The sequence below is a fragment of the Nonlabens sp. genome, from assembly GCF_039941875.1.
GTDB lineage: Bacteria > Bacteroidota > Bacteroidia > Flavobacteriales > Flavobacteriaceae > Nonlabens.
This window is the reverse complement of record NZ_JBDVDQ010000014.1, coordinates 1-230,686: the sequence shown is the minus strand read 5'-3', so window position 1 is coordinate 230,686 and position 230,686 is coordinate 1. Positions and strand designations below refer to the sequence as shown.

The 230,686-nt window shown below is 33.7% G+C and carries 222 protein-coding genes and 2 riboswitches (1 of these 224 cut by a window edge); of the genes, 120 read left to right on the top strand and 102 right to left on the bottom strand.

Annotated elements, in window-relative coordinates; translation table 11 throughout:
- A protein-coding gene (locus tag ABJF08_RS08600) for a LamG-like jellyroll fold domain-containing protein (protein ID WP_348115734.1) crosses the window boundary here: on the top strand, nucleotides 1-524 show its 3' portion. It extends 4,117 nt beyond the left edge of the window; 524 of the gene's 4,641 nt are visible here — the last part of the coding sequence; its start codon lies beyond the left edge, outside the window; its stop codon occupies nucleotides 522-524.
- 202 nt (nucleotides 525-726) lie between these two features.
- Here ABJF08_RS08600 and lysA read toward each other — a convergent pair whose 3' ends face one another.
- Nucleotides 727-1,950 carry a diaminopimelate decarboxylase gene (lysA, locus tag ABJF08_RS08595; protein ID WP_348115733.1) on the bottom strand — a complete coding sequence of 408 codons (1,224 nt, stop codon included), beginning with the start codon at nucleotides 1,948-1,950 and terminating at the stop codon, nucleotides 727-729.
- A 201-nt stretch (nucleotides 1,951-2,151) separates the two neighbouring features.
- Between lysA and sucC the strand changes: the two genes are divergently transcribed.
- Nucleotides 2,152-3,348: an ADP-forming succinate--CoA ligase subunit beta gene (gene sucC / locus ABJF08_RS08590; RefSeq protein ID WP_348115732.1), complete on the top strand. Its 1,197-nt coding sequence runs from the start codon at nucleotides 2,152-2,154 to the stop codon at nucleotides 3,346-3,348.
- An 89-nt stretch (nucleotides 3,349-3,437) separates the two neighbouring features.
- Here the strand turns inward: sucC and ABJF08_RS08585 are convergent, their stop codons facing one another.
- The 3 genes from ABJF08_RS08585 to aroB form a co-directional block, all read right to left on the bottom strand.
- Nucleotides 3,438-3,674 (bottom strand): hypothetical protein, encoded by a 237-nt coding sequence (locus tag ABJF08_RS08585; protein WP_348115731.1) that lies wholly within the window; start codon nucleotides 3,672-3,674, stop codon nucleotides 3,438-3,440.
- A gap of 77 nt (nucleotides 3,675-3,751) precedes the next feature.
- The gene (locus ABJF08_RS08580) at nucleotides 3,752-4,039 is read right to left on the bottom strand and encodes a hypothetical protein (RefSeq protein ID WP_348115730.1); all 288 of its coding nucleotides are present in this window, start codon (nucleotides 4,037-4,039) and stop codon (nucleotides 3,752-3,754) included.
- An 80-nt stretch (nucleotides 4,040-4,119) separates the two neighbouring features.
- Nucleotides 4,120-5,184, bottom strand: coding sequence for a 3-dehydroquinate synthase (gene aroB, locus ABJF08_RS08575; RefSeq protein WP_348115729.1), 1,065 nt, complete (start codon nucleotides 5,182-5,184; stop codon nucleotides 4,120-4,122).
- A 140-nt stretch (nucleotides 5,185-5,324) separates the two neighbouring features.
- Here aroB and ABJF08_RS08570 point away from each other — a divergent pair, with 140 nt between their 5' ends.
- On the top strand, nucleotides 5,325-6,497 hold the full coding sequence (locus tag ABJF08_RS08570) for a proline dehydrogenase family protein (protein WP_348115727.1): 1,173 nt from the start codon (nucleotides 5,325-5,327) through the stop codon (nucleotides 6,495-6,497).
- A gap of 11 nt (nucleotides 6,498-6,508) precedes the next feature.
- On the opposite strand, the gene ABJF08_RS08565 is transcribed toward ABJF08_RS08570, so the two are convergent.
- The 6 genes from ABJF08_RS08565 to ABJF08_RS08540 all read right to left on the bottom strand — a co-directional run bounded on the left by ABJF08_RS08565 (nucleotide 6,509) and on the right by ABJF08_RS08540 (nucleotide 10,920).
- A complete protein-coding gene (locus tag ABJF08_RS08565) occupies nucleotides 6,509-6,883 on the bottom strand; it encodes a DUF4258 domain-containing protein (protein ID WP_348115726.1) in 375 nt (124 codons plus the stop codon).
- Nucleotides 6,884-6,890: 7 nt separating this feature from the next.
- Nucleotides 6,891-8,090 carry an alanine dehydrogenase gene (locus tag ABJF08_RS08560; protein ID WP_348115725.1) on the bottom strand — a complete coding sequence of 400 codons (1,200 nt, stop codon included), beginning with the start codon at nucleotides 8,088-8,090 and terminating at the stop codon, nucleotides 6,891-6,893.
- A 16-nt stretch (nucleotides 8,091-8,106) separates the two neighbouring features.
- Nucleotides 8,107-8,598 carry a hypothetical protein gene (locus ABJF08_RS08555; protein WP_348115724.1) on the bottom strand — a complete coding sequence of 164 codons (492 nt, stop codon included), beginning with the start codon at nucleotides 8,596-8,598 and terminating at the stop codon, nucleotides 8,107-8,109.
- Between the two features lie 69 nt (nucleotides 8,599-8,667).
- Nucleotides 8,668-8,829, bottom strand: coding sequence for a hypothetical protein (locus ABJF08_RS08550; RefSeq protein WP_348115723.1), 162 nt, complete (start codon nucleotides 8,827-8,829; stop codon nucleotides 8,668-8,670).
- 135 nt (nucleotides 8,830-8,964) lie between these two features.
- The gene (gene tsaE, locus ABJF08_RS08545) at nucleotides 8,965-9,363 is read right to left on the bottom strand and encodes a tRNA (adenosine(37)-N6)-threonylcarbamoyltransferase complex ATPase subunit type 1 TsaE (RefSeq protein ID WP_348115722.1); all 399 of its coding nucleotides are present in this window, start codon (nucleotides 9,361-9,363) and stop codon (nucleotides 8,965-8,967) included.
- A gap of 6 nt (nucleotides 9,364-9,369) precedes the next feature.
- Nucleotides 9,370-10,920 (bottom strand): bifunctional response regulator/alkaline phosphatase family protein, encoded by a 1,551-nt coding sequence (locus tag ABJF08_RS08540; RefSeq protein WP_348115721.1) that lies wholly within the window; start codon nucleotides 10,918-10,920, stop codon nucleotides 9,370-9,372.
- A 32-nt stretch (nucleotides 10,921-10,952) separates the two neighbouring features.
- On the opposite strand from ABJF08_RS08540, the gene ABJF08_RS08535 reads away from it, so the two are divergent.
- The 11 genes from ABJF08_RS08535 (at nucleotide 10,953) to ABJF08_RS08485 (ending at nucleotide 21,873) form a co-directional block, all read left to right on the top strand.
- Entirely contained in the window at nucleotides 10,953-12,179 is a 1,227-nt protein-coding gene (locus ABJF08_RS08535) for an HD domain-containing protein (protein ID WP_348115720.1), read from the top strand.
- A gap of 23 nt (nucleotides 12,180-12,202) precedes the next feature.
- Entirely contained in the window at nucleotides 12,203-13,216 is a 1,014-nt protein-coding gene (gene lpxD, locus ABJF08_RS08530; RefSeq protein ID WP_348115719.1) for a UDP-3-O-(3-hydroxymyristoyl)glucosamine N-acyltransferase, read from the top strand.
- An 8-nt stretch (nucleotides 13,217-13,224) separates the two neighbouring features.
- The gene (locus ABJF08_RS08525; protein ID WP_348115718.1) at nucleotides 13,225-14,625 is read left to right on the top strand and encodes a bifunctional UDP-3-O-[3-hydroxymyristoyl] N-acetylglucosamine deacetylase/3-hydroxyacyl-ACP dehydratase; all 1,401 of its coding nucleotides are present in this window, start codon (nucleotides 13,225-13,227) and stop codon (nucleotides 14,623-14,625) included.
- Nucleotides 14,625-15,410, top strand: a complete 786-nt coding sequence (lpxA, locus tag ABJF08_RS08520) for an acyl-ACP--UDP-N-acetylglucosamine O-acyltransferase (protein WP_104514926.1) — start codon at nucleotides 14,625-14,627, stop codon at nucleotides 15,408-15,410. Before ABJF08_RS08525 ends, lpxA begins: the two co-directional genes overlap by 1 nt.
- 3 nt (nucleotides 15,411-15,413) lie before the next feature.
- A complete protein-coding gene (gene efp, locus ABJF08_RS08515) occupies nucleotides 15,414-15,980 on the top strand; it encodes an elongation factor P (RefSeq protein WP_348115716.1) in 567 nt (188 codons plus the stop codon).
- Entirely contained in the window at nucleotides 15,981-16,907 is a 927-nt protein-coding gene (locus ABJF08_RS08510) for an LpxD N-terminal domain-containing protein (RefSeq protein WP_348115715.1), read from the top strand.
- Nucleotides 16,908-17,276: a nuclear transport factor 2 family protein gene (locus ABJF08_RS08505; protein WP_348115714.1), complete on the top strand. Its 369-nt coding sequence runs from the start codon at nucleotides 16,908-16,910 to the stop codon at nucleotides 17,274-17,276. It begins immediately after the preceding gene.
- A 37-nt stretch (nucleotides 17,277-17,313) separates the two neighbouring features.
- Entirely contained in the window at nucleotides 17,314-18,186 is an 873-nt protein-coding gene (gene sucD, locus ABJF08_RS08500) for a succinate--CoA ligase subunit alpha (RefSeq protein ID WP_348115713.1), read from the top strand.
- A 78-nt stretch (nucleotides 18,187-18,264) separates the two neighbouring features.
- Nucleotides 18,265-19,011, top strand: coding sequence for a 3-oxoacyl-[acyl-carrier-protein] reductase (fabG, locus tag ABJF08_RS08495; RefSeq protein ID WP_348115712.1), 747 nt, complete (start codon nucleotides 18,265-18,267; stop codon nucleotides 19,009-19,011).
- A 15-nt stretch (nucleotides 19,012-19,026) separates the two neighbouring features.
- A complete protein-coding gene (locus ABJF08_RS08490; protein ID WP_348115711.1) occupies nucleotides 19,027-21,045 on the top strand; it encodes a vWA domain-containing protein in 2,019 nt (672 codons plus the stop codon).
- 12 nt (nucleotides 21,046-21,057) lie between these two features.
- Nucleotides 21,058-21,873, top strand: a complete 816-nt coding sequence (locus tag ABJF08_RS08485) for a prohibitin family protein (protein WP_348115710.1) — start codon at nucleotides 21,058-21,060, stop codon at nucleotides 21,871-21,873.
- A 205-nt stretch (nucleotides 21,874-22,078) separates the two neighbouring features.
- On the opposite strand, the gene ABJF08_RS08480 is transcribed toward ABJF08_RS08485, so the two are convergent.
- The 3 genes from ABJF08_RS08480 to ABJF08_RS08470 form a co-directional block, all read right to left on the bottom strand.
- The gene (locus tag ABJF08_RS08480) at nucleotides 22,079-22,369 is read right to left on the bottom strand and encodes a hypothetical protein (RefSeq protein ID WP_348115709.1); all 291 of its coding nucleotides are present in this window, start codon (nucleotides 22,367-22,369) and stop codon (nucleotides 22,079-22,081) included.
- A 78-nt stretch (nucleotides 22,370-22,447) separates the two neighbouring features.
- Nucleotides 22,448-22,681 carry a hypothetical protein gene (locus ABJF08_RS08475; protein WP_348115708.1) on the bottom strand — a complete coding sequence of 78 codons (234 nt, stop codon included), beginning with the start codon at nucleotides 22,679-22,681 and terminating at the stop codon, nucleotides 22,448-22,450.
- Between the two features lie 18 nt (nucleotides 22,682-22,699).
- Nucleotides 22,700-23,185, bottom strand: coding sequence for a hypothetical protein (locus ABJF08_RS08470; protein ID WP_348115707.1), 486 nt, complete (start codon nucleotides 23,183-23,185; stop codon nucleotides 22,700-22,702).
- Between the two features lie 60 nt (nucleotides 23,186-23,245).
- On the opposite strand from ABJF08_RS08470, the gene panB reads away from it, so the two are divergent.
- Nucleotides 23,246-24,064: a 3-methyl-2-oxobutanoate hydroxymethyltransferase gene (gene panB, locus ABJF08_RS08465; protein WP_348115706.1), complete on the top strand. Its 819-nt coding sequence runs from the start codon at nucleotides 23,246-23,248 to the stop codon at nucleotides 24,062-24,064.
- A gap of 114 nt (nucleotides 24,065-24,178) precedes the next feature.
- Here the strand turns inward: panB and ABJF08_RS08460 are convergent, their stop codons facing one another.
- The gene (locus ABJF08_RS08460) at nucleotides 24,179-26,263 is read right to left on the bottom strand and encodes a DUF3857 domain-containing transglutaminase family protein (protein ID WP_348115705.1); all 2,085 of its coding nucleotides are present in this window, start codon (nucleotides 26,261-26,263) and stop codon (nucleotides 24,179-24,181) included.
- Nucleotides 26,264-26,452: 189 nt separating this feature from the next.
- Here ABJF08_RS08460 and murA point away from each other — a divergent pair, with 189 nt between their 5' ends.
- The 3 genes from murA to ABJF08_RS08445 all read left to right on the top strand — a co-directional run bounded on the left by murA (nucleotide 26,453) and on the right by ABJF08_RS08445 (nucleotide 29,358).
- A complete protein-coding gene (gene murA / locus ABJF08_RS08455; protein WP_348115704.1) occupies nucleotides 26,453-27,763 on the top strand; it encodes a UDP-N-acetylglucosamine 1-carboxyvinyltransferase in 1,311 nt (436 codons plus the stop codon).
- A 184-nt stretch (nucleotides 27,764-27,947) separates the two neighbouring features.
- Nucleotides 27,948-28,559, top strand: coding sequence for a hypothetical protein (locus tag ABJF08_RS08450; protein ID WP_348115703.1), 612 nt, complete (start codon nucleotides 27,948-27,950; stop codon nucleotides 28,557-28,559).
- On the top strand, nucleotides 28,552-29,358 hold the full coding sequence (locus ABJF08_RS08445) for a hypothetical protein (protein ID WP_348115702.1): 807 nt from the start codon (nucleotides 28,552-28,554) through the stop codon (nucleotides 29,356-29,358). The genes ABJF08_RS08450 and ABJF08_RS08445 overlap by 8 nt, the downstream gene beginning before the upstream one ends.
- Here the strand turns inward: ABJF08_RS08445 and ABJF08_RS08440 are convergent.
- Nucleotides 29,342-29,917, bottom strand: a complete 576-nt coding sequence (locus tag ABJF08_RS08440; RefSeq protein ID WP_348115701.1) for a pseudouridine synthase — start codon at nucleotides 29,915-29,917, stop codon at nucleotides 29,342-29,344. The genes ABJF08_RS08445 and ABJF08_RS08440 overlap by 17 nt on opposite strands.
- Nucleotides 29,918-30,012: 95 nt before the next feature.
- Here ABJF08_RS08440 and ABJF08_RS08435 point away from each other — a divergent pair, with 95 nt between their 5' ends.
- Nucleotides 30,013-31,251 (top strand): TlpA disulfide reductase family protein, encoded by a 1,239-nt coding sequence (locus tag ABJF08_RS08435; protein ID WP_348115700.1) that lies wholly within the window; start codon nucleotides 30,013-30,015, stop codon nucleotides 31,249-31,251.
- Here ABJF08_RS08435 and ABJF08_RS08430 read toward each other — a convergent pair.
- Nucleotides 31,243-31,596: a hypothetical protein gene (locus ABJF08_RS08430; protein WP_348115699.1), complete on the bottom strand. Its 354-nt coding sequence runs from the start codon at nucleotides 31,594-31,596 to the stop codon at nucleotides 31,243-31,245. The genes ABJF08_RS08435 and ABJF08_RS08430 overlap by 9 nt on opposite strands.
- 15 nt (nucleotides 31,597-31,611) lie before the next feature.
- Nucleotides 31,612-32,211: a CDP-alcohol phosphatidyltransferase family protein gene (locus ABJF08_RS08425; RefSeq protein ID WP_348115697.1), complete on the bottom strand. Its 600-nt coding sequence runs from the start codon at nucleotides 32,209-32,211 to the stop codon at nucleotides 31,612-31,614.
- A gap of 101 nt (nucleotides 32,212-32,312) precedes the next feature.
- Here ABJF08_RS08425 and ABJF08_RS08420 point away from each other — a divergent pair, with 101 nt between their 5' ends.
- Nucleotides 32,313-33,275, top strand: a complete 963-nt coding sequence (locus tag ABJF08_RS08420) for a hypothetical protein (RefSeq protein WP_348115696.1) — start codon at nucleotides 32,313-32,315, stop codon at nucleotides 33,273-33,275.
- A gap of 6 nt (nucleotides 33,276-33,281) precedes the next feature.
- On the opposite strand, the gene ABJF08_RS08415 is transcribed toward ABJF08_RS08420, so the two are convergent.
- The 6 genes from ABJF08_RS08415 to ABJF08_RS08390 form a co-directional block, all read right to left on the bottom strand.
- A complete protein-coding gene (locus ABJF08_RS08415; RefSeq protein ID WP_348115695.1) occupies nucleotides 33,282-34,115 on the bottom strand; it encodes an alpha/beta hydrolase in 834 nt (277 codons plus the stop codon).
- Nucleotides 34,116-34,703: 588 nt separating this feature from the next.
- Nucleotides 34,704-35,321 carry an L-threonylcarbamoyladenylate synthase gene (locus ABJF08_RS08410; RefSeq protein WP_348115694.1) on the bottom strand — a complete coding sequence of 206 codons (618 nt, stop codon included), beginning with the start codon at nucleotides 35,319-35,321 and terminating at the stop codon, nucleotides 34,704-34,706.
- Nucleotides 35,322-35,324: 3 nt separating this feature from the next.
- Nucleotides 35,325-35,633: a hypothetical protein gene (locus ABJF08_RS08405; protein WP_348115693.1), complete on the bottom strand. Its 309-nt coding sequence runs from the start codon at nucleotides 35,631-35,633 to the stop codon at nucleotides 35,325-35,327.
- Between the two features lie 41 nt (nucleotides 35,634-35,674).
- Nucleotides 35,675-35,887, bottom strand: coding sequence for a DUF2945 domain-containing protein (locus ABJF08_RS08400; protein ID WP_348115692.1), 213 nt, complete (start codon nucleotides 35,885-35,887; stop codon nucleotides 35,675-35,677).
- Between the two features lie 100 nt (nucleotides 35,888-35,987).
- Complete coding sequence (locus ABJF08_RS08395) at nucleotides 35,988-37,361, bottom strand: aldehyde dehydrogenase (RefSeq protein ID WP_348115690.1); 1,374 nt, start codon at nucleotides 37,359-37,361, stop codon at nucleotides 35,988-35,990.
- Nucleotides 37,362-37,432: 71 nt separating this feature from the next.
- Nucleotides 37,433-38,119: an RNA pseudouridine synthase gene (locus ABJF08_RS08390; RefSeq protein ID WP_348115689.1), complete on the bottom strand. Its 687-nt coding sequence runs from the start codon at nucleotides 38,117-38,119 to the stop codon at nucleotides 37,433-37,435.
- 322 nt (nucleotides 38,120-38,441) lie between these two features.
- On the opposite strand from ABJF08_RS08390, the gene ABJF08_RS08385 reads away from it, so the two are divergent.
- Complete coding sequence (locus tag ABJF08_RS08385; RefSeq protein WP_348115688.1) at nucleotides 38,442-39,584, top strand: fibrinogen-like YCDxxxxGGGW domain-containing protein; 1,143 nt, start codon at nucleotides 38,442-38,444, stop codon at nucleotides 39,582-39,584.
- A gap of 264 nt (nucleotides 39,585-39,848) precedes the next feature.
- Here ABJF08_RS08385 and ABJF08_RS08380 read toward each other — a convergent pair whose 3' ends face one another.
- The 8 genes from ABJF08_RS08380 to ABJF08_RS08345 form a co-directional block, all read right to left on the bottom strand.
- Nucleotides 39,849-40,199, bottom strand: coding sequence for a hypothetical protein (locus ABJF08_RS08380; RefSeq protein ID WP_348115687.1), 351 nt, complete (start codon nucleotides 40,197-40,199; stop codon nucleotides 39,849-39,851).
- Nucleotides 40,200-40,232: 33 nt separating this feature from the next.
- The gene (locus ABJF08_RS08375) at nucleotides 40,233-40,511 is read right to left on the bottom strand and encodes a hypothetical protein (RefSeq protein ID WP_348115686.1); all 279 of its coding nucleotides are present in this window, start codon (nucleotides 40,509-40,511) and stop codon (nucleotides 40,233-40,235) included.
- A 182-nt stretch (nucleotides 40,512-40,693) separates the two neighbouring features.
- On the bottom strand, nucleotides 40,694-41,074 hold the full coding sequence (locus ABJF08_RS08370) for a hypothetical protein (RefSeq protein ID WP_348115685.1): 381 nt from the start codon (nucleotides 41,072-41,074) through the stop codon (nucleotides 40,694-40,696).
- Nucleotides 41,075-41,138: 64 nt separating this feature from the next.
- Nucleotides 41,139-41,702 (bottom strand): Crp/Fnr family transcriptional regulator, encoded by a 564-nt coding sequence (locus ABJF08_RS08365; protein WP_348115684.1) that lies wholly within the window; start codon nucleotides 41,700-41,702, stop codon nucleotides 41,139-41,141.
- Between the two features lie 118 nt (nucleotides 41,703-41,820).
- The gene (locus ABJF08_RS08360; protein ID WP_348115683.1) at nucleotides 41,821-42,543 is read right to left on the bottom strand and encodes a tRNA-uridine aminocarboxypropyltransferase; all 723 of its coding nucleotides are present in this window, start codon (nucleotides 42,541-42,543) and stop codon (nucleotides 41,821-41,823) included.
- A 439-nt stretch (nucleotides 42,544-42,982) separates the two neighbouring features.
- A complete protein-coding gene (locus tag ABJF08_RS08355; RefSeq protein WP_348115682.1) occupies nucleotides 42,983-43,375 on the bottom strand; it encodes a hypothetical protein in 393 nt (130 codons plus the stop codon).
- 106 nt (nucleotides 43,376-43,481) lie between these two features.
- On the bottom strand, nucleotides 43,482-44,090 hold the full coding sequence (locus tag ABJF08_RS08350; RefSeq protein WP_348115681.1) for a hypothetical protein: 609 nt from the start codon (nucleotides 44,088-44,090) through the stop codon (nucleotides 43,482-43,484).
- A 166-nt stretch (nucleotides 44,091-44,256) separates the two neighbouring features.
- The gene (locus tag ABJF08_RS08345; protein WP_348115680.1) at nucleotides 44,257-46,044 is read right to left on the bottom strand and encodes a hypothetical protein; all 1,788 of its coding nucleotides are present in this window, start codon (nucleotides 46,042-46,044) and stop codon (nucleotides 44,257-44,259) included.
- A gap of 230 nt (nucleotides 46,045-46,274) precedes the next feature.
- Between ABJF08_RS08345 and ABJF08_RS08340 the strand changes: the two genes are divergently transcribed.
- The gene (locus ABJF08_RS08340; RefSeq protein WP_348115679.1) at nucleotides 46,275-47,024 is read left to right on the top strand and encodes an SDR family oxidoreductase; all 750 of its coding nucleotides are present in this window, start codon (nucleotides 46,275-46,277) and stop codon (nucleotides 47,022-47,024) included.
- A gap of 74 nt (nucleotides 47,025-47,098) precedes the next feature.
- The gene (locus tag ABJF08_RS08335) at nucleotides 47,099-47,971 is read left to right on the top strand and encodes an RNA polymerase sigma factor (protein ID WP_348115678.1); all 873 of its coding nucleotides are present in this window, start codon (nucleotides 47,099-47,101) and stop codon (nucleotides 47,969-47,971) included.
- Nucleotides 47,972-48,004: 33 nt separating this feature from the next.
- On the opposite strand, the gene ABJF08_RS08330 is transcribed toward ABJF08_RS08335, so the two are convergent.
- The 6 genes from ABJF08_RS08330 to ABJF08_RS08305 all read right to left on the bottom strand — a co-directional run bounded on the left by ABJF08_RS08330 (nucleotide 48,005) and on the right by ABJF08_RS08305 (nucleotide 51,850).
- Entirely contained in the window at nucleotides 48,005-48,235 is a 231-nt protein-coding gene (locus tag ABJF08_RS08330) for a hypothetical protein (protein ID WP_348115677.1), read from the bottom strand.
- A gap of 3 nt (nucleotides 48,236-48,238) precedes the next feature.
- A complete protein-coding gene (locus ABJF08_RS08325) occupies nucleotides 48,239-48,712 on the bottom strand; it encodes a hypothetical protein (protein ID WP_348115676.1) in 474 nt (157 codons plus the stop codon).
- A 57-nt stretch (nucleotides 48,713-48,769) separates the two neighbouring features.
- A complete protein-coding gene (locus tag ABJF08_RS08320; RefSeq protein ID WP_348115675.1) occupies nucleotides 48,770-49,471 on the bottom strand; it encodes a YARHG domain-containing protein in 702 nt (233 codons plus the stop codon).
- A gap of 173 nt (nucleotides 49,472-49,644) precedes the next feature.
- A complete protein-coding gene (locus tag ABJF08_RS08315) occupies nucleotides 49,645-50,067 on the bottom strand; it encodes a hypothetical protein (RefSeq protein ID WP_348115674.1) in 423 nt (140 codons plus the stop codon).
- Nucleotides 50,068-50,082: 15 nt separating this feature from the next.
- Nucleotides 50,083-50,421 carry a DUF5713 family protein gene (locus tag ABJF08_RS08310; protein WP_348115672.1) on the bottom strand — a complete coding sequence of 113 codons (339 nt, stop codon included), beginning with the start codon at nucleotides 50,419-50,421 and terminating at the stop codon, nucleotides 50,083-50,085.
- 319 nt (nucleotides 50,422-50,740) lie between these two features.
- Nucleotides 50,741-51,850 (bottom strand): M42 family metallopeptidase, encoded by a 1,110-nt coding sequence (locus ABJF08_RS08305; RefSeq protein ID WP_104514887.1) that lies wholly within the window; start codon nucleotides 51,848-51,850, stop codon nucleotides 50,741-50,743.
- Between the two features lie 103 nt (nucleotides 51,851-51,953).
- On the opposite strand from ABJF08_RS08305, the gene ABJF08_RS08300 reads away from it, so the two are divergent.
- Both ABJF08_RS08300 and ABJF08_RS08295 read left to right on the top strand, forming a co-directional pair.
- Complete coding sequence (locus tag ABJF08_RS08300; protein WP_348115670.1) at nucleotides 51,954-52,748, top strand: DUF4294 domain-containing protein; 795 nt, start codon at nucleotides 51,954-51,956, stop codon at nucleotides 52,746-52,748.
- A 131-nt stretch (nucleotides 52,749-52,879) separates the two neighbouring features.
- Nucleotides 52,880-53,515: a peroxiredoxin-like family protein gene (locus ABJF08_RS08295; RefSeq protein ID WP_348115669.1), complete on the top strand. Its 636-nt coding sequence runs from the start codon at nucleotides 52,880-52,882 to the stop codon at nucleotides 53,513-53,515.
- A gap of 106 nt (nucleotides 53,516-53,621) precedes the next feature.
- Here the strand turns inward: ABJF08_RS08295 and ABJF08_RS08290 are convergent, their stop codons facing one another.
- The gene (locus tag ABJF08_RS08290; protein ID WP_348115668.1) at nucleotides 53,622-55,112 is read right to left on the bottom strand and encodes a S8 family serine peptidase; all 1,491 of its coding nucleotides are present in this window, start codon (nucleotides 55,110-55,112) and stop codon (nucleotides 53,622-53,624) included.
- Nucleotides 55,113-55,458: 346 nt separating this feature from the next.
- Between ABJF08_RS08290 and ABJF08_RS08285 the strand changes: the two genes are divergently transcribed.
- The 3 genes from ABJF08_RS08285 to ABJF08_RS08275 all read left to right on the top strand — a co-directional run bounded on the left by ABJF08_RS08285 (nucleotide 55,459) and on the right by ABJF08_RS08275 (nucleotide 57,995).
- Complete coding sequence (locus tag ABJF08_RS08285) at nucleotides 55,459-56,028, top strand: TetR/AcrR family transcriptional regulator (protein WP_348115667.1); 570 nt, start codon at nucleotides 55,459-55,461, stop codon at nucleotides 56,026-56,028.
- A 241-nt stretch (nucleotides 56,029-56,269) separates the two neighbouring features.
- Nucleotides 56,270-57,367 (top strand): MBL fold metallo-hydrolase, encoded by a 1,098-nt coding sequence (locus tag ABJF08_RS08280; protein ID WP_348115666.1) that lies wholly within the window; start codon nucleotides 56,270-56,272, stop codon nucleotides 57,365-57,367.
- Between the two features lie 118 nt (nucleotides 57,368-57,485).
- Nucleotides 57,486-57,995: a hypothetical protein gene (locus ABJF08_RS08275; RefSeq protein WP_348115664.1), complete on the top strand. Its 510-nt coding sequence runs from the start codon at nucleotides 57,486-57,488 to the stop codon at nucleotides 57,993-57,995.
- 258 nt (nucleotides 57,996-58,253) lie between these two features.
- Here ABJF08_RS08275 and ABJF08_RS08270 read toward each other — a convergent pair whose 3' ends face one another.
- Nucleotides 58,254-58,988: an acyl-CoA desaturase gene (locus tag ABJF08_RS08270; RefSeq protein WP_348115663.1), complete on the bottom strand. Its 735-nt coding sequence runs from the start codon at nucleotides 58,986-58,988 to the stop codon at nucleotides 58,254-58,256.
- A 57-nt stretch (nucleotides 58,989-59,045) separates the two neighbouring features.
- Entirely contained in the window at nucleotides 59,046-59,618 is a 573-nt protein-coding gene (locus ABJF08_RS08265) for a Crp/Fnr family transcriptional regulator (RefSeq protein WP_348115662.1), read from the bottom strand.
- A gap of 276 nt (nucleotides 59,619-59,894) precedes the next feature.
- Here ABJF08_RS08265 and ABJF08_RS08260 point away from each other — a divergent pair, with 276 nt between their 5' ends.
- Nucleotides 59,895-60,917: a pirin family protein gene (locus tag ABJF08_RS08260; RefSeq protein ID WP_348115660.1), complete on the top strand. Its 1,023-nt coding sequence runs from the start codon at nucleotides 59,895-59,897 to the stop codon at nucleotides 60,915-60,917.
- 24 nt (nucleotides 60,918-60,941) lie between these two features.
- On the opposite strand, the gene ABJF08_RS08255 is transcribed toward ABJF08_RS08260, so the two are convergent.
- A complete protein-coding gene (locus ABJF08_RS08255) occupies nucleotides 60,942-61,241 on the bottom strand; it encodes a hypothetical protein (protein WP_348115659.1) in 300 nt (99 codons plus the stop codon).
- A gap of 158 nt (nucleotides 61,242-61,399) precedes the next feature.
- Nucleotides 61,400-62,299, bottom strand: coding sequence for an EamA family transporter (locus ABJF08_RS08250; RefSeq protein WP_348115658.1), 900 nt, complete (start codon nucleotides 62,297-62,299; stop codon nucleotides 61,400-61,402).
- A 151-nt stretch (nucleotides 62,300-62,450) separates the two neighbouring features.
- On the opposite strand from ABJF08_RS08250, the gene ABJF08_RS08245 reads away from it, so the two are divergent.
- Together ABJF08_RS08245 and ABJF08_RS08240 are read left to right on the top strand one after the other, a co-directional pair.
- On the top strand, nucleotides 62,451-63,278 hold the full coding sequence (locus tag ABJF08_RS08245; RefSeq protein WP_348115657.1) for a DUF6503 family protein: 828 nt from the start codon (nucleotides 62,451-62,453) through the stop codon (nucleotides 63,276-63,278).
- A 291-nt stretch (nucleotides 63,279-63,569) separates the two neighbouring features.
- On the top strand, nucleotides 63,570-63,869 hold the full coding sequence (locus ABJF08_RS08240; protein WP_348115656.1) for a hypothetical protein: 300 nt from the start codon (nucleotides 63,570-63,572) through the stop codon (nucleotides 63,867-63,869).
- 39 nt (nucleotides 63,870-63,908) lie between these two features.
- Here the strand turns inward: ABJF08_RS08240 and ABJF08_RS08235 are convergent, their stop codons facing one another.
- A complete protein-coding gene (locus ABJF08_RS08235; protein WP_348115655.1) occupies nucleotides 63,909-64,793 on the bottom strand; it encodes an AraC family transcriptional regulator in 885 nt (294 codons plus the stop codon).
- Between the two features lie 161 nt (nucleotides 64,794-64,954).
- Here ABJF08_RS08235 and ABJF08_RS08230 point away from each other — a divergent pair, with 161 nt between their 5' ends.
- The 3 genes from ABJF08_RS08230 (at nucleotide 64,955) to ABJF08_RS08220 (ending at nucleotide 67,514) form a co-directional block, all read left to right on the top strand.
- The gene (locus ABJF08_RS08230; protein WP_348115654.1) at nucleotides 64,955-65,632 is read left to right on the top strand and encodes an NAD(P)H-dependent oxidoreductase; all 678 of its coding nucleotides are present in this window, start codon (nucleotides 64,955-64,957) and stop codon (nucleotides 65,630-65,632) included.
- A gap of 96 nt (nucleotides 65,633-65,728) precedes the next feature.
- On the top strand, nucleotides 65,729-66,733 hold the full coding sequence (locus tag ABJF08_RS08225; protein ID WP_348115653.1) for an LLM class flavin-dependent oxidoreductase: 1,005 nt from the start codon (nucleotides 65,729-65,731) through the stop codon (nucleotides 66,731-66,733).
- 157 nt (nucleotides 66,734-66,890) lie between these two features.
- Complete coding sequence (locus ABJF08_RS08220) at nucleotides 66,891-67,514, top strand: MarC family protein (RefSeq protein WP_348115652.1); 624 nt, start codon at nucleotides 66,891-66,893, stop codon at nucleotides 67,512-67,514.
- Between the two features lie 96 nt (nucleotides 67,515-67,610).
- Here the strand turns inward: ABJF08_RS08220 and ABJF08_RS08215 are convergent, their stop codons facing one another.
- Both ABJF08_RS08215 and ABJF08_RS08210 read right to left on the bottom strand, forming a co-directional pair.
- Entirely contained in the window at nucleotides 67,611-67,910 is a 300-nt protein-coding gene (locus ABJF08_RS08215; protein ID WP_348115651.1) for a hypothetical protein, read from the bottom strand.
- A gap of 304 nt (nucleotides 67,911-68,214) precedes the next feature.
- Nucleotides 68,215-69,471 carry a mechanosensitive ion channel domain-containing protein gene (locus ABJF08_RS08210; RefSeq protein ID WP_348115650.1) on the bottom strand — a complete coding sequence of 419 codons (1,257 nt, stop codon included), beginning with the start codon at nucleotides 69,469-69,471 and terminating at the stop codon, nucleotides 68,215-68,217.
- Nucleotides 69,472-69,889: 418 nt separating this feature from the next.
- Here ABJF08_RS08210 and ABJF08_RS08205 point away from each other — a divergent pair, with 418 nt between their 5' ends.
- Nucleotides 69,890-70,654, top strand: a complete 765-nt coding sequence (locus ABJF08_RS08205) for a T9SS type A sorting domain-containing protein (RefSeq protein WP_348115649.1) — start codon at nucleotides 69,890-69,892, stop codon at nucleotides 70,652-70,654.
- 100 nt (nucleotides 70,655-70,754) lie between these two features.
- Here the strand turns inward: ABJF08_RS08205 and ABJF08_RS08200 are convergent, their stop codons facing one another.
- The 5 genes from ABJF08_RS08200 to ABJF08_RS08180 all read right to left on the bottom strand — a co-directional run bounded on the left by ABJF08_RS08200 (nucleotide 70,755) and on the right by ABJF08_RS08180 (nucleotide 74,544).
- Nucleotides 70,755-71,321 carry a DUF4494 domain-containing protein gene (locus tag ABJF08_RS08200; RefSeq protein ID WP_348115648.1) on the bottom strand — a complete coding sequence of 189 codons (567 nt, stop codon included), beginning with the start codon at nucleotides 71,319-71,321 and terminating at the stop codon, nucleotides 70,755-70,757.
- Between the two features lie 215 nt (nucleotides 71,322-71,536).
- Nucleotides 71,537-71,983, bottom strand: a complete 447-nt coding sequence (locus tag ABJF08_RS08195; protein WP_348115646.1) for a redoxin domain-containing protein — start codon at nucleotides 71,981-71,983, stop codon at nucleotides 71,537-71,539.
- 204 nt (nucleotides 71,984-72,187) lie between these two features.
- Nucleotides 72,188-72,796, bottom strand: a complete 609-nt coding sequence (locus ABJF08_RS08190) for a hypothetical protein (protein ID WP_348115645.1) — start codon at nucleotides 72,794-72,796, stop codon at nucleotides 72,188-72,190.
- Between the two features lie 256 nt (nucleotides 72,797-73,052).
- Nucleotides 73,053-73,688: a thiamine phosphate synthase gene (locus tag ABJF08_RS08185; RefSeq protein ID WP_348115644.1), complete on the bottom strand. Its 636-nt coding sequence runs from the start codon at nucleotides 73,686-73,688 to the stop codon at nucleotides 73,053-73,055.
- A gap of 118 nt (nucleotides 73,689-73,806) precedes the next feature.
- Nucleotides 73,807-74,544 (bottom strand): NUDIX domain-containing protein, encoded by a 738-nt coding sequence (locus tag ABJF08_RS08180; protein WP_348115643.1) that lies wholly within the window; start codon nucleotides 74,542-74,544, stop codon nucleotides 73,807-73,809.
- 261 nt (nucleotides 74,545-74,805) lie between these two features.
- Between ABJF08_RS08180 and ABJF08_RS08175 the strand changes: the two genes are divergently transcribed.
- The 6 genes from ABJF08_RS08175 (at nucleotide 74,806) to ABJF08_RS08150 (ending at nucleotide 81,782) form a co-directional block, all read left to right on the top strand.
- Nucleotides 74,806-75,717: a hypothetical protein gene (locus ABJF08_RS08175; RefSeq protein WP_348115642.1), complete on the top strand. Its 912-nt coding sequence runs from the start codon at nucleotides 74,806-74,808 to the stop codon at nucleotides 75,715-75,717.
- 77 nt (nucleotides 75,718-75,794) lie between these two features.
- Nucleotides 75,795-76,862 carry a substrate-binding domain-containing protein gene (locus ABJF08_RS08170; protein WP_348115641.1) on the top strand — a complete coding sequence of 356 codons (1,068 nt, stop codon included), beginning with the start codon at nucleotides 75,795-75,797 and terminating at the stop codon, nucleotides 76,860-76,862.
- A gap of 18 nt (nucleotides 76,863-76,880) precedes the next feature.
- Nucleotides 76,881-78,413, top strand: a complete 1,533-nt coding sequence (locus tag ABJF08_RS08165) for a sugar ABC transporter ATP-binding protein (RefSeq protein WP_348115640.1) — start codon at nucleotides 76,881-76,883, stop codon at nucleotides 78,411-78,413.
- A 10-nt stretch (nucleotides 78,414-78,423) separates the two neighbouring features.
- Nucleotides 78,424-79,392, top strand: coding sequence for an ABC transporter permease (locus tag ABJF08_RS08160; RefSeq protein ID WP_348115639.1), 969 nt, complete (start codon nucleotides 78,424-78,426; stop codon nucleotides 79,390-79,392).
- Nucleotides 79,393-79,405: 13 nt separating this feature from the next.
- Nucleotides 79,406-80,890: a mannitol dehydrogenase family protein gene (locus ABJF08_RS08155; protein ID WP_348115638.1), complete on the top strand. Its 1,485-nt coding sequence runs from the start codon at nucleotides 79,406-79,408 to the stop codon at nucleotides 80,888-80,890.
- A gap of 10 nt (nucleotides 80,891-80,900) precedes the next feature.
- Complete coding sequence (locus ABJF08_RS08150) at nucleotides 80,901-81,782, top strand: carbohydrate kinase (RefSeq protein ID WP_348115637.1); 882 nt, start codon at nucleotides 80,901-80,903, stop codon at nucleotides 81,780-81,782.
- Nucleotides 81,783-81,881: 99 nt separating this feature from the next.
- On the opposite strand, the gene ABJF08_RS08145 is transcribed toward ABJF08_RS08150, so the two are convergent.
- From ABJF08_RS08145 to thiS, 8 genes are all read right to left on the bottom strand, one after another.
- On the bottom strand, nucleotides 81,882-82,937 hold the full coding sequence (locus tag ABJF08_RS08145; protein ID WP_348115636.1) for a HesA/MoeB/ThiF family protein: 1,056 nt from the start codon (nucleotides 82,935-82,937) through the stop codon (nucleotides 81,882-81,884).
- A 6-nt stretch (nucleotides 82,938-82,943) separates the two neighbouring features.
- Nucleotides 82,944-84,059, bottom strand: coding sequence for a 2-iminoacetate synthase ThiH (gene thiH, locus ABJF08_RS08140; protein WP_348115635.1), 1,116 nt, complete (start codon nucleotides 84,057-84,059; stop codon nucleotides 82,944-82,946).
- A gap of 2 nt (nucleotides 84,060-84,061) precedes the next feature.
- Nucleotides 84,062-84,832, bottom strand: a complete 771-nt coding sequence (locus tag ABJF08_RS08135) for a thiazole synthase (protein WP_348115634.1) — start codon at nucleotides 84,830-84,832, stop codon at nucleotides 84,062-84,064.
- A 36-nt stretch (nucleotides 84,833-84,868) separates the two neighbouring features.
- Nucleotides 84,869-85,492: a thiamine phosphate synthase gene (gene thiE / locus ABJF08_RS08130; protein ID WP_348115632.1), complete on the bottom strand. Its 624-nt coding sequence runs from the start codon at nucleotides 85,490-85,492 to the stop codon at nucleotides 84,869-84,871.
- Nucleotides 85,489-86,253 carry a hydroxymethylpyrimidine/phosphomethylpyrimidine kinase gene (locus ABJF08_RS08125; RefSeq protein WP_348115630.1) on the bottom strand — a complete coding sequence of 255 codons (765 nt, stop codon included), beginning with the start codon at nucleotides 86,251-86,253 and terminating at the stop codon, nucleotides 85,489-85,491. Before ABJF08_RS08125 ends, thiE begins: the two co-directional genes overlap by 4 nt.
- 135 nt (nucleotides 86,254-86,388) lie before the next feature.
- Nucleotides 86,389-87,000: a thiamine phosphate synthase gene (locus tag ABJF08_RS08120; RefSeq protein ID WP_348115890.1), complete on the bottom strand. Its 612-nt coding sequence runs from the start codon at nucleotides 86,998-87,000 to the stop codon at nucleotides 86,389-86,391.
- 120 nt (nucleotides 87,001-87,120) lie between these two features.
- A complete protein-coding gene (gene thiC, locus ABJF08_RS08115; protein ID WP_348115629.1) occupies nucleotides 87,121-88,980 on the bottom strand; it encodes a phosphomethylpyrimidine synthase ThiC in 1,860 nt (619 codons plus the stop codon).
- Between the two features lie 92 nt (nucleotides 88,981-89,072).
- Complete coding sequence (gene thiS / locus ABJF08_RS08110) at nucleotides 89,073-89,276, bottom strand: sulfur carrier protein ThiS (protein ID WP_348115628.1); 204 nt, start codon at nucleotides 89,274-89,276, stop codon at nucleotides 89,073-89,075.
- An 80-nt stretch (nucleotides 89,277-89,356) separates the two neighbouring features.
- A riboswitch (TPP riboswitch) is annotated at nucleotides 89,357-89,451 on the bottom strand.
- A 311-nt stretch (nucleotides 89,452-89,762) separates the two neighbouring features.
- Here thiS and ABJF08_RS08105 point away from each other — a divergent pair.
- Together ABJF08_RS08105 and ABJF08_RS08100 are read left to right on the top strand one after the other, a co-directional pair.
- Nucleotides 89,763-90,062 (top strand): hypothetical protein, encoded by a 300-nt coding sequence (locus ABJF08_RS08105; protein WP_348115626.1) that lies wholly within the window; start codon nucleotides 89,763-89,765, stop codon nucleotides 90,060-90,062.
- A gap of 193 nt (nucleotides 90,063-90,255) precedes the next feature.
- Nucleotides 90,256-90,846, top strand: coding sequence for a DUF6515 family protein (locus ABJF08_RS08100; RefSeq protein WP_348115624.1), 591 nt, complete (start codon nucleotides 90,256-90,258; stop codon nucleotides 90,844-90,846).
- 219 nt (nucleotides 90,847-91,065) lie between these two features.
- Here ABJF08_RS08100 and ABJF08_RS08095 read toward each other — a convergent pair whose 3' ends face one another.
- Nucleotides 91,066-91,965 (bottom strand): helix-turn-helix transcriptional regulator, encoded by a 900-nt coding sequence (locus ABJF08_RS08095; RefSeq protein ID WP_348115623.1) that lies wholly within the window; start codon nucleotides 91,963-91,965, stop codon nucleotides 91,066-91,068.
- A 114-nt stretch (nucleotides 91,966-92,079) separates the two neighbouring features.
- Between ABJF08_RS08095 and ABJF08_RS08090 the strand changes: the two genes are divergently transcribed.
- The 11 genes from ABJF08_RS08090 (at nucleotide 92,080) to ABJF08_RS08040 (ending at nucleotide 110,904) form a co-directional block, all read left to right on the top strand.
- A complete protein-coding gene (locus tag ABJF08_RS08090) occupies nucleotides 92,080-93,531 on the top strand; it encodes an MATE family efflux transporter (protein WP_348115622.1) in 1,452 nt (483 codons plus the stop codon).
- The gene (locus tag ABJF08_RS08085) at nucleotides 93,521-94,714 is read left to right on the top strand and encodes an efflux RND transporter periplasmic adaptor subunit (protein WP_348115621.1); all 1,194 of its coding nucleotides are present in this window, start codon (nucleotides 93,521-93,523) and stop codon (nucleotides 94,712-94,714) included. The genes ABJF08_RS08090 and ABJF08_RS08085 overlap by 11 nt, the downstream gene beginning before the upstream one ends.
- A 20-nt stretch (nucleotides 94,715-94,734) precedes the next feature.
- The gene (locus ABJF08_RS08080) at nucleotides 94,735-97,887 is read left to right on the top strand and encodes an efflux RND transporter permease subunit (RefSeq protein WP_348115620.1); all 3,153 of its coding nucleotides are present in this window, start codon (nucleotides 94,735-94,737) and stop codon (nucleotides 97,885-97,887) included.
- Between the two features lie 12 nt (nucleotides 97,888-97,899).
- Entirely contained in the window at nucleotides 97,900-99,312 is a 1,413-nt protein-coding gene (locus tag ABJF08_RS08075) for an efflux transporter outer membrane subunit (protein WP_348115618.1), read from the top strand.
- 586 nt (nucleotides 99,313-99,898) lie between these two features.
- Nucleotides 99,899-100,321 (top strand): hypothetical protein, encoded by a 423-nt coding sequence (locus tag ABJF08_RS08070; RefSeq protein WP_348115617.1) that lies wholly within the window; start codon nucleotides 99,899-99,901, stop codon nucleotides 100,319-100,321.
- A 113-nt stretch (nucleotides 100,322-100,434) separates the two neighbouring features.
- Nucleotides 100,435-104,193 (top strand): efflux RND transporter permease subunit, encoded by a 3,759-nt coding sequence (locus ABJF08_RS08065; RefSeq protein WP_348115616.1) that lies wholly within the window; start codon nucleotides 100,435-100,437, stop codon nucleotides 104,191-104,193.
- On the top strand, nucleotides 104,183-105,400 hold the full coding sequence (locus ABJF08_RS08060; protein ID WP_348115615.1) for a TolC family protein: 1,218 nt from the start codon (nucleotides 104,183-104,185) through the stop codon (nucleotides 105,398-105,400). The genes ABJF08_RS08065 and ABJF08_RS08060 overlap by 11 nt, the downstream gene beginning before the upstream one ends.
- Before the next feature lie 3 nt (nucleotides 105,401-105,403).
- Nucleotides 105,404-105,970 carry an AraC family transcriptional regulator gene (locus ABJF08_RS08055; protein ID WP_348115614.1) on the top strand — a complete coding sequence of 189 codons (567 nt, stop codon included), beginning with the start codon at nucleotides 105,404-105,406 and terminating at the stop codon, nucleotides 105,968-105,970.
- A gap of 86 nt (nucleotides 105,971-106,056) precedes the next feature.
- Nucleotides 106,057-106,608, top strand: coding sequence for a DUF3347 domain-containing protein (locus ABJF08_RS08050; protein WP_348115613.1), 552 nt, complete (start codon nucleotides 106,057-106,059; stop codon nucleotides 106,606-106,608).
- A 52-nt stretch (nucleotides 106,609-106,660) separates the two neighbouring features.
- Nucleotides 106,661-109,165, top strand: a complete 2,505-nt coding sequence (locus tag ABJF08_RS08045; RefSeq protein ID WP_348115612.1) for a heavy metal translocating P-type ATPase — start codon at nucleotides 106,661-106,663, stop codon at nucleotides 109,163-109,165.
- A gap of 5 nt (nucleotides 109,166-109,170) precedes the next feature.
- A complete protein-coding gene (locus ABJF08_RS08040) occupies nucleotides 109,171-110,904 on the top strand; it encodes an efflux RND transporter periplasmic adaptor subunit (protein ID WP_348115611.1) in 1,734 nt (577 codons plus the stop codon).
- An 8-nt stretch (nucleotides 110,905-110,912) separates the two neighbouring features.
- On the opposite strand, the gene ABJF08_RS08035 is transcribed toward ABJF08_RS08040, so the two are convergent.
- Nucleotides 110,913-111,467, bottom strand: coding sequence for a DUF4251 domain-containing protein (locus ABJF08_RS08035; protein WP_348115610.1), 555 nt, complete (start codon nucleotides 111,465-111,467; stop codon nucleotides 110,913-110,915).
- 230 nt (nucleotides 111,468-111,697) lie between these two features.
- On the opposite strand from ABJF08_RS08035, the gene ABJF08_RS08030 reads away from it, so the two are divergent.
- The 4 genes from ABJF08_RS08030 (at nucleotide 111,698) to ABJF08_RS08015 (ending at nucleotide 113,840) form a co-directional block, all read left to right on the top strand.
- A complete protein-coding gene (locus ABJF08_RS08030; protein ID WP_348115609.1) occupies nucleotides 111,698-112,003 on the top strand; it encodes an HPF/RaiA family ribosome-associated protein in 306 nt (101 codons plus the stop codon).
- A 1-nt stretch (nucleotide 112,004) separates the two neighbouring features.
- Nucleotides 112,005-112,406 carry a hypothetical protein gene (locus tag ABJF08_RS08025; RefSeq protein WP_348115608.1) on the top strand — a complete coding sequence of 134 codons (402 nt, stop codon included), beginning with the start codon at nucleotides 112,005-112,007 and terminating at the stop codon, nucleotides 112,404-112,406.
- Between the two features lie 74 nt (nucleotides 112,407-112,480).
- The gene (locus ABJF08_RS08020; protein WP_348115607.1) at nucleotides 112,481-113,461 is read left to right on the top strand and encodes a TerC family protein; all 981 of its coding nucleotides are present in this window, start codon (nucleotides 112,481-112,483) and stop codon (nucleotides 113,459-113,461) included.
- An 85-nt stretch (nucleotides 113,462-113,546) separates the two neighbouring features.
- Nucleotides 113,547-113,840, top strand: a complete 294-nt coding sequence (locus tag ABJF08_RS08015) for a hypothetical protein (protein ID WP_348115606.1) — start codon at nucleotides 113,547-113,549, stop codon at nucleotides 113,838-113,840.
- A gap of 111 nt (nucleotides 113,841-113,951) precedes the next feature.
- Here the strand turns inward: ABJF08_RS08015 and ABJF08_RS08010 are convergent, their stop codons facing one another.
- The 3 genes from ABJF08_RS08010 to ABJF08_RS08000 form a co-directional block, all read right to left on the bottom strand.
- On the bottom strand, nucleotides 113,952-116,516 hold the full coding sequence (locus ABJF08_RS08010) for a phosphoenolpyruvate carboxylase (protein ID WP_348115605.1): 2,565 nt from the start codon (nucleotides 116,514-116,516) through the stop codon (nucleotides 113,952-113,954).
- 28 nt (nucleotides 116,517-116,544) lie between these two features.
- Nucleotides 116,545-116,793 carry a phosphopantetheine-binding protein gene (locus ABJF08_RS08005; protein ID WP_348115604.1) on the bottom strand — a complete coding sequence of 83 codons (249 nt, stop codon included), beginning with the start codon at nucleotides 116,791-116,793 and terminating at the stop codon, nucleotides 116,545-116,547.
- A gap of 135 nt (nucleotides 116,794-116,928) precedes the next feature.
- The gene (locus ABJF08_RS08000; RefSeq protein WP_348115603.1) at nucleotides 116,929-118,215 is read right to left on the bottom strand and encodes a beta-ketoacyl-[acyl-carrier-protein] synthase family protein; all 1,287 of its coding nucleotides are present in this window, start codon (nucleotides 118,213-118,215) and stop codon (nucleotides 116,929-116,931) included.
- Nucleotides 118,216-118,399: 184 nt separating this feature from the next.
- Here ABJF08_RS08000 and ABJF08_RS07995 point away from each other — a divergent pair, with 184 nt between their 5' ends.
- Both ABJF08_RS07995 and ABJF08_RS07990 read left to right on the top strand, forming a co-directional pair.
- Nucleotides 118,400-119,665, top strand: coding sequence for a POTRA domain-containing protein (locus ABJF08_RS07995; protein ID WP_348115602.1), 1,266 nt, complete (start codon nucleotides 118,400-118,402; stop codon nucleotides 119,663-119,665).
- A 10-nt stretch (nucleotides 119,666-119,675) separates the two neighbouring features.
- Nucleotides 119,676-120,578, top strand: a complete 903-nt coding sequence (locus tag ABJF08_RS07990) for a DUF547 domain-containing protein (protein ID WP_348115601.1) — start codon at nucleotides 119,676-119,678, stop codon at nucleotides 120,576-120,578.
- A 101-nt stretch (nucleotides 120,579-120,679) separates the two neighbouring features.
- On the opposite strand, the gene ABJF08_RS07985 is transcribed toward ABJF08_RS07990, so the two are convergent.
- The 7 genes from ABJF08_RS07985 to ABJF08_RS07955 all read right to left on the bottom strand — a co-directional run bounded on the left by ABJF08_RS07985 (nucleotide 120,680) and on the right by ABJF08_RS07955 (nucleotide 127,146).
- Nucleotides 120,680-121,120 carry an acyl carrier protein gene (locus ABJF08_RS07985; RefSeq protein WP_348115599.1) on the bottom strand — a complete coding sequence of 147 codons (441 nt, stop codon included), beginning with the start codon at nucleotides 121,118-121,120 and terminating at the stop codon, nucleotides 120,680-120,682.
- Between the two features lie 72 nt (nucleotides 121,121-121,192).
- Nucleotides 121,193-121,975 (bottom strand): SDR family oxidoreductase, encoded by a 783-nt coding sequence (locus ABJF08_RS07980; RefSeq protein WP_348115597.1) that lies wholly within the window; start codon nucleotides 121,973-121,975, stop codon nucleotides 121,193-121,195.
- On the bottom strand, nucleotides 121,969-123,021 hold the full coding sequence (locus tag ABJF08_RS07975) for a 3-oxoacyl-[acyl-carrier-protein] synthase III C-terminal domain-containing protein (RefSeq protein WP_348115595.1): 1,053 nt from the start codon (nucleotides 123,019-123,021) through the stop codon (nucleotides 121,969-121,971). Before ABJF08_RS07975 ends, ABJF08_RS07980 begins: the two co-directional genes overlap by 7 nt.
- Nucleotides 123,022-123,741 (bottom strand): methyltransferase domain-containing protein, encoded by a 720-nt coding sequence (locus ABJF08_RS07970; protein ID WP_348115593.1) that lies wholly within the window; start codon nucleotides 123,739-123,741, stop codon nucleotides 123,022-123,024.
- Entirely contained in the window at nucleotides 123,725-124,834 is a 1,110-nt protein-coding gene (locus ABJF08_RS07965; protein WP_348115591.1) for an NAD(P)/FAD-dependent oxidoreductase, read from the bottom strand. Before ABJF08_RS07965 ends, ABJF08_RS07970 begins: the two co-directional genes overlap by 17 nt.
- 34 nt (nucleotides 124,835-124,868) lie before the next feature.
- The gene (locus tag ABJF08_RS07960) at nucleotides 124,869-125,120 is read right to left on the bottom strand and encodes a hypothetical protein (protein ID WP_348115590.1); all 252 of its coding nucleotides are present in this window, start codon (nucleotides 125,118-125,120) and stop codon (nucleotides 124,869-124,871) included.
- A gap of 25 nt (nucleotides 125,121-125,145) precedes the next feature.
- Nucleotides 125,146-127,146 (bottom strand): dehydrogenase E1 component subunit alpha/beta, encoded by a 2,001-nt coding sequence (locus ABJF08_RS07955; RefSeq protein WP_348115589.1) that lies wholly within the window; start codon nucleotides 127,144-127,146, stop codon nucleotides 125,146-125,148.
- Between the two features lie 107 nt (nucleotides 127,147-127,253).
- On the opposite strand from ABJF08_RS07955, the gene ABJF08_RS07950 reads away from it, so the two are divergent.
- The 9 genes from ABJF08_RS07950 to ABJF08_RS07910 all read left to right on the top strand — a co-directional run bounded on the left by ABJF08_RS07950 (nucleotide 127,254) and on the right by ABJF08_RS07910 (nucleotide 134,122).
- Nucleotides 127,254-128,012 carry a phosphatase PAP2 family protein gene (locus ABJF08_RS07950; RefSeq protein ID WP_348115588.1) on the top strand — a complete coding sequence of 253 codons (759 nt, stop codon included), beginning with the start codon at nucleotides 127,254-127,256 and terminating at the stop codon, nucleotides 128,010-128,012.
- A gap of 25 nt (nucleotides 128,013-128,037) precedes the next feature.
- Nucleotides 128,038-128,988: a 2-oxoglutarate and iron-dependent oxygenase domain-containing protein gene (locus ABJF08_RS07945; protein WP_348115587.1), complete on the top strand. Its 951-nt coding sequence runs from the start codon at nucleotides 128,038-128,040 to the stop codon at nucleotides 128,986-128,988.
- Nucleotides 128,989-129,153: 165 nt separating this feature from the next.
- Complete coding sequence (locus ABJF08_RS07940; protein ID WP_348115586.1) at nucleotides 129,154-129,825, top strand: RluA family pseudouridine synthase; 672 nt, start codon at nucleotides 129,154-129,156, stop codon at nucleotides 129,823-129,825.
- Between the two features lie 102 nt (nucleotides 129,826-129,927).
- A complete protein-coding gene (locus tag ABJF08_RS07935) occupies nucleotides 129,928-130,152 on the top strand; it encodes a hypothetical protein (RefSeq protein ID WP_348115584.1) in 225 nt (74 codons plus the stop codon).
- 29 nt (nucleotides 130,153-130,181) lie between these two features.
- Complete coding sequence (locus tag ABJF08_RS07930; RefSeq protein WP_348115583.1) at nucleotides 130,182-131,372, top strand: NAD(P)-dependent oxidoreductase; 1,191 nt, start codon at nucleotides 130,182-130,184, stop codon at nucleotides 131,370-131,372.
- A gap of 84 nt (nucleotides 131,373-131,456) precedes the next feature.
- Nucleotides 131,457-132,002, top strand: coding sequence for a PsbP-related protein (locus ABJF08_RS07925; RefSeq protein WP_348115582.1), 546 nt, complete (start codon nucleotides 131,457-131,459; stop codon nucleotides 132,000-132,002).
- A gap of 130 nt (nucleotides 132,003-132,132) precedes the next feature.
- Complete coding sequence (locus tag ABJF08_RS07920; protein WP_348115581.1) at nucleotides 132,133-132,696, top strand: TetR/AcrR family transcriptional regulator; 564 nt, start codon at nucleotides 132,133-132,135, stop codon at nucleotides 132,694-132,696.
- Nucleotides 132,697-132,741: 45 nt separating this feature from the next.
- Nucleotides 132,742-133,149 (top strand): nuclear transport factor 2 family protein, encoded by a 408-nt coding sequence (locus ABJF08_RS07915; RefSeq protein ID WP_348115580.1) that lies wholly within the window; start codon nucleotides 132,742-132,744, stop codon nucleotides 133,147-133,149.
- 7 nt (nucleotides 133,150-133,156) lie between these two features.
- Nucleotides 133,157-134,122 (top strand): alpha/beta hydrolase, encoded by a 966-nt coding sequence (locus ABJF08_RS07910; protein ID WP_348115579.1) that lies wholly within the window; start codon nucleotides 133,157-133,159, stop codon nucleotides 134,120-134,122.
- 71 nt (nucleotides 134,123-134,193) lie between these two features.
- Here ABJF08_RS07910 and ABJF08_RS07905 read toward each other — a convergent pair whose 3' ends face one another.
- A complete protein-coding gene (locus ABJF08_RS07905) occupies nucleotides 134,194-134,475 on the bottom strand; it encodes a helix-turn-helix domain-containing protein (protein ID WP_348115889.1) in 282 nt (93 codons plus the stop codon).
- A gap of 158 nt (nucleotides 134,476-134,633) precedes the next feature.
- On the opposite strand from ABJF08_RS07905, the gene ABJF08_RS07900 reads away from it, so the two are divergent.
- From ABJF08_RS07900 to ABJF08_RS07880, 5 genes are all read left to right on the top strand, one after another.
- On the top strand, nucleotides 134,634-135,146 hold the full coding sequence (locus ABJF08_RS07900) for a VOC family protein (protein WP_348115578.1): 513 nt from the start codon (nucleotides 134,634-134,636) through the stop codon (nucleotides 135,144-135,146).
- A gap of 25 nt (nucleotides 135,147-135,171) precedes the next feature.
- Nucleotides 135,172-136,254 carry an L-dopachrome tautomerase-related protein gene (locus ABJF08_RS07895; RefSeq protein ID WP_348115576.1) on the top strand — a complete coding sequence of 361 codons (1,083 nt, stop codon included), beginning with the start codon at nucleotides 135,172-135,174 and terminating at the stop codon, nucleotides 136,252-136,254.
- A 190-nt stretch (nucleotides 136,255-136,444) separates the two neighbouring features.
- Complete coding sequence (locus ABJF08_RS07890) at nucleotides 136,445-137,008, top strand: hypothetical protein (RefSeq protein ID WP_348115574.1); 564 nt, start codon at nucleotides 136,445-136,447, stop codon at nucleotides 137,006-137,008.
- Entirely contained in the window at nucleotides 136,999-137,457 is a 459-nt protein-coding gene (locus ABJF08_RS07885; protein ID WP_348115573.1) for a hypothetical protein, read from the top strand. The genes ABJF08_RS07890 and ABJF08_RS07885 overlap by 10 nt, the downstream gene beginning before the upstream one ends.
- A 34-nt stretch (nucleotides 137,458-137,491) precedes the next feature.
- Nucleotides 137,492-138,118 carry a hypothetical protein gene (locus ABJF08_RS07880; RefSeq protein WP_348115572.1) on the top strand — a complete coding sequence of 209 codons (627 nt, stop codon included), beginning with the start codon at nucleotides 137,492-137,494 and terminating at the stop codon, nucleotides 138,116-138,118.
- A gap of 72 nt (nucleotides 138,119-138,190) precedes the next feature.
- Here the strand turns inward: ABJF08_RS07880 and ABJF08_RS07875 are convergent, their stop codons facing one another.
- From ABJF08_RS07875 to ABJF08_RS07845, 7 genes are all read right to left on the bottom strand, one after another.
- Nucleotides 138,191-138,997, bottom strand: a complete 807-nt coding sequence (locus ABJF08_RS07875) for a type 1 glutamine amidotransferase domain-containing protein (RefSeq protein ID WP_348115571.1) — start codon at nucleotides 138,995-138,997, stop codon at nucleotides 138,191-138,193.
- Nucleotides 138,998-139,004: 7 nt separating this feature from the next.
- On the bottom strand, nucleotides 139,005-139,637 hold the full coding sequence (locus ABJF08_RS07870) for an NAD(P)H-dependent oxidoreductase (RefSeq protein WP_348115570.1): 633 nt from the start codon (nucleotides 139,635-139,637) through the stop codon (nucleotides 139,005-139,007).
- 14 nt (nucleotides 139,638-139,651) lie between these two features.
- Nucleotides 139,652-140,107, bottom strand: coding sequence for a MarR family transcriptional regulator (locus tag ABJF08_RS07865; protein WP_348115569.1), 456 nt, complete (start codon nucleotides 140,105-140,107; stop codon nucleotides 139,652-139,654).
- A gap of 196 nt (nucleotides 140,108-140,303) precedes the next feature.
- Nucleotides 140,304-141,881, bottom strand: coding sequence for a PH domain-containing protein (locus ABJF08_RS07860; RefSeq protein WP_348115568.1), 1,578 nt, complete (start codon nucleotides 141,879-141,881; stop codon nucleotides 140,304-140,306).
- The gene (locus ABJF08_RS07855) at nucleotides 141,874-142,383 is read right to left on the bottom strand and encodes a PH domain-containing protein (protein WP_348115567.1); all 510 of its coding nucleotides are present in this window, start codon (nucleotides 142,381-142,383) and stop codon (nucleotides 141,874-141,876) included. Before ABJF08_RS07855 ends, ABJF08_RS07860 begins: the two co-directional genes overlap by 8 nt.
- Nucleotides 142,384-142,487: 104 nt before the next feature.
- Nucleotides 142,488-146,162, bottom strand: coding sequence for a metallophosphoesterase (locus ABJF08_RS07850; RefSeq protein ID WP_348115566.1), 3,675 nt, complete (start codon nucleotides 146,160-146,162; stop codon nucleotides 142,488-142,490).
- A gap of 87 nt (nucleotides 146,163-146,249) precedes the next feature.
- Nucleotides 146,250-147,698 carry an L-serine ammonia-lyase gene (locus tag ABJF08_RS07845; protein ID WP_348115565.1) on the bottom strand — a complete coding sequence of 483 codons (1,449 nt, stop codon included), beginning with the start codon at nucleotides 147,696-147,698 and terminating at the stop codon, nucleotides 146,250-146,252.
- 338 nt (nucleotides 147,699-148,036) lie between these two features.
- Between ABJF08_RS07845 and dnaK the strand changes: the two genes are divergently transcribed.
- Complete coding sequence (gene dnaK / locus ABJF08_RS07840; RefSeq protein WP_348115564.1) at nucleotides 148,037-149,926, top strand: molecular chaperone DnaK; 1,890 nt, start codon at nucleotides 148,037-148,039, stop codon at nucleotides 149,924-149,926.
- Nucleotides 149,927-150,207: 281 nt separating this feature from the next.
- On the opposite strand, the gene ABJF08_RS07835 is transcribed toward dnaK, so the two are convergent.
- From ABJF08_RS07835 to ABJF08_RS07825, 3 genes are all read right to left on the bottom strand, one after another.
- A complete protein-coding gene (locus ABJF08_RS07835; protein WP_348115563.1) occupies nucleotides 150,208-150,963 on the bottom strand; it encodes a hypothetical protein in 756 nt (251 codons plus the stop codon).
- A gap of 271 nt (nucleotides 150,964-151,234) precedes the next feature.
- A complete protein-coding gene (locus ABJF08_RS07830) occupies nucleotides 151,235-152,080 on the bottom strand; it encodes a polysaccharide lyase family 7 protein (protein WP_348115562.1) in 846 nt (281 codons plus the stop codon).
- Between the two features lie 220 nt (nucleotides 152,081-152,300).
- Nucleotides 152,301-153,140 carry an oxidoreductase gene (locus ABJF08_RS07825; RefSeq protein ID WP_348115561.1) on the bottom strand — a complete coding sequence of 280 codons (840 nt, stop codon included), beginning with the start codon at nucleotides 153,138-153,140 and terminating at the stop codon, nucleotides 152,301-152,303.
- 367 nt (nucleotides 153,141-153,507) lie between these two features.
- Here ABJF08_RS07825 and ABJF08_RS07820 point away from each other — a divergent pair, with 367 nt between their 5' ends.
- From ABJF08_RS07820 to ABJF08_RS07800, 5 genes are all read left to right on the top strand, one after another.
- Entirely contained in the window at nucleotides 153,508-154,185 is a 678-nt protein-coding gene (locus ABJF08_RS07820; protein WP_348115560.1) for a response regulator transcription factor, read from the top strand.
- Nucleotides 154,182-155,468: a HAMP domain-containing sensor histidine kinase gene (locus ABJF08_RS07815; protein ID WP_348115559.1), complete on the top strand. Its 1,287-nt coding sequence runs from the start codon at nucleotides 154,182-154,184 to the stop codon at nucleotides 155,466-155,468. The genes ABJF08_RS07820 and ABJF08_RS07815 overlap by 4 nt, the downstream gene beginning before the upstream one ends.
- 64 nt (nucleotides 155,469-155,532) lie before the next feature.
- Entirely contained in the window at nucleotides 155,533-155,979 is a 447-nt protein-coding gene (locus tag ABJF08_RS07810) for a PepSY-like domain-containing protein (RefSeq protein ID WP_348115558.1), read from the top strand.
- Between the two features lie 6 nt (nucleotides 155,980-155,985).
- A complete protein-coding gene (locus ABJF08_RS07805; protein ID WP_348115557.1) occupies nucleotides 155,986-156,759 on the top strand; it encodes a DUF2490 domain-containing protein in 774 nt (257 codons plus the stop codon).
- A 192-nt stretch (nucleotides 156,760-156,951) separates the two neighbouring features.
- Nucleotides 156,952-157,560, top strand: coding sequence for a hypothetical protein (locus ABJF08_RS07800; RefSeq protein ID WP_348115556.1), 609 nt, complete (start codon nucleotides 156,952-156,954; stop codon nucleotides 157,558-157,560).
- 135 nt (nucleotides 157,561-157,695) lie between these two features.
- Here the strand turns inward: ABJF08_RS07800 and ABJF08_RS07795 are convergent, their stop codons facing one another.
- From ABJF08_RS07795 to ABJF08_RS07765, 7 genes are all read right to left on the bottom strand, one after another.
- Nucleotides 157,696-159,189, bottom strand: coding sequence for a M48 family metallopeptidase (locus ABJF08_RS07795; protein WP_348115555.1), 1,494 nt, complete (start codon nucleotides 159,187-159,189; stop codon nucleotides 157,696-157,698).
- 4 nt (nucleotides 159,190-159,193) lie between these two features.
- Nucleotides 159,194-160,366 (bottom strand): DUF6882 domain-containing protein, encoded by a 1,173-nt coding sequence (locus tag ABJF08_RS07790; protein WP_348115553.1) that lies wholly within the window; start codon nucleotides 160,364-160,366, stop codon nucleotides 159,194-159,196.
- A gap of 53 nt (nucleotides 160,367-160,419) precedes the next feature.
- On the bottom strand, nucleotides 160,420-161,076 hold the full coding sequence (locus ABJF08_RS07785; protein ID WP_348115552.1) for a hypothetical protein: 657 nt from the start codon (nucleotides 161,074-161,076) through the stop codon (nucleotides 160,420-160,422).
- Nucleotides 161,077-161,090: 14 nt separating this feature from the next.
- Nucleotides 161,091-162,062, bottom strand: a complete 972-nt coding sequence (locus tag ABJF08_RS07780; protein WP_348115550.1) for a hypothetical protein — start codon at nucleotides 162,060-162,062, stop codon at nucleotides 161,091-161,093.
- A gap of 41 nt (nucleotides 162,063-162,103) precedes the next feature.
- The gene (locus ABJF08_RS07775) at nucleotides 162,104-162,514 is read right to left on the bottom strand and encodes a hypothetical protein (RefSeq protein WP_348115548.1); all 411 of its coding nucleotides are present in this window, start codon (nucleotides 162,512-162,514) and stop codon (nucleotides 162,104-162,106) included.
- A 106-nt stretch (nucleotides 162,515-162,620) separates the two neighbouring features.
- On the bottom strand, nucleotides 162,621-163,358 hold the full coding sequence (locus ABJF08_RS07770; RefSeq protein WP_348115547.1) for a LytTR family DNA-binding domain-containing protein: 738 nt from the start codon (nucleotides 163,356-163,358) through the stop codon (nucleotides 162,621-162,623).
- A complete protein-coding gene (locus ABJF08_RS07765) occupies nucleotides 163,355-165,208 on the bottom strand; it encodes a tetratricopeptide repeat protein (protein WP_348115546.1) in 1,854 nt (617 codons plus the stop codon). Before ABJF08_RS07765 ends, ABJF08_RS07770 begins: the two co-directional genes overlap by 4 nt.
- 191 nt (nucleotides 165,209-165,399) lie before the next feature.
- Here ABJF08_RS07765 and ABJF08_RS07760 point away from each other — a divergent pair, with 191 nt between their 5' ends.
- From ABJF08_RS07760 to ABJF08_RS07715, 10 genes are all read left to right on the top strand, one after another.
- Nucleotides 165,400-165,756: a hypothetical protein gene (locus ABJF08_RS07760; protein ID WP_348115544.1), complete on the top strand. Its 357-nt coding sequence runs from the start codon at nucleotides 165,400-165,402 to the stop codon at nucleotides 165,754-165,756.
- A gap of 142 nt (nucleotides 165,757-165,898) precedes the next feature.
- Nucleotides 165,899-166,420 carry a hypothetical protein gene (locus ABJF08_RS07755; RefSeq protein ID WP_348115543.1) on the top strand — a complete coding sequence of 174 codons (522 nt, stop codon included), beginning with the start codon at nucleotides 165,899-165,901 and terminating at the stop codon, nucleotides 166,418-166,420.
- A 47-nt stretch (nucleotides 166,421-166,467) separates the two neighbouring features.
- Nucleotides 166,468-166,848: a DUF6122 family protein gene (locus tag ABJF08_RS07750; RefSeq protein WP_348115542.1), complete on the top strand. Its 381-nt coding sequence runs from the start codon at nucleotides 166,468-166,470 to the stop codon at nucleotides 166,846-166,848.
- A gap of 229 nt (nucleotides 166,849-167,077) precedes the next feature.
- Nucleotides 167,078-168,922, top strand: coding sequence for a hypothetical protein (locus ABJF08_RS07745; RefSeq protein WP_348115541.1), 1,845 nt, complete (start codon nucleotides 167,078-167,080; stop codon nucleotides 168,920-168,922).
- Nucleotides 168,923-169,139: 217 nt separating this feature from the next.
- On the top strand, nucleotides 169,140-169,859 hold the full coding sequence (locus ABJF08_RS07740; RefSeq protein ID WP_348115540.1) for a 3-ketoacyl-ACP reductase: 720 nt from the start codon (nucleotides 169,140-169,142) through the stop codon (nucleotides 169,857-169,859).
- 121 nt (nucleotides 169,860-169,980) lie between these two features.
- On the top strand, nucleotides 169,981-170,517 hold the full coding sequence (locus ABJF08_RS07735) for a hypothetical protein (RefSeq protein ID WP_348115539.1): 537 nt from the start codon (nucleotides 169,981-169,983) through the stop codon (nucleotides 170,515-170,517).
- 70 nt (nucleotides 170,518-170,587) lie between these two features.
- Nucleotides 170,588-171,487, top strand: a complete 900-nt coding sequence (locus tag ABJF08_RS07730) for an aldo/keto reductase (protein WP_348115537.1) — start codon at nucleotides 170,588-170,590, stop codon at nucleotides 171,485-171,487.
- Nucleotides 171,488-171,574: 87 nt separating this feature from the next.
- Nucleotides 171,575-173,410, top strand: a complete 1,836-nt coding sequence (locus ABJF08_RS07725; protein ID WP_348115536.1) for an ABC transporter ATP-binding protein — start codon at nucleotides 171,575-171,577, stop codon at nucleotides 173,408-173,410.
- Between the two features lie 146 nt (nucleotides 173,411-173,556).
- Complete coding sequence (locus ABJF08_RS07720; RefSeq protein WP_348115535.1) at nucleotides 173,557-173,991, top strand: hypothetical protein; 435 nt, start codon at nucleotides 173,557-173,559, stop codon at nucleotides 173,989-173,991.
- A 99-nt stretch (nucleotides 173,992-174,090) separates the two neighbouring features.
- Nucleotides 174,091-174,795, top strand: coding sequence for a hypothetical protein (locus ABJF08_RS07715; RefSeq protein WP_348115534.1), 705 nt, complete (start codon nucleotides 174,091-174,093; stop codon nucleotides 174,793-174,795).
- Nucleotides 174,796-174,955: 160 nt separating this feature from the next.
- On the opposite strand, the gene lon is transcribed toward ABJF08_RS07715, so the two are convergent.
- Nucleotides 174,956-177,412 (bottom strand): endopeptidase La, encoded by a 2,457-nt coding sequence (gene lon / locus ABJF08_RS07710; RefSeq protein ID WP_348115532.1) that lies wholly within the window; start codon nucleotides 177,410-177,412, stop codon nucleotides 174,956-174,958.
- Nucleotides 177,413-177,686: 274 nt separating this feature from the next.
- On the opposite strand from lon, the gene ABJF08_RS07705 reads away from it, so the two are divergent.
- The 4 genes from ABJF08_RS07705 to ABJF08_RS07690 are packed head-to-tail and all read left to right on the top strand — an operon-like array spanning nucleotide 177,687 to nucleotide 180,698.
- Nucleotides 177,687-178,235, top strand: coding sequence for an RNA polymerase sigma factor (locus tag ABJF08_RS07705; RefSeq protein ID WP_348115531.1), 549 nt, complete (start codon nucleotides 177,687-177,689; stop codon nucleotides 178,233-178,235).
- The gene (locus ABJF08_RS07700; protein WP_348115530.1) at nucleotides 178,232-178,846 is read left to right on the top strand and encodes a hypothetical protein; all 615 of its coding nucleotides are present in this window, start codon (nucleotides 178,232-178,234) and stop codon (nucleotides 178,844-178,846) included. Before ABJF08_RS07705 ends, ABJF08_RS07700 begins: the two co-directional genes overlap by 4 nt.
- A complete protein-coding gene (locus ABJF08_RS07695; protein WP_348115529.1) occupies nucleotides 178,830-179,936 on the top strand; it encodes a hypothetical protein in 1,107 nt (368 codons plus the stop codon). The genes ABJF08_RS07700 and ABJF08_RS07695 overlap by 17 nt, the downstream gene beginning before the upstream one ends.
- A 33-nt stretch (nucleotides 179,937-179,969) precedes the next feature.
- Nucleotides 179,970-180,698, top strand: coding sequence for a head GIN domain-containing protein (locus ABJF08_RS07690; RefSeq protein ID WP_348115528.1), 729 nt, complete (start codon nucleotides 179,970-179,972; stop codon nucleotides 180,696-180,698).
- Between the two features lie 88 nt (nucleotides 180,699-180,786).
- On the opposite strand, the gene katG is transcribed toward ABJF08_RS07690, so the two are convergent.
- The 4 genes from katG to ytxJ form a co-directional block, all read right to left on the bottom strand.
- Nucleotides 180,787-183,024, bottom strand: a complete 2,238-nt coding sequence (gene katG / locus ABJF08_RS07685) for a catalase/peroxidase HPI (RefSeq protein ID WP_348115527.1) — start codon at nucleotides 183,022-183,024, stop codon at nucleotides 180,787-180,789.
- A gap of 131 nt (nucleotides 183,025-183,155) precedes the next feature.
- Nucleotides 183,156-184,505, bottom strand: a complete 1,350-nt coding sequence (locus ABJF08_RS07680; RefSeq protein WP_348115526.1) for an MFS transporter — start codon at nucleotides 184,503-184,505, stop codon at nucleotides 183,156-183,158.
- A 77-nt stretch (nucleotides 184,506-184,582) separates the two neighbouring features.
- A complete protein-coding gene (locus tag ABJF08_RS07675; protein ID WP_348115525.1) occupies nucleotides 184,583-185,407 on the bottom strand; it encodes a M48 family metallopeptidase in 825 nt (274 codons plus the stop codon).
- Nucleotides 185,408-185,411: 4 nt separating this feature from the next.
- Nucleotides 185,412-185,819 carry a bacillithiol system redox-active protein YtxJ gene (gene ytxJ / locus ABJF08_RS07670; RefSeq protein ID WP_348115523.1) on the bottom strand — a complete coding sequence of 136 codons (408 nt, stop codon included), beginning with the start codon at nucleotides 185,817-185,819 and terminating at the stop codon, nucleotides 185,412-185,414.
- A gap of 232 nt (nucleotides 185,820-186,051) precedes the next feature.
- Here ytxJ and clpB point away from each other — a divergent pair, with 232 nt between their 5' ends.
- The 5 genes from clpB to ABJF08_RS07645 all read left to right on the top strand — a co-directional run bounded on the left by clpB (nucleotide 186,052) and on the right by ABJF08_RS07645 (nucleotide 198,146).
- On the top strand, nucleotides 186,052-188,658 hold the full coding sequence (clpB, locus tag ABJF08_RS07665) for an ATP-dependent chaperone ClpB (RefSeq protein ID WP_348115521.1): 2,607 nt from the start codon (nucleotides 186,052-186,054) through the stop codon (nucleotides 188,656-188,658).
- A 646-nt stretch (nucleotides 188,659-189,304) separates the two neighbouring features.
- Entirely contained in the window at nucleotides 189,305-191,083 is a 1,779-nt protein-coding gene (locus ABJF08_RS07660; protein ID WP_348115520.1) for an AMP-binding protein, read from the top strand.
- A gap of 105 nt (nucleotides 191,084-191,188) precedes the next feature.
- On the top strand, nucleotides 191,189-192,532 hold the full coding sequence (locus ABJF08_RS07655; protein WP_348115519.1) for an exonuclease domain-containing protein: 1,344 nt from the start codon (nucleotides 191,189-191,191) through the stop codon (nucleotides 192,530-192,532).
- A gap of 57 nt (nucleotides 192,533-192,589) precedes the next feature.
- On the top strand, nucleotides 192,590-193,300 hold the full coding sequence (locus ABJF08_RS07650) for an SAM-dependent methyltransferase (protein WP_348115518.1): 711 nt from the start codon (nucleotides 192,590-192,592) through the stop codon (nucleotides 193,298-193,300).
- Nucleotides 193,301-193,418: 118 nt separating this feature from the next.
- Entirely contained in the window at nucleotides 193,419-198,146 is a 4,728-nt protein-coding gene (locus ABJF08_RS07645) for a T9SS type B sorting domain-containing protein (protein ID WP_348115517.1), read from the top strand.
- 110 nt (nucleotides 198,147-198,256) lie between these two features.
- Here the strand turns inward: ABJF08_RS07645 and ABJF08_RS07640 are convergent, their stop codons facing one another.
- The gene (locus ABJF08_RS07640; RefSeq protein ID WP_348115516.1) at nucleotides 198,257-198,649 is read right to left on the bottom strand and encodes a nucleoside triphosphate pyrophosphohydrolase family protein; all 393 of its coding nucleotides are present in this window, start codon (nucleotides 198,647-198,649) and stop codon (nucleotides 198,257-198,259) included.
- Between the two features lie 54 nt (nucleotides 198,650-198,703).
- On the opposite strand from ABJF08_RS07640, the gene ABJF08_RS07635 reads away from it, so the two are divergent.
- Complete coding sequence (locus tag ABJF08_RS07635; protein WP_348115515.1) at nucleotides 198,704-198,925, top strand: hypothetical protein; 222 nt, start codon at nucleotides 198,704-198,706, stop codon at nucleotides 198,923-198,925.
- Between the two features lie 69 nt (nucleotides 198,926-198,994).
- Here ABJF08_RS07635 and ABJF08_RS07630 read toward each other — a convergent pair whose 3' ends face one another.
- Nucleotides 198,995-201,016 (bottom strand): dihydrofolate reductase, encoded by a 2,022-nt coding sequence (locus ABJF08_RS07630; protein ID WP_348115514.1) that lies wholly within the window; start codon nucleotides 201,014-201,016, stop codon nucleotides 198,995-198,997.
- Nucleotides 201,017-201,193: 177 nt separating this feature from the next.
- Here ABJF08_RS07630 and ABJF08_RS07625 point away from each other — a divergent pair, with 177 nt between their 5' ends.
- The 3 genes from ABJF08_RS07625 to ABJF08_RS07615 are packed head-to-tail and all read left to right on the top strand — an operon-like array spanning nucleotide 201,194 to nucleotide 204,534.
- Nucleotides 201,194-202,957 (top strand): sensor histidine kinase, encoded by a 1,764-nt coding sequence (locus ABJF08_RS07625; RefSeq protein ID WP_348115513.1) that lies wholly within the window; start codon nucleotides 201,194-201,196, stop codon nucleotides 202,955-202,957.
- Nucleotides 202,954-203,580 (top strand): response regulator transcription factor, encoded by a 627-nt coding sequence (locus ABJF08_RS07620; RefSeq protein ID WP_348115512.1) that lies wholly within the window; start codon nucleotides 202,954-202,956, stop codon nucleotides 203,578-203,580. Before ABJF08_RS07625 ends, ABJF08_RS07620 begins: the two co-directional genes overlap by 4 nt.
- 6 nt (nucleotides 203,581-203,586) lie before the next feature.
- On the top strand, nucleotides 203,587-204,534 hold the full coding sequence (locus tag ABJF08_RS07615; protein ID WP_348115511.1) for an alpha/beta hydrolase-fold protein: 948 nt from the start codon (nucleotides 203,587-203,589) through the stop codon (nucleotides 204,532-204,534).
- Nucleotides 204,535-204,609: 75 nt separating this feature from the next.
- On the opposite strand, the gene ABJF08_RS07610 is transcribed toward ABJF08_RS07615, so the two are convergent.
- Entirely contained in the window at nucleotides 204,610-206,568 is a 1,959-nt protein-coding gene (locus tag ABJF08_RS07610; protein WP_348115509.1) for a TonB-dependent receptor, read from the bottom strand.
- 134 nt (nucleotides 206,569-206,702) lie between these two features.
- Nucleotides 206,703-206,917: riboswitch (cobalamin riboswitch) on the bottom strand.
- A gap of 128 nt (nucleotides 206,918-207,045) precedes the next feature.
- Between ABJF08_RS07610 and ABJF08_RS07605 the strand changes: the two genes are divergently transcribed.
- The 3 genes from ABJF08_RS07605 to ABJF08_RS07595 are packed head-to-tail and all read left to right on the top strand — an operon-like array spanning nucleotide 207,046 to nucleotide 210,007.
- Nucleotides 207,046-208,197, top strand: coding sequence for an ABC transporter substrate-binding protein (locus tag ABJF08_RS07605; RefSeq protein ID WP_348115508.1), 1,152 nt, complete (start codon nucleotides 207,046-207,048; stop codon nucleotides 208,195-208,197).
- Between the two features lie 41 nt (nucleotides 208,198-208,238).
- On the top strand, nucleotides 208,239-209,246 hold the full coding sequence (locus tag ABJF08_RS07600; RefSeq protein ID WP_348115507.1) for an iron ABC transporter permease: 1,008 nt from the start codon (nucleotides 208,239-208,241) through the stop codon (nucleotides 209,244-209,246).
- Nucleotides 209,246-210,007 (top strand): ABC transporter ATP-binding protein, encoded by a 762-nt coding sequence (locus tag ABJF08_RS07595; RefSeq protein ID WP_348115506.1) that lies wholly within the window; start codon nucleotides 209,246-209,248, stop codon nucleotides 210,005-210,007. Before ABJF08_RS07600 ends, ABJF08_RS07595 begins: the two co-directional genes overlap by 1 nt.
- Nucleotides 210,008-210,035: 28 nt before the next feature.
- Here the strand turns inward: ABJF08_RS07595 and ABJF08_RS07590 are convergent, their stop codons facing one another.
- Nucleotides 210,036-210,416, bottom strand: a complete 381-nt coding sequence (locus ABJF08_RS07590; protein ID WP_348115505.1) for a transcriptional repressor — start codon at nucleotides 210,414-210,416, stop codon at nucleotides 210,036-210,038.
- Nucleotides 210,417-210,499: 83 nt separating this feature from the next.
- Between ABJF08_RS07590 and ABJF08_RS07585 the strand changes: the two genes are divergently transcribed.
- A complete protein-coding gene (locus ABJF08_RS07585; protein WP_348115504.1) occupies nucleotides 210,500-210,904 on the top strand; it encodes a MerC domain-containing protein in 405 nt (134 codons plus the stop codon).
- Nucleotides 210,897-211,565 carry a GTP cyclohydrolase I FolE gene (folE, locus tag ABJF08_RS07580; RefSeq protein WP_348115503.1) on the top strand — a complete coding sequence of 223 codons (669 nt, stop codon included), beginning with the start codon at nucleotides 210,897-210,899 and terminating at the stop codon, nucleotides 211,563-211,565. The genes ABJF08_RS07585 and folE overlap by 8 nt, the downstream gene beginning before the upstream one ends.
- Nucleotides 211,566-211,735: 170 nt before the next feature.
- Here folE and ABJF08_RS07575 read toward each other — a convergent pair whose 3' ends face one another.
- From ABJF08_RS07575 to ABJF08_RS07565, 3 genes are all read right to left on the bottom strand, one after another.
- Complete coding sequence (locus ABJF08_RS07575; protein WP_348115502.1) at nucleotides 211,736-213,193, bottom strand: aminoacyl-histidine dipeptidase; 1,458 nt, start codon at nucleotides 213,191-213,193, stop codon at nucleotides 211,736-211,738.
- Between the two features lie 96 nt (nucleotides 213,194-213,289).
- Entirely contained in the window at nucleotides 213,290-213,973 is a 684-nt protein-coding gene (gene mnmD, locus ABJF08_RS07570; RefSeq protein ID WP_348115501.1) for a tRNA (5-methylaminomethyl-2-thiouridine)(34)-methyltransferase MnmD, read from the bottom strand.
- Nucleotides 213,974-214,528, bottom strand: a complete 555-nt coding sequence (locus ABJF08_RS07565) for a DUF4920 domain-containing protein (RefSeq protein ID WP_348115500.1) — start codon at nucleotides 214,526-214,528, stop codon at nucleotides 213,974-213,976.
- Between the two features lie 246 nt (nucleotides 214,529-214,774).
- Here ABJF08_RS07565 and ABJF08_RS07560 point away from each other — a divergent pair, with 246 nt between their 5' ends.
- The 6 genes from ABJF08_RS07560 to ABJF08_RS07535 all read left to right on the top strand — a co-directional run bounded on the left by ABJF08_RS07560 (nucleotide 214,775) and on the right by ABJF08_RS07535 (nucleotide 222,979).
- Nucleotides 214,775-215,836 (top strand): branched-chain amino acid aminotransferase, encoded by a 1,062-nt coding sequence (locus tag ABJF08_RS07560; protein ID WP_348115499.1) that lies wholly within the window; start codon nucleotides 214,775-214,777, stop codon nucleotides 215,834-215,836.
- A 145-nt stretch (nucleotides 215,837-215,981) separates the two neighbouring features.
- A complete protein-coding gene (locus tag ABJF08_RS07555) occupies nucleotides 215,982-218,972 on the top strand; it encodes a T9SS type B sorting domain-containing protein (protein WP_348115498.1) in 2,991 nt (996 codons plus the stop codon).
- 71 nt (nucleotides 218,973-219,043) lie between these two features.
- Nucleotides 219,044-221,044 (top strand): excinuclease ABC subunit UvrB, encoded by a 2,001-nt coding sequence (gene uvrB / locus ABJF08_RS07550; protein WP_348115496.1) that lies wholly within the window; start codon nucleotides 219,044-219,046, stop codon nucleotides 221,042-221,044.
- 105 nt (nucleotides 221,045-221,149) lie between these two features.
- Nucleotides 221,150-222,067, top strand: coding sequence for a septum formation inhibitor Maf (locus ABJF08_RS07545; RefSeq protein ID WP_348115493.1), 918 nt, complete (start codon nucleotides 221,150-221,152; stop codon nucleotides 222,065-222,067).
- Nucleotides 222,064-222,615: a mechanosensitive ion channel domain-containing protein gene (locus ABJF08_RS07540; RefSeq protein WP_348115492.1), complete on the top strand. Its 552-nt coding sequence runs from the start codon at nucleotides 222,064-222,066 to the stop codon at nucleotides 222,613-222,615. The genes ABJF08_RS07545 and ABJF08_RS07540 overlap by 4 nt, the downstream gene beginning before the upstream one ends.
- A 40-nt stretch (nucleotides 222,616-222,655) precedes the next feature.
- Entirely contained in the window at nucleotides 222,656-222,979 is a 324-nt protein-coding gene (locus ABJF08_RS07535; RefSeq protein ID WP_298956361.1) for a translation initiation factor, read from the top strand.
- Between the two features lie 187 nt (nucleotides 222,980-223,166).
- Here ABJF08_RS07535 and ABJF08_RS07530 read toward each other — a convergent pair whose 3' ends face one another.
- On the bottom strand, nucleotides 223,167-223,454 hold the full coding sequence (locus ABJF08_RS07530) for a 4a-hydroxytetrahydrobiopterin dehydratase (RefSeq protein WP_104514769.1): 288 nt from the start codon (nucleotides 223,452-223,454) through the stop codon (nucleotides 223,167-223,169).
- A gap of 7 nt (nucleotides 223,455-223,461) precedes the next feature.
- Nucleotides 223,462-223,647, bottom strand: coding sequence for a CsbD family protein (locus ABJF08_RS07525; protein ID WP_348115491.1), 186 nt, complete (start codon nucleotides 223,645-223,647; stop codon nucleotides 223,462-223,464).
- A gap of 121 nt (nucleotides 223,648-223,768) precedes the next feature.
- On the opposite strand from ABJF08_RS07525, the gene ABJF08_RS07520 reads away from it, so the two are divergent.
- From ABJF08_RS07520 to ABJF08_RS07495, 6 genes are all read left to right on the top strand, one after another.
- Complete coding sequence (locus ABJF08_RS07520) at nucleotides 223,769-224,521, top strand: autotransporter outer membrane beta-barrel domain-containing protein (protein ID WP_348115490.1); 753 nt, start codon at nucleotides 223,769-223,771, stop codon at nucleotides 224,519-224,521.
- A 225-nt stretch (nucleotides 224,522-224,746) separates the two neighbouring features.
- On the top strand, nucleotides 224,747-225,214 hold the full coding sequence (locus ABJF08_RS07515) for an SRPBCC family protein (RefSeq protein WP_348115489.1): 468 nt from the start codon (nucleotides 224,747-224,749) through the stop codon (nucleotides 225,212-225,214).
- 52 nt (nucleotides 225,215-225,266) lie between these two features.
- Entirely contained in the window at nucleotides 225,267-225,962 is a 696-nt protein-coding gene (locus ABJF08_RS07510) for an SDR family oxidoreductase (RefSeq protein WP_348115488.1), read from the top strand.
- 7 nt (nucleotides 225,963-225,969) lie between these two features.
- On the top strand, nucleotides 225,970-227,295 hold the full coding sequence (locus tag ABJF08_RS07505; RefSeq protein ID WP_348115487.1) for a deoxyribodipyrimidine photo-lyase: 1,326 nt from the start codon (nucleotides 225,970-225,972) through the stop codon (nucleotides 227,293-227,295).
- A gap of 359 nt (nucleotides 227,296-227,654) precedes the next feature.
- Nucleotides 227,655-229,061 carry a S41 family peptidase gene (locus ABJF08_RS07500; protein ID WP_348115486.1) on the top strand — a complete coding sequence of 469 codons (1,407 nt, stop codon included), beginning with the start codon at nucleotides 227,655-227,657 and terminating at the stop codon, nucleotides 229,059-229,061.
- Nucleotides 229,062-229,213: 152 nt separating this feature from the next.
- Entirely contained in the window at nucleotides 229,214-230,233 is a 1,020-nt protein-coding gene (locus ABJF08_RS07495) for a hypothetical protein (RefSeq protein WP_348115485.1), read from the top strand.
- Nucleotides 230,234-230,686: the final 453 nt, after the last annotated feature.

The following is a 230,686-nucleotide window of genomic DNA, read 5'->3' as shown; positions in this document are numbered from 1 at the left end:
AATTTACCATTCAAGGAGTTCCATCTATTGAGAACGAAACAGAATTATCATTATTTATCAAATTAGAAGATGACAGTAATTTTAGCATCACGATAGACGATTTATTAAATGTATCACCTACGCAAAACATTTTTATAAAGGATAGTGTTTTAAATACTTATGTAAACTTAATGAATGGAGATTACACAAGTCCAGTATTAACAGCTGGTACTTATGATGACAGGTTTTCAGTAGTTTTTACATTACCGGAGACATTAAGTAATGAACTATTAGAAGCAACTGAAACAGATGTAGTGGTGTTTACTCCTAATCATGTAACCGAGGTGCATGTTAAAAAACCGGTAGAAATAGAAATAGGTGATTTATACATAATCAATATGTTGGGCCAGCAAGTGAGAACATATGACATGACAGGAAAAGTGGGTGTCCTTAAATTAGATGTATCGCAAATAGCTAGTGGTAATTATCTTATTAAAATGAATACCAATCTAGGAGTAGTTACTAAAAAGGTGATTATCAAATAAACAGTTAACTCGCTTAATGAATTAAATGGTCTGTGTTCATAGTAATACAGACCTTTTTTTATGTAAACTTTTAAAAGGTAGTGCGATCTAGTATTTATGTAATTGATTTTTACTTGTTATAATTCCGCTTTCGCGAAAGCGGAACACAAAAAAAGCTCGATTCTTAGAATCGAGCTTTAATAGTATAAATGATACTGTAATGTTATTCTGTAGTAGCTTCTTCAAAGTTAACTTGAACTTGTCCTTTAAGAATATCTGCCATGGTCTCACGCTCTCTTATAACGTGTGATTTTCCATTGTACCAAAGCACCTCTGCAGGTCTATATCTAGAATTATAATTACTAGCCATAGAGTAACAATAAGCACCAGCATTAGAGAAAGAAAGAATATCACCTTCAGTAATTTCAGAAATCTGACGGTTACTTGCAAAGGTATCTGTCTCACAAATGTAACCTACAATGCTGTAAAATCTATTTTTACCATCTGGGTTAGAAATGTTTCTTATTCCATGATAAGAACCATATAACATAGGTCTTATTAAGTGATTAAATCCAGAATCTATTCCTGCAAATACAGTAGATGTAGTCTGTTTTACCACATTAACTTGTGCTAGAAACTGTCCAGATTCACTAACTAAAAATTTCCCTGGTTCAAAAGCCATGGTAATATCACGGCCGTATTCTTTACAAAATTTATTAAAACGCTCACTTAATTGAGCTCCTAGATCTTCAATATCTGTAGAAACGTCACCTTCTTTATAAGGTACTTTAAATCCACTACCGAAATCTATAAACTCTAAATCTTTAAATTTTGCAGCAGTTTCAAAAAGAATTTCTGTTGCATATAGAAATACACCTATATCCAGAATATCGCTACCAGTATGCATGTGTACACCATTTACATTCATACCTGTGTTTTCTACTATACGTAGAATGTGTGGTATTTGATGAATAGATATACCAAATTTACTATCGATATGCCCCACAGAAATATTTGCATTTCCACCAGCCATAACGTGTGGATTAATCCTCACACAAACAGGTGTATTAGGATGCTTAGAACCGAATTGTTCTAGTATAGAAAGGTTATCGATGTTTATTTGTACACCTTTTTCTGCAACCTTTTCTATTTCTTCTAATGATACACCATTAGGAGTAAAAATTATTTTCTTAGGATCTACACCAGCGGCTAGACCTAATTCAACTTCCTGCAGACTCACGGTATCGAGTCCAGCGCCTAACTGTTTAAAAAGTTTCAAGATAGAGATGTTAGACAGCGCTTTTACAGCATAATGTATTCTTAGATTCTTAGCCTTATCAAAGGCCGAAACTAAACGTTGATACTGTGCTACAATGACCTCTGCATCATAGACATAAACCGGACTACCGTGTTCTCGGGCTATGTTTAATAAATCTTGATTATTCATGTTAAAAAATTAAGCCCACAAAAGTAATAGACTAGAGGAATTAAAAGTCAATTTTTTCTTAAAAATTCCAATTATTATAAGATACTTCTACATAATTGAAGAATATCTATAAAATAAGAATTCTTTTAGAAGGATTTGTTTCAAATTCAAGGTTCACTTTCTTACTTTTGCTAGACTTAAATTGAACATTAAAGAACATTTATGAATCTTCACGAATATCAAGGAAAAGAAATTCTCGCTAGTTATGGTGTAACTATACAAAGAGGTAAAGTAGCAACAACTGCAGATGAGGCAGTAGCTGCTGCAAAAGAATTAACTGAAGAAACTGGTACTGGATGGCACGTTATCAAAGCGCAAGTACACGCAGGTGGACGTGGTAAAGGTGGTGGTGTAAAGCTAGCAAAAAACCTTGATCAAGTAAAAGAAATCTCTGGACAGATTATAGGAATGGATCTTGTTACTCCTCAGACTACGGCTGAAGGTAAAAGAGTTCACCAAGTTCTTGTTGCAGAAGATGTATACGAACCAGGTGAGGCAGAAATAGAAGAATTCTATATGTCTGTACTTTTAGATCGTGGACAAGGTAAAAATATGATCATGTATTCTACAGAAGGTGGAATGGATATAGAAACTGTAGCTGAGGAAACTCCGCATTTAATCTTTACAGAAACTATCGATCCTGCACATGGTCTTCAAGGTTTTCAAGCAAGACGTATTGCTTTTAACTTAGGATTAAGTGGTAAGGCTTTTAAAGAAATGACAAAGTTTGTTAACTCTTTATATAACGCATACTTAGGTTCAGATTCTGCTTTATTTGAAATCAACCCAGTTCTTAAAGCTTCTGATAATACTATCATCGCAGTAGATTGTAAAATCACTCTAGATGAAAATGCATTATTCCGTCATAAAGACCTTGAAGCATTAAGAGATATAAGAGAAGAAAATGCAACTGAAGTAGAAGCTAGAGAAGTAGGATTAAACTACGTAGATCTAGATGGTAACGTAGGTTGTATGGTAAACGGTGCTGGACTTGCTATGGCAACAATGGACCTTATAAAACAAGCTGGAGGAGAACCTGCTAACTTTTTAGACGTAGGTGGTACTGCAGATGCTAAACGTGTTGAAGAGGCTTTCCGTATCATTCTTAAAGATGATAAAGTAGAAGCTATTCTTGTAAATATCTTTGGTGGTATCGTAAGATGTGACCGTGTTGCACAAGGTATCGTAGATGCTTATAAAAATATGGGTGATGCTATGAATGTACCATTGATCGTAAGATTACAAGGTACTAACGCAGAAATCGCTAAGGAATTAATAGATAACAGTGGTATGGATGTACAAAGTGCTGTTGAATTTCAAGAAGCTGCAGATAAAGTACAGGCTGTACTAGCTAAGTAATTATCATATAGATATTATTAAAAATCCCCTTAAGGCTATCGCTTTAAGGGGATTTTTTATGTGTTGTAATTGTTAAAGAAAATTACTAACTATTTAATAGCATCATCTTGTTTTCTATTCATCAATGCTTTTCTAGACATATAGATGGTAATGATTCCGCTTATAGTGATAGGAACACCTATCATGAACATCATACCAGTATATTGCTTCCAATTAAAATATTCTAATTGAAAACTGATATCACTCAAATAAAAAAGACTACCTAATAAAAAACTAACTAGAATTATAATCAGTAATGCTTTTCTATAGTGTTTTTTATTCTCCATTTTAGAATTGGTTTTTGTAAATGTAATAAAAGGATATCTTTTATTTTAAAAAATAATATCTAGAGGTTTTCTTCAGTTTATTTAAGATCGTCAACAGTTATTTCTGGTAACACATTAGGGTCTGACATCTCTCTGTCAGAATAGTCTTCTTCGTTAAAAGATTCCATTTGCATAGATAAACGTTTTGAAATCTTTACGAGATACTTGGTATCTTCTGTAAGAACTTCTACAGCTTCTATGGTTTCATATTTATGATTCTTAAAAGTAATCACATCGTCATCACCATAGCCATCAGGGTATTTCTCTACAAGTAAAGCAAGAACCTTTGGAGTTAGTTTTTTATAATCAACAATAATATTTTTCATTACCATATCATTTTAGGTAAATCTAAATGATATCATTTTTGATAATTTACTAAGCTGTAAAATGAAGTTATTGTTAAACTTTAGAGCAGACTGAAACTTTTGATAACATCTATTTCTGGTACTGTCTGGTCGGTTATAAAAGAACCTATCGTGTCTATAAGAACAAAACGTATTTCTCCATTTACATTCTTTTTATCATGAGTCATTAATTCTAACATTTTCTCAATATCCTTAGGGCTGAAGTTAAGATTCATTCCTAGGCTTTTATACCAGTCTCCAATTTCGGCAAAATCCGTTTCAGACAGGCCTGCATGTAAATTACTTAGGTACGATTCTAAATAAAGTCCTGCCGCTATAGCCTCGCCATGTAATAAAGAATCATGATTATCACTAGATAAGCAAAAAGATTCTATAGCATGTCCTATGGTATGACCATAATTAAGTGCTTTTCTAGGACCTTTTTCGTGAGGATCACTTTTTACCACATCACTTTTTATGACAGCACTTTGATAAATCAAATTCTCAAATACTTCAGAATAATAATCTGCACCTATGTCTTTCATGTTTGTCCAGTAAGTACGGTCTGCAATAAGTCCATGTTTAAACATCTCGATAGAACCATTGAGCAACTGTCTATTATCTAGAGTATTTAAATAAGTAGTATCTATTAAAGTCATAACAGGTGGTACAATAACGCCTATTTGATTTTTAAGATGTCCTATGTCTACACCATTTTTTCCACCTATTGCTGCATCTACCATTCCTAAAACTGTAGTAGGTATGTGAATAAAAGAAATACCTCTCTTAATAGTAGCAGCGATAAAACCACCTAAATCTGTGATAACACCACCACCTAAATTAATCATTAAACTATTTCTATCGCAGCCCAGTTCTATCATAGCATTCCATACACCAGTGCATGTTTCTATATTTTTAAACTCTTCTCCAGCGTCTACTTCTATAATTTCTATACGTGCTTCAGTTTCTATTTGAGGCATCAAAACTGGATAACAATTTTGCATTGTATTCTCGTCTACTAGAATAAAAATACAGCTAGGTTTCTTATCTGCTATAAATTTATTTAGTTGTACATAAGATTCTTCTTTAAAATGTATGCTGTAAGATGAGTTTGTTATAGAATTCATTAATGATAGTGTTGTGATTTTGTGGTGATTCCGCTTTCGCGAAAGCGAAATATAAATAATTATTTAATCTCTTTATTAAGAATTATCAAAAGTACCATCTATATGATTAACTAAATCGTTTTCGGAATTATATTTGCCACATGAATGAAAATCCTTTTAACAATACGGCAAACGCTTTTTCTTTAAAATCTGATAAAGATCTTAAGAAAGCACATTTTATATTCAGTTCTATGTCAAAGCCCTGGTTAGTGAACTTGGGTTCTAAGGCTACCATGCTTGCCTTAAAATGGCATTTACCTGTAAAAGGGATTATTCAAGATACTGTCTTTCAACAATTTTGTGGTGGTACGACAGACGAGGAGTGTATGCCTTTAGTTGGAAAAATGTTTGAAAAAGGAGTGAGTTCTATTCTAGATTATTCTGTAGAAGGTAAGGAGGACGAGGCCGATTTTGATGCAGTAGTAGGGAAGAAGCTTACCTTAATTCATATGGCTAGCGAGAATAATGCGTTACCCTTTGAAGTGGTGAAGCCCACTGGTATAGGTCGTTTTTATATTTGGCAAAAAATTACAGAGAATCAAGTTCTTACTCCTGAAGAACAGGCAGAGTGGGAGCGCATTTATAATCGAGTAGATTTATTGTGTAAAACTGCGGTAGATAATGATATTTCTTTACTTTTTGACGGTGAGGAAACATGGATGCAGGATGCAGCAGATGAGTTAATCGGTGAGATGATGCAAAAATACAACCATGGTAAAGCTTATATCTATAATACGGTGCAATGCTATCGTCATGATAGATTAGAGTATATTATGGAGCTTTATGAACATGCAAAGGCTCATAATTACATAGTAGGCGCAAAAATCGTGCGTGGTGCTTATATGGAGAAAGAACGCAATAGAGCGGCTCAAAAAGATTATCCTAGTCCTATTTGTGAAAGTAAAGAAGCAACCGATGAGATGTTTAACAACGTGATGCATTTTATTCTAGATAGACTAGATGTTGTTAAATTATGTATAGGTACTCATAACGAGCTTAGTACTTTAAATGCTATGGAGGTGCTTACAACGAAAGAAATTGAACCTAATACCAAAGATGTATGGTTCGGTCAGTTATACGGTATGAGTGATAATTTAACTTTTAACCTTGCTGCTTTAGGTCATAACACCTTTAAGATATTACCTTTCGGTCCTATAGAAGATGTGATGCCTTACTTGATAAGAAGAGCGCAAGAAAATACATCTGTAGCAGGACAGACTGGTAGAGAACTTACCTTAATAAAACAAGAAATGAAGAGAAGAGGAATTTCTTAGTCGTATTCTATTTACTGACTAAGAACCTTTTCTACTCTTACAAATCTGTCGCAATTTCTAACCCATAAACTAGTGTTAGCTAGTTCTTCTCTACCAGAAATGTGGTAGAAATTACAAGGTATGGTATCGGTATTTGATTTAGAAAAATCAACTTTACCGTATTTTAAAATTAATTGAATAGTTAATGTATCTAGTTTACGATCGGTTAACATCGTGCGTATTTCTGGCGAGAACCTTACTGCATTCTTTTTACGTATATCGTTGATTACACGATCTTCTGGTAACCAAGTGCATTGTGTGCGTTTACCTGTTAGAAAAAAGATTAAGAATACTATTCCTATAGCAAAACCACCACCGTAAAATCCAAGTCTTTGTATAAATTTCATACTTTGTTTAAAAGATCAACAAATTTACGTCGCTATATGGCAAATTATACCATTCACCTACAGATTTATTAGTCACAATACCATGATATAGGTAAATACCACATTTCAGTCCTTTGTCCATACGTATAGCGTGCTCAATACCGCCGTCGTCTGCCATGTTAAGTATGTATGGTGTAAAAATATTACTTAACGCTATGCTAGCTGTTTTAGAGTATCTAGCTGGAATATTAGGAACGCAATAATGAGTAACGCCTAGTTTATTAAATGTAGGTTGTGCGTGGCTGGTTATCTCACTAGTCTCAAAACATCCTCCCATATCAATACTTACATCTATAATTATAGCACCTTTTTTCATATTCTCTACCATGGGTTGAGATACGACTACAGGCGTTCTATTCTCGCCACTTAATGCCCCTATAGCTACATCACAACGTCTTAGAGCTTTGGAAAGGTACTTAGGTTGTATAGTAGATGTATATAATTGCTGACTTATATTATTTTGTACGTTACGCAACTTAGATATGGAGTTATCAAATAATTTAACACTAGCGCCTAGTCCAAGAGCGGTTCTAGCAGCAAATTCTCCAACCACACCAGCACCTAATATAACTACGTCTACGGGCGGTACTCCTGTAATGTTACCAAATAGGTGGCCTGTACTATTCTCTCCAGTGGATAATAGTTCTGAGGCTATAAGAATAGATGCTATACCAGATATCTCACTTAAAGCATTAACTGCGGTAAATCTGCCCTCATCATCTGTAATGAATTCATATGCTAGGGCGGTAATTTTCTTTTCGGCTAGTTTATTAAAGTAATTTTGATCGCGTGTTTTTAACTGTAATGCAGATATTAAAACCGTTTGCGGTTTCATTAATTTTATTTCATCTAAGGAAGGCGGTGCAACTTTTAAAATAGTAGGACATGAGAAAACCTTTGCGGTATCTGTAATAATTTCTGCACCTGCATTGCTATAATCTTTGTCAGAAAAATTACTCGCTGTTCCAGCTCCTTTTTCAATTAAAATGCGATGACCATGTGCACATATAGCTGCTACCGCATCAGGAGTAAGACATATTCTTTTTTCTTGATGTTGTGTTTCTTTAGGAATACCTATAAACAACTCCTTTTTAGTACGCTTAATTTCTAGACGTTCCTCTTGCGGTATGAGTTGATCTTTGGTAAAAGGTGTGGAGATGGTAGGCATGAGAATAAATTATTAATTATTTAAACCAGCGATCACTAGGTTTTTTGACACTTTCTTCTATTTCACTAATATCGATACCATGTATTTTATCGAAAACTTTTAAACGAGCCAAATATGTTAACGATAACGAAATAATAACTACAGGCACGATAAAGTAAAGTTCACCAGAATCTATAAAACTATTTGTAGCAACGAATAAGGTGTATAATTGAAAGATATACAGGCTAATAGGTATTAATATAGTATGGTACCACCAATGTTTACAAGTGAAAAACCATATCAGTAATAATATTAAGGGTACTAATTTTTGAAATAGAATCCAAGATGCCATTAATTGATTATTCTCGAAAGAATTTGATAAAGCTTTAAAAAATGATGTATCCCATAACCAATTTGGTAATGCTTCATAATAGTAAAATATATATGGTAATGTGGCCATAGTGACAGCAATAACACTGCCTATGGTCAATGCAGGTTTTTTGCTAGAATACTTTTTTTTACTTGTCATAGGGGGAGAAATTTAAAAAGCTCACTGCAAGTAAATGTAGTGAGCTTTTTAAATAATAACAAATAAATTTTATCCGTGAACTGGCGGCTTGAATTTTGCCATCATAGATCTTTCAATTTTTTTGCTTTTTGTTTCCTTAGTAGTTTCAGGTTGGAATTGAACAGTTGCTCCTGCTAATGATACACTGAAAATAGCAAGTAATACTAATGATTTAATTGATTTGGTTTTCATAATATATAGATTTTGAGATATTGGTTGGTCAAATATACCATCCTTATCTTGTGTAAAACTAATAATTATGCAGTTATTCGATATATTACGCATTTCAACGATAATCAGAATAATTAACATATCAATTTTTCATCTTTAGTTAATAATACTTATATATCTAACTTTTTCATCTACTACATTAATTTTAATTAATTGGAAGTTATTTAAAAGCGGAATCGATAATTCGGGCCATTCAATTAGGCAATATGCGTTATCTTCTAAGTAATCCTCAAATCCGATATCAAACAATTGTTCAGTGTTTTCTATTCTGTATAGATCAAAGTGAAATACTTTATGGTCTGATCCAGAGTGTTCATTAACAATGCTAAAAGTAGGAGAGGTAATTTCCTCTTCTACACCTAATTCTCGACAAATGGATTTAATCAAGGTGGTTTTACCTGATCCCATAGGTGCTTCAAATAAGATTACCTTTGATTTAGATTGCTTTAAAATTTCTTGAGCAATACGGTCTATTTCTTCTAATTTGTATTTCATTAATTTCTATCTAGGTTCATAAACAGCAAATGGTATCAACATTTCCTCTAGTGATACACCACCATGTTGATAGGTATTTCTATAATAACTAACATAATGATTGTAGTTATTAGGATAGGCAAAGAATAAATCACCCTTAGCAAAAATGAAACTACTGCTCATGTTTATTTTAGGTAATTTAATTGAGCTCGGATCTGTAGCGGCGAGTACATCTTTTGATTCATAAGATAAACTACGACCTGTTTTATATCTTAGATTTAAACTGGTATTCTTATCACCTATAACTTTACTAGGTGACGTTACATTAATAGTACCGTGGTCGGTAGTAAGTATAAGTTTAAAACCTAATTCTTGTCCTCTTTGTATAATATCTAATAAAGGCGAGTTCTTAAACCAGCTTAATGTTAATGAGCGGTAACTTTTATCATTACTCGCCAGTTCTTTAATTACTTCCATCTCTGTTTTAGAGTGAGAAAGCATGTCTACAAAATTATAAACTACAACAGTTAGGTCATTATCTTTTTGAGATTTAAAATTATCTGCTAGTTTACGACCATTGTTTTCATTAGTGATTTTATGATATTGGTGCTTAATATTTAAACCTAGCCTTTTTAGTTGTGCAATAAGAAAAGCATTTTCATGCATGTTTTTTCCGCCATCATCTGTATCATCTAGCCATAAGTCTGGATGGCGTTTTTTCATGTCCTCTGGCATTAATCCAGAGAAAATAGCGTTTCTTGCATATTGTGTAGCAGTAGGTAGGATTGAGCAGTAAGCTTCTTCTTTTAATTTCTTGTAATGATTGTTAATAAGGTTTTCAAAAACCTTAAACTGATCGTACCTCAGATTATCTACTACCACTAGTAAAACAGGTTCTTTTTCTTTAAGGTGTGGAGCTACTCTCTTTTTAAATAAATCGTGGCTCAAAGTGGGGTTGCTTTCATGACCATCAAACCAGTCTGGATAGTTCTTATCTATGAACTTACAGAATTGTTGATTTGCTTCATTTTTTTGTGCGGTTAATATATCAAACATCCCAGAATCATCAACATCCTCTAGTTCAATCTCCCAATAAATAAGCTTTTGATACAATTGCACCCATTCTTCATAAGTGTTGATCATGGACATATCCATGGCTATTTTACGGAATTCTCTCTGGTAGTCGCTGGTTGTTTTATCATTAACCAGTCTTGAATGATCTAAATTTTTCTTAACCGCTAGTAATATTTGATTAGGATTTACAGGTTTAATCAAATAATCTGCAATTTTAGAACCTATTGCTTCTTCCATGATATATTCCTCTTCACTTTTAGTGATCATAATCACGGGAAGTTGCGCTTGCTTCTCTTTTATTTCATGTAAAGTCTCTAATCCAGTAAGACCAGGCATATTTTCATCTAGAAAGATTAAATCGTATCTATTTTCTTCTATTGCTTCTAATGCCTCGGTACCACTGACTCTAGTGTCGATAGTATATCCTTTTTTCTCTAAAAAGATTATATGAGGTTTGAGTAAATCAACCTCATCGTCTACCCATAGTATTTTGATCTCTGCCATATCAGTATATTTGTATTTAAATAGCTGTTCCTTTGAAACTACAGAACAAACTTAAAATATTAAACGATCCTATTTACGGATTTATTTCGATTCCTTCAGAAGAGATCTTTAAAATAGTAGAGCATCCCTACTTTCAGCGCTTGCGCAGGATAACACAAATGGGGTTAAGTTACCTAGTTTACCCTGGTGCGCACCACACTAGATTTCATCATGCACTAGGCTGTATGCATCTTATGCAAAAAGCAGTACAAGTACTTAGATCTAAGTCTGTTGAGATATCTGACCAAGAGGAAGATGCTCTTTATAAAGCTATTTTATTACATGATATAGGGCATGGACCATTCTCTCATGCTTTAGAATATCAAATAGTAAATGGCGTTACTCATGAAGAGTTGTCCTCTTACTTTATGAATCATTTAAATAATGAATTTAACGGTAGTTTAACTCTTGCTATTCAAATATTTAAGGGAGAATATCATCGTCCTTTCATGTTAGAATTAATATCTAGTCAGTTAGACATGGACAGATTAGACTATCTTAAAAGAGATAGTTTTTATACTGGTGTTGCAGAGGGGAATATAAATAGCCAGCGATTAATCACCATGTTAAACGTAGTAGATGACCAGCTAGTTGTAGAGGAAAAGGGGCTTTATAGTGTTGAGAACTTCTTATCTGGACGTAGATTAATGTACTGGCAGGTATATCTACATAAAACAGGAATAGGAGCTGAGCATTTATTACAATCTGTCATTAAGCGTATCAAAGAGTTGATAGCAAAGAATATACCGGTAGAGCTACCTAAAAATCTAGAATACTTTATTAAAACAGATCAGGTAGATTTTGTGAACAATACACATGATCTAGACAGATTTGCTTCTCTCGATGATTCTGATATTATAACGACCTTGAAATTAGGTAAGGATCATGAAGATTTTGTTCTTAGTGAACTTTGTAATATGATTTTAAACAGACAATTGTTAAAAATTAAATTCAGTAATAAACCTATTTCAGAAAACAAGGTTGGTAAACATCTTAAAAACTTGATGTCCTATCGCAATCTTACTGCACATGAAGCGTCGTATTTTGTTTTCTCTGGTGTTGTTGTTAATCTCGCTTACGCGAAAGCGAAACCAATTCAAATATTAAATAAAAAAGGAAAATTGACAGAATTAATAAAGGCTGGTAAAGAAGATAGCTTTAAAGCTTTACTTAAAGAAGTAAGAAAATATTACTGTTGCTATCCTAAGCTACAAGATTGATATAAATTAGTACTTTTGCGGTAATGAAATTTAACATTAAACAAATAGCCGAAATCCTTGAAGGAACTATTGAAGGTGATTCAAGTGTAGAGGTCAGTAAATTGTCCAAAATAGAAGAAGGTACCGCTGGTAGTTTGAGTTTTCTATCAAATGCAAAGTATACACCTTATTTATATAAGACAGAAGCTAGCGCAGTAATAGTCAATAAAGACTTTGTTGTAGAGCAACCTATATCATGTTCTTTGATAAGGGTAGAGGACTCCTATAATGCCTTTTCAAAACTTTTAGAGTTTTACCAAATGGCCAAAATGAATAAAAAAGGCGTTGAACAACCTAGTTTTATTGATGATACAGCAACTTATGGTGACGACTTGTATCTTGCAGCATTCAGTTACATTGGAGAGAACGTCAAAATAGGGAATAATGTGAAGATATTTTCTAATGTTAATATAGGTAGTAATGTAACTATTGGTGATAACTCTATTATACATGCTGGTGCTAACATTATGTCAGACACAGTCATGGGTAAGAATGTAGTTATTAATTCAGGTTGTGTTATAGGTGCAGACGGTTTTGGTTTTGCTCCGAATAAAGATGGTACTTTTACAAAAATCCCTCAAATAGGGAATGTTATTTTAGAAGATAATGTAGATGTAGGAGCATTAACTACTATAGATAGAGCTACCTTAGGAAGTACGATTATAAGAGCTGGTGTAAAACTGGATAATCAAATTCAGGTAGCGCATAATGTTGAAGTAGGAGAGAATACAGTAATAGCAGCACAAACCGGTATAGCAGGTTCTACTAAAATAGGTAAGAATTGTAAAATAGGTGGTCAGGTAGGTATAGCTGGACACATAGTTATAGAAGATTTTGTGAATATACAGGCGCAAAGCGGTATAGGAAGAAGATTAAAAGAAGGAGAGACCGTGCAAGGTTCACCAGCATTTGATTTTGGTGACTGGAACAGGTCGTACGTTTTATTTAAGAATTTTAGAAAAATAGAATCAAGAATTTCAACTCTTGAAAAAAAATAATAGCATAAATGACGGTAACAGAATTTAAGCAGACCACGATCAAAAACGAAGTAACCTTATCAGGTGTAGGATTACACACAGGTAAAGAAGTAACTTTAGTTTTTAAAGCAGCCCCAGAGAATCATGGTTATGCATTTCAACGTGTAGATTTAGAAGGTAGTCCGATAATAGAGGCATCTGCAGGATATGTGACAGATACTAAAAGAGGTACTACTCTAGATAAAAGAGGTGTACAAATAAACACTTGTGAGCATGTACTGGCGGCATTAGTAGGTTTAGAAATAGACAACTGTTTAATAGAGATAGACAGTAGTGAACCACCGATTATGGACGGTTCTTCAAAATTCTTTATTGAAGCTTTAGAAAAAGCTGGTAAAATAGAGCAAGAGCAATTTAGAGAAGAATATGTAATCAAAGATATCATCTCTTATAAAGATGAAGAGACTGGTAGTGAGATAATGATCATGCCTGCTGATTCTTATCAGATTACAACTATGGTTGATTTCGGTACCAAAGTATTAGGTACTCAAAATGCAACTTTAAATAAAATCTCAGATTTTAAGGATGAAATATCTAGTTCTAGAACATTTAGTTTTCTTCATGAAATAGAAATGCTCTTAGAACATGGTCTTATAAAAGGCGGCGATCTTAATAATGCTATCGTTTATGTAGATAAAGAACTTTCTGAAAAAACTACAGAGAGTCTTAAAAAAGCTTTTAATAAAGATCATATTACCATTAGGCCTAATGGGATTCTAGATAACCTAGAGTTACATCATCCTAATGAAGCAGCACGTCATAAATTATTAGATGTTATAGGTGATCTTGCTCTTACAGGTTATAGAATAAGAGGTAAGGTCATAGCGACTAAACCTGGACACTTTGTGAATACTCAATTTGCAAAAAAGTTAGCCAAAATCATTAAAAAAGATATTAAAGATAACGTGCCACAAGTGGATATCAATAAAGAGCCACTTATGGATGTTGTTAGAATAATGGAGGTTTTACCACACAGATCACCATTTCTATTAATCGATAAGATTTTTGAACTATCTGACAGTCATGTAGTAGGTTTAAAAAATGTAACGATGAATGAGCCATTCTTCGTAGGACACTTTCCAGGGCAACCAGTCATGCCAGGTGTTCTTATAGTAGAAGCTATGGCGCAAACTGGTGGTATTTTAGTTTTAAGTACCGTACCAGATCCAGAGAACTATCTAACTTTCTTCATGAAAATGGATAATGTTAAGTTTAAAAGAAAAGTATCTCCTGGTGATACACTTATATTTAAATGTGATTTAATATCTCCTATTAGAAGAGGTATTTGTCACATGCAAGCTTATGCTTATGCAAATGGTATTCTTTGTGCCGAGGCTGAGTTAATGGCACAAATTTCAAAAGTTAAATAATGAATCAACCACTAGCATACGTACATCCAGGCGCTAAAATCGCCAAAAATGTAGTCATAGAGCCTTTTACTACCATTCATAACGATGTAGTTATAGGTGAAGGTACATGGATAGGATCAAACGTAACCATAATGGAAGGTGCGCGTATTGGGAAAAATGTAAGTATTTTTCCTGGTGCAGTAATTAGTGCCATCCCTCAGGATAAGAAGTTTGAAGATGAAGATACAGTAACAATAATAGGAGATAACACTACTATTAGAGAGTGTGTTACTATTAATAGAGGTACTTCAGATAGAATGAAAACCGTAATCGGTAAAAATTGTTGGATTATGGCATATTGCCATATTGCTCACGATTGTATCGTAGGTGATAATTGTATATTCTCTAACAACAGTACTCTAGCAGGACATATTACTGTAGGAGACTATGTTGTTCTAGCAGGTATGGCAGCAGTGCAACAATTCTGTCAGATAGGTAGTCATGCCTTTGTAACAGGTGGTTCTTTGGTACGTAAAGATGTACCACCATTTGTAAAAGCAGGTCGTGAACCTTTAAGTTATGTAGGTATTAACTCTGTAGGATTGCGTAGAAGAGGATTTGACCTTGAAAAAATACGCGAAATTCAAGATATTTACAGAATATTATATCAAAAAAACTATAACGTCTCCCAAGGTGTAGAAATCATTGAGGCAGAGATGAGCGCCACTCCAGAGCGTGATGAAATATTAGAATTTATTAAAAACACAAAGCGAGGTATCATGAGAGGATACATCAGCAAACAATAAGATATGGCAAGTACAAGCGACATTAGAAAAGGATTATGTATTCACTATAATCACGATATTTTTAAAATAGTAGAATTTCTTCATGTAAAACCTGGAAAAGGACCTGCATTTGTAAGAACAAAATTAAAATCTATCACTACAGGTAAAGTTATTGATAATACTTTTTCTGCAGGACACAAGATTGATGATATACGTGTAGAAACACAAGCTTTTCAATTTCTTTACCAAGATCAAGAAGGATATCATTTCATGAATACGGAGTCTTATGAGCAAATACAGCTTCAAGAATCTGTACTAGATGCACCTGGTTTACTTAAAGAAGGAGAGGTTGTTAAGATTCAAATCAATACAGAAGATGATTCTCCATTATCTGTAGATATGCCACAATATGTAGTGTTAGAAGTAACAGCTACAGAGCCTGGGGTAAAAGGTAATACTGCCACTAATGCAACAAAACCAGCAACTGTAGAAACAGGAGCAGAGGTTATGGTGCCTCTTTTTATCAATGAAGGTGACGTGATCAGAGTAGATACTGAAAAAGGTAACTATCACGAAAGAATGAAAAAATAAGTGAAGTTCACTAAAACATATCCGCTTTCTGAAATAGCTACAATCATCGATTGTAAATACGTCGGTGACGCCTCGTTTCCTGTTCAAGGTATGAATGAGATTCACGTGGTTACAGCTGGTGATATTGTTTTTGTGGATCACCCTAAATACTATGATAAAGCATTACAAAGTGCCGCTACCATAGTATTAATTAATAAAGAAGTAGACTGTCCCGACGGTAAGGCTTTACTTATTTCTGACGATCCGTTTAGAGATTTTAATAAGTTAACACAATATTTTGCTCCTTTTTCCGCTTTCGCGAAAGCGGAATCCAATCCACCTATTATAGGAGAAGGAACGATTGTGCAGCCTAATGCCTTTTTAGGTAACGATGTTGTAGTAGGTAAAAACTGCATTATACACAGTAATGTGTCGGTAAATGACAGATGTATTATAGGAGACAATGTTATTATACATTCTGGAACAGTTTTAGGAGCAGATGCTTTCTATTACAAACGTAGACCAGAAGGTTATGATAAATTACTAAGTAATGGACGCGTGGTTATAGAAGGCCATGTGGAAATAGGTAGTTTATGTACAATAGATCGAGGTGTAAGTGGTGATACTACCATAGGTTATGGAAGTAAAATAGATAATCAAGTGCACATAGGTCACGACACCGTATTAGGTAAACATGTTCTAGTAGCCAGTCAGACCGGTATTTCTGGTTGTGTGGTCATAGAAGATGAAGTCAAAATATGGGGGCAGGTAGGAATACGTAGTGATATACGATTAGGCAAAGGATGTGAGATAATGGCACAAAGTGGTGTCTCAAAAGATGTTCAACCAGGTGATGTGCTTTTCGGCTCACCAGCTTCAAATGCTAAAGTAAAGTTTAGAGAGCTGGCTGCTATAAGAATGTTACCTAACTTTATCAAAAATAAATAGATGTCAGCAGCAGCTAAGAAAATAGTAAAAGGCTTTTTAGATTCAGATGTTTTTGTAGATCCCAAAGAATTTGGTGATTTCATACATCCAGACTTCATTATGCACTGGCACGCCAGTTCTGGGTATAGAGAATTTGATTATAAAGATTATCTAAGACTTACAGAGGCAGTATCTTCTTCTTATGTAAGTACAAGATCTGAGGTGTCACATTTGTTAAGTGAAAAGGACGAAGTAGTGGCTCGATTTACAGTGTTCGTAAAAACACTAGAAAATCCTCAAGAAGAAATACCAGTAGGCTATTTTATTTCTATCTTTAGGCTTTCAGAAAATAAGATTATAGAAGTATACCAGACTAGTCATACTAGTTAATAAAATATAAATAGAAACTCAACTTAAATATATATAAATGAGCGTTTTAGTAAACAAAGATTCTAAAATAATAGTACAAGGTTTCACTGGTAGTGAAGGTACATTCCACGCAGGTCAGATGATCGACTATGGAACGAATGTAGTAGGTGGTGTTACTCCAGGTAAAGGAGGACAGGAACACTTAGGAAAACCAGTTTTTAACACCGTACAAGAAGCTGTTGAGAAAGCAGGAGCAGATGTAACTATCATCTTTGTACCACCAGCTTTTGCAGCTGATGCTATTAAAGAAGCTGCTGATGCAGGAATAAAAGTAATTATTACAATTACTGAAGGTATTCCAGTAGCAGATATGGTTAAAGCTGCAGATTATATTAAAGATAAAGATTGTCGTTTAGTAGGTCCTAACTGTCCAGGTGTAATTACTCCAGGTGAAGCAAAAGTAGGTATCATGCCAGGTTTTGTATTCAAAAAAGGAAAAGTAGGTATCGTTTCTAAATCAGGTACTCTTACATACGAAGCATCTGACCAAGTTGTAAAACAAGGTTATGGTATTTCTACTGCTATAGGTATAGGTGGTGACCCAATTATAGGTACTACTACTAAAGAAGCTGTAGAGCTTTTCATGAACGACCCAGAAACTGAAGCTATCGTTATGATAGGTGAAATAGGTGGACAGCTAGAAGCTGATGCTGCAAAATGGATCAAGGAAACTGGTAACAAAAAACCTGTTATAGGTTTTATCGCTGGTGAAACAGCTCCTGCAGGTCGTACTATGGGACATGCTGGTGCGATAGTAGGTGGTTCTGAAGATACTGCTCAAGCTAAAAAAGCGATCATGAAAGAATGTGGAATCCACGTAGTAGATTCTCCAGCTGAAATAGGTAAAAAAGTTGCTGAAGTTTTAGCATAAATTTTATTAGGCCAGAATAATTATTATCCATTCATGTGATAATAATTATTTTGGCTTTTTATATTAAACCAACTACTTATGAAATTATTAGAAGGTAAAAACGTAATCATTACCGGCGCCAGTCGTGGTATAGGTAAGGGTATTGCACAAGTATTTGCTCAACATGGCGCAAATATAGCTTTCACATATGCAAGCTCTGAAGGTCCTGCTCTAGAACTGGAAAAAGAACTTACTGCCGCTGGTGTAAAGGCAAAAGCTTATAAAAGTAACGCTGCAGATTTTGCACAATCTCAAGAATTAATAGATGCCGTTACTAAAGATTTTGATAGTATAGATGTACTTATTAATAACGCTGGTATTACTAAAGATAATTTGCTAATGAGAATTAGTGAAGACGACTTTGATAAAGTTATAGAAGTAAACCTTAAGTCTGTTTTTAACATGACTAAAGCAGTACAACGTACCATGTTAAAGCAACGTAAAGGTAGCATTATTAACATGAGTAGTGTAGTAGGTGTTAAAGGTAATGCTGGACAGACTAACTATGCTGCGAGTAAAGCTGGTATCATAGGTTTTAGTAAATCTGTAGCTCTAGAATTAGGATCTCGTAATATACGTTGTAACTCTATCGCTCCAGGTTTTATAGAAACAGAAATGACAGGCGCTCTTAATGAAGATACAGTTCAAGGATGGAGAGATGCTATTCCACTTAAACGTGGTGGTACTCCAGAAGACGTAGCAAACGCTTGTGTTTTTCTAGCTAGTGATTTATCTGCATACGTTACAGGTCAGACACTTAACGTGGATGGCGGAATGTTAACATAATAAAAGAATTATTTGATGACCGTAATTTTAATGATTATTGCTGCAGTAGTAGCTGCCTTAATAGCTCTTTTTCAATACGGTTATATAAGTAATACTAAGAATACTAAGAAAAAACCGTGGTTTGCGTTATTACGCTTTCTCACGGTTTTTTGTATCTTATTACTCTTTATAGCTCCGCGATTTGATTCAAAAACCTATGAATCTCTATTACCACAACTTATTGTTATGGTAGACGATTCTAAGTCTGTAGAATATTTAGGAGCTAAAAACGCGATTAAAAATGATCTCGATCTATTATTAGAAAATAAAGATGTAAAATCTAAATTTGATATTCAGGTTTTTCAATTCTCTGAAAATATAAAACCCTTAGATTCCCTAGGATTTAACAAGGGAGATAGCGATCTAGGTAAAGCGATTACCCAGCCTCAAGAATTATTTAAAAATAGAAATAAAGCCATAGTAGTACTTACCGATGGTAATCAGACTACTGGTAATAGCTATGGATATTCTAAGATAGATAACAAGACCAGTCTATATCCTATTATTTACGGCGATACTACTCAGTATGCCGATCTACAAATTACTAATATAAACGTAAACAGATATTCTTATCTAGATAATGAATTCCCAGTAGAGGTGTTTATTTCTTACCAAGGTACTGAAAATGCGACACGCAATTTTACCATTAATCAAGGTAATAAGACCTTATATAAAGAGTCATTTACCTTTGACGCCTTACGCAGGTCTGCTATTGCTAGTTTTAATTTAACGAGTACTTCAGTGGGTACACAGTCTATGGTGGCTACTATTGCGCCATTGTCTAGAGAGAAAAATACTAAGAATAATTACCGCAGCTTTGCCGTAGAGGTAATCGACCAACAGACTAATGTGTTGATATTAAGTGATGTCATGCATCCAGATATAGGTGATTTAAAAAAGGCGATTGAGTCTAACCAACAACGTAAAGTAACTATTAAGAATACATCTCAACCTTATGATCTTAATGAGTATAATCTGGTGGTGATGTATGGTGTAGGTTCCGCTTTCGCGAAAGCGTACTCACAAAAAGCTTTATTGAATAAAAACACTTGGGTAATTACTGGTCCAGACCCAGATTTAAGTTATCTCAATACTAATAATAAAGCATTTCAAATAGAAACAGATAACGAGTATGATGATGCACAACCTATACTCAATGATTCTTACGCAACATTTAATTTAGATCAACTCGATTTTGAAGATTATCCACCTGTTTCGGTACCATTCGGTGATATAAAATTTAACACTAATGTTGATGTTCTTTTTTATAAGCAAATAGGTAGTATTGCGACTACACAACCTATATGGTTTACTTATGAAAATGGAGAATCTAAGCATGCAGTTACCCTTGCGAGTGGTTTATGGAGGTGGAGAGCTCAAAGCTTTTTAAGTAATAAGGACTTTAAAAACTTTGATGATCTTGTGAGTAGTCAGGTACAGTACCTGGCCAGCAATAAAAAGCGTAATAGGCTAGAAGTTACTTATGAGACTTTCTATTATCAGAATAAAACGATAGTAATTAATGCTCAGTATCTAGATAAAAACTATGAATTTGAAGATAATGGGATTTTAAATATAGTTTTAAAAAATAAAGAAACTGAAGAGCGTATTACCAGACCATTTGTGTTGAATGGCAACTCATATTCAGTAGATTTAAGTGGTTTAAATGCTGGTGATTATTTGTTTACCGTAAAAGTAGAAAATGACGAACTGTCTAGGTCTGGTTCTTTTAGTATTTTAGAATATGATATAGAAAAGCAACAGGTAAATGCTAACGATGCTGGTATGAAAAAATTAGTCGGTACGTCTAACGTGATGTATCAAGGTCAGGTAAATGAGTTAATTAATAAATTGAATACCGATCCTTTATTACAAACCATCGAGAGAGCAACGATTAAACAGAGCAGCCTTATAGACTGGCAGTATTTACTAGGTATTATTCTTTTATTGCTAGGTCTAGAGTGGTTTTTAAGAAAATATAACGGATTAGTTTAAAAAAATAGAATTATGGAAAAATTACCTAAGGCAGTAGTGTTTGCATTAGTAGGTATTGTATTACTTGTTATTGTGATTATTAAAAGTTCGGTAGTGATAGAATCAGGACAGGCAGGAGTACTGTTTCAAACTTTAAATAGCGGTATCGATAGAGAGAATACTTATGGAGAAGGTTTTCATATCATTGCCCCATGGAATGATATGATCATTTATCCAGTAAGACAACTTTCTGTTTCTGATCAAATGAAGGTTCTATCTGTAAATGGACTAGAAGTAACGGTAGATGCTACGGTATGGTATAAACCAGAGTATTCAAAATTACCTTATTTACATCAGGAAAAGGGTCGTACTTATAAAGACGATATCTTAATACCAGGTATAAGTGCTGCTGCAAGAAGTGTGGTAGGGCGTTATACACCAGAGCAATTGTACTCTAGTAAACGTGATGTGATTCAAAACGAAATTCTAGAAGAAGTACAGAATAAACTTGCCTCTCAATATATAATAGTAAGTGAAGTACTCGTAAAGGATGTAACCTTACCAGCTAAAATTAAAGCAGCCATCGAGCGTAAACTCGAACAAGAGCAGGAAGCATTAGAGTACGAGTTTAGACTTGCTAGAGCAACAAAAGAAGCTCAAAGACAAAAAATTGATGCCGAAGGTAAAGCGGTTGCCAATAAAATCTTAAGCGCTTCATTAACAGATAAAATTCTTACAGAAAAAGGAATTGAGGCAACTTTAAAACTAGCGGAATCTCCTAATTCTAAAGTAGTTGTTGTAGGCGGTAGTGAAAGCGGTGGTTTACCGATAATTTTAGGGAATCAGTAGTCTGTTAATTAATCAAAATTTCCATCGAAAATTTAAAAATGAAACTGATGTCAGTTCGAGCGCAGTCGAGAACGGTTATTTAGTAACAACTTTATAATAATTCAAACGATTCAAATAGTACTTATGTTTGGATTACCCCTCTAATTTTCAAAATCAAAAAGCTCCCAGTTCAATTAAGAATTGGGAGCTTTTTTAATTTATAATTTTACCAGGAAGGTAGTAAATCTGAATCGGTAGATTGTTCTATTCGATTTGTTTTTGTGGTTTCTTCAAACTCTATGATTGTGAATTCGATTAATTTTTTATCTGTATTGCTAATTATTAGATTGGATAATTTTTCAGCAGGTATGTTAGAAAATTTACAGGGTAAGATTGTTAATCGCTCTTCAATAAGATTTGAGTTATATGGCTTTGAAACTCTAAATATATCGTTACCAACTATTTCTGGAATCGTATAAACTAAGTTCAGGTCCATTAACTTTTCTATTAAATTCATTTTTCTGAATACCTTAGTTATGTTGAGATCATAAGATTTTAGAATATCAAATTCAGGTAATGTATTTCTTATAAGTTTTTATGTTTTTATTTTTCGGATAAAATCTGCTTTAGGATTTGAAACACCTGATCCATATTCAAAAAATCTTAGGTCTGTCTTATCAATAAAAGTGGGTCCAGCACCGGCTAATGTTAGTGCAGGATGGGAATACGTGAAACATAAATAATCTAAAGTATCTTCTATAATCTCAAGTTCTAATCCTGAAATCTCTATGGTTTCGATATGATTTTGTGCCAGCTTATGTACATCCATTCCTATAAAAATTTGATTTTACCCAAAAATACGAGTGTCTGCAAGACCTACGATAACCCATTTATCATCTATAAAGTATAGGGTAAATTTGTTGGTTCCTATGTGAGATAGAAATTCATTATAATAGAACTCATAAGTTGTGGTAACGGTAGCTATTTGAGAATCGCTGTCATAACTAAGCTCGATAAGTCGCTCTTCAAATGGTATGCTGTCTGGTATTGCGGCTAGATTTTTTAAGAAAAGAGAGGCTTCTGTAGTACTTATTTTACGTTCTTCTCCTTTAATAGTCATAGACGTGAGCTGAATATCTAGAAGCATCGATTCTTTTAATGCCGTAGTATCGCGGGCATGAAAATGTTTAAAAAAGCTTTTTACGGCATCTACAGCGGTAGGTATTTTTATTTCTTCTTTAACTTCTACTTGTGTAGTGTCTTGTGATACAGTTTGTTGAGAGTTAGCTTTCGCGAAAGCGAGAACGAAAATAATAATAAATAGATGTCTCATGATCTTACAATTTAATTGAGCTGTAATATTAGTACTTTTGCTACACTTAAAATAAGTTTTATGTCTACTGCAAAGAAGCAATATAAAAGAGTGACTGTAAAATCACTTACAGAAATGAAAGCAAACAAAGAGAAGATCTCGATGTTAACGGCTTATGATTATACCATGGCAAAGATTATCGATAGTGCTGGTATAGATGTTATTCTTGTAGGAGATAGTGCGAGTAATGTAATGGCTGGACATGAGACTACGTTACCTATAACGCTGGACCAGATGATTTATCATGCGAGTAGTGTGGTAAGAGCTGTGGAGCGTGCATTGGTTGTAGTAGATTTACCCTTCGGTAGTTATCAAAGTGATCCTAAAGAGGCGTTACGTAGTGCGATACGTATTATGAAAGAGAGTGGTGGTCATAGTGTGAAACTAGAAGGTGGTAGTGAAGTAAAGGAATCTATAAAGCGTATTTTACATGCTGGTATACCGGTAATGGGACACTTAGGTCTAACACCACAATCTATTTATAAATTTGGTACCTATACAGTTAGAGCTAAAGAAACTGAAGAAGCTGAAAAATTGGTACAAGACGCGCTAGCGTTAGAAAGATGGGGTTGTTTTGCTCTAGTATTAGAAAAAGTACCTGCTGCACTTGCACAAAAGGTAGCAGACCAACTTACTATTCCTGTTATAGGTATAGGGGCAGGCGCTGGTGTTGATGGACAGGTTCTTGTATCTCACGATATGTTCGGTATGACTCATGAGTTTAATCCTCGTTTTTTAAGACGTTATTTAAATCTATATGAAGAGATGGGAAGTGCGGTCGCAAATTACGTGAAGGATGTAAAATCTGTTGATTTTCCTAATGATGAGGAACAGTATTAATTAAAATAAGTCTATCATTTCTAGATAGAAGATTTATATAACTAAAAAAGCTGAAAACTATATGATATAGTTTTCAGCTTTTTATATTTACTTTAATGCTGGTATTACATAATTCTAATAAAAAGGATCGATATGCTTTTTATTGCGCTGACTGTACCAGACTATCAATAAGATGACTACTATTACCACAAAAAGAACCAATAGTAAGATCATAAATGTCTCTACTGTATCTGAAGATTTACCAGCTTTATTGATAAAGCTGTTACCTACAGCCATGCTGGAAGGTATGTATATCTGATATCCCAATGTTTCATTTACTTTGTTTACTTGTTTCGAATATTCCTTAAATTCAGATGGGTTGATATGGTCTTTTTTGTATTTTAATAAATAAGTTAAGTCTATTTCGTTTTTACGCTTATTGTATTTTACATTCCATTTATAATCAAAAGCAGTACAGTTAAATTCTTCTTGCTCATTATACACATCCCATCTAGAGCCTAAAATTACTTTGATTTTGTGCTGTTTAGTCGCTGGATAATACAAGCTCAAAGGGTCTTTGCGCTCTTCCTTATTAGGAGTATATAAAATACCTTCTATACTAGAAGGTGTAAAATGTGCCATGATATAGCCATCTTTTTCTGGCATAGGTCTCCATAGACTGTCTATTTTATACTCTTCGGTTACTATGAATTTATTGAGTTCTAAATCGTCTTTAAATTCTGGTTTTTTAGTAGATTCAATATTATAGTAATAGTTAGAATAGTAGTTTTTATATTCTTTAGTAATGGTATTGATACTGTTGTTTTTAAAATAGCCTCGCATTACGTCTGCCTCATAATCATAGAATACAGTTTTAACTTTTAATGTAGCTCCTTTTCCAGTTTCTTCTAGTTCATAAACATCATAAACCTCTACAGTATTCTTAGAATGACTCGTAATTTGATCTAGTTCTGTGTTTTCTGGTTTAATAACTAGACCATACTGATAATCTGGGAAATGTGTTTTATCATAAACACCACCTTGATTGCTTATGGTAGGGTCATAATATAAATCTGTTCCTGTAGAATCAATAACTTTTACTACACAGTGATCAAAGAAAATAGGTGAAGGAAGAAATTCTGTAATAGATTTTTTTAGATAACTATTAACTAGCATAGGGTAGGCTTCTATTCCCATTTCATTAAGCATAGAAGACATGAGTAAACTTTTATCTTTACAGTCACCAAAGCGCTGCTCAATAACCTGGTTAGGCATAAAAGGTTTATAAGCTCCTATACCATCCTCAAGACCTAAATATCTGATATCATCTTGTACAAAATTTAAAGTAGCAGCTATTTTCTCTCCATCAGTAGAGTTTTCTTGTTTAATATTATTAATTGTTTTTGATAATTCTCTGTTAGGTTTTTCTTTTAAGGTATAAATATCTATTCCCCAGTTTACAACATCCTCCCAAGAATTATAATCACTTATAAGAACGAGTTGGTAATCGATTTTCCAGTTAGGACTGTAATCTTCATAAGTTACGGTTTCTGTATTTTCATTAATCCAGTGGTACTTTTTTAAACCATTTACAGTAGTAATTTGTGGCTCACTAGGGTTATTGATACCTTTTATATGTAACTCATTTTGAGATAATAATATGACGGACATCTTACCTATAGGTTCATAACTATTTAAGTAGTAAGAATTAGAAAACTTATTTTTATGAATAGGATTAAAACCTGTAATGGTGTAACTGTATTCCACGATATCGTCAGACCTAACGTCAGATATGTTCATAACAGCAGACATGGTACCGTCGTACATATAATTTTCTGCATCAGATTCACGACGCATTAATTGAAAATTATCTGGCTTTAATTTATCGATAACTTCTCCATCTCTAAGGACTTTTATAGTATGGAATTTTAAAGTTTGATAAGTAGGATCATAACTTACATTTATGGTAGACGCTTGTTGTACGCCTACATTTTCAAAAATTTTTGTAGCATATTTTGTGTAGGACTCTTGTTTAGGTATGTTTATTTGATGATCAGAAAGTAAGGTTAAGGTTCCTTGATTTAAGTCGTCATAGTTAACATCTGGAGTAGGGTTGTAAGTTATTTTTTCTAGCCAGTTGGGTGCGATTCCTGTTTTTACTTGAGCTATTGAGAATAAAGCGGTAAGTAAAAAGATAATAGATAAGGTAATGGTTTTCACTAAGGTTAGTTTTGGTTGGTAACAAATGTAAAATATAATTCTCTACTATTTAAAGAGATGCAAATAGCTTTTCAAGCAGATATAAATATAAGAATGTGGCATGTTCATTAATTATGAATTATAACCTTCATAATGTTTTAAAAACTTCGTCGAGTTCGTTATTTTTAAAAATTACAATTAAAGAAATACATGGGAACATTTATAATAGAAGGTGGACACCAATTAAAAGGTGATATACAACCACAAGGAGCTAAAAATGAGGCGCTTCAAATACTTTGCGCTGTATTATTAACAGACCAGCCGGTAGAGATTAATAATGTTCCGAACATTATCGACGTTAATAAACTGATTGCTTTATTGAATAATCTAGGTGTAAAAGTGACTAAAAATGGTCCAGAATCTTACACTTTTCAAGCAGATAACATAAATCTAGACTGGTTACAGTCCGAAGAGTATAAAATACAAGGTCGTGGACTACGTGGTTCTATCATGTTAGTAGGTCCGTTATTAGCACGTTTTGGAAAAGGATATATTCCACGTCCAGGAGGTGATAAAATAGGTCGTCGTCGTTTAGACACACACTTTGAAGGTTTCATAAAACTAGGTGCAAAATTCAGATATAATAAAGAAGAATATTTCTATGGTGTAGAAGCAGACGAGCTTCATGGAGCTTATATGCTTCTTGATGAGGCGTCTGTAACAGGAACAGCAAACATTGTTATGGCTGCTGTACTTGCCAAAGGGAAAACAACTATTTATAACGCTGCATGTGAACCTTATTTACAGCAATTATGTAACATGCTTGTACGCATGGGAGCAAATATCTCAGGTATAGGTTCTAACATGCTGATTATAGAAGGTGTAGAGAAATTAGGTGGTACAACACACCGCATTCTACCTGATATGATTGAAATAGGTAGCTGGATAGGTCTTGCTGCTATGACTAAGTCAGAGGTTACCATTAAAAATGTAGCTTATGACGAGTTAGGTATCATTCCTGCAACTTTCAGAAAACTAGGTATTACTATAGAACGTCGTGGAGATGATATTTTTATTCCTGCACACAACGATGGTTATGAAATCCAGAACTACATCGATGGTTCTATTCTTACCATTTCTGACGCTCCATGGCCAGGTTTTACGCCAGATTTATTGAGTATCGTTCTAGTAGTAGCAACACAGGCTAGAGGTAGTGTATTAATACACCAGAAAATGTTTGAAAGTCGTTTATTCTTTGTAGATAAATTAATCGACATGGGGGCAAAAATTATTCTTTGCGATCCGCACAGAGCGAGTGTAATAGGTTATGACTTTCAGTCTCAATTAAAGGCTACTACTATGACTAGCCCAGATATTAGAGCAGGAATATCCTTACTTATCGCTGCTTTAAGCGCCAAGGGAACGAGTACCATCCACAATATTGAACAAATCGATCGTGGTTATCAAAACATAGATAGCAGATTACGCGCAATAGGTGCAAAAATAAAGCGTTTAGACTAAATTTTAAAAGTTATAAATATTCTGTTTTAGGTTACGCTTTCGCGAAAGCGTAACCAGAATAGATAATTAATAATAAATTTGATTTATTTAAATCTTGCTTAAAAACAATCAGTTATCACGACATTTTAACTTAATATAACTTCTCTGTGATCATTTTAGGCAGGGAATTTGATAACTTGCAGGTATGAGAAATCTTATTGCTTACATATGTATACTTTCGGCTAGTTATTCTTTTGCACAAGAAATACCTAGTAGTACACCACGTACTATAGAACCAGTGCCTCAAACTACTACAGGTGGTTCTTTGTTGTTTCCAGAAAAGAAGGAGACCAAAACCTATACCAGACCCAAAGAAAATAACGAGATCAAAATGCGTCAAGAGACCGATCTTGTTGATCCAGGTATAAAGTACGAAAAGCAAAAGTTCAAAAAAGATGCTCCAGTAGGTGCAGGTTTTAGAAGTGATACTTTTCTAGGTGAGATAAGAACCGGTGAAAAATTACTTAGATTAGTATGTAGAGATCATCAGTATGAAGATGGAGATCTAGTGCGTATATGGCAAGATGATAAGATTCTTGTGGAAAAAATATACCTTAGAAATGTCTATCAAGGAGTTAGTATACCTCTTAAAGATGGATTCAATAAAATAGAAATAGAAGCTCTAAATCAAGGTTCTTCTGGACCTAATACTGCAGAGTTTAAAGTTATGGATACTAAAGGTAAAGTAGTACAACAAAATATATGGAACCTTGCGTCTGGTGTAAAAGCCACTTTGATTATTTTGAAGAATGAGTAAGATTTTATTAGTAGTTTTATTTTTTATTCCATTTTTGTCTTTAGGAGTAGAGTGTGGAATAAGTACTACACAGTTATTTCCTGAAAATCATAATATTGACGTAGATCAATTATTTATGTTACAAAATGGAATGGAAACTGAGAAAAGTCTATTTTCTATTAATAATTTTGATTATTCTTTGAGATCTGAACAAGGTGAAATAATCGAGCTACTTATTTTTGATTCTACAAGAATAAATTTAAATGCTCAGATACTATTAAAACCTGACTGTCCATTAAAATTGGGAACCAAGTATTTTTTTTATTCTCAATTTAAATATAATGATGAAAAATATGCTGACTTACCTGATGAATGGTTTGAAAAGCAAAGATGGAAAGGTAAATTTTTTATTGTAGATTCTGCAAAGGATTATAATGTACCTAAAGATTTACACTTAGATTATAAAGAGATAGTAGGTGCAAAAGAATTAAAGCAATCATCTTCAATAGGTTTTACACTTTTAGTAAGCTTGGAGCCTAATTATTTTCTCTTGACTAATGAGGTGTGGTATGAAGTTACCATAAGAAATTCTAAAGGAGAATTGTTTAGAACTTATTTGAAGCCCTTTCAAGGTAATTTTGAAATAGGTTATTGGGAATGTGGTGGAAATATGCGATTTGATCCCAGCTTGAGTTATGAAATAAAAACCAGTGCAATGGCTATGAATGGATTAAAAAACACTGCTTCTGAATGGAGATCAATTACAAATCCATGGAAAGAAGTAGATTCTCTCGTTAGGAAAACTATAATAGGTCGGTAATTTCCACAACCGTTTCTTTATTCAGATTTTCTAAAGTAAATTTTCCTATGCGTACACGAGCAAGTCGTAATACAGGAAATCCTACTGCGGCACACATTTTACGTACTTGTCTAAACTTTCCTTCTTTTAAAGTAACAGATACCCAGGAAGTAGGACCATGACGATCATCTCGTACTCGTTGTAAAGTTTTTGGTAAATCAGGGGTTTGTTCTACTATTTTTGCTTGACATTCCTTGGTGCGATAGATACTACCATTGATGCTTATGTCGAGTCCAGAAGTCATTTTTTCTATAGCTTCTTCCGTAATGACACCATCTACTTGCGCGTAGTATTCTTTTTCTACCTTACCGTGTTTATTGATATGACTGCTTAATTTGCCATTTGTCGTGATCATTAATAAACCTTCACTAGTTTCATCTAGTCTGCCTACTGCCATGCTATCTGTCGGGAAATCAAATAGCTCACCTAAAAACTTTTTGTTTTTTTGATGCCTGTCGTTAGTCATAAACTGACTAAGCATTTTATAAGGTTTATAGATTAAAAAGTGTCGGTGCTCCATGTAGCGAAGTTCTTAAAATCTAATCAATATCCTAAATAAATATTAATAAATTGAATCGTAATAATTACGTGATATTTATGCAATAAACTTGCAGTATGAAAAAATTACTATTTCTTTCCCTAGTTATATTATTTTCCTCTTGTAAAGAAGAATCTTCCCAAGCCGTTGCTTTATCATTAGCACCTGGCAACTGGAGACTGACCTTTGATTTAGGTAATGAAAAAGCACTACCAGTACAATTAAAGGTAAATAAAGATCAGACATTAACTATGTATAATGCAGATGAAGAAATTACCGTTACTGAGATTACCATAGAAGGAGATTCTATCTTTATAAAACCACCAGTTTTTGAAGGATATTTTAAAGGTAAATTTCAATCTAATGAGTTGATAACAGGAGAACATGTAAAACCTAGTTTAGATAGGGTACTACCATTTACAATGTCGGCAGGTGAGAATTACCGCTTTGCAGAATCAAAAAACCAGACAACTTCTTCTTTTATATCAGGTGGTTATGAAACGGTCTTTAGTCCAGATAGTGAATCAGATCGTTACATTGCAAAAGGTGTTTTTGATCAAAAAGGCGATAAAGTAACCGGTACTTTTGAAACTACTACTGGAGATTATCGATTTCTTCAAGGCTCTGTGATAAATGATACTTTAAAGCTATCTACCTTTGATGGTGCTCATGCTTTTCTATTTGAAGCAGCTGTAAAAGACAGTGTTCTAGAAGGATATTTTTACAGTGGTAATCACTGGAAAGAACCGTTCACCGCAGTTCTTAATAACGATTATAATCTACCAGATGCTACAACGCTTACTTATTTAAAAGAAGGATATGATTCTATAGATTTTAGTTTTAAAGATGTTAATGGAAATCAAGTAAGTTTACAAGATCCAGAATTTAAAGATCAAGTAGTCGTAGTACAGTTATTAGGTAGTTGGTGTCCTAACTGTTTAGAAGAAACTAGATTTTTTCAAGATTATATAAACTCCCAAAATCCTGATGTAAAATTTATAGGCTTGGCATTTGAATATGCTCCTACTGAAAAGGCTGCTATGCAATCTGTAAAAAGACTGATTAAGGCAGAGAACGTTACGTATCCTATTTTATTAGCTCAATATGGATCTACAGATAAGAAAACAGCAAATGAAAAGTTGCCAATGCTTAACCATGTTTTATCTTATCCTACGAGTATTTATATAGATAAAACAGGTAAAGTAAGACGTATACACACTGGTTATAACGGTTTGGCAACTGGTCAGAAACACGAACGATTTAAAGAAGAGATCTATGAGTTTTTAGAAGAACTACAAGCAGAAACTCTAGAATAAATCTCTCATTATCTGTGGTGGTATAGCAAGTTCTTGCTCTTTCATTGTAATAGGTATTCTAATCAATTTAAGTAAAGAAAGTCCAGAGGTTAATAAAACCATTCTCAACTCTTCAATTTTAGAATTGGTTAATTGAATACTCAAAACCGACTCTTTTCCTACCTTTACGTGGTTGGGCATTAAAGAGAGTAATTGTTTTCTCTTTGTGTGGCACAATTGGTCTAGCTTTAAGTCTAAGTAACTTGTACCTAGATTTTTTTGTAACATAATCCACAGATGTGTGAAGGTAGTAGTAGATACCTTTTCTTCAAAGATGGCATAATATTGTTGTACTAAGTTTTTCATAATTATAGGTTTTAGTTAGCCGTTTAATAAATCATTTCTTTTAAATTCAATTCCTTTTCTTATCAAGTAAGCATGATAAGCACTAGGTATATCATGCGTCCATTTAGGAAGTAGGATAGTGATAAGTATTCTATCTATGTGCGATATAAGTCCCATGACTAAAGCTAGTGTAAATGGAATTCCTGCATGATTAAAGCCTATCAACGATGTAAAAGCAATTAATAAAGTAATACCCCACATTTTTGATAGAAAGGCATGCGTGCAAGTTTCCTTTTTAAATTTGACGAGACTTATCACATAGCATGCTACCTCCATGGCAAGAATTACATATATAGAAACGTAATGATTTGCGATAAGTTGTGGATAGAGTATCCATGTTGCAAAACCTATAGAAAGCCAAAACACCATATCTGTCTGACTATCCATTCTCCTCAGGCTAGCATTAGAAATTCCTTGTTTTCTAGCCACAATACCATCTAAAATGTCAGAAATTAATCCTAGATACATAAGTATGACTATGGTAATTTTAGAATCGTCACCTACAGAATAGGCTAAAGCTAATACAATAGGAGCTAGTAATAAACGGAATAGAATCAACGCTTTAGGAATATTCATCATAGGTAGTTTATTTATTATGTTTCAAATCTATTGTGTTTTTTAAAACAAGATTTGCGTTAAATAAGTATTTTGTATTTTTAATTTGTGAATAACGCAAGATGAGAAAACAAGACTTAATTATTAACCGCTTTCGCGAAAGCGTAACCGACCAAACATCTTTTATACAACAAGTAGCAAATGTGTTAGATATAAGTTATGATGCTGCCTATAGACGTATTCAAGGTAAAGCAAAATTAACAGCAGATGAGGCAATGGAATTGGCAAAAATAGGGCAGTTCTCACTGGATAATATTATGGTGCAAGATGTAAAATTAAGTGCGCTGGGCGAGGCTACTACTCATGTAAATTCTATTAAAAGTATGGAAGAATACCTGGCAGAAACAGTCAAAAACCTCACGCAACTAGGTAAAGATGGTGTGCGTTTTGAGTACAGTGCAAAGGATATTCCTGTGTACCATCATTTTAATAATAGTGAATTGGCCAGGTTTAAGATTTATGTATGGCTACAACTTATGGATCCTACTTTTATGGATACTAAATATGAGAACTTTCATTTAACAATGAATATGAAGTCTTCTATGAAGGAAATAGCACAACTCATTCAGCGATTTGAGGTGTGTGAGATATGGAACGATACTACGGTTACTAGTAGTCTTAAACAGATAGACTATTTTCTCACAGCCGGTATGTTACCACTAGAAGATGCCAAAGTATTGTGTAAAGACATTAAAGACTTAATAGCTTTAAAACAAAAAGAACTACTTACAGACCGTTATGACATACACTATCATGAGTTGTTAATCATGACTAATAATTCTATAGCTTATAAACACGATAGGCCTGTGGCAGGGTTTGTCACTATGACCATGCTGGGTTACATAAAGTTTACGGCTAGCAATATGTTGCACCGTATAGAAGGATATTTTAAACATCAATTAAAACAAGCTACCTCTTTAACAGATTCTAATTCTAAGGAGCGTGCTCGATTTTTTAATAAAATAGAGCAAAAAATAAACGCTCTAGAAAAATCTCTAGAGCGCTATGAAGTGTTAGATTTTTAAATGCTATTATTTGATAAAATCTAATAATATTTGATTAAGCTCTTCTTTATGAGTTACATAAAGACCATGTGGAGCATCTTTGATAATTTCTAATTTAGAGTCTTTTACTATCTCATGCCCTTGCTTAGAACTAGGTTCTATAGGTACTATGTTATCTGCATCACCATGTATAAATAGGGTAGGGACATCTATTTTGTCTAGAGCTTTTCTTAAATCTGTTCTACCGAATGCGTTGATGCAATCCAGTGAGCCTTTAGGACTTGCACCAGCTGCTATCTGAAAATTATAGTCCAGCTGACCTTGAGAAATACGATCTTTATTATCTTCATAATTCACAAACCCATTTCCAAAACCTTTTAAGAATCCAGCTCGATCCTTTCTCACATTATCTTCCATTCCTTTAAACACCTCGTCAGGAGCACCGTTAGGGTTGTCATCTGTTTTGAGTAGGTAAGGAGCGATAGAACTTATAAAAATTAACTTATCTATTTTACTAGTTCCATAGGTATCTACATATTGAGCGAGTTCACCACCTGCCATAGAAAAACCAGCAAGAATAACATTATCCAGATCTAGTTGTTCAATTAAATCATGTAAATCGCTAGCCATAGTGTTATAATCATAACCATTATATGGTCTAGAAGAACGACCGAAACCTCTACGATCATAAGTAATGACACGATATCCGGCATCTATTAGAACAGGTACTTGATATTCCCATTGTGCGCCACTTAAAGGCCATCCGTGTATTAAAATTATAGGTTGTCCGCTACCGTGATCTTCAAAATAGATACTCACGTTAGCATCTTGTTGTGCAGTTTCTTTTTCTAAATAAGACATTATTATGGTGTTTATATTTCTTCTAAAATTAGAGATTAAATAGATAGTATTCTAATAAGAAAGTGTGAAATAAGAAAGCTTTGTGAGTAAAGTAAACAGTAATTAATTAATCTTATTTCTAAGACTAAGAATCTTACAAATGATAAAAATCAAGAAAGAAAGTAGGGCAACGATTATAGAAATGATAATAAGTGATCTAAAGATGTTTTCTTCAGGGAATACTGTATTTGTATAATACCTTTTGGGAAGGTCATGCAAGTAACTTGTTGAGTATACAAAATTTGATAGACAAGAATAGATAAATGAAATGTAACTAGCTGTAAAAATGAGTATCAAAAAGAAATAGGATTTGAACTTTTTAGCGCTTAAGCTAAAAACTATCAAGCTAGAAATAATTCCAGTGGTAAGAATAATAGTGAAAAAATCAACTGAAGGAACAATATAATAAGTGTCGTGAATATTAATATCTAATGTGGAGTCTCTTAACTGTATAGTTTCTAATAACACATACAGGTAAGCGATAATACTAACTACCAGAATTAGAATACTAGCAAAAAACTCTGTTTTATGAAATTTAGAAATCAATTTTTACAAATCTATAGACCCTTTTCCCTCACGTATAATTAATGGCTCATCTTCAGTAAGATCTACGATAGTAGAACCTATGTTACCACCATAACCACCATCTATAACATAATCCACTAGATTATCCCATTTCTCTGCTATAAGACTAGGGTCTGTGGTGTATTCTACCACTTCATCTTCGTCTTTAATAGAAGTAGAAATAATAGGGTTACCTAATAGTTTTACCAATTCTATGGCAATATTGTTATCAGGTACACGTATACCTACCGTTTTCTTTTTCTTAAAAACAGTCGGTAAATTATTGTTACCTGGTAATATAAAAGTATATGGACCTGGTAGGTTGCGCTTTAATATTTTAAAAGTATGAGAGTCTATCTGGCTTACATAATCACTTAGATTACTTAAATCTTCACAGATAAAGGAGAAATTTGCTTTTTCTAGTTTTATTCCTTTAATCCTAGCGATTTTTTCTAAGGCAGATTTATTGGTAATGTCACAACCTAGACCATAAACAGTATCTGTAGGATATATGACTAGAGCACCGGCGCGCATTGCTTTGACTATACGCTCTAGTTCTCGCTGATTAGGGTTATCCTCATAAATTTTAATTAACTGTGCCATAATTTAATACTGCGGATTGATAAACGATTTTATAGGAATCCATAAAAAAGCAAGTGCCATAATTGCAATAATTATTTTAATCCAAAACTTCAGGTTGCTGTTACCAGAATTAGGTACCGCCTCATATCTATATTTTCCATTTCTATCTATTTTAATAGAAACAGAACTCTTAGGAGCATCGGTATTGGAGCGTTGACTTTTTAAAAACCATAAATAGCCGACCACTATTACACTCGCTATAAATAGCAAGCCTAAAAGGCTTTGTGCGCTAGATGCTAGCAACTGTTGTGATGTAATCAATGATAGATTCAAAATGGGAATATTATATGGTTAAATTTAGTCAATTAAAATGATTAATCGGCACGTTCTACTTCACTTTCTAGTTTTAAAACGCTATCGCCATCATCTTGTTTTATATAAAGTGCTTTGTTTCCTTCTTCGCCATTTCTTGTGACTTCGTTTCCATCGATTTTTCTGGTCACTTTCTTAGTAAATGTAGACTCTACTTTACCTGTGGCAGTACCGTTTCCCCATTTCCATTTTACGGTAGTTCCTTCCCTAATCATGTTTTTTCTTTAAAGATAGTTGCGGTTCCGCTTTCGCGAAAGCGTGCTAACAACATCTTAACGACACTTTATGATCCTTTTGTGAATGCCCTCATAAGTGCTATAACCACTGAAGTAATTTTTTTATAGTTTTCAATTTACCTTGATAAGGAGCGTACTTTAATGGTAAATCTATCCAGGTGCCACGATGCACGACACTCTTGTAATGTGAAAAAGTTTCAAATGTTTTCTCTCCATGATACGATCCCATTCCACTGTTACCGACACCACCGAAGGGTAGTCTGTCGTTGATAAATTGAACGATGCTGTCATTAATAACACCACCACCGAAGGAGAATCTGTTCAAGAACCATTTTTCAAATTTAGAATCATTGGTAAAACAATAAGCACCTAGGGGCTTTTCATAACTATCTATCCACTGTTCTAGATCTTCTTTGTTTTTAAAACTGATAACAGGTAAAATAGGGCCAAAAATTTCTTGCTGCATTGCCTTACTCTCACGGCGAGGTTCATCTATCAAAGTAGGAGCGAGGTACAGCGATACTCTATCATTATCACCACCTTCAAGAATAGTTTCATTTTCTAACATTTCCATGAGTCTATCAAACTGATCGTTCCTTATAATGCGAGGTAAGTCTGGTGAGTTCTTAACATCGGCTCCAAAGAATTCATGAATTTGATTCTTAATCTCATCAACTAGTTTATGCTTTACATCTTTGTGCACGAGCAAGTAATCTGGAGCAATACAGGTTTGTCCTGCGTTTAAGAATTTTGCCCATACGATACGTTTTGCAGCTACCTTTAAATGAGCAGTGTTATCTATAACGCATGGATTTTTACCACCTAATTCTAAAGTTACAGGAGTCAGGTGTTTTGCTGCGGCCTGATATATCTTTTTACCTACTGCAGGGCTGCCTGTAAAAAAGATGTAATCCCATGGCAAAGCAGTTAATTCTTGTGCCACGACAGCATCACCTAGAGCAACATAAACATGATTTTTTTCAAATGCATCTTCTATAATTTCTTTTAGTAAATGAGAAGTAGCGGTAGTGAATTCACTCGGTTTTAATACCACCGTGTTACCAGCTGCCACCGCGCCTATTAACGGACCTAAAGCAAGTTGAAAAGGGTAGTTCCACGGTGAGATAATTAATGTATTACCATAAGGTTCTGGATATCTTCTAGACCTAGATGGAAAGTTGAGTATAGAAGGTCTAACCTTTTTAGGGTTAGATAGCTTACGAGTTTTCTTAATGTAACTTTTAAGTTCACCTAATATGACATTGTACTCGGTTAGAAAAGCTTCAAATTCACTTTTAGAAAGATCGGTAGCAAGTGCTTCATAGATCTCTTTTTCTCGACTTTCTATGGCTATTTTAAGCCGTTTTAAACTCATAATACGATAGGATACATCTACCGTTTTACGCGTCTTAAAAAAGTCCTGTTGTAATTTATGGAGTTGCTCTATATTCATAATTTGTACTGTGAATAGTAAAGCTAAGAAATAATCAACGTTAAATGATAACGTTTAAGATAACAAAAAAATTAAAGCTTTGAAACGGCTTTCCAGATAGGGTCTTTTACATTGACAGGAGCGGTGATTTTTACAGTTTCTTTTTTTACCGGATGGATAAACTCTAAAAACCTAGCATGTAGGTGTATGCTTCCATCTTTGTTGCTGCGTTTTGCTCCGTATTTTAAATCACCTTTAATCACGCAGCCTATCTTGCTTAATTGCGATCTTATTTGATGGTGTCTACCAGTTTCTAATTTCACTTCTAATAAAGTATAACGATCTAGTTCCTTAATTACCGTGTAGGAAAGTATGGCCTTTTTTGAATTAGGCACCTCATGATCATGAGCATAACTTTTATTCTGTTTAGGATTGCGCACTAGGTAATGTTCTAGACGTGCCGTTTTATTAGGTGCTTTACCTTCTATAATCGCCCAGTAAGTTTTTTCTGTTTTATGCTCAGAAAAAAGTTTATTCATTCTAGGCAAAGCCTTTGAAGTACGTGCAAATATAACCACACCACTAGTAGGTCTATCTAGTCTATGAACCACACCTAAAAATACAGCGCCAGGTTTGTCATATTTTTTTGCGATATAGTCTTTAATTAAATCTGGTAGTATTTCATCTCCAGTTTTATCTCCTTGAACTAAATCACCAGATTGTTTATTAATCGCGATAAGATGGTTGTCTTCAAAAAGAATGCGCTGCGTTATGGACATAAAATAAGTTCTTCATACAAAGGTAAAGCACTTATCGCTTTTTGAAACATCTAAGTAGATTTATAGTGTTTAATCTAACTCTACTTATATCTATTTTTAATGAAACAAAAGTGTTTCAAACAAGCATCTATAGCTTTGTTAACACGTGTAAATACTGTATTTATCGATTAAATACAGTATGTTTTATACTATTTTAAACGGTTTATAAGTGACCGTACGAAGGAATCGATTTATTATTAAAATTTCTTATTAATTATCTAAAGTTAAATGATTTAAAGGCTTATAATTGTAGGATAATACTATTAATATTAAGTTAAATTCCATGCTCAAGTTTCATTGCGTATTAATATTCGTTCTAGTTAGTTTTAATGTTGGTTTTTCACAAGTAGGTATTGGGACGGCGGTTCCAGATGCTTCTAGTGCATTACATATAGAATCTACAGATCAAGGTGTTTTATTACCTAGAATGACCGAAGTACAAAGAGATAATATACTATCACCAGCTGAAGGTCTTTTTATTTATAACTTAGACAGCAATTGTTTTCAATATTATAAAGGCTCATCATGGTCAGGATGTTTAGGAGAAACTCCTATTAATTCCTTAGATTGTTCATCTGCTAGTATTAATGGAGGTTATCAAGCAGGAAGCCCATTAAATGCGAGTAACACACTTACCATAGATGTATTTGTTAATGTGATAGAAGCATATACTATAACTACCGATACGGTAAATGGATATAGCTTTTCGGCATCTGGTGCTTTTACTTCTATAGGTGTAAATACCATTACATTAAATGGTTCTGGTACACCTATAAATGAGCAAACAGATAATTTTACCATAACCTTAATGGGACGAGGTGCTAGTTGTACAGCGAGTGCTACTGTGACAAATGTTTTTCCATCTTGTCTAGCTTATTATAATGCTGGTGCTAGAACAGACGGTGTGTACACCATAGATCCAGATGGTGCAGGTAGCAACCCTTCTTACGATTGTTATTGTGATATGACTAACGATGGCGGTGGCTGGACTTTAGTATTTGCTCATGATACTTCTGGCGGTTATTTTTCGAACGATGCAGAAGCTAGCGAGTTTAATGTAGCCTCTCCAGGATTATCCACAAATAAATATTCCATTTTAAGCAAAATAGATGAAGTCAAATCTGCAACAGGTTATGAATTTAGATTGCATTATCCAACTTTAAATTTAACAAATCACTGGAGTCAGACTTTTGACCCAAGAAGTGGAGCATCTGCTACAAATCCTGTAACTGGTTACACACCTATTAATATTTCTATGACCGAGAATGGATGGGGTGGACTTGAATCATCTGGTGGTAATACCTATCTAGACGGAACGGTAAGCAGTGGTAACTGGTTTTATTCTATAGGTAGCGTTAACTCGTGGAATGGTGGTCTACCTTCTAATTCTCCGCCTGTAGATAGAGTACAGTTATTTATAAGATAATTGATTATAGATTTCTCAGAATAAAAAATCTCCCAAAAAGAACTCGTTGTTTTTGGGAGATTTTTTTTAAGAAAAAGCTAAATATTATTTCTTTTTTTGATGATCTTTATCTTCATCTTGATTGTGAGTTTTCAACCATTCTTCGCCTTTTTTATCCTTAAAGAAGTCCATCCATACATAATACAAAACCTTATCTTCTTCTACAGTTACAGAGTGACTAGAACCTAGAGGAATGTGTAAGACAGAGTATTCTGGAAAATCTACTTAAGCATCGTCTGCATACACAGTACAATCGTTATCGGTTAGACCTAAGAACAATTGTTCTAACATAGGGTGTTCATGAGCACCTACCTTAACAGGTCCAGTGGTTTGCACAGTTCCCATCGCTATTCTAGGAATAATTTTATTAGGTAAAATAGTACGACTTACTGTATTGGGACTTTTAATAGGCTCGGTATATGATTTACAATCTGTAAATTTTGCATAATATACATTTTCAGTATTCTCTGCAGGAAAACCCTCTAAATCCATTTTATCTTGATCAGTTAATTTACTGGTTATTTTTAGGTAATGCAACGTTTCTTTATCAGTGGTTTTTATTTTAATATGATCCATTGCGTTAGGTAGAAATATTGTTTCAGGTACAATTTAATAGGTTTTATTTCCCGCAGTAACTATTCCTGAACCTTTCATGAATAAATAAATGGTTCTATGACCTTCTATATAAATTTTTGTTTGAGTTTTTTTATCTCCCAAAGCAACGTGATCTACTTGAATTCCTTCTATTTCATTTTCTAAAATAGTTTTTGAATTAATTCCAAAAGTATCAGTTGGTTGTGTTTCTAATTGCTTTAGAGGTATTTCTTGCGCATTCATAATAGGCAAAGAGATAATAAGGATAAGAAATACTATGATATTCTTTATCATTTGTTAGGGTTTTATCTATTCATATGAAAGTATACAAATTATTAAAATTCTTAAAGTACACAATAGAGAAGTATAATATAATGATCTTTTATGCAATATGTTATCGCTTTCGCGAAAGCGAAATTATCATACCAACTATAATATTATAATCTAGCTCTTATCATGTTACTCATTACTCGTTATTAGAGTTTATAATTTGTATATTTTTTGAGTTCTAGATGTTGATTAATCGCCATATAAAGTACGATTAAAGCGATACTTAAAACGAGTAGATGACCTAAGAAAGAAATTTCAAAGGGGTCAAATACTACTAAAATGAGACTACCCATTACCCAGAGATAGTCTTGGATAATGATCCAAAGAATAGCCATTTTTCTGACTTTAATACATTCATACCAAATAGATAGCGCAAAATAAATCAAAGCGATTCCTACTATCCAAAATACAGTACTATTGCTCGTACCAAAAACTTTTGAGATCTGTATGTGTAATAATATAAGTACAATGCCTGATGTGCCAGAGAATATAGCGTTAAGTTTTAGCGCTTTTTGTAATGCTTTCATTTGCTTTAAATTTTATAGAGCAAATTTCAAACAACTAGAAAGTATTTCTCTTGACAAATGGTAATTAATTCACTTTTCTCAATCTACTCAATGTTTCTGGAGTTACACCTAACATAGAGGCAATGTATTGTAAAGGCACGTTTTTAAATAGATCTGGCTCTTCACTTAATAATTGATCATAGCGCTGTTTTGCCGTAGTATGTAGTTGCGAGAACATATTTCTTTCTAGCAATGCAAAAGAATTTGCTAAAAGAATATTGTCAAATTCTAACCACTTAGGTTGTGTCTTATTTAATTTAAAATGATCTTCTCGACTTATCACATGGAGTTTACAGTCTGTTATGGCTTGTATATTCCAGTGGTTACTTGTTTCGAAAATAAAACTGGATAATGAAGTTATAAACTTACCTTGACTTGCTATCCATAAGGTTATTTCGTTACCATCAGCAATGTCATACATTCTCATATAGCCATTTTCTATAAAAGCCATTTGCCTACATAAGTTTCCTGATTTTAAAAAGAAGTCTCTTTTTTTTATTTCTATTGTTTTAAATGAAGAAACTATTTGATCTGTAGTTTCTGTATCTATAGTTACATGACTCGAAATGCAGTTTTTTAATTTTTCCATTTGTTTATAGAAATTAGTGATAATCTAGATTTGTGCAATGACATCCATTGTGTTAGTTATTTAACACACAAAGTGGTAAAGAGGTTCTAAATAAGGTCTTCAATACCAATAAATGAATTTACGTTTCTAGAATCGTACTTCTTTGTGTATTCTTTTTGTATTGATTTTTAGGAGTGATCTTTTTGTTTGCCATTGGAGAATAGTTCTTACTATCTGGGTTGAGGCAATATTCCATTTGATATTTGATCATCTTTTCAAACGGAACAAGGAACTTACTCGTATCACAATTTTCTAAATTATTAGTCTTAAGCAAATTAATCACCGTGTAGACAGATTCAATCGTACTTAAACATAGAGGTTCTGGTTGCTGCTTGATGATAAACTTTGATTTAATTGAATTGTTAAAACTTACTCTTTTAAGCTGTTGTAAGTTTTTACTCAGTTTAAGCATTTTACGAGCACATGGCCAGGTACCATCTAGTATAAATAGATAGGCATGCTGTCCCATAAAATCATTCATTTCTGTACTATTACTGATGGATAAGTTGAAACTTTCTTTACCAGGGTAGAGTAGGAAGGAAGCATTATTTTGATCTGAAAGAATTTCATTAACACGTGGATGCTTATTAAAATCAACACCTACGATAATTTCGGCATTGTCTAGCTGTAAATTGGTCATGTAACCAGTACCGTTTTTCTGTTTCTTATACTCTTTAGGATGCATTAAGATAACGAATCGAGTGTTAGTTGTTAACGGTTTGATAAGTTCACAAATACAAGTGCTTACTGGCCTCATACAAGTATAACACTGGTTTCTATGCTGTTTTAATTCTTTTTGCAATGTGATTTTATCATTTACTATCAGGCTGTAAATTTAGAATAGTGATTTCAATTGAGAACCTTTTTAGCAAACTATTAAAGAGAAATAAAATTAGCATAAGTTATATCTCCAATAAAAACTGGTTGGTTGTGTGGTTAATTTTTAATCCAACTAGCCTTTTCTCTCATTATTTAATTTCTTGTATTTGTTTTAAACACGTATTCTTATAATTTGGATTTGTTCATATAAAATTTGAAGATTTATTACTTGAGCTTAGAATTTCATCTAATTGTTCAGCATTTTTAATGTTTTAATGTTTTGTGTCTGTATTTTAACCACTCCTTAATAAATCTTTTTTAATTAAGTCATCGGGCAAGACTTAATTAGCGTCTTATAAGTTCAATCGTACTATGAGCTATTTCTGAATAGTTCATGTTTAAGCTTTGCTTTTATGAGTTATTTAGTTCTCGTTAAAATCTATTTGGTTACAAAATTTAATTAACTTTTCTCGGTATCTCCATGGTTTTGTTTTGGCTGGTAAACGACTTAACCAATGGCTGTTTGGTCCTTTACTTCCTGGTCTTTTGTTGGATAGCTCTATAGTCGTAGGAAGTAGTTTTCTACCCATTATCGTTTTAAATTCTTCAAATTGAGCTTCACTAGTAAACGAAAATCTAAATCCATCTAATTCAATAGTCAAGTAACGATAGCCTAAACTGCCGTAACGAACTGGTGCTGGAGGATTAAATTTTTCAGATGTGTACCAAGGCTTATAATCTGCCTCAATATGAACCCAATAGGCCATGTGACTGTTTTTCCAATCTTCTGTATATCCAAAAGTTTTATTTTTCATTTTTTAAAATAATAGACTAATTTATGTAGCTGATAGATAAGATGTATCAATCACTAATATGCTATCTAACTTATGAAGATAAGAAATGATTTCATCTCATTAGATTTTATGCTCTAAAACGTTTACTCGTCAATTTTTGCTTTGCTTGGTTTTTCACCTTTTTGGTAAGTCCATTTTCTGCGAACTTTAAAAGTATATTTCGTGTTAGATCTTTATGATTTAAAATATAAACTTGCAGTTGAGCGCTGCCGTTTTCTAGTATATTATTAACTATGTCTGTAGAGATACCGTTTTCTGTAATTTTCAGACGGTATGATTCTGAAAGGTCATCGATTACACCTCTTTTTTCTATCATTCTTGGATCTTTAAAAACAGGTAGCGTTCGCAATAAGTCTTCTAGCTTTTCAACAAGAACTAACCGAGACTTGGTAGCAAAATTTAAAACAGGATGTTCCCAATTAGGTTCTGTATCGAATTCGTTAGTAATAGGGTTAAAGTTTTCTACAAAATTTAAAACTTGTAATTGATATTCACCATCTAGATCTAGTTCTGGTCGCCATTGAACATCTATTATTTTTAATCGCGCGTTATTACGCAACATTAATAAACTAGAACCTTCAAAATACGATTCATGACCTGGTATGGGATCCACTTCATAAAATTGATTGTAGGTCACTTGCCAACCAGCCTCAATTCTTATGGGTTGAAGATTCATTGTTTAATTCTAGATTTTGAATGCATCTTATGAATGCAAGTGATTTTGTGATTGGAATGTTTTGTAAAATAAACATTAAACTCCTGAATTTCAGTGAATTTCTTAAAATGTCCATTCTATACATTAAAAATGGTTCATATTATTTTTTATGTAGTTGAAGCTTTTATCATAGTCCAAACTTCACACCTAGCTTAATACCTATAGTTGATAAGTTAACATCATTACTTTTATTATTAAAATTATTGTATTCAAAGCCGAATAAGAAAGCACCATAACCAGCCTCATATTTTATATTAATATTGCTTATTTCATTAAAAACATAATCTGAATTAATGAATTCTATATTTTTATCATTTACTGTATAAGTTGCCATTATTCTGCCTAATTCTTGCTTGTTTTTTCCTGAAAAATTATAAGCTAGACCTAAACCGAAGGTAGGTATAAATTCTTCCGTTCCAATTTCAAAATTAACTACACCATTTTCCTTCTCTCGATGAAAATATTGTATGTTTTGGCTTACAATTAAGAATGAAAATTTCCTTGCACTTCCCATATTAAAACCTAAAGCATAATAATACTTTCCATATTTTGTGTTTTCTTCAAAATCATTATCACTGTCTGGTAATTGTTCTACATTTCCCCCTGAAGCATTTAATATAGCTCCTGCGTCTCCTAACTTCAACACATAATTATATGAATATTCACCTTGTATTTCTAATGCTAGTTTTCTTCCAAGAGGAAATGTTAACTCTGTGTTTAAATTTAACGGTATAGCTCCATCAAATTGACCATCGTAAGATCCAAACAAAAAATTCATTCCAGAGTTCAACATAATTAATGCTCTTCTATCATCATAACCATATTCAATACTAGCTAGTTTTTTCGAAACCTCTCTCGTTACAGTTCCTCGTATCTCATCTTGTATATATTCAATTTCTGCTTTACTTAAATAATCACTGTAACTTTTAGCGATTTTCAATAACCTGACTCTTTCAGCCATATTAGATGTTGATTTAGCTTTGCTGACTAAATCTAAAGCCAATGTCCTCATCTTAATGTAATTTAAAGCTTTCTCTTCAGACTCAGTTTCTTTTTTTTTCTCCTCTTCTTTTATCTTTTCATAATCATCTCTCTCCTTTTCTTTTTCCTCTTTTTTTGTTTCAACCGTTAAGCCGACGTTCTCATTAACTTTAGCCGATCGTTCTTCATTCTCTATTTCTTTTTTTGCAAGAACTCTCATTTTTTTCTCAACGCTTTTTATTTCTGATGAATAGTTGTTATCATCATCTATTTCGGATAGTTGATTATAGATTGTTTTCTTTTCTAATAAACTATTTTTATTATCATTAGGTAACGAATTAGCTTTTTGAATTAGGTTAGAAATTCTATCATCTAAACTTAGCTTTTCATCAATGGCGCTATTAATTTCTAAAATTAAATCTGTAGCCCCTAAATCTTCTAACTTAACGTTATTAGCTTTTATTTTAAGTGTTTTTGCTTTGTTTAAGGCATCGCAGGTGATGCAATCCCTTTCACTTGGGTCTATATTAAATTTTCTAAATAAACCATCTTTTGCTGCGTCTGATAAGTATGCTGGAAAATTAGTTTCTGGATCTAAATTATATGCTGTATAAGAAGAAGTACCCTTGTAAAAATTAATATCCACAATAGCCTTATTTGTAAATCTTTTTACAGAAATGGGATAAGAATAACCAACTGTTGATGCGTCAATTCCTTTGTAGTTGTAAGAAGTTATTTGATAGTTATTTACTTTATCATATACTTTTATATCACCTAGTAAGCCTTCAATTTTAACGGTGAAATTTACGTTTGCTTTATAAGAATAAGTAGCATTCATACTACTTGTGCTGCCGGTTACAGTAACATTGTCCGTTTGTTGACAAAAAACGTTACTAGAATATATGAAAAGGAGTAAAGCGAATAGTTTTTTCATTTCAGAATATATTTTATCCGCCAAAAAAAAACTTTTTCTAATAAAACCACAATACCCCAAAAAGGGTATATTTCTAAGTGAGTAGATTCTATGAGAATAGGAGAGAAGAGTCCATCTAATATAGCTTAAATCATTGTTTCAAAAATAGTTTTGTAACACGTCCATTTATCTGTTGTCCAAGTTACAGATACAATATTAATATGTTTAAAATATTTAAAAGAAATAGAACAATGGGAAAATTAGAAGGTAAAGTAGCAGTAATTACAGGTGGTGCAAGTGGAATAGGCCTTGCAACCGCTCAAGAATTTGTTAATAATGGCGCAAAAGTAGTCATCTTCAGTAGAGGACAAGAAGCGCTAGATGCTGCTGTAGAGCAATTAGGATCTAACAGTCATGCGGTTAAAGGTGATGTTACTAATCACGCAGATTTAGAAAGATTGTTTTCTGAAACTAAATCAAAATTTGGTGGAGTAGATACGTTATTCATTAATGTAGGTAAAGGAAAACTAGCTCCTGTAGAAGATACTGACGAAGCATTTTTTGATGACATGATGGATGTGAACTTTAAAGGTTCTTACTTCACGCTACAAAAAGGTATCAAGAGTTTAAATGATAACGCGTCTGTTATTATGACTACTTCTTATTTAAACGAAGTTGGTTTTGGTGGTAGTAGTTTATTAAGTGCTAGTAAAGCAGCACTTAGATCTGTAGTACGTGTTGCGTCTGCAGAGCTTGCTCCTAGAAAGATACGTGTTAATGCAGTAAGTCCTGGACCTATCGGTACTCCATTCTGGGGTAAAATCGGTTTACCAGATGATGTTCTTGCTGGAGCTGCAGAGGCTATTACAGCACAAACAGCTTTAAAGCGTTTTGGTGATCCAGAAGAAGTAGCAAAAGCAGTATTGTTTTTAGCTTCTGATGATTCTTCTTATATCATCGGTGAAGAAATCGCTGTACAAGGTGGAATCAACTCTATATAATTGTAGAGTACATATTAATTCTTAACTTAAGCCTTGTTTCAAATTATTTGAAATGAGGCTTTTAATTTTATATTATGAACAATTTTTTATCAGACAATTATTCAGACTATACCGACACACAGTTAGTAGAACTATCGATAGATGGAGGTAAAAAAGCTTTGCAAACTTTAATTATCAGGCATCAAATGTTTGTGTATAATCTAGCTCTTAAAATGGCAGGTAATACGCAAGATGCTGAAGATTTAACTCAAGAGGTTTTTATAAAAGTTATTACGGTTCTCTCTAAATTTGAAGGTAAAAGTAAATTTACGACATGGTTGTACCGTATTACAGTGAATCATTTTTTGAATAGTAAAAAACAAAATGCTAAATTAAAGCTAGTGAGTTTTGAGAGTTATTTTAACTCAATAGATTCTGTGCCTAGTTTTGAGTTAAATGACCAAGAACAAAAAGAATTTAAAGATTCAATAGAAGAGATAAGAATCAATTGTACTACAGGTATGTTGCTCTGTTTATCTAAGGAACAGCGCATGATTTACATTTTAGGAGAAATGTTTGACATAGATCATAATCTAGGCGGTGAGATTTTAGGTATTACGCCAGGTAATTTTAGAATCAAATTAATGAGAACCAGACAGGAACTGTACAACTGGATGAATAAAAAATGCGGACTCGTTAATGTGAAGAACCCTTGTAGATGTTCTAAAAAAATGAGAGGTTATATTAAAGAAGGGAAAGTAGATCCTGATAATCTTAATTTTAACACGAGATTTAAGTCTACCATAAGTGAGATGTCTAAAAATAAAGCAAAACCATTTACAGATACGGTAGAAGAGTTGAATAAGAAAGTATTTCAAAGCCACCCAGCGCAAACACCTATACAGGCATCAAAAATTATTGACGAGATACTAAATAACGACTTGATTAAATCTATTTTAGAATTATAACAAGTTCTTTATAGGAGTCAAACGATCTTAGAACTAGGGTAGATCTTGACCTTTACTTTTTTCAAGAAACTTCCATACTATCAATGATAACCCTACGATTATACCTGATATGAGCAGGATGTTAACCATTAAATCATTCTCAAAAATCCAAAATGTAAGCGAACAAAAGAATAGTAAAGAACCACCTACAAGTCCTCTTACACTAGAGAATTCTATAAAACGATCTAATAAGATACCAAAACCTTGATGTCCTAAAAATGGCATAGGTTACTTTTTAAGTATATGCCAGCCTAGATCGCCGTGTATTCCCATTCTTCTAAGTACTGTTTTGCGCTTTTTAAAATTTATTTCTATTAAAGCGGTTACATTTTCTTCTACCTTATTCCATACAAGGTCAGTATCTACAGCAGTTTTTATGTAATCTATATCTAACTCACTTGCTTTTAGATTGGTCTCGTTCTCATAACTGAATAAACAAGAGGAGCCATCGGTATAAACGATAACTTGTAATTTTAGTACACCTCTTAGTTTCTGAAAAGCTTTTTCATTAAGGCTGTTCTTAATAGCATCTATGATTTTAGAGTCTTCTATTTTTGCTTGTTCTACTTTACTTTCTAGGCCAAATCTAGAAGTATCACAATCTCCTAATTTGTTATCATAAATGTTTTGAGAGATACCTTGTTGTACTGCGATAAATAGAACGCAAGTTGTGATAAAATATCTTAGTTGGGTGGTTTTCATAATAGAGTGGTTGGTGTGATAATATTTTATAGAATTCTGTTGTTAGTGTTTATGTTCCTATTCCAGACTCTTAATTAACTGAATATTTGATAATTCAATTTCATTTAAAAAGCGATCTACATTTTTATGCTCTGCAGTGTACCAGTCTTGTTTTCTGAAATATTGATCCATCTTACCATTTTTAATGAAGGTATACCCATATCGAGCATATATTTCATTTCTCATGATGGCTAGCTCACTTTTAGACATGTCTTCTAATTCTTTAGGATCAAGTTTTCGGTAAGAAGCTTTTGCATAGTTACCGTAATAGATGTGTTCAAAAACTAATCTTGTTTTAGTCCCTATTTCATATTCACTGTCTTCTATCCAGCTGGTCCATGGGTTATCTATTTTTAAGGCTTTGTAGACTTCGCCAGACTCATTTGTAAAGGACACGAATTTACCATGATACTGATCGCTAGTAAAGTTTCCCTTTTTGTCAATTTCAATATGAGTAAGATTGATAAAATTACGCTTGCGAGATAACACCTCTTTTTCTTCCCAATAGGCATTATGCACCTGACCGACGATAACATCTCCACTGAAAAATAAATGCAATTCAGATTCACTTTCACTTTCACCAAAATGATACGAACCAGCATATTTTAATTTAAATTTTGGAATCCAATCTGTTAATTGAGTTTCTTTAATTTCTTGTCCGCCCCAGTATTGAGCACAAGTAAAGTTGGATATAAATAGTAGTAGGAGTAAGGGTTTCATAGTTGGGTAAGTTTTGATTGTGTATTTAAAATAAAAAAAGACTGGGTGATAATTTCGTCATTTTGACCATCTAAAACTTTCCATTTGCTCTAAATTTACTCTCATTATATATTCATTTTCCCTTTCTAAGTAATGGTCTAAATTGCTTTTTGAATATTTTGATTTTTTTGATTCTACCATTTTTTGATCGCTTCATGTAATGGGTAAAAAGTATTTTTATATTTACCTGGATCAAATATTTTATTTTCCAATTTTAAGGATTCATTAGTGTCACATATAATTAATGTCCCCTTGCCATTACTAAATCTTCTAGCACATTCTAAACGATCAGTGAAACTTACTATTTTATTAGATTTACTAATCCTATTACAAGAACGAAACAAAACAGGTCTTGATATTGGCAAATAGTTTTTTAGAACAATTTCCCAAACATCGTAAAAAGCTTTAGTCTTCTCGCTTCCATCAGAAATGACCCAATTAGCAATAAATCTATACGTTTCCTTTGTTATAGTTTCATTTTTTTCTACAATATTTACTAAATTTAGAGCTATTCCTTGCTTTTCATTTTTGGTTAATCTATAGTGATCAGTTTTCATTTTTATAAATATAATTTACCAATCTCTTGTAGCTATTAATTCTTCAATATCTGCTTTAAAACCATATGTATTGGATATAAATTCAAAATCCATTGCAATAGATTCTCTTGCGGCAGTTTCTATTTCACTTTCGTTTTCATAAAACTCTTCTTGCAGATCGTTAAATTTATCTGTCGCATTATGAGATAATTTATATAATTCCTCTAGGTTTTTCGGTTTCTCAGATTCTATTTGGTAACATAAATCAATAAGTATTTGTTTTCCCTTATCAACAAGATTATTGGGGAAAAATGGATCGTTATACATTTCTTTTAGAAATGAATATTCAGTTATGGTTGTATTAGTTAATTCCATTTGTTTTTTTTGGTGTTAATTGACAAGATACTAGCGTTAAAAATAAAGTTATTGAATAAAAAATAGAACTTTTCATATAAATTTTAATTAAAATATAAAGCTTGCTTATTGTTTAAAGCTATTCAACTTTGGTAATTGTTACAAGCCCTAAAACTACTGGAATCTAATTATAGTAGAAAGCACAGTTTTCAACAATCTAAGTTAAAATTAATCACCTTAAATTCCCTTAAAAAAAACAAATCCCCACTGGCTAGCGCCAGTAGGGATTTTAGGTATCTATCAATTTAAGTAATTGCTTACTTAAAAAAGTTTTTATGATCTAGTATAAACCTTCATTCTTGTTAGAGAAGTAATTAAAATCATGATTGTTCTCAATTTTTAATAGAGATTCATAAATCATCTTAATAACATTTTCTACATCATCTCTATGTACCATTTCTACCGTAGTATGCATGTAACGTAAAGGTAATGAGATAAGCGCACTAGGTACACCACCATTAGAATAAGCAAAGGCATCTGTATCTGTACCAGTAGAACGTGATGTTGCACGACGCTGGTAAGGGATATCCTTAGCATCTGCCGCGTCCATAATTAGGTTGCGCAGGTTATTCTGTATAGCAGGGGCATAGGCTAGGACAGGTCCTTTTCCTATAGCTGCATCACCATTTGATTTTTTATCAATCATAGGTGTTGTAGTATCGTGAGTCACATCAGTCACTATCGCAACATTAGGTTTTATAGTTTGAGTAATCATTTCTGCACCACGCAATCCTATCTCTTCTTGTACAGAGTTAGTAACATATAGACCGAAATCTAATTCCTGTTTGTTCTCCTTTAATAAACGAGCCACCTCGGCTATCATAAAACCACCCATACGGTTATCTAGCGCACGACATACAAATTTGTTTTTGTTCAACACAAAAAACTCATCTGGATAAGTAATAACACAACCTACATCTACACCTAGTTCTAGCACCTCTTCCTTAGTCTCACAACCAGTATCTATAAAGATGTTGTCAGGTTTAGGCGGCTGCTCTTTTGCACGAGAACGTGTGTGAATTGCCGGCCAGCCGAAGACTCCAGTCACAATTCCTTTCTTAGTATGAATGTTTACCTTTTTAGATGGTGCTATTTGATGGTCAGACCCACCATTGCGCACCACATAAATAAGACCATCATCTGTAATGTAATTTACATACCACGAGATCTCGTCAGCATGTCCTTCTATAACGACTTTAAACTTTGCATCCGGATTAATAACACCTACTGCAGTACCATAATTATCAGTAATAAACTCATCTACATATGGTTTCAAGTAGTCCATCCACACCTTTTGACCGTTCCATTCATAACCAGTAGGAGAGGCCGTATTTAGGTATTTTTCAAGAAAGTCGAGAGATTTTTTATTTAAAATGCTTTTTTCAGCCATGTGATAAATTTTAGAACGTGAAGATAATAATCTATGCTCAAAAACGCTTGTATATTATAGGGTTTCTTATTTTTGGAATACTTTTAGTGAGTAAATGGATATGATGAATAAGGTTATCGTTTTATTAATGGTTTTTTGTGGTCTCGCTTTCGCGAAAGCGCAACAGACACCATCACCACAGCCAGTATCAAAGGACTCGATCATAAAATCTCCTGTAGAGTATTTTTATGTAGATGGAGATTCCATTAACGCGATAGAATTAAATAGTGTCATGCTCTTACAAGATCTAAAATTTGAGAGCAGGTACGAGCGCATTAAATACCTGATTTTAAAACGTAAAGTATTAAAAGTATGGCCGTATGCAAAACTTGCTGCCGAAAGGCTTACCGTATTAGACGAGCGATTATCTTCTCTTAGGACTAAAAACCAAAAGAAGAAATATTCTAAAATGGTAGAAAAATATATAGAAGAAGAATTTACTGCCGAGCTTAAGAAACTTTCTAAAACAGAAGGACAAATACTCATAAAACTCATTCATAGACAAACTGGAGACACGGCTTATGCGCTTTTAAAACGTTTAAGAAGTGGCTGGAGTGCTTTCTGGTTTGATAAAACAGCGAGCCTGTTTGATATCTCTTTAAAAGAAGAATACAGTCCAGAGGCTGTTGTAGAAGACTTTTACATAGAAGATATATTATTAAACAGCATTACAGACGATAAATTAGAAGACCAGGCAGCAGCCATAGAATTTGATTACTTTGAAGCACGCAAAAACTGGAAGGAGTATGAGAACAATTTGCCAGAAACTTATGATAGTATACAGCTGTCTGCCAGAGCACAACGTATTAAGGAATACCGAGAGAAAAAAGCACGCAAAGCAAAACGCAATAAGAAATAGGAGCGAGGTTTCTTATTAAAATCACATTTTCATTACTACCTAAAATCTAAAATTTAGGTTTTCTTTAATTGAGAATTTATACTTCTGTGAGATTTATCTTTTAATATTGGCTAACAATAAAAAGAAAGAAAATGAATCTTATAGCACAATTACAAGCTCTAGCAGAAGGCAGCGCATCACGTCACCCAGGAGAATCACAAGAAATCATGTCTAACGGTATCAAAGAACTTAAAAGCTCTCATATCGTTGCTAAATCACTGAAGACAGGTGATAAGATACCAGCGATTAAATTACCTAATCAAAATAACGAACTGGTAGATGTGAACGAGATTTTAAAGACTAATAAAGTAGTACTCTCATTTTATCGTGGTGGATGGTGTCCTTATTGCAATCTAGAATTAAAAGCACTGCAACATTTTTTACCAGAGATGAAAGAAAAAGGAGCGAGGCTTATCGCAATAAGTCCAGAAACTCCAGATAATTCTTTGTCTACTCATGAGAAGAATGAACTCACATTTGACATTCTTACCGATAAAAATAATGAACTAGCAAGATCCATGAATCTAGTTTTTACACTTCCAGAAGACCTACAAAATCTGTATAAAAAATTCGGTATTGATCTAGATGGAACGCAAGGAAATACGAGTCAAGAATTACCTCTAGCTGCCACTTATGTAATAGGAAAAAATGGTATTATTGAGTATCATTTCATAGAAGAAGATTACAAGCTCCGTGCTGATCCAAAGAAGATTTTAGATACTCTATAATTTAACATATTCTTGCACTATAAGCAATGTCTATACTTAGTTTTTAAAATACAAAAAGGCTTTATCTTCAATAAGATAAAGCCCTTTAAGTTAATATTTAATTAATCTATTGAACTGCTTGTAAAGCATCTATATTACCATAACCGAATCTTGAATTACGACTAGGATAGAACTCGCTAGATTGCTTCATTTTATTTAAAACTTGCTCTCTAGACCAGCTAGGATTCTTGCTCCATATTAAGGCTGCGATCCCTGCTGTTGTAGCGGTCGCGACAGAGCTACCACCTACGTATTTACGTGTCCCATTATTGAATCCTAAAGTAGGTACAGTTCTAGACTCGTCACTAGCACGTTGCATGATGATAGTAAAATCTATCTCATCTCCTTCATGACAAATATCACAACGGTTATACCCATTATCTTTTAATCCGGTAACGGCAACTGTCTCGCTCATACTTGCAGGAAAAATTACTCCATACCAGCTAGTAAGTGATGTAGAAGTACCACCGGCAGCAACGATCATTTTATTGCGAGCATAAGCATATTTTACAGCATCTTTTACATTTCCTATGCTCCATACATAACCTATAGACATAGAGATAATTTTAACATCGCTGCGGTTTCCTAGAGCTTTAAGAGCGTTGCTTACTCCTTTACGTTCATGATAGTCATTTAAAAGAACGTCTTCTGTCGCTCTATATGCTACCATATTAGAGTTATAAGCAACACCTACTGGCATCGCGTCATTATTACGTGGACTAGCAATAGTAGATGCCATAGTGGTTCCATGACCACAAAGGTCATTAGGTCCATCTGTATTATTGCTCCACCACCAGTTAGAATCTATAAAAGTTCCGAATTTTTGAATACTACGTCCAGAAGAAGCACCATCATTAAAATCACTACCTAATAATCTCTGGTTTGCACTTACTCCAGTATCGATAAGTCCTACAGTGACACCAGCTCCTGTACTATAATTCCAGGCATCGTCTATGTTATGTATGTTGTAATTCCATGGTTTCCATGCGTTAGGTGATATCACTGTATAGTCGTTGCTATTGATACTTTGACCACTTTGATCACAACCAGAACTAGATTTTAAAGCAACTGCATTAGGGTCTACGTATAAACCGTAGCCTATAGGGTCTATATAACGTATGTTATTAGTCGCTTGTAGAGCAATTACCGTCTCTAGGTTGTTAATTTTAAGTTCGATAGAGTTAAGTAATTCATCGTCGGCAATAAGGAAATCTTCCATTTTATCGACATCTTCTTTGCTAGATGCGATAGATATAGCGTTTTGTTTTGCAGCAATGAGATCTGGTGTTTTTACTTGTGCAAAATGCTCCCCTGGTTGCCCGTATCCTAAACTAAGAATACCGTCACCATGCATTATAGCACTATATAGTACGTTTGCTGGTGCGTGTGTCCAGTCTACATCTCCAGTCTGTTGGAGCTGGTCAGCTATGTACTGGTTTACCTCTTGAACGGTTAGTGTTTTATTATTAACAGGTGTTTCTGCCTGAAAGTCTGCCTCTTCATTATTACAAGCTGTAAAGATGAAAAAGGATAAAAATAATACAGATAGTTTTTTCATTTGGTATTTGATTTTAAGGTTCCTACCAAATTATTGTTTTATTCGTGTAATAATTAGGGATTTTTCAGTTTTTTCAAATTTTAACTAGTAAATGATTATAGTTAATGGTTTGTTTTAATTAATAACTATCTGTTAAACAGATAATAATCTCTATTTTTTATAGAATGGGATAAAATTTAGTTGGCATAATTAGTTATTGAAAAACCAGGTATTTCAACGATAATAGGTTAAATAAAAACGACGATATACCGTTTAAGCTTTCCTTAATTTAAAGTGACTTTTGTATTTCAAAATTTACTCACTTTAAATGATTTATAAATGAATTTTTATTCATAATTTTAGTGATATGAATAATAGTCCCGAGGAAAAATTAGAACGTATTTACAATGCTACTATTAAGTTAACCAGCAGTGTAGGTCTAGTTGGACTGAAGATGTCATCCATAGCCAAAGAAGCTGGTATAGCTAGTGGAACGCTTTATTTATATTTTAAAAGTAAGGAAGAACTTTTAAACACCCTTTTTTATAAACTTAAATCTGGTGGAGCTATTTCTATCTTGAATGAAATAGGTGATTTACCCATTCGTATACAGTTGTTTAAGATATGGGAAAGTTCATTTAATCTTATGATTGTTAATCAGGATAAATTATTCTTTATAGATCAATTTAATACTTCTCCATTTATTAGTGAAGAAATTCAGATTAAGAAAGATTATTTCTATCTGTTTATCAGTAAATTAATGACTAGAGGTAAGGAAGAACAAATTATCAAAGATGTAGATAATACGGTTCTTATTTCTCTTGTTAAAGGTTTCCTTAATTCTTACACTAGTTTAATAGTAAAAAATAATATACCTGTTAATGATCAACTTATTAAAGAGTCTTTTGATCTTGCTTGGGACGCTATAAAACGATAGTTTTTTTAACCATAAAATGAATAAATATTCAGTAAAATAAATGAAAAAGTTTAACTAAAGTGTGTTTATTTGATCGATTTAATTGCCCAATATCATCATTTTAAACATTCCGCTTTCGCGAAAGCGGTAAAATAACAAATTATGAAACCAAAGATAAATTTTATAAACAGCCTCCATAGCTAATTACTATATCCAAAACAATAACCAAACTTAAACCTATTTCAAAATGCTAATCATCAGTATGGTATCGATAATAGCTGTTTTACTTTTAATAACAGTATTATTTATTAATCTTTCACCAGAATGCGGTAAGCCACCGACAAAAAAAGATTTAAAACAGTATGCAAATTCACCGCAACTAAATAATAATAAATTTAATAATACAATAGAAACTGCAGTAAAGATAAAAACAGATTGGAGTAGAGTAGCTAGCTATTTTACTGGTTGTAATAAAGCGCCAGGCTGGTCCATGCCTGTGAATCAATTAGAAGAGAATTTTTTTAACGATAAGCAAGATAATGCTACAAGACTTACCTGGTTCGGTCATTCTGCTCTTATGCTAGAAATGAGTGGTAAGAAGATCTTTATAGACCCTATGTTATGTGATGTGCTAGCACCACATCCATGGTTAAGTGCTGCCCGATTTAAAGATACTTTACCTATGCAAATAGAAAACCTGCCAGAAATGGATGCTGTTTTGATCTCTCACGATCATTATGACCATCTGGATTATGGTTCTATTATAGTTATTAAGGATAAAGTAAAAATGTTTTATGTACCATTAGGTATTAAGTCTCATCTAGAAAGTTGGGACGTGCCGTCAGATCATATTACAGAATTAGACTGGTGGCAGGAAATTCAAATAGATGATATAAAACTTATTGCTACTCCAGCAAGGCATTTTTCTGGACGCGGATTAACTGACAGAAATAAAACGTTATGGTGTTCTTATATAATTCAAAATGAAAAGGATACTATTTATTTTGGAGGAGATTCTGGTTATGATACTCATTTTAAGGAAATAGGTGAGAAGTACGGCCCATTTGACCTTACTATGTTAGAATGCGGGCAGTATGATGAGCAATGGCCAGAAATGCATATGATGCCTGAAGAAACTGTTCTGGCTGCTATAGATTTAGAGAGCAAGCTGTTTATGCCTATTCATTGGGGTAATTTTAAATTATCATTACAGGAATGGATAGAACCTGTAGAACGTGCTGTTTTAAAAGCAAAAGAACTAGAAGTAAATGTGACTACACCGCTTCTAGGAGAATCTGTATTTCTCGATAAGAAAATACCTCAATGTAAATGGTGGGGTGAAAAGAATAAAGCATCATAGGAGATAAATTTATAAAGGAATAAAATTAATTGTCGCACATTTTTTTAATTATTTTCTTTAATTTCCTTTATAGTCTATTAGATTTGTTGCTTAACATAAATCTAGACAATACTTTATTATGGGAAGAAAGACATCTCAAAAAATGCGTGAATTACACAGGCACTTTGGCTTCTTTTTGGCAGGAATCATGGCAGTGTATGCTATAAGTGGTATTGCTTTAATATTTAGAGATACAGACGCGTTAAAGTCGGAGATTAAAATCGAGAAAACGGTAGAAGCAAGGCTGGCTTATGAACAAGTAGGCCCGGCGTTAAATATCAAGAAACTTAAAGTAGATAGAGAAGAAGCTGGTATTTATTATTTTAAAGATGGTACTTATAACAGCGTTACAGGAGAAGCTAGCTTTGTAAAAAAAGAACTTCCTTATATACTGGATAAAATGACCCATTTTCATAAAGCAAAATCTGGAGAACCTTTATTTTTCTTGAATATATTTTTTGGTGTATCTCTTTTATTCTTTGTGGTGTCAGCATTTTGGATGTTCATGCCAGGTACTCAAATTTTTAGAAAAGGAATCATCTTTGCAGCAGCAGGACTAGTGCTGACTCTGATACTACTATTTATATAATAAGAAAACCATAGAGTTAATTGTTCTAATTAGGAACAATGAAAATCAATAAAAATGAAAAGCCAAGTCGTGAGACTTGGCTTTTTAGTTGAATAAAGCATTGGTTTATTAGTAAAATAAGCAATTCATAATTCTAGTAAAGAATCATGTAAATGATATGGTTGCTTTTCATCAACTGTAATTTAAGCACAAAATCCTCCTACAGGTTTGGATACCGTAGGGAGGATTCCTCTTCTTAAAAAAAAAAAGGGCTGTGCTTTAATGTCCTGTTCTTTTTAATTGAATGATTCCTACAGAATTCAATAACCTAATAATTAGGTAAGTTACATCTATTTCATACCATTTCACACCAAAATTAGCTCTATTTGCATATTTATGGTGATTATTGTGATATCCTTCTCCCATCATTAAGAAATCAAATCTAAAAAGGTTCTTACTAGTATTCTTCATTTTAAAATTCACATATCCATATATATGACCGAACCAGTTGATAATCACACCGTGTATAGGCGCCATCATAAAAGTAACTGGTAATAATAACCACTGCCACCATGCTGTAGCAAAATATGCAAAGAATAAAATGTAAAGTGTTATCCATAACAATCTAGAAAAACGAGAACTTGCAAAGGAGTCAAATGCTTTCCATTGCGGTACATTCTTAGTAAAACGAGCTTCTACTGGAACACGATTTTTATTAATATCTTGATACGTAGTCTTCGTCTTCCACATCATTGCAAACATGTTATCATCATAAGCTGGTGAGTGTGGATCTTTTTCTGTGTCGGTAAACGCGTGGTGCATTCTGTGCATGATTCCATATCCATAAGCACTTAAGTAACTCGAACCCTGAAAAATCCAGGTAAGTACAAAAGTGATGCGTTCCATAGTTTTAGACATCGTAAAAACTTGATGCGCCGCATATCTATGTAAAAAGAAGGATTGAAAGAAAAGCCCACCGTACCATAGTATCAAAACTAAAAGTATAACTGCCATAATCTATTTTTTCTTGCAAAGGTAAAAGCAGCGGTGTTATTAAACTATGAACCTAGATCAAGAAATTCGTTTTCTAATTCGGCTCAAAGCTTGTGCTGTAACACCTATATAAGAGCTAATATATTTAAGAGGGATCACTTTAAGAAGCTCAGGTCTTTCTTTAAATAACTTTAGGTAACGTTCTTCAGCTGTGAGGTTTAAGAAATTTTGTTCTCTGCTAGATTTAAGCAAGAAAAGACGCTCTGCGGTAAGTCTACCTATTAAATTTCCTATTTGAGTATTTTTATAAACCTCTTGTAAATCTTCATAGGTAATACTCAGGATGCTGGTTTCTGTGAGTGCCTGTAATTGGTATAAGGATGGCTGTCTGGTTAGAAAAGAGTCGTATGCACTTACAAATTGGTTCTTAAAACTAAAACCAAAAGTGATTTCTTTTTCTGTATCATCTTTGGGGATAAATAAACGTACGACACCAGATTGTATAAATGAAATGTGATTTTCTATTTCATTTAAACCTAAAAAAACGCTTTTTTTAGGAATTACCCTGTGCGTCAGTTTTGAGATAAAGAATTCCCAATCCTTATCAGTTATATGCGCGATGCCTTCTAGATATTGTTTAATTTGTTGCATTAGGAAATCAAAGTAATTCTATATCAAAGATAAGAGGATTTCATTAAAACTGCTTTAGAGTAAATGCATTTTAAGGCTATTTTATCAAGTGTGATTTCTTTCAAGTAAACGACTAAGAAGTGATTTGAAATTTAATAATAATATGTTTCCGCTTTCGCGAAAGCGAATACCACCACAAAAACTTACTAATTTTATAAATTTTATAAGTGTTTTTTAAATTTCTTTAACTCATTTTTACATCACTTAAATTTAAGTCGATTAATAATTGAAACGTATATGTCTACTGTAATCAAGAACATTTCGCCATTAGGTTTTCCATGGAAAACGCAAGATCCATTTTTATTTTGTGCTCATCACAGAGATTATTATCCGGCAGGGAATGCAGAATTAGGTGTTCCTGAAAGAGAAAAAGCAGGTCGAAACATAGGTCAAGATTTTACCATTAAAGACGGTTATAGAATGTACCATGGTAGTAAAGTGCCAGGTTTTCCATACCATCCGCATCGCGGTTTTGAAACCATAACTATCAACAAAGAAGGTGTAGTAGATCATTCGGACTCTATGGGTGGTGCAGGTCGTTTTAAAGCAGGAGATGTACAATGGATGACGGCTGGCAAAGGTATTTTACACAGTGAGATGTTTCCATTATTAAATCGAGACAAAGAAAATACACTAGAGATATTTCAAGTATGGCTCAATTTACCTAGAGTTAGTAAAATGGTACCACCACATTTTAAAATGCTTTGGAATGAGGATATTCCGGTTATTAACCATAGAGATAGTCTTGATAATATGACAACGGTAGACCTTATCGCAGGAGAGATAAATCAATTGCGCTCGCTAGATCCTACACCAGATTCATGGGCGGCAAATGAAGCTAATGATGTTCTCGTGGTTACTATAAAGATGGAGCCAGGTGCAACTTATACGTTACCCAAAGCAACGCAAACTAGCACTAAAAGAACTTTATATTTTTATCGTGGGAATGCTATAGAAATCGCTGGTACTGTTATACATGAGAATCACTCTATAGAAGTAAATGCTGCTGTAGATTTAGAAATTAAAAACAGTGCATTAGACTCTTATATTCTTGTTTTACAGGGTAAACCTATTAATGAACCTGTGGCACAGCATGGACCATTCGTCATGAATACAAATCAAGAAATAAGAGAAGCCTTTGCAGATTATCAAGAGACACAATTCGGTGGGTGGCCCTGGCCGCAACAAGAGCAAGTTCACGGTACTGAAAAGGGTAGATTTGCCTTACATAGTAATGGTAAAGAAGAAAAATTTGATTAATAATTTTACAGTTCTTATTTGACGTTATAAAGCAACACTAGCCTTACAACTAGAGCAGGCTATAGATTTCCCTTTTTTTAAATCTCTTTCATTAAAAGTAATGGCTGCTCCGCAATCTGGACAAGGCATCACAGAAGATCGTTCTTTCTTGGTTTTTGTAAACTTTTTGAACATATCTAATTTTGCCTGATCTAGATCTGTTTTTTCTTCTATTCCTAATTTCACATCACAATTAGAACAAGAAAAAGAACTGCCTTTTAAAAATTCTTCTGTGTTTACAAGTATAGGTGTAGCACAAGAAGGACATGGGATGTTATTGATCATGTTTTATAAGGTTTTAAGAATCTCAATAAAGGACGCAAATTTACTGAAGTTCTTGGTGTTTGTGTACAAATAATGGTGATGGTGTACGCTTTCGCGAAAGCGGAACAAAAATCCAATCATCTATACGTATGCATCTATGTTTATGTCAATATCTAGTTCTAAGAATACAAAATCAAAAACACGCCTATCATGATGCCCGCTAGAGGAATCAGTTTTTTGCGTTTGTTTTTTTCTTTAAATAAAATCCCTCCTAAAACAACAGCTATGATTATCTGACTGCGTTTTATGGCACTTAGCAACATGATCAAAGCCTCTGGGTCTTGCAATGCTTTAAAGTAGAAGTAGTCTGCTGTTTGTAATAGTACACCTACAGCAGGAATGGTCCAGCGAAATTTAAAGGCTTTTCTTTTACTAGCATATGGAAACCACGTTATGGATAATATAACCAGCAATATCAATATGGTGTAAAAACAGAACCAGAATTGCAACGTTTGCGGATTGAGTAAAAGCCCTTGAATCAAGAATTTATCATATAAACCGCTGGAAGCACCTAAAAATGTCGCGCCTATTATGGCAAATATCCATTTGTTACTTTTAAAATGTATGCCTTCTTTTTTACCTATTTGAGAATACATAATCACGGATAGAATAATCATGAAAAACCCCAGCCATTGCCAGTTATTAGGTGCTTCTTTATAAATAACTATGGCGCCTATAAAGGTGAAAAATGGCCCTGCAGATCGTATAGGCGTTACTATGGTAAGAGGTAAATGCTTCAATGCTTGATATGCGAGTATCCATGATGCCGCCATAATCATAGATTTTATAACTATAAAACCGTGTGTAGTCCATGGGATATTCTCTATATAAAAACCCAATTCTCGAGTTGCATCTGGATAGAAAATAGAACCTATATAAAATGGTACTATAAAGAGAAAGCCAGCTGTTATGGTGCCTAATAGCACAGGAAACACCTCATTGCCTCGTACGGCATGTTTCTTACATAAGTTATGTAAGCCTAAAAATAATGCGGCCAAAAGACCTAAATACATCCACATGTCGCGAAGATAGTTTTTTGATGCAGTTGACCAAATTTAACTATCATTTACCGCTAGGTATTTCTTAGCACAAGTTTAACAACCTAATATCTGATTATGTGACAAATAACTAAGTCTTTTGTATATTAAAATAAATTAAATATTTATATCCATGAAAAAAATTATATTCCTACTAGCTACCATTAGTATTCTTACTAGTTGTAAAGAAGAAAAAGAAGTTGAAAAAACGGTTGAAGCACCTGCTGCTACAGAGATGCCAGAAGCAAAACCAGAAATTACTGCGTTTACTAACAGTATAGAGTTAGCACATAAAAAAGAAACTTTTCTTTCTAACGATGCTGTACAATATGATTTTACGGTAGCCTTCGGTGGTAATACTTTGTTAGACGGTAAAATCACCCAAAAGACAGATGGTTCTATGGTACGCATAGATAACAAAGACGGTAGTGTAATCGTTTTTGATGGAGATAAGGTTTATGCGAGTAATGAAGAGCTAGCTGCAAATCCTATGACTAGATTTTACATCTTTACATGGTCTTACTTTTTTGCAATGCCTTATAAATTAAATGATCCAGGTACACAGTGGACAGGTGAAGAGATGCTTACTTATGGAGATACACAATATCCAACTTCTAAATTATCATTTGATAATGGAATAGGAGACACGTCAGAAGACTGGTATGTGGTGTATAAAGATCCTAAAACAAATGTGCTTGATGGTGTTGCGTACATTGTTAGTTTTGGAAAAGGTGTTGAAGCTGCAGAAGAAGAGCCTCATTTTGCAAAATATGAAGAACTTACTGTTGTTGATGGTGTACCATTTGCATCTAAATGGTCTTTCCGTAACTGGAATAAAGAAGAAGGTTATACTAATGAAATAGGTGTAGCATCTATTACAAATGTAGAATTTGTAGAAACTGCAGCTACGTTCTATGCACAACCAGAAAATGGTGTAGTAGTATCTATGCCAGGAAAGTAATTTCTTTAAAACATATTTTATACAAAACGAGAATCTAGTAATAGGTTCTCGTTTTTTTTATGCAACACGCTTTCGCGAAAGCGGAATTATATCAATTCCTAAAATTACTGTACCAGCGCAGGAGTAAATGTTCATCTTATTTAACATAATATTTAACGTTGAATAGGTGCTTTTGGTGTTTTTAATCTAGTTTAATGTTAAATGAGGGAAACCGTAAAATGTTCTCAAAAGAATGAAATATTTTTACCTTTTGTTAAACAAAATTTATCCTACAATTAACCTCTTTAATACATGACTTGGTTTCAAAATCTTAATCTTTTCAAGAAACTAACACTTCTTATACTACTAATTTTATCGGTAGGAATAGTGTGTGGATATGTAGCACCTTCTTATGAAGGGACTCTTACCTATGGTAAACTTAACCTCATTTCTATAATCATACTTTTTGCTACAGTATTCTGGTCACTAGTTAATACAGGCTTGTTAATGAATAGGTATAAACGTAAATTATCTAAACAATCCTTATGGATATTTCTGAGTATTCTTCCATTTCTGTATATGGTCTTTTTAATATTTACAGGAAAGTTATAATTTGCTAATATCTAATAGGATAGATATTTTAAAGGACTTTTAAGCAGTACATCGAGCGCGTTTTAATAACATATACTCTCCATTTTTTTTAAATTCTCTAATAGATATACCTGTGTAACGTTTAAAGGTTTTTGATAAATGGCTTATGTCTGTAAAACCTAGATCGTCTGCTATTTGAGTAAGGGTAAAGTCAGAGTTAAGAAGGCGTATTTCTACTAGTTTAAGTTTTGCTTTGATGATATATTCTCTTAGGGACATATTTACTTGTTTCTTAAAGTACTCACTTACATAGGTAGGTGACATCATAAATACACTAGCGAGATGATCAATTTTTAAAAGTTCTGTTTTATCAATGTTCTCGTTGATGTAATTAAGCATTTTTGTGATCCTTTGATCTGTAGTGTTATCTGAAACCTCGGTGTAAGTTCCTTTTTTTATATTTCTTATTAAAATCTCTAGTATGCTGGTCATTAAACTAGTTATTAGGTTAATAGAAGCAGATCCATAGTTTCTCGACTCTGCTAGTATAATTTGTACTATGCTCTCGAGGTGTTTTCTATCTATTTCATCCTTAATAATATCACCTGGTAACTGGTTATAATTAGATAGTATAAAAGAAGCTTCTTTAAACCATTCATTTCTATCGATATTAATTTTTCCTATATCCTTGAAAAAGGAATCTGTAAATTTTAAAAAGACAAATGTGGTGGGCTTCTCTACCGTAAAAGAATGGCATTTTAAAGGAGGTAATAGAAACAGGCTATTTTTATGATAAGGTGAGAGGTTGTAATTAATGCACTGTGTGCCTTCTCCAGATTTTATAAGTACCAGTTCAAAGAAGTTATTTTTAACAGGGCGAGGCTTCCATTCTGTTAATTCTATTTCTTGTATTTCAAAAGGTTTATATGTTTCTATAACATTCATTTATGTGTTATTTTGATCAAATTTAATCAATTTCCTCTGTTGCTATATATTATTTAGGTAATTAACCTTGATTTGTACCTATATCTCCTTTAATTGTACTTTAGTAAAGTTTGTCATGCTTAATATCTTTGTACCAGTATTAATATTTAATTAAAAGAAAAATGAGCACACCTAACATTTCCAAAGAAGAAATACTTAATGCATTTCATTATAGACATGCAACAAAAGAATTTGATGCATCTAAAACGGTATCAAATGAAGACATGGAGTTTATTCTCAAAACAGCACAATTATCACCTAGTTCTTTTGGTTTTGAGCCATGGCATTTTATAGTAGTTCAAAATAAAGAATTACGTGAATTATTAAAACCAGTTGCGTGGGGTGCTCCATTAAAATTAGATACGGCTAGTCATTTCGTTTTAGGCCTTAGCATGAAAGCACCTATGATTAAACACGATGCAGACTATATAAAACATATGATGAAAGATGTTAAGCAACTACCAGAAGATGTAATGGAGATGTATTCTAAGTTTTATAGAGAATTTCAAGAACGTGATTTTAACCTCAATACAGATAAGAAATTGTTCGACTGGTCTTCAAAACAAACTTATATCGCATTAGGTAACATGATGACTGCAGCAGCATTAATAGGTATCGATTCTTGTCCTATAGAGGGTTTTCATCAGGAAAAAGCAGAGGCTTTATTACAAGATAAATTTGGTGTAGATATGAACAAATATGGCTTGTCATTTATGACAGCATTTGGTTATAGAAAAGCAGACCCAGAACATCCTAAAACTAGGAGGGAATTAGAAGAAATTGTAAGTTGGAAATCATAATTTTGCTTATGTATCTAAGTAAAATGATCTTAGTCTTTTAGGCACATAACATTATTTCTTTTACTAGTTAATCGATCACTAAGCAGCTTATTTTTTATGAATACCAAACCTGTTTTATATTCTATTCTTGACCTAGCATTAGTTTCTCAAGGTCATACACTTAAAGAAACCTATAACAATGCTTTGAGACTGGCTCAACATGCAGAATTATATGGATATACGCGCTACTGGCTTGCAGAACATCACAATGCTTCTAATATTGCTAGTAGTGCGACTTCCATACTTATAGGGTATGTGGCACAAAGTACTAATACCTTGCGCATAGGTTCTGGAGGTATTATGTTGCCTAATCACTCGCCACTTATCATTGCAGAGCAGTTCGGTACACTAGCATCTTTATATCCTAATCGTATAGATTTAGGACTGGGTAGAGCACCAGGTACCGATAGAGAAACCGCACAAGCCATACGATCTGATTTTATGCAGGCAGCACACTCTTTCCCTGCCGAATTAGAAAAAATACAAACGTATTTTTCTAAAGAAAATTCCACTGCACAAGTAAGAGCTACCGTTGCCGAAGGTGTAGAAGTACCTATTTATATACTCGGTTCTAGTACAGACAGTACTCACCTTGCGGCTAGAAAAGGATTACCTTATGCATTTGCAAGCCATTTTGCAACTACCCATTTAATGGAGGCTATCCAGATTTATCGCAATGAGTTTACACCATCACCAGATTTAGAAAAGCCTTATGTAATGGCAGGTGTCAACATCATTATAGCAGACACTGACGAAGAAGCTGAGAGAATGTCCACCTCATTAATACGTATGATAGTTGGAATTTTCACTGGTAATCGTGATTTTGTACAACCTGGCACAGAGATGAATGATGAATTTAGAGAGCTATTAAAACACCCTCAAGTCCATCAAATGTTGAAGTATTCTTTTATAGGTAGTAAGAGTAAAGTTAAAGCACAAGTAAAAGACTTTATTGAAAAAACAGGGGCAGATGAGTTAATTGCTGTTACTAATATTTATGACACAAATGATCGAATAAGATCTTATGAGTTATTTTCAGAAATAATGAATGAATTGGCCTAAAACCCTTTCTTAAATTGTGATATATTCAAGTAAAATAGAGAATTTGAATTAATATCATAAAACGTATTATAAATTCTTAATTGTGTTACAGTTAGCGATAATATATCTAATATTGCCGCCTCGTATTTACGACATGAAATAATTAAGATTTTATAGTATGGATAACATGATAACCTTTTGCATAACTGTATTTACAGGTTTCTTTGCGATAACTAATCCTATATCTAACATGACCGTTTTTTTATCGCTTACTCAAGGAGCAGATAAAAAAACGAAACTTGATATTAATAGAAGAGCAAATATCATTGCCTTTATTATTGTGACCGTTTTTGTACTTTTAGGTAAATTTATTTTTGAATTGTTCAACATTAGTATTCCTGCTTTTAAAATTACTGGTGGTATTTTGATATTCTTCATAGGTTTTGACATGCTGCAGTCTAAGCAGTCTAATGTAAAAAGAATTAATAAAGTAAATGTAGATGAGAATATAGCCGTTTCACCTCTTGCTATTCCTATTCTTGCTGGTCCTGGTACTATCGTTACCGCGATGAATTTTGTGTCTAAGGTAGAGATGTTACAAATTATTTTAGTGATCGCTATTTTTGGATGTATGAGTTTGCTTACTTATTATACCTTTAAATTAAGTGACTTTATTGTAAGAATAGTAGGAAATAACGTGATATCTGTAATTGGTAAAATTATGGGACTTATTATCGCGATTATAGGTACTGGTATGATTATTCAAGGTATTAAATTATCATTTGACCTTATTAAAAACTAAATAGTATAGTTATTAGCTTTAATACTAACGCATAAAAAAAGCTTTCTTACAGTTCTCTGTAGAAAGCTTTTTTCATTTAGAAATTTGGGTCATTTATTATCTGGCAGCATCATCTCTTTCTAAATTATTATGACGTTCACCACCCTGACTGTGCAATTTGTTCTCCTCGTCATTTAAGGCAGGTGTACCGTTACCTTTTTGGGCTGTAGTTCTACCAGGTATATCTAGATCACCACCTGTAAAATCTACTTTTTCTTTTCTATCTATAAGTTGCTGGTCTGCATTATTATCGCTGTGCAAGTTAGCATTATCCTGATTTAATAGGTCTTTATCGTGCTCCGTTATTTCTGGGTTGTACGGTAGTTCTTTTTCTGTTTTTGTGGTTTCCTTTTTCATAATAAATTGTCTTTTTTTAAATATAAGCAACAAGAAAGCCGCAAGAATACCGATTAACAATATCTCAACATGGGTTTATCATACTTTTATTATAAGTCGTCTATTATGTTAAAATAAGCTTATAGCTTGATATTATTAGCGTACTGATATGAAAATGATAGAAAAGGAGTGAGGCTAGAAGCAAAAGTCTCTACAGCCATCATTTTAAGAAGCATCTATATAGTCTAATAAGATCTATGGGTAAGAATGTAAGTTCCGCTTTCGCGAAAGCGGAACATATAAAAATCTATATTCGATACTAAAATTATGAAAGTGGTTTTAAGATCTTAAAACTAGAGTTACTAGGTTCTTCAAAGAGTTCTAGATTAAAATAAGGAACAGCAGCGATGGTATGGTCAAAGATGTCTGCCATGATGTACTCATAATTTTCCCATCTCTTATCACTACTGAAGGCATAAATCTCCAACGGCATGCCCTGACTAGTAGGAGCGAGCTGTCGCACCATAATCATCATGTCTTTATTGATACCAGAATGGTTCTCTATATAGGTCTCTATGTATTTTCTAAAAACACCTATGTTAGTCATATTACGTCCATTTAAAGGCAGCTCTTTATTGACGTTACTTTTCTCATTATAGCTATCGATATCTGCCTGGCGCTTTTCTACATAACTAGAAATAAGATCAATCTTTTTTAATGCATCTGTATCATCCTTAGTTAGATAAGTGATGCTATCTAACTTAATATTTAAGGCTCTTTTTATACGTCTACCAGGAGAACTCTCCATACCGCGCCAGTTTTTAAACGAGTCAGATATAAGCGCATAAGTAGGAATAGTCGTAATGGTTTTATCAAAGTTTTGCACCTTTACCGTAGATAGATTAATCTCTACCACGGTACCGTCTGCACCGTATTTTTCAAAGGTAATCCAGTCGCTTATACGCACCATGTCGTTTATAGAAACCTGTATACTGGCTACAAAACCTAATATCGTATCTCTAAAAACTAGTATGATTATAGCAGATGCCGCACCCAGTGTGGTCATGAATTTTATAAACTCTACACCAGTAATAATCGCAAAGGCAGAAAATATACCGATTACCCAAGCAAAAATCATAAAAACCTGTATGTAACTATCTATAGGTTTATCCTTTAATCTAGATAGGGTTTTAAAGTAATCTTTAAGTGCGCTTAATAAGCTACGTGCGATCCATAGGGTAAGAATAATAGCAAAAACCTTAAAACCCTTTTCTACCATATTCTCAAAGTAAGGAAAATCGGCAAAGACTACCGGTATAAACTCTAATCCTAGAATAAGTGGTATGATATGCGCCACATTTTTGGGTACCTTATTAGTTACCAGAAAATTATCAAACTTAGTTTTAGTTTTAATCGTAAACTGAGTAAACAGATTTACAATAATCTTTTTTACTATATAATCTACCAGCAATGCTACTATCAATAAGGCGATGAGTAGCGCGATCATATTTAGATATTTGGCATAGGTAACCGACATACCCATCTCAATTAGATAATCGTATAAAAAGTGTTTTGCAAACATAAAAAGGCCATTTTTAATAATTCTAGAACATTAAATAAATACACTAGAACCTCAAAGAGATTACAAAATTAGGCATCATAAAATAGATAGCACATTGTTTAACAAGGTTATTTAAAATAGGAGCAGAACTAAAATGAATAAAGTTGTTTTTTATGAGATCCCTAATTTTCAAATCAAATTATTCCTAATTATTATGCAATGCATACTTTTTAAATAACTGCCTTTAATTGGTTTTTAATGTCTGTGTATTTCCTTCACGCTAATGGTAGCAGTGTATAATAGAGCTTTCATTTATTAATAAAATGTAATCAATATTATTATTAAATGTAAATAATTGTTAAAATTTTAAAGCTACATTATTGGTGATATGTGATTCGTTTAATTTAGAACCTAATTTTAACCAAAAATATTTAACAAAATGTTCAAAAACAGCCCAAATCTTTTTAGTCTTTTATTGCTATGTTTTACTTGTTTATCATGCCATTTAATCCATGCTCAAACATTTAATTGGAATACGGCAACTGGAGCTGGGACACCAGCCGTTACAGAGACCATAGCTGGAGTTACGGCTACAGCAAGTATATCTAATGGTAACAATTTAAATGTATCCAGTTCAGGTAATTTATTCGGGACTAGTGGTAATATTGTAAACCCTGGGGTTGCACCAGATATTATTGTCTCATTCGACGTAGCGATAGATATAAGTTCGATAACAGTATTTGATATAAATGGTATCGGTGGTAACTGGACTATTACACCTACTGGTGGTAATAATACAGCTCTTTCACAAGCGGTACCTGGACCGGGAAACCCTTCGGTATCTGCTGTATCAGTATTTAATGTAAACTGGACAAATATCACTTCATTTACTATAACTAATGATAATGGTTCAGATGACGCATTTGGTGTAGATGTGATTAATTTTACGGCATCAACCGCAGGAATAGAAGAAGATCAATTAGTTAATGCTGTGCAGTTGTATCCTAACCCTACGGCAAATTTTTTATCTTTGTCTAATGTTAATGGTGACGAGCAAATTACCGTTTATAATACATTAGGACAGTTAGTTAAGAAAGCAACTGTTACCGCAAACCAAAATATAAATGTGAGCGATCTTAAATCTGGATTATATTATTTAAAGTTATCTAATAATGACGCTACCTTTAAATTTCTTAAAAAGTAAAGGTACTTTAAAAGTAAAAGCCTCTAGCGCTGATTCTATCAGTACTAGAGGCTTTTTATTTTAAACTAGATTTTTAAAATTTAGTTTTTAAGTAATACAGTTATTCTTCCTCAGCAGCAGCGAGAACATCATCATGATCCAGTTGTGCATCGATAATTCCTACCGGTTCTGGAGTCGAATCCTTTAATGCGACAAAAGCTTTTAAACGCTCCATATCATCCTCTTCACCAGTAAAATAAGGGAAAACATCCATAATAGGCGACTCTGAAATTGCAGGAATTGTGTATTCTCCCATCGTGTCTGCCATCGTGCTTACCGTGTTATCATAAGCCTCCTTTACATCATTAGCTTGCACGAGTAGATATAAATTAGTTTTACGTTCCTTACCGCTTTCTTCGTCATAGGCGATAAGAGACACACGCGACTTGAACCATCTATCGGTATTCTCAAAAGGGTGGATCTCTGCAAAGTTTGCCATCTTAATATTAGTAATTTTAATCTCCTCACTCTCTGGCAGGTAAGCCGCCATTTCATGAGTGATTCTACTCTCAGCCTCTGTATAAGAAATCGCATCTACTAGAAACGGTTCTGTTTTTACCTTTTGTGTTCCTGACGCTTCATCAAATTTTCTATATTTCACTTTACATTCGTACCAGGTTGCGCTCATCTTTTTTGTTTTTATGGGTGCCAAATATACCCTAGCATAACAACCCAAATCTTCAAAAAACCGAATAGATATTCACAAATTGAACCACGTCCCTTTAGGTCGTTTGCTTCTAGCAGTTTAGAGATTTAAAAATTTTAAAAGTTCTTTATTTTCTACAGTTCCGCTTTCGCGAAAGAGGAAATGAAATCTGGCTTTATTGCGGGAAACCGTAAGGGTTAACCCACCAAACTCTCCAATGCATAAAACAATCGATTCTTAGCATTATCCTGTGATCCAAATACAGAGCGGTAGAGGTCGCCCGTTTTAGTGATGAGTAGCCATTGTGGTGTACCTTCGGCCTGGAACTGGTCGTAGACTTTGTGGTGCTGGTCTATGTAAATAGGGAAAGGAATCTGGCCGGTGGTAAATATGCTTTTTATGTTTTCTTTGTTTCCCTCGCGGTTTTTAAAATCGCTGTGTATGGCGGCTACTTGTATACTGGGATATTGCAATTGAAACTCATAGGCGAGTGGTATAGCACGACCTGTGCAACCCAGACAGTCGTTGTTATAGATAAGTAATAATTGTACATGGTTCTGGTACTCTTGCATAAGATCTACTGCGTTACCATCGAGATCTATTACAGCTATGTTTTCTATATTATTGGGTAAGGTGTCGCTCATCTCTATGGCTTTGCTGGTGGTATAGTAGCTACTATCTGGTTATCTATGTTGCTTTTTTCTACTCGCGTTACCGATTGCAACGGCATCCTTTTGTTTTTCTTTTAAAACAAAAGATATAGTGGAAAGCGGGACCCTTTTTAGGGAAACGCCCATAGAATAATAAGAGTATTTTTTCTTTGACTAAATGAATAAATAGGAATTGATCTACTTATTAAAAAGTTGTTTTATTGATTTAAGCAATTGATCTTTTATTTTATCTAAAGATTTTGGGTCTGTTGCGGTAACACTTGTAGTAGCAATGGGAGCATCTTGCGATGGTTCATTAATATCATAAACCGCTGCTTCTATGACATAGGTGATTACTTGTTTTGTATCATACTCTGGCTCTTCGTCATTATAACGTTCTAGACTTAAAGTATGTAAACCGTTCATGTAGTTGTGCAACGATTTACTCATTACGGTGTCTACGGTCTGTGATTTTTTAGTAGCAAAAAGTATTTTACTGATTTGCTTCTCTTTACAGTCTTCTACAAAGGACTGTATTTCTTCTTGTGTTCTTACTTCTTTATAGACGATGTCTGGAAATATGTCGTGCATTTTATAGGTGAAAATGCCTTCTTTGGTAAGAATTTGTGCGGTTTGGTCCTCAAATTCTTTTTGTAAGTTCTGGTCATCGGTATTAGCATATACTAATATTTTATCGATGTTCTGGTTATCAAAACCGTCTGATTTCCATGAGGCAGTGGTCATTTTTGAGGTAGAACAACTAGCGCAAAGTATCAGGATGCCTATAATAAAAATACTGTTTTTCATAAGATCTGGTTTTTAGTTTAATTTATAAAACCCAACGGATTTCATGTTCTATTCAAAGTTAATGGATACGGCTGTTTTAAAGGGTATAAAATGATAGAAATGAGTTGTGCGGTTAATTGCTGCTAAAAATAGTAAACAGATATGCATGATATTGAACAATAACGATTATGAAGAATATCATGATCTACCTTATTCTATAAAATAGAAGGTATGATCTCTTTAAAACGGCGGTTGTGTACTAGTGAGTTTAAGGTGTTTATTTAAAAGAATGGCGCATTTCTTCCACAGCAGAAGCACCTAAGAGTTGGCTGAATTTTTTAATGCTATTAAAATCGGCATGTAAACCTTGTGCGACTAATAATCCAGAGACACCGGTGGTAAGAATGTCTTCTACATCTTCTGTAGTGATGTTTCCATAACCTAATATGGGCGTGTTAGTGTCTAGTGCGTCTACTATAGCTGTATAACCGTTGAGTCCTAATGGTTTTATGGCAGCGTCGCTTGCGCCTTTAAATGGTCCTAAAACAATGTAGTCTACTTCTTTAGAAATGAGATTTTCACAGTCTTGTAAGTTGTGAGCTGTAGCACCTATGGTTTGCCATGTATAGAGATGTTTTCTAGCATGTTCTATGCTGTGGTCTTGAGGCTCTAGATAGATACCGTCTGCCTTAATCTCGTGAGCAATTTTATAATGCGTTTTTATAATTAACCTGGTCTGGAAGTGTGCTGTTATTTTTATAACTTCTTCAGCCAGGTTTAAATGATCTTTTACAGGAATGTGGTCCAGATCCAGTTGTACTAATTCTACACCACAGCTACATGCTTTTTGAATGTTTTGTAGGTGATCTATGGTAGAACTGGCTTGAGAACGGTAATGTAGTTTTGGGATCATTTTGGGCTGCTTCTTGTTTGTTTGGAATAAACAAAAATAATTGATTCTTAACGTTCTAAGTGTTTTAATAGAAAAAACATTAGATAAATTATAAAAAAACAGCTCGAACTATCATGGTTTAAATGCTGATCAAATAGTTTTTTTCAAATACCTTATCATAGACGTCTTTACTAAACATATAAAGTTGTGCTGGCTTTTTAGAAACGCCTAATTGTTTTTCATCTAGAGCGATTATGTACTTTTTATTGATCAATTTTCTCCTAAAGTTACGATTGTCTATTTCTATACCTAATATAGACTGATAAAGGTCTTGCACCTCGTTTATTGTAAATTTATCTGGTAGTAATTTAAAGATAATAGGCTCTGACAGGCATTTTACTTTAAGATCTTTATAGGCTTCTAGAATTATTTTTTCATGATCAAAACCTAGTTCTGGTAACGCTGCAACAGGAAACCAGGTAGCACTATAAGGGTTGTTTTCTAGATCTACATCTTCTGTTTTTAAGAGAAAATAATAGGCTATGGTTATGGTTCTAGAATTAAATCCTTCATTTTCTATCCATAACAAGTCTTTCTTATTAGTTAAACGATCTGGATTACCGAAGGCCTTAAACTGTTTCTTATACTGGTCTGTAAGTCCAGTTAATTCTTTAAGAACTCGTGTCGCAGTCTGATCTAGTGTCTCATCCTTATAAACGTGATAACCGGTAAGAACATGATCGTTTACAAGAACCTCTTGCGTAGTTTTTGATTCTAGGTAACGATTAATCAATAATACGTTTAATGACTTTGCATTTATATCGTAACCGAAAACAACGCAATCTACCGATATGTTATCTATTTTTTTTTGATTCATATTCTTAAGTTATTTATGAGACTAGGTGATCGCAATATATATATTATCTTTTTTAAATGCTATTAAACGTCATTTAAACAGTAATTGACTTATTACGATTTAAACAATTTACACCTTAAATTATCAATATACTGCAGTTATGTGATAAAATACTTCACAAATATTTAATTATTATAGTGTAAAATCCATTTATTGTAATACATTTGAAAAACAAACGTAAAAAAGACGTTTGTAAAATACGAGTCATTAAAAAGCTTAATTATGTCAGATAATAATCAAATGGTAGAAGCGGTATCGTGTAAAAAGCAGTCCTTTCATAAAAGGTCTTTTATTCTATTTTCTATAAGTATGATGTTGTTTGTAGGTATTTGTACTTCACAAACACATGATGTTACTACCACAGAAAATGAAGTGGAGGAAAAAGAAATGAGTACGGTAGATAATGACGATTATGAACCTTTTAGCATAAGCGGTCATTTAAAAAACATGCACACTTGGCATGGGTTTGTTGTACATCCAGGGGCATTGTTTGCAACGAGTTTAGAATATAATACTAGAAATAAGAAATTCACATTTGGTGTATGGGGTGGAGCGAGTTTTTCTTCTGTAGATGTGGAAAACATAACCACTGGAGAGAATGAAAGTGCCTATTATAGAGAGTTTTCTATTTATACCAAATACCGCTTTACAGATCGGTTTTTTATAGAGGCTGTTTCTCATAATAATTATACAGGTGTAGAAGAACGTGGTGATGAATTAAGCTACTGGAGTTATGATAGAACGCAAGGGTACAATTTTGTAGATGTAAACTTCGGTTATAATGTAACGCCTAATACTTTATTATATCTAGCGACTATTATCAATGGTGGATCTGGAGATTATGAAATAGAAGAAGATGGTGATTTAAAAAACTCTTGGACGCAATACTTTGAGGTAAGTAGTAAAGTATGGCAAAACGAAACAGCTGACTTAACAATCTTTGCTGGTGGTGCTTGGTCTTTCTTTACTGACAAAACGTTTTATACAGAGAGCTCAGGTAATATTATTAACGTGGGAGCAACCTATAGTAAGAGATTTTCTGTACTAGAATATCAAGTTCCTGTGGCAGTAACAGCCATGTGGAATCCTGAGCAAGAAAGAACTGTGTTACAACTGGATATAACACTGTTTTAAGTTGTGGAATAGTCCTTATATTTATAGGTAATAAAATGAAAACCATTAATTTATATTAAGAATTAATTATTTATATCATGAAAAACATAAACTTAAAATCTGCTTTTAAGAGCCTGGTTTTACCAGCAGTATTGGTCGTTTTTTGTACGACTTTTTCCAGTTGTGTGGAGCATCTAGATGCAGGTACTACAACAGATACAAGTAATCAGGAATCTACAGGAGACATTTTTGATAGTGCACTAGATTTAACTGGTAAGAAAATAGGGTATTGTACACCATCTTTAAACGCACCTTATTATCAAGCACTATTGCAAAGTATCAAATCTACGACAGAGAAGAATGGAATGATATTCTTATCTGCCGACGGTCAGGACGATATTACTAAACAAATAGCTGCTGTCGAAGATCTTATTACCAAAGGTGTAGACGCTTTGTTGTTAAACCCAAAGGATCCTGATGCACTGGTAGGAATCACTAACATCGCTACTAAAGCTGGAATACCTGTGTTTATCATAGATAGTTCTATAGATGATAGCGCAAACGTTGTAACTACTATACAATCTAATAATCTAGCCAATGGAGAGCTAGCTGGTGAGTGGCTGGCAAAGGAAATGAGAAATAAAGAAATGAATATTGCTTTATTGAGTGGTAACGCTGGTAATCCAGTAGGTAGAACACGTAAACAAGGTTTGTTACAAGGTATTACAGAAGAGCAATTGAGAACACAAGGTAAAATAGATCTCAATATAAAGACTCAAGCTTATACAGAGTGGTCGTATGCAGGTGGTTTAAAAGCAATGGAAGATATTCTAGTTGCTCATCCAGATGTAAACGTAGTAATTACAGAATCAGACGTTTGTGTTCTAGGTGCGATAAAAGCAATAGCACAAGCAGGTAAAACAGATGATATTTTAATAGTCGCTGGTGCAGATGGTCAAAAAGAAGCCATTAAATACATCATGGAATCTGACTTTTATGGTTGTACTGCCATGAATAGTCCAGTTCAAATAGGTATCAACTCTGTAAAATACGCAATGGAATACATGAACGGTAAAAGAGATTTCCCTAAAAAATCTTTTACTGTTCCATTGCTCATTACCAAAGAAAATGCAGCGCAGTACTATAATCCCAATGCATTATTTTAATGTTTAACTAGTATTGTTATGAAAAATTCAGAAAACGACTACCGTCTAGAAATGACAGGAATATCAAAAAGTTTTGGTGTTGTGTCCGTTCTTAAAGACGTTAATTTAAAAGTGAAGCCAGGAGAAATTCATGCTTTATTGGGTGAGAATGGTGCTGGTAAATCGACATTGATCAAGATATTGAGTGGTGTCCATCATAAAGATACCGGCACGGTACGTTTAAATGGACAAGAGATTAACCCTAAAAACACTCATGAAGGTCAGGTTTTAGGAATAAGTGTGGTTTATCAAGAACTGTCTTTAGTCAACGATCTTTCTGTAGCAGAAAACGTTTATTTACACAAACTAGGTGCTAGTAAATTCTGGATGAATTGGGATAAGATCACTAGAGATGCACAAGAATTATTAGATTCATTGGGCTTTACTATTGACGCTTCCGCGAAAGTGAGAGACCTAAGCATCGTGCAAAAGCAAGTAGTCGAGATAGCAAAAGCACTGTCAGAAGACACTAAAGTATTGGTGCTGGACGAACCTACAACGGTATTTGATCCTACCGATACTAAAAAGTTATTTGATAATCTTTTTAGACTAAAAGACAAAGGAATTTCTATTATCTACATTTCACACCATCTAGACGAAATTATCAAAATAGCAGATTCTGTCACTGTTCTTAGAGATGGAGTAGATACGGGAACCATGCCTATAGCAGAGACTGACACAGACGGCATCATACGATTGATGATAGGACGTGATTTAAAAGATCTTTTTCCTGCTAGAAATGTAGAAATAGGATCTGATCCTGTATTCCAAGTTAAGAATCTAACCGCCAAAGACACGATTGTACATGATGTTTCTTTTTGTGTCCGACCAGGAGAAGTACTTGGTATAGCTGGGTTAGGAGGTAGCGGTAGAACAGAAACTGCAAAACTAATTTTTGGAGCAGATAAAAAGAAATCAGGAACTCTAATTCTTGATGGAAAAGAGATTAGAACTAAATCACCAGTAGATGCAGCAGCTTTTCAAATAGGTTTTGTATCAGAAGATAGAAAGGAAGAAGGAGTGTTTTTACCGCTTTCTATAAGACGTAATATAAGTGTCACGAGCTTTAAATCTATCTCTGGTAAACTAGGTTTTATCAATGTAGATAATGAGTATAAAAAGGTTTTAGGGCTTATTGAGAAATTAAATATCAAAACACCTAGTTCTGAGGTTAATGTTAAAAATCTAAGTGGTGGAAATCAGCAAAAAGTAGCATTAGCAAAATGGCTAAGTATCGATAGTAAAGTGATCTTTATAGATGAGCCAACTCGTGGTGTAGATGTCGGTGCAAAAATTGAAATCTATAACCTTATTAATGAAGTGGCAAAAAAAGGAGTAGGCGTAGTAGTAATATCGTCTGACATGCCAGAGATTATGGGAATCTCTGACCGTATTCTAGTAATGCATCAAGGTACTATTTATGGAGAACTACAAAAAGACCAATTCACAGAAGAAAATATACTGCGTTACTCGATAGGTAAAAAATTAAAACAACAAATTCAAACTATATAAAATTCATGTTATGGCTTTAGCATTAAAAGAACAACTGAGCAGTCCTGGTGGGATTCTTAAGTTTTTAGTCAAATATAATACGGTATTCATATTTCTATTACTCGTTATATTTTCAGCATTAATTTCAGATGTGTTCTTCACATCGGCAAACATTACTAATTTACTTAAGCAAGTATCTGGAATAGGTATTATAAGTATCGGTATGTTAATCGTTATTCTAACCGGTGGTATTGATTTGTCTGTAGGCTCGCTGGTCGCATTGCTGGCAGTAACTTTTGCCATACTGGTCAACTTAGTCGTTTTACCGCTAGCGATTTTACTAACTATAATTATTGGATTTAGTTTAGGTAGTATTTCAGGTTATCTAGTCGCCTATCAAAAAATGGCTCCTTTTGTAGCCACACTAGCTTTAATGACCATTGCTAGAGGATTAGGTTTTATATATTCTAAAGGATCACCAGTTACTTTTAAAACAGCAGGAGGTGTTTTCATGTCCGACTTTGCAAACAATTCTACTTTAGGAGTACCTAATATCGCAATTGTCTTTTTTCTTATCGTTATCGCCGCTATGGTAATGTTGCGTTATAATGTCTTTGGTCGTTTGATCATTGCCATAGGTAGTAATGAAGAGGCTTCTCGATTATCAGGTATCAAGGTTAATAAATATAAGTTTCTAGTTTACGCTATCTCCGGAGCGTTAGCTGCAACAGCAGCTATTATAGTTGCTTCTAGAACAAATTTAGGATCTCCTAACATGGGAATGTCTTGGGAATTAGACGCTATAGCTGCAGTAGTAATAGGTGGTGCAAGCTTAAATGGTGGTCGAGGTACCGCTATAAATACACTTATGGGAGTTCTAATTTTAGGACTCATCAGTAATATTCTTAACCTTTTAAATGTTCCTTCTTATCCACAACAAGTGGTAAAAGGAGCGATTATCATATTTGCAGTTTTACTTCAAAGATTTGAAAGCAAATAATTAATATATCCAGATGAAAAATTATCAACTTAATACAGAAAACCTTTCTAATATTTCAGAAAGTATCTCTGTGCCTGCATATGATAGAACTAAAGTTAAAACAGGGATTGTACACGTGGGCATAGGCGGTTTTCACAGATCTCATGAAGCATTTTATACAGACCAACTATTGCATGATCCTTCAAATTCTGATTGGGGAATTTGTGGTGTTGCTTTGTTAGAATTTGATACTAAAATTTATAAAACATTAAAGGATCAAAATGGGCTGTACACGTTAATAGTTAAAGAGCTAGATGGTACACAATCCACTAGAGTAATAGGTTCTATAGTAAAATATCTCTATGCACCAGAGAATACGCTTGCAGTAATAGAAAAAATGGCCAGTCCAGAGGTTAAAATTATATCACTTACTATTACAGAAGGTGGTTATAATTATAACGAGGCAACTAAAGAATTTGATTTTAATACACCATCTATTCAACATGATTTAGATCATCCTGACGCTCCTAAAACAATTTTTGGTTATTTAACACAAGCATTAAAGCTTAGGAAAGAACGCAGTTTAAAAGGATGTACCATTCAGTCATGCGATAATATTCAAGGAAATGGTGACATGACTAAAAGAATGTTATTGAGTTATGTGAGTAAAGCGGTGCCAGAATTGGTAGATTGGATAGAGTCACATGTTTCCTTTCCTAATGCTATGGTAGATAGAATTACTCCTGCAACAGCAGCTAGTGATATTATCAATTTAAAAGAAACAACTGGAGTAGAAGATGCCTGGCCAGTAGTGTGCGAGCCTTTTAAACAATGGGTAATAGAAGATGATTTTATAGAAGGTAGACCAGCATGGGAAAACGTAGGTGCGCAATTTGTTAAGAATGTAGAGCCGTATGAAAAAATGAAATTAAGCTTACTTAACGCAGGACATTCTGTGCTAGGTATTCTAGGAGCATTAATAGGATATGATACCATAGATGAGTCTGTTTCTAATATTCACATCCGTACTTTTTTGCATAACTATATGGATATAGAAGTGACTCCTACGTTAGGCGATCTGGAAGGAATCAATTTAAAAGAATATAAAGCATCACTTTTAGAACGTTTTGGAAACATCAACATTAAAGATCAAATCGATCGCATATGTTCGGAGAGTTCTGCAAAGTTTCCCATCTTCATTTTACCAACTGTAAACGCACAGTTAGTTGAAAAAGAATCGGTAGAATTTGCAGCTTTTGTAGTCGCAGCATGGGCTATTTATAGTCTTGGTAAAGATGAGAATGGCGAAGATTTAATAATAAAAGATGCCATGAAATCACAGCTTCATGAAAAGGCCGCTGCTTCTGTTATAGAACCTGCTAGTTTTTTAACCTTAGAATCTATTTTTGGGAAACTTGAATCGTCTGTTGTGTTTAAATCAGCTTTTACAAAAGCATATGAAGATATAACAAAGAATGGAGTAGAACAATCTATAATTAAAAGGAACGAAAATAACTAAAGTTATGGAAATGAAGAACATAGTTTGTTTTGGAGAGGTGCTTTGGGATGTTTTTCCTACACATAAAAAAATAGGTGGAGCACCTTTAAATGTTGCTTTGCGATTACAGTCGTTAGATAATTCGGTATCAGTTATCAGTAGTATAGGAGACGATAAAAAAGGTAGAGAAATAAAAGAATACACGGTAGAAAAAAGTGTAAATGCCACTCATATTCAAGTCCATAACGAATTGAAAACTGGAAAAGTGAAGGTGATGCTTAACCAGAAAGGTTCTGCTTCTTATGATATTATGTATCCTAGAGCTTGGGATAAAATCCAGTTAACTGAAGAAAACGAGAAGCTTACAGAAAAAGCCGATGCTTTTATCTACGGCAGTCTGGCAACAAGAGATGAAACGTCTAGACATACTTTATATGAACTTTTAAAAATAGCTTCGTATAAAATATTTGATGTAAACTTAAGAGAGCCATACTATACAAAAGAAGTTTTAACTCATTTAATGGAACAGGCAGATTTTATTAAATTTAATGATGATGAAATTTTTGAAATAGGAGAGTTGCTCGACTCAAAAACACACTCTTTAGAACAGAATATCAAATTCATTGGAGACTTTACAGACACACAGACTATTTGTGTTACTAAAGGACGTCATGGTGCTATTTTGTATGTTAACGATACCTTTTATTACAACAGCGGTTATCAAGTAGAAGTGGTTGATACCGTAGGCGCAGGTGATTCCTTTTTGGCAACTTTAATCAGTAAGTTGCTTAAAGAAAACCAACCGCAAGAAGCTATAAATTATGCTTGTGCAGTAGGAGCATTAGTTGCTAGTAGTGAAGGAGCAAATCCGCAAATTGAACAGCAAGATATTATTGATTTTATGAATTCTTAGATGAATCTAAATCTAGGTTTTTTATAAGAAACGGCAGGTAAATTACACCTCAATTAATACTAGATACTAATTGAGGTATATGTGTTTTAAATCAGATAGTTATGTGATTTTGTCATTAAGATAAAATAAGGTAGTTTCAAATCCGTTTTGTTTTAGCAACTCAACAGCTTTTTTGCTACGTATTCCAGCTCTACAATATACAACTACATCCTTATCCGTTTCTATTTCAGACATTCTTTCTAAGAGATCATTTAGCGGTATATGTTGTCCGCCTATATGGTGTAATTCTCTTTCATGTGGTTCTCGTACATCTAGTAAATGGTAATCGCCTTTTAATGCATTTAACTCGTTTCTGTTAATTCCATATTCGTCTATTTTTAAACCACAACCATACTCGTAATCACGATCTAGTTTTTTGATTTGGATATCGGTATTCTTTTTGTAGTTCAGTACCAATTGTTGCATCGTGAGCATGTTATAGGTTAATAGTTGGTTTGATAACACATTACCTATACCGCATACCATCTTAATCACTTCATTTGCTTGTAAACTGCCTATAATTCCAGGTAACACACCTAATACACCTATTTCCGAGCAATTTGGTGAATCCTCTGGATCAGGTGATGATGGGAATAAACATCTATAGGTGGCACTGCCTTTATAATTGAACACACTCACTTGCCCTTCAAATTTAAAAATAGCCCCATAAACTAGCGGTTTATTAGTAATTACAGCTGCATCGTTAGCTAGATAACGAGTTGGAAAATTATCGCTACCATCCACTATGATATCATAATCTTGAAATAATTCAATGGCATTTTTTGAACTTAATTTTTCTTGAAATAGATCGAATTTAACAAATGGATTCAACTTTGACAGTCGTTCTATCGCTGTTGCTACCTTAGATTTTTCTATGTCTTCTATAGTGTATAAAATCTGACGTTGTAGATTACTTTGCTCAACGACATCATCATCGATTATACCTATCGTTCCTACTCCTACGGCCGTTAAATATTGTAAAACTGGACAACCTAAACCACCAGCACCTATAATTAAGACTCTTGCTTTTTTTAATTTTAATTGACCATTTTCGCTTATTTCATCAAGTAATAAGTGACGGTCGTATTGCTTTTTCTCTTCGTTAGTCAGACTCATATTTATCTATACGTTTTCAAAGTGTTCCCAATCTTTCCATACCACTTCTAAGTCTTTATTTTTGAGCATAGAAACGATTTCTTCAGTACTTCTTTCATCAGATATTTCAAACTGTTCTAATGATTGTGGTTCGACAGAATACCCACCAGGATTGGTCTTGGACTCTGCACTGATAGAGGTGATACCTAGATGTACGATATGATCTCTAAAAACTTCACTTTCTCTAGTAGACATCGATAACTCTATATCTTCATCAAAGAGTCTAAAAGCACAAATAAGTTGTACTAAGTCTGTGTCGGTCATTTCTACTTTAGGTTCTAATCCACCAGAATGTGGTCGCAATCTGGGAAAAGAAATCGAGTACTTCGTTTTCCAATAGGTTTTCTGTAAATATTTTAAATGTAAAGCGGTAAAAAAACTATCAGCACGCCAGTCTTCTAAGCCAAATAAAGCTCCCAAACCAATTTTATGAATACCAGCTTTTCCTAATCTATCAGGAGTGTCTAAACGGTAATCAAAATTGGACTTTCTGCCTTTGGGATGGTGTTTTTTATACTCTTCTCTGTTATAGGTCTCTTGATATACAAGCACTGCATAGAGTCCATTTTCAACTAATAATTCATATTCATCTTGATCTAAAGGCTGGACTTCAATAGTAATATTCGAAAACTGAGAACGGATTAATTGAATAGCATTTTTAATGTATTCTACACCTACAGTTTTATTTGCTTCTCCTGTAACCAATAAAATATGATCGTATCCTTTTTCTTTTAGAAAAGCCACTTCTTTTAAAATTTCAGCATCGGTTAACGTCCTTCTAGGGATTTTGTTGGTCATGCTAAATCCGCAATAGGTACAGATGTTTTGGCATTCATTACTCAAATACATGGGTACATACATTTGCATGGTATTGCCAAAACGTTTTTTAGTTAAGAGTTGGCTTTTTTGTGCCATTTCTTCGATAAAAGGCTTTGCCGCTGGAGAAAGTAATGCTTTAAAATCCTCCATCTCTAGTTTATCCTTAGATAATGCAGTTTTTACCTCGAGAGTTGTTTTATCATAAACACTCTTTAAAGTTTCATCCCAATTATGGGTGTCCAATAGATCTTTAAAATGACTCATATTTAATTTAAAAAACTAGTTAATGGACTACTAGCAGTTGCGTTTTTGCTTATTGGTGCAAGTTTTGCTTCATAAGCCATCCTACCGGCTTCGACCGCCATTTTAAAAGCGATAGCCATTGCTATTGGATCTTGAGAAACTGCAATAGCTGTGTTAACCAGTACAGCATCAGCACCTAATTCCATCGCATATGCTGCGTGAGATGGTGCTCCTATACCAGCATCTACAATTACTGGCACATTAGATTGCTCTATAATAATTTCTAGAAAATCTTCCGTTTTTAATCCTTTATTACTTCCTATGGGAGCACCCAGAGGCATAACACATTGCACACCTACATCTTCTAGTCGTTTACATAAAACAGGATCTGCATGAATGTAAGGCATCACGACAAAACCTAATCGTACTAATTCTTCTGCTGCTTTTAATGTTTCTATAGGGTCTGGTAATAAGTATCTTGGATCTGGATGTATTTCTAATTTTATCCAGTTGGTTTCTAATGCTTCTCTGGATAATTCTGCCGCAAAAACGGCTTCTTTGGCAGTTCTAACTCCAGACGTGTTAGGCAATAGGTTGATATGATTATGATTTAAATGAGATAGAATATCATCATCTTCCTTATGGATATCGACTCTTTTTAAGGCAACTGTTATCAACTCACTTTGAGAAGCTAATAAGGCGTCTCTCATAACTTGTGAAGAGCTAAATTTTCCTGTTCCTGTAAATAAACGAGAGCTAAATTCTTTATCGGCTATTTTTAGTTGGTTGTTCATTTTTTCTTTTTAAAAATTTGACTTCTATTCGTGCATTTATTCTGGTAGGTGTATTGTCTTTATAATATCCTGAAATTCTTTAATACTAGACATGTTACTAGTTATCACACCACACACAGCAATGCCATAAATACCAGTTTTTAAAATAGGAGGTACATCATGAATAGCAATACCACCTATAGCGATTATCGGTGTTTTAGTATTTAATTCTTTTAGTAGATTTCTATATCCAATAACACCTAATACCGGACTTAAATTCTTCTTAGTCTTTGTAAATTGATAGGGTCCTAAACCTATATAATCTACTTTTTTATCTAGCAAAATTCTACAATCTTCTAAGGTATTTGCTGTGCCACCTATAATAAAAGAATCTCCTAAATACTCACGAGTTAGTAGAGGACAAGCGTCGGTTTTTCCTAGATGTACACCATCTGCCTGTACTTCTTTTGCGATTTTATAATGATCGTTGATGATCAACTTAACCCCATACTCGTTTGTGATTGCTCTAGCTTTTATAGCTGTCTTTAAAACCTTTGTATCATCCGTATTTTTAATACGTAATTGCACCCATTTTATACCCTGTATACAGGCTTTATGTACATTTTCTAAATGATCTTGAGTTGAATTTCCTTGTGTGATGTATTGTAACGTATCGATCATAAATTGTTATAATTATGGGTTCCTAATAAAGTCTCGTTAGATGCTAAATATTCTTCTATATATAGTTTGGTATTTTTACAAGCGTCTTCTATTGATAGACCATGCGATAAATAAGAAGCTAGTGCAGACGATAATACACAACCGCTACCGTGCTTTTCAAAAATAGGACTGGTTAAAATAGGAGGTAGAACTAGTTTTTTTACCTGATCATAATACACTTCATCCCAACCTTTTTTATCGATTCTGTGACCACCCTTTAAATAAACATTTGTTCGTTGAGCAATAAATTTTATGGTGTCCTCGATAGATTTATCAGGAAATAATTCTTGAATTTCTTCATAATTAGGAGTTATAAAATCACAGTTCTCTAAAACTTTTTCAAATACATCTAGATTTTGAGAATTGTGAAATGTAAATCCAGCGCTTGCTCTTAAAATAGGATCTAAAACTATAATGATACTAGAATTGTAACCTCTCAAAACCGTTAATATTTCTAATAATATGTCCCAAGACTTTATAACCCCTATTTTAACGGCGATAATAGTAAAGCGTTCAAGGAGCGTTTCTAACTGGTTTAAAATATCTTCTTTTTCTATCCAGATACACTTTTTAAATGAGACATCATTTTGAACAGTTACTGCTGTACAAACTGATAAACCATATAAATTATGTGCCTCAAACGTTTTAATATCTGAGGTGATTCCTGCGCCACTAGAAGGGTCTATACCTGCAATGGTTAGTATGTAATTTTTATCGTTCACGACTTTTCTTATTTTAAGTATTACAACTCATTATTATGGCGTTCCCTAAAGGGCCAGGCTATCACTACTCGCTTTTTTGTGAAGAAAAATCACAAAAAGAGCTCAGACATGCCGCTCTATCCTTAACGCAACATTCTAGCGCATCAATTTTAAACTAGATTCTATAAATTTTTCTTTAATTCTTTTATAACTCTCTACAGGATATTCTGTATTCCATATTCCACCCAAAACACCTATTCCTTTAAAGCCTAACCGTAAAGTTTCTTCTATGGTTTCTGTATCTATACCGCCCATGCCTATGATGGTTTTAGGGATGGAATTCACATTGAAACCACGACCCTCATATCCTTGTTTTGAAATAGAAGAGAAAACCGGACTCAATAAATGATAATCAAATTCAAAATAACAAGCCTCTAAAACTTCTGGTTCATGAAAAGAAGAACTGATTGTTTTTCCGTACATATTTAGGTTCTTAAAATACTGTACAGGGTTATCGATATGATCTATTCGTTTCTGTTCTTGAAAATGAATTCCTTTTAAATTGAATTCATTGATCAATTCATGATGATAATGCACTACAATTTTATTGTGAAATTTCTCATCGATTTTATTCAAATATTCCACGTGCTCATCGTAATTTTTATCTGGTTTTCTCAAATGGTAGAACATTAAACCTTCTTCAAATAATTGGTTTAATGTTTCTATTTCCTTTGAAATATCATTTTCTGGTGCAATAAGAATAATCATAGCTGTGGAGTCTTTTTGAGTTAGGGATTGCAGTGGCATCCTTTTGCTTTTTTGGCAAAAGATATAACGGAAAGCCCGCCCACGCTTTTTCTTTAAAAGCGTGGGAACTCCCTTAAAATATTATAGATATACCTCTGATCCTTTTTCTTTAAACTCTTTAGATTTCTCTTCCATACCTTTAGCAATGACCTCGTTATCAACGATATCATTAACGGCAGCAAAATCTCTAACCTCTTGAGATATTTTCATAGAACAGAATTTAGGACCACACATAGAACAAAAATGCGCCACCTTTGCACCATCGGCAGGTAGGGTTTCGTCGTGATATTCAAGTGCGCGTTCTGGATCGAGACCTAGATTAAATTGATCATACCAGCGGAATTCGAAACGAGCCTTACTTAATGCATTATCACGATGTTGAGAACCTGGATGACCTTTGGCTAAATCTGCAGCGTGGGCAGCCAGTTTATAGGTGACTACACCTACACGCACGTCTTCTTTATTGGGTAGACCTAAGTGCTCTTTGGGTGTGACGTAACATAACATCGCACAACCAAACCAACCAATCATCGCAGCACCAATTCCTGAAGTTATATGATCATAACCTGGTGCGATGTCTGTGGTTAAAGGGCCTAAGGTATAAAATGGAGCTTCATCACAAACTTCGATTTGCTTTTCCATATTCTCTTTAATCATATGCATCGGCACGTGTCCAGGACCTTCTATAAAACATTGTACATCATGATTGCGAGCGATTTGAGTTAGCTCTCCTAGGGTTTCTAACTCGGCAAATTGTGCCTCATCATTTGCATCGGCCACAGAGCCTGGACGCAAACCATCGCCTAAAGAAAAGGCAACATCATATTGTTTTAAGATCTCGCAAATGTCTTCAAAATGTGTGTATAAAAAGCTCTCTTTATGATGTGCTAGACACCATTTTGCCATGATGGACCCACCACGAGAGACGATTCCGGTAACACGTTTGGCCGTCATAGGAATGTAGCGTAGCAGCACACCTGCGTGTATTGTGAAGTAATCCACACCTTGTTCTGCTTGCTCTATTAATGTGTCTTTAAAAATCTCCCAAGTTAGATCTTCGGCAACTCCTTTTACTTTTTCAAGTGCTTGATAAATAGGTACGGTACCTATAGGAACAGGAGAATTACGGATAATCCACTCGCGAGTTTCATGGATGTTTTCTCCGGTAGATAAATCCATTATATTATCTGCACCCCAACGACATGCCCATACGGCTTTTTCTACTTCTTCTTCTATGGAAGAGGTCACGGCAGAATTACCAATGTTAGCATTTATTTTTACTAAGAAGTTTCTACCTAAAATCATAGGTTCTGCCTCTGGATGGTTAATGTTAGACGGTATTACGGCACGACCTCTTGCTACTTCAGAACATACAAATTCTGCTGTGATTTTATCTGGGATAGAGGCGCCAAAATGTTCTCCTTTGTGCTGTTTTCTTATTTCTGTCATCTCATCTATACGCTGATTTTCACGTATAGCGATGTATTCCATTTCTGGAGTAATGATTCCCTTCTTAGCATAATGTAATTGGGTAACGTTTTCACCTTTTTTTGCTCTTAATGGCTTCTTTAATAAGGAAAAACGCATGTGATCAAGACTTTTATCATTTAAACGCGCATTGCAATACTCTGATGAGAATTCGTCTAACTGCTCAACGTTATTTCTATCTAAGACCCATTGCTCGCGTATTCTTTCTATTCCTTTGTGTACATCAATTTCTTTATTAGGATCTGTGTAAGGTCCAGAAGTATCGTAAACGGTAACAGGTTCATTAGGTGTTTTCTTTTTTGTCATCGAGTCTGTGGTATCGCTCAATGCAATTTCTCGCATGGCAACCTTGATGTGAGGATGGATTTTTCCTGCTACATATATTTTTGTAGAATTAGGAAAAGGATGTCTGGTTATTCCATCTTGTTTAGGTGCGGTGTCTTTACTTTTCATAGTAATTAGGCTATAGACCATAAGTGTATTTACTTATAGCAGGTTAGATTCTTAATGTGTAGGTTGTTTAAATAATAGCTGTAGACGTATAATTAACCGCCTTGAGTGGCAGTAATTATTAGAATTTGATCGCCGTCGATTAAGGTTTTTTTATCCCAATCTGTTTTTGTTATAATGTCTTGATTTATAGCAACAGCAATTCCATTAACCGGTATAGCGAGCGTAGTGAGAATCACTTCTAAAGTGCTATTGGGTTGAATTTTATGGAACGTATTATTTACTTTTATGTTTATCATGAGATATAAATTACTTTATTTGAGTAATGTTATAAACGATAAAAGATTTGAGAATAGAAAAGGCGCAGTGTTGTGCGTACAACAGTCTGATAACTTTTCCCTACGTTGGTATTAACCAAATCAGGTTCTAAGGATTTTTCTCAAACTAATTTAATAGCTACTCCTAAAGTTTACACCACAAATGTAAACATATAAATGAATTATAAACGAGGTATTTTTTAAAAACGTAATAATTCTAACCCTAAAACCTATTGAAAAAAGGATGAATTTACATCAACTACTTAGGCTATTATTGATATGAAATAGAATATAGTAGTGGAGGTATTTTTTTATTGTGATAGTCTAATGCATGTATTGTAAATACGTTATATCGCTTAAAAATGTATTTTAACGATTATTAAATTGTGTTTATTTTTCATTTAGTTGTTGTATGATTATAAAATTAAATTTACATCGTAGAAAAATTACATTTAAAATATATATATCATGAAAAAAGTAGCATTAGCAATAATAGTAGTAGTATCAATGACTAGTTGTAACAGCGTTAAGAATATGAACACTTCTAGTATATCGCAAGCGGCAACGTTGTTAAGTTCATTAAGTTCTAACTCTACTGTACAGCAAATTTCAAGTCTTTTTACTTTGTTAGATGCTAATAAAGATGAGGCAATTAGTTCTACAGAGGCGATAGGTTCTGTTTCTGAAAACTTCAATGTTTTAGATAAGGATAATAATTCAAGTTTAAATCTTACTGAATTAACAGGATTACTAGGTTTACTGAAATAATAGAATCATTTTATTTACATTAAAAGCATGCTTAATAGCATGCTTTTTTTATGCTTAAAAATTTCAAATTTCAATGGCTGTGTAATTACTTTGAGTTTATTTTAACAAAAGTATAGGATCATACTCATCAAACTTTTTTCGTTAATAAGAGTCAAAAAAGTATTGACAAGTTTAATTATTAAAATAAAAAGTTATGATTTCTATTATAAGAATATACATATTACCTATCGCTTTTTTTATGGTATCGACTGTGCAATTATCAGCTCAGATAAAACGTTCTACAAAAGCTAAAACTACGGTAAGCAAAACAAATAAGAAAACAATTTCAAAGGGTAGAGTATCCAGTAGTAAAATTATCTACAAGACGCCTAAAAAGAAAGTAGTTTCTGTAAGAAACGTGCCGAATAGAACAGTGGTGCGTCACAATGGTCAGAACTACTATTACTCTAATAATAAGTACTATACTCAGTCTAGAGGACGATATATTGTAATCGCCCCTAAGGTAGGATTTAGAATAAATGTGTTACCTACTAACTATAAAAGAGTACGTTTTAATAACCATGATTATTATAATGTAAGTGGTATTTTCTACACACAAGTAGGTGATGAATACGAGGTTATAGAACCTGAAATAGGAACTATAGTATATGAATTACCAGACGATTATGAGAAAGTAGTCCTTGATGGTGAAACGTATTATGAGTATGCAAATGTACTGTATGAAAAGATACAATATGATGGGACCAGAGCCTATGAAGTTGTTGGTATTATTGATATGAATTAGATTAGATACTGAATTAGTCATAAGGAGAATAATGAAAATTATTCTCTTTTTTTTTAAAACATTTAAAAAGAGGAATTAAGTTCAATAACATCTAGTAGTGAAGCCATTGAAATTAAATTGTTGTAACTTTTGAATTTTTAATTTACCTTTTTATTTTTATTTTAAAATCTACGGTTTCTACAGTGAATAGATGGAATATATTGAGTTTTAAAAACTAGTTCAACTAATCTTTTTTTTTCGAAATTGAGTAGCAGTTAATCCAGTATTTCTTTTGAAGAATTGATTAAAGTTAGCTACTTCATTAAATTCTAACGCATAAGCTACATCGGCTACTGTGTTATCTAATTGATGTAAAAGTGATTTTGCGTATAACATTTTGTAGTCAATAATAATTTTCTGTGCACTCTTACCTGTGGCATTTTTCACACATTCGGTAAGGTAAACAGGGCTTATATTCATTTGAGAGGCGTATTCATTTACAGATAAAAATTGATGATTACTAGATAGTATATGTTGTTCAAATTTGGACATAACAATATCAAATCTGTTATTGGTAATCATACCCTTATTATTTTGGGTGGTACGCTTTACCTTATATAATAAGATAAGAAGTAAAGACCTAACTATTTCAAAATTATTTAAAGCTGTACTTCTTGCTTCTCTATATAATTCTTGTGCGATACTTAATATGTCATTAAAATCATCTTCTAGTAGTTGATAAAGGGGCATCGTATGAATTTTAAAAAAAGGAAATTCATTTTGAAGTCCATAAGATTGATTTAAATTGGTAAAAATGGAAGCGTTAAAATAAATTAAATACCCATAATCATTATTAGGAGGTTTTTCACTGTCATAATTAATTACCTGAAAAGGAGAGACTATAGCCAAACTATTCTTCATTTCATTAAGAGTTTGATTGCCTATTTGAATATTCGTTTTACTGCGTTGTAATATCGCTATTTCAAAAAAATCTCGTTTATGAGGAACTAAAAATTCTTTATTAGGTTCCATAAACTCCATTTGTTTAGCTATTCTTCTAATATAAAAACTGTTAGCGTAATCATTAGCAGGTTCTACACCATTTAAAAAATAAGTGTTGATATCATTAAATATTTTCATATTATTAAATAGATAAATAGAAACTTAAATTGTAATCTTTTTTACAAAGATAGTAATTCATATTTATGCTTTTGAACAAATTACCTTTACAAACTTAAATAGCTAAACTATCACATGGGTAATTTGATACATATCTTACAAAGGATATTTCTCTTCTTAAAATCAAAGAGAAAAGCTATTTCATTTCAAAAAAGTACCATAAAAAGAGAGTACTCACTTGAAGATGATTCGGTATTAAAATTACTTTTTGCTTTTGTAGGACCTGCTGTTCTTGGGTTATTAGTTAATGCACTATATAACTTAGTAGATCGCATTTTTGTTGGTCAATTTGTTGGTGCAGAAGGATTGTCTGCTGTAACTATGGTATTTCCTGTTAATCTATTTCAGTTTGGGTTTATATTACTTTTTGGGAGTGGGGCAGGTATCTTAATTGCTAAATATTTAGGAGAAAAAAATACGGATAAAGCAGAAGATGTAATTGGTAATGTAATTATAGGAATTTTAATAACTAATTTATTTTTCACCACTTTAGGGCTCTTATTTTACAAGCCTTTATTGACCGCTTTTGGGGCTGAAGGGACACTGTTAGATTTATCATCTCAATATCTCGTTATTATCATTATGGGCTTTCCTCTAAGTTTTTTCTTATCCTTAGAGTTCACATGTAGAGCAGAAGGTAATCCAAGCTTTCCAGCAAAGCTCATGCTTTTATCATGTATAATTAATGCTAGTCTAGATTATATTTTGATGAAAATATTTAATATGGGCATTAGTGGTGCAGCTTTGGCAACTGTTATAGCGCAATCTATAAACGCTTTATTTTTAATAAGGTATTATTTAAGCGGTAAAAGTTTAGTGAAAATAGTGTGGAAGAAAATTAAGCTCAAAACGCACATCATTCTACCTATTCTTTCAGTGGGTTTTGCTCCGTTTATAATGGATATTGCTATAAGTCTACAAAATGTATATGCAAATACTTTGTTACTAACCTTTGGAGGAACAAATGGAGTTGCTGCAATGGGAATTCTCTTCGGTATAAATGTTTTTTTTATGATGACTGCGCTTGGAACAGGTGATGGTATGCAACCCATTATAAGTTATAATTTTAGTGCTAAACTCTATAGTAGAGTGTTAAAAACTCTTGGTTTTGCATTAAAAATGATGGGCGTTGTATCTTTAATAGGTGTTACATTTTTGGAATTATTTCCTTCTTCAATTATTGATCTATTTATAGACAATAACCTGAATATTAAAACTATTACAAAAATTGCTATACAAATATTTGCCATTTCAATACCATTTTACATGGCACAAATAGTTCTAACGCGCTATTTTCAAGCGTTAGAAAAAAATAAAATAGCGACGTTTTTAGCATTATTACGACCTGTGCTATTTATTGTAGCTGCCTATCTTCTAAGTACTGTATACGGCATTATCGGTATATGGATATCTTTTGTTGTTAGTGATCTAATAGCTATGCTTATATCATATTATCTGTTAAAAAAATATTCGATTAAAAGAAATATAAATAATTCAACAACAAATCATTATATATATGAAAAATAGAACAATTAACATAACTACTTTCTCCATTGGATTACTAATTAGTGTATTATCCATTTCTTGTAATGAAAACAATCAGGCTCTTGATAGAACCGAAGTTGTTGCTGAATATGATGTACTAACACTTGTGCCAGAGACAATAGAACTTTATGATGAGTTCCCTGCAACCATTGAAGGGATTGAGAATATTGAGATTAGACCTAAAATAGAAGGTTTTATCGAGAAGGTTTTGGTAGACGAAGGTCAATACGTAAAAAAAGGAGATTTACTTTTTATGTTAAATGCACCTCAATATGAACAAGAAGTACGAAATACCCAAGCTGCTATAAGTAGTGCTCAAGCAGAAGTTAGTTCTGCACAGTTAGATGTGGAAAAGGCAAAACCTTTGGTAGAAAGAGAAATTATAAGCAAATTTGAACTTACTTCTGCTGAAAATAACGTTACCGCAAAAAAGGCAGCTTTAAAACAAGCGCAAGCTAGCTTAGCAAATGCTAAAACAAATTACAGTTATACTCGTATTACAGCTCCTGTTTCTGGTTTTATAGGTACGTTGCCTTATAAGTTAGGTAGCTTAGTAAATAGTAGTACTGCAGATCCTTTAACAACAGTATCTAACATTAGTCAAGTTTATGCTTATTTTTCTATTAATGAGAAAACACATCTTGAATTTGCCAGAAAAAACTACGATACTACTTCTAAACAACGCGCAAATAACGCACCTGAGGTTTCTCTTTTATTATCTGATTACACTTTATATGATCAAAAGGGTAAAATACAAACTGTTAGTGGGCAAGTAGATGAGGAGACTGGCTCGTTTAATGTTCGTGCCATTTTTGATAATCCAGATAATTTACTTAGAACAGGTAATAGTGCTACCATTCGAATTCCAAATGTTATAGAAAAGGCCATACAGATACCGCAATCTGCTACCTACGAAATTCAAGGAAATGTTTATACCTATGTAGTAGACAGTTTATCCCAAGCCATATCCACAAAAATAGAGGTAACGCCGTCCACTTCAGGACAAGCATATATAGTTACTGAAGGATTAAAGGATAATGATCAAGTCATTATTGAAGGTATTAACACTCTTTCCAATAAAAAAGAAATTAAACCTGTCATGGTTAAGGCTGCCGATGTAAAGTCTTTACAAACTGATGTAAATAATACTACAACAGCTAACTAATTATTATAAATACAAACGTTATGTTTAAAAATTTTATAAAAAAACCGGTACTTTCTGCTGTAATATCTATTATCATTTTGATTTTAGGTATTATTGGAATCACCACTTTGCCTATATCTCAATACCCAGATATAGCACCACCAACAGTACAAGTTTCTGCTTCTTATGATGGAGCTAATGCCGAAGCTGTATTAAATAGTGTTATCGTCCCTCTAGAAGAAGCCATTAATGGAGTAGAAGGAATGACCTATATGACTTCTACAGCCAGTAGTGGATCTGCAAGTATCACTGTGTATTTTGAATTAGGAACTGATCCTGATATTGCTGCAGTAAATGTACAAAACAGCGTTTCAAGTGCCTCAAACTTACTTCCGTCTGAAGTAACAGAATCTGGAGTGACTACACAAAAACAACAAAGCAGTAATGTACTAATTTTAGGTATTTATAGTGAAAATAGCGATTATGATGAGGAGTTTGTTCAGAATTATGCTAACATAAACATTATACCCATTTTAAAAAGAATTAATGGAGTAGGAAGTGCAAATACATTTGGATCTAGGGACTACAGTATGCGTATTTGGTTAAAAGCAAATACTATGGCTAATTATGGTCTAATACCATCGGATATAAGGCTTGCTCTAGCTGATCAAAACCTAGAAGCTGCACCAGGAGAATTAGGCTTACAAGGTGATCAGGCATATCAATATACTTTAAAGTATAAAGGTAAATTACAAAACGCTACTGAATTTGAAGATATCATTATAAAAACGACAGATAGTGGTAGAATTCTACGTTTAAAAGATGTCGCAAGAGTAGAATTAGGATCACAATCATACAGTACATCCACTTTAGTAAATGGATATCCAGGAATAGGAATCGCTATAGCTCAATCTGCAGGTTCCAATGCTAGAGAAGTTGTTCAAAATGCTGTAAAAACATTAGAAGATGCTTCCGTTAATTTTCCTGATGGAATTAAGTATGTAGAAATGCTTAATGCCAACGATTTTTTAGATGCATCTATATCAAAAGTAATACAGACACTTATAGAAGCTTTTTTGTTAGTATTTCTTGTTGTCTTCATTTTCCTTCAAGATTGGCGTTCCACTTTAATCCCAGCCATTTCAGTACCAGTAGCTATTGTAGGAACATTCTTTTTTTTAAGTCTACTTGGATACACTATTAATCTACTGACTCTTTTTGCTTTAATGTTAGCGATTGGGATTGTGGTCGATGATGCCATTGTGGTGGTAGAGGCTGTGCATTCTAAGTTAGATTCCGGATACAAATCTGCACGAAAGGCTAGTTTAGATGCCATGAGTGAAATCTCGGGAGCAATTATTTCCATAACCTTAGTTATGTCGGCTGTTTTCATACCAGTTACATTTATCAGTGGTTCTTCTGGTGTTTTCTTTCAACAATTTGGAATTACACTCGCTATTGCCATTGTATTATCTGCAATTAATGCCCTAACCTTGAGTCCTGCACTATGTGCATTACTACTCAAACCTCATGACGAAGCACATACTAAAAAGGGATTTATCCAACGATTTTATGTCGCGTTCAATACAAGTTTTGATAAATCTACTGCAAAATATAAAAATGCAATCTCATTTCTTATACGTAAAAAAGCAATGGCCGTTGGTATTCTTGTAGTTTTTATAGGACTATTTATTTACTTAATGAATACAACAGCGACAGGCTTTGTACCAGACGAAGATCAAGGAGTAGTTATGTCTAATATAAGCCTACCAGCAGCCTCGTCATTAGAAAGAACAGCTGAAGTGGTTGAACAAGTAAAACAAATTGTCGAAGAATTACCAGAAGTAGAAGCTGTATTTACCAACACAGGTAGTGGATTAATAAGTGGTTCAGGATCTAATTATGCTACAGTAATATTAAGGTTAAAAGATTGGGGAGAAAGATCAGGCGAGGGGCAAGACGCTCAATCTATTGTTAAAAGATTATTTGGTAAAACAGCTCATATTAAAGATGCTGATATTATATTTTTTGCACCACCAACGATTTCTGGTTTTGGTATTAGTAATGGATTTCAATTACAATTACAAGATCAAAGTGGAGGTAGTATAGATGATTTATATGATGTGACACAGGAGTTTCTTGCGGCCTTAACTAAAAGGCCAGAAATTCAGTATGCTACCACCACATTAGATCCTACTTTTCCACAATACGAAGTAGTTGTAGATGTTGCCAAAACTAAATTAGCTGGTCTAGGTGTAGAAGATGTTCTAGATGCTATGCAAGGTTATTTAAGCGGTGTGTATGCTTCTAATTTTAACAAATTTGGTAAACAATACCGTGTAATCTATCAAGCTGAAGCTAATTTCAGAGCGAATCCAGAAAGTCTAAATGCCATTAAAGTTAAAAATAGCAATGGAATTATGGCACCTATAACAGAGTTTGTGACTTTGAAAAGAGTTTATGGTCCTCAAAGTATAAGTCGTTTTAATTTATTTACATCAGCAAGTATAAGTGGATCACCTAATGAAGGGTATAGCTCTGGAGATGCTATTAATGCAATTCAAGAAGTTGCAGCTACTACTTTACCTACAGGATACGGATATGAATATTCAGGTTTAACTAGAGAAGAAATTTCGGCAGGTAGTCAAACGGTGTATATTTTTGCACTTTGCTTTATTTTCATCTATTTTTTATTATCCGCTCAATATGAAAGTTTCATACTTCCATTTTCTGTTTTATTGGCCGTACCGGCAGGACTTTCGGGAGTTTTAATTTTTGCTAATCTATTCGATATAAATAATAATATTTATGTACAAATTACTTTGGTTATGCTTATTGGTCTACTAGCTAAAAACGCCATATTAATTATAGAATTTGCGATACAAAGAAGACGTGAAGGTGAAACAATTATACAATCTGCTATAGATGGTGCAGTAGCCAGATTTAGACCTATTTTAATGACTTCGTTTGCTTTTATCTTTGGATTAATTCCTTTAATGATCGCTTCAGGAGCAGGGGCATTGGGTAATAAAGCTATCGGTACCGGTGCGGTAGGAGGTATGTTAATTGGAACTATTTTAGGAGTTTTGATTACACCTGTACTTTATGTGATTTTTCAATCTCTTCAGGAAAAAATTGTAGGAACTCCTAATCATGATTGGGGTGAAGATGAAGAATTAACGTTGAACAAATAAAAAAATATAGATATGAAATATAGAATTATAAGATATATCATTCCTGTTACCTTGACACTATTTTTGTTTAATTCATGTGGTGTGGTAAATAATAAATATTATACTCCAGATATTAATTTTTCTGAAAATTATAGAGATAATGAAACACAGGACACAATTTCTATGGCTGCTGTACATTGGAAAGAAATAATTTCAGATAGTATTTTACAAAAATTAATTGAAGAAGGATTACAAAATAATCTAGATTTAAAAACTGCTTTAGAGAATATAAATCAGGCAAAAGCGAGTTTAACGCAGGCTAAATTATCGTTTTTACCTAGTTTAGAAGGAAGCGCTCAAGTATCAAAATCAAAAACATCAGAAGCGTCGCTTAACTTAGGAAGTATTAATGGTATTAATTTAAGCACCACTTCTTATTTAGGTCAATTAAGTAGTAGTTGGGAGATAGATGTGTGGGGAAAATTAAAAAGCAACAAACGCTCTGCCTTAGCTTCTTTCTTAAAAACAGAAGCAGCGACAAAAGCTATACAAACGCAATTGATTTCAGATATCTCAGTTTCATATTACAATCTGTTGACACTAGACGCACAACTAGAAATTACTAGAAAAACACTAGAGAATAGAATAGGAGATCAGGAAACCATGAAACTTCTTAAAGAGTCAGCTGTTGTTGATGGAGCTGCTGTTGTGCAGAGTGAAGCAAGTAGATACGAAATAGAAGCTAGTATACCAGATATTGAACTTAGTATTCAAGAAGAAGAGAATGCATTATCTATTTTATTAGGTAGAGCACCAGGTCCAATAGAAAGATCTTTAATGAAGGATCAAACTGTTTATTCTGATTTACAAATAGGAATTCCAGCTTCTCTATTAAGAAATCGACCAGATATTCAAGAGGCAGAGATGACCTTTAGATCTGCTTTTGAAGATGTTAACTATGCAAAAACGTTGTTTTATCCATCTCTTACAATTAGCGCTAATGGTGGGTTATCATCTTTGTCTTTAACCGATTTTTTTGATAGTTCTATCTTCTATAATTTAATAGGTGGTTTAACGCAACCGATATTTGCAAATGGAGAAAATAAGGCTCGACTAAAAATAAACGAATCGGTACAACAGCAGGCTTTTTATGATTATAAAGCAGCTTGGTTAAATGCCGGAGGAGAAATTTCAAATGCACTTTTTCAATATAATAAAGCCAAAGAAAAACAGCAAGCGAGAACAAATCAAATTGCAGCTTTAGAAAAATCTGTAGAGTTTACTGAAGCTCTTTTAGAATATTCATCTAACACTAATTATACCGATGTGCTGACAACAAAGAATAGTTTATTATCTGCTCAGTTAGAAGGTGTTAATGATAAACAACAAGAATTAGAAGCTGTGGTTAAGCTATATAGAGCCCTTGGAGGTGGATGGTTAAAATAAAATGTAATTACAGAGAATCCTCTACAATACTTTTAGAGGATTCAAAGTTTTGATCTATGGAATATTAAAAATGACTAACGTGAATGATTCTGATAAATAAAGTATTTGATAGATTTTTAATTATTCACTTCAATACAGGACTTAAATAATCTTTTTTATACTCTGTCCATGATAATTATGTAAGATTTAATTTTATTCTTAATAATTGACACAATGTGTAATTATAACTTGCCTGAAAGTGAATTAACATGATAATACTTATAATAACGTTAGTTGCATCATAATATATATTATGTCAAATAGAATGAATGACAATACCATTTAGTTCTTTAAAACTACCCTAGTTGCCGAATACTGTAACTAGCTGCCTAACTCTTTTGATAATGTCCAAATAGTAATTACAGTTTTGATATTCAGTTCTACGAATAATTTTTGCTGTGTCTAGATTTAGAGATTATTTGAAAATTTGAATTATTGGATTAAAAGATGATATGTATCATTAATCTACATATTTAAGTTCTGGCTAATTTATTATCTATTTATTAATTAGCTTATTGGTAATCAGAAATTGAGTAAATTTGTAATAATGAAACAATTCACACATAAAGCACTTGCCATTTTTATGACTTGCGTAGTTCTATTTACTACGATGTCATTTACTGTGGATATGCATTATTGTGGAGATACACTGGTTGATTTTTCATTTGCAAGTAAAGTAAAATCTTGTAGCATGGAAAAAGCAATGGCTGTTATGGCAGATTGTGAATTACCTACAGCTCAAAAAAAATCATGTTGTACAGATCATGAAGTGATCAAACAAGGTCAGGAAGATCTTAAAACTTCTTTAGATAAAATTAGTTTTAGTCAGCACTTATTCATTGCCTCAGTTACCTATTCTTATCTAAGTGTTTTTGAAAGTACTGCTTCACTTGAGGTTCCTTTAATACACTACTCGCCTCCTATTCCTAAGCGAGATGTGCAAGTCCTGCACCAGTCTTTTTTAATCTGATTAATTAGTTTTTTGAAAATCTAACACAAAACGGCTTTTGCTGTATTGGGCTATAAATACATGTGTCATTATTAGACATATATATATATTCAACATTCTAATAATCAATACTTATGCTTAATAAGGCGATTAAATTCCTTATAGAAAATAAACTCGTAGCTGTATTACTTCTTTGCTTATTTATAGGCTGGGGAACTATTAACGCACCCTTTAATTGGAATTTAGGTTTTTTACCATCTGACCCTGTAGCGGTAGATGCTATTCCAGATATAGGTGAGAACCAGCAAATAATTTATACACAGTGGGACGGTCGTTCACCACAAGATATAGAAGACCAGATCACCTATCCACTCACCTCTTCACTGCTAGGTATTCCTGGAGTTAAAACGATACGTAGTTCTTCTATGTTCGGCTTCTCTAGTATCTACATCATATTTGAAGAAGATGCAGAATTTTACTGGTCACGCAGTCGTATTTTAGAAAAACTCAATTCACTGCCATCCAAACTTTTACCAGAAGGTGTTAAGCCTACTTTAGGTCCGGATGCAACAGGATTAGGACAGATCTTTTGGTACACTTTAGAAGGTCGTGATAAAGACGGTAATGTTACCGGTGGCTGGGATTTACATGAGCTGCGTAGCATACAGGATTATTATGTAAAATTTGGTTTATCATCAGCTAGTGGAGTTTCTGAAGTAGCCTCAATAGGTGGATATGTACAAGAATATCAAATAGATATCGATCCAGAAAAAATGCGTCAGTACAAGATTACTATGGCTGCCGTTGTAAAAGCAGTAAAGGAAAGTAATAAAGATATAGGAGCACAAACTCTAGAGATTAATCAGGCAGAATATCTAGTACGTGGTCTAGGTTATATAAAATCTATAAGCGATATAGAAAGTGCTGTTGTAGATTCTAAAGGGTTTACATCTTTAAGAATAAAAGACATCGCAAACGTACATTTGGGACCAGCCGCTAGACGTGGTATTCTAGATAAAGAAGGTGCCGAAGTGGTAGGCGGTGTTGTCATCGCACGTTATGGAGCAAACCCACTAGAGGTTATCAATAATGTAAAAGATCAAATAGGCCAACTTAGTTCTGGATTACCTTCTAAAACATTATCAGACGGTAGAGTTTCACAGCTTACCATCGTTCCTTTCTACGACCGTACTATATTGATTAAAGAGACTTTACATACCTTGAGTGAAGCTCTTACTATAGAGATATTAATTACCATTTTAGTCATTATAATTATGGTGTTTAATCTACGAGCGTCCCTACTTATCTCTAGTTTATTGCCCGTTGCAGTTCTTATGGTTTTTGTAGCTATGAAATTGTTTCATGTAGACGCAAACATAGTAGCACTTTCTGGTATTGCCATAGCTATAGGTACTATGGTAGATGTAGGTGTCATACTTGCCGAAAATATGATACGACATCTCCATGATGAAAAGCTACGTGTCAGTGAAGACGGTACTCCTTTTACTATTAATGAGGTTATTTATAATGCCACATCAGAGGTTTCTGGTGCGATACTCACCGCCGTATTAACTACCATTATAAGCTTTGTACCAGTTTTTACCATGATAGGTGCCGAGGGGAAATTATTCCGTCCACTCGCATTTACTAAAACTATGGCACTCACCGCATCTCTTATCGTTGCCCTGTTTTTAATACCACCATTTGCTGCGTTTTTGTTTAGAAAAACGACCATAGGAAATCGATTCAAATTAGTGATCAATGCACTTTTATTATTTATAGGAATCATAGCTATCGTTTACGGTTACTGGTTAGGGCTAGTACTGATAGGTTTTTCTATTGTAGCACTGTGGTCTTTATTGGGTACGCTTTCGCGAAAGCGTGCTAACTACATAAACATCGCCATAGCCGCCATCGCTATCGTGTTCTTATTAGCAAATTATTGGAGACCTCTAGGATTTGACCGCAACATTGGACTCAATTTAGTATTTGTTTCTCTTATTTGTTTTGGACTTTTAGGAGCGTTTACTTTATTAAGAATGTACTATGAACGTATTTTAAAATGGGCTCTAGAAAGTAAAATCTTGTTCTTAATTATACCACTTACCGTACTGACGCTAGGTATTTTAATTATGCGCAACACCAGTAAAGAATTTATGCCAGCACTTAATGAAGGTTCTTTTTTATTGATGCCCACTTCCCTACCTCATGCTGGTGTAGAAGAGAATAAACGTGTGTTACAGCTGCTAGATATGGCAGTAGCGAGTATTCCCGAAATAGAAACTGTGGTAGGTAAATCTGGTAGAACAGAGTCTGCACTAGATCCTGCACCGCTTTCTATGTATGAGAACATGATTCAGTACAAGTCGGAGTTTATGCGCAATGAGCAAGGTGAACGACAGCGTTACCGAGTAAATGAAGATGGTTTTTATGTTCTTAAAAATAACCAACTGATTATCAACCCTAACCGACCTATAGATCAAGGAGCTAGTTATGATCATGCAGCTCTAAGAACAACTGCTCAAAGAAAAGATTTTATAGAAGATAAAGATGGTGAGTACTACCGCAACTGGCGACCAGAAATAAATAATCCTGACGATATATGGAACGAGATTTTAAAGGTTACTAAATTACCTGGTGTCACCTCTGCACCTAAGTTACAACCTATAGAGACGCGACTTATTATGTTACAAACTGGTATGCGTGCTCCTATGGGAATTAAGGTAAAAGGACCAGATTTAAAAACGATAGAAAACTTTGGTGTAGAACTAGGACGTATTCTAAAACAAGTTCCTGGTGTAAAAAAACAAGCCGTTTTTGCAGACCGTATAGTTGGTAAACCTTATTTACTCATTGATATAAAAAGAGAACAACTAGCCCGATACGGTATTTCAGTCAGTGATGTTCAAGAAGTTTTAGAAGTTGCTGTGGGCGGTAAGCCACTTACTCAAACGGTAGAAGGTCGAGAACGTTATGCGGTGCGTGTGCGTTATCCTCGAGAACTGAGAACCACACCAGAAGATTTAAAAGGTATTTATGTTCCTGTAGAAAAAGGAAGTCCTGTACCATTAAGCGAGTTAGTAGAGATACGTTATGAGCAAGGACCACAAGTTATAAAAAGTGAAGACACATTTTTAATAGGATATGTACTCTTTGACAAATTAAGGAATTTTGCCGAAGTTGATGTAGTTGAAAATGCTCAACAACTAATTCAAAAACAGATATATAGTGGTGATCTTATCATACCGCAAGGTATAAGCTATAGTTTTACTGGTACTTATGAGAACCAATTAAGGGCTGAGAAAACACTAGCTGTTGTGGTGCCTCTAGCCCTAATTATAATCTTTATAATTCTTTATTTTCAGTTTAAATCTGTTGCGACATCTCTTATGGTGTTTAGCGGTATAGCCGTTGCTTTTGCAGGTGGATTTATCATGATATGGTTATATGGTCAGGACTGGTTTTTCAACTTTAATCTCTTTGGTGAGAATATGCGTGAGCTATTTAATATGAAAACTATTCATTTAAGCGTTGCCGTTTGGGTAGGATTTATAGCTCTTTTTGGTATCGCTACAGATGACGGTGTGGTAATGGCTACTTATCTGACACAAACTTTTGATAGAGAGCAACCTGCAGATAAAAATGGAATTAGAAAAGCCGCATTACTTGCTGCAGAAAAACGTATAAGACCTTGTTTAATGACCACGGTAACGACCATACTCGCATTACTTCCAGTACTTACTTCTACAGGAAAAGGAAGCGATATTATGATGCCTATGGCCATCCCAATTTTTGGAGGTATGATTATCGATGTTACCTCCTATTTTCTAGTTCCGGTTTTGTTTAGCTGGAAAAAAGAATACCAACTTAAAAGATCAAAAAATGAAATATAATAGTATAGTTTTTTATGTTTTTTTGGTTTCCGCTTTCGCGAAAGCGCAACAATTACAATCTTATATTAAAGAAGCACAAGCTAATAACTTAGAAATAAGAGCTGTTGAAATGCGACATAATATATCTCAGGAGAAAGTAAATGAGGCAGACTGGATACCTAATACAGAGGTTAGCGTAGGTTACTTTATAAGCGAGACGGAAACTCGTGTGGGTGCGCAAAGAGCACGTATAGGTGTGAAACAGATGTTGCCATGGTTCGGTACCATAACGGCTAGAGAGAACTATGCCACCTCACTAGCAGATGCTGATTATGTAGAAATAACCATTGCAAAACGTAAACTAGCATTATCTGTCTCAAAGGCTTACTATAAGCTCTATTCCATAAGAGCAAAACAAGCTGCACTCGATAAAAACATGGAACTATTAAAAACATATGAACAACTAGCATTAACCTCTGTAACCGTAGGAAAAGCAAGTGCTGTAGATGTGTTAAGATTACAAATACGCAGTAATGAGTTACAACAACAAATAGATATCTTAGAAGAAGATTTTAAAGCGTCACAGGCTTTATTTAACAAATTGCTGAATAAAGAAGCAACAGAATCTATTAAGATAACTGATGTCATGAGTATGCCGCTATCTGATAAAGAGTTAGTTGAAGGTTCTATAAATGTGAATCCTGAAATTTTAAAATATGATAAACTATATGAATCTGTAGTACAGTCAGAGATTTTAAATAAGCGCGAAGGTTTACCATCTATAGGTTTAGGTTTTGATTACCTACCAGTTAGTGAGCGAGCAGATTTAAATATAGTAGATAATGGTAAAGATGTTTTTATGCCTATGGTAACGGTTTCTATTCCATTATTTAATAAACGTTACAAATCTATTTCTAAACAAAATGAATTGCAACAGAAGGAGATTGAGCTTAAGAAACAAGAACGTTTAAATGTATTGCATACGGCATTTGCCAGAGCTAGATCACAACGCAATCAAGCCCGTATAGTTTATGAAACTCTAGATAAAAACCTAAAACAAGCTCATGATGCCGAAGAAATTCTCATCAAAAACTACGAGACTGGCACTATTGATTTTAAGGATGTTCTCGATATTCAAGAATTACAATTGAAATTTCAACTAGAACAAGTGCATACCGTAGAGAACTACTATGTACAGTCTGCTATAATTAATTATTTAATGAACTAAGAAATGGAAAGGAAATTATTCATTAAAAATATGGTTTGTGACCGATGTATTAAGGTCTTAGAAAACGAAATAAATCAATTAGGTATAGAATTACTAGATATAGAATTAGGCTCAATTATCTATCCAGAAACAGATTCAGCGCAGTTTAAAAACATAAGTAAGGTTATAGAAGAAAACGGATTTGAGGTTTTACTTGCTCCAGATCAACAACTGGTAGAAGAGATTAAAAAAGAATTAATAGAACTTTTAAAAAAGCTACCATTACAGCTAGAGTCTAATCTTTCTAGGTTTTTAGAGCAAAAACTGAATAAAGAATATTCAAAAATAAGTAAGTTGTTTTCTAATGAAGAGCACATTACCATTGAGAAATACTTCATAAAACTCAAAATAGAAAAGGTGAAAGAGTTGATCCAGCTTCAAGAGAATAACTTTACAGAAATCAGTGAGTTAATCAATTATAGCAATTCTAACCATTTGAGCCGTCAGTTTAAATCAGAAACCGGTATGAGCCTTACAGATTATAAAAAATCGCAAAAAAATCATAGAAATCCGCTAGACCAAATTATGTAGATACTAACCATAATTATGATATAGTAATCTTCATAAATAGGGTAATTTTATATACTTATTTATAACACTACTTTAAAGAAATCAAATTGAAAACAATACAAAGTAACTTAGTAAAACTAGCTCTTATAGCAACCGTAATATTCACTGTTTCTTGCAAGAAAACAGAAGAGAATACATCTATAGAAATAGGTGATAAAGAAACTACACTAGTGAGTAGTATAACCTCAGAAAAGGTTTTGAAAAATTACTTCAATTTGAAAGACGCCTTAGTAAAAGATGATAAAGATAAAGCTACTATTCATAGCGAATATTTATCTAATTCATTAAATGACTTCAGTAACTCTATTAGTATTGAAGACAAGCAAGATGAACTAAAAGAAATATTAAATGATGCAGTTAAAAATACCAACCTCATTTCTGAAAAAGATATTAAAATTCAAAGAGAATATTTTAAAGAATTAAGTAAGGATATTACAGACATGATTGCCATTACTGGCACAGAACAACCACTTTATGAGCAACACTGTCCTATGTATAATGGTGGTAGTAACTGGCTAAGTAATAGTAAAGAAATACGCAATCCCTATTATGGCAGTCAGATGCTTAAATGTGGTATAGTACAAAGAGAAATTAAGTAAAGGAATAGATTAAAATAATCTTACTGAGTAATTCATTTATAAAATTGAATTCATGAAAAAATCCTATCATATAAACGGCATGACCTGTAACGGTTGTCGCAGTCACGTAGAACAAACACTTTCAAAGATAGAAGGAGTTAATACGGCTTCTGTAAACTTAGAAAATGCTGAAGCAATGCTAGAATATGACCAAGAAATTTCTATAGAAAAGTTGCAAGCTGCAATGCAAAATGAAGGCGGCCACTACTCTATTCATTTATTAGGTGAGCAACCTATAGAAAATACAACCAAAGACAAGAAATCAATCAATAGTCATGGAACAGGTGTTTTTTACTGCCCTATGCATTGTGAAGGTGATAAAACCTATGAGCAACTAGACGACTGTCCAGTATGTGGTATGGATCTAGTAGAAGAGCAAAATCTAAACGCTACAACTAGTGAGCAATGGACCTGCTCTATGCATCCAGAAATTGTGGAGAATGAGGCTGGCGACTGTCCTATTTGTGGTATGGATCTCGTTCCAATGAAACCAGACTTAACTGCAGAAGAGAAAACCTATAAAAAACTATCTCGTAAATTCTGGTTAGCGTTAGGATTCACCTTACCTATTTTTATAATAGCGATGAGTGAGATGATACCCAACAATCCATTGTACGATGTAATGGAGCAAAAATCCTGGAATTGGGTACAACTGGTTTTATCTATTCCAGTGGTTTTTTATGCCGCGTGGATGTTCTTTGAGCGCGCTTACCGCAGTATCATCACTTGGAATCTCAATATGTTTACCCTAGTAGGCATAGGTGCCGGTATAGCGTGGTTGTTTAGTGTTTTTGGTATGTTGATTCCTGATTTTTTTCCTGCTCAATTTAAGACAGATTCAGGCGCGGTGCATGTTTATTTTGAAGCTGCAACGGTTATTCTAACATTAGTTTTAATGGGACAACTGCTAGAAGCTCGTGCACATGGTAAAACTAATACTGCCGTAAAAGAATTGCTGAAGCTCGCACCTAATAAAGCTGTACGAGTAGTAGATGGTAATGAAGAAAAGGTGGCTATAGATAAGATTCAAAAAGGTGACATTTTAAGAGTTAAACCAGGCGATAAAATACCTGTGGACGGTAGTATTATAGAAGGTAGCACCACTATAGATGAATCGATGATATCTGGGGAACCTATTCCTGTGAGTAAAACAGCAGGTGATCAAGTAAATAGCGGTACGATTAATGGAAATCAGTCGTTTTTATTAAAAGCCGAGAAAGTAGGAAAAGACACTCTTCTATCTCAAATAGTACACATGGTTAACGATGCGAGTCGCAGCCGTGCTTCTATTCAAAAACTAGCAGATACCATTTCTAGTTATTTTGTACCTATAGTTGTCGTAGTATCCATAATCACCTTTGTGGTATGGAGCATTTGGGGTCCAGAGCCAGCTTATGTATTTGCATTAGTAAATGCCATCGCCGTTTTAATAATCGCCTGCCCTTGTGCATTAGGTCTAGCAACACCTATGTCTGTAATGGTAGGCGTAGGTAAAGGAGCGCAAAACGGAGTGCTTATTAAAAATGCCGAAGCTCTTGAGATCATGGATAAGGTAGATATCTTAATCGTCGATAAAACAGGTACTATTACTGAAGGTAAACCTACGGTAGAGAAAATAGGTGTTTTTGGATCTCGCTTTCGCGAAAGCGAAATTACAAAAATCATCGCCTCTATAAATAGCTCTAGTGAACACCCACTAGCTGAGGCGACAGTAAAATATGCTAAACAACAACAAATAGATCTACTCCAGACTAAAGATTTCAGTGCAGTTACCGGAAAAGGTGTGGAAGGAATAGTCGATGGAAAACAAGTCGTTCTAGGTAACCTCAAAATGATGGATTATGCACAAGTTCCTGTTTCTTTAGAAATGAAAAATGAAGTGCAACAAATCCAAAAACAAGGTAAAACCGTTTCCTACCTGGCTGTAGATAAAGAAGTACAAGGCTATGTAGTTATAGCTGACAAGATCAAAGAATCGAGTGCTAAAGCCATAAAAGAACTTCAAGAGAAAGGAATAGACGTTATTATGTTAACTGGTGATAATCGAGATACTGCACAAGCTGTTGCAACAGAATTACATCTAGCACAGTTTAAAACAGGTATGCTACCAGAAGACAAATTAAAAGAGGTTGAAAAACTACAGCAACAAGGACATATAGTTGCCATGGCAGGTGATGGTATTAATGATGCGCCGGCACTAGCAAAAAGTAATGTAGGTATTGCTATGGGAACAGGTACTGACGTGGCAATAGAAAGCGCCATGATTACACTAGTGAAAGGAGATCTTCACGGTATTGTAAAAGCTAAAAATCTAAGTGCAGCAGTAATGCGCAACATAAAACAAAATCTCTTCTTTGCATTGTTATATAACACATTAGGTATTCCTATTGCTGCTGGGGTATTATTTCCTTTTTTCGGCTTACTATTATCACCTATGATTGCTGCGCTAGCGATGAGTTTTAGTTCTGTGTCTGTAATAGCAAATGCTCTTAGATTGCGCTCTAAGACTATAAATTAAGAATTATGAATAAGAATATATTATATATAATTATAGCGGTATTACTAGGGTTATTTGCCGGTTGGGTCATTTTTGGTAATGATAGTGTAGCGTCCGAAAACAGGGTTGGGAACACTTCTAAAGTAGACCAACACGACCATGAAAATGATGGTTCAGAAATGTGGACCTGTTCTATGCATCCTCAAATTATGCTATCAGAAGCTGGAGATTGTCCTATTTGCGGTATGGATCTTATACCAGCTAATTCTATCCAAGATGGTCTAGCTATGAATGAGATTAAAATGACAGAGAATGCAATGGCACTTGCTAATATTCAAACTACAATAATAGGCAACAGCTCTGGTAATATGGATTTAAATTCAATTTCCTTATCTGGTAAAATTGCAACTAACGAAGAGAATAATTCTGTACAAGCCAGTTATTTTGATGGACGTATAGAACGTTTAAATGTAAGTTATGAAGGAAAGCAAGTAAACCGCGGACAACTACTAGCTACTATTTATGCTCCTAACCTAGTTGCGGCACAACAAGAATTAATTACAACTGCTTCGTTAAAAGAAAGTCAGCCAGCACTTTATAATGCAGTAAGAAATAAGTTAAAAAACTGGAAGTTATCTGAAAAGCAAATTACTGCTATTGAATCTTCTGGAAAGGTCAGAGAAAACTTTCCTGTTTATGCAACCGTATCAGGTACAGTTGCTCAGGTTATGGCAAATGAAGGTGATTATGTTAAACAAGGACAACCTATCCTAAAAGTAAGTAATTTAAATAGTGTCTGGGCAGAGTTTGATGCGTATGAAAATCAAATAATGCAATTTAAAATAGGGCAAAAAATAGCTGTTACTACAAATGCAAATCCTAATAAGAATTATGATGCGATAGTTTCTTTTATAGATCCTATTTTAAACACAAGCACCAGAACTGTTACTATAAGAGCTACTATAGAAAATAAAGAAGGCTTTTTTAAACCAGGCATGTTTGTAACTGGTAAGGTTAAAACCTCTCCTACTTCTACAGTTTCTAATTCTGTAATGATACCTGCTAGTGCTGTTTTATGGACTGGAAGGCGATCGATAGTTTATGTAAAAACGAGTCCCAACGAACCTATATTTGAAATGAGAGAAATTACTTTAGGTAATAGATCTGGAGATAATTATCAGGTGGTTGATGGTCTGGAAAATGGTGATGCCATAGTCACTAATGGAACATTTACAGTAGATGCAGCTGCACAATTACAAGGCAAGAACTCCATGATGAATAAAGGAGAAGACCTTTCTATTACAAATAATGATTTAGGAATGTCTATGGAGTTATCGAGAAGATTGAGAACTGTATTACCACAATATCTAGAAATGAAAGAAGCTTTTATCAAGGTAGATTCTAAGAATATTACAAAATATGCTAGTGAGATTCAAAAGAATCTCAAATCCATTAAGTCAAGTGATTTAATAAGTGAAGAATCTACCTCTGTAAAAGAGGCTATTGCAACCTTGTCATTAATCAAAAGTAGTAAAGACATAGATAGACAAAGGGAATATTATATTATTCTTAATCAGAATCTTATCACATATATCATGAAACTAGAAGATCTTAAACAACCTCTGTACATTCAAAAATGTCCTATGGTTAATGGAGATAAAGGCGCGATATGGTTAAGTACAGAATCGGTAGTTCAAAATCCTTATCATAGTGAGGATATGTTATCTTGTGGTAGTGTAATCTTCACTATAAATGAATAATAATTAAATTACTGCTTAGACTCTACAGTTAAATGACCATCATACTTCATATAAGAACGGTGCGAGCTATTAATAATTAAATGAGCTGTCTCCCTAGAGAATATTTTAAGCTCTATATTAAGACTTTCTGTATCGTTTCTTACATCAAATTGATAAGAAATATAATTCGAGTCTGATACTATAGAATTACTCAAGTTTTTTATTTCGCCAGTAAAGTCAAATGAATTGTCATCATTATAACCACCACCTGTCCTGCGCTCGCCGTAAAAAGGTAAGTTAAAGACCGCCATCTCCTCTCCTATTTTAAGTGTGTAATTATCACCACTTAAATTAATACGGCTAGCACTATTTCCGTTACGTATAAGAATATCATTGATCGCATTATTTACAGCTTGAGAATTAAAAGGTAATGCAGCATCTGCTTTAAAAATAAATGTATCCTCTAATATCTCTTCTTGTAAACCTTTGAGTTTATTACGATCTGCTTCAGTAAAACTAGATTTGCAGGAGGTAAGCACCAATACTAAAATACTAAAGAGCATTAAATATTTATAATTTTTCATTTTATAGAGTTAAAGTTCCTTTTTATTGCGCTTTCGCGAAAGCGAGAATAAAAGCGTATTATTAAGAATAGTTAAAGTTATTAAGTTAATATAATAGATTATTTAATATTAATTATACATTAACAGTTGATCTATCAAAGCTTAATACTTTATTAAAGCTGTACTAAGATTTAATTAAAGCCACCTACTAGAACAGATTTGAGAAGTAACTTTAAATAAAAATCAACATTATGACTATTCAATTTAATTACCAACACGTTTCAGGAAGTACAGAACTTGAAGAATATACAAAAGAAAAATTACAAACTATTTTTGATCGATACAACTGGATTACTCGAGCAGATGTTTTTTATAAAACAGAGAATACCTCTAGTGATGAAACAGGAATGATCACTGAGATTAGACTTAGTGCACCTGGTCCAAGATTATTTGCCGAAGAAAGTCATGCTACGTTTCATGAATCAGTTAACAAAGTTGTAAATCAACTTAAAACACAATGTGAAAAGAGAAAAGCAACCATAATTACACATCCCTAATATGATTTCACTAGCCACAAACCCTAAACAAATAGTATTATTTTATAATTCTAATCAGAAAAATCACAAGGAAATTTTTGCTTACGCAAGTTCTTCAGGTAAAGATTTACTGGCTATAGATGTTGTCAAGGATAAAGTGGCAGGTACAACGTGGACAGAGATTGCTGATTTAATGAATCTTAGAGTTAGAGATTTAATACATACAGATCACGCTACCTTTGAAAATAAATATGGTACCGATAACAACGTAGATTGTGATGGGGCTATCAAAGTTTTACAAAATGATCCAGAAATGCTTATTTTTCCTATAGCAATAGAAGGCAAGAGAGCAAAAGAGATCAAATTATACAATGAAATTTTAGAATTTTTTGATGTAGACACTGCGTCCATTAATATCCCGTAAAATTTATGATATAATTACTTTTTAAAATCCAGCTTTTATAGCTGGATTTTTTATGTTTACTCAAAAACCACCATATGATTGTTTGGATTTCATTCATTGTCTTAGTTGCTATTTTTTTAAGTTTAGATCTATTTGTATTTAATAGAAATGCTCATGTGATAAGTACTAAAGAGGCTTCAAAGTTTACAGCTCTTTGGGTAGGTATTGCATTAGCTTTTACTGGAGTGATTTATTTTATATATGATGCAGGTTATCTTTCAAATCCAGATCAATTAAACGGTGCTGATGCTGCTCTAAAATACCTGACGGGCTACCTTATAGAATTATCGCTAAGTATAGATAACATCTTTGTCATCGCTGTTATTTTTAAATCCTTTTCTATAAGTACTAAATACCAGCATCGTGTTCTTTTTTGGGGAATAGTAGGCGCATTAGTATTTAGAGCGTTGATGATCTTATTCGGTATTGCGTTAATTAATGAGATAAGCTGGATGACCTATATCTTTGGTGGATTTCTACTTTATACCGCTTATTCCATGTTAAGTAGTAAAGAAGATGAATTCGACCCTAAGACTTCCAAGATCTATAAATTTGCTAAAAAACTTTTACCTGTTACAAATCGTATAGAAGGACAACAGCTCTTTATTAAGAAAATGGGTAAGCGTATAGCGACTCCACTATTTCTTGCTCTTGTGGTTATAGAAGTAACCGACATTCTTTTTGCACTAGATTCTATTCCTGCTATTCTAGCTATTACTAACGACCCTTTTTTAGTATTTTCTAGTAATATACTTGCCATTATGGGATTGCGTAGCATGTACTTCTTCTTATCTAACCTCTTAGATAAATTCCAATATATACATTACAGTCTAGTAGCAATATTAGCCTTTGTAGGTCTTAAAATGATATTCGTTCATTATATACATTTGCCAGAATGGATCTCTCTAGTCGTGATATTCATCTCTCTTTTAGCAGGTGCCTTATTCTCTATCTACTATCCTACCACTACTCAAGAAAAAGAAAAACAAGAAGAATCCTTGAATACAGAAAAGTAGTAATGCAGATATTTTCACGTCGTTAATCTATTATTTTTAAAACCGTGTTGGTAATTCTTACGTAAGTATTATAAAACCGAAAAAGATGATTCATTTTAACTACGTTCATGTCCCTACTAACAAGAAGTTAGAAAAATTTACAACCGAAAAATTACAAATACTACACGAAGAATCAAAAATACGCAGGATAGATATCACGTATAAAAAAATGTTTGATATCAAGAATAGAACGAGAGAAGTTGCTATGATTCAAGTATCCTTAAAAGAGAAGAATGTTTTTTGTGAGATAGAATCGCTTAACTTTAAGAAGTCGGTGACTATTGCTGTAGAAACTCTCATGAACGAACTTGTAGAAAAACATAACTTATTGTCTGCATGAAGAAAACCCTTGAAGTGAAATCAAGGATGCTATAGTATGTCTATAAATTCAAAAAGGGTAATTTTTCTTTACGTAAGAAAAATCACCCTTTTTTAGTTAACTATAATTAAGTTAAGCAGAATTACGACTGGCGTTTATATTCCCGTATAGTGATCTAGTCACCATTTGTTCATAGATCCCTAGACTACCAGACTCTTCATTATTCTGTATGTCTTGGACCATTTTAAGTGCATATTGCTGTATCGTTAATAACGGTAAAACTATTTTTTCTCTAGCTTGTATACTCGCTCTTCCTGCTACTTCATTATCCATTAATGCATTCATTCCAGATATCTTAAGCATGTACTTTTTAGAACGTTCATACTCTGCATAAATCAGTTTCCAGAATTCTCCATAGACAGGATCGTGCTCCATATAAGAAGTTAAACCAAAGAATGATTTAGTAAGACTCATCATACTATTATCCAGTAGTGTACGGAAAAACTTATTGTTGATATATAAAGATTGAGCAGCGTCCCAATTACCTGCTTTTTCCATAGTTTCTAGTGCTGTACCTACTCCATAAAATCCAGGAACGTTTTGTTTCAATTGGCTCCATGATCCTACAAAAGGTATAGCTCTTAAGTCTTTAAATCTTAATTCTGCACTACCAGCTCTTTTACTAGGTCTACTACCTATATTGGTTTTTGCGTAGTACTTTAATGTACTCATTTTTTCTAGATAAGATAAAAACTGAGGGTGCGCTTTAAAATCTGTATAGGTTTTATAACTAGTTTCTGCCAGTTGATCCATTGTAGCCTGGTCTGTAGCAGAGAAGTCATTTGCATCACTCGCATAAACTGCATTGCTCACACCACTACTTATCATTTGTTCTAGATTGTATTGACAACTTTCTAGAGTACCGAACTTAGAACTAATAGTTTGCCCTTGTACGGTTAACTGTATGTGTTTTGCTTCTATTTTTGTTCCCATAGAGGCATAAAATTGATGTGTTTGTCCGCCACCACGCGCTGGTGGTCCACCTCTACCATCAAAGAATACTATCGATACTCCATACATTCTAGATACTCTGGTCAGCTCTTCTTTAGCTTTGTAAATAGCCCAATTTGCCATTAAATAACCACCATCTTTAGTCCCATCACTGAAACCTAGCATGATATGTTGTGTATCACCACGTCTTTTAACATGAGAACGGTATTTCTCGTTTTCATAAAGAGATTTCATGACATGCGGTGCATTTACTAGATCGGGCACGGTTTCAAATAACGGTACTACATCTATATTAGGCTCTTTCATATTACAGAGTCGTAACATGGCATAAACTTCCATAATATGAGATGCCATTTGCGTATTAGAAATGATGTAGCGATTACAGCCTTTTTCACCATTGCGCTCTTGTATATGTTTTATGGCATATATACTGCTCAACGTTCGCTGTGTATACTCGTCCTTAAATTCGTTAGGATCTAGAGAACCTTCTACCTGTACGAGTACGTTGATCTTTTCTTCTTCAGATAGGTCGTTATAGTTGGATGGTAATTCCGCTTTCGCGAAAGCGAGAATCTCATCAAAAACTGCGTCATGTGCACTACTATCTTGCCTTATATCTAAAGTTGCAAAATGGAAACCAAAAAGCTCTATTTTATGAATAAAACTATCTATCTGATCTAAAAACAGTGAGTTATGACGTTCTATAACAGTATTTCTGATACCATTAAGTTGATCAAGCAGATCTGTAGCTGTGAAATCTAAAATCTCTGTGTCAAAAATAGCACGATAACACATCCCTTCTATTATAGTAAGTTGCTCTTCTACCCCTTTAAAAGTGAGTCTTCTACGCAGTTTTCTTACATCGCGGTAATAGTTTCTAAAGATAGTTGCACGTAACCTCTTTGCTACATCTAGCGTAATATCTGTGGTTACAAATGGATTACCATCCCTATCACCTCCAGGCCAGAAACCTATTTCAACTATTTGATTTTTAAACTCTTGCGGATTATCAATATGCGTTTTTAGGTAATCATAAATATTACCCATAGCATGATAAAATACATTTTCTAGATACCATATTAAGCTTATTGCTTCATCAAATGGTGTCGGTTTTTCAGTTTTGAAGAATGGTGTTTTACCTAATTGAGAAAGCAATAATTTCACTTCTTGAATCTCATTTGCCTTAATAGCAACGCCTAGATCATTAATAATACCTAATACAGAACCTGGATAAAATTGAGTGGGATGTGCCGTTAACACCGGTCTGACTTTAAACTCTTTAAGATATGCAGCTAGTTCTTCGGTCTTATTTAAAGCGACTGCCTCGTCCTTTACACTACGTAAAGAACCGCGGCCATCTAGGTTATTTACTTGACCAAAAGCAGCATCTTCTATCGCATCAAATAGTACTACCTGACGCTCAATGTACTGTATAAATTTAAAGAGCATAGACTGTCGCTCTTCTTCACTACTATCTCTCAAATACTTCTCAAAGAAATATTGTACGATTTCTGTTGGATTTTTTCCTTTTTCATATCCTTTTACACATAATTCATGAAAAAGAGGCAATAAACCTCCGGTATTAGAGATTTGGTCAAACGGTAGTGTCATGAAAATACCATTGAAAATCTGGTATTTTGATTCTACTTCGTTCTTAAATCTTTCTATTTTAGGTAATCTAGACATAGGTCTTATTTTTAATGAGAAATGTTGATTAAGCTGTTTTTACTTTGACTATGTGAATGGCATCCTTTACAGTTTGCATTTCTTCCATATCTTTTTCATCTAGCATAATGTCAAAAGCATCTTCTACGTCCAATGCGATATCTACTAGATGTGCACTATTAATGCCTAAATCTTGCATTAAATGACTGTCTAGTTCTATCGCAGCAGCTTCTACATCTTGTGGTAAATACACTTTTACTATTTTAAAAAGCTCTTGTTCAATCTCTTTTTCTTGCATGTTTATATTTTCATTTCTTTTCTAAAAATACTATCTAAAGTTGAATTAAAGAAGCCTATACAGTTCAGTTTAACTATATATAATGAGAATATATAAGGAAACTGAGAAGTGAAGTTAATAATATGAATAATGTAATTAAACGCTATATTTTTTAAGAATAACACAAGCGTTTACATCACCAAAACCAAAACTAGCCTTTGCTATAATATTGATATTAGTCTTAACGGCTTGTATAGGAAATGAATTGGCACTCACCATTTCTGTAATATCTGGATGTAAAGAAGTGATATTCCTATTTCCATAAACTACGTTATTCTTTAATTGTAATATAGTACCCACCAGTTCTATACTACCAGCGGCAGCAAGACAGTGACCTACATAGGATTTAAATGTATTCATTACAGGAAAGTCGTTTTTGCTTCTATTTAAAGCCTGAGACCAGTTTTTTACCTCAAAACCATCTTTTGACGTTGCTGTAAGGTGTCCGTTTATGGCATCTATTTCTTTTGGTTTCACCTGCGCATCTTTTAAAGCTAGTTCTATACACTCTTGTACTGCTTGCCCATTAGGCGCTGTCATAGAGCCATCTCCACGATGTCCACCAGAATTTAAAGCTCCTCCTAGAACTTCTCCATATATTTTTGCACCACGTTTTAAAGCACTGTCAAGACTCTCTAGGATAAACGCACCAGCTCCAGATCCTGGCACAAAACCAGCTGCATCGTTAGATAATGGACGACTTGCATTTTCAGGGTCCTGATTATATTTAGTAGGTAAAATACGCATGGCATCAAATCCGCCCCAAATATAAGGTCCAGAATCACTAGTAGAACCGACTAACATTTGTGTCGCTTTACCAGCTGCTATACGCTCATATCCCATTAAAAAAGCTTCTGTACCGGTACAACATGCGCTAGAATTACTAGTCACCATATTACCACATCCTAGTTCTCCAGCAAGCCAGGCACTTATACCGCTAGTCATGGTTTGTATAACGCTGGTACTACCTAATCTACGTACTTTTTTCTCATCTATTAATAGAATAGCTTCTCTAAATTTTTCTCCACCGCTTTGCCCAGTTCCAAATATGATTCCCATATCAGATAACGCTTCTTTGGGACTTGCTATTTCTAGACCTGCATCTTTAAAAGCCTCTTTACCAGCTATCACACCGTAGACTAATCCGGTGGCTTTTAAACCTCTTAATTGCAAGTTTGTGAAATTTTCAGCTAATAATCCTTCCGTAATTTGAGGTGTTCCGGATACTTGACACCCAAAGTTTAAATCGGCTAGTTGTGGATCAAATCGTATTCCAGAAGTTTGTTGTTGTAACGCTTTCGCGAAAGCGGAAACCCCAATAGCATTAGGTGCTACAACTCCCATTCCTGTAATAACTACTCTATTCTGATTGTGTGTATTCATAGTTTTACTAAATTACATAATCTATTAATGATGAATGAGTATTTTAACAATAGGAATGTAAATGGTCAATAGTTCACAATTTTATCCCGTTAGTTTTATACTTCTGTGATGATAATTATGATTCTTTTGAACATTATATCCACGTAACTAGGTAATTTTGTCTTATCAATCAACAAGTATTTCGATGTTTAAAAAAATTACATTTTTCCTTTTTATTTTATTTGCAGGTATTCTAAATGCCCAAGATATAATTGTTAAAAATATAGAGTTTACAGGTTTAAAAAGAACTAAAGAATCCTTCCTTAAAAGATTAGTCAAAGTAAAAGCAGGTAATGTTTATGATCCTTTTCAGGTAGCTACAGATGTAGAACGACTGAATAGATTACCTGGTGTGGCAAAGGCTACATTCACTCTAGATAAAAGTGATTCTAAGAAATATATCCTTACTTATGAAATAGTAGAGAATTTTACCATTATTCCTGGAGTGCGCGCGTCACAAGCAAATGACGAGAGTTTTGCATTTAGATTATCACTTTTTGAATTCAATTTATTTGGAGAAAATCAATTAATAGGTGGTTATTATGGGCGCAACATTTTTGATTCTTATGGTGTCTTTTGGGAAGCTCCTTACTTGTTTACCAATAAATTAGGTATAGGTGTAAACTACCAAAATAACGTATTAAGAGAGCCTATATTTTTTGATAATGATAATACAGTAAACTACAGATTTGATAATCAAAGTGCAGAAGTTTACGCACTTTATGAATTGGATTTTCATAATAATTTTCAATTAGGCGTGCGATACTCCGACCAAGAATATATTTACCTAGATGGTATTATAACTAACGAAGTACCGCAAGAACTTAGTGCGAAAAAATGGAGCGTTTTAGGAGAATACGAGAACAACCATCTAGATATAGATTATCAGTACACATCTGGTTATAGGAACTTTACAAGCCTAGAGTTAATTACTGGTGGAGAAGGTTTATTAGAGGATGAACTTATAGCGCAAACGGATTTTCAATACTTTAAAAAAGTAGGAAAGAAAGGAAATTGGGCAAATAGATTAAAACTAGCTTATGCTTCATTTAATGAATCTAGGTTTGCTCCTTTTGCACTAGATAACCAAATTAATATAAGAGGAGCTGGAAATAGCGCAGGTCGTGGTACGGCAGAAATAACTCTAAACACAGAATACCGTCACACGCTTTATGAAAAAGACTGGTTTGTACTACAAAGTAATACATTTATAGATGCTGGTACATGGAGACAGCCTAATGGAGGTCTAGATGGCCTGGTCGATGGTAGTACGCTGAAAATTAACCCAGGTTTAGGAATACGTTTTATCCATAAACGTATCTTTAACGCAGTTATACGTTTTGATTACGGCTTTGGTATAGGTGATAACGCTACTAATGGCTTTGTTTTTGGGATAGGTCAATACTTTTAAAATTTAAAATATGAAAAATATTATATCATTACTTACCGTTGTCTTTTTTATCGCATCGTGTAATTCGCAAAAAAATATAGTTGAAGAAAACCCTAATCCTAAAGAGGTTATAGTATCACAACCTGTTATGACGAAAGCGGTTAAAGCAACTCCATCCAATACTCTAGAAGTTCCTAAAGAAACTGAAAACAATCTAGAGAAACCTATGGAAGAGAAACCTACGGAAGAAATAGTTATTCAGGCTTCTGTTCCAGTTATAGAAACTAGTAGCAAAATAGATCACAGTAGTTTTGATCAATTGCTACAGAAATATGTTACTAACGATGGACATGTAGATTATGCAGGTTTAAAAAAAGAACGTAAAAAATTAAGCTCTTATATAAACCTTATTAAAAATAATGCTCCAGACGATTCATGGAGTAAAAATGACCTACTAGCCTATTATATGAACGCTTATAATGTGATGACTATAGATTTGATCTTAAGAAATTATCCTAAAGAAAGTATCAAGGATATTAAAAACCCATGGGAACAACGTTTTTGGCAAATAGGTGATAAATGGATCAACTTAGAAGATATAGAGCATAAAATATTAAGAAAAATGGATGACCCACGTATTCATTTTGGGATCAATTGTGCATCATTCTCTTGTCCTCCGTTATTGAATGAGGCTTTTATTGCTGATAAAGTAGATACTCAACTGGATCAACTAGCTGTTCAATTTGTAAATGATACCAAACGTAATTCTATAGCTGCAGACCGTGTCGAGATTTCTAATATCTTCAAGTGGTTTAAAAAAGACTTTACAAAAGAAGGTGATATTATAAACTTTCTTAATAAATACAGTAAAGTGCAAATTAATGACAACGCTCGTGTACGTTACATGGAATACAACTGGAATTTGAATAAGTAAATTAAGGTATAACGATTTTAAATAGTGCTAATAGTTTATCTAACTTTTTAAGTAAGATACTTTGTCATTTCGTTATTGAATGGAATGACAAAGTTTAAAAATCAATCCTTCAAAATTATACCGCTCATCCAGCCTTCGGCGATTTTGTTTTCATTTTCATCCATCATTCGAACGACAACTTTTAATTTTCCAAAGCGGAAGTATTCTTTTTTTGCACTTACAATAACCGTAGTTTTTGGTAAAACCGTGTTTAAGAAGTTGATATGGTTCTCTGTAAAAACAAACTGTGGTTTACTATCGTTTTCTCTCATTAAATAACTGCCTAAACAGGCCAGTCCTATTTGAGCCATACATTCTATAAGAATCACACCTGGCGTGACAGGTTGGTCCTTAAAATGATGTTTGTAGAAATATTCGCTTTCGCGAAAACGGTAAATACCAATCACACTATCTTCATCCAGTTCTAGCAATTGATCTACAAATTTGAATCCATCGCCATAAGGTAAATTGGCTACTATTTTTTCTAGTGGATTGAGAAGCATTTTTTTTAAATATTTAATATGAGTGTAATAATTATTGATAATCAGTTTTCTTATCGTTTAAGCTCCTTACACTCATTGCAATGACTCGCCACCATCTACCTTTATCACTGTGCCCGTTATCCAGCTCGCCTCTTCCCTACTCATTAAATACACGGTATTTGCAACACGCTCCGGAGTGGTTAACTCATGATGCGGATTCCTTTTTAAGCTTTCCTTTTTGAGCTCTTCATACATAGGTATCAAACTTAAACTCAACGTGTCTGTAACACCAGCTTGTATACAATTAGAAGAAATTTTAAATGGAGCAAATTCTATAGCTATACTCCTATTAATTGCTTCTAATGTTGCTTTTGCCGCACTTACCGCTGCATATGATTTCATAGGTCTTGTACTACCTTCACTAGTAAAACTTAAAATCTTTGCAGGTTGTGCAAATAATTGAGCATCAAATAAGGCTTTGGTCCAGCTGTAGAGACTTATTCCCATCGAGTGAATAGTCTGTTGAAAATCGCTAGTAGTTAACGTTTGCTCACCAGTAAGAGGTTTTAAATTGCCTTTAGAGATACTATGTAACAAGACACTAATTTTTTGTCCTTTGAGAAACTCAATAATTTTTGCTGTATTTTCTTCTAATTTATCTTCTCTTGTGGCATCACTATTTACTGTAAGTAAATCGATACCGTAAGATTTTAATGTTTCAAATTTAGCATTAATAGCTACTGCCTGCATTCTTGAAGCTCGATAAAATATGATTAGATTCATACCGTGTTGTGCTAGTTTTAAAGCACTAGCATATCCTAGGCCACTACTGCCGCCTAGAATTATACCGTATTTATTCTCAAAGTCTTTTACCATTCTAGAAGTATTCTTTGTGCAGTAAAACCAGGTCCGAAACTTAACATTAATCCCTTAGAGTCTTTCTTTACATCACGACTCATAAAGCGTTCTAAAACAAACAGTACCGTTGCACTACTCATATTTCCATAAAGACGTAAAACTTCTTTTGTGTCGTCGATATTTTTTCCTAAATCAGAGAACAGCTCTTCCACAGTTTGCACTATTTTTTTACCACCTGGATGAAAAATTAAATGATCTATATCCTTAATTTCTAATCCATTTTTCTCTAAAAACGGATGTATGATTTTTGGGAAATGGCTTGCAATAGTATCTGGTACAGATTTATCGAGCACCATTTGTAATCCACTATTCACTAGGTCAAAACCCATCATATGTGTAGCATCTGGAAAATGATACATTTCATGTCCTTTAATGACTGGTCCATTATCCTCATTACAAGAAGAAAGTAAAACACAGGCACAACCATCACCAAAAATAGCCGCGCTAACCATGTTTGCCATAGAAAAATCTCCTAGTTGAAATGTGGCTGTAGGTGCTTCAACAGCTATCACTGCAGCTTTTTTACCAAGATTTGCTCTTAGAAAGTTCTCTGCATAGATTAAACCAGATATTCCTGCTACACATCCCATTTCTGTTACTGGTAAACGCACAATATCTTGTCGCATTCTCATTGAGTTGATTAAGTAAGCATCTATAGAAGGTATCATAATCCCAGTACAACTTACAGTTATGATATAATCCAGCTCTTGAGCTTTCCAAGAAGCTTTTTCTAGTGCTTTTTCTACCGCTTTTTGCGCCAGTGGTACCACTTCTCTTTTATAAATATCATTACGATCTTCAAAAGATGTTCTTGTAAATACCTCTATAGGATCCATGATGGAATATCGTTTATCCACACCAGCACCTTCAAAAATCTTGATAGTTTTGCGTCTTAAGCGATCTTCCTGTCCAGAAAGCCACTCTTCTACAAATGGTAAAATATCCTTAGTTTCTTTATAATACTGCGGTGTTACCGTTGCTACACTTTTTATTTTTACATTCATCTACACTGGAATAATCCATATATAACGGAACGACCACTTCCATGTCCATCGGTCATTATTAACGCCTATAGCTCTAGCATATTTTTTAAAATCTCTAGCTTTAAAACCAGATGCGATACTTATAAGACCATCATGTGTTGAAATTTCATGCTTTATAAAAATAGGACTTAAATATTTAAAAAATAGAAATGCAAGTCTATGTCTATGCAAATCATTAATTATAATTGATTTACTTGTAATTTCTTTGAATTTTGTCAAGAATGTCACGATCTCATTATCATCAAAATGATGCATCGTTAAGGAGCTTATTAAAATATCACACTTTAAATCGTCTGGGTTTATTTTAAGAATATCGCTTTCGCGAAAGCGTATTCTAGATATACCTTCACTCTTTAATCTAGCTTTTTCAATAGAACGAGCAGCAAAATCTAATCCTAAAAAACTAACATTTTCACTATTTATGTGTTTTTCTAAATAGCGCAACATCTCACCATCCCCACAACCTGCGTCTACAATAGTTATCTCCTTATCGGGAAATTTAACTATTTCCTTTTTTACAGCTCTCAAAGTGAAATTAAAGCCGTTGAGCAATCTATTTACGGTATTGATATCATCTACGGCATGCTGCAATGTGACCTGATCTAGATTAGGATCGTCCATCCATTCAGGATCTGTATTGCGATGGTTAGATCTATATTTTATCTTAGATAGGTTTCCCATGTGTTTTTTTAATAATTATAGGTAGTAAAAAAGGGAGCTTACTAATAAACCAAAGCCCTATAGATGTATATGTCTTGTTTAAAAGAATTCCTTGCAATAGTCGCCCTATCCATAATCTTTTACGGAATGTTTTATTCCATTTTTGTGAATAATCAGTTAACGATTGTTCTCTCGATATTTGATTAAGAAGAAATGGTTCTAGACTTTTAAAAGCTATTTGCGCACTATGTATGGCCATAGCCATGCCATTACCACAAAGCGGATGTATTAATCCAGCAGTATCTCCTAACATAAGTATATGGTTCTCTACGGTTAGTTTCTTCTCAAAAGATATTTGAGATATGGTTATGGGTTGCTCCCATACAGGAGTTGCATTATCTAAAAAATAGGCTAAATGTTTGTTTTGCGAGAGTACTTCTTTATTAAAATCACTTACATTTTTAAACTTTTTAAAAGACTCGTAAGTAGCTAGGTAACAAAGATTCACATGACCATTTTCTACCTTAGAAATCCCGGCATAACCACCTTTGAAATTATGTAGTTCTACTAGATTTTCTGGCATATCATATTTATAGTGCATTTTTACAGCTAACCATGGTGATTTGTGTTTTATAAAATCACGTTCTAACTTTTTATCTAGAATAGAGCGTTTACCTGTAGCCATAATAAACTGTTTACAAGTAAATTGATCTCTAGAAGTGGTAATGATAAATGTTTCTTCATTAAAAGTACTACTCAGCACTTTATCCTCAATAAAAGTAGCTTTAAGACTCGCCTTTTTAAAAAGTAAATAATCCAAGTGATATCTAGAAATTCCTTTACCTCCTTGTGGTAGATGACATTTAATTTGTTTAGAATCTCTAGTAGTAAAATTTAATTGTTCTAGGTTAACAGGTGTTTCTTGATCTAGGTCTATATCTAGAGTACGTAAAAAATCTATTACCTCATTGCTCAAATATTCACCACACATTTTATGTCTAGGGTAACTATCAGGATCTATACATAGAACATTATAATCTTTAGAAAACAAAATTGCCGCTGTCAGACCTGAAAGTCCGCCACCGGCAATTATAATGTCGTATTCTAAATTCACTATTCAAAGATAATGACTAGAAGTAAATCAAATGTTAATTTGAATCATTATCTCTATATCTTCTTTTCTGTACAAACTTTAAGATTAAATAAATAACCAGTAAAGAAGAAAATAAAGAAAATAAAGTAACCGCTGTAGGCATTAAACTACCACCTTCTGGGTTGGGTCCAAAAAACACTAATAGGGCAAAAATTACGGTAAGTGCCCATAATACATAGCGGAAGTTATCCGCCTCATCCATAAATTTCATAATATGTTGTTGATTAGATTCATAAGGGGCACTCAAAAATATAATTTTTATTAACCTAAAGTTAATAATTTAACAGTTTTTTCAATTTTTCTTTTAATTTATTTTTAGGTAAGTAATTATCTTCAAGTCCTTTTTCAAATGGTATAGGTGAATCTATGCTACCTAATCTCATGACTGGAGCATCTAATAACTCAAAGCATTCTTCACTAATAAACGCGGCAATATCACTAGCAACACTACCTGTTAGACTATCTTCAGTAAGAACTAATACTTTACCAGTTTTCTTCACTGAGTTAACAACCTTCTCCTTATCAAGAGGTACCAATGTTCTAAGATCAATAAGATCGATATCTAGTCCATCGTTATCAATTAATTCTTTTGCCCAATGCACTCCTGCACCATATGTGATAATGGTAGCCTGTTCTCCACTTCGTATAGTTAACGCTTTCCCTAATTCTATATTGTAATACCCATCTGGCACATCATCATAAACTGATCTATAAAGTGCTTTATGCTCAAAGAACAATACTGGGTTAGGATCTTCTATTGAGGCTATTAATAATCCCTTAGCATCTGCTGGTGATGATGGATATACTATCTTTAGACCTGGTACGGTGTAAAACCACGCTTCATTAGATTGAGAATGAAACGGCCCTGCTCCTACGCCTGCTCCACATGGCATTCTTACTACTATATCTGCCTGCTGATTCCAGCGGTAATAAGATTTAGCTAGATAATTTACTATGGGATTAAATCCACTACTTACAAAATCTGCAAACTGCATTTCTACCACAGCTTTCATTCCTGCGATACTGAGCCCCATACCTGTCTCAACGATGGCACTTTCACATATAGGAGTGTTTCTAACTCTCTCACGACCGTATTTTTCTACAAATCCATCTGTTATTTTAAAGACACCTCCATATTCTGCAACATCTTGTCCCATAATAACTAGATTATCATGCTTTGTCATAGATGCATCGAGTCCATCTTTTATAGCATCTACTAATCGTATATTTTGAGTAGAATTACCAGATGCTACAGATTCAAAATGATGTGATTTAAAAACGTCTTCTAGTTCTTGTTCTGTAGTTGTTGTAGGTAACGCTTTCGCGGAAGCGATATCTAAACCATAATTGATCTCTTTTTTAATCTCTTCACTCCAGTTTAACACATTATCGCTAGTTATGACATTGTTTTCTAACAAATACTGCTCAAAACGTGTTAATGGATCGCGCTGTTCCCAATATTCTAATAATTCATCTGGCACATATTTAGTACCACTAGCCTCTTCATGTCCACGTCTTCTAAAAGTTTTAAACTCTATCAATACCGGATGCGGATTCTCACGCATATCATTGAGAATGGCCGATATTTTTGTGTACACCTCGATAATATTGTTACCATCTATAATATGCGATTCCATTCCATAACCCAACGCACGGTCTGCTAGGTTTTCACAATTATATTGTTCTGTTGTAGGTGTGCTAAGACCATAACCGTTATTTTCTATACAGAAAAGTACTGGTAAATTCCATACACTAGCCACATTAAGCGCTTCATGAAAATCACCTTCACTAGTCCCACCTTCTCCAGTAAAAACGGCTGTTGCTCTACCTGTATCATTTAGTTTTTGAGCAAGTGCAATACCATCTGCAACACCTAGTTGCGGTCCTAAGTGTGATATCATACCTACGATGTTATATTCTTGTGTACCAAAATGAAAGCTGCGGTCGCGACCTTTAGTAAAACCATCTGTCTTACCTTGCCATTGCGCAAAGAGTTTCCATAAAGGAATTTCTCTTGTGGTAAATACACCTAGATTTCTATGCATAGGTAAAATATACTCGTCTTTTTGCATAGCTGCTGTTACTCCTATAGAAATCGCTTCCTGACCTATGCCAGAGAACCATTTAGAAATGCGACCCTGACGCAATAGAATCAACATTTTTTCTTCTATTAATCGAGGTAACAACATTTTTTTATATAAACCTATAAGTACCTCTTTATCTAGGGTATTCTTGTAAAATTTATCTAAGCTTGTGTGATTTGTATCTATCATTTTTCTGGACTGTTAATCAAATGTAAGATAATCTATCGTCTTACTTAAACGTTATAGTTAGTTACAAACTTTCATTTACTAACTTTGTATTAACAATTGCTGTTTTAATGAAACTACCTCTTTTATTCTTAGTTCTATTAAGTATCATAACTTGCTATGGACAACAACAGCCAGCAGACTCTATTTATTTAAATAAAGAGGTGAAATTTAAATACCAGTCTCTTTTTATACCTGCAGGACTAATTACTTATGGTGTGATAGGCATTAAAAATGATCCTATAAAAAAATGGGATCAAGATTTAAGAACAAATCTTCAACCAGATGGGACTAAAATAGATATAGACGATTACACTCTTTTTGTTCCTATAGCTGCAGTTTACGGTCTGGATCTAGCTGGTATTAAAGGACGTAACGATATGTTAGATAAAACGGTTATTTTAGGTACGTCTACTCTGTTTTTATATTCGTCAGTAAATCTTATTAAAAATAATACCAATATAAGACGACCTAGCGGTAAGTCACAAAGTAGTTTTCCCTCTGGACATACTGCGATATCATTTATGGCTGCAGAGTTTTTACATCAAGAATACGGACATGTATCACCATGGTACAGTATTGCAGGATATACGATAGCGGCCGGTACTGGTTTTTTAAGAATTTATAATGATAAGCACTGGTTGAGCGATGTGGCAGCAGGTGCAGGAATAGGAATTTTATCAACAAAAATAGCTTACTGGCTGTATCCTTACATAAAGAGTGTTATCTTTAAAAATAAAAGCAAATTGAAAGAATCTCAAGTGCAGTTAAATATTGCACCTTTGTACAATGGTAATGAGCTATTACTGGCCGCATCACTGAGATTTTAGAAAACAATAAATACTATTTAGTACCATGATTAATATCCCTAGCGTAGATCTAGCAGATTTTCTTAGTGAAGATCCTAAGAGAAAAGAAAAATTTATCAATGAAATAGGTAATGCCTATGAAGAGATAGGTTTTGTAGCACTTAAAAACCATTTTTTATCTGACGAGCTTGTTGAACAACTTTATAAAGAAGTAGAAAAATTCTTCCAACTTCCTAAACCTACTAAATTAGGTTATGAGCGTGAAGAATTAGGTGGACAGCGTGGTTATGTATCCTTCGGTAAGGAACATGCCAAAGGTAAAAAAGAAGGAGATTTAAAAGAATTCTGGCATTTTGGACAAGAAGCAGCACCAGATGCTGATATAAAAGATGATTATCCTGATAACGTAATCGTAGAAGAACTTCCTGATTTTAATAAAACAGGTATGGATGCTTATAGAATGCTAGAAAAAACTGGTATCTATGTTTTAAGAGCACTTTCTTTACATATAGGTCTGGATGAAAAATACTTTGACCACTGGGCAAGTAATGGAAACTCCATTCTTAGACCTATACATTACCCACCTATTACCAGCGAGCCAGAAAATGCAGTAAGAGCTGGTGCGCACGGAGATATTAACCTAATTACTCTATTAATGGGTGCTAGTGCGCCAGGTTTACAGGTACAAAGTCGTGATGGCGAGTGGATCGATGCCATAGCAAAGGAAGATGAACTTGTAATAAATGTAGGTGACATGTTACAACGTCATACTAATAACAAATTGCGCTCGACTATACACCGTGTGGTGAATCCGCCGCGTGATTTATGGCACACTAGCCGCTACTCTATCCCGTTTTTCTTACATCCACGTAGTGATATGAAATTGGACTGTTTAGAGGAGTGTGTGAGTGAAGAAAACCCTAAACAATATGATGATATTACTGCAGGAGATTTCTTGCACCAGCGTCTTGTAGAGATAGGTTTGATTAAGAAGTAAATTCTTTTAATTTTATAACATAAGTCCATTAAATGTAAATTTTAATGGACTTTTTTATGTGATGATCTCGCTTTCGCGAAAGCGTAATTAAAAACAAAAAAAATATTAATTATGACTCTTAAACAGTTTTCACACTATATTGAATCTTGAAAAGAAAATGACTGCATGGCTCTTTTAGAAATCATACATGAAAACAATGACTTTATAGTCGTTAACAAAACTGCAGGGCTTATTACAGAAAAAAGTCCCTTTGAATCTCTTACTGTAGAAAATCAAGTACATGATTATATAGCTAAGAAAAAGAAGAAACCGTATGTAGGTGTTATTCATAGACTGGATCGTGTAACTAGTGGTGTACTTGTTTTTGCAAAAAAGAAAAGTGTGCTAGTAGCTTTTAATGAACTTTTTAGTAGTCGTAGAGTTCAAAAAACATACCTAGCCATAGTCAGTAACAAACCACCTAAAAACAAACAAAACTTACAGCACTTTTTAGTAAAGAATCGTCTAGAAAAAAGAGCAGAGATAGTACCTACTAAAACTAAAAACGCTCAAGACGCTACTCTATCTTATCAAATTCTAGGACAGAATAAATATGGTTATCTTTTAGAAATAAAACCTAGAACAGGTAGATTCCATCAAATACGAGCACAGTTATCATACATAGGTTGTCCTATTATAGGAGATGAAAAATATGGCTCTGATCAAAAATACATAGACCTATCGGTGTGTTTACATGCATGGAAATTAACTTTTCCAGATTTAAATACTAAAGAGAATAAAACGGTAGAAGCCTCCATGCCTAAAAATGCTTTTTGGGATTTTAAAAGCATCAAATAAACTTTGGACATCTTTTTTAAATAGTGGCATACAGCTATTTTAATACACAGTGTAGTATAGAGCTATATGAACTCTAGTATATTGCAATTCTAAATACTTATTATGAAATTAAACTTACTCTCTTGCGATGATCAACAACCTAATAAAAGAGATATAGCTAGGTGTATGGTAGAGATTTCTTTAGGTCTTAGTGAATCATTGGCAAATGAGCTTACAGAAATACTGTTAGAAGGTGATGCGGTAAATATTGAGGTGAGTGATAAGAATTCAGGATCGGCATTGCGAGCGTTGCGCAAACTAAGTATTGATTATGAAATCATAGAATAATACCAGATTCTTATAATTACTTTTGTTCTATGAAAAAATCAGTTGCTATTATAGGTGGTGGTCCATCAGCATTCTTGCTGGCTGCTTTTTTAGATCAGGAAAAGTTTTCTACTACTATCTATGAGAAGAATAAAACGTCTGGTCGTAAATTTCTAGTTGCTGGTAAAGGTGGTTTTAACCTAACCCATTCTGAATCTATAGAAAATTTAATAAATAGATATACACCTAAAGATTTCCTATCTACTGCCCTAAGTCATTTTACAAATCAGGATTTTAGAAACTGGTTAGAACAGATAGGCATTCCTACCTATGTAGGTAGTAGTAAAAGAGTCTATCCTAAACAAGGTATTAAACCTATAGAAGTTCTCAATTCTATTTTAAAACATCTGCAACAAAAAGGAGTCGACTTTAAATATGAGCATCTTTTCAGTGGTTGGGACCTAAATAATAACCCTATCATTAATAATCGTACAGTAGAATCTGATTATACCATTTTTGCACTAGGCGGTGCTAGCTGGAAGGTAACAGGCTCAACTGGTGACTGGCTTTCTACATTCCATGATAAATTGACTAATACCATACCTTTTCAAGCATCGAATTGTGCTTTTCAAATAGAATGGGATTCAAAATTTATAGCAACTAACGAAGGAATTCCATTAAAAAATATCTCTATAACTTGTAATGAAGTTATCCAAAAAGGAGAAGCTGTAATTACTAAATTTGGTCTAGAAGGAAATGCTATTTATGGTCTTAGCCCTCAAATAAGAAAACAATTAACAGCTAACTCTCTTGCTCAAGTTTATATAGATTTTAAACCATCCTTATCTTTAGAAAAAGTCATTTTAAAAATTAAAGGTTCATTTTATAGAACCACAAAAGACATATTAAAGAAAGAGCTTAAATTAAGTGCTTCACAAATTGATCTTTTAAAATGTTATCTATCAAAAGAGTCTTACCTTAATCACAAAATTCTAGCTAATTATATAAAACAATTTCCTCTAGAAATCTCTAACACTGCCTCTATAGAAGAATCTATATCTACCGTAGGAGGAATTAATAGGAATGCCCTAACAGAAAAATATGAACTTAAGAACTTACCTACTCAATATTGTATAGGTGAGATGATAGATTGGGACGCTCCTACCGGCGGCTATTTACTGCAAGCTTGTGCTAGCACAGGTGTTTTTATAGCTACACATCTTAATAAACTCAATAACTAGCTCTTAACCCATTCTTTCCTTTATTTTTGGATTGTGATAAAATACAAACTTATAAAGCTTAAATATTCTACCTAAACCAACCTTATGAAAATCTCTCTAACCCTATTGCTCGCATTTCTTTTATTAACTTCCTGTAAAAACACAACAGATACTAACATAAATATTGGTGACGATAGTAGCGTAAGTAAAAATAAACATCAAGGAAATGGATTTTCTTTTAGCTATCCAACAGACTGGAATGTAACCGATGACGAGCTCATAGAAGAAGGTTTACATTATATGGCTGTAGAAAAGAAAGGTATTAATTCTAGCGGACTTATGACTGTTGTTTCCTTTGATTACACAATGGATCAAGATCTTATGATAGATATGAACATAGAAGAATTAAAATTGAATAGTTTCATAAACAATCTAAATTTTGCTCCTATTGAGGACGATGTTTTTAGCACTATTAAATCACGCTCATCTTCATTTGAATTTAGCACCATGGGATTAAAGCATCAAGGTAAGATTATTGCTTTTACTAGTGAAGGTAGTTCTTATGTTTTATTAACCCAGGAAGCATTAGAAGATCATCAAGTAAATCTACAGGGATTTAGAATAATAGAAAACAGTTTTAGTATTGATTAACACCTATTTACTTATCCCATAATCATATCTTTTAAAGTTGTTTTTACTATTTCGCTTTCGCGAAAGCGATATAAAAATAATTAACAAAATATTATTTTACCGATCGTTAGGTTATTAGTAAATTTGCACCATGAGACCACAGAAAATAGATGATCAGGAAATGCTGGAAGGGCTAACCAAAGTTTTTAGAAATAAAGGCTATGAAGGTGCTAGTTTAAAAGAATTAGCTGAAGTTACAGGTCTTAAAAAAGCGAGTTTATATCATAGATTTCCTAATGGTAAAAAAGAAATGGGTGAGGCTGTTTTTAACCATCTCGGTAATTGGGTTAATGAACATGTTTTTAAAACGTTAAATGATAACTCTATAAAACCATTATCTAGATTAAATGGTGCATTAGCGGCCATAAGAGTACTTTATGATGATGGTAAAGAAACTTGTATTTTAAGAGCATTTTCCATGCATAATGGACTAGAATTATTTGAAGATCTAATCAAAAAGAACATGTCTATATGGATTGATAATTTTGAAAAATTAGGTTTAGCTTTTGATTTAAAACCAGAAATAGCAAGAACATACGCTTTACAGTCTTTAGTGGAAATACAAGGCAGCTTAATAGTAACGAAAGGTCTTAATGATCTTTCTATTTTTGATACTACTATAAATGATATACAACGCAGATATTTAAGTGAATAAACATTTATTTATGTTTTTTACCTATCGTTAGTTAAATATTAAATTATGAAAAAATATCCATTACCACCATTTACAAAAGAAACCGCTACTTTAAAAGTGCAACTCGCAGAAGATGCGTGGAATACTAGAAACCCAACGACTATCTCCTTAGCTTATTCCATGAATACAGAATGGCGTAATAGAGATCAATTCTTTAACGGCAGAAAAGAAATAAAAGATTTTCTATCTGATAAATGGTCTAAGGAACTTCACTATAAACTCAAGAAAGAATTGTGGGCTTTTACTGATAATCGTATTGCCGTAAGATTTGAGTATGAATATCAGAATAAAGACGGGCAATGGTATCGTGCTTATGGTAATGAAAACTGGGAGTTTGATAAAGATGGTTTAATGAGCAAACGATATGCAAGTATTAATGATATTAAAATTAAAGAAAACGAACGAAAATTATAATTAAGAAATGAAAACAATTACAACATTTTACATACTACTAGGACTATTCTTAGTAAGTTGCCAGCAAAAACCAATAGAGGTTTCAAATGAACCATCGACGGTTACGACTTTACAAGAGGTATTGTATAAAAGTCTAGAAGTAGATGGTTTACAAATAGCTTATCGAGAGGCAGGAAACCCTAAAAATCCTACTATTGTTTTATTACACGGTTTTCCATCTTCATCTCATCAATATAGAAAAGTGCTCGCAACATTATCTGATGAGTATCACTTAATAGCACCAGATTATCCTGGTTTTGGTAACAGTGATTTTCCTACTTCTGAAGAGTATGATTACACATTTGATAACCTTGCTTTAACTATAGATAGGTTTTTAGAAAAGAAAGGTTTAAATGAATACGCCATTATGGTGCAAGATTATGGAGCGCCAGTAGGTTTTAGAATAGCAACTGCTCATCCTGAGAGAATTACTGCTATTATAAATCAAAATGGTAATGCATATGAAGAAGGACTAGGAGATGCATGGCAACCTATTAGAGAGTTATGGGCAGATAGAAATCCTACAACAGAAAATGCTCTTTTACCTGTATTTTCTTTAGATGGATTAAAATGGCAGTATACTCATGGTACTAGAAATCCAGAGACAGTAAATCCTGATACTTGGAATTTAGATTATTTGAGGCTATCCAGACCTAATGCACATAAAGTAAATATAGATTTGTTCTATGATTATCAAAATAATATTAAGTTATACCCTAAATGGCAACAATATTTGAGAGAATTCCAGCCACCATTACTATTAGTATGGGGTAAAAACGATGCATTCTTTCCTGAAAGTGGAGCGACTGCTTTTAAAAAGGATGTAAAAAATATTGATTATAATGTTTATGATACCGGTCACTTTGCTTTGGAAGAAGATGGTGATGCCATTATCAAAAAAATGAGATTATTTATGAATCAGGTTATTAAGTAAAATCCTAAATTTAATTAATACAACTCCTCATAGAGATCTATCTTTATGGGGAGTTTTTTATTGGGTTAAATTTAAACAGTGATTGTAATATCTTGTGAACCCCATTGATCAAGACTTCTTAAAATTTGTTTTAAGGATAGTCCTCTATCGCTTAATTTATACTCTACTTTGGGAGGTACGACAGGATAAATCTTTCTAGTAATTAAACCATCTTTTTCCAGTTCTCTGACCGTTTGAGTAAACATCTTATTAGATATTCCAGGGATTTGTTTCTGAAGAACTCCAGATCTTAAACCGCCTTCTAATAAATGAAATAATACTAATGGTTTCCACTTAGTACCTATCAATCCCATGATGTAATTTAATGGGCAAATGTTATCTTTTTCCAAAATTAGTTATTTTAAATACCTGATAATATGAAATTTACTCTTTTAGGTAACTTTACTACTTTTAGGTAAGTTATTTCTAATGAGGCAAATATAGAGTAATTTTGATATCTAAAATAAAGGTTATGGATACTAATAAAGATTACCCTAAGTCATTCTCTCATATAGGACTTACTGTACCTAATATTAACGAGGCCGTTAAATTTTACTCTGAAGTAATGGGGTGGTATGTTATTATGGAACCTGCTACGGTTAAAAAAGAAAAAGAAACCGCCATAGGTCAAATGTGTATTGACGTTTTTGGCGAGGACTGGACAGAATTTGAAATTGCTCATTTATCTACGTCTGACGGTATTGGAATCGAGTTGTTTTCTTTCCCTCATGGAGTGAAGAAAGCGCCAGAGTTTAGTCCGTTTAACACAGGATTATTTCATTACTCTGTTCAAGATCCTAATATTGAAGAATTAATAGAGAAAATAGTAGCCTATGGTGGTAAACAAAGAATGCCTATTAGAGAGTATTACCCTAAAGAAAAACCATTTAAAATGTGTTATGTAGAAGATCCATTTGGTATTGTGTTTGAGATCTATACTCATAGTTATGAGTTGACCTATTCTTCTGGCGCGTATTCTAAATAATTGAATATTTATCTAACTTTACATCATGAAAAAAAATATAGCAATTCTATCTATTTGTTTAGCATTCTTTAGTTCTTGTAAAGAAAAAACTAATGAAGTAACAGATATCAAAGTTTCAGAACCAATAGAAATTATAGAACCACAAATAGATGTGGTGACAGAGTTTAAAGGACAACAAGTTACTGGTGTTACTCTATCTGATTCTGGACGTGTTTTTGTAAATTTCCCTAGATGGAGAAAAGGGGTTACCAATTCTGTGATGGAAATAAAAGAAGATGGGCAGCAAGTGAGCTATCCTAATGATGAGTGGAATTCATGGGAAATAGACCTACCAGTAAGTGATACACAATTCGTAGGTGTACAATCTGTAGTAGCTTTTGAAAACCTTTTATATGTAGTGGATACTAGAAGTCCTTTATTTCAAAATGTACTGGATGCACCACGTGTTTATGTATTTGATTTTAATACAGATGAGCTAGTAGAGACTTTTATTCTAAATTCAGATAGTTACTTTAAAGATTCTTATATCAACGATTTAAGAGTAGATAAGGAAAATAACAAAATCTATTTAACAGATTCTGGACATGCAGGATTAGTGATTGTTGATTTGAAAACTAAGAAATCAAATAGAATTCTAACAGATCATACATCTACTACTGCTGAAGTTTCTAGCTTAACTTTTAATAATAAGGTATGGAACAACACTGTACATTCTGACGGAATAGCTCTGGATGCAAAAAACGACCGTCTTTACTATCATGCACTTACTGGTTACAGTTTATATTCTGTAAGTACAGATTCATTAGTTTTATCTAGTGAGATAGAAAAAAACGTAAAACTAGAAGCAAAAACTGCTGCTCCTGACGGAATGATCTTTGACCAATCAGGAAATCTATATTACGCAGATTTAGAGAATAATAAAATACAATATAGAAAGTCAGATGGTTCTATTCACACGCTTGTAGAAGGTGACAAAGTAAAATGGGCAGACACTTTTAGTATCTATAACAACTACTTATACTATACTAATTCTAGAATTAATGAGGTTACACCAGATATTTCTGAAATGAGTTTTATGGTAAATAAAGTTCTATTACCTATTGATTAATAGGTAAGTCTCACATTACATTTTAAGGCTAATTGTAAATTAAAAAACAATTAGCCTTTTTTGATTTATACAATTGGAAAGATTTGTTTTTGTTGAACTTTTTGAAAAAACCTCGAACTAGTTTCATATTCCACAAACTCCTCTCCTATTTTCTATTAAATTTGTTGATAATTAAAACTATATACAGTTCATGAAGAAACACAAAGCCATTAGATTCTTTATGGTAATAACTGTTTTCATAATGCAGGTTATATTCTTGATGATGACCTTAAAAGAGAATTATGAGTCTAATAATTTTCTAATCGTTACCTCTGTACTTCTCATAGCTTTAACTATTTTCTTTGGTTATCGTTATTTAGATTTACATCATGAAGAACATTCTTATGAAAAGGTATCTGTAGTTATCTGGGTTCCTATAGGTGCATTGATATGTTATAGTCTTAATGTTTATGGAGATTTAGGCAGTGTACTTGCAGCAGGAATTACAGGAACTACGGCATCGTTTATACCTGCAATCCATAAAAAATCAGATTATTTAAAAAAATTACCTGCAGCTATTTATTGTGGTGCATTTGTAGGAATGTCTAGTGTAGAAATATCACCATCTGTAGGCTTTATAGTTACTGCTGGTGTACTGACAGGAGTGTTTTTCATGCTCTCTAAGAATCTATTCTTAGGTATAGGTGGTAAGTTGGGTTCGATTGCTTTTTTGGGTGTGGTAGTCATTTATTTATTAAACTGGTTATGGATTTGAATTATGTAATCATAGTACTAGTCGGTATAATAGGATCTGTTCTCACTTATTATGTAAATGAGCATTTAAAGCAAGGTGCAGTTAGGGCATCTGCATTATTAGCATTAATAGTAGGTTTGTTTTTCTATCTTTTCCCTGATGTATTAAATGAATATTTATCAAAGAGTATTCCTATAGTTTTTATCGGTACTTCATTTATAGGTATGGTTGCCTCACATTCTAAAGGTAGTTATTTACGTCTCGCTCTTGCTGGTATATTATTTAGCATTATATACATCAATAAAGGGAATTTCTTTAACGGCTATGGAGGTGCATTAGGTACTATTGCTTTTATCGCATTACTTACAACTATGGCTATTTCTAATGCTTTTTCAAAAAGAAAGAAAGCCAAAAAGAAGATAAAGTCTTTTAAAGAAAAGGTATTTAAAAAGGACAAAAACTCACAATAAATAATTCCTACTAACTAATAAATACATCAGTATTATGAAAAAAATAGAACCTTTTAAAACACCTCATGATGCTATTGCCATATTAGATAATGGTGGTCGATTTTATAATATACTTACCACAGCAAACGATGGTATTATTTCTAAGGCCGAATTAGGAAAAGTAGGTGGTATTTTTAATGATCAACAGCAGATGATTCTTTTTTTAGAATTATCACTAGCACAACTGGATAAAACTCAAAAAGCAGAAGTTATTTCTAAACTAGATGAAAATCTTAAAGAAACTTATTTAAAATACAAGCCTAAAGAGTTATTGCCGTCGCAAGTGGAATCTTCTGGAATTAAAGCTGCTAACACTATTGTTACAGGCATCCCTAAATTAACGGAGTCTAAAAATGATTTTAACGGTTTTATAATGATACCCATTATGACCGGTAGTGTGACCACCTTTACCATGATTCCTATTATGGACCGATATGATGTGTATGAAATAAGAGATCAAGATTCTGATATTACATTCTTAATAGCGCATATTAAAGGAGCTGAAAAACTACCTGAAAAAAAAATTAAAATAGCCGGTGTTCTTAAAGAATTAAAGGAGGATAAAAATCAAAATACCACCGATAAACTATTTCTAGAAGTGGTTTACCACATAGATCTTTAGAGAATATTTTGCATAAAAAAAGAGCTTATTTCAATTAAGAAATAAGCTCTTTTATCATTTAGCAAAATGCAATTACTTAACTGCAGCAAATAATTTTTCTGCTACTAGTACAGAAGATGCAGGATTTTGTCCTGTAATTAAGTTACCATCTTGTAAAGCATATTCTGACCAATCGTCTCCTTTTGAGTAAATACCACCGTTTTCTTGAAGCATATCTTCTACTAAGAATGGTACTACGTCAGTTAATTGTACAGCATCTTCTTCAGAATTTGTAAAACCAGTTACTTTTTTACCTTTCACTAAAGGATTTCCATCAGTTCCTTTTACACTTTTCAGTGCTGCAGGTGCGTGACATACAAATCCTACTGGCTTATCCTGACTGTTAAAAGTCTCGATTAATTTTATAGATGTAGCATCGTTAGCTAGATCCCATAATGGACCATGTCCACCTGGATAAAATACTGCATCATAATCTGCAGCATTAACATCAGTTAATTTGTGCGTAGTATTGATAAGCTTTTGAGCTTCTTCGTCTTTATCAAATCTTTCCGTAAACTCAGTTGCAGCATCTGGTGCAGCACTAGATGGGTCTATAGGCGCCTGGCCTCCATTAGGTGTCGCAAGAGTAATTTCTACTCCTTTATCTTTTAAAGTATAATAAGGTCCAGCAAATTCTTCTACCCAGAAACCAGTTTTCTTTCCTGTATCTCCTAACTTATCGTGCGATGTTAAAACAAATAATATTTTCATTTTATTTTCTTTTTTAATTATACTATTACTTTCTATTTCAGCTGTTTCAGCCTTATTTTCTTTCTTTTCACTACATCCTAATGTTGCAAATAGCACAAAAGCAGTAGCTATATTTTTTAATTTCTTCAAATCCTAATTAGTCTAAAACTGTAACTAACTCTTCTGTACTTCTTCTAACTTTCTCAAGATTCACTAACCAATCTTCAGACTCGTTTCTGTAACCTATAGGTAGTAATACGGTACTTCTTAATCCTTTTTCTCTCAATCTTAAGATTTCATCTACAGCATCTGCATCAAAACCTTCCATAGGTGTTGCATCTACTTCTTCAAATGCAGCAGCAATCATGGCATGAGTAAAAGCAATATAAGCTTGTTTTGCAGCATGATTAAAACTTACCTCGTCAGCCTGTTGTGGATAGATACTTAGTAATTGCTGACGGTAATTTTCCCAACCTTCATTTTTAAAACCTCTTTTTTCATTCACTAGGTCAAACATGTAGTTGATCCGATCTTCTGTATACTTATCCCATGCAGCAAACACTAATAAATGAGAACAATCTGTTACTACGGACTGATTCCATGCGATAGGACGTATTTTTTCCTTTATTTCTTGATTTTTAACTACAAAAATCTCAAAAGGTTGCAAACCACTAGAAGTAGCCGCCAGTCTAGCTGCCTCAAGAATCCTATCCATTTTGTCTTCTGGTACTGCTTTACTATTCATAGCTTTTGCAGCATATCTCCACTGTAAACGTTCTAATAATTCCATAATCTTTATTTAATTTATTTATGTTTTTGTTCTCTTAAAACTTCAATCCACTCTTCTAGAGTATCTTTCAAATTCATGATATCAGGTAACTGTACGTTAGTCGTCAGTAATACCTGTAATAATTTATCAGGTACGTCACTAGCAACGTTTTTAAGTTCTTTACCTCTTAAGGTTAAACCTATTAGTACACTACGCTCGTCACTAATAGATCGATTACGTGCTATAAGACCAGATTTTTCCATCCTTTTAAGAAGTGGCGATACTGTATTAGTATTAAGATGTAGCTTACTGGTTATTTGATTGACCGTGACACCGTCATTTTCCCAAAGAATAAGCAATACTAAATATTGAGGATAAGTAATCCCCATGGTATCTAGATAAGGTTTGTAAGCCTTAGTAAGCAATCTCGACACAGAATATATCGGGAAACATACTTGACTGCTCAATTTAAGTTGCTCTTCTTTGTTCATTTTGTAATTTATGTCGTGCACGATACAAAAGTACTATATGTTTGTAGATACAAGTGTTTAATAAATGTGAAAGTTTTAAATATTTGAAGGTATATAGAATCTCATCTTAATTTATTTATTTTTATGAAATAGGATTAGTGTTCCGCTTTCGCGAAAGCGGAATTTTAAAAAGTAATAATCGATAAAGCTTAGAAAGTTACATCCATTTCTCTTCACTGCAAATTACCTGATTGTTTACACTATTAATCAATGTATTTAATTGATCTTCTTTAAAGTAGCGCAATCCTCTTGACCCTGCCGCGGTATGCAATTTAAAATGAGCCTCTCTCCTACGTTTAAGAAATACACTGCGCCATTTTTCTACCGCTTGTGTTTTAAATACAGGAGATATAATGATCTGTGGAAAAAGCCACCCTTTTTTAAATACTACAAAATCATCGTCCTTACTAATTTTGCTTTTTTGACCATACTTAAATGCCATATAAATCAACAAGTTCATGAGTAATAACAATGGAATGATACCTAAATATTGCTCAAAATAAATCACAGTTGCTACAGAAGGTATGATGAAAATAGATAGTACATAAAAACGTAACCTCGCGTGTGACCATGGATTACAATGTAACTCCATTTCTGTTTCTTCTACTGGCTGTTTAAAAATTAAGTGTTGTAATGCCTTTTGATGATCTATGGTGCATGCAGGGACAGACACATGACTTAATTTATTATTAGTAGACTGTGCCTGAAATATTTGTGCTGTTTGAAAACCTAGTAACTTCCTCAACGGATTAGAATGAAACTCCAAGATCTGAACTTTATTTAATGGTATTTTAATCTCCTTTTTATTAAATAATCCCATTTTAATTTCTAGATCGGTGCCTTTCTTAACCATGCTAAAATCCCAATATTTATTAATAGCTAGTATTAAACTAATAATTACAGAGAAAAACAAAAATGCAACAATGGCTACTACTGCAAGACCTATACTGGTTCCAGAAATTATATCTTCAAAAGAATACTGCTCTAACCAGTCGCCAAAATACTCTTCTAGTACCTCCTTTATATTATACCAACTACCGAATACGACTCCTATCGCTAGACCACCACTTTTTAAATGATTTTGTGTGACACCTACTTTGAGAAGATCTATAAAACTTAGTTTAAGAATAGGAATCTCTATGTTCTCCTTTTGCTTTTTATAGGATGTTGCAGGTTCTTTGTTACCTGAATCTGCGATTGTATCGATAGATTTTTTATCAGACTCTAGATCATTATCAACTATAACAGTTTTTGATTCTTCTGTATCAAGTACCTCTACTATTTCTTCCTTACGTTCTTGTAATAGCTCTTTAAACTGACTTGCAAATTCTCGTCCTAATCCTGGTATTTCTAATTCCTTGGCTTTAGATCCTGCAGTATCGACTTCTAAAGACACGATTCCTAGAATACGTTGCACAACATTTTGTGTGATATTGATGGATTGTATGCGCTCCAGTGGTATTGCTTTACGTTCTTTTTGAAGCAGCCCTTTTTGTATAATTAACTCATCTCCTTCTAAGTGAAAAGTAAAATAGATGTACTTTATAACAGGCGATACAAGTGACATAATCGATACAAAAGAAATTAATGCGATGATGTACCACGCTTGTTCTCCCATAGACCTAGTACCTATGGCAACAAATAAGAAATAAAATAAAAGTCCTTTAATACTTTTAAAGAGGTAAAAGGCTATGATCTTCTTACTTTGTCTTTGTGGAGTTGATAAATTAAGCATAGTGCGATAATTTACCTGAGATGTATTCCTTTAATTTTGCCGCATCTTCTGGGTCCAGACCACTTATACTTAAATCACTAGAGCTACCTCCAGCAGTAAAAATATCTAGTTGACACAATTTAAACATGCGATCTATGGGACCGTGATTAATCTCGGTATGCTGTATTCTATTAAATGGTACCGTAATTTGACTATGAAATAACCATCCTTTTTTATAAGTAATATCCTGTTCTCTAAGTACATAACCTCTTACAAAGTAGCCTTTATACGCAAGAAAAATAGTGATAATTAATGTAACTAACCATATACTACCTGTGGTTTGCCATACCCATGGATGATCACTAGCAGTAAAGTAAGGTATAATTATACCTGATAGTGATGGTACAAAAATGAGCAAAGTTGCGATTAGTTTTTTGTTCAAAAATCTCTTAGGGTGTTTTTGAAAATCAGTATTTTCTATATTAGGTAAGCCAGCGGCTAGAATTTGGTCGTTAGTCATCATACTTTATTAGTGGTATAAATGTACTGTTTGTTACGTTTACCGTCAATAATACGGAATATTAAAGTAGTAAGTTATAGGTTTTAATGCTGTAAATTATTCATTAACTATTTAGAAAGTATAAGACTTAATTGTAGTCTGCCGCCTTCTGCACCATGAAAATAAGAAACCTGTGAAGTGAAAAGTCCTGACATTCCTAGATTAAATCCGCCTCCATAACTGTTATAGAATTTAGAGCTTTTTTGATTTTCTATACCTACCTGACCTATGTCATAACCTAAATATGGTGTTATACGTACAGGTAGTAACCTCGTTTTGATAGGTTTTAAATCAAATAGGACATCACCACTTGCATGTATAGAATAATCACCCATAAAACGTTCATTTCTATAACTTCTTAATCCACGACTGTTATCTAGCACCGCTGCCTGATAGAAATAAGGAGTGTCTCCTATTCTGGTTTGAGCACCTATATTAGTTTTTAAAACGATACTTCTATTATCATCTATGGCATTCCAAAAGGTAAGATCTGGATCTATAGAAAAGAAATTACGCTGGTTAGATAAATCATCTGTAAATGAGATGCTTGCTGTAAACAGCATCCCTCTAGTAGGAAAACGTTTATTATCGAGACTTTTATAAGTATAACCAGCATGTAAATTTAAATAATCATCTCGTTGCGAATTGATCCCTATGTCCTCAGGATAATCATTATTAAATTCTACTGCCTTATAGCTTATTCCAAGATCAAAAGTACTACCATAACTACCTATTTTTATGAAATGTAAACCAGCTTCTTGTTTTTGAAATTGGATGCGATTTATATCAAAATCAGTGTCTTTATCAAATGTAGATAGGTTACCATATCCAAAGAAGTTCTCAGTATAATTATTAGTAGTTAGAGTTGCATCAAACTCTAGGTTCCAGTGGCCTATAGCATTTCCTAATCCTGCATTAAAATCAAATTTTGCCGCTTGTGTGAGTGAATAATACTGAGCTTTAAAACCATACATACTAGAATATGGATTGCGTTCATAACCTATTTTTGATTTTGTAAATCCTACCGTAGGACTAAAACCATAATCAGGATTATAATCAAAAATAAGATCTACTTTACCGCCTACACTAGGTACTTTTTCTGTATCGTAATGGTTGATATCATAATCGTCTCTAAAAACGACTTTAGCACCATTATTTGCTTCTAACACATTCTCCTCTGACTTATAATCATAGATTTCAATTTTGCTGCCTATCTCAATCTCATAAACATCATCTCCTTTACCTCCAGAAATTACTATTTTAATAAGGTCATCACCTTTACCAGTCACCTTAAATACATCATCATCGTCCAGTCCATAAATCCAGATTTCTTTAGTATTCTCGATATTAAAAGATCTTGAAAATAATGGAGTCCCTTTTTTACCATCTTTAATGCGATATGCAGTTATGTCAGTACGTCCATTAGAAAATCTTTTTATCTCAAATAGATCATCTTTATCAGTCCCTTTTAAGGTTTGAAACTCAAGAAAGTGATTATAATAGCGTGTTACTATATCTTTTAAATTTGCTTTACGAGCAATAAGGTCATCTTGAGTTTGCTGCCATAAGTCATCTCTAACCTCTACAGGCATGTCATTAAACGCGGTTGCAACTATATCAAGTGTTAAATGCTCTTGAATATACTCTACTTCTTTTAACCATAATTCAAAATCACTGCGTTGTATTACGGCACGGTCTAGTTTTATGGCACTCTGACTAAATTCTTTGATATGTGGTATATCTGGACCATAAACGCCAAATTGCCTTGCTCCTTTTACGTATTTACGCATAAAATCCAATAAATCACCATCAAATTTAGCAAAGACTTGATCTCTATCTCGTGGAACAGCGATGTAAGATTTTTTACCTTCATCAGCCGCATCTATTATCTCTGCCCATCTCCATTGATCTTCATGCCTATCCCAATCTCCTAGCAACATGTCAAAAATACGAGCACGTATAAATAACTTTTCATCCACGCGATTTTTTTCGTCTTCTCTTATTTTTTCAAATAAGTCTGGTGTACTTTCTACATCTTGATTATTCCCAAACATGTGACGATTATCAAAAGATTTATCCGGCTTTTCTACGATCATGTATAATCGATCACCATGAGTTTTATTAAAGTCTCCTAATGTTTCTTGTTTAGGAACATAGTATAAAACAGGGTGAGTATGATTTAAATCAATAGCTCCAGCAAGTTTAGGTACTGCAAACGCTCCGTAAGGATGTGCGGCAGTATAAAAATCTCTAATAAGTTCTTGTGAAAATGTCCCGCCAAAATATTCTTCTACATCTACAGTGCCATAACCAGCACTTTTTAAGAACTGTATCGCATCTTTTTCTAGCGCTCTCATATTATATTCTCTGTCCAGACTATCTACCAGACGCAAGCCTTGGGTCTGATTACCGCCACCTGCACGTTCTACTTTAACGCCTCCATATAAAGTGTCCAGCATTACTACTGGTGCTTTTACTTTCTTACCATATAAATAGCGGTAATGGCGTCCGTAAAACTTCTCGTAATCTTCATCTTTATCTACTTCTTCCGATGAGTAAACAGATGCTTTTTTAAATCTATCTGTAGTTGGTTTTAAAGAATCTATATCAAACTTTTCCGCTTTCGCGAAAGCGGAACCACCATAAACCTCTACCACATTTCCATCTTTTACCTGATAGAAAAATACTTGAGAAGATTTATCCTTAAATACTCGCAACTCTGCATAACCGTTACTACCACTACTTAAAACACCTTTATCTCCTAAACTCGCTATTCCTGTATGAACGGCTGTCCCAGAAATAATCTGTTTTATATTTTCATGATCCATATATTGCAATGACTTCTCATGAGCGCTTAAAAAGAAGACACGATCCAGGTCACTGCACGCAGCTTTAATATCTTCCATTAACTCATTCATTAATGGATTATAACGGTCCTGTCTAGAAATACCGCCTTGTGAACGTATAAAACTCCATGCGCTACCTAAAAATGGCACATATAAATTATCAATACTAGGTTTAAAAATAGTAGATGGGCCCATCTGCCCGCCATAAGTACCGTTAGAATATAACGGATGGTGCATAGCTATAAGTACTGTCTTGTGTCGCTGTTTGCGCATCTCGTCAGACAAGGCAGCAATAAATTTTTCTCTAGTATTGATTTCACACTCGTCGTTAAATTTTGGATTTTTATCCCAATCTTCTATATACCATTGAGAGTCCACAATTATCAAGTGCATGGTGTCCGATATATCTATCTCTTCTATAGGACATCCATTTTCTGGTTGAAAAGCCTCGTCGTTATTCAGTTGCTTTTCTACCATTTCTTCAATATTTTTAAGTCCATCCAGACCTTCGTCATTCCAGTCCTGGTTACCTGGCAATACATAAATATTGTTTTTTATTCCTTTAATAAGCTGCAGTCGTTCTTTAAAGGCATTTTTATCTTTTACATCCTTGTCCTTCTTATTAAAGTTCTCTGAATTTACATTATCACCTAATATTAAGGTGTAATCTGTGTCTGTTGTTCTAGACTTTATATCTTTAATTATTGCCTTAAAATCTTCACCGGGAGAAGATTTTGAATTTAAATTCCCCAATAGAAAGAAACTTCTGTATTCAGCATCTGCAGTAGTAATAGATGCTTTTTCATCCTTCACTATTTGTAACGATTTTACAGCGCAAGAAGATAATGCTATAAGTATAAATACTATAGCAATGTTAAATGGTAGTTTTTTGATCATGTAATTTAGGTAGATTTCAAAGGTATCAACAAACAATTTGTATAATTGCCAGCATTTTCATAAAATCCACATAATTAAAAAGCGCTTTTAACAATCTGATAAGGCTACATTCACAGCTAGACCACCTTCACTAGTTTCTTTATACTTGGTATTCATGTCCTGTGCAGTTTGCCACATGGTGTCTATAACTTTGTCTAGCGGTACTTTAGCATTTTTAGCATCTCCATCTAAAGCCATTTCACAGGCGTTAATTGCTTTAATCGCTCCCATAGCATTACGTTCTATACAAGGCACTTGTACCAGGCCACCTATAGGGTCACAGGTAAGACCTAAATGATGTTCCATAGCTATTTCACTAGCCATAAGTACCTGTGCTGGCGTACCGCCCATAAGCTCAGTTAGTGCGCCTGCCGCCATGGCACTACTTACACCTATTTCTGCCTGGCAGCCTCCCATTGCTGCACTTATCGTAGCACCTTTTTTGAAAAGCGCTCCTATTTCTCCAGCAACTAATAAAAACTTTTTAACATCTTTAAAATCGGCATCATGATTTTCTATAGTCATGTAATACATCATAACGGCTGGTATAACACCTGCACTACCGTTAGTAGGTGCTGTTACCACGCGCCCTAAGGATGCATTTACTTCATTTACTGCTAGCGCATAACAAGAAACCCACTTTAAAATTTCTCTAAACTTCACCTCTGTATTACGTATTGCTTCTATCCATTCTTCTTTATTAGAATATGGTTTTCCTTTTTGTAAACGCTCATGAGTATCGTATGCTCTTCTTCTCACATTAAGACCTCCTGGTAAAACTCCTTCTGTATGACAACCGGTATACATAGAATCTAGCATCACGTCCCATATTTCTTTTAACCTCAGGTCTATATCTTCTGGATCATGCAAGTATTCTTCATTTTCTAATACTATTTGAGATACCGATTTATTCTCTCGTTCACAATATGCTAATAATTCTGTAGCCTTAGATATAGGTCTAGGGAAACATTCAAAAAGCGCTACTTTACGAGCAGATCTTTTACGCTCTTTTTGAACAAAGAAACCACCACCTATACTATAATATGTTTCAAATACGACTTTTCCATTATTTAAGATAGCCTTAAACCTAAAACCATTAGGATGATATGGTAAAAATTTACGGTGAAAATGTATTTGAGTCTTTGGGTCAAAATTAATTAAGTGCACACCGTCCAGTTGCAATAATTTTTGATTTGTAATATAATCTACTATTTGTGGTATCTCATCAATGTCACAAGTTTGTGGGTCTGCATTTGTTAATCCTAAAATACATGCAAGATCTGTAGCATGACCTTTACCAGTAAGAGATAAAGAACCATATAGGTCTACCTCTATTTCTTTAACTAGTTGTAATCTATTTTTATCCTTCAGTTTTCCTAAAAAGTTACGTGCCGCTCTCCATGGTCCTAATGTGTGAGAACTGGAAGGTCCTACACCTATTTTGAGCATATCAAATACACTTATCGCTTCTATTTTTACTGGGGTATTTTGTGACATTCTTTTTCCAAATTTGCTGGGTAAAAGTAAACATAATGTAGGTTATAGACACTTTAATTATCAAATAGTGATTACAACAGTTTAAAATTCATAAATCATCATTATGACTGCCATTGTAAGACAGTGTTTTACTGCCATATTAAACTTTATTAATAAGGTAAACTTTGATTTTGTCCGCTTTCGCGAAAGCGGAACACACATAATACATTTTATAAAACATAAATTAAATCAATATGTCATACAGAAATGACATCATGTCACTAGTTATGTCATGGCACAAACATTGACTTAAGGAAAGCATAATAAAAATTGAAACTAAAAATTAAAATACATTTATAATGAGTAAAATAATAGGAATAGACTTAGGTACAACGAACAGTTGTGTATCCGTAATGGAAGGAAGCGAGCCTGTAGTAATACCTAATGCAGAAGGAAAAAGAACAACTCCATCTGTAATCGCCTTTGTAGAAGGTGGTGAAATTAAAGTAGGAGATCCTGCAAAAAGACAAGCAGTAACTAACCCTACTAAAACGGTTGCATCTATCAAGCGTTTTATGGGTAACAAATTCAGTGAATCTTCTAAAGAAACTGGATATGTACCTTACTCTGTAGTAAAAGGAGACAACGATACACCTCGTGTGGATATCGATGGACGTCTTTATACTCCACAAGAGTTAAGTGCAATGATTCTTCAAAAAATGAAGAAAACCGCTGAAGATTATTTAGGACAAGAAGTAACTGGAGCTGTAATTACTGTACCTGCATACTTTAACGATTCTCAACGTCAGGCAACTAAAGAAGCTGGAGAGATCGCAGGTCTTAAAGTTGAGCGTATTATCAATGAGCCTACTGCTGCGGCACTAGCTTATGGATTAGATAAAAAAGATACAGATCAAAAAATCGTAGTATTTGATTTTGGTGGTGGTACACATGATGTTTCTATCCTAGAATTAGGTGACGGTGTATTTGAAGTACTTGCTACAGATGGTGATACTCACCTAGGTGGTGATGATGTTGATCAAAAAATCATTAACTGGTTAGCTGACGATTTTAACGCTGCTGAAGGTATAGATTTACGTCAGGACCCAATGGCTTTACAACGTCTTAAAGAAGCTGCTGAAAAAGCTAAAATTGAGCTTTCTTCTAGTGCACAAACTGAGGTGAACTTACCTTATGTTACTGCTACTGCTTCAGGACCTAAGCACCTTGTAAAAACCCTTACAAAGTCTGCTTTTGAGCAATTAATTTCTGACTTAGTAAAAAGAACTATCGAGCCTTGTAAGACTGCATTGAAAAACGCTGGTCTTTCTACTGGAGATATCGACGAGATTATTCTTGTAGGTGGATCTACTCGTATTCCTGCTGTACAAGAAGCTGTTGAGAAATTCTTCGGTAAGAAGCCATCTAAAGGAGTAAATCCTGATGAAGTTGTTGCTGTAGGTGCTGCTATCCAAGGTGGTGTATTAACTGGTGATGTAAAAGACGTTCTTTTACTTGATGTTACTCCACTTTCTTTAGGTATCGAGACTATGGGTGGTGTTATGACTAAATTAATTGAGTCTAACACAACTATCCCAACTAAAAAATCTCAGGTATTCTCTACTGCTGCAGATAATCAACCAAGTGTTGAGATTCACGTAATCCAAGGTGAGCGTGCTATGGCAAACGATAACAATACTATCGGTAGATTCCACTTATCTGATATCGCACCAGCAAGAAGAGGTACTCCACAAATTGAGGTAACCTTTGACATCGATGCAAACGGTATTATCAAAGTAAGTGCTGAAGATAAAGCAACTGGTAAGAAACAAGATATCCGTATCGAGGCTTCTTCTGGACTATCTGAAGAAGAAATCGAAAAAATGAAGCAAGATGCTGCTGCAAATGCTGATGCTGATGCAAAAGCAAAAGAAACAGCTGATAAACTTAACGCTGCAGATCAATTGATTTTCCAAACGGAAACTCAACTTGAGGAGTTTGGTGAGAAGATTCCAGCTGATAAAAAAGCTCCAATAGAAGAGGCTCTTAACGAATTAAAAGTAGCTTTTGAAACTAAAGAACTTACGGTAATTGATCCTGCAATGGAGAAATTAAACCAAGTTTGGGCTGGTGTAAGTGAAGATATGGCTAAAGCGCAACAAGAAGGTGGACAACCTGCTGGAGATGCTGGAGCAGCTGCTGATGACACAAGCGACGTAGAAGATGTAGACTTTGAAGAAGTAAAGTAAGCAATGCTTATTTAGTTTACAGTCGCAGTGACAGTAAACAGTTAATATTTAAAATCCCTAAACCATTGGTTTAGGGATTTTTTGTTTTGAAAAGTTTTTTTTAAATAATTAAAAATTAAATCTACTAGAAAATAAATGTAGCGACTACGATCATTATTGCTTAATGTGACATTAGAGAGGGAAAACTATTTAGATAACATTATTACGTCTCATACTTTAAATCAGAACAGAGATCACAGTAATGCGAATAAGACATTATTAAATGAATGATCCATTTAATCTTACAATATCACAGGGGTATCACCTACTCTTGATCCCTGTACTAAATTATGATCTTTAAAATCCATTAAGGCATATTTAGAAAGTATAAACAATCCAAATAAATAAGTGCCTCGTTCTAAGAAGTAGAAAAATTGTGGATGAAACTCGTAGTAATGAGCGACCATAGCACAGAAATCTGCGCATACAAAAGCTATACATGCATACAAGTAATAAGACGTTTTGTTACAGATTTTTGTAGAATTATTTAAACCACAAATGAGGCATGATGTGATACCTACAAAGCCGGTAATGTGTACAATACAAAACAGGACTTGCGACTCAAATAAATCGGCTAAATTATTTAATAAGTAATTAAAAGAAAGACAATTAAAAGTGGCCATCGCGATATAGGCGATAATTTCATACCATAAAAATTTACTCCATTCAATATCTTTAAAAATTCTAATTACATAGATAAGGTATGTGATGATAGAGGTTAAAAGGAATAAGTAGGGTCCAAAGTTATAATCATAAAAGAGAAAACCTACATCAGACACGCATTGTGATACGAATATGACATAAACCCACTTGCTATGATGACCTATTTTGAGTACGAAATAAGTTAATACAGTTATGGATGACAACAGTCTAACTGATCTAAAAACAGTTATATCAAAAAATAAATTGCTTACACCGTTTATGATTATAAACAGTACCGCAAGAAACAACATTTGCTTATTGATAGACTGCTCAGTAAACGATTTAAACATGGACATAATACCAAATGACTCCTAAAGGTAGATGAATTTAATGATTTACCGTGATGTGCAAACATTATTATTTTTACTCACAAACAGTTTAAATAGCCGCAGGAGATGTTATGTTTTTTATCTCTTTATAAATTGTTATCGGTTTTATGGGATATGAATAATATCGCATTGCTTTACTACGGTACCATTCAATAATCAGTATTTATCGAGAATTGTAACAATAGTTCCAAGAACTAGTTTTTATTTCTTTTAATGAATTGTTAAAGGCTGTTTCTATTTAATGTGATACCTCTAATTTGTAAAAAGTAGCTTGCTCATAGTCTGAAGAACTCAATACTTTTTTATTTGCAGAGTAGATACCTGCTTTAAAGTACAGCCAGTCATTTGCAAATCCACTTGTAGACATATCTATTTCTTTAGAAGATATGTTTTTACCACTTTCATTAAAAAGATCTACTTTTAATAAATTCCCTTTTACCTCTATTCTATATGAAAACTCTTCATTAAGCGCGATTCCATTACTCGGACTACTAGAACCATTGTATTTTCCAGCTTTACTACCTTTTTCACTCACATAATTGCCCAACATATTTTCATAAATATCTGGTCTATTACTTGGTTCATGAGCAAAATAAATAGCTCCTTTTCTATGATCTGGCTGTTTGTGATAATACAATCGGATCGGCTCGTCATCACTAGCATGAATTTGTCCTATGATAATTCTACCTACTTGATCTGGACTACTAGAAGTCTCTGTAACTCTATTGATTTTTAAAGTAGCACTTAAAACACCATCTACAGCACCAGCTTTCTCCTTATTTTCTATGGTAGAAGAACTAAAAACCCAATTATTACCATTCATACCTTTGGTATCGATATTAGAGTTTTCTCCACGCAACATCTCGCGTAATTCGACTCTAGAATAAGTAGAATTCACCGTTGTTCCAGCGGCTTTAGGATAATTTTTAAAGACCATACCACCATCTTTAGAGTCTGTGTAGAATTGATTTTTTAATGTAAAGCCATTATTAATTTCTTCTACACTTTTCTCTTCTCCCGATGATAAGGTTATTTTCCAATGAGATAAATCAAAATTTTCTGCAGGAGTGAGATTGGGGTTCAAGTTGTATGACCTAGACGTGCTCTCATTGCCATTCACCGAACCTTTTCCTGAAGAACAACTGCAAATCAATGCTATACAAAAGCACATATATAAACAGCAAATTATATTTTTTCTATTAAAAAGAGATATCATAAAAGAAGATTAATTAAGGAACTACAATTGTAAACAAAAAAACCGCCCAAAAGGCGGTTTTTATATGATATAAATGATTTACATAAACTTATTCAAAATCACATGGCTTACCTAAATCTTCAAATTTAGCTAGCTCTTCGATTAATCCGTTGTTTACCTTTCCAAAAACTTCATAAGCTATTTTACCTAATGGTAAATGAACTGGAGCTTCTTCTAATTGTGCTAATTTATAGATAGCGTTTGCTGCTTTTGCAGGATCACCTGGCTGGTTACCGCTTAATTCTTGTAAACTTCTTATACGCTCACCTACAGTGCTTTCGTAATCTTCTATTTTTGTATTATCATAAGCTGCAGAACTTCCTGCCCACTCTGTTCTAAATGGACCTGGCTCTACGTTTGTTACTTTGATATTAAGTGGCTTTAACTCTGCTGCTAATGCCTCTCCTATTCCTTCTAATGCAAATTTAGAACCGTTGTAGATACCTAAACCTTGAGAACCTATACGTCCTGCAATAGAAGTTATGTTGATAATATGACCAGAACGTTGTTTACGCATAGCTGGTAATATTTCTCTAATAGTAGTTAGTACACCAAATACGTTAACCTCAAATTGTCTTCTTACTTCTTCATCAGAAATTTCTTCGATACTACCCATAATACCATAACCAGCATTATTTACAACAACATCAATCTTACCAAATTTATCAAGTATAGTTTTAACACCGTCTACGATCATTTGTGTAGAAGCTACATCTACAAGCACACCAAAAGAGTTACCTGGGTTTTCATTATTAAAAGCTTCAACTTGTTCTTGCTTTCTAAAAGTCCCTACTACTATTTGTCCTTGTGATAATACTTCTTTAGCTAATTGTTTACCTAAACCTGATGAAACACCAGTAATAAACCATACTTTTTTCTCTGTACTCATAAATTTATTTTAATGAAATAATGAAAACTATACATTCTCTATTTGCAAATTTACTAAAACATAATCTGAAAATCTGGTTGTTAATACCCTTTTAAGCTTTACAAAGCCTTTAAAATAGATGGTTTAAATTATTTATACCTATTTTGAATTATAATGTACTTTAGAAACGAGCCGATCTCTTTAAATCAAGTGACTTGTGTGAAAAACAAACTATGTTATTCTAGTTCGAATACTATTTATTACTAAGTTTTTTTTTATCAAAACTTATAATTAATTCATATCAAAGTAGTCTTAAAGCTATCTTTCTATTTTTTAAATTATATCAATATTCCCATATCTTTCCCATATCTTAAAGTAAATTTATCGCATGAAAATTTTAGTCATAGAAGATGAATTACAGCTACTCAATAATATCAAAGTATCACTTGAGAAAGAAAAATTTCTAGTAGAAACTGCTACTGATTATAATGCAGCAATAGACAAAGTATTTATCTATGATTATGACTGTATACTACTAGATATAATGCTACCTAATGGTAATGGGTTAAATATTCTAGCAGAACTCAAAAAAACTAAAAAAAGTGATAACGTAATAATCATATCTGCTAAGAACTCTTTAGATGATAAACTAAAAGGACTAGAATTAGGTGCAGACGACTATCTCACAAAACCATTTCACCTAGCAGAACTCAATGCCCGAGTTAAAGCTGTTTTAAGAAGAAAAGAGTTAAATGGTAAGGATATTATCGAGATAAGTAATTTGAGATTAGATCTGAAAGAGCGTATTTTAATGATAGAGAATAGAAAGGTCACTTTAAACAGAAAAGAGTTTGATATACTAAATTATTTTATGCTTAATAAAAATAGACTCGTTACTAAATCTGGGCTCGCAGAACATGTATGGGGTGATAACTCTGATAATTCTGATAATTTTGATTTTGTCTATTATCAAATTAAAAACCTTAGAAAAAAACTAGTAACCGCTGATGCCGAAATAGAAATAGAATCTATATATGGAATAGGATATAAATTAGTGGATTTATGAAGTTACTTAATCAATCCTTAAAGTATCTTTCTATTTCCATTCTAGCAATTATAACTATATGGTGTATAGTTTTTTATGTTAATATGCTTAACGAGATAAAAAGCAGTGTAGACGAAGGTCTGGAAAATCACAAACGTTTAATTATCCAGAATATTCAAAAGGATTCAATAATAGAAACGAATGAAGACTTTGATGAAAATTTCTTTACGATCCAAGAGATAAAGGACTGTAAAGCACTATCGGTAAAAGATCAATATCTCGATACTATCTTATACATGCAGGATGCTGATGATGAAGAACTAGAACCAGAGCCAGTTAGAATGTTAATTACTGCTTTTGAATTAAACGGAGAATATTATGAATTAAAGATTGCTAATTCAATGGTAGAGGAAGATGATTTAATTGAAGAACTTCTTAGCGATGCTATCTGGCTTTATGTCAGTTTAATAATAGGTATTTTGTTCATTAATAATCTCGTGTTAAAAAAATTATGGAAACCTTTTTATGATTTTTTAAATAAATTGAAAATATATCGATTAGGAGATACAGAAAAACTCCCTCAAGTAGAAACCGAAACAAAAGAATTTATTGATCTACAAGAAGCGGTAAACATTCTATTGTTGCACACTACCGAAACATATGAGCAACAAAAAGAGTTTATAGGCAACGCATCACATGAATTACAAACGCCGCTTGCTATAACGATCAATAAACTAGAATTATTAATTGAAAAGGGCCGTTTAGAAACCGACCAAGCAGAGGGTATTTCTGAAGTTTTACAAATCATTGAGCGATTAGTTAAACTTAATAAATCATTACTTCTATTAACTAAAATAGAAAATAGGCAGTTTTTATATAATCAAACAATATCCTTAAATGAGGTAATTGATAAAACTATATTTGATCTACAAGATATTTCACAATTTAAAAAAATAACCATCTCCTTAAATGATAAAGAGGATCTTATTTCTATAATGAACCCTTCTTTAGCTAATGTAATGATATCCAATTTATTAAGAAATGCTGTATTTCATAACATTCCTAACGGACATGTTACCGTAGAGATCACAAAATCCTCTATTAAAATAAGCAATACAAGTGACGGTATAGAGCTAGATAAAGATCATATATTTGCTCGTTTTTATAAACCAAATAGTAACTCTAAAGGCACAGGATTAGGTCTTGCTATGGTCAAAGCTATCGCAGATCTATATGCCTTTGATTTAACTTATCACTTTGAGAATAATTTACATACTTTTTTAATAAAGACACCTGAGCTATAAATTTCTTCCCATTTCTTTCCAGATTCACTCCTTTTATTTGTCCTGTAATTTAAAAATATACAAGATGAAAAAACAAATTTTAATTATCGGAGCAGCGATAGCAATGATATCCGCTGCAAATGCACAAGAGATTCCACAAAATCAAGTACCGTCTGTTATCGTAAACGACTTCCATAAACAATTTCCTAAAGCTACAGATATAGAATGGGAAATGGATGGTTCTACTTACCATGTAGAATTTGAATTACGCTGGAATATAGATCATGAAATATGGTACACTACAGACGGTAAAATATCTAAACATAAGGAAGATATATCTCAAAAAGAATTACCTAAAGCAGTTCTAAACAGTATTGAGGTGAATTTTAAAGGTTACTCTATCGATGATCTAGAACGCATAACAGATAACGGCAGCATCTTTTATAAAATGGAAATGAAAAACTTAATTAAAAAAGATTGGGATATTGTTATCAACTCCAATGGTAAAATAATAAATCAAATTGTTGATTAATCAATTATGAAAGTAACACTTAGATTTCTTTTGATTTGCTTACTAATAACCACAGTCTATTCAAAATGTCTTGCCCAATTCACTCCACCTGGATTGGGTCAGACTAAATTGGCTAGTTGGTATGCTGTGGGCTTAAAACAAAATTTAAACAAAGAGAAAAACCTTAATTCTACTACTTATTTAGGTTTAGGATTAATAAGTAATCCAGATTCTTATAATCTTTTTGAAAAAAAATCTATTTACGTTATTAATGAAGAAGTATCCCACCGTTTTAAAAATCACTGGCAGTACTCTATAGCTTTAAGTTATAGATGGCAACAAAAATATAATGCAACAGAGCCTTATGAAAAAGCTACTCCCGAAGCTAGACAAGAAATTAGGTATTACAATCGTTTTTCTTATCTTAATTCTTTTAAAAAAATTAATTATTCCTTTAGTTACAGGCCAGAATTAAGGCTTTTCTACAATCCTAATTTTAGTACCGCCGAAGAAAGTGTACAATTCCGTTCTCGTTTACGTGGTAAAATGTCTTTTCACACTAACTCATTACATACAAGCAAATTAAGCACAACAGTAGAGCTGTTATTCTCAACCTCTAAAACTAATAGTTGGAGTACATTTCAATATAAAGAAGCACGATTTTCTCTATATTATTCAACAGATCTACCTAATCAACACACTACATTAAGTATCGGATATATGAATAACATTCTAGGTACTACAAATATTACATATGCACATTATCTAGCATTTGATGTATTAATCAACAACCCTTTTTAAAAGCAATCTATACTTTATTCAGAACAAGATTTTTATTCTTCATATTTTAAATTTGGAAATAGAGAGTAAGCCCATTTATTCCTTTTTCATTGAATTATAATTACTTAATAGGTTATAAATTATAAGGTTTTATAAAGTTAATATTTGTTACAAATCCTTAATTTTATATTTTAAAATTTGACTAAATATTTCATGATAAATAAATTTTCAATCCTTGTTTTATTTCTTGTTTGTTCCTGCTCAATAAACGCTCAAACCACTACACCACAAGAAAAAGCAGAAGTTTACCACAAGGCAAATCAATTAAAATATAAGTATACAAATACCTGGTACTGGTTATTCGGTACAGAGGATGACTCTTATAAAACTAATCGTAATAATACAGTAGCATGGGAATTAGAAGATGGTGGCTGGTACACTGGTATTGGTAAAAATGATACTTACACAGGTTATGGAGTACAGTACAAATTAAAATCCAATAGTTATATTTTCAGTAATTGGAAAGATACAAAACCTAATGGTCTGACACTTTTTCAAGATCCTGGATATAGTTTTATAGGAACGTATAAGGATGATGCAAAAAACGGTTTTGGTATTACTAAATGGTCCAATTATAAATCATTTAGTAACGAAAACTATAAAGATGTCATCAAATATGTAGGAGAATATAAAGATGGTATATGGAGCGGTTACGGAGTAATTTATTTTATAGATGGAACGTGTAAATCTGGAATTTTTGTAGATAGTATTTTAACTAAGGAACTACCTAAAATTGTAGTTTTAGAGGCTCTAGGATTTTAATTTAACTAAGACTCTGTTTATCAAAACAATAAAAAGGTAGCAATACTTAAATTGCTACCCCTTCCTTCTTAAAGGTTCCCTATAACCTTAAATAAGTTCCGCTTTCGCGAAAGCGGAACTATACCAACTATTAATCTAATCTATTCCTTGTGCATCACTGATGACACGATCTATAAAGTCGGTATTGATTTGTAATAGTCTTGCTAGATTATATAAAACTACCACCTCGCTATCATCTATATGCCCGTCTGCATAAGAGATTATAGATAAATCGCGTAGGATATTTAATTTTTGCATTACAGAAAGTACGATATGCAATTCACGAGTGAGTTCTTGTACCTCGCTTATCATCTCATCTTCTGTTAATCCTTTAATGGTCATCATACAGTTAGCAAAAATCTTAGGAGCAACAATACTACTTAGAGCCTGTATTTCTGAATCATCCACGACACCGTCTGCATTAGAAATTAGATAACCTCCTAAAAACATTAATCGCTGTATTTTTTCAGAATGCTCTGATTGATCATCAAGATTTTCTGGTTCCATTAGAGACATGATGCGTTTAATTTCTAATTCCATCGCCTCTTCTGTAATTTCACCTTTTATGGAGTCATTAAAAACTGCATAAGTTTCACTTTTGTTAAATAACTCTAGCGCTTTAATTCTTAATGGACTGAAAGGATGAGTGCTATACCAGTCTGATGGATCGTGGTTAGAATCATTTAATACCTTTTCTAGATCAACAAATTGCTCGATATAAGCATTTAATTGAAAGTCTAACGAATCTGTAGTTACTCCAGATGATAATTTAAAAAAGGTGCGACCTACTGCTTCAAAATCTTGACAACATAATAATCCTGCTCTATCTGCACTTATCTCTGCATTTCTATTCCAAGCATATAACTTCATGGCATGAATAGGTGCGAGATCGTTCTCACCGTGATCAAGAATCTGTCTTACTGGATAATCAAAGTGTTCAAATAGTACGTGACCTATTTCATGACCTACCACAAATGTTAACTCTTCTTTAGAAAAACGTTCTAATATACCTGAGGATAAAATGATGTACAATTTATTATCGTCTGGTGGATAACAGGAGGCATTGAAAATATCACTTTGGTATACAAAAAATTCAATGTCTGCCTTAAGTTTAAGTGTCTTTTTACAATGCTCTCCTATTTCATGCAGTACAGGTGCAAGAGTTTTAGTAAGTCTTAAACTAGATTTTAATAAGTGCTTTCTAGATTTAAATTTACTACTACCTTCATTTACTTTTTCAAGAGTTTTCTGTATCAACTCATCTTCTCGAAAAGCGATAACATAATCTCTATCACCATCATACACTAAGAGATTTAGATCTACATCTGCTCTATTATTAGTATATATTTCTGGTTCCTTATCTACAATAGCTTTATGATTTAAAGCATTTATCTCTTCTATACGCTTAGTATATTCTGCAGCAAGCTCTGTAGTTATATTTTGAAAATCTACACTTGCTTCTTGCAATTTTGTATGATTTCCAGATGCTTGTGCATCGCTTAATTCACTTAACATCTTTTCTTGAGCATTAGTTAATGCTAGTTGATGTTCTTTTTCTAATTCTGAAAGTGTTTCTGAAGTGTACGACATAATCTTAGGCTTGAACAGTTATTTTAGAATTAGTAATTTTCATTAATCTACCTTTAAGGTCAAAAATTCCAAGAATTTGATCTTCTCCTTTTTTTGCAATAATGTTGTTACCTGGTAGATCGATCTCATAACCTTTATTTTTAAGGTAGAAATACAAGCTATATTTATGAGGGAAATTATAATTTGCTGCGACATATGAAAAGTGAGAACATAATAAAGCTGGCTCTGTTCTTACTTTACTTTCTACTTCTTCTGAAGTTATAGTAACATAAACAGTTAACCCTTTAAAGTCTAAAGGTAGGTAACAGCTCTCCTTAGCCATTACAGAGGCAATAGTTGCAAAATAAACACCTGGATCTGTATCTGCTTTCATTTTAGGAGCTATTAAATCGTCTATCTTATAAATTTCCCCTAATGCTTTTACTGCTTGTGAAGTCTGTAAAAACTTTTCTGGAATACCACTTTGATTATTTGCCCAAGCCCATAACCAGCTCTTTTCATTTTGAGAATAAGTACCTAATACTTGGATATCAAACACTTTATCATCTCCAAAAGTTACTTTTCCTTCTAACATGTCACAATTCCAGTCCAGACCTGCTACTATCTCACTAAAAATCTCTTGCTTTTCATGAGATAAAACATTGGATTGATTATACAGTTCCTGAATAGTTACCGTTTTTTCTTCATTTCCTCCTTCTTGAGTTTCCTCATTTTTTGTAGAGTTAGTAGAATCAGCCGTATTATCTGCTGGTGACTCTGCAAATTCTTCTAATTTATCTTCTAATAAAGATGTTATGCGAGCTGTTCTCTCTTCTACTCTATCAGCATTTACTACTGGACCGTGATTAATTTTTAAAACACCGTCTTCAAATGTAATAGCTCGTTCTGTATTGTGCTCATCATTTTCATTAATGACTACAACCTTCTTTAAACCAGATTTTAATAATTCTACGCCCATAGAATCACTTCCAATAACCTTAAAAGCCTCTACCAGTGGTATAAAGTATATTTTAGGAAAGGTCTCATTATATAAATGTGAGAATCTATCTTCCATTAAGGTATTCCATGAAATCTCAAGTGGTACCGTATAGCCCGCTGCTTTATTAATTTCAGTTTCTAATGCTGGAAACACATCATTTTGAAATGCTTGAATTATTCTTTTTTCTTTAAGTCCCATAATATTTTTATTTTTAGAATTAATTTTTTGATTTTATGATTTTCAATTATTCCCTATAATAATTGAAGTAATTTTTCTTCTAATATTTTAGAAAGGTTTTCAGGCAGGGCTTTATGTATAGCTGCTGAGATAGTTAATACTCCTGTCTGTAATTGAAGCTGTAAGGTTTCTGTTTCTTGTAATACAATTGTTTCTACACCTGACCACGCTTCTTTACCCAGCGCGTCTGCTGTTAATAAATCTATAGCCGTTACCAATGCTGTAAAGAAATCTTGGACATTTAATCTATTGTTCAACTTGCTAAGTGTCAGATGATCTATATTAAAGTTTTGTATATGATCACCCAATAAATGTTTCTCATTTCTTAACCAGATTTTAAGTTGTAAAACTGTAATATTTTGATCTGTTGAAGAGAGTGGTCTGCTTATCTTTCCTTTGGATAATTCTACCACCATTTTTTTAGGTTGCTTTATGGTGAGTAAAGCGATACTATAGATATTAAAAAAGGATATTTCTTCATTACGAGAAATCAAGCAAACAGATTTATTTTGATTGCTATCAGTGGTAATATCTAGAATTGTTCCTTCTATATAAGCACCATTAGTTAAGGATACTGCAATAAGAATTTCTTCTTCTTTTTTAAAAACAGCATGCAGAATTTCTTCTGTAGTCTGAGCTACAAATGCTTTATAATAATTTGAATTATCCATGTTTTAAAAACTTATTATGAATGTTCTATTAAATAGGTATAATCTAATGGTAATTGATCGATAAGGTGTGAACGCATAGCTTCTCTATCAATGGTATTATAATCTATGTAGGTTAAACTTTCCATTAATAGATTAGGGTAATACATCTGTATTTGATACATACCTACACCTTCAGTCAAATGACTCTTCTCATTTTTATCTTTGAACGGCTCATGCTTTTCAAAAGCAATAATCAATGATTTAAGATTTTTCTGATTCACCCAGATATCCTTTAAATAAATGGGAGAGCTAGCGTTAGAAAATTCTTTTTGGATGAGAGTATCAATCCTTTGAGCCTTTACAGAGCCATAGTTATTAATCACAACAGCATTAGGATAGTATCGATATGATTCTTTATTATCATCATAAGTATTAGGTTTTACGATGAGCTCATAAAAACCTTTGACTTCTGTTTTTAATTTGAAATCTACGTGAGCTTCACTAGTCCATGTATCTGGATAATTATCAATAACACGACAAATTTTATTTGAAAAATATTTTAAATCTTCAAGGCTAGGATCATCTGCAAGAGTTATACTGATAGTATGATTGAAAACATTTACATCCATATCTAAGACATCTTTATCTAGAACTTCATGCAGTTTTTTTCTCAATACAACTTCTTGTAGAAGATAGTCTGTCAGAGCCGTTATACTATCTGGTTTATTTGAATAATTAGGCACATACAATTCTTTATTTTTTGCATCCCATTCAAAATTTATAACAATTTCAGGGTTCTCTTTAAGAGCTAATTCTACCCAATAAATGTTTGGGTTCATATTAGCAGCGTTAAAATGACTTTTAAATGTTATAATATCATATTTATTATTATGATGAGTGTCTAAAAATGCAACAAAGCCTTTTCTAGCATTCACGTTAGAAACACCACAACTAGTGAATAATAAAAGAATCGCAAAAAGAATGCAAAAAACAAAGAATCTATACATGACTATACCTATTAAGTTTTACACTAAATATTGAATGGTAGTTATAGATTATTCTCTAATAATTCAGTTAAAACATTTGTTCTATCCTTTACATCTGGAGCATTAAGAATAGGACTGTGATCCATTGTTAAGACACCGTCAGTAAATGAATAAGCATTTTTAGGATTGTGATGATCTTTAGTATTTGTAATATGTATTTCCTTCAGGCTATCTGCTAGAGCCTCTTTACCCATCTCATCACTGCAAATAGATTTAAAAGCCTCTATTATAGGGATGAAATAAATTTTAGGATAAGAATCATTATAAAGATGTAAAAAGCGATCTTCAAATAAAGTAGACCACTCTATATTAAATACTATATCAAAACCAGCAGCTTCTAATATTTGAGCTTTTAAAGCTGGAAATTGTTCTTCTTGAAAAGTCTTTGTAAATCTGTTTTCTTTTAATCCCATGATATTATTTTTAAGGTTATTTTTTTATTTACCTCAAAACTAAGACTGGAATAAAGAGAAACTCGTAAGCGTTTTACAAACGCAGTTTTCCGTTTTGTATTTGCACTTATAAAGTAGCTAGAATTTGTTTTAAATACGATTTCTTGCGTGTAGCAACAGGTATACTCTCATCATTTGTAAGGCAGACAGTATTATTTGAATTAATGGTTTTAATGTATTTCACATTCACTAAATGCGATTGATGTACACGTACAAAAGTATGCTCGCTAAGAATGTTCTCATAATATTTGAGATTGCGAGCGCTCATTATTTTCTTATCCACGGTGTGAAAAATAGTGTAAGCGCCGTCAGACTGACATCGCACTATATCTTTAGTTTGTAAGAAGTATTGAGCATCGGCAGTTTTTATTAATAAGGTTTTTTCTATTTCCTTTTGATTAATTTCAGAAACCTGATCCACCGCATTTTTGTATATTTTTTCTTTCTGGTAAGCTTTTCTAAATCTGTCTATACATTCAGATAGCTCATCAGTATCTATTGGTTTAAGTAAATAATCAATAGTATCAAACTTGATTGCTTTTATAGCAAACTCATCATAAGCAGTAGTAAAAATAATTTTAAAGTTGATACTATCTAATGCCTCTAAAATTTGAAAGGCATTTCCTCCTATCAGTTCTATATCTAAAAAAACAAGATCAAGGTTGTTGTTTTTTAAAAACGAAATAGCTTCTGTGACATTATCTATTTTTGCAATAATTTCAATGTCCTTTTGAGTGAACTTAATAAGTTTATCCAATGTGTTCAGAGCATTAAACTCATCTTCTATTATTACAGCTTTTATCATGATAGTTTCAATTTAAAAGATACTCTAGTGCCTACTGGGTTTTTATTCTCATCAAATAAATCCTCTATAGTAAAGGTTTTTTCTTCACCTTTCTTTCTCATTTTTAAACGTTCTTTAAAAATGGATGTTGCGTGTAATTCTTCAGAAATTTTCTCTTGTTTTGCCTTTGTTGATCTGCCTAATCCATTATCTGAAACGATAAACAATACCTCGTCGTTATCTTGTAATATTTTAATTTCTAATAGTCCACCATTTTTTTTCTCTTTCAGGCCATATTCTATTGCGTTCTCTACAAAGGGTTGCAACAGCATAGGCGGTACTTTAACCGAAGAACTGTTGATAGTATCTGCCAACTCGATATGGTAAGAAAACACATTATTAAATCGCAATTGCTGGGTGTCTATATAATTAGAGATCATAGAAATCTCTTTTTCTAGTGTTATAGATTCCTTTCTTACATAATCAAAGTTTTGCCTTATGAGTTTAGAAAACTTTGCTATATAATTAGAAGATTTAATCGCATCACCCTCTAATGTAATGTTCTGAATAGCCGCAAGAGTATTAAAAATAAAATGCGGATTCATTTGTACCCTCAATAAACTCTGTTCTAATTTTGAAGACTTATTAGCTGCTCTCAATCTACTATTGTAGACAAATACTCCAGTAACAACCGCTAGCGATACAAAAAGTAAAACCATACTTATCGTAAGCAATCGATTTCTAGAGTTAATCTCTCTTTGATGATTAATTTCAGTTTCTTTTTGTTTTACTTCATATTTAACGTTGGCAAATTCTAAAAGATTTTCCTGTTCTATTTGACTTAAATTCAATTGCAAACTATCTCTAATAATCTGATTGTTTAATGCCTTTGCATAATCCCCATAAAATAAAGAAACAGCGACGAGTTTATCCCTTACTTTTATTTCTTCATTGATATCATTATTTGATTTATAAATTTCTAACGCTTTATTATAATTAGTCCAAGAAGAATCTATTTTAGAAGTCAATAAAAATAAATTTCCTAACCCTTTATATGGAGCCGCGTTTACAGAATTGATATTTTTATTTAAAGTTGCGGCACCTCTCAAAAATCTTTCAGCATCATCATATTTTCCTGCTTCTATGTAGGTATAACCTATATTATTAAGAACACTAACTAGTATTTTAGGATCACGCTTTGACTGACTCAGCGTCATGGCTTCAGAATATGTAGTTAACGCTTTATTATATTCTTTCTGTTCTACATAAATGCTAGCCTTATTATTCTTTATTGCTATAATTGATAAGGTATCTGCTTGTTGAGAATATAAACTATCTGTTTTTTCTATATATGAGAGTGCCTTCTCATAATCTTTTAACTCATAATGAAGTTTAAAAAGCTGATTATAAGCCTTTCCTTCTATACGCTTATTACCTATTAATTGAGATAAACTTAAAGCCTTTAATGCATATACCTGTGATGCCTCGAGATCACCCATATGTAAAGAAGAACCACTCAATGTAATTAAGCAGCGCCCTTCATTATATTTATCATTCAAAGAAGTAAACAACTCATAACTTTTAAGTTGAGTATTAAAAGAGTTTTCATATTTCAAATTTAGATACTCTGCCTCTCCTTTATTAAAAAGCAACATAGCACGTTCTAAATCACTTAAATCATCAGTGTATTTTAGTATACTATCTAATTGAATAACAGACTTATCCGGTTTTAATTGTAATGTTGTATCTAACTTTACAAAATAACTTTCAATACTAGGACGTATGGTTTCCTGTTTGGAACATCCCGTAAATATTAGAAATACTAAAATAGCTATACTCAGATGCCAAATGTTATTGTTTCTTAAAATCATAGAGTAAAAACTCAGTATTGGTTTACATAGCTAAAGTAAGCTATGACTCATATTTAAAAAATGTGTTTAATATAAATTTGTATTTTTTTGTTTATCTTTTTTCTATTAAAATAATAAATAAATAAACAGAATTATGTTAAATTTATCGTTTTTAATCAATGTTTCATTTTAGATAATAAGACAAAAATTAAATGAGTTACGATTTAGACTTTTGGAAATATAAAAAGGATATTTATCTGGATAATAAGACAGTTTACCTAAAATGCTCTCAAGAAAAAGTAGTAGAGGGATTAGAGCAATTACCTATTGAGTCTATAATTGAGGATGTTAGAGAAGAGTTTCATAATTGGAGAATAGAAGAAACTTTAAATGCTTTTAAAAATCCTAATGGAAGGAGTTCGTTTCAAATATTTACTACAACACAATTTGTTCGTTTTGATTGCCGTGGAATAGATGGTCTGGACATGAATCGTATTATAGAAATAATGTTAAAATACAATTGTCCTTTATATGACCCACAGGTACCTAAAAGATATGATCTGAGATAAACTCGCATTAGCAAAATCTATTTAAGTTATTTAATATTACAATTTGAACTTCTACATCTTGTTCAAAAATTTATATTATACCTATTTAAAATGATAGTATGTATATCTTTGAACCTGTAATAGATTATTCTAATCATATCCTATGAACAAAATAACAGCCACTTTACTTCTTTTACTTTTTTTTCAATTAAGTATTGCTCAAAATGAGACCATTACAGCGATGAAATCTCAAATGAAAGAGATGACAGAACAAATTGCCAAAAAAGATGCTTTCACATATACCATCTTTAAAGACCATATGGTTGCCATAGAGCTTTTAAGAAAAGCCGCTGACGCTCCAGAATTGCGCATGTCAGATAAAAATAAGGCCATAGTAAAATCACTTAAAAGAGAAGGCTATAACAAATTACTCAAAGAAGATTATGACGCTATAGTTGCTAGCGCAAAATCCTATAACATTAACTGGAAAAAAGTTAAATACGTAGAGTTACTATATAAATCAAAAACAGTTTTTAAACTAGGCCAGCCTGGTTTTGAGGGATTATTAGTATTTGAAGATAAGACTCAAAAAGATATTCTTTTTACATTAAGAGTAGATTTTATCATGTTAGGCACCGATCCATATGTTCTAGAAATGGACGATCTTAAGAAAGAATTAAAGTAAATACTTGTCACTAAGTACTACTTTAAATTATACATACTTCTTACTTGATGCAAACCTTTGTCCATTACTTCTTGCACATAGCCTTTCCACTGGTTATCGCTATTATATTTTTTAAAAAAGAATGGAAAAAAACCTATTTAATTCTACTTGCCACTATGTTAGTAGATCTAGACCATTTACTAGCTACACCGGTTTTTGAAGCCCACAGATGTAGTATTAATTATCATCCACTACACTCCTATTATGCCATTCTATTTTATATAGGGTTGCTTTTCTTAAAAAAACCCTTCAAAATTATAGGTATAGGATTGCTTTTTCACATGTTTACTGATTTAGTAGATTGCCTATTCATGTATAACCATTGTGCAGAATGTATGGCTGCATCACCAGCTATAGAGCTCTTAGAATTCATTTCTAGTATTTTTTAGATTATGTTTTAGTAAACGTTCCGCTTTCGCGAAAGCGGAATTTAAATATAACAACACTACATTATCAAAATTTATAGAATACTCTTATTTAGTAATTTAAGATAGTTTATCAAAATTATTTTTACCGTATTACGGGAATCCGTAACCTTAATATTTACATTATACTTAGTATTGATTTATTATTTGTCAATTATTGATAAACCAAAAACCAATATAATAAATTGATATTATGAAATTAGAAAAGATCTTAGATAAACTTGGTTCTATAGAAAAGAATTCATTTATAAAAATAATAGATAACATTATATCAAAATCACCTAAAAATGGTAAACAAATTGATAAAATATTAAGCTCTTCAGACAAAGGATTGAAATCTGTAGATAATCAAAATATTTCAAAAATATTTGCCTTAACTGAATTAGAGTTTCAAGATCATATAAAAAGTGAATTTCAAGAAATAACCTCACAGTTAGATATATTAATAGATATAATTATCAGAGACGGTAATTGTATCATGAAACAAGACTGGTTATCTAGACTATACGATACTGAAGTAAAACATCTAAAAAGCAAAATTAAATTTCTTAATGCTGATTTTGAAAATGATAAATCTGATTTAAGCAGTTCTAGAAAACGTGATTATAAAATTTATAAATCTTGTTTAAAGACAGCATATCATAATGACATAGAGAATAATAGAGATGCAAAAATAACATCAGATGAACTATCGATTATGATTACTCTATCTGAACAATTAGGTTTATCTCAAGAAGAAGTAAAACTTATTAATTATTCTATCCTTCCGATTAAGAAAATTGATATCCAGGATATTATTAAGGGGCTAAAAAATATAGGTGTTATTTTTTATTCTAACAAAGAAAATACAATTTACGTAGCTGACGAAATGGTTAGAATGTTACGAGGAGTTAGAAAAAAAGAAGTAGCTGAAAAATTTTATCGAAGAACTCTAAAACTATTACGAGAACCTATAATTAACCAGATAGGTAGAGAACATAACATAGATAGAAAACACTCCTACTCTCAGAAAATAGAGGAAATAATAAAAGAAGGTGTTTCTTTTACTAACTTATTATTAGAAGACATTTACAAACAAGGAAGCACTTTAACCGAGAGAAAGAAAACTTTAAATGAACTTTGTGAAAAAGGATTGAATATTCCTAATCTCAAAGGAAGTACTCTAGATGATAAAATCAATAGTCTGATACATCACTTTGAAAACGTAGAACGAGATGAAAAGGTTGGTATATCATTAGATGGTTTTGATAAAATGCTAACTGAATTGAACATATCATTACCGAAACTTAACAAGGATATTAGAGAACAATTTGAACTTCAAGATGAATATGTTTTAAAAGCCGATTTCTTACTTGACTACAATATAAAGCCAAGAGATATTTTAGATTTAATCAATAAGTCAGATTTAAGAAAGTTTATTAAAGAAAATGGTGTTAAACAACGCGGTGATGATATTTTAAATATTCTTGAACATTATAAAGATGTTGAAAATCTATTTTTAGAGAATTTTGAAAACGTAGCTTATAGAAACCTTAACTTACTTAAAGATAATGGAATAACAATCAAGGAAAGTGAGCTAGGTATTAAATTTGAAGAATTAACTAAAACTATTTTAGATAGCATAGGTTTTAATGTAGATGAAACTTTAAAAAATAGCTTGAATACTAAAAAAGACATGATGGATATCTTGTTGAATTTAGGTAACAACGAAATTATTATCGTTGAATGCAAGACTAGTAAAGAAAAAGGCTACAATAAATTCAGTACCGTTTCTAGACAGCTAAAATCTTATCAAAATCTAGCACTAAAAAATGACTTGAGAATAGTTAAAATACTACTTATAGCTCCAGAATTTAGTGATGACTTTGTTACTGATTGTGAGATGGACACAGAAATGAATCTTTCTTTAATAACCGCTGCGACCCTTTCTAATATTGCAGATGCTTTCAAAAGTTCTAAATACAATGAATTTCCTCATGTATTATTTAGAGATATCGTGATTAATGAAGATAGAATATTAAAAGCATTAAGCAAATAATCCTACACTCTTAAAAATAACAACTAGTCATAAAATTCATTTCTTTTATTTCACCTAAATTTTACAAATCATTAGTGTAAAAAAGAGCAACAGATTCATACAAAATCTATAATTTAGCTACTTGAAGTTACACGAATTTGAGATTTGTAGGGAATGTTTTACAAATATTATTTAGTATAGCTTTTAGCGTATAAACACATATTCAAAAACTAAATAAATGCAAGATTTAAAAGGTAAAAAAGCCATCATTACAGGAGGAAGCCGTGGTTTAGGAAAAGCTACAGCTCTAGCATTTGCACAAGAAGGTGTAGATGTTGCGATAACTGGTAGAAATGAAGAGGCTTTAAAAGCAACCGTTGCTGAGATTGAAAAATTAGGGGTAAAAGCGACGTATGCCGTTTTTGACGTGAGTAATTATGAAGAGGTTAAAACAAGTGTAAAAACTCTTGTAGATACTTTAGGTTCTATAGATATTTTAGTAAATAATGCTGGGATAGCAGCATTCGGTACATTAAACGATATGCCTGTAGATCAATGGACGCAAATTATGCAAACTAACGTAATGGGAATGTATTACGTAACTAAAGAGGTACTACCTTATTTAATCGATCAAAATGAAGGAGAGATTATCAATGTATCTTCTACTGCAGGATTAAATGGTAATGCAACAACGTCAGCATATTCTGCATCAAAATTTGCTGTTATCGGTATGTCAGAATCGTTAATGAAAGAAGTACGTAAAAACAACATTAGAGTTTGTACCCTTACACCTAGTACTATCGCGTCGGACATGTCTATAGATTTAGGAATTGCAAGTAAAGATTCTGAAGACAGTGTTTTACAACCAGAAGATTTTGCAGAGCTAATTATCGCAGGATTAAAACTTCCTAAAAGAGCCATGCTTAAAAGTGCAGCGCTATGGTCTACAAATCCATAATTTAAATATAGAAATAGCCAGTTAAATTCTCTTTATGTTGTAATTTAACTGGCTTTATTAATATTATGCTGTTGGATTTACTTCTTAATTACTTCAGGTTCAAATAAACCCATGTATATCTATGGAACTAACCAGACATTGCGATCTATGCGAGCATAAAAAAAGTGATTTTAAGCTAGGCTTAGTATGTAGCCTTACCTCTCGCAAGCCTGCTTTTAATAAAACATGCTCTAAAATTCTACTTAGAGATAATTTTGAAGAAAAACTGAAACAAATTAATCTAGAATACGATCAATTAAATAGAAAACGTTTACTCACCTATTCTTATACAGTCGGTTATATATTGATAGGTTTTATAATTATAGCTACTGGTTATTTAATAGCTTATCATATTAATGATGTTGCTAATAAAACATCTGTAAGATTCTACACTTATCCCTTAACATTTATTGCTATAAGCTTTGCACCTATGGGTATGGCTATATCGACTTTGATAAATTATTTACAGCATATAAAAGTGGCAAAAAGTAAGAAAGAAGATCTAGATAGCGTACTTGAATTATACAACATCAAGTATGCGATAGATATAGATTACCAAACAGAATTTCACGGTACACAAGAAGTTTACATAGATCTTAAAGTACAAGGAGTGCGATAGTATCACTCAAATTTTAATTTCTTAAAATAGAACTAGATCATTTATAACCATAACTTTGAAATAAAATCACATGAAAACATCCTTAAATAGCGATTTAGAAATATCAAGAATAGTTTTGGGGATATGGAGACTTCTAGATTGGAATAAAAACGATCAAGAATTACTTTCTTTTCTTAAAGAATCTATAGAAACTGGAGTCACCACATTTGATCATGCAGATATTTATGGGAATTATGAATGTGAGGCTGCCTTTGGTAAAGCGTTACAGCTAGAACCTTCACTGCGTAATAGTATGCAGTTGATTACTAAATGTGGGATCAAATTAACTTCTGACAAGTTTCCAAAACGTGAGGTAAAATATTATGATTACAGTGCCAGTTACATCATCTCTCAGGTAGAACAATCTCTTAAAAATTTACGTACAGACTATATAGATGTACTTTTATTACATAGACCATCACCTTTTTTTAATCCAGAAGAAGTCGCAAGAGCCTTTGACGATTTAACATCTAGTGGTAAAGTTTTACATTTTGGAGTATCTAATTTCTTGCCCCAACAACTAGAATCGTTACAAGCTTACACGACCGCTCCACTAGTAACTAACCAGATAGAAATATCGCCCTATTGTCTAGAGCATTTTGAAAATCAAAATCTCGATTACCTTATCTCTAAGAAGATAAAACCCATGGCATGGTCACCACTTGCCGGTGGTGAATTACTATTTCCTAAGACAGAAAAAGGAACTCGTGTTCTTAACGCTATTAAAAAAGTAGCTAAAGAATTAGATGAGGCTAATCTAGATAAAGTCATCTATCAGTGGCTTTTAAAACATCCTTCTAACATCATTCCTATTATAGGAACTGGAAAAATTGAGCGAATTAAAACTGCTGTGAGTTCGTTAGATATAGAGATGTCTTTAGAGCAATGGTTCCAGATTTATATAGCTGCTTTAGGAAAAGAATTGCCCTAATAGAAGGTTGATAATTCCGCTTTCGCGAAAGCGAGAACACAACAAAACAAATCCTTGTTACGTACCTTTGTATTCTAAAACTACATCGTGGCTAGAAGAGCACCTGCATCTATAAAAGAACAAAGTAAAAAGGGAAAAACATTCTCCTTCAGCGCATTGAAGACACTACCTAGATTTTTTAAAGAAATCTGGACAGTGAGCCCTAAACTATTTATAACCAATTTTACCGCAAGATTACTCACCGCTATAAGTCCAGTTGTACTTCTATGGGTAGGTAAATTGATTATAGACGAGGTTATTTTACAAATATCACAGGAGGATCAAAATCTAGACTTGCTCTGGACATATGTAATTATAGAGCTGGCAGTAGCCGTGGCTGCAGACTTACTCAATAGATTAATTAATCTTACCGATGGTTTGATAGGTGATTTATATTCAAACGCATCTTCAGAAAAAATTATTAGAAAGACTAACGAGCTTACTCTAGAACAACTAGAAGATCCAGATTTTTATGACAAGTTAGAACGTGCAAGACAGCAAACTAGCGGTCGTGTAGGTTTAATGAGTGCCTCTTTAAGTCAGGTGCAAAGTATTATCTCGATAACTTCTTTAATTGCCGGTTTAATTTACTTTGAGCCATTATTAATTATCTTATTGGTAATAAGTATTATACCATCATTTATTAATGAGGCAAAATACAGCTCGCACAGATATTCTGTAGCACGCAGCTGGACTGCAGAGCGTCGAGAGCTGGATTACTTACGTTTTATAGGAGCTAATAATCAGACGGCAAAAGAGGTAAAACTCTTTGGTCTTACCGATTATATCGCAGCCCGATTTAACCGATTATCTGGTGATTATTATGAGATCAATAAAAAGTTATCCATTAAACAAAGTATTTACGGTTCGTTATTTAATATTATAGGAATCCTATCGTATTATGGAGCATATATATTTATCATTTTTAAAGTAATCACAGGAGTACTAAGTATTGGAGAACTTACCTTCTTGTCTGGATCATTCAACAGATTGCGTACTAATTTACAAGGCTTCTTTTCACGTTTTACAGCGATATCAGAGAGTTCGCTTTACTTGAGAGACTATTTTGACTTTCTAGATATAGAAATCACTGACGAGGCAGATAGCTACACTCCTATTCCAGAGGTTATTAAAGAAGGTTTTGAGATAAGAAATGTACATTTTGGCTATGCTGGTAGTGATATAGAAGTGCTTAAAGGAATAAGTTTTAAGATAAAAGTAGGTGAAAAAATAGCATTTGTTGGTCAGAACGGTGCTGGTAAAACAACACTTATTAAATTGATCTTAAGATTTTACGAACCTACCCAAGGAGAGATTTTATTAGATGGAATTAATATTTCTAAGTTTAATAAACAGGAATTTAGAAAGCGCTTTGGTGTTATTTTTCAGGACTTCTTTAAGTATGAATTCAGCTTGCGTGAGAACATCGCCGTAGGTAATATCGATGAACTTAATAACGATGTCATGATTACCGATGCTGCACAGCGCAGTCTTGCAGACCAGGTAGTGGCTGTTATGAAAGGCGGAATAGATCAACAACTAGGACGTAGATTTGCCAAAGGACAAGAACTAAGCGGCGGACAATGGCAAAAAGTAGCACTGGCCCGTGCTTACATGAAAGATGCCGATGTTATTGTACTAGACGAGCCTACCAGCGCACTAGACGCACAAGCAGAATACGACGTTTTTGAACGCTTTATAGGACTTACTAAAGGAAAGACGAGTATCATTATATCTCACCGTTTTTCTACCGTTAGAATGGCAGATAGAATACTAGTTCTAGAAGATGGTGTCGTTGCAGAAATAGGTACTCATGAAGAACTGATGGCACAACCTAATCTATATGAGAAACTGTTTAATTTACAAGCAGCAGGATATCAATAGAAGTGTTATGAGTTATTAGAAAATTAGGAATGATTGTGCTTATTTGGATTAATTTTGGATGAAGATATTTAAATGAAAACAAATTTGGGATATGTGAGTTGATATGGACATAATTCTAAAATTTTCAAATCTTAAGCACTACTTAGATGAAAAAATTACTTTTTATAATAACTCTTATTGCAACAAGCTCTTACGCTACATCACAAAATCTACATTTATATGGAGGTAGCGATTATACAGAGTATTTAGGCTGTCTGGACTGTTCTCGTTTTGATAGTAAATCTATCTGGAATGCTTTTGGCGATTATGGAAGTAGTTTTAGCAACACATCCATCTGGAATGATTTAAATAATTATGGAGACGATAATAACCCATTATCTCCATGGAACACCGTTTCTAATAAAGCACCTAAAATAGTAGATGATGCTGGTAAATTTCAAGGCTATTTAACTGCAAATCCTTCTTTAAAAGAAAAATCAAATTCTAGACTCGCTACAGAACTAGTAAACAATCATAAGGCTATTGCCAAAGATCTAGCCAAATGGTATACTAAGTTGGTGGTGGATTATAGTAAGTTGTAACAGCCACGGACGATAAGTTTACATAATCGTGATAATTCTGTGTTGATTGATTTTTACTATTGTAACTGTAATTAGTTAACCTTAGAATTATCTCACAGCATGAAAAATATCATTACCGCAGCACTTCTTTTATTCATAATTCCTGTTTTTGCACAAGTAGGAATCAATACAACATCACCTACTAAAGAAGTTGATATAGACGGTGGTTTAAGGGTAAGAGAGTTAACTAATACAAAATCACTTACTTTACCAGTTCATTCTTTACCTGATGGAACCTTAGTAAATGTAGCCATAGATGCCGATACACCAGGATTAAGATTTATTGGCTTTTTGGGTTCTAATCTCGATCTAGATCAAGATCAAACTTTTTATGATATTAATCTGAATCAAGAATTAGTAGATCTTTTTGATGAATATGATACTTCTACAAGTTTATATACACCTGTGTCTAACGGAACTTATAAAATCGAAATGGATTTTGATATAGGTGGATTTACTGGTACATCTACAGATCTTGATATATTAATAGGCATGTGGGATAATACCGATAACCGATGGGTTTTAAGACGTACGTTTAAACATAGAGATATACAGTCAGATGAGTTTGCTAGTGCTAGACAAGAAAGTTATGGTATAGCAAATTACCTAGATTTAGATAGCACACATGTATATAGGTTTAGAATAATAGGTACTTATGACTCGTCGGTATCATCATCTGACTATGATGGAATTCTTTTACGTTCCAATACTGGTGGGACAGGTTCTTCTATATCTACAAGTTTTAGTATTGAAAAAGTGAAATAAACCATACCTGGTTATCTCACTAATACTAATAGAAAAAAGGAACAAGTGAACTGTTTCTTTTTTTAAGAATCTAGATAATGATCTTAAACTATTATCTATTAAAACAAAAAAAAGCTCGAGAACAACGTCTCGAGCTTTTTTAATATTTAGATTTTGAGTTCTAACTCAATTTCTTAGCATTTTTTACTTTTTGCTTAGTAAGAGCTAGTTCTAAAACATTACTCATGTCGCTTACATAATGGAAAGTAAGGCCTTTCAAATAATCGGCATTAATTTCTTCTATGTCTCTACGGTTTTGCTCACAAAGAAGAATTTCTTTAATTCTAGCACGCTTTGCAGCAAGAATTTTTTCTTTAATACCACCTACTGGTAGTACTTTACCTCTTAAAGTGATCTCTCCAGTCATCGCGAGACTTTTCTTTACTTTACGCTGTGTAAATAAAGATACTAAGGACGTTAACATGGTCACACCAGCACTAGGTCCATCTTTAGGAGTAGCACCTTCTGGAACGTGTATGTGTACGTTATAGTTGTTAAATATAGAACTATCTATACCCAACACATCTGCGTTTGCTTTGATGTATTCCATTGCTATGGTAGCACTTTCCTTCATCACCTTACCTATATTACCAGTAATGGTTAAGTTTCCTTTTCCTTTAGATAGTATAGACTCGATAAATAAAATATCACCTCCTACTCTAGTCCATGCCAGTCCGGTTACCACACCAGCCACATCATTATTCTCATATTTATCACGTTCCATTCTAGGAGCGCCCAATACTTTAATAACCGTTTCATTAGTCACTTTAAGATCGTACTCTTCTTCCATTGCAATACTTTTGGCAGCATAACGCACCATTTTTGCAAGTTGTTTATCTAGCGATCTTACACCACTCTCACGAGTATAACCTTCTACCACTTTTTCTATCTGTGGTTTTGCGATTTTAAGATGCGATTTATCCAGCCCATGCTCCTTTAATTGCTTAGGTAACAAGTGCTGTTTACCTATTTCCACTTTTTCTTCTATCGTATAACCAGTAACATTTATAATCTCCATACGGTCGCGCAATGCCGGCTGTATGGTATTTAAACTGTTACTAGTAGCTATAAACATAACCTTACTTAAGTCAAATCCCATTTCTAGGAAGTTGTCATAAAAAGCATTGTTTTGCTCTGGGTCCAGTACTTCTAGCATCGCGCTAGATGGATCTCCATTATGAGAGTTACTTAATTTATCAATCTCGTCCAGTACAAATACAGGATTAGAAGTTTTTGCCTTCTTTATAGATTGAATAATACGTCCTGGCATCGCACCTATATAGGTTTTACGATGTCCACGTATTTCTGCCTCATCTCGCAAACCACCTAAGGAGATACGCACATATTCACGTCCTAAAGCCTCTGCAACAGATTTACCTAAAGAAGTTTTACCTACACCTGGAGGTCCATAAAGACACAGAATAGGAGATTTCATATCATTACGTAGTTTTAAAACCGCTAGATATTCTATAATACGTTTTTTAACCTCGTCCAGACCGTAATGATCGCGATCTAGAATTTTCATCGCGCGTTTAAGGTCAAAGTTGTCTTTAGAAAACACGTTCCAAGGTAAATCAAGAATAAGATCTAGGTAATTACGCTGTATAGAATATTCCGCCACTTGCGGATTCATACGCTGCATTTTTGCTAGTTCTTTCTCAAAATGTTCCTTTACCTTATCGTCCCATTTCTTTTTCTTAGCACGCTGGCGCATTTCATCTACCTCTTGATGAGAAGAAACACCACCACCTAATTCGTCCTGAATGGTTTTCATTTGCTGGTGCAAGAAATACTCACGTTGTTGCTTATTAATATCTGTCTGTACTTTAGACTGTATATCGTTTTTGAGCTCTAATTTCTGACGTTCTATATTCATAAAACGTAAAGTTTCTAGCGCTCTTTCTTTAAGATCATTGATCTCAAGAATTTTTTGCTTCTCCTCTACCTTAAGGTTCATATTAGAAGACACAAAATTCACTAAGAAAGAATCTGACTCTATATTTTTAATCGCAAACGACGCCTCTGTAGGTATGTTAGGACTTTCTTTGATAATTTCTAGAGCAAGCTCCTTAATTTTTTCAATGATCGCCTTAAACTCTTCATCTTCCTTCACAGGTCTTACATCAGGTACGTCGTTTGCTATCGCAGTAATAAATGGTTGCTCTGTAACGATCTCACCCATTTCAAAGCGTTTTTTACCTTGAATAATCACAGTAGTATTACCGTCAGGCATCTTAAAAGTCTTTAAGATTTTTGCCACAACACCTGTTTTATGTAGGTCTTCGAAAGAAGGCTCTTCTATCTCCTCATTCTTTTGTGCAACTACACCTATCGCAATACCTTTTTTATTTGCGTCTTGTAATAATTTAATAGAACGGTCACGTCCTGCTGTAATAGGAATTACTACACCTGGAAACAGTACCATATTACGCAATGGTAATATAGGCAAGGTCTCTGGCACGCTTTCCTTATTCATTTCTTCCTCGTCCTCGCTGCTCAATAGGGGAATAAATTCCGCATCTTGATCAAATTCTTGAAGTGACAAGTTGTCTATCGAAAATTTCTTTGGTTTGAACATATCTTTTTCAGTCGCCACAATGTCATATAGACTGTTGGCTTTTATTTTTTAAAATTAATTTGAGCACGATGTTTATTATAAATTCGCTTTCGCGAAAGCGGAATTACAACCTTTAAAAAACAGATTATCAAACTATTAAACTATAATCATAGTGTCTAGAATGAAGGTTTTACTCGTTTTACACCAAGTGCTAGATAAATAAAATTTCAAATTCCTTGCCATGAAGTGTAACATGCTAGAATAAATTGCATCTTTAAAGCGTAACACTAACCAAGTGACTTTAACAATAACCGAAATAGAACTTTATAACCTCTGTGAACGAGGCGATCGCAAGGCACAAATGCGCGTCTATGATCAATATGCCACTGGTATGTACCATGTAGCATTGAGAATCGTAAAAGACACTGCACTAGCCGAAGATATTATGCAAGATAGTATGATAGCTGCGTTTGCTAAGATGAAACAATGGAACCGAGAGGCAACCTTTGGCAGCTGGTTAAAAAGAATAGTAGTAAACAACAGCCTTACACAATTGAAAAAGGAAAGTAAAATGCCTAAAGTAGATTATGACGATGTAGCCTATGAAATGGAAAATAAAGCAGACGAACAAATAGACATGGAAGCTGCTGGTATGACTGCCAAAAAAGTACTAGAAGTAATGAAACTTTTAAAGGATAATTATAGACAGATCTTAACGCTAAGCCTTATAGAAGGAATGGATAATGAAGAGATAAGTGAGATTATGGGAATTTCTAATGCGATGTGTAGGACTACTATTTCTAGAGCTAAGGAAAGTCTGAGAAATAAAATGCAACTGATATGAAAAAGAACATGGAAGAATGGTTTGCAGATCAAGATTTTAATACAGAATCACTGCCTAGCGGCCATAGAAATAGATTTTTTGATAAGCTAGAAAAAGCTTGCAACGATGATCAGGAAGAAGTAGATGACTCTATTATACCTATTGCGACTGAGGATAATGATGGAGATCATGAAGATAACAAAGTTATAAGAATGAACTCTTGGTTCAAATGGTCGCTAGTGGCTGGACTAGCAGTTTTATTAGGTTTTACAGGTTTAAACCTAGTACCGTCCTCTACTCCTATTGATAACGGCCTGTCTAGTGTATCTCCAGAAATGGCGCAAGCGCAAGACTTTTTTACGAGTACTATAAATGAAGAACTAGAAAGATTAAATAAAGAACAATCGCCAGAAGCTGCCCGTATTGTTACAGCAACTAAAGTAGCACTGGCTAGATTAGAACTGGATTATAAAACGATAGAAGCTGACTTTGCTACAAATAACGATAGTAAAACTGTTATCGCTGCGATGATACAGAATTTTCAAAATAGAATCGATTTATTAGAGACTGCTCTAGAGCAAATAGAACAACTGAAAAATTTAAAAGAACAAGAAGATGAAACATATATATAAACTTAGTGTACTGCTGTTTTTATTACCAGCACTACTTATGGCCGGTCCTGGCTATGGAAAATACACCAAGACCAAAAAATTGAGTAAAACCTTTACTGTTAATAAAAACTGTATGGTGGATATTCAAAACGAGTTTGGTAACATAACTATAACTACATGGGATAAACCGACAGTTTCTATAGATATTACCGTAGAAGTAAGTGGTAATAATGAGAGTAATGTTAATAAACAGCTTAGAGATATAGATGTAGACTTTAATGCTAGTTCTTCTAAAATAAGCGCTAGAACAGATATAAGTAAAAGCGGTAATAACAATAATGGTGGGAGTTTATGGAGCACAATTATGGGAAGTAATAATTCTAGAAATAGCTCTAATATGAAAATAGATTATATCATTAGAATGCCAGTGACTGCCGCGGTAGATATAAGCAACGATTATGGTTCTGTTTCCATAGACAGGTTATTAGGTCATGCAAAAATCCAATGCGATTTTGGTAGACTTGATATAGGGCAACTGCTAGCAAGTGATAACGAACTTAGCTTTGATTATACTAAAAACTCTCATATTGATTACATGAAATCAGGAACCATTAGAGCTGACTTCAGTGGTTTTGAACTACATGGTGCTGAAAAAGTAAATTATAGCGGTGATTATACTAAAGCAAAGTTTGATAATGTTAAAGACATTAAATTTAATGGAGATTTCTCAACTATACAGTCTCAAGATGTTATAAAACTAGTAGGTAGAGGTGATTATTCTACTATTAAATTAGGGCATATTAAAGAAAGTATTAACCTGTCGACTAGTTTTGGATCTATCAATATTGAAGAATTAAGTCCTAATTTTAAAGAAGCGGTTATTAAAAGTGAATACACCAGTATTAAGGTGAATTTTCATCCAGAAGCAGCTTTTAAATTTGACATCGACACAGAATTTGCGAGTATTAAACTATCCGAAGATTTAACGGTTACTGACTCAGAAAATAATAGTACCGAAAAGCAAAAATCTGGTTATCATAAAGAGAAAAACGCTACGTCTGTTATCAATATAAGATCAAGCTTTGGTGGTGTAAGTCTTAGAAAAAACTAAAAATAAAACAACAACTAACTTAATAACAATAACATGAAACATATAATCATACTTCTAGTAGCCATTTTAGGATTTAACAGTGCAAATGCTCAGTGGTGGGGAAACAATAAACGAATTAAAGGAAATGGAGAGGTTATTACAAAAACCTTTAATACTTCTGACTATGACAAGGTATCTGGTAAGAGTAGTATAGATATTATTCTTGTAGAAGGAAAAGAAGGAACCATAACCGTAGAGGCCGAATCTAATATTATGGAATATATTGAGGTAGAGGTTAAAGGTAATAAACTAGAAATAGGTCTTAAAGATGGCACCAACTATAGCACACGTAAAGGTATAGAGGTTACGGTAAATGTAGAAAGTATCAATGGTTTGAGCATGGCAGGAAGTGGAGATATCACTAGCCAGATGAAATTAAAATCTAGAAATATGGATATTTCTGTGGCAGGAAGCGGTGATATTACTGCAGAAGTAGAATCAGAAAATTTACAAGTAAATATAGCTGGTAGCGGCGATGTAAAATTAAATGGCCGTGCAGAATACCTAGATGCTAATGTCGCTGGTAGCGGTGACATAGATGCATTAAATTTAAAAGCTAATGATGTAGATGCTTCTATAGCTGGTAGCGGTGACGTATCTGTTTACTGTACAGGTGGTGAACTTAAAGCGTCTATAGTAGGTTCTGGAGATTTAAGATATAAAGGTACTACCAGCTCTGTTAAGAAAAGTGTGATGGGTAGTGGTGATATCACTAAGATTTAATTCTATAGATTAAATAACAGATCGTCAAATAAAAATCCCCAAATCAAATAAATGATTTGGGGATTTTATTTTATCTAAAAACGAAAGTTTATTTTACGTCAAAACGATCTGCATTCATTACTTTATTCCATGCTTTTACAAAGTCATGAACCATTTTTTCTTTACTATCACTACTTGCATAAACCTCTGCAATAGCTCTTAATTCTGTATTAGAACCAAAAATAAGATCCACACGAGTACCTGTCCATTTTAAATCACCAGTCTTACGATTGCGACCTTCAAATAATAAATCTGAAGAAGATTTAGACTTCCATGTTGTACTAAGATCTAAGACGTTAACAAAGTAGTCATTAGTTAACTGTCCAGGTGTTTTAGTAAATACACCATAGTTAGACTGATCAAAATTGGCATCCATTGCTCTTAAACCACCTACTAAAACAGTCATTTCTGGAACAGATAATCCTAATAAACTAGCTTTATCAACTAATAAATCTTCACCAGCTATTTTCTGTGAGCTGTTCATATAATTTCTAAAACCATCTGCACGAGGTTCTAAATAAGTGAAAGATTCTACATCTGTTTGTTCTTGAGTAGCATCTCCTCTACCTGCTGTAAACGGTACAGTGATATCGTGACCAGCATCTTTTGCAGCTTTTTCAACACCTGCGTTACCAGCAAGTACGATTAAATCTGCCATGGATACTTCTTTGTTTCCACTTTGAGCAGCATTAAATGACTCTTGAATACCAGCAAGAACATCTAGCACTTTTCTTAATCTAACTGGGTTATTTGCTTCCCACTGATTTTGAGGTGATAATCTTATGCGACCACCATTTGCACCACCACGTTTATCACTATCTCTATAAGTCGATGCACTAGCCCATGCTGTTGCTACCATCTCATTTACCGATAGTCCAGAATTAAGAATTTGTTCTTTTAAAGAAGAAACATCTTCGTCGTTTACTAATTCATGAGTTACAGCAGGAATAGGATCTTGCCATAATTCTTCTTTTTCTGGTACGTGATCTCCTAAATATCTAGAAGATGGTCCCATATCTCTATGCGTTAATTTAAACCATGCCTTTGCAAATGCATCTTCAAATTCTTCAGGGTTATCTCTAAAGTGTTTAGAAATTTTTAGATATTCTGGATCTGTTTTCAAAGCAATGTCTGCTGTAGACATCATAAGATCTTGACGTTTTGAAGCGTCACCAGCCATAGGAGCCTGATCTGCATTAGATGCCGCAGTAGGTTTCCACTGGTGAGCACCTGCAGGACTCTTAGTTAATTCCCAGTCATAATCTAATAATACTCTAAAGTAATCGTGATCCCATTTATCTGGGTTAGGTGTCCATGCTCCTTCTAGACCACTAGTTATGGTATCATCTCCATGACCAGTACCGTAAGAACTGTTCCATCCCGTACTCATTTCTTCTATTTTTGCGCCAGCAGGTTCTGCTCCAGTGTATTTTTCTGGATCTGCTGCACCGTGTGCTTTTCCAAAAGTATGACCACCTGCAACTAGTGCTACAGTTTCATAATCATTCATAGCCATACGGCCAAAAGTTTCTCTTATATCATGCGCACTACCTACCGCATCAGGGTTTCCATTAGGTCCTTCTGGATTCACATAGATCAACCCCATGTGAGAGGCTCCTAATAATCCTTCTAGCTCACCATCTTCATATCTCTCCTCATTACCTAACCAAGTAGTCTCACTACCCCAGTAAACATCTTGTTCTGGTTCAAAAGCATCTACTCGTCCACCGGCAAAACCTAATTTCTTTAATCCCATAGATTCCATCGCCACATTTCCAGCAAGAATCATAAGATCTGCCCATGAAATACTTTTACCATATTTCTGTTTAAGAGGCCATAATAATAATCGTGCTTTATCAAGGTTACCGTTATCTGGCCAACTATTTAATGGTGCAAAACGTTGATTACCTACGCTAGCTCCACCACGACCATCACCTACTCTATACGTACCAGCGCTGTGCCATGCCATTCTAACGAATAATCCGCCGTAGTGTCCATAATCTGCAGGCCACCAGTCTTGAGAATCAGTCATTAAGTGAGTTAAATCTTTTCTCAAAGCATCTATATCTAAGCTTTTAAATGCTGCTGTATAGTCAAATTCAGGATCCATAGGGTCTGATTTTGTTGCGCTCTGACGTAGAACATTTAATCTTAACTGATTAGGCCACCAGTCATTGTTTTTTGTTCCTTGTCCAGCAGTACTAGTTGCACCACCGCCCATAAATGGACATTTTGAAATATCTTGAGAATCGTTTATATCCCAGACTTTTGAATTTTTATCACTCATAACTACCGTGTTTTATTTTTAGATGGTTCAAATATATTTTAATTCTAAAAGTGTTTTAATACATTATAACTGTTAAAATCAAATCAACTATAAGTAAAATTTATTATTATAAATAATTCAGTAGTTTAAAACTATTGAGTGTTTTTGATTTTAGGTACTCTAGCTAGTAATATGATCCCTAATATAAAGAAAACTATTAAGAATAATATAGGTTCTCTCATAGAACCACTTATTTCGCCTACTATAGCAAATATGAGCATCCCTATAACGATACCTATCTTTTCTGCCACATCATAAAAGCTAAAATAAGAAGCTGTATCAGGATTACCATCAGGAATCATTTTAGAATAGGTACTTCTAGATAAGGACTGTATGGAACCCATTACCAGGCCTACAAAACCAGCCGTTATATAAAACTGCAACGGCGTTACTACAAAATAACCATAAATACATATAACAGCCCATAAGACATTTATTACGATTAGAGTTTTAATGTTACCTAGCTTTCGCGAAAGCTTACTAGCTAACCATGCCCCTAATATAGCCACAAGCTGTATGAGAAGTATACTGATTATTAATCCCATGGTTGCCCCATCTTCTTCCCACTCTACTTCTTCTGTACCAAAATAAGTAGCTACTAGCATAACTGTTTGCACTGCCATACTGTAGATAAAAAATGCTCCTAAGTAGCGCTTCATTTGCAGATCTTCAGAAAGATTACTCCATATTTTCTTCAATTCCTGAAAACCATTTGTAAATATATTTTTTACCTGAGTACTATCTTTCTTTGTCCCTAAAGGCAAATATCTATAAGTATACTGTGCAAAGCCCATCCACCATACTCCTACGAGGATAAAAGATAGTTGTATTGCATCTAACTTAAAGAATGTATTTTCTAAAAAAGTCCCATGTAACAATCCTTTTTCTGGATAGAAACCACCTTCTATTAAAACAAGGCATATAATAAGGAGTAAAACGCTACCTATGTATCCCATAGAAAAACCTTTGGCACTTATGGAATCTTGCTGTTCAGGAAAAGCGATGTCTGGTAAGTAAGAATTATAAAATACTAGACTACCCCAAAAACCTATCAAGGCAAGCATATAAACCAGTAAACTGATCCATAAATAATCGAAACTGAAAAGTGATAGACCGAGACAACTCAATGCACCTAAATAACAGAAGAATTGTAAAAATCGCTTCTTCTTACCAGAATAGTCTGCTATACCAGATAAAATGGGAGAGATGATACTAACTATTAAAAAAGCAATAGCTGTAGTAACGATTATTATAGACTCATTATTAACGTCCTTAAGTATTTCTGGCACTTTTCCTTCTTCATACGCCTTCATACTTATATAAGCATAGAATATAGGAAAGATAGCACTATTGATTACTAGAGAGTAAACAGAGTTAGCCCAATCATAAAATGCCCATGCATTTAATAATTTTTTAGAGCCGCGAGGTAAAATTTGTTTCATAAAAAAAGGGTTCTAGTAAGAACCCTTTAAAAGTATGATTATTAAATTAACTATACATTATGTATAGATTAAACTTATTATTTAAATGATGTTACACCATATTTTGCTGCTTCTGCTTTGGCTAGTGGTGCAAGTTCCTTAAGATTTGCAATACGGCTATCGTTAGATGGGTGCGTACTTAATATTTGAGGAGTAGACTGTCCTCCACTATTTGCTTTCATACGTTCCCATAAAAGAGCACCTTCATCTGGGTTATAACCAGCCATCGCAGCTAGATATAATCCTATTTTATCTGCTTCAGTTTCATGAGATCTAGAAAATGGTAACATACCACCCACTTGAGAACCTACTCCATAAGCTTGATTAATTAAATTCTGTGTTCCAGAATCTACACCAGCGACTTGAGTACCTAGAGCAACACCAGTTGCTCCTAGCGCTTGTACCTGTGACGCACTCATACGTTGTGCTCCATGATTAGCTAGTGCATGAGCTACTTCATGACCCATTACTATCGCAACACCAGTTTCATCTTGACAGATAGGTAAAATACCTGTATAAAATACAATTTTACCACCAGGCATACACCATGCGTTCACAGTGTCATCATTAACTAGTTTATAATCCCATTCATAACCTTCTAAGTATTGCTCTTCACCTATAGCATTTAACCATCTTTGTGCAGCGGTTTTAATTTTCTGACCTACTCTAGTAATCATCTCAGCATCTGCAGTACCTGTTACAACATTATTACTTCCTAGAAATTCATCATACTGACTAAAAGCCATTGGAAACAAGGTACTATCTGGTACAAAGTTTAATGTCTTTTTACCTGTAAACACATTCGTTTTACAAGAAAACAAAACAAATACTAATGCTAATAATATGTATTTACTGTTTTTCATATTTTTAATTTTTACTACTTACGATTTGTTGAACTTTTTTGATATCAATACCATGGTGAGATTCTGTATGAATCACTTCTTTATCATACATAATGATTACCTGAGGTGATTGATGCACAACGTTTAGTTTTTGAGCCACCGCATTACTTACGTCTCTATATGATAATAAATCTAGTAGGTAATAAGTCACATTGTCATCATTACTTTCATACCCTTTTTGAAACTGGTTAAAAACCATTCTAGAGATACCACATCTTGTACTATGCTTAAAGATTACCTTTGGTTTAATACTAGAATTATTAATAATATTATCCAATTGGTCAATAGATTCTAATGTATCCCATTGAATACCATCTATCTCCTCTTTTGCAATATCTCGCTGTGATTTAAACAGCTTGTCCATAAATCCCATAAAATTTTAATTTTACCGCTTTCGCGAAAGCGGAATAAAGAACAACTCTACCGCTTATTATATTCTAAGGTACAAAGATAAGTTATAGCGTCATAAAATCTCACAATGCTTTTATAAACACGTCATAATGTCTGTTAAAATGTAACATAAATCTGTCTAAATGTCAATTTTTAAAAAAGGTATAGGAATTGACTACTACACCGCATAACATAATACATCTAAAATAACATATATGAATCCTAATAAATTAACTATAAAATCTCAAGAGGCTTTGCAGCAAGCACAGCAACTTGTACAAGAGTACGGACAACAACAAATTGAAAACGTACACCTTCTATTAGCAATAACTATGGTAGACGAAAATGTACTGCCCTTTTTATTCAAAAAACTGAATGTAAATTTAGACCTAATTATACAATTACTTAAAAGTCAAATTACATCTCTACCTAAAGTAGAAGGTGGAGAACTCCAACTATCTAGAGAAACGAATCGTGTTTTAAATGCATCTGTGACGCTCGCTACTAAAATGGGCGACGATTATGTAAGTATAGAACACTTATTGATCTCTATGTTCGATGGTAAATCAAAGACTGCACAAATCCTTAAAGATCAAGGTATTTCTAAAAAGAATCTAGAAATGGCGATTGAAGAATTAAGAAACGGTAATAAAGTAGATTCTCAAAGTGCGGAAGAGACGTATAATAGTCTTAATAAGTATGCAAAAAACTTAAATCAGCTAGCAGATCAAGGTAAACTAGATCCTGTTATAGGTCGCGATGAAGAAATACGTCGCATTCTTCAAATATTATCCAGACGTACCAAAAACAATCCTATGTTAGTAGGAGAACCTGGTGTAGGTAAAACCGCTATAGCCGAAGGTCTTGCACATCGTATAGTGGCTGGTGATGTCCCAGATAATCTTAAGGATAAGCAAATATTTTCTCTAGATATGGGAGCGCTTATAGCTGGTGCAAAATATAAAGGAGAATTTGAAGAACGTTTAAAAGCAGTAATTAAAGAAGTAACTAGCAGTGCTGGAAACGTGGTTCTATTTATAGACGAAATTCATACACTAGTAGGTGCTGGTGGCGGTGAAGGTGCTATGGATGCTGCAAATATTTTAAAACCTGCTTTAGCTCGTGGTGAGTTGCGTGCGATAGGCGCCACTACCCTAGACGAATATCAAAAATATTTTGAAAAGGATAAAGCACTAGAAAGACGTTTTCAAAAAGTAGTGGTAGACGAGCCCGATACAGAAAGTGCTATATCTATACTGCGTGGTATTAAAGATAAATATGAAACGCACCACAAAGTACAGATTAAAGATGAGGCTATTATAGGTGCTGTAGAATTATCACAGCGTTATATAACTAATAGATTTTTGCCAGATAAGGCTATTGATTTAATGGACGAGGCAGCTGCAAAACTGCGTATGGAAATAAATTCTAAGCCAGAAGAGCTAGATGTTCTCGATCGTAAAATCATGCAACTTGAGATAGAGATCGAGGCTATTAAAAGGGAAAATGACGAAGCAAAATTAAAGAACTTACGATCTGAGGTGGCAAACCTTAAAGAATCACGTAACGAGCTTAATGCGCAATGGGAAAACGAAAAAAGCGTCGTTGATAACATACAGAATGCAAAAACTGACATAGAAAACTTTAAATTAGAGGCTGATCGTGCAGAGCGTGATGGTGATTATGGTAAAGTGGCAGAATTGCGATATGGTAAAATCAAAGAAGCTCAGGAAGAATTAGACCGATTACAAGCTGCAATGGAGGCAAATAACAATTCTAATAACCTTATACAAGAAGAGGTTACTTATGAAGACATTGCTGAAGTAATAGCAAAGTGGACTGGTATTCCTGTAACTAAAATGTTACAAAGTGATAGAGAAAAACTTCTCAAATTAGAAGAAGAACTTCATGAACGTGTAGTAGGACAAAGTGAGGCTATACAAGCAGTAAGTGACGCTGTAAGAAGAAGTCGCGCAGGTCTACAAGATCAGAAAAAACCAGTAGGTTCCTTTCTGTTTTTAGGTACAACAGGTGTAGGTAAAACAGAATTAGCCAAAGCCCTTGCAGAGTATTTATTTAATGATGAGAATTCTATGACTCGTATCGATATGAGTGAATATCAAGAACGTCATAGTGTGAGCCGTCTAGTAGGTGCTCCTCCAGGATATGTAGGATATGATGAGGGAGGACAACTTACTGAAGCAGTAAGAAGAAAACCGTATAGCGTTGTATTACTTGATGAGATAGAAAAAGCACATCCAGATACTTTTAATATTTTATTACAGGTTCTAGATGAAGGTAGATTAACTGATAATAAAGGACGTGTTGCAGATTTTAAAAATACGATCATAATCATGACCTCTAATATGGGAGCTGATATTATCCAACAAAAATTTGAGAATTTTAATGGAGAAATAGAAACTCTGATCGATTCTACCAAAAACGAAGTCCTCGCAGTACTTAAACAACGTGTGCGTCCGGAGTTTATTAATCGTATCGATGACATTGTCATGTTTACACCTTTAAATCAGAGCGAGATAAAAGAAATAGTAAGCTTACAATTTAAAGGAGTTAGCAAACTTCTTGCACAACAAGGCATAGTAATCGACGCTACAGACCAAGCGATAGAACTGCTGGCTAAAAAAGGTTATGACCCACAATATGGAGCGAGACCAGTAAAGCGTGTTATTCAAAAAGAAGTTCTTAACGAACTTTCTAAAGAGATCCTATCAAGTAAAATATCTTCAGACAGTATCGTTCTAGTAGATGCTTTTGAGAATGAATTAGTCTTTAGGAATCAAACAGATTCTGTAGAAGTTTAAAAATTAACCTCATATTTAACACTAATAGCCACCTATTTTAATTTTAAGATTTAGGTGGCTATTTTTATGGAGCTATTATTTAAAAAGTGAATTTTCAAGGCTAGAATACTATTCTTAATACAATGTATTTGTCTTCTGTAGCAAGAAATAAACCAAGTAACATGGTTAATTAGTGTTATTATTGAGTGATTTAAATCAATTATTTTTAGTCTATCGGGCCATCCTGCATTCATCGCTAGTTTATCTTAAAATATTCGTTGTTCATCGGTATTTTTAGGTAATAATTATATAATTAAAATTAATTTAATTCGATATTCAGTTACTTATTTAATATTAAATCACACTTTATTAAATATCATCTTTATTATTGTTAATCAATGTATTGAAAAATCACTACATACCTTCTATACCCTATTAAAACTATTGATCAGAAGTATAATTTAAAAACATTTTAAGGATAAAACCTACACTTAGATCATACGATTAATTGAGGCTACAAACATGCACAAAATTCTCAAAGTCACTAAAACAACTAGCTCTCAGTGCATATAATTACATTAATCGTGATAATTTATTTGTTTTTTTATCATTTTAATAAGCAGCCTATTTCTTATATTTAAGCCGTACTAAAATTTAAATGGACAACATGCAGTATAAAAGACTTTTCGATTTCCCCCATTATCAACTAGAATTATTCCCAAGAGAAGATTCTCTAGTTTCAAAAGTTAATGGTGTATGGGTTAAAACTTCCACGGCATCCTTTGTCGCACAAGCTAACTCGATTTCAAGAGGTTTATTAAGATTAGGAATACAAAAGAATGATAAGATTGCACTTATTTCTACTACGAATAGAACTGAGTGGAATATAATGGATATAGGTATTATGCAAACAGGTGCACAAGATGTACCAGTTTACCCTACTATTTCTGAAACAGATTATGCTTATGTTTTAAATCATAGTGAATCAAAATATGTTTTTGTTTCTGATAAAGAAGTTTACGATAAAGTAATGAACATTAAAAATGAAGTACCTTCATTAATTGAGGTATATTCATTTGACGATATTCCTGGTTGTAAAAGTTGGGAAGAAATAAAAGAATTAGGTAAAGACGATAGTAATCAGGCAGCGCTAGAAGAAATAATGGCGACTATTAAAATTGATGACCTAGCCACTTTAATATATACATCTGGTACGACTGGACGCCCTAAAGGTGTTATGTTATCCCATGAAAATATTGCAAGTAATGCGATGCACAGTTCTAGTCGTTTGCCTATAGAAATAGGGATTTCAAAATCTTTGAGCTTTTTACCAGTATGTCATATATATGAACGTATGTTACAATATATGTATATCTATACCGGTACAGGTATCTATTTTGCAGAATCTATTGATAAGATATCTGATAATCTTAAAGAAGTACAGCCAGAAGTAATGAGTGCGGTACCTAGATTATTAGAAAAAGTATATGATAAAATTATAGCTAAGGGTACTGATCTTACCGGGATAAAAAAGAAATTGTTTTTCTGGGCTGTAGATTTAGGCCTTGAATGGGAACCTTATGGAGCAAATGGCTGGTGGTATGAACGAAAATTAGGTCTAGCAAAGAAATTAATCTTTTCAAAGTGGCAAGAAGCACTAGGTGGTAACTTACTTGCAATAGCAAGTGGTAGTGCTGCTTTACAGCCTAGACTAGCGAGAGTATTTAATGCCGCTGGCGTGCCAGTTATGGAAGGTTATGGATTAACAGAAACCAGTCCTGTAATCTCGGTAAATGATTTGCGTAATGGAGGTTTCAAAATAGGTACCGTAGGTAAAATGTTACCAGGTACCGATGTGAAAATTGCCGAAGATGGTGAAATCATCATTAACGGACCACAGCGCATGCTAGGTTATTATAAGGACGATGAGAAAACTAAAGAAGCTATCGATGACAAGGGTTATTTCCACACTGGTGATATAGGAGAAATAGATACCGAAGGATTCCTTAAAATAACAGACCGTAAAAAAGAGATGTTCAAAACATCTGGTGGTAAATATGTAGCACCACAGATTATTGAGAATACGATGAAACAAAGTCGTTTTATAGAACAAATTATGGTTATAGGTGAAGGTGAGAAAATGCCAGCAGCCTTTATACAGCCTAATTTTGATTTTGTTAAAGATTGGGCAAAGCGTAAGAATATATCATTTACCAACATAGAAGACCTATGTAAAAATGAGCAAGTAATTGCTAGATTTCAAAGAGAAATTGAGCAACATAATGAACAATTCGGGAAATGGGAACGTGTAAAAACCTTTGAATTAATTCCTGAAGAATGGACGATCGAGGCAGAGCACCTAACCCCTACTCTAAAGTTGAAACGCAGAAATATTAAAGCACGTTATCAAGATCTTTACACAAAAATTTACGGTTCTAAGATTTAATAAATCTTATTATAAAAAAAGTAAAAGCCATGTTTGTGACATGGCTTTTTTTATTAGCTTACACCCTCAAATAACTAGATAAATCTATCTTTTAAAACAGAATATTTGTACGCAATAGTAGATGTAGAAACCACTGGAGGGAAATATAATGAAGAAGGCATTACAGAAGTTGCCATCTATAAATTTGATGGTCATGAAATTATTGATCAATTTGCGAGTCTAGTTAATCCAGAAAAAGAGATACAACCATTTGTAGTTAAATTAACTGGTATTAATAATGCTATGTTAAAACGTGCGCCTAAGTTCTATGAAGTTGCAAAAAGAATCATAGAAATTACGGAAGGTACTACACTAGTTGCGCATAATGCAGGATTTGATCACCGCATGCTTAGGCTAGAATTTGACAGATTAGGCTATGAATTTGAACGACCTACACTGTGCACCGTAGAACTAGCACAAAGCTTACTTCCAGATCAAGACAGTTATAATTTAGGTAAATTAACTAGATCTCTAGGTATCCCATTAACAGATAGACACCGTGCAACCGGTGATGCACTAGCAACAGTAAAACTGTTCAAGTTGTTATTACAAAAGGATATCAATAAAGATATCATTTCAAAAAACTTAAAATATTTTAAGCCTTTAAAAATAGAATCTAACCTTAAAGCATTAGTTGATCAATTACCTGCAGCAACAGGTGTTTCCTACGTGTATGATGCCAGCGGCTCTATCATTTTTATAAGTAAAAGTAAAAACATAAAGAAACGTGTTACACAACTATTCACTGGTTCTAATAAAAAATCAAAAGAGATACAGAAGAAAGTAGCAGAAGTTACTTTTGAAAAAACAGGGAGCGAGATGATTTCTATCTTAAAAGAACATATTGAGATAAGAAAACACACGCCTACACTCAATGGTAGAATTAAAAGAAACAACTTTTCTCACGGTCTTTATATATATTATGACACAAATCAAACACCTCGATTTTTTATAAAATCAGTTGTTAAAGATCCTAATCACATCATCACTTTTTCTTCTTCTAGATCTGGATATAGTTTTTTAGAAAAATTAGAAAAAAAATACGGTACATCAGTAAAATTTAGAAAATTACCTCATAATGATTCTAGTTTAACTATTCATCAAAACACAACAGTTACGGAATCTCTAGACGTACTTAATGAAACAGTAAATGATATTATTACTACTTATAGCCTAAAAGGAACTAATAAAATATTAGTTGATAAAGGTCGCGAAGCTAGTGAACGCAGTGTCATACTTATAGAAAATGGTAAGGTAATTGGTTATGCGTTTGTGAATTTAAGAATACAAATGACAGACATTAAAATGTTGAAAAATCTCTTAACTCCTATAGAAGATGATGGCCAGGTATTACATCTAATAGCTAGTTACATACGCCATAAAAAGATTTTTCAAGTTATAGATTTATAATAGTTCCGCTTTCGCGAAAGCAAGATCCACAACAATAACACAATACAATTAAAAGCCATGCAAGAAAAAGGAAGGTTGTTTCTTATCCCAGTAACATTAGGCGACATAAGTCCACTAGAGGTACTACCATTATCAGTAAAAAAAGTAGTAGAAATGGTAGATCATTATATAGTAGAGAATGAAAAAACAGCAAGAAGATTTATAAAAAGTATACACCCTGCAAAGGCACAACCTACTTTAAGTTTTTCTACTATCAATAAATTTACGGAGCCTAGCGAGTTACCAGCATTCTTACAACCCTGCCTAGAAGGTAAAGATATGGGATTAATGAGTGAGGCCGGAGTACCTGGAATTGCAGACCCAGGTGCAGACGTGATTGCGATAGCTCATGAAAAAGGGATAAGAGTGCAACCTCTAGTAGGACCTAGTTCTATACTTATGGCTATGATGTCTAGTGGTCTTAATGGTCAGAATTTTGCCTTTAACGGCTACTTACCCATCGACAAACAAGAAAGACGCAAGAAGATAAAAGATTTAGAAAGTTTTTCTATTAAAAATAATCAATCACAGTCTTTTATAGAAACACCGTATCGCAATAATAAAATGATTGAAGAACTTCTAGTTTCTTTAAACAGTAAAACTAAAGTATGCATAGCTTGTGATATTAGTTTACCTACAGAATTTATTAAGACACTAACTGTAGATCTATGGAAAAAACAAATTCCTGATTTACATAAGAGACCGACCATCTTTATAATACAAGGATAAGAAAATTACTTCTCATTAAAAAATTTAATGTTAAATCTCTATCAATTTAACTGTTTTATTGTGATTTTATAGAATTAGAAAAAAATGACTATTTTACGGCTCTCAAAACTATAAAGCCATGAAAAAACTTTTCCTCTTATTCTTTTTATCCATTCCCATATTGTCTTTTGGGCAATTAGAAGCCGCCTGGTGGTTTTTTGGAACGAATGCTAGTGTAGATTTTAACTCTGGAGCACCCATAGCCGCTCCTGCAGGTAGTCTAGATACTGCCGAGGGTTGCAGTACTATTTCAGATGAATGTGGTATTTTACAAATGTATTCCGACGGTAGTACCATATGGAATAGAAACGGAGTGCCTATGGCCAATGGTACCGGACTTTCTGGAAATGGATCAAGTGCACAATCTGCCATAATAATTCCTGATTTAGGTGTTGCGGATCGTTACTTTGTTATAACGATTAGTGGTTCTTCGGGATTAAGATATAGTATCGTTGACATGACTTTAAATGGTGGTTTAGGTGATGTAATCGCTGGTCGTAGAGATATACTTATACAAGCAAATACTCAAGAAAAAGTAACTGCTACCATAAGTGATAACGGTAGTTTCTATTGGATCGTTACATTTGAAAATGGTGGCGAGTATAGCGCTTATCCCGCTGCAGGTGGTATTATACTAGCTTCTAGAGGTGTAGATTCTACATTACCAGTAACAAACGCTTTAGCCGATGCAAGAGGTTATATCAGACTTTCGCCAGACGCAAGTAAAATTTCAAATACATCTGTAGGTGATGGTGCATTTGTAGCTGATTTTGATAATGCAACTGGAGTTGTAAGTAATCCAATTGAATTGACCACTCCAGGTACCAGAGACGATTTCTATGGAACAGAATTCTCACCTAACTCTCAATTAGTTTACTTAAATGCTAATTCTTCATCTACAGGAAATGGATGTGGTGCTGCTAATACTAGAGACATACTACAATACAACATAAATAGCGGTGGTGGCTGGAATGCTAACCCTGTTATTTTACCTGTTACTGGTGCGGTTAATACTGGACGTGGTGCACTACAATTAGGTATTGATGGTAAAATTTATCATGCTAGAACATGCCAACCATGGTTAGGGGTGATTAGATCACCTGATTCTGTTGGTGCTGCTGCAAATTACATAGATGATGGAATTCCTTTAAATAACAATTCCAGAGAAGGGTTACCTCCATTTATAACTTCTTTCTTTGAACCATCCTTTAATTCATATGAATCTGTCGCAGGTGGTGGTAGTGGCGGTGCTTCTATCAATCAGGTGAACTTTTGTGACCAGACACCAATTCAATTTGAAGCATCTACAGCCGACTTTTGTCCAACTTCTACAGTAACTTGGAATTTTGGTGATGGTTCACCGTCGAGTACACTTCTTAATCCTATTCATACCTTTCCTGGTCCAGGAGTATATACAGTTACTTTAATTGTACGTAATGGTGGTTTTAGATTCACAGCCTCTCAAGACATAACTATTTATGCAAATCCGATAGTAAATCCTGTAGCAGATGTATTCCTATGTGATAGTGATGGTGACGGTATAGAAACTAGAGATTTAACGATTGTTGAATCTCCACAAGTTTTAGATACCCAGACAGATCCTAATTTTATGATCGCGTATTTCTTATCACAAAATGCTGCAAATAATAATGTATCTAGCATTACCATGCCGTATGATTTTCCTGTCGGTACTACAACAGTTTATGTAAGGATTACAAATGAAGAAAATGCTACTTCAAGTCTTTGTTTTGATACCGATTTCTTTGATGTTATAGTAGCTTCTGGGTCTGGTGCTACTAGACCTACAGATTTAGTCGTTTGTGATGATAATAATGATGGTATATCAACATTTGATTTAACAACTACCGAAACTGAAGTGCTTAATGGTTTACCAGCAACAGCATTTACCATCTCTTATCATAACACTGCTGCAGATGCTAGTGGTGCTACAAATCCTATTATGAACCCAACATCTTATACGAACACAACTCCTAATATGGAGACTATTTTTATAAGATTGCAAGATAACAGCCCAGGTGGTTGTACATCAACCACAGAGGTAGATCTATATATATGGTCTACTCCTACCGCAAACGCTGTTGCGGATATCGCCGTATGTGATATTGCAAATGATAACTCTGAGATTATAACATTATCAGATTTTGATGTTGAAGTTTTAGGAACTCAAACAGATCCTGATTATGTAATAACGTACCACATCTCTCAAGCAGATGCTGATACAGGTGCTAATGATCTACCTAATTCATATGACCTGACTGCTACAACAACATTATTTGTAAGGATAGATAATGTTAATAACGAGCCTTGTTTTGATACCACTTCATTTGAATTAAGACTAGATGCGCAACCTGTTGCAAACCCTATTGACACTTATAGATTATGTGATGATATTTCTAATAATAATTCAGAAGTATTTGATCTAGTTACTAGAAATCCTGAGATTTTATTAACTCAAGCAGCTGCAGATTTTAACATAGAATACTTTACTTCTCAGGCAGATGCTGATTTAGGTACTGTGGGAGGTGCTATTGCAGTTAATGATATGTACAGTAGTGCTGGTCAGACCATGTATGTACGTATTGAAAATGTTGTAAATACAAGTTGTTTTGAAACGACAACTTTTGATCTTATTGTAGATGATTTACCAGTGGCAAACCCAGTTGCAGATTTAGTTCTTTGTGATGACGTAAGTAACGATGGTATGGAAGATATAGACCTTACACAATTTGATACTGCTGTATTAAATGGACAGACTTCACCTAACTTTGTAATCTCTTATCACCCAACTCAAGCAGATGCTGATAATGACACTGCAGAAATCACAACAGCTTACACTGTGAATTTAGGAACAACTACTGTTTATGTAAGAGTTGATAATAGTGATAACATGACTTGTGCTAGTACAACACCTATCAATATTATTCTAGATGAACAAGCTATAGCAAACGCTGTTACTGAATATCGCCTATGTGACGATATGACTAACGATGGGCTAGAAGATTTTGATCTAAGTACTAAGGATGCTGAAGTATTAGGAACTCAAAATGCAGCTAACTTTACTATAGAATATTTCACAACACAAGCAGATGCTGATTTAGGTTCTGTAGGTGGTGCGACACCTTTAACTACTATTTACAATAGTGCTTCTACTACATTATTTGTGAGAATACAAACTAATAGTAATACAGGATGTTATGATACAGAAATGTTTGACATTTTTGTAGATCCATTACCACTAGCTGGCACACCTGCCGACATAATAGTATGTGATGATATTTCTAATGATGGAACTGAAGATGTAAACCTTTCTCAGTTTGATGCAGAAATATTAAACGGACAGACCAATACTAGTTTTAATGTTACCTATCACGCAACTCAAGCAGATGCTGATAATAATGTTTCACCTCTAGCAAGTCCATATGCTGTTACTAGTTCTACTCCTAACTTGTTTGCAAGAATAGATAATGCAGATAATGACATGTGTTACAGTACAACAACATTCCAATTTGTTATAAGCCCTACTCCTACAGCAAACACTGTTGCAGACATGATTACTTGTGATGATCCAGGAAATGATGGTAGCGAAGTATTTGATCTTAGTCTTGCTAATAACCAAGTGTTAAATGGACAAAATGCAAGTGATTTTAATATCACTTTCCACCCAACACAGAACGATGCAGATATGAATACCGGTGCGTTACCTACTATGTATACTAGTAGCACCACTACACCTGAAACTATTTTTGTAAGAATAGAGTCTGCTATAAATCCAGTTTGTGCTGATTTCACAAGCTTTACTCTTACAGTAAGTGAGCAACCTACTGCAGGAATAGCTACAGACGTTGTAGGATGTGATGACGTGAGTAATGACGGTTTTGAAGAGTTTGATTTCACTTCACAAGATGCTGCCATTTATAACGGACAAAGCACTACCGACTTTAATGTTACTTACCATACTAGTCAGGCAGATGCTGATAACGATGTAAACGCTTTATCATTTCCATATACGAATACGACTAGAGCACAAACTATATATGCTAGAATAGAAAACACATCAAATACTGATTGTTATGACGTTTCCAGTTTTTTAATAGAAGTATTTGCAAGACCTGTTATAGCAGACCAAGGTCCTTATACTATATGTGCAGGAGTTGCAGAGAATATAGACGCAGGTGCAGGTTTCTCTAGTTACCTATGGTCTACTGGAGCAACATCTAGAACTATAGACGTTGCTAGTGGTGGAGATTACACCGTAACAGTAACTAATGCAGATGGATGCGATAGTACTGCAACCATTACAGTAGTTGAGTCTGATGTAGCTGTCATAGAACGTATAGATGTAGGACAGTTTGAGGTAAATACAAATACTCTTACTGCAATTGTAACAGGAAGTGGTGATTATGAATTCTCTCTAGACAACTTTGTATATCAAGACAGTCAACGATTTAATAACCTATATCCTGGTTTCTATACCATTTATGTAAGAGATAAAAACGGTTGTGGAACAGTGTCTATGGATGCTGTAATCATAGGTGGACCACCTTACTTTACTCCTAACCAAGATGGATATCACGATACATGGCAAGTAATAGCAGTAGAAACTATACCAGATGCTACTATCTATATATTTGACCGTTATGGTAAATTATTAAAACAAGTAAGTCCTACTGGTGCAGGATGGGATGGTAATTATAATGGTACTCCTATGCCATCTAGTGATTACTGGTACTTAGTAGAATTAAGTGATGGACGTAGTTTTAAAGGACACTTTGCCTTGAAACGATAAACATTACTATCACAAATTAATAAAGCGAGCTATTTAAAAATAGCTCGCTTTTTATTTGCAATTGATTCTCATAAATAAGATGCTCTTTACACTACCCTATTTTAAAATTATTACATGAAATTCTTTAAAATCTTATCAAAATTAGGTCTTGAGTATGAAGGGCCTTTAAGTACTTTTCCATCCTCACGATAAATAGGTAAACCATCTTCTCCTAACTTAGACATATTAGATCTTTGTATTTCATCAAACACATCTTCTATAACATCCTGCATTCCATGTTCTATAATTGTACCACATAATATGTAAAGCATGTCACCTAAGGCATCTGCTACCTCTACTAGATCATCATTTTGTGCTGCCTCTAGATATTCCTCATTTTCTTCTTTCATTAACTCATATCTCAACTTATTTCTGCGTTCTGTGATGTGAGCAACCGGTTTACTGTTCTTACCTAATTTAAAAGCGGTATGAAATTTATGGACACTTTCTATTTGTTTCTTCATATCTATGGTGTATTTGCTAGTATTGGTTTGTAATTTTGTAAAAATAAGTTTTCTATGAATGCATTGCCATTAGTTTTAAAAGATCCTATGTTCAGTAGTGGTCAGATTAATTTTGGAATAGGGTTTTTCTTAGTTTTTGTAGTTATTATTTCTTTTATGTACCTAAAAGATAAGAAATTACATAAGAAAAACTATAAGGGCGTTTTCTGGATACTTATAGGCTTTATAGCTTTTATTTTACTTCTCGTTGCCATAAAATTTGGTTTACAGAAATAAAAAAAGCACCAGAATTTCTTCTAGTGCTTTTTGTGACCTCGCTTTCGCGAAAGCGGAATTATAAAATTATTAATCTAAATGACCATATTTCTTTGAGTACATAAGCATTTGTTCTTCAAAGCTTTTAGGTTGCTCAATAGAAAAACCAGATATAGAATCACCAGCCATAGTTGGTACAATTACAGGATTTACAAAACCTCTATAGGCAGGAGCTTTAAATTTACTGTTTCTGTCCAGTACTTCTTTATGAATGTCTTGATCCACTTTTACACCATAGTTTTCTACTAGAGCCTGTCCAGCTTTAAAGTCGCCCTCGCTAGTAATTCGCTGTGTTTCTTTTAAAAGTTGGCCAAAAAGCATTCTCAATTTATCGTAATCCTTAATATCATAATAAGTTTTACCGTCCTTTACCACTTTCTCAATTACATTATCCTCTTTACCTTTTTCATAAACCCAGGCACTCACCCACTGTCTGTTACGCATGTGAGCCTCTTCTACATCCTGACCTAAATCCAGACGTACCAGCTGAGAAAGCATACCGTTTCTAATATAACCGTCATAAGTAGCCATTCCATAATTTTTCCAACCATCTACTAGTCCTAGTTCTTCTAGTTTAGGATCCATCAAGTAATAAAGACCAAATAAATCTGCACGACCTTCTTCTATAGTAGATTTATAACTACCTAATGTTTCTTTAGGCGTTCCTACTCCAGGATTAATCTGACCACTTGCGTGCCCAACTACTTCATGAAGAGCTGTGTGCAACTTATCAGCTTTGGCACCATATTTTTTTTCCAGTTCTATTTCTTTCTCATCATGTGCAAATTCATCTAATCTACCAGAACCACCTGCATTACCATAAGCACCAATAATGTTACCTAGAGAAACTGATTTACTACCATGTACAGACCTTATCCAGGTGTTATTAGGTAAATTTACTCCTATAGGTGTTGCTGGACTAGCATCACCAGCTTCTCCTGCTACGTTTACCGTTTTATAACTTACTCCTGTTACTTTAGGTTTTTTATGCTCTTGCATAAGTGGTGAATTATCTTCAAACCATTGTGCATTTTCACTCAACACATTCATCTGACGTGACATTTCAAAATCTTTTATCTGTACTATAGTTTCATAACTACCTTTGTACGCGATTGGGTCGTTATAAACTTCTATAAAACCATTGATCCAGTCCACAGCACCTTCTGTACTTGTACTCCACGCTATAGAATATTCGTCCCACTTTTCTAAATCGCCAGTTTGATAATATTCAATTAATAAACCTAGAGCTTTTTCTTGTTGATCAGTTTCTGCAACGCCTTGGGCTAGTTGTAGGTAGTGAATAATTTGATCAATTGCAGCACCATACAGACCACCGCTCTTGTAAACGTCTGACATTAATTTGCCGTCTTTTTTGATCAATCTAGAATTTAAACCTATTTCTACCGGTGTTTCTTTATTAACTGGTTGGCTTTTATAAAATGCAATAGCCTCATCTGTTGTAATACCTGGTTCATAAAAGTTGACCGCACTTTCTAACACAATATCTTTGTCCTTATCAAGAACTACTTTTTTTGCATCTTTATCATTAAACATGACATCTACTGCTTCAGACGGCATTATTAAGTTTTGATCTCTTAACAAAGTAACTAAGAATTCCTTAGAGAATTCTGGTTTCATCTTATCCATACTGTAATGGTGATGAATTCCATTTGCAAACCAAATGCGTTTTAAGTAAGTTTCAAATTGTTTCCACTCTTCTGTAGTTTTATCACCTTTAAAACCTGTATAGATACTTTCTAAGCCTTTTCTGATAGCTAAGTTATTACGATAATTTTGATCCCATGTGATATCTCTACCGCTTAAACCTGCTTGAGTCAGGTAATAGACTAATTTTTGTTGTTTTAAGGTTAGCTCTTCCCAGCTTGGAATTTGATATCGTAAAACACCTATGTCAGCAAATTCTGTGACATTGTAATTAAAATCTATTCCTTTTTCAGTTTGGACTATTTCTTTTTTATTTTCTATTTTCTCTTGACAAGAAAATGTAAGAGAGGCAGCAAATACGCAACCAGCAATTTTGAGATATTTCATGAATATAGTGAGTTAAATGGTTTATTATGATTATCTCAAAAATACGATTTTGGTAATGATTATTTTTTTACTCTATCGATAAAAAACTACACTTTTGCTAACTGTTTGCTATAATAGTATCCGTATTTTTAACCTTTGATACAAAAAGGCTATATTGTACTTACCCTAATAACATATATGAAATTTCCTCTGCTTTTACTAACTCTTTTATGGAGTTGTACATCATTATTTGCACAAGAATTAGTCCCTTTTAATGACATGCTTACCATGCTCGATAAAGGTGAGATTGCAAAAACTAAAATTGCATTAGAACAATACGATTTTTCTACATTATCTGAAGAAGATCAAGCTAGTTATTTGCTCAATGAGGGAATTATAGAGTACAAAGAAAACAAGTTTGTTCTGGCATATAAGACCTTATTAAAAGTTAAAGACCTTAAAAAGTTTGCTAGAAAAATGGTGATCTATAATGCAAACGATTACATGATCGATATTGCAAACGCCGTATTTGAATACAGTACAGCGGCACCATCTCTTATTGAAGAAAATTGCAACATCGCCGAAGAATTAAACGATCCCAAACTTAAAATAGACTGTATATTCAATTCATTTTATTCGGAACTTGTAGGAGAAGATTATCAGCTAGCTTTAAAGTACAATTATCAAATGCAGCACATCGCTGAAGAAAACAACCTGCAAAAAGAGTTGTTAGACATTGAAAATAATATGGGAACAATCCACTATTTTCAAGGTAGAAACGATTCTGCTCTGTTTTATTTTGAACGTAATTTAAAAAGATCTCGAAAGACCAAGGATACGCTATCAATAGCACAACGTGTTAACAATATGGCGATGTTAAAAACGGCTATAGGAGAATATCCGGCAGCGTTAGAAAACATTAATGAAGCTGAAGAACTAGCACGCTCTCAATCAGATCACCAGTTGTTGTTAACCATATTACGTAATAAAGCAGATATTCTTACTTATAATCAAAAATTTGAAGCTGCTACAGATTTTTATTACCAGCATCTAGACATGAATGATACCTTGTCTGCTTCACAAAATGCACAACAACTTAATGAACTGCAAACAAAATATGAAACTACCGAAAAAGAATTACTAAATGCCGAACTAGAAGCTGAAAATTCTAAGAGTGAATCGCGCATATATATGTTGCTATTTCTACTTACCATGGCATTAGGTACCGTAGGATATTTTCTTTTAAATTTTTATAAGACTAAAAAGATAATGGCGGCTAGAAAGCTAGCTCAAGAGCAAAAGGAACTGAAGTTAATGAGAGATCAAGAACTGGCAAGTATAGATGCTATGATTGCTGGCCAAGAAAAGGAACGCCTCAAAATAGCGTCAGACTTACATGATGATTTAGGTAGTTCTCTTACAGCAATTAGAATTTCTATAGAAAATGTAAAAGAGCGCACGCTAGATAAAGATTCTAAATCTATACTTGAAAATGCTCATCATATTCTTAACGATACTTATGTAAAAGTACGTACGCTTTCTCATACTCAAAACAGTAGGGTATTAAGTGAAGACGGCTGGATAAGTAGTTTAAAAGACCTCGCTCATAAAATCAATAAATCTGGTGATCTGGATGTAGAAGTAATTCACAGTGGACTAAAAGGTAGTCTAAGCAACTCTACAGAGCTCTATTTATTCAGAATTATTCAAGAATTGATTAACAACATCATGAAACATGCTCATGCTACAGAAGCTAGTATAAATATTACTGGTTATGATAACATACTGGATATCATGGTAGAAGATAATGGTAAAGGTTTTGACCCTGATAAAGTCCTAAAAAATGGTATGGGTCTTGATAATATAAAAAAGAGAGTAAATGACATGAATGGTACATTTACAGTAGACTCTAACATAGAAAAAGGTGGTTGCACCATAAGTATAGAAATTCCCCTAGTATGATTACAGTAGCTATTGCCGAAGACCATATATCCCTAAGTGATGGTCTCCAACTATTCTTGGAACAAGATCCATTAATAAGAGTTTTATATGCCGCTAGCAATGGTGTAGAAATGATGCAGCGTATAGAAAATTCATTACCAGACGTAGTCCTTACTGACATAAGCATGCCAGATATGAATGGTATAGAATTGTGCAAAGCCATCAAAAAATTAAGACCGACTACTAAGGTTATTGCTCTAAGCATGTTTGACAATACAGGTGCCATAAAAGATATGCTCGACGCTGGCGCAGATGGTTATGCACTAAAAAGTAGTCCATTAATACACTTAAGACAGGCTGTAAAAGATGTTTATGAAGGTAAAGTTTACTTTGATGAGCACATGACCGCGCAACTAGAAGAAATCAAATCTTTCAAAGTAAAAAAGAATATACTTTCTAGAAGTGAGCGCGACATACTTGTTTCTATTGCTCGAGGATTATCCAGCCAAGAAATAGCCGAAGAACGTGGTACAGCCATAAGTACAGTTAACAAGCATAGAAAAAACATGATCCAGAAATTAGGATTATCTGGCAAAGGAGAATTACAACAGTATGCTCAAGAACAACACGGTCACTCAAATTAATCTTTCATGAAAACCTTTTTCTTTATTTCTGTTTTTACGACTGTAGGCTTATTGTTAAGCTGTAAGAACAACTCTCCTACTAACGTTTTTGAACCTACCACAAAGCAAACAACTCAAATAACTCGTTTTGATACAGCAATACAAAACGATACCATTTTATATTACAACGATTTTAAATCCAACTTTGTAGATGAACGCAATGTAGAAATATGGCTTCCTAAAGGATATCCGAAAAAAGGTATCAAATACCAAGTTCTCTACATGCACGATGGACAGAATGTCTTTAACAAAGAAACTGCTTACACCGGTATTGCTTGGGAAATCGATCAAAAAATGGATTCCCTAACTACGGCACAAGCTATACAACCTACCATCGTGGTTACCGCATGGAATACCAATAAGAAACGTTTTAGTGAGTATATGCCACAGTTACCAGGCGAGTTGACAGAGTCCGCTTTCGCGAAAGCGGAACTAAAAAAGAACACCGGATATGATCAATTATACAGTGATGATTATTTAAAATTCTTAACCAATGAGCTAAGACCTTTTGTAAACGAAAATTTCCAAACTTCTACAAAACCAGAACATACGGCAATAATGGGTAGTTCTATGGGTGGATTGATATCACTTTATGCGATGATCAAATATCCAGAAGTATATGGTAAAATAGGTTGTATAAGTACATACTGGCCCGTACCACTTCTAGGAGAAGCTTTTATAAAAGAATTACCGACATCAGTTCCACAAGCTGGTAATCATAAAATATATTTTGATCACGGTACTAAAACGCTAGATTATAATTATGAGCCTTATCAACTACGAGTAAATGATATGTTTAAAGATCTAGGTTATACAGATGAGGACTTGCTATACAAGAAATTTGAAGGTCACATACATAACGAAAAGGACTGGCAGCGTCGCGCCGCTTTTCCATTGGTATTTTTATTGAAATAAAATGTTTATGAAAATATAATAAAACAAAAAGGCTGCTCTATCGAGCAGCCTTTTTAATTTGAAAGTATTGATTTTTTAAAACCCTAAACGTACACCTACTTTGTAAGTTCTACCTCTAGTCTGGAATCCTACAGCTTCCTGATAATCCTCATCTAGTAAATTAGAAACGCCTGCAAAGAAAGTAACATCTTTACGGTTTAATTTATAAGTAGCATCTAGATCAACTAGCTGATAGCTTCTTAACTCTACATTTTGAGTACTAAATGTATTTAGGTCAAAAAACGCATCTCCACGCTGGTGGTTGTACTGGTATCTAGCTGTTAAGAACGCACGTTTTAACACCTCTACTCGAGCACTAGCATTTACTTTATGCTTAGGAATACGTCTCAATTGTGGTACGTTTTCTCTTTCTGTAAATGTATAGTTTGCTGTAAGGTTTACTTTATCAAATAAAACCGTCTGTCCCATAACTTCTACACCTCTAGCAGTAAGTTCTTCTTCTACATTCTGGTATTGAGAGATAAAGTTAACTGGATCTACCGTTACAAATTGTACTAGATTATCTTCTTCACGTTGAAAAACAGTAACACCTATACTAGAAGAATTTTTACTCCATGAAATTCCTGCTTCTAGTGTTTTGTTTTCTTCTGGTTCTAATTCTTCATTTCCGAATCCGTTAGCATACAGTTGGAACAAGGATGGAGTGATATAAGCAGTACTGTAACTAGCATATGCTTTAAATGTATTTTCACCCAGATTAAATCTATAAGATGGGTTGATGTTATAAACTAACTTCCCATCATAATTGCTATGTGAATTATAACGTGCACCAGCGTTTACATTAAATCCTTTACCGCTTAAATAAACCACGTTAAAATAAGGGTCATAAATCTGGAAGTTCACATTATCCTTATCTGCATTTTGTGCAAATTCTGTACTACCGAATGGGATACTGAAATCTTCATACGTTTCATTCTTAAAGTTAAATCCTAAAATAGTTTTTAAACTAGATTTTTCCGTTAATTGAAATGTATACTTGTTATATAAGTCTATTGAGATTCCGTTTGCATTATATAATGATGGAAAATCACTTCTAGTATCTCTACGAGTTGCAGTAGTTACACCATTGTAAACCAGTTCTCCTTTATCAGAATATTTCCAGTTTGCGTTAGTTCCCCATCTTACCTGGCGGCTGTACGTCTCATTATCTCCATCTGTAAAAGCACCGTTGTCAAATTCTGCAACGTACTCGTCAAATGATAAATAACTACTCACTTTTAAGTTCTTGTTATTATCATAACCTACTCTACCTAATAGGTTGATGCGGTTAAATTCGTCTGCCTCAAACTGTACATTTTCATCAGCACTTTCTGCAGCACTAAGACCGTTAGTACTTTGATGATTTAAACCAGCACCATAAGTAAAACCACCTTTAGTAGTTCCTTGTAGTTGCACACTGTTGTTGTACTCATCAGGTCCATTATTAGCTTGTTCTCTACTTTTATTAGTACCTATAAAAGAAGCAACACTCACACGAACACCAGACTCCGGAGCTTTACGCAATTTGATGTTGATTACTGCAGTACTTGCATTTGCCCCATAAAGAGTACTTGCAGCACCTTTTAAGATCTCAATTTCTTCTATTTGATCTATATCTACCAGTCTCAGGTCAAATTCTCCATTGATATTACTAGGGTCATTAACCTGTGCACCATCGATTAAGAAAGCTACCTGACGGCTGTTACCACCTCTTACAAAATAACTCTGGTTTTGACCTGCATTACTTCTAGAACCGTTAATTTCTATACCAGCATACTGATTTAGAAGATCTGCGATGTTAGCTGCACGTTGTGCTTCTATGTCGGCTCTTGTGATTTTAATGACTGGTTTACCGCTGTCTTTGCGTTGTAAATCAAATTTAGAAGAAGCCGTTACAATAACTTGATCCAGTTTTGTTGCAGTAGAATCTACTTGTGCATTTCCCGACACAGCTACTGCAATCATTGCGCTTAGAGCGATGATTTGTTTTTTCATTTTTAGGTTTTTAGGCTCGGAAAAGGAATTTTGAAAGGATTTATAAACCGCGATATAATACACGCAAAAGGTCTTGACTGCACTCGACCTGAAATAATAAAACCCATCGCTATCTCTATCCCGAAGATGAACAATAATTGATTTGAAAAAATGGCAGGTCTCCTGACTCCAAAATAAAATCGTCTTCCCAAGCCTTGCTCAGTGACTGTATTGATTTTATCTTATAAAATTTATAAGACGCCTTCTTTAAAAAGACGCTTTGATTACAGTTGCGGGAACAGTTCTAGAATTGCACTAGATTCCCTTTTAATTTTTTAGCTTTCGCGAAAGCGTAACTTTCTTCCAGCTTAAAAAACCATATTTCAAGCCGCGAAAATACTATTTTAATCAAGTTAGATTATTGAATTGATCAATAATTTTATCCCATATTGAAAACATCGCACCACAGTTCTATTAGAATTGGTACTTTTGAAGCCTATGAAACAGCCACTGATTTACTTAATTATATTCATATCTATTTTACAATCTTGTAAAACAGAAAAGGAAAAAACAGCAACAAGATCTGAAAATATCACTGAATACCAACAAGTAGATATTAAATATGCTCATGGTTTTCAAATTAAGAATACCAGTTTTGGTTATGAGGTAACCATTATGAATCCGTGGCCAGAAAGTGCTGTAAATTATCGTTTTAAGCTAGTCAGCAATCTAAATAGAGAATTAATTCCGGAACCAGACGCGCCAGTTACTATTCAAATTCCTATTGAAAAAATAGTCCTTGCCTCTACTACTCACATACCACCATTAGTATTATTAGGAGAGGAAAAATCGCTGATAGGTTTCCCGTCTAGTGATTATATAAGCTCGCCAGAAGTTAGGTCTTTAATAGACAGCGGTCATGTAGAAGAATTAGGTACTAACCAACTTGTAAATGTTGAGGCAACTATAATCTTAGAACCAGATATGGTTATGGGTTTTAGTATAGACGACAGTAATCCTACGTATCAAAAAATACAAAAAGCAGGCGTACCAGTTATGTATAATGGTGAATGGGTCGAAGAACACCCACTAGGTAAAGCAGAGTGGATCAAGCTTTTTGGTGTTTTATACGGTAAAGAAAAAGAGGCAGACAGTATTTTTAATTCTATTGAAAAAGAATATTTAAAAACCTTAGAGCTAGTAAAAACCGAAGATAAACCTGATGTGATAAGTGGTGCAACGTGGAAGGATCAGTGGTATTTACCTTATGGTGATTCTTGGCAGGCAAAAATCTTAAATGATGCTGGAGCTAACTATATTTATAAAGATACTCAAGGTAATGGTTCTCTAGCCTATCCCCTAGAAAAAGTACTTACAGATGGCCGTGAGGCAAGTTACTGGATTGCACCTGGACAGTATTCTAGTTATTCAAAGATGCTATCAGATAATAAATCATACGGGCTTTTTGAATCTTTTAAAAATAAACAAGTTTACACCCATGCACTAACCATAGGTGAAAAAGGTGGCGTTACCTATTATGAAGAAGCCAGCATGCGACCAGATCTAGTTTTAAAAGATCTCGTTAAAATTTTACATCCAGATTTACAATTAGATCATGAATTGTATTTCTTTAAACCACTGGAAGATTAAATTTACGCTTCTAATTATTAAATTTATTCATCTTTTATTTTTTGAAGAAACAATTCGTCATACTATCCATTCTACTCCTAGTCTTCTTAATAGCAGACGTGTGCTTGGGTACCGTTTACATAAAACCTCATCAAGTGATGGATGCGTTGTTAGGCATTGAAAACCCACAAACTGGCAAGACAGTTAGATACATCATTACAGAATTGCGATTACCTAGAGCTTTTATGGCTATACTCACAGGTTCAGGGCTCGCCATTGCAGGTTTATTGATGCAAACTTTGTTTAGGAATCCGCTGGCTGGTCCTTTTGTTCTCGGTATTTCTAGTGGTGCAGGATTAGGTGTAGCCATCGTTATAATGGGAGCCACAGCATTAGGAATAGGTGCTATTTCTGGTTTTGGAATCATTACAGCAAGTGTGGTAGGCAGTCTTGCTGTTCTATTGTTAATCATTCTTATGTCGCTAAGAATTAAGGATACCATGGGCTTATTAATCGTAGGTTTAATGGTAGGTAGTCTAAGCAGCGCCGTGGTAGGTATTTTAAGTTATTTCAGTTCTAGTGAGCAATTAAAACGTTATGTATTCTGGTCCATGGGTAGTTTAGGTAACATTAGTTGGCAACAAATATGGATTATTTGTTTGTTGTTTTTTATCGCTATTCTTCTTTTAATATGGATTATAAAACCATTAAATGCGCTTTTATTAGGTGAGAATTATGCACTGAGTTTAGGGATTAACATTAAAAAAACAAGATGGATTATAATCATAATCACAAGTATTCTAGCCGGTAGCATTACTGCATATGCAGGTCCCATCGCTTTTATAGGACTAGCAGTACCGCATTTATCAAGGCTTATTTTACCGACAGTAAATCACAAGGTATTAATCCCGATGACTATACTGTTAGGTGCTACACTCCTACTTTTTTGCGATCTGGTATCTCAATTACCATTTTCAAATTACACCTTACCTATTAACGCAGTAACGTCATTATTAGGCGCACCGCTCATAATATGGCTTATTATGAGAAAACGTAATTTACACTTCTAATGATAAGACTAAAGAACATACAGGTAGGTTATGGTCATTGCGTTGTTGCTGCTTTTGATGGCGATCTCGCTTTCGCGAAAGCGAAACTCATATCCATCATAGGAACTAACGGTTCTGGTAAGTCGACATTATTGAGAGCCATGGCAAGTGGTCAACACCTCATCAATGGAAATGTCTTTATCGAAAATAAAAACTGGAACGATTATACTGCGGTAGAACGATCTAAATTCATATCTATAGTATTAACAGAGCGATCGTTCAGTCATTTTTTAAGTGTCAGAGAGTTGCTAGAATTAAGTCGCGCACCTTATACCAATTATATAGGTAAACTAGCCGCTCAAGATCACGAAGTAATCAATAAAGCCCTAGAAAGTTTTGATTTAAAACAACTGGAAAATCGCAAGGCAGGTACTTTAAGTGATGGACAGTTACAACGAGTTTTAATAGCGCGTGCCATAGTTCAAGATACGGATTACATACTCATGGACGAGCCTACCAGCCATCTAGATATCAATCATAAAGCAGATTTACTGTTGCAATTAAGAGATTACTGTCATGAACATGGTAAAACTATTATTTATGCTACACATGAGATACAACTGGCGATGTCATTGTGCGACGAGGTAGTTAGTATTCATAGAGGATCTATAGCACATGAGACTAAAAGTGACTTTGTAAAATCTAATAAACTACAAGAAATTTTCCCCTCAAAACATGTGGCTTTCAAAAATGGAATCGTTCAATTCAAATTTAAGAGTTGATTTTTAAAACGATTAATTTTTTATAATCTTAAGCAGCGCACGCTTCACACTTACCTTGAATTAATAACTGTGAGAATAAGACCTCGCGATTAGGTATTTCTGGAATATTTACATGAATATGGAGACAGTCTACTGTACCACAGCTCAAACATTGAAAATGAGGATGGAAATCTTTGTGAACAGATTTTGTACAACCTTTACATTTTGCATACCATTTCACACCGTCAAAACCTAAAAAGGAATGCAAAACACCATCATCTTCTAGCTTATCTAACACTCTATAAATAGTTGTTTTATTAATCTGAGTATCTAAACGTTTAATTAAATCTACCGCAGATATCGCATTAGATTCTTGCTCAAATTCATTAAGTAATAAGTCTATAGATGCTGTTTTTCTTATAATTCCCATGTTACAAATTTATTAAAACTAAGTTGCATTAACAAATAAATATTCTATATTTGCAACTCGGTTGCATTAACGAGAATGACTATATGAGATTATTATTACCTAAACCAGACATAGTAGGCGCTGCTGTGAGTATGCTATGTGTTATACATTGCGCTATTACCCCATTGTTATTCTTATCACATGCCGCAGCAATGAGTCAGGATATTTCTAAACCTATCTGGTGGTCCAACCTGGATTATTTATTTATTATTATATCCTTTTTTTCTATATATCATGCTACTCAAAATACAAATAGAAAAATCATGAAACCACTTTTATGGGCAAATTGGTGTGTTCTTTTGTTTCTTATAGGTAATGAAAAAATAGAAGCATTCTCAATACCAGAAACTATAACCTACATAACTGCTACTGTACTGGCTGTATTACATATATATAATTTGAAATACTGTCAATGTAAGAATGATAAATGCTGTACTAATAATGGATAAAAAAGAAATAGAAATAGAATTAATAGGTGATAATCATATATCTTATAATACTGATACACCTCTGTTACCTACTGCATTTGATAAGACTGATGCAGAAAAGATGAAAAGCATAGAATTTCATTTTGGAGAAATAATGAAAGAACTAGGTCTGGATTTAACTGATGATAGTTTATCAGGTACACCTTATCGAGTTGCCAAAATGTATGTAAAGGAGTTATTTTCTGGTTTAAATCCTAAGAATAAACCTAAGTTATCTGTCTTTGATAATAAATATGGATATAACAAAATGCTCGTAGATCAAAACATTAATATTGATTCTGCCTGTGAGCATCATTTTTTACCCATAACTGGATTTGCACATGTTGCGTACATTCCAAAGGATAAAGTTATAGGCTTGTCTAAAATTAATAGACTGGTAGATTTTTATGCAAGACGTCCACAAGTGCAAGAAAGACTTTCTATACAAATTCTTAAGGATTTACAAGAATCTCTAGATACAGAAGATGTAATCGTTATGATAAGTGCTAAGCATTTATGCGTGTCTTCTAGAGGTATTAAAGATAAGAATAGCACAACTACTACATTAGTGTATGGTGGTTGTTTTGAAAAGAAACAATATAGAGCTGATTTTTTAAATATAATTGATCAGCCATCTGCTTAACATAGAGATCTATCCAAATATGTTGTTGTTTTTTATCATCACTTCTCCCTACAAGTGTGAATTGGCACTTTAAATAAGTGTTAGTTACCAATTGGATCTTTAATTAGGTAGATTCAAGCTATGAAAAAAGCCCTTGATTTCTCAAGGGCTTTTGATCGTTATAAAACCAATTATGCTTTTGGTATTTCTTTTAAGATTTCTAAAAGGAATTTCCAGAATTTCTGAACAGATTTAATCTCTACACGTTCATCTGGGCTGTGCGCTCCTCTTATGTTAGGACCGAACGATATCATATCTAGACCAGGATAACGTTCTCCTAAAAGACCACATTCTAGTCCTGCGTGACAGGCTACTACCCTAGGTTCATGATTAAAAAGCTCACTATATTTTGCTTTTGCTATTTCTAGCACTGCACTATTTGCATTAGGCTGCCATCCTGGATAATGTCCAGAAAGCTTAGTAGTCATTTGTGCTAGTTCCATTACGGCAACTATACTACTAGCAAGATCCTCCTTAGAACTATCCACAGACGATCTTGTAAGACAGGCTATCTGTAATTTTGAATCTTCTAAGGTTACACGCGCTAGATTATTAGACGTTTCTACCAGTCCATCTATATCTGGACTCATGCGGTACACACCATTATGAATTCCTAATAGTGTATATACTAGTGTGCGACTATCTTCTTGAGTTAACACAGCTGCATTAGGAGCATCTTCAAAAGAAATAGTAATATTTGCTTCTAGAGATTTATACTCGTCTAAGATTGCTTCTTTACAAGATTGAAATGCATTGAGCATAGAATTTAAATCACTCTCTAAAAAACTTACTACTGTTACTGCTTCTCTAGGAATAGCATTTCTCAAACTACCACCTTTAATAGATTGAAAATGAACTGCACCTTTCTTCTGCATGGCATCTAGAAGTCTTGCTATCATCTTATTTGCATTACCTAAACCTTTTATAATGTCCATACCACTATGACCACCATTAAGACCTTTTACAGTAATTTTCTTTGATAGATAAGTAGCATCTACGTCGCTAGTAGAATAAGTCTTTGTAGCGGTAATATCTACGCCACCTGCACAACCTATATCTATCTCGTCATCTTCTTCTGTATCTAGGTTCAATAGAATTTGAGAAGTAAGAATGTTTTTATCTAATTCTTTAGCTCCTGTCATTCCAGTTTCTTCGTCTATAGTAAACAAAGCCTCTATGGCAGGGTGTGCTATATCGCTTGAAGAAAGTACAGCCATAATCGCTGCAACACCTATACCGTTATCAGCACCTAGTGTAGTACCACGCGCTTTAATAATATCTCCTTCTACAAACATGTCTATTCCTTCTGTTAAGAAATCAAAGTCTGTATCGTTATTTTTTTGATGTACCATATCCAGATGCGACTGCATGATGATACTTTTGCGATCTTCCATTCCTGGAGTAGCGGCTTTTTTAATAATCACATTACCTATAGCATCTTCCATAACCATAAGGTCATGTTGTTTTGCAAACTCTACCATAAAAGCACGTACACGTTCTTCTTTTTTAGAAGGTCGCGGTACAGCATTTAAATCTGCAAAATGATTCCATAATACCTGTGGTTCTTGTTTTCTTACTTCTTTAGACATAAAAATGTATGATTTTTTGCAAATGTAAAGCTACTTAAGAAGTTGTTGCCCTAACTATTTGCTAAATGATTGTTGATTTATAAGTTACTACTGGAATTATAGACTCTTAGTAGCTCTTAGCATTTCTCTCTTTCCTGGTGGTCCTGGTAAACGTTCTACTATAAAACCTACCGATTGCATATTGCGCCTCACCTGCCCTGCTGCGCAATAGGTAGTCAGAACTCCATTACTTTTTAAAGCATCATATGTTGCTTTGAAAATATCTACGGTCCACAATTCTGGTTGTGTACCTGGACCGAAAGCGTCAAAATAGATCAAATCAAAAGAATCTTGATCTGCTATTTGCTCAAAAGTTTTTTGCTCCTTTTTTAAAGAGAAGTGATTGCTAATTTGATGATGTTCTTCCCAACTGCATCGATGCATATGATCATACATCTCTTCATTACCTAGTAAATTACCATAATCCATAGCTTTTACCTCTTCTTCATTAACAGGATATGCCTCTACTGCTGTATATTCTACCGGTGTCTTAGAATCATGTAATGCAGTTACCATAGCATTAAGACCTGTACCAAATCCATATTCTAGAATCTTGAGAGGATTTTGTTGAAAGTTACGCTTTCGCGAAAGCGAGACCTCTAAAAAATGTTCTAGACCAGTATCTATAAAAACATGAAGCGCCTCTTGCAAGGCGCCATGTCTAGAATGATATTGTTCATTGAGATCGGGCATATGGATCGTTTTTGATCCATCTTGTGTAGTCATGATCTCACGTTTCATTTATTCTTCTGTATTTGCTACTCCTTCTACATCTGGATTGTCAAATTTCTCAACAAGCGCTCCATCTGCTACAAAGCTTAACGTAACTTCTTCTTCTGTGATAGCTGCTATCTCTTCTTTAGATTTCCCAGCATCTTCAGCATAATGGCGTAATTCTTCTACTGGTGTAACGTTTTTATAAGCCTTACCACTCAAGATCACCTCTTTTCCTTTACCGTTTTTAGGTAAAAAGAAACCATAGTCTTTAAATTTTACAGTGGCAGCCTGGTCACCTACTGGTAATTTAATCCAGCATCCTTTCTTTACGCATACGTCTGCAATCATACCTTTTACTTTTACAGCAGTAGTGTCTCCTACAGTCATACCATCATAGATAGTTCTTAACTCCATCGCATCGATTACATCTTTATCTGTAATTTTTGCTCCATAATCTAGATAAGCCATCTCTTCTACTTGCTCGTCATTTACAGCAGGCATATCTTCTTCTACTTCTTTCTGTTCTTTACATGCTACTAATAGAGACAATGCAAAAAATCCAATAATTAATCTTTTCATAGTGGTTATAGTTTTAATAGTTAGGAATAAATTGTAATCATTTATTTAATATTCAAGTAGTTAATCAAAAACACTTTTTTATTAGAATGATTTTTTTAAATAATCCCTGATAAATACTTCAAAATACAATTAACTAAAATTTGCAGATAACTGTATAAAAATGTTTACAATTAATACAAATTTAAGAATTCGTTGACATAATATCGATGCACTATTGAAGTATATTCGCAAAAATAATAAACCACCATGACAAAGACTCACGAAATCGTTATAGATAAGGTAAATGAATCTAAAATCAACTCGATAGATTTTAGCAATTTAACCTTTGGAAAGACCTTTACAGACCACATGTTGGAATGTACATGGCGCGATGGAGAATGGCATACTGCAGAAATTAAACCTTATGGTCCTATTCAAGTAGAACCTAGTTGTAAAGTATTTCACTATGGTCAGGCTATTTTTGAAGGTATGAAAGCCTTTAAAGATGCTCAAGGAGATGTATTTCTTTTTAGACCAGAAGATAACTGGATACGTTTTAATGAAAGTGCAAAGCGACTTGCTATGCCAGAAGTACCTAAAGAGGTATTCATGGAAGGACTTAAGCAACTTGTAAACCTAGATAAAGAATGGGTAAGATATGGAGAAGGACTTTCTTTATACTTAAGACCGTTTATGATCGCTAGTGAAAATGGAGTTGCTGCTGCACCAGGTACAGAATATAAGTTTATGATTATTATGTCACCAGCATTTGCTTACTATAAAGGTGATGTGCGTGTTAAAATCGCTTCAGAATTTTCTAGGGCTGCTGACGGTGGTGTAGGATATGCTAAAGCTGCTGGTAACTATGCTGCAAGTTTCTATCCAAATAACCTTGCTCTAGAAGAAGGTTACCAACAAATCATATGGACAGACGCTGCCACTCATGAATACTTAGAAGAAGCTGGTACGATGAATATTTTTGTTAGAATAGGCGATAAATTACTTACTGCTCCTAACAATGATCGTATTCTTAACGGTGTAACGCGTAGAAGCATCATGCAAATGGCAAAAGACCATGGTATTACTGTTGAAGAAAGAAGAGTTTCTGTAAAAGAACTTACTGCTGCTGCAAAAGACGGTAGTCTAAAAGAGATTTTTGGTACTGGAACAGCTGCTGTTATTGTACCGATCAAAGGTTACAAACATGAAGACTTTAAATTTGAACTTCCGACACTAGAAAGTTCTTATGCTACTCTATTAATGGGAGCATTAAAAGATATACAATACAACCGCGCTGAAGATCAACATGGCTGGAGAGTTAAAATCTAATCATACCTCATAAGATTATTTAAATGCTCACTTTTATAAAGTGAGCATTTTTTTTGTTTGAAATATCACAATAGCTTCGTAATCTACTTTATAAGATTTTGTATCTTTCACTCTACTATATACCAACTGTTTAATTATTATAAAGTTGAAAAAACTATTTGTTCTCTTAAGCCTTTTTCTAACTACTATTTGCTGGTCTCAAAATCAGGCCAATTGGTGGTTCTTTGGTTCTAACGCTGGTATAGATTTCAATAGCGGTGTGGCTATACCCAATAATGTTGGTGAACTTGATACAATAGAAGGCTGTTCTGCTATATCAGACGCTTGTGGTGGCTTACTTTTCTATACAGATGGTATTACGGTATGGAATAGCAATCACACTGTTATGCCTAATGGTAACGGATTGTTTGGTGATCCATCCAGCACACAGTCTGCCATAGTTATTCCTTTACCCAATAATCCTGATCTCTATTACATCTTTACCATCTCTATACTTAATTTTAGTGCTGGAAGTTCAAGAACTGGTCTATATTATTCTGTAGTGGATATGAATTTAGATAGTGGATCTGGTGATATAATTACAACTCAAAAAAACATTCCGTTATTAGCAGATGGTTCTGAGAAGTTATTTGCTGCCGTTTCTTCAAATGGTCTGGACGCATGGATTGTCACCTATGCAGAGCGTATTTCTGGTAGTGGTAGTTTTGATCAGTTTTATGCTTTTAAATTAACTCCTAGTGGTATAGATTTATCGGCAACGGTATTATCGCAAAGTACTGCTACTAGAACAACCGATAAACGTGGTTATTTAAGAGTATCACCAGATGGTAGTAAAGTAGCTATGATGACTCAAAATTATGTAAATCCTAGTATTACTTTTGAATCTGGTGTTGGTGCCTGGCTTTTTGACTTTGATAACGCTACAGGAAGAGTTAGTAATCCTACTAGATTAAATTTCCCTGCAGGGTATCAAGCATATGGAACAGAATTCTCTCTAGACTCTAGACTGGTTTATGTAGATCTCAATACTTTAGGAAGCGGAATCGTAGCGGCAGAAAGACTTTTACTTCAATACGATACCACTGCTGCTAACTTTCAAGATAATCCGGTTACTATTTATCAAAGTAATACAAATGATTCTAGAGACGATACCATGCGTGGTGCTTTACAAATTGCACCTGATAAAAAAATATATTATACGAGAGATGAAGAGCCATGGCTAGCGGTAATTAATAACCCTAACGGCATAGGTCCTGCGAGCAATTTTGTTTACGATGGTCTTGCACTGACTCCAGGAACCACAGGAAATGAAGGATTACCTCCTTTTTACAATGCGTTTTTTAACCCTTCTTTTTCGGTAGTAGAAGGTTGTAGTACGGCTCCTACTCAATTCATAGCAGACGATATTGCTACCTGTCCTAACAATTCTGTTTTATGGGATTTTGGTGATCCTGCAAGTGCGGTTAATAATACGTCCACACAAATTAATCCAACTCATATTTATGCCACAGCTGGCAGTTACACCATAAATCTAACCATCTCCACACCTGCAGAGGTTTTTAACGCTACCAGAACAATTACCATCGTAGATACTCCAGTTATACAAACGGTAAATGATATTGAGTTGTGTGATGATATTTCAAATGATGACTTTTCTCCCATAGATTTCACGACTGTTAGAACGCAAGCCCTAGGTTCTCAAAGTCCTACTACTTTTGATGTAACCATTCACTCGAGCATCGCAGACGCAAATGCAGATTTTAATGCCTTATCTGATAATGACATCCTGTCCAGTGGAGATTATTATGTGCGTATAGATAATAGAGTGTCCAATGGTTGCTACGTCACTACACCATTCCAAGTGAGAATTGCAGCACTTCCAGTTCCTACGACAGTAGATAATTTGATCTTGTGTGACGATTTTAGTAACGATGGTGTAGAGTCTTTTGACCTAGAAGCAGCAGCTATTCAAGGTTTAGGCAGTCAGGACGCTAGCTTATTTAACTACAGCTTTTTTCTATCTCAAAATGATGCAGATCTCAATCAAAATCCCATCAACACGCCGTACGATAATACTTCAAATGCAGAAGTGATCTTTATACGTTATGAGAATAATACAAACGACACTTGTTACGCTACCGCTTCTTTTAATCTTCAAATAGTATTACAACCTAGCATTCCTGTTTTAGAAGACTTTACTATTTGTGACGATACTTCTAGAGATCTTACAGAGCTATTTGACTTATCTACATTAATCAATACTATAGAAAACACACAATTGGGTAATCTTACTACCACTTTTCACAGTTCTCAGTTAGACGCTCAAATGGATGTCAATCTTTTAAATACTGGTTATACGAACACTTTACCACAAGAGGTAATTTGGGTGCGATTAGAAAATAATGATCTAATAACCTGTTATGACGTACAACCATTAAACATTGAAGTATTTCCTAAACCCATTGTCCAGACCACACCAGATTTATTTAAATGTATAGCTGACCAGGTGACTATTACTGCCACCGCAGGGTTTTCTAGTTATTTATGGAATACTGGTGAGACCACAGCTAGTATTAACGTCTCTGAAGAAGGTGTTTATACCGTTACTGCAATAGATAGTAATGGTTGTGACGACACCACTTCTACCACGGTTACTAACTACTTACCCACGCAAATTATAGATGTAGAAATAGAACAATTCACTTTAAGTTCTAACCGTATAGAAATTACGGCTATAGGTGATGGTCCTTTTGAATACAGCATCGATAATTTCTTTTATCAAAATAGCAATGTTTTCACTGATTTACTACCTGGTTTTTATACCGTTTATGTGAGAGATAAAAATGGCTGTGATCTAATAACTGCGCCAGCAACTATTATTGCAGCACCACCATTTTTTACACCTAACCAAGATGGTTTTAACGATTACTGGCAAGTGACCGCTATAGTATCAGAGCCAGATGCACAGATATTCATTTTTAATCGTTTTGGTAAACTGCTCAAACAACTCAGCCCAGTAGGTCCTGGTTGGGATGGAACTTATAATGGCAATCCTTTACCTAGTTCAGATTATTGGTACCGCGTAGAACTTATCGATGGCCGCAGCTTTAAGGGGCATTTCTCTCTAAAAAGATAAACTAATCATTGTAGTTATTTTAACCTCGCTTTCGCGAAAGCGGAATTACAAAAATCTTATTTTTACAGTTCATGGATTTTAATATTGTATCAGAGTTTTCTCCTACTGGAGATCAACCGCAGGCCATTAAACAATTAGTGGAAGGCATAGAGGCTAATGAGAAATTTCAAACCCTACTAGGTGTTACTGGTAGTGGTAAAACGTTTACGGCTGCAAACGTGATTCAAGAAGTACGGAAACCTACTCTAGTTTTATGTCATAATAAAACGCTAGCGGCTCAATTGTACTCAGAGTTTAAAGATTTTTTTCCAGATAATGCCGTAGAATATTTTGTATCCTACTATGATTATTATCAGCCAGAGGCATTTATTCCTTCTAGCGGTACGTATATCGAGAAAGATCTTTCTATTAATGAAGATATAGAAAAGATGCGATTGAGTACCACCTCTTCCCTACTTTCTGGACGTCGTGACATTATCGTTGTGGCATCTGTTTCCTGTCTTTATGGTATAGGTAACCCTGTAGAATTTCAGAAAAACGTCGTTAGAATTAAAAAAGATGAGGTGATTGCGAGAACCACGTTGCTACATAGACTGGTACAGTCGCTATATTCTAGAACTACTGCAGAGTTTAACCGCGGTAATTTTAGAATTAATGGTGATACACTAGACGTGTTCCCTAGTTATGCAGACACTTGTTTTAGAATCCACTTTTTTGGAGACGAGATAGAAGATATAGAACGTTTTAATCCTGTAGATGGTAGAGTCCTTGAGAAGTTTGATCAAATTACCATCTATCCTGCAAATATGTTTGTGACTTCTCCAGACATACTGCAAGGTGCTATACATTCTATCCAAGAAGATCTGGTAAAACAGACCGATTATTTTAAGGAAATAGGAAAACCTTTAGAAGCCAAAAGACTGGAGGAACGTACTGAATTTGACTTAGAAATGATACGAGAGTTAGGTTATTGTTCTGGTATTGAAAATTACAGTCGTTATCTAGACGGTCGTTTACCTGGTACGAGACCTTTCTGTTTATTAGATTTCTTTCCAGATGATTACTTAATGATCATTGATGAGAGTCACGTGAGTGTACCTCAAGTAGGCGCTATGTATGGTGGCGATAGATCGCGTAAAGAAAACCTAGTCGATTACGGTTTTAGATTACCAGCTGCCATGGATAACCGTCCATTAAAGTTTGAAGAATTTGAAGCCTTACAAAACCAAGTGGTATACGTAAGCGCTACTCCTGCCGATTATGAATTGGCACAAAGTGATGGTGTAGTCGTAGAACAGATTATAAGACCTACAGGTTTATTAGATCCGGTTATAGAGGTACGTCCTAGCCAGAATCAAATAGATGACCTGGTAGAAGAAATAAGATTGCGAGAAGAACGTGATGAACGTGTTCTTATCACAACGCTAACAAAACGCATGGCCGAAGAGCTTACTAAATACCTAACGCGCATTAATATAAGATGTCGTTATATCCATAGTGATGTAGATACACTAGAACGTGTAGAGATATTATCTGACTTGCGTCGTGGGGTGTTTGATGTTCTTATAGGTGTAAACTTATTAAGAGAAGGACTGGATTTACCTGAAGTATCTCTAGTAGCTATTCTAGATGCGGATAAAGAAGGTTTTTTACGTAATCAACGTTCTCTAACTCAAACTATAGGTCGTGCAGCACGTAATGTGAATGGACTCGCTATCCTATATGCCGATAAAATTACAGAGAGCATGCAAAAAACCATAGACCAGACAGAATACCGTCGTTCTAAGCAAATTGCATATAATGAGGAAAATGGTTTAAAACCTACCGCAATAAAGAAAAAGCTAGAAACAGCATTATACCGCAAAAATGCTGCGACCTATGCCATAGAAGAAACGCTATCTCTTAAAGCAGCAGAGGAAGAGGCAGAATACCTTTCTAAAGCACAACTAGAAAAGAAAATAAGAGAAACTCGTAAAATGATGGAAAAAGCAGCTAAAGAACTGGATTTTATGGAAGCAGCAAAATTGAGAGATCAAATCAAAATGATGCAAGAAAAAGTAAAAACAGCTTAACCATTAAGATCATCTTCTAGACATCGCTCATATATTTGCCTTGTTTATAGAATTTTATAACACATATAAAGATCATAAAAATTACATTTGTTTAAAATTATAGCTATGAAATATTTTTTAATTTGTGCTGTCGCTCTTACCATACTTTCTTGTGATACTAAGGTACACGTAGAAAGCAATGGAGAAACTATTATAGGTGAAGATCCTCTAGAAACATTAGAAAACAGAGAATTAAGTCAAGAGTTCAAAGATTATTGGTACAGTGGAGAAGCAGAGATTTCTAGTTATGATCTTAGTCAGGCGAGATATGGCGAGATTAGAGAAGGAACCGCTGTAATGATTTTTGTAACAGAATCTTTTGATAAAAAAGACCAGGTAAAAGCAGACCAAGCAAACGACTCTAACAGACCGGTTCTTAAATTCAATGCCACTCGTGATTTTAATACAGGTATCTACCCTTATCATATCATGAGCAGTACTTTTTTTCCTCTAGATAAAAAAGACAACGCCATTAAAATAGCGAGCAGCATTCAAGAATGGTGTGGACAGACGTATATGCAATTAAATCAAGATGGTGATGAGTATGAAGTTATGCTTCACTCCTATTTTCAAAGTGAAGGAAATGATGATTTTGAGATAGAAAACGTCATGACAGAAAATCAAATCGCAGCACAGTTAAGACTAGATCCTCAGGCTATGCCTACTGGTGCGATTAAAATAATACCTAGTACAGAATTTTTAAGACTTAAACATGTTGAGACTAAAGCTTATGATGCTATAGCAAAATTAAGTGAGATGGAAGATGGCTTTTTATACAGCGTTAAGTTTACAGATTTAGGTAGAACTATTGCTTTTAAAACAGAAAAAACATCTCCATACCGCATTCTATCCTGGATGGATCGTTATAAAGATGGATCTACACCTATGGTTTCTACAGGTACTTTAAAGAAGTCCATTAAATCTGCTTACTGGGGCAAAAATGCAAACAAAGATTCTGTCTTGAGAGATAGTCTAGGAATATGAGAGAATACTTTTCAAAACCAGAGGTTCTTTTAACGATTTCTTTTCTGCTGGGTACATTTATCATTCACCGCATAATTATATGGAGTGCGGCTAAGTTATCTCAGAAAATTTATCGATCAGAATTGCGCAAGCAGTATTTAAAAAGATACACCGGTTATATAATCTGGACCATATGCATCATTGCTATTATTCTAGTATGGGGTTTTAATACCAAAGGCTTTTTTGTCGCACTAGGTTCTACATTTGCCGTAGTAGGTGTTGCTTTGTTTGCCAGCTGGAGTATTTTAAGCAACATTACGGCTAGTTTTATTCTCTACTTTACGTTTCCCTATAAAATAGGAGATCGCATACGTATACACGATAAAGACTTGCCAGTTACTGCTGTTATAAGCGATATAAAAGGTTTTTACACCTTATTAGAAACGGACGAGGGCGAGTTAATTACCTACCCTAATAACTTGTTGTTACAAAAAGGAGTTTCTATCTTACAAGATAAAAAAGGTTCTATTTTTGATATCACTGACGATAGTGTAGATAGAACCGTTTAAAAAAAATTTACTTATTAAATTTGCTATATAAAGTACCCTTATGGATTTAAGTGATCAATTAAAAAACCTTTTCCCAGAACACGATTTTAAAGAAGAAGAACAACCAGAAAAGAGTAATATCTGGTTGCAAGAAGATCCTTTAGAATGTAAATTTGAAAAACGTAAAGGAAAAGTAAATACCGTAATAGCTGGATATACCGGCGCCACTGCCGACTTTAAAATTCTAGCCAAAGAACTTAAAACACAACTAGGTGTAGGCGGTAGTTTTAAAAACGACCAGATTATCATACAAGGTGATTACCGCGATCGCATCATGGAAATGCTCAAAGAAAAAGGCTTTAAAGTAAAACGTGTAGGTGGTTAGAAACTGTATTTTTTAACTTCATCTCTCACGTTTTTCTGCAATAGCTATTAAACGAGTTCATATTACATGGTCTAAATGAGACTGTAGTCGTTGACTTAAGTATATTTAAGCAATAAGATTCTAAAACATAAAAAAACTCCTTAATCACAATCGATCAAGGAGTTTTAATTTTTTAAGGTTTTATACCTTACTCGTCACCTACTATGTGCTCGATGGCAGCAGCAAGTTTAAAGTCATTTTCTGTAAGACCGTTAACATCATGAGTACTTAGAGTAATCTCTAGAGTACCATAAGTGTTGTGCCAGTCTGGATGATGCTCCATTTTTTCTGCTTCTAGCGCGATGCGCGTCATTACAGAAAAGCAGTCCATAAAATTGTCAAATTCAAATGTAGTGTGGATCGCATCATCATAATAATCCCATCCTTCTACATTTTCTAAATGCTTTTCTACTTGTGCTTCAGTTAATTTTTCCATTGCTGTATTATTTATCGTCAAAGGTATTTTTTATTTTCCTTTTAGCCTCACCTATTCCCTCTTCTATTTTTCCTTTTATTTGATCAGTTTTTCCTTCAGCCTCCGTAGATGAATCGTTAGTGAGTTTACCGAATTCCTCTTTGGCTTTTCCTTTAGTCTGATCCCATTTTCCTTCTAGTTCCTTGTCGCTCATAACGTTGTTTTTTATTGATTTAATCTAAAAGTACAAACTCATCCTTCTTCAACTCGCCAAAAATATCTTAATCCTGCACTAAAGAATCCTTAAATAGAAATGGAACTCTTATATTTAAACCATGAAAAAGATAACCCTATTACTATTGCTATTTACCGCTGCCACTGCTATGGGACAGGCAGATTCTCTTAAAACCGAACCCTTTAAAGACGCTGTGCATTTAAGGGAAGTCCCTAGAATGAATCTTGTCATAGATCTAGGTGTTACACAACCACTATCAGATTATGGAGATGTCGCTAGATCGGGACTTAATATAGGAGCAGAATATCTGTATTATACTAACAAGCATCTAGGACTAGGTATTTCTTTAAGACACCAGTACAATGAATTCGGTTATCTAGATTTTCAAACAGACGATCGTACAGCAGCCACAGCAAACAACTGGACCAATACCTCTATAGCCATAGGACCTACCTATTCTTATACTCAAGGCAGATTTCAATTTGATGCCTTTGTAAAAGGTGGAGTTGCCTTTTTAAACAGCCCAGAGAACAGTGTCTCTCAAATAGGTATAGGAAATACACAAGTATTTTCTAGTGACGACGAGAACTCGTCCTCATCTAGTGCTTATCTAGAAGGTGGACTGCGATTCAATTACTATTTCCGTCGCAGTGTGCAACTGTTCTTCTCACCACAGTACAACACAACACTAGGTGACCCTATCGCCTACTCTTATAGAGATGACAGTTCTACGGCGCCTATACAACCCAATTTATTAAAAAAATTAAATGCCTCTAATCTTATCTTTAATGTAGGTGTAAAAATCGCTATAGGTAAAGAATACAGCAATGGAGAGTGGCGCAATGATGACTAGACGCTGGTACTACTCCTATTTATAAAACTGTTTAAATACTCTTTTTAAACCCTTTTAAGACCTAGTAACGCTAGATTTTAAAAGGGTTTTTCGTTTTCTACGACGACATAAAAACACGTTATACAGTTATTTTTATAGTCATTTTTAAAGTTGGCACAGATTTTAACAAGTCTTTATTCTAAATCTTTTGTTTAAGAGTTACCTTTATACCTTAAACAATATAACTTGAAATTAATCCAATTTTCTTCGCAGCAAAAATTACCCATCTCCATAGATAAGGCATGGGAATTTCTAACAGATGCCAATAACTTAAAACTACTCACACCGCCAGAATTAGACATGGTGGTGCAGTACGGTACAGAAAGAGGCATGTATCCTGGACAGCTTATAGAATACTCTGTAAAACCGCTACCCTTTTATAGGACTAACTGGGTGACTCACATCACACAAGTAGAAGAAGGCAAGTTTTTTGTGGACGAGCAAATGTATGGCCCCTACGCCACCTGGCACCACAAGCATTTTATTACAGAGATAGAAGGCGGCACACTCATGGAAGATTTAATACACTACCGCTTGCCATTCGGTGTACTAGGTAAATTAGGGACGCCATTAGTTAAGAAAAAGTTGGAAGAAATATTCCGCTTTCGCGAAAGCGCACTCATCAAACACTTCGGTGCATTTAAAGAAAAATAAGAGATTTTAAAATCTTTACTTAGAATAATTAGAATACCATAAAATTAAAAAAATGTCAAAAAATATATTACTTATAGGCGGTAGCCACGGAATAGGAAACGCCATCGTACAACAAATGAAAGAAGGCAATAACGTATACGTAGCCTCTAGAGAAAATGAAAATTTACCAGACGGTGTGACACACATTCCATTTGATGCGCTTACAGAAGAATTAGACACCAGTTTATTGCCAGAGTCTCTAGATGGATTCGTGTACTGTCCTGGTAGCATTAATTTAAAACCCTTTAAAATGCTCAAGCAATCGCATTTTGAAGAAGATATGGAGATCAATTTCTTCTCTTTAATAAAAGCTACCAGAACGGTTTTACCTCTATTGACTAAAAACGGTACCAGCAGCATAGTCTATTTCTCTACCGTTGCAGTAAGTACAGGAATGCCATTCCATACCAGTGTTGCCGCGGCAAAAGGTGCTATAGAAGGATATGCTCGCGCACTAGCGGCAGAGTATGCTCCTACGGTAAGAGTAAACGTTATCGCACCATCACTAGTAGACACACCACTAGCTGGCAGACTCTTAAATAACGATGCCAAAAAAGAAAAAATGGGCGACATGCACCCACTTAAACGCGTCGGTACACCAGAAGATATTGCAGGCGTTGCTGTATTTTTATTGAATCAAAGCGAGGGCTGGATTACCGGACAAGTGATAGGTGTAAACGGCGGTAAAGGTTCTTTAAATTTAGGATAAATAAACGATGAGTAAAAAGGTAAACATATTTTGGCTGCGTAGAGATTTAAGGCTCGATGATAATGTAGGACTACTAGAAGCACTTAAAGGTGATCTTCCTGTCTTGCCCCTATTCATATTTGACAGCGATATACTAGATAAATTACCAGAAGACGACGCTCGTGTTACCTTTATCCATGAACAGCTGCAACGCATGCGCACACAGCTGCAAGAAGAGCATGGCAGCTCTATTGCCATGCTCTATGGAACACCTAAAAAAATATGGGCACAATTAATTAAAGATTATCAAATAGATACCGTTTTTACTAACCATGATTATGAGCCCTATGCCCTAGAGCGCGACCTAGAGATAGATCAATTACTGGCACAACATCAGGTAGATTTTAAAACATTTAAAGATCAGGTCATTTATGAAAAAGACGAGATCACAAAGGCAGACGGTAATCCCTACGTCGTTTATACACCCTATAAAAATAAGTGGTTAGAACATTTTAGAAAAGACCACGGCAGCGGTCAGGATCAAAAATTTTATTATACCCATGACTACCTAGATAACTGCATTAAAAACAGCAGGTTGCCCAACCTATCACTTAGCGATATAGGTTTTAAAAAATCCAGTATAGAGATACCGGCCTATACCATCACACCTACACTTATAGAAGAATACGAGAACACGAGAAATTATCCAGCCATAGAAAACGGTACCTCTAGACTGGGTATTTACCTAAGATTTGGTATAGTAAGTGTGCGTAAAATGGTGCGCAAAGCAGACCTTGCAGACAACAAGACATTTCTAAGCGAGTTGATATGGAGAGAATTCTTCATGCAGATACTTTACCATTTCCCACATACCAAAGACCAGGCCTTTAAATCAAAATACGACCGCATCGAGTGGCGCAATAATGAGGCCGAATTTGAAAAATGGAAAACCGGCACCACCGGTTATGCCCTAGTAGACGCAGGTATGCGAGAATTAAACACCACCGGCCACATGCACAACCGTGTACGCATGCTAGTCGCAAGTTTTTTAATAAAACACCTATTAATAGATTGGCGCTGGGGCGAGACCTATTTTGCAGAGAAATTACTCGATTACGACCTCTCCAGTAACGTGGGCAACTGGCAGTGGGCAGCAGGCAGCGGTGTAGATGCTGCGCCCTATTTTAGAATCTTTAATCCCATTACCCAAAAAGATAAATTTGACAAAGAGCGCAACTACATAAAAGAATACGTACCAGAATACGGTACCGATAGTTATCCAGAGATGATGGTAGACCACAAGGAAGCCCGAGAGCGCTGTTTAAAAACCTATAAAGAAGCCGTTTCTCAATAAACCCATCTCCACACCATAAATCATTATAAGAATACCGCTTGCGCGAAAGCAAAACAGTAAACCACCCCATAACACCATAACACACAACCAAAAGACCAACCAATTGCGTTGGTCTTTTTTATGCCTAGAAATGATATAAGCTCTAACCGATATTAAACGTTTAATATCAAAAAGTTCTTATATACACCTAAAACCGCAATACATAGAATTTCACAAAAAAGTTCTCATATACACCCCATACGGTAGGGTTAATTAATGGTTTTTTAGTAAATTGCTCATATATAACAGTTGTAGCTAATTTTGAGAAAGTCTGTAACAATTCGAAGAATTAATCGTCTCTTAAGAAACACTTAAAGAATATGCAAAAACTATTTCTATCATTTATAATAAGTTTAATTTTCTATGGGAACTTATCTGCTCAAACAGAATTATATAATACAATATCAAAAACAGACAAAATTTATGGTCTGTCTAAATTCTGGAAAGAAGCAAATTCTAATTTTGTCTACATAAACAAAATAAACAAACAAAAATGGGAATCCGATTATATCTCATTAATTGAAAAAGTACAAGAGACAAAAAATGATTACGAATATTACCGTTTACTTCAAAAGTTTTGTGCATCATTAAAAGATGGTCATACAAATGTATGGATGCCTAAAGCCATGAGAGAAGAGTTGATATGCGATGGTGAATTTGGTAATTATCGATTATTCCTGAAAAATATTGATGGAAAAGCAATCATTACAAGGGTTAATTTAAGTAAAAAACAAGAAATCCCAATTGGAACTGAAATATTAGAAGTAAATGGAGTTTCTGTTAAAGAATACACTAATAAATTTTTAAAACCTTATATTTCAACGTCTTCAGAACATATCCTAGAAAACAGATCTATTTCTGAATTATTAAAAGCACCGGTAGGAACAGAATTCTATTTGAAATTAAGAAAACCTAATAATAGTTTAGTAAATCTTAAACTTACGTCAAAAAAAGTTGCAGAAAAAGAAGTTTATCCTTCTTTTATAAAAAGAGAATTGTTAGATTTTAAATGGGTAGATAATGAAATAGCATATGTTAGCTTGAACAGTTTTGAAAATCTAAAAATCGATTCTCTTTTTGTAGATAAGCTACCTGAAATTAAAAAAGCGAAAAAGCTTATAATTGACTTAAGATATAATGGTGGTGGAAATTCAAATATTGGTTTACAAATATTGAAATATTTGACATATGATGATGAACTCGAAAAATTAAAATCTTCCAGCCGATTACATATCCCTACTTTTAAAGCTTGGGGACTTATTTATAAACTTGAAGCAAAAGATACTTTACAAGGGACTAAAGAAAATATAAAATTATTAAGTCAAGCTTATTTAACGACAAAAGATAGTTATTTTTATAATTTTCCTTACTCTCTCAAAAAAAATGAAATAGATAAATCTGAACGTATTGTTATACCTACTGTTTTATTAATAGGAAACAATACTGCTTCAGCAGCGGAAGATTTTTTAGTTTCTGCAGATAATCAAAAACATATGACAAAAATTGGCGAGCCAACTTATGGAAGTACTGGACAACCAATGTTTTTTGATTTACCAGGTGGTGCTACAGGTAGAATTTGTACTAAAAAAGATACCTATCCAGATGGAAGAGAATTTGTTGGTTATGGAGTTCAACCAGATGTTATGGTAAAAAAAACATACCTAGACTATATAAACGATAAAGATTCAGTGTTAGATGAAGCAATAAAATATCTGAATATAGAATAAACTAGCTACAACACCGTATATAATTTATTGCTGGCTTCTTGTCTACTTACAAAAGTCCTCACGAATTTTCTGTTCGGTTTTTATTTGCTAAATTTAAGTGCTTAAACACGCAACAAACCATATACAAACACGTTAGCAAATATTAAAACCTTATGATCTTAAGACTAAAGTGTTATATTCTTAATATAGTATCTAATGAGGTAGCAAGTGAATTGAACATAAATTTTGAAAAACAAACCCTTAATGATGATTCAGAATACAAGCTTCTCGAATTTGATAAAAAAATTCATAACCAAAAAGAATATAGTATTCATAAAATTCTGAAGTCCGAAAGATATCCATATAAGAATAAATTCACACATATAATCAAAACAAAATATAATAGTGGATATAAACCAGACAACAAAGATTATGAAAAAGTAACTTTGTTTTTGAAACTTAATTATTTTGATTCAATAAAATTAAAATATATCAATAAGGATTATGATTATTTATTAAATCAAGCAAAAAAAGATTTAATCAAATACTTGATAGGAGCTGTCTTTGGTTTTTTTGGAGGAGTTTTTTTATACCCACAAAACGACGAAAATATTACTAAAAATGAACGAAAATTAGTTGAAAATGATTCGTTAATCGTAACTGAGGTAAAAAAAATAGAGAAAATAGAAATAAACAAATCATATAAATCTGAAGTTCTAATACACTCTGATTCAACAAACAATTTAAATCATTCAAAAACTTTCATACAACTACTTGAGAAAATAAAGAATGATGGTTACAAAATAGATACGATACAATCTCCTTCATCTGGATTTTTCTCATTTGATAGAGTAGCTAAAATAAATGACACGATAAGAAGTATAATAGTTCCTAATGTCAGAAAGCATTTCTTTAGTGTAAAAAGGAAATTCCCTGTAAATAAAGAAGGAAATACATATCCTAGATTTACTTTATCTGAATTGTATTTTAACACAGAAAATGAAGCTAAAAACCATAAATCTTCTATTGATTCTATAATTAACTGTACCAACAGAATTGATTTGAAAAATGAAAAGCAATATGATTATTGCGTACAATTTTCTAATAGAATTATTTACATTAATTGTGATTCAATGTATTTATCTACATTTTCAAACAATTACAAATCAACAATTGAAGAACTAGCCAAATAAATAACATTTGCTAACAAGGTATAAAAAACATAGGGCAGTATAGGCTTTCCTATAGTTCTGTGCTTATTTAGAAAGTCCGCTAAATATAAAATTTGGCGTTTATAGTAAAAAAGATAAAAGCAAAATATTTATATTTAGCTAAGTAATAAATCGTAACGAAAGTGCTTATCACCTGCCCTACATTTCTTATACTGAACGTTCAGGCCAATTACCTGCGGCCGTAGTTCTACGCTATAAAATTTTAATTTGTTTCTAATGCGAACTAAAATTACTCTACTCCATAGCCATGAAAAACACAAAGCTATCCATAGGCTAAACAAATTAACAATTTTAAGACTCCCAAACTACTAATTGGCCTGAACAGCCAAAGGTGTGAAATGCTTTGAGTCTAATAGTTTTGTACATCACAAGCAATGCTGCCACAAATAACTGGCACGAACTATGGTTTAAAGC

Bases quoted from the DNA above. Each gene is read 5' to 3' on its own strand.
- lysA (WP_348115733.1), bottom strand. From the start codon at position 1,950: ATGAATAATCAAGATTTATTAAACATAGCCCGAGAACACGGTAGTCCG.
- sucC (WP_348115732.1), top strand. From the start codon at position 2,152: ATGAATCTTCACGAATATCAAGGAAAAGAAATTCTCGCTAGTTATGGT.
- ABJF08_RS08585 (WP_348115731.1), bottom strand. From the start codon at position 3,674: ATGGAGAATAAAAAACACTATAGAAAAGCATTACTGATTATAATTCTA.
- ABJF08_RS08580 (WP_348115730.1), bottom strand. From the start codon at position 4,039: ATGAAAAATATTATTGTTGATTATAAAAAACTAACTCCAAAGGTTCTT.
- aroB (WP_348115729.1), bottom strand. From the start codon at position 5,184: ATGAATTCTATAACAAACTCATCTTACAGCATACATTTTAAAGAAGAA.
- ABJF08_RS08570 (WP_348115727.1), top strand. From the start codon at position 5,325: ATGAATGAAAATCCTTTTAACAATACGGCAAACGCTTTTTCTTTAAAA.
- ABJF08_RS08565 (WP_348115726.1), bottom strand. From the start codon at position 6,883: ATGAAATTTATACAAAGACTTGGATTTTACGGTGGTGGTTTTGCTATA.
- ABJF08_RS08560 (WP_348115725.1), bottom strand. From the start codon at position 8,090: ATGCCTACCATCTCCACACCTTTTACCAAAGATCAACTCATACCGCAA.
- ABJF08_RS08555 (WP_348115724.1), bottom strand. From the start codon at position 8,598: ATGACAAGTAAAAAAAAGTATTCTAGCAAAAAACCTGCATTGACCATA.
- ABJF08_RS08550 (WP_348115723.1), bottom strand. From the start codon at position 8,829: ATGAAAACCAAATCAATTAAATCATTAGTATTACTTGCTATTTTCAGT.
- tsaE (WP_348115722.1), bottom strand. From the start codon at position 9,363: ATGAAATACAAATTAGAAGAAATAGACCGTATTGCTCAAGAAATTTTA.
- ABJF08_RS08540 (WP_348115721.1), bottom strand. From the start codon at position 10,920: ATGGCAGAGATCAAAATACTATGGGTAGACGATGAGGTTGATTTACTC.
- lpxD (WP_348115719.1), top strand. From the start codon at position 12,203: ATGAAATTTAACATTAAACAAATAGCCGAAATCCTTGAAGGAACTATT.
- ABJF08_RS08525 (WP_348115718.1), top strand. From the start codon at position 13,225: ATGACGGTAACAGAATTTAAGCAGACCACGATCAAAAACGAAGTAACC.
- lpxA (WP_104514926.1), top strand. From the start codon at position 14,625: ATGAATCAACCACTAGCATACGTACATCCAGGCGCTAAAATCGCCAAA.
- efp (WP_348115716.1), top strand. From the start codon at position 15,414: ATGGCAAGTACAAGCGACATTAGAAAAGGATTATGTATTCACTATAAT.
- ABJF08_RS08505 (WP_348115714.1), top strand. From the start codon at position 16,908: ATGTCAGCAGCAGCTAAGAAAATAGTAAAAGGCTTTTTAGATTCAGAT.
- sucD (WP_348115713.1), top strand. From the start codon at position 17,314: ATGAGCGTTTTAGTAAACAAAGATTCTAAAATAATAGTACAAGGTTTC.
- fabG (WP_348115712.1), top strand. From the start codon at position 18,265: ATGAAATTATTAGAAGGTAAAAACGTAATCATTACCGGCGCCAGTCGT.
- ABJF08_RS08490 (WP_348115711.1), top strand. From the start codon at position 19,027: ATGACCGTAATTTTAATGATTATTGCTGCAGTAGTAGCTGCCTTAATA.
- ABJF08_RS08485 (WP_348115710.1), top strand. From the start codon at position 21,058: ATGGAAAAATTACCTAAGGCAGTAGTGTTTGCATTAGTAGGTATTGTA.
- ABJF08_RS08480 (WP_348115709.1), bottom strand. From the start codon at position 22,369: ATGAATTTAATAGAAAAGTTAATGGACCTGAACTTAGTTTATACGATT.
- ABJF08_RS08475 (WP_348115708.1), bottom strand. From the start codon at position 22,681: ATGGATGTACATAAGCTGGCACAAAATCATATCGAAACCATAGAGATT.
- ABJF08_RS08470 (WP_348115707.1), bottom strand. From the start codon at position 23,185: ATGAGACATCTATTTATTATTATTTTCGTTCTCGCTTTCGCGAAAGCT.
- panB (WP_348115706.1), top strand. From the start codon at position 23,246: ATGTCTACTGCAAAGAAGCAATATAAAAGAGTGACTGTAAAATCACTT.
- murA (WP_348115704.1), top strand. From the start codon at position 26,453: ATGGGAACATTTATAATAGAAGGTGGACACCAATTAAAAGGTGATATA.
- ABJF08_RS08450 (WP_348115703.1), top strand. From the start codon at position 27,948: ATGAGAAATCTTATTGCTTACATATGTATACTTTCGGCTAGTTATTCT.
- ABJF08_RS08445 (WP_348115702.1), top strand. From the start codon at position 28,552: ATGAGTAAGATTTTATTAGTAGTTTTATTTTTTATTCCATTTTTGTCT.
- ABJF08_RS08440 (WP_348115701.1), bottom strand. From the start codon at position 29,917: ATGGAGCACCGACACTTTTTAATCTATAAACCTTATAAAATGCTTAGT.
- ABJF08_RS08435 (WP_348115700.1), top strand. From the start codon at position 30,013: ATGAAAAAATTACTATTTCTTTCCCTAGTTATATTATTTTCCTCTTGT.
- ABJF08_RS08430 (WP_348115699.1), bottom strand. From the start codon at position 31,596: ATGAAAAACTTAGTACAACAATATTATGCCATCTTTGAAGAAAAGGTA.
- ABJF08_RS08425 (WP_348115697.1), bottom strand. From the start codon at position 32,211: ATGAATATTCCTAAAGCGTTGATTCTATTCCGTTTATTACTAGCTCCT.
- ABJF08_RS08420 (WP_348115696.1), top strand. From the start codon at position 32,313: ATGAGAAAACAAGACTTAATTATTAACCGCTTTCGCGAAAGCGTAACC.
- ABJF08_RS08415 (WP_348115695.1), bottom strand. From the start codon at position 34,115: ATGTCTTATTTAGAAAAAGAAACTGCACAACAAGATGCTAACGTGAGT.
- ABJF08_RS08410 (WP_348115694.1), bottom strand. From the start codon at position 35,321: ATGGCACAGTTAATTAAAATTTATGAGGATAACCCTAATCAGCGAGAA.
- ABJF08_RS08400 (WP_348115692.1), bottom strand. From the start codon at position 35,887: ATGATTAGGGAAGGAACTACCGTAAAATGGAAATGGGGAAACGGTACT.
- ABJF08_RS08395 (WP_348115690.1), bottom strand. From the start codon at position 37,361: ATGAATATAGAGCAACTCCATAAATTACAACAGGACTTTTTTAAGACG.
- ABJF08_RS08390 (WP_348115689.1), bottom strand. From the start codon at position 38,119: ATGTCCATAACGCAGCGCATTCTTTTTGAAGACAACCATCTTATCGCG.
- ABJF08_RS08385 (WP_348115688.1), top strand. From the start codon at position 38,442: ATGCTCAAGTTTCATTGCGTATTAATATTCGTTCTAGTTAGTTTTAAT.
- ABJF08_RS08380 (WP_348115687.1), bottom strand. From the start codon at position 40,199: ATGGATCATATTAAAATAAAAACCACTGATAAAGAAACGTTGCATTAC.
- ABJF08_RS08375 (WP_348115686.1), bottom strand. From the start codon at position 40,511: ATGATAAAGAATATCATAGTATTTCTTATCCTTATTATCTCTTTGCCT.
- ABJF08_RS08370 (WP_348115685.1), bottom strand. From the start codon at position 41,074: ATGAAAGCATTACAAAAAGCGCTAAAACTTAACGCTATATTCTCTGGC.
- ABJF08_RS08365 (WP_348115684.1), bottom strand. From the start codon at position 41,702: ATGGAAAAATTAAAAAACTGCATTTCGAGTCATGTAACTATAGATACA.
- ABJF08_RS08355 (WP_348115682.1), bottom strand. From the start codon at position 43,375: ATGAAAAATAAAACTTTTGGATATACAGAAGATTGGAAAAACAGTCAC.
- ABJF08_RS08350 (WP_348115681.1), bottom strand. From the start codon at position 44,090: ATGAATCTTCAACCCATAAGAATTGAGGCTGGTTGGCAAGTGACCTAC.
- ABJF08_RS08345 (WP_348115680.1), bottom strand. From the start codon at position 46,044: ATGAAAAAACTATTCGCTTTACTCCTTTTCATATATTCTAGTAACGTT.
- ABJF08_RS08340 (WP_348115679.1), top strand. From the start codon at position 46,275: ATGGGAAAATTAGAAGGTAAAGTAGCAGTAATTACAGGTGGTGCAAGT.
- ABJF08_RS08335 (WP_348115678.1), top strand. From the start codon at position 47,099: ATGAACAATTTTTTATCAGACAATTATTCAGACTATACCGACACACAG.
- ABJF08_RS08330 (WP_348115677.1), bottom strand. From the start codon at position 48,235: ATGCCATTTTTAGGACATCAAGGTTTTGGTATCTTATTAGATCGTTTT.
- ABJF08_RS08325 (WP_348115676.1), bottom strand. From the start codon at position 48,712: ATGAAAACCACCCAACTAAGATATTTTATCACAACTTGCGTTCTATTT.
- ABJF08_RS08320 (WP_348115675.1), bottom strand. From the start codon at position 49,471: ATGAAACCCTTACTCCTACTACTATTTATATCCAACTTTACTTGTGCT.
- ABJF08_RS08315 (WP_348115674.1), bottom strand. From the start codon at position 50,067: ATGAAAACTGATCACTATAGATTAACCAAAAATGAAAAGCAAGGAATA.
- ABJF08_RS08310 (WP_348115672.1), bottom strand. From the start codon at position 50,421: ATGGAATTAACTAATACAACCATAACTGAATATTCATTTCTAAAAGAA.
- ABJF08_RS08305 (WP_104514887.1), bottom strand. From the start codon at position 51,850: ATGGCTGAAAAAAGCATTTTAAATAAAAAATCTCTCGACTTTCTTGAA.
- ABJF08_RS08300 (WP_348115670.1), top strand. From the start codon at position 51,954: ATGAATAAGGTTATCGTTTTATTAATGGTTTTTTGTGGTCTCGCTTTC.
- ABJF08_RS08295 (WP_348115669.1), top strand. From the start codon at position 52,880: ATGAATCTTATAGCACAATTACAAGCTCTAGCAGAAGGCAGCGCATCA.
- ABJF08_RS08290 (WP_348115668.1), bottom strand. From the start codon at position 55,112: ATGAAAAAACTATCTGTATTATTTTTATCCTTTTTCATCTTTACAGCT.
- ABJF08_RS08285 (WP_348115667.1), top strand. From the start codon at position 55,459: ATGAATAATAGTCCCGAGGAAAAATTAGAACGTATTTACAATGCTACT.
- ABJF08_RS08280 (WP_348115666.1), top strand. From the start codon at position 56,270: ATGGTATCGATAATAGCTGTTTTACTTTTAATAACAGTATTATTTATT.
- ABJF08_RS08275 (WP_348115664.1), top strand. From the start codon at position 57,486: ATGGGAAGAAAGACATCTCAAAAAATGCGTGAATTACACAGGCACTTT.
- ABJF08_RS08270 (WP_348115663.1), bottom strand. From the start codon at position 58,988: ATGGCAGTTATACTTTTAGTTTTGATACTATGGTACGGTGGGCTTTTC.
- ABJF08_RS08265 (WP_348115662.1), bottom strand. From the start codon at position 59,618: ATGCAACAAATTAAACAATATCTAGAAGGCATCGCGCATATAACTGAT.
- ABJF08_RS08260 (WP_348115660.1), top strand. From the start codon at position 59,895: ATGTCTACTGTAATCAAGAACATTTCGCCATTAGGTTTTCCATGGAAA.
- ABJF08_RS08255 (WP_348115659.1), bottom strand. From the start codon at position 61,241: ATGATCAATAACATCCCATGTCCTTCTTGTGCTACACCTATACTTGTA.
- ABJF08_RS08250 (WP_348115658.1), bottom strand. From the start codon at position 62,299: ATGTGGATGTATTTAGGTCTTTTGGCCGCATTATTTTTAGGCTTACAT.
- ABJF08_RS08245 (WP_348115657.1), top strand. From the start codon at position 62,451: ATGAAAAAAATTATATTCCTACTAGCTACCATTAGTATTCTTACTAGT.
- ABJF08_RS08240 (WP_348115656.1), top strand. From the start codon at position 63,570: ATGACTTGGTTTCAAAATCTTAATCTTTTCAAGAAACTAACACTTCTT.
- ABJF08_RS08235 (WP_348115655.1), bottom strand. From the start codon at position 64,793: ATGAATGTTATAGAAACATATAAACCTTTTGAAATACAAGAAATAGAA.
- ABJF08_RS08230 (WP_348115654.1), top strand. From the start codon at position 64,955: ATGAGCACACCTAACATTTCCAAAGAAGAAATACTTAATGCATTTCAT.
- ABJF08_RS08225 (WP_348115653.1), top strand. From the start codon at position 65,729: ATGAATACCAAACCTGTTTTATATTCTATTCTTGACCTAGCATTAGTT.
- ABJF08_RS08220 (WP_348115652.1), top strand. From the start codon at position 66,891: ATGGATAACATGATAACCTTTTGCATAACTGTATTTACAGGTTTCTTT.
- ABJF08_RS08215 (WP_348115651.1), bottom strand. From the start codon at position 67,910: ATGAAAAAGGAAACCACAAAAACAGAAAAAGAACTACCGTACAACCCA.
- ABJF08_RS08210 (WP_348115650.1), bottom strand. From the start codon at position 69,471: ATGTTTGCAAAACACTTTTTATACGATTATCTAATTGAGATGGGTATG.
- ABJF08_RS08205 (WP_348115649.1), top strand. From the start codon at position 69,890: ATGTTCAAAAACAGCCCAAATCTTTTTAGTCTTTTATTGCTATGTTTT.
- ABJF08_RS08200 (WP_348115648.1), bottom strand. From the start codon at position 71,321: ATGAGCGCAACCTGGTACGAATGTAAAGTGAAATATAGAAAATTTGAT.
- ABJF08_RS08195 (WP_348115646.1), bottom strand. From the start codon at position 71,983: ATGAGCGACACCTTACCCAATAATATAGAAAACATAGCTGTAATAGAT.
- ABJF08_RS08190 (WP_348115645.1), bottom strand. From the start codon at position 72,796: ATGAAAAACAGTATTTTTATTATAGGCATCCTGATACTTTGCGCTAGT.
- ABJF08_RS08185 (WP_348115644.1), bottom strand. From the start codon at position 73,688: ATGATCCCAAAACTACATTACCGTTCTCAAGCCAGTTCTACCATAGAT.
- ABJF08_RS08180 (WP_348115643.1), bottom strand. From the start codon at position 74,544: ATGAATCAAAAAAAAATAGATAACATATCGGTAGATTGCGTTGTTTTC.
- ABJF08_RS08175 (WP_348115642.1), top strand. From the start codon at position 74,806: ATGTCAGATAATAATCAAATGGTAGAAGCGGTATCGTGTAAAAAGCAG.
- ABJF08_RS08170 (WP_348115641.1), top strand. From the start codon at position 75,795: ATGAAAAACATAAACTTAAAATCTGCTTTTAAGAGCCTGGTTTTACCA.
- ABJF08_RS08165 (WP_348115640.1), top strand. From the start codon at position 76,881: ATGAAAAATTCAGAAAACGACTACCGTCTAGAAATGACAGGAATATCA.
- ABJF08_RS08160 (WP_348115639.1), top strand. From the start codon at position 78,424: ATGGCTTTAGCATTAAAAGAACAACTGAGCAGTCCTGGTGGGATTCTT.
- ABJF08_RS08155 (WP_348115638.1), top strand. From the start codon at position 79,406: ATGAAAAATTATCAACTTAATACAGAAAACCTTTCTAATATTTCAGAA.
- ABJF08_RS08150 (WP_348115637.1), top strand. From the start codon at position 80,901: ATGAAGAACATAGTTTGTTTTGGAGAGGTGCTTTGGGATGTTTTTCCT.
- ABJF08_RS08145 (WP_348115636.1), bottom strand. From the start codon at position 82,937: ATGAGTCTGACTAACGAAGAGAAAAAGCAATACGACCGTCACTTATTA.
- thiH (WP_348115635.1), bottom strand. From the start codon at position 84,059: ATGAGTCATTTTAAAGATCTATTGGACACCCATAATTGGGATGAAACT.
- ABJF08_RS08135 (WP_348115634.1), bottom strand. From the start codon at position 84,832: ATGAACAACCAACTAAAAATAGCCGATAAAGAATTTAGCTCTCGTTTA.
- thiE (WP_348115632.1), bottom strand. From the start codon at position 85,492: ATGATCGATACGTTACAATACATCACACAAGGAAATTCAACTCAAGAT.
- ABJF08_RS08120 (WP_348115890.1), bottom strand. From the start codon at position 87,000: ATGATTATTCTTATTGCACCAGAAAATGATATTTCAAAGGAAATAGAA.
- thiC (WP_348115629.1), bottom strand. From the start codon at position 88,980: ATGAAAAGTAAAGACACCGCACCTAAACAAGATGGAATAACCAGACAT.
- thiS (WP_348115628.1), bottom strand. From the start codon at position 89,276: ATGATAAACATAAAAGTAAATAATACGTTCCATAAAATTCAACCCAAT.
- ABJF08_RS08105 (WP_348115626.1), top strand. From the start codon at position 89,763: ATGAAAAAAGTAGCATTAGCAATAATAGTAGTAGTATCAATGACTAGT.
- ABJF08_RS08100 (WP_348115624.1), top strand. From the start codon at position 90,256: ATGATTTCTATTATAAGAATATACATATTACCTATCGCTTTTTTTATG.
- ABJF08_RS08095 (WP_348115623.1), bottom strand. From the start codon at position 91,965: ATGAAAATATTTAATGATATCAACACTTATTTTTTAAATGGTGTAGAA.
- ABJF08_RS08090 (WP_348115622.1), top strand. From the start codon at position 92,080: ATGGGTAATTTGATACATATCTTACAAAGGATATTTCTCTTCTTAAAA.
- ABJF08_RS08085 (WP_348115621.1), top strand. From the start codon at position 93,521: ATGAAAAATAGAACAATTAACATAACTACTTTCTCCATTGGATTACTA.
- ABJF08_RS08080 (WP_348115620.1), top strand. From the start codon at position 94,735: ATGTTTAAAAATTTTATAAAAAAACCGGTACTTTCTGCTGTAATATCT.
- ABJF08_RS08075 (WP_348115618.1), top strand. From the start codon at position 97,900: ATGAAATATAGAATTATAAGATATATCATTCCTGTTACCTTGACACTA.
- ABJF08_RS08070 (WP_348115617.1), top strand. From the start codon at position 99,899: ATGAAACAATTCACACATAAAGCACTTGCCATTTTTATGACTTGCGTA.
- ABJF08_RS08065 (WP_348115616.1), top strand. From the start codon at position 100,435: ATGCTTAATAAGGCGATTAAATTCCTTATAGAAAATAAACTCGTAGCT.
- ABJF08_RS08060 (WP_348115615.1), top strand. From the start codon at position 104,183: ATGAAATATAATAGTATAGTTTTTTATGTTTTTTTGGTTTCCGCTTTC.
- ABJF08_RS08055 (WP_348115614.1), top strand. From the start codon at position 105,404: ATGGAAAGGAAATTATTCATTAAAAATATGGTTTGTGACCGATGTATT.
- ABJF08_RS08045 (WP_348115612.1), top strand. From the start codon at position 106,661: ATGAAAAAATCCTATCATATAAACGGCATGACCTGTAACGGTTGTCGC.
- ABJF08_RS08040 (WP_348115611.1), top strand. From the start codon at position 109,171: ATGAATAAGAATATATTATATATAATTATAGCGGTATTACTAGGGTTA.
- ABJF08_RS08035 (WP_348115610.1), bottom strand. From the start codon at position 111,467: ATGAAAAATTATAAATATTTAATGCTCTTTAGTATTTTAGTATTGGTG.
- ABJF08_RS08030 (WP_348115609.1), top strand. From the start codon at position 111,698: ATGACTATTCAATTTAATTACCAACACGTTTCAGGAAGTACAGAACTT.
- ABJF08_RS08025 (WP_348115608.1), top strand. From the start codon at position 112,005: ATGATTTCACTAGCCACAAACCCTAAACAAATAGTATTATTTTATAAT.
- ABJF08_RS08020 (WP_348115607.1), top strand. From the start codon at position 112,481: ATGATTGTTTGGATTTCATTCATTGTCTTAGTTGCTATTTTTTTAAGT.
- ABJF08_RS08015 (WP_348115606.1), top strand. From the start codon at position 113,547: ATGATTCATTTTAACTACGTTCATGTCCCTACTAACAAGAAGTTAGAA.
- ABJF08_RS08010 (WP_348115605.1), bottom strand. From the start codon at position 116,516: ATGTCTAGATTACCTAAAATAGAAAGATTTAAGAACGAAGTAGAATCA.
- ABJF08_RS08005 (WP_348115604.1), bottom strand. From the start codon at position 116,793: ATGCAAGAAAAAGAGATTGAACAAGAGCTTTTTAAAATAGTAAAAGTG.
- ABJF08_RS08000 (WP_348115603.1), bottom strand. From the start codon at position 118,215: ATGAATACACACAATCAGAATAGAGTAGTTATTACAGGAATGGGAGTT.
- ABJF08_RS07995 (WP_348115602.1), top strand. From the start codon at position 118,400: ATGTTTAAAAAAATTACATTTTTCCTTTTTATTTTATTTGCAGGTATT.
- ABJF08_RS07990 (WP_348115601.1), top strand. From the start codon at position 119,676: ATGAAAAATATTATATCATTACTTACCGTTGTCTTTTTTATCGCATCG.
- ABJF08_RS07985 (WP_348115599.1), bottom strand. From the start codon at position 121,120: ATGCTTCTCAATCCACTAGAAAAAATAGTAGCCAATTTACCTTATGGC.
- ABJF08_RS07980 (WP_348115597.1), bottom strand. From the start codon at position 121,975: ATGGTAAAAGACTTTGAGAATAAATACGGTATAATTCTAGGCGGCAGT.
- ABJF08_RS07975 (WP_348115595.1), bottom strand. From the start codon at position 123,021: ATGAATGTAAAAATAAAAAGTGTAGCAACGGTAACACCGCAGTATTAT.
- ABJF08_RS07970 (WP_348115593.1), bottom strand. From the start codon at position 123,741: ATGGGAAACCTATCTAAGATAAAATATAGATCTAACCATCGCAATACA.
- ABJF08_RS07955 (WP_348115589.1), bottom strand. From the start codon at position 127,146: ATGATAGATACAAATCACACAAGCTTAGATAAATTTTACAAGAATACC.
- ABJF08_RS07950 (WP_348115588.1), top strand. From the start codon at position 127,254: ATGAAACTACCTCTTTTATTCTTAGTTCTATTAAGTATCATAACTTGC.
- ABJF08_RS07945 (WP_348115587.1), top strand. From the start codon at position 128,038: ATGATTAATATCCCTAGCGTAGATCTAGCAGATTTTCTTAGTGAAGAT.
- ABJF08_RS07940 (WP_348115586.1), top strand. From the start codon at position 129,154: ATGGCTCTTTTAGAAATCATACATGAAAACAATGACTTTATAGTCGTT.
- ABJF08_RS07935 (WP_348115584.1), top strand. From the start codon at position 129,928: ATGAAATTAAACTTACTCTCTTGCGATGATCAACAACCTAATAAAAGA.
- ABJF08_RS07930 (WP_348115583.1), top strand. From the start codon at position 130,182: ATGAAAAAATCAGTTGCTATTATAGGTGGTGGTCCATCAGCATTCTTG.
- ABJF08_RS07925 (WP_348115582.1), top strand. From the start codon at position 131,457: ATGAAAATCTCTCTAACCCTATTGCTCGCATTTCTTTTATTAACTTCC.
- ABJF08_RS07920 (WP_348115581.1), top strand. From the start codon at position 132,133: ATGAGACCACAGAAAATAGATGATCAGGAAATGCTGGAAGGGCTAACC.
- ABJF08_RS07915 (WP_348115580.1), top strand. From the start codon at position 132,742: ATGAAAAAATATCCATTACCACCATTTACAAAAGAAACCGCTACTTTA.
- ABJF08_RS07910 (WP_348115579.1), top strand. From the start codon at position 133,157: ATGAAAACAATTACAACATTTTACATACTACTAGGACTATTCTTAGTA.
- ABJF08_RS07905 (WP_348115889.1), bottom strand. From the start codon at position 134,475: ATGGGATTGATAGGTACTAAGTGGAAACCATTAGTATTATTTCATTTA.
- ABJF08_RS07900 (WP_348115578.1), top strand. From the start codon at position 134,634: ATGGATACTAATAAAGATTACCCTAAGTCATTCTCTCATATAGGACTT.
- ABJF08_RS07895 (WP_348115576.1), top strand. From the start codon at position 135,172: ATGAAAAAAAATATAGCAATTCTATCTATTTGTTTAGCATTCTTTAGT.
- ABJF08_RS07890 (WP_348115574.1), top strand. From the start codon at position 136,445: ATGAAGAAACACAAAGCCATTAGATTCTTTATGGTAATAACTGTTTTC.
- ABJF08_RS07885 (WP_348115573.1), top strand. From the start codon at position 136,999: ATGGATTTGAATTATGTAATCATAGTACTAGTCGGTATAATAGGATCT.
- ABJF08_RS07880 (WP_348115572.1), top strand. From the start codon at position 137,492: ATGAAAAAAATAGAACCTTTTAAAACACCTCATGATGCTATTGCCATA.
- ABJF08_RS07870 (WP_348115570.1), bottom strand. From the start codon at position 139,637: ATGGAATTATTAGAACGTTTACAGTGGAGATATGCTGCAAAAGCTATG.
- ABJF08_RS07865 (WP_348115569.1), bottom strand. From the start codon at position 140,107: ATGAACAAAGAAGAGCAACTTAAATTGAGCAGTCAAGTATGTTTCCCG.
- ABJF08_RS07860 (WP_348115568.1), bottom strand. From the start codon at position 141,881: ATGCTTAATTTATCAACTCCACAAAGACAAAGTAAGAAGATCATAGCC.
- ABJF08_RS07855 (WP_348115567.1), bottom strand. From the start codon at position 142,383: ATGATGACTAACGACCAAATTCTAGCCGCTGGCTTACCTAATATAGAA.
- ABJF08_RS07850 (WP_348115566.1), bottom strand. From the start codon at position 146,162: ATGATCAAAAAACTACCATTTAACATTGCTATAGTATTTATACTTATA.
- ABJF08_RS07845 (WP_348115565.1), bottom strand. From the start codon at position 147,698: ATGTCACAAAATACCCCAGTAAAAATAGAAGCGATAAGTGTATTTGAT.
- dnaK (WP_348115564.1), top strand. From the start codon at position 148,037: ATGAGTAAAATAATAGGAATAGACTTAGGTACAACGAACAGTTGTGTA.
- ABJF08_RS07835 (WP_348115563.1), bottom strand. From the start codon at position 150,963: ATGTCCATGTTTAAATCGTTTACTGAGCAGTCTATCAATAAGCAAATG.
- ABJF08_RS07825 (WP_348115561.1), bottom strand. From the start codon at position 153,140: ATGAGTACAGAGAAAAAAGTATGGTTTATTACTGGTGTTTCATCAGGT.
- ABJF08_RS07820 (WP_348115560.1), top strand. From the start codon at position 153,508: ATGAAAATTTTAGTCATAGAAGATGAATTACAGCTACTCAATAATATC.
- ABJF08_RS07815 (WP_348115559.1), top strand. From the start codon at position 154,182: ATGAAGTTACTTAATCAATCCTTAAAGTATCTTTCTATTTCCATTCTA.
- ABJF08_RS07810 (WP_348115558.1), top strand. From the start codon at position 155,533: ATGAAAAAACAAATTTTAATTATCGGAGCAGCGATAGCAATGATATCC.
- ABJF08_RS07805 (WP_348115557.1), top strand. From the start codon at position 155,986: ATGAAAGTAACACTTAGATTTCTTTTGATTTGCTTACTAATAACCACA.
- ABJF08_RS07800 (WP_348115556.1), top strand. From the start codon at position 156,952: ATGATAAATAAATTTTCAATCCTTGTTTTATTTCTTGTTTGTTCCTGC.
- ABJF08_RS07795 (WP_348115555.1), bottom strand. From the start codon at position 159,189: ATGTCGTACACTTCAGAAACACTTTCAGAATTAGAAAAAGAACATCAA.
- ABJF08_RS07790 (WP_348115553.1), bottom strand. From the start codon at position 160,366: ATGGGACTTAAAGAAAAAAGAATAATTCAAGCATTTCAAAATGATGTG.
- ABJF08_RS07785 (WP_348115552.1), bottom strand. From the start codon at position 161,076: ATGGATAATTCAAATTATTATAAAGCATTTGTAGCTCAGACTACAGAA.
- ABJF08_RS07780 (WP_348115550.1), bottom strand. From the start codon at position 162,062: ATGTATAGATTCTTTGTTTTTTGCATTCTTTTTGCGATTCTTTTATTA.
- ABJF08_RS07775 (WP_348115548.1), bottom strand. From the start codon at position 162,514: ATGGGATTAAAAGAAAACAGATTTACAAAGACTTTTCAAGAAGAACAA.
- ABJF08_RS07770 (WP_348115547.1), bottom strand. From the start codon at position 163,358: ATGATAAAAGCTGTAATAATAGAAGATGAGTTTAATGCTCTGAACACA.
- ABJF08_RS07765 (WP_348115546.1), bottom strand. From the start codon at position 165,208: ATGATTTTAAGAAACAATAACATTTGGCATCTGAGTATAGCTATTTTA.
- ABJF08_RS07760 (WP_348115544.1), top strand. From the start codon at position 165,400: ATGAGTTACGATTTAGACTTTTGGAAATATAAAAAGGATATTTATCTG.
- ABJF08_RS07755 (WP_348115543.1), top strand. From the start codon at position 165,899: ATGAACAAAATAACAGCCACTTTACTTCTTTTACTTTTTTTTCAATTA.
- ABJF08_RS07750 (WP_348115542.1), top strand. From the start codon at position 166,468: ATGCAAACCTTTGTCCATTACTTCTTGCACATAGCCTTTCCACTGGTT.
- ABJF08_RS07745 (WP_348115541.1), top strand. From the start codon at position 167,078: ATGAAATTAGAAAAGATCTTAGATAAACTTGGTTCTATAGAAAAGAAT.
- ABJF08_RS07740 (WP_348115540.1), top strand. From the start codon at position 169,140: ATGCAAGATTTAAAAGGTAAAAAAGCCATCATTACAGGAGGAAGCCGT.
- ABJF08_RS07735 (WP_348115539.1), top strand. From the start codon at position 169,981: ATGGAACTAACCAGACATTGCGATCTATGCGAGCATAAAAAAAGTGAT.
- ABJF08_RS07730 (WP_348115537.1), top strand. From the start codon at position 170,588: ATGAAAACATCCTTAAATAGCGATTTAGAAATATCAAGAATAGTTTTG.
- ABJF08_RS07720 (WP_348115535.1), top strand. From the start codon at position 173,557: ATGAAAAAATTACTTTTTATAATAACTCTTATTGCAACAAGCTCTTAC.
- ABJF08_RS07715 (WP_348115534.1), top strand. From the start codon at position 174,091: ATGAAAAATATCATTACCGCAGCACTTCTTTTATTCATAATTCCTGTT.
- lon (WP_348115532.1), bottom strand. From the start codon at position 177,412: ATGTTCAAACCAAAGAAATTTTCGATAGACAACTTGTCACTTCAAGAA.
- ABJF08_RS07700 (WP_348115530.1), top strand. From the start codon at position 178,232: ATGAAAAAGAACATGGAAGAATGGTTTGCAGATCAAGATTTTAATACA.
- ABJF08_RS07695 (WP_348115529.1), top strand. From the start codon at position 178,830: ATGAAACATATATATAAACTTAGTGTACTGCTGTTTTTATTACCAGCA.
- ABJF08_RS07690 (WP_348115528.1), top strand. From the start codon at position 179,970: ATGAAACATATAATCATACTTCTAGTAGCCATTTTAGGATTTAACAGT.
- katG (WP_348115527.1), bottom strand. From the start codon at position 183,024: ATGAGTGATAAAAATTCAAAAGTCTGGGATATAAACGATTCTCAAGAT.
- ABJF08_RS07680 (WP_348115526.1), bottom strand. From the start codon at position 184,505: ATGAAACAAATTTTACCTCGCGGCTCTAAAAAATTATTAAATGCATGG.
- ABJF08_RS07675 (WP_348115525.1), bottom strand. From the start codon at position 185,407: ATGAAAAACAGTAAATACATATTATTAGCATTAGTATTTGTTTTGTTT.
- ytxJ (WP_348115523.1), bottom strand. From the start codon at position 185,819: ATGGGATTTATGGACAAGCTGTTTAAATCACAGCGAGATATTGCAAAA.
- clpB (WP_348115521.1), top strand. From the start codon at position 186,052: ATGAATCCTAATAAATTAACTATAAAATCTCAAGAGGCTTTGCAGCAA.
- ABJF08_RS07660 (WP_348115520.1), top strand. From the start codon at position 189,305: ATGCAGTATAAAAGACTTTTCGATTTCCCCCATTATCAACTAGAATTA.
- ABJF08_RS07650 (WP_348115518.1), top strand. From the start codon at position 192,590: ATGCAAGAAAAAGGAAGGTTGTTTCTTATCCCAGTAACATTAGGCGAC.
- ABJF08_RS07645 (WP_348115517.1), top strand. From the start codon at position 193,419: ATGAAAAAACTTTTCCTCTTATTCTTTTTATCCATTCCCATATTGTCT.
- ABJF08_RS07640 (WP_348115516.1), bottom strand. From the start codon at position 198,649: ATGAAGAAACAAATAGAAAGTGTCCATAAATTTCATACCGCTTTTAAA.
- ABJF08_RS07635 (WP_348115515.1), top strand. From the start codon at position 198,704: ATGAATGCATTGCCATTAGTTTTAAAAGATCCTATGTTCAGTAGTGGT.
- ABJF08_RS07630 (WP_348115514.1), bottom strand. From the start codon at position 201,016: ATGAAATATCTCAAAATTGCTGGTTGCGTATTTGCTGCCTCTCTTACA.
- ABJF08_RS07625 (WP_348115513.1), top strand. From the start codon at position 201,194: ATGAAATTTCCTCTGCTTTTACTAACTCTTTTATGGAGTTGTACATCA.
- ABJF08_RS07620 (WP_348115512.1), top strand. From the start codon at position 202,954: ATGATTACAGTAGCTATTGCCGAAGACCATATATCCCTAAGTGATGGT.
- ABJF08_RS07615 (WP_348115511.1), top strand. From the start codon at position 203,587: ATGAAAACCTTTTTCTTTATTTCTGTTTTTACGACTGTAGGCTTATTG.
- ABJF08_RS07610 (WP_348115509.1), bottom strand. From the start codon at position 206,568: ATGAAAAAACAAATCATCGCTCTAAGCGCAATGATTGCAGTAGCTGTG.
- ABJF08_RS07605 (WP_348115508.1), top strand. From the start codon at position 207,046: ATGAAACAGCCACTGATTTACTTAATTATATTCATATCTATTTTACAA.
- ABJF08_RS07595 (WP_348115506.1), top strand. From the start codon at position 209,246: ATGATAAGACTAAAGAACATACAGGTAGGTTATGGTCATTGCGTTGTT.
- ABJF08_RS07590 (WP_348115505.1), bottom strand. From the start codon at position 210,416: ATGGGAATTATAAGAAAAACAGCATCTATAGACTTATTACTTAATGAA.
- ABJF08_RS07585 (WP_348115504.1), top strand. From the start codon at position 210,500: ATGAGATTATTATTACCTAAACCAGACATAGTAGGCGCTGCTGTGAGT.
- folE (WP_348115503.1), top strand. From the start codon at position 210,897: ATGGATAAAAAAGAAATAGAAATAGAATTAATAGGTGATAATCATATA.
- ABJF08_RS07575 (WP_348115502.1), bottom strand. From the start codon at position 213,193: ATGTCTAAAGAAGTAAGAAAACAAGAACCACAGGTATTATGGAATCAT.
- mnmD (WP_348115501.1), bottom strand. From the start codon at position 213,973: ATGAAACGTGAGATCATGACTACACAAGATGGATCAAAAACGATCCAT.
- ABJF08_RS07565 (WP_348115500.1), bottom strand. From the start codon at position 214,528: ATGAAAAGATTAATTATTGGATTTTTTGCATTGTCTCTATTAGTAGCA.
- ABJF08_RS07560 (WP_348115499.1), top strand. From the start codon at position 214,775: ATGACAAAGACTCACGAAATCGTTATAGATAAGGTAAATGAATCTAAA.
- uvrB (WP_348115496.1), top strand. From the start codon at position 219,044: ATGGATTTTAATATTGTATCAGAGTTTTCTCCTACTGGAGATCAACCG.
- ABJF08_RS07545 (WP_348115493.1), top strand. From the start codon at position 221,150: ATGAAATATTTTTTAATTTGTGCTGTCGCTCTTACCATACTTTCTTGT.
- ABJF08_RS07540 (WP_348115492.1), top strand. From the start codon at position 222,064: ATGAGAGAATACTTTTCAAAACCAGAGGTTCTTTTAACGATTTCTTTT.
- ABJF08_RS07535 (WP_298956361.1), top strand. From the start codon at position 222,656: ATGGATTTAAGTGATCAATTAAAAAACCTTTTCCCAGAACACGATTTT.
- ABJF08_RS07530 (WP_104514769.1), bottom strand. From the start codon at position 223,454: ATGGAAAAATTAACTGAAGCACAAGTAGAAAAGCATTTAGAAAATGTA.
- ABJF08_RS07525 (WP_348115491.1), bottom strand. From the start codon at position 223,647: ATGAGCGACAAGGAACTAGAAGGAAAATGGGATCAGACTAAAGGAAAA.
- ABJF08_RS07520 (WP_348115490.1), top strand. From the start codon at position 223,769: ATGAAAAAGATAACCCTATTACTATTGCTATTTACCGCTGCCACTGCT.
- ABJF08_RS07510 (WP_348115488.1), top strand. From the start codon at position 225,267: ATGTCAAAAAATATATTACTTATAGGCGGTAGCCACGGAATAGGAAAC.
- ABJF08_RS07505 (WP_348115487.1), top strand. From the start codon at position 225,970: ATGAGTAAAAAGGTAAACATATTTTGGCTGCGTAGAGATTTAAGGCTC.
- ABJF08_RS07500 (WP_348115486.1), top strand. From the start codon at position 227,655: ATGCAAAAACTATTTCTATCATTTATAATAAGTTTAATTTTCTATGGG.
- ABJF08_RS07495 (WP_348115485.1), top strand. From the start codon at position 229,214: ATGATCTTAAGACTAAAGTGTTATATTCTTAATATAGTATCTAATGAG.